202 protein-coding genes, 1 tRNA gene and 2 pseudogenes (2 of these 205 cut by a window edge) are annotated in these 228,345 nt (G+C 70.2%); 120 read left to right on the top strand and 85 right to left on the bottom strand.

Features of this window, described 5'->3' with window-relative positions; genetic code table 11:
- On the top strand, positions 1–386 hold the final stretch of the coding sequence (locus AC3CF1_RS28220) for a glucose 1-dehydrogenase (protein ID WP_355160839.1). The gene continues 391 nt to the left of window position 1, outside the view; 386 of the gene's 777 nt are visible here — the last part of the coding sequence; the start codon falls outside the window, past its left edge; its stop codon occupies positions 384–386.
- 118 nt (positions 387–504) lie between these two features.
- Here the strand turns inward: AC3CF1_RS28220 and AC3CF1_RS28225 are convergent, their stop codons facing one another.
- Positions 505–936 carry an SsgA family sporulation/cell division regulator gene (locus AC3CF1_RS28225; protein WP_007457244.1) on the bottom strand — a complete coding sequence of 144 codons (432 nt, stop codon included), beginning with the start codon at positions 934–936 and terminating at the stop codon, positions 505–507.
- Between the two features lie 273 nt (positions 937–1,209).
- Between AC3CF1_RS28225 and AC3CF1_RS28230 the strand changes: the two genes are divergently transcribed.
- Complete coding sequence (locus AC3CF1_RS28230; protein ID WP_435794727.1) at positions 1,210–1,827, top strand: TIGR02611 family protein; 618 nt, start codon at positions 1,210–1,212, stop codon at positions 1,825–1,827.
- Positions 1,828–1,876: 49 nt separating this feature from the next.
- A tRNA-Val gene (locus tag AC3CF1_RS28235) sits at positions 1,877–1,948 on the top strand.
- Positions 1,949–2,193: 245 nt separating this feature from the next.
- On the opposite strand, the gene AC3CF1_RS28240 is transcribed toward AC3CF1_RS28235, so the two are convergent.
- From AC3CF1_RS28240 to AC3CF1_RS28255, 4 genes are read right to left on the bottom strand one after another with little or no spacing between them, the layout of a single operon-like run.
- Positions 2,194–3,456 carry a Gfo/Idh/MocA family protein gene (locus tag AC3CF1_RS28240; protein WP_354980290.1) on the bottom strand — a complete coding sequence of 421 codons (1,263 nt, stop codon included), beginning with the start codon at positions 3,454–3,456 and terminating at the stop codon, positions 2,194–2,196.
- Between the two features lie 10 nt (positions 3,457–3,466).
- A complete protein-coding gene (locus tag AC3CF1_RS28245) occupies positions 3,467–4,273 on the bottom strand; it encodes a carbohydrate ABC transporter permease (protein WP_099851648.1) in 807 nt (268 codons plus the stop codon).
- Complete coding sequence (locus tag AC3CF1_RS28250) at positions 4,270–5,211, bottom strand: carbohydrate ABC transporter permease (protein WP_488451634.1); 942 nt, start codon at positions 5,209–5,211, stop codon at positions 4,270–4,272. Before AC3CF1_RS28250 ends, AC3CF1_RS28245 begins: the two co-directional genes overlap by 4 nt.
- Positions 5,204–6,520, bottom strand: coding sequence for an ABC transporter substrate-binding protein (locus AC3CF1_RS28255; RefSeq protein WP_488451635.1), 1,317 nt, complete (start codon positions 6,518–6,520; stop codon positions 5,204–5,206). Before AC3CF1_RS28255 ends, AC3CF1_RS28250 begins: the two co-directional genes overlap by 8 nt.
- Positions 6,521–6,674: 154 nt before the next feature.
- Between AC3CF1_RS28255 and AC3CF1_RS28260 the strand changes: the two genes are divergently transcribed.
- The 5 genes from AC3CF1_RS28260 to AC3CF1_RS28280 all read left to right on the top strand — a co-directional run bounded on the left by AC3CF1_RS28260 (position 6,675) and on the right by AC3CF1_RS28280 (position 11,925).
- The gene (locus tag AC3CF1_RS28260) at positions 6,675–7,733 is read left to right on the top strand and encodes an ROK family transcriptional regulator (protein WP_354980292.1); all 1,059 of its coding nucleotides are present in this window, start codon (positions 6,675–6,677) and stop codon (positions 7,731–7,733) included.
- Positions 7,734–7,796: 63 nt separating this feature from the next.
- Positions 7,797–9,083 carry a family 16 glycosylhydrolase gene (locus tag AC3CF1_RS28265; protein ID WP_488451636.1) on the top strand — a complete coding sequence of 429 codons (1,287 nt, stop codon included), beginning with the start codon at positions 7,797–7,799 and terminating at the stop codon, positions 9,081–9,083.
- Positions 9,084–9,256: 173 nt separating this feature from the next.
- On the top strand, positions 9,257–9,766 hold the full coding sequence (locus AC3CF1_RS28270; protein WP_141908475.1) for a hypothetical protein: 510 nt from the start codon (positions 9,257–9,259) through the stop codon (positions 9,764–9,766).
- A gap of 444 nt (positions 9,767–10,210) precedes the next feature.
- On the top strand, positions 10,211–10,783 hold the full coding sequence (locus AC3CF1_RS28275; protein WP_355160843.1) for an RNA polymerase sigma factor: 573 nt from the start codon (positions 10,211–10,213) through the stop codon (positions 10,781–10,783).
- On the top strand, positions 10,780–11,925 hold the full coding sequence (locus AC3CF1_RS28280) for a hypothetical protein (RefSeq protein WP_488451637.1): 1,146 nt from the start codon (positions 10,780–10,782) through the stop codon (positions 11,923–11,925). The genes AC3CF1_RS28275 and AC3CF1_RS28280 overlap by 4 nt, the downstream gene beginning before the upstream one ends.
- A 407-nt stretch (positions 11,926–12,332) precedes the next feature.
- On the opposite strand, the gene AC3CF1_RS28285 is transcribed toward AC3CF1_RS28280, so the two are convergent.
- Positions 12,333–12,872: an RNA 2'-phosphotransferase gene (locus AC3CF1_RS28285; RefSeq protein ID WP_488451638.1), complete on the bottom strand. Its 540-nt coding sequence runs from the start codon at positions 12,870–12,872 to the stop codon at positions 12,333–12,335.
- 217 nt (positions 12,873–13,089) lie between these two features.
- Complete coding sequence (locus tag AC3CF1_RS28290) at positions 13,090–14,241, bottom strand: glycoside hydrolase domain-containing protein (protein WP_488451639.1); 1,152 nt, start codon at positions 14,239–14,241, stop codon at positions 13,090–13,092.
- A 405-nt stretch (positions 14,242–14,646) separates the two neighbouring features.
- Between AC3CF1_RS28290 and AC3CF1_RS28295 the strand changes: the two genes are divergently transcribed.
- Together AC3CF1_RS28295 and AC3CF1_RS28300 are read left to right on the top strand one after the other, a co-directional pair.
- Positions 14,647–15,984 carry an MFS transporter gene (locus AC3CF1_RS28295; RefSeq protein ID WP_488451640.1) on the top strand — a complete coding sequence of 446 codons (1,338 nt, stop codon included), beginning with the start codon at positions 14,647–14,649 and terminating at the stop codon, positions 15,982–15,984.
- A gap of 106 nt (positions 15,985–16,090) precedes the next feature.
- Entirely contained in the window at positions 16,091–17,488 is a 1,398-nt protein-coding gene (locus AC3CF1_RS28300; protein ID WP_488451641.1) for an FAD-dependent oxidoreductase, read from the top strand.
- 48 nt (positions 17,489–17,536) lie between these two features.
- Here AC3CF1_RS28300 and AC3CF1_RS28305 read toward each other — a convergent pair whose 3' ends face one another.
- On the bottom strand, positions 17,537–18,355 hold the full coding sequence (locus AC3CF1_RS28305; protein WP_354980300.1) for an NAD(P)-binding domain-containing protein: 819 nt from the start codon (positions 18,353–18,355) through the stop codon (positions 17,537–17,539).
- A 267-nt stretch (positions 18,356–18,622) separates the two neighbouring features.
- Between AC3CF1_RS28305 and AC3CF1_RS28310 the strand changes: the two genes are divergently transcribed.
- From AC3CF1_RS28310 to AC3CF1_RS28345, 8 genes are all read left to right on the top strand, one after another.
- Positions 18,623–20,275, top strand: coding sequence for a WxL domain-containing protein (locus tag AC3CF1_RS28310; RefSeq protein WP_172861979.1), 1,653 nt, complete (start codon positions 18,623–18,625; stop codon positions 20,273–20,275).
- Between the two features lie 73 nt (positions 20,276–20,348).
- Positions 20,349–21,377: a WxL protein peptidoglycan domain-containing protein gene (locus AC3CF1_RS28315; protein ID WP_354980301.1), complete on the top strand. Its 1,029-nt coding sequence runs from the start codon at positions 20,349–20,351 to the stop codon at positions 21,375–21,377.
- On the top strand, positions 21,374–22,567 hold the full coding sequence (locus tag AC3CF1_RS28320) for a hypothetical protein (protein ID WP_488451642.1): 1,194 nt from the start codon (positions 21,374–21,376) through the stop codon (positions 22,565–22,567). Before AC3CF1_RS28315 ends, AC3CF1_RS28320 begins: the two co-directional genes overlap by 4 nt.
- A complete protein-coding gene (locus tag AC3CF1_RS28325; protein ID WP_355163678.1) occupies positions 22,564–23,922 on the top strand; it encodes a type 1 periplasmic-binding domain-containing protein in 1,359 nt (452 codons plus the stop codon). The genes AC3CF1_RS28320 and AC3CF1_RS28325 overlap by 4 nt, the downstream gene beginning before the upstream one ends.
- Positions 23,909–25,990 (top strand): ABC transporter ATP-binding protein, encoded by a 2,082-nt coding sequence (locus AC3CF1_RS28330; RefSeq protein WP_488451643.1) that lies wholly within the window; start codon positions 23,909–23,911, stop codon positions 25,988–25,990. The genes AC3CF1_RS28325 and AC3CF1_RS28330 overlap by 14 nt, the downstream gene beginning before the upstream one ends.
- Complete coding sequence (locus tag AC3CF1_RS28335; protein ID WP_488451644.1) at positions 25,987–28,797, top strand: ABC transporter permease subunit; 2,811 nt, start codon at positions 25,987–25,989, stop codon at positions 28,795–28,797. The genes AC3CF1_RS28330 and AC3CF1_RS28335 overlap by 4 nt, the downstream gene beginning before the upstream one ends.
- Positions 28,798–28,862: 65 nt before the next feature.
- Positions 28,863–29,567: a neocarzinostatin apoprotein domain-containing protein gene (locus tag AC3CF1_RS28340; RefSeq protein WP_488451645.1), complete on the top strand. Its 705-nt coding sequence runs from the start codon at positions 28,863–28,865 to the stop codon at positions 29,565–29,567.
- Entirely contained in the window at positions 29,564–30,940 is a 1,377-nt protein-coding gene (locus AC3CF1_RS28345) for a hypothetical protein (RefSeq protein ID WP_355163614.1), read from the top strand. Before AC3CF1_RS28340 ends, AC3CF1_RS28345 begins: the two co-directional genes overlap by 4 nt.
- Before the next feature lie 69 nt (positions 30,941–31,009).
- On the opposite strand, the gene AC3CF1_RS28350 is transcribed toward AC3CF1_RS28345, so the two are convergent.
- The 9 genes from AC3CF1_RS28350 to AC3CF1_RS28390 are packed head-to-tail and all read right to left on the bottom strand — an operon-like array spanning position 31,010 to position 39,689.
- Positions 31,010–31,753, bottom strand: coding sequence for a maleate cis-trans isomerase family protein (locus tag AC3CF1_RS28350; RefSeq protein ID WP_088946999.1), 744 nt, complete (start codon positions 31,751–31,753; stop codon positions 31,010–31,012).
- A complete protein-coding gene (locus AC3CF1_RS28355) occupies positions 31,750–32,439 on the bottom strand; it encodes a hypothetical protein (protein WP_488451646.1) in 690 nt (229 codons plus the stop codon). The genes AC3CF1_RS28350 and AC3CF1_RS28355 overlap by 4 nt, the downstream gene beginning before the upstream one ends.
- Positions 32,436–33,284 carry an SDR family NAD(P)-dependent oxidoreductase gene (locus AC3CF1_RS28360; protein WP_488451647.1) on the bottom strand — a complete coding sequence of 283 codons (849 nt, stop codon included), beginning with the start codon at positions 33,282–33,284 and terminating at the stop codon, positions 32,436–32,438. Before AC3CF1_RS28360 ends, AC3CF1_RS28355 begins: the two co-directional genes overlap by 4 nt.
- On the bottom strand, positions 33,281–34,270 hold the full coding sequence (locus AC3CF1_RS28365; RefSeq protein WP_354980307.1) for a hypothetical protein: 990 nt from the start codon (positions 34,268–34,270) through the stop codon (positions 33,281–33,283). Before AC3CF1_RS28365 ends, AC3CF1_RS28360 begins: the two co-directional genes overlap by 4 nt.
- Positions 34,263–34,985, bottom strand: coding sequence for a hypothetical protein (locus AC3CF1_RS28370; RefSeq protein ID WP_488451648.1), 723 nt, complete (start codon positions 34,983–34,985; stop codon positions 34,263–34,265). Before AC3CF1_RS28370 ends, AC3CF1_RS28365 begins: the two co-directional genes overlap by 8 nt.
- Positions 34,982–36,247, bottom strand: coding sequence for an aromatic ring-hydroxylating dioxygenase subunit alpha (locus AC3CF1_RS28375; RefSeq protein ID WP_328365351.1), 1,266 nt, complete (start codon positions 36,245–36,247; stop codon positions 34,982–34,984). Before AC3CF1_RS28375 ends, AC3CF1_RS28370 begins: the two co-directional genes overlap by 4 nt.
- A 6-nt stretch (positions 36,248–36,253) precedes the next feature.
- Entirely contained in the window at positions 36,254–37,243 is a 990-nt protein-coding gene (locus tag AC3CF1_RS28380; RefSeq protein ID WP_488451649.1) for an alpha/beta hydrolase family protein, read from the bottom strand.
- Positions 37,240–38,046 carry an oxidoreductase gene (locus AC3CF1_RS28385; protein WP_488451650.1) on the bottom strand — a complete coding sequence of 269 codons (807 nt, stop codon included), beginning with the start codon at positions 38,044–38,046 and terminating at the stop codon, positions 37,240–37,242. The genes AC3CF1_RS28380 and AC3CF1_RS28385 overlap by 4 nt, the downstream gene beginning before the upstream one ends.
- A 2-nt stretch (positions 38,047–38,048) precedes the next feature.
- Positions 38,049–39,689, bottom strand: a complete 1,641-nt coding sequence (locus tag AC3CF1_RS28390; RefSeq protein WP_354980312.1) for a nitrilase-related carbon-nitrogen hydrolase — start codon at positions 39,687–39,689, stop codon at positions 38,049–38,051.
- Between AC3CF1_RS28390 and AC3CF1_RS28395 the strand changes: the two genes are divergently transcribed.
- A complete protein-coding gene (locus tag AC3CF1_RS28395; RefSeq protein ID WP_354980313.1) occupies positions 39,682–40,044 on the top strand; it encodes a Dabb family protein in 363 nt (120 codons plus the stop codon). The genes AC3CF1_RS28390 and AC3CF1_RS28395 overlap by 8 nt on opposite strands.
- 29 nt (positions 40,045–40,073) lie before the next feature.
- On the opposite strand, the gene AC3CF1_RS28400 is transcribed toward AC3CF1_RS28395, so the two are convergent.
- Genes AC3CF1_RS28400 through AC3CF1_RS28425 form a run of 6 tightly spaced genes read right to left on the bottom strand, consistent with a single transcriptional unit; the run spans position 40,074 to position 47,391 of the window.
- Positions 40,074–41,543: an aldehyde dehydrogenase family protein gene (locus AC3CF1_RS28400; protein ID WP_354980314.1), complete on the bottom strand. Its 1,470-nt coding sequence runs from the start codon at positions 41,541–41,543 to the stop codon at positions 40,074–40,076.
- The gene (locus tag AC3CF1_RS28405) at positions 41,540–42,745 is read right to left on the bottom strand and encodes an FAD-dependent oxidoreductase (protein ID WP_488451651.1); all 1,206 of its coding nucleotides are present in this window, start codon (positions 42,743–42,745) and stop codon (positions 41,540–41,542) included. Before AC3CF1_RS28405 ends, AC3CF1_RS28400 begins: the two co-directional genes overlap by 4 nt.
- Positions 42,745–43,668: an isocitrate lyase/PEP mutase family protein gene (locus AC3CF1_RS28410; protein ID WP_488451652.1), complete on the bottom strand. Its 924-nt coding sequence runs from the start codon at positions 43,666–43,668 to the stop codon at positions 42,745–42,747. Before AC3CF1_RS28410 ends, AC3CF1_RS28405 begins: the two co-directional genes overlap by 1 nt.
- Positions 43,665–45,158 (bottom strand): aldehyde dehydrogenase family protein, encoded by a 1,494-nt coding sequence (locus AC3CF1_RS28415; protein WP_354980317.1) that lies wholly within the window; start codon positions 45,156–45,158, stop codon positions 43,665–43,667. The genes AC3CF1_RS28410 and AC3CF1_RS28415 overlap by 4 nt, the downstream gene beginning before the upstream one ends.
- Entirely contained in the window at positions 45,155–46,432 is a 1,278-nt protein-coding gene (locus tag AC3CF1_RS28420; RefSeq protein WP_354980318.1) for an acyl-CoA dehydrogenase family protein, read from the bottom strand. The genes AC3CF1_RS28415 and AC3CF1_RS28420 overlap by 4 nt, the downstream gene beginning before the upstream one ends.
- 5 nt (positions 46,433–46,437) lie before the next feature.
- On the bottom strand, positions 46,438–47,391 hold the full coding sequence (locus tag AC3CF1_RS28425) for a flavin reductase (protein WP_354980319.1): 954 nt from the start codon (positions 47,389–47,391) through the stop codon (positions 46,438–46,440).
- Positions 47,392–47,595: 204 nt separating this feature from the next.
- Between AC3CF1_RS28425 and AC3CF1_RS28430 the strand changes: the two genes are divergently transcribed.
- A complete protein-coding gene (locus AC3CF1_RS28430; RefSeq protein WP_210793360.1) occupies positions 47,596–48,414 on the top strand; it encodes an IclR family transcriptional regulator in 819 nt (272 codons plus the stop codon).
- 14 nt (positions 48,415–48,428) lie between these two features.
- Here the strand turns inward: AC3CF1_RS28430 and AC3CF1_RS28435 are convergent, their stop codons facing one another.
- Positions 48,429–49,136, bottom strand: a complete 708-nt coding sequence (locus AC3CF1_RS28435; RefSeq protein ID WP_354980320.1) for a hypothetical protein — start codon at positions 49,134–49,136, stop codon at positions 48,429–48,431.
- A gap of 102 nt (positions 49,137–49,238) precedes the next feature.
- On the opposite strand from AC3CF1_RS28435, the gene AC3CF1_RS28440 reads away from it, so the two are divergent.
- Positions 49,239–50,081: an HpcH/HpaI aldolase/citrate lyase family protein gene (locus AC3CF1_RS28440; RefSeq protein ID WP_210793362.1), complete on the top strand. Its 843-nt coding sequence runs from the start codon at positions 49,239–49,241 to the stop codon at positions 50,079–50,081.
- A 98-nt stretch (positions 50,082–50,179) separates the two neighbouring features.
- Here AC3CF1_RS28440 and AC3CF1_RS28445 read toward each other — a convergent pair whose 3' ends face one another.
- Entirely contained in the window at positions 50,180–51,046 is an 867-nt protein-coding gene (locus tag AC3CF1_RS28445) for a DUF4437 domain-containing protein (protein ID WP_157743911.1), read from the bottom strand.
- A 216-nt stretch (positions 51,047–51,262) separates the two neighbouring features.
- On the opposite strand from AC3CF1_RS28445, the gene AC3CF1_RS28450 reads away from it, so the two are divergent.
- Genes AC3CF1_RS28450 through AC3CF1_RS28510 form a run of 13 tightly spaced genes read left to right on the top strand, consistent with a single transcriptional unit; the run spans position 51,263 to position 63,433 of the window.
- Entirely contained in the window at positions 51,263–51,937 is a 675-nt protein-coding gene (locus tag AC3CF1_RS28450) for an isochorismatase family protein (protein WP_354980322.1), read from the top strand.
- 39 nt (positions 51,938–51,976) lie between these two features.
- Positions 51,977–52,774 carry an SDR family oxidoreductase gene (locus AC3CF1_RS28455; RefSeq protein WP_354980323.1) on the top strand — a complete coding sequence of 266 codons (798 nt, stop codon included), beginning with the start codon at positions 51,977–51,979 and terminating at the stop codon, positions 52,772–52,774.
- A gap of 45 nt (positions 52,775–52,819) precedes the next feature.
- Complete coding sequence (locus AC3CF1_RS28460) at positions 52,820–54,361, top strand: class I adenylate-forming enzyme family protein (protein WP_355161378.1); 1,542 nt, start codon at positions 52,820–52,822, stop codon at positions 54,359–54,361.
- Positions 54,361–54,900 carry a MaoC family dehydratase gene (locus tag AC3CF1_RS28465; RefSeq protein WP_354980325.1) on the top strand — a complete coding sequence of 180 codons (540 nt, stop codon included), beginning with the start codon at positions 54,361–54,363 and terminating at the stop codon, positions 54,898–54,900. Before AC3CF1_RS28460 ends, AC3CF1_RS28465 begins: the two co-directional genes overlap by 1 nt.
- A complete protein-coding gene (locus AC3CF1_RS28470) occupies positions 54,897–55,931 on the top strand; it encodes an LLM class flavin-dependent oxidoreductase (protein ID WP_328849624.1) in 1,035 nt (344 codons plus the stop codon). The genes AC3CF1_RS28465 and AC3CF1_RS28470 overlap by 4 nt, the downstream gene beginning before the upstream one ends.
- Entirely contained in the window at positions 55,928–57,187 is a 1,260-nt protein-coding gene (locus AC3CF1_RS28475; RefSeq protein WP_354980326.1) for a CaiB/BaiF CoA transferase family protein, read from the top strand. The genes AC3CF1_RS28470 and AC3CF1_RS28475 overlap by 4 nt, the downstream gene beginning before the upstream one ends.
- Positions 57,184–58,578 (top strand): MmgE/PrpD family protein, encoded by a 1,395-nt coding sequence (locus AC3CF1_RS28480; RefSeq protein WP_488451653.1) that lies wholly within the window; start codon positions 57,184–57,186, stop codon positions 58,576–58,578. The genes AC3CF1_RS28475 and AC3CF1_RS28480 overlap by 4 nt, the downstream gene beginning before the upstream one ends.
- Positions 58,575–59,810, top strand: coding sequence for a Rid family hydrolase (locus AC3CF1_RS28485; protein ID WP_355160038.1), 1,236 nt, complete (start codon positions 58,575–58,577; stop codon positions 59,808–59,810). Before AC3CF1_RS28480 ends, AC3CF1_RS28485 begins: the two co-directional genes overlap by 4 nt.
- Positions 59,807–60,307 (top strand): FAS1-like dehydratase domain-containing protein, encoded by a 501-nt coding sequence (locus tag AC3CF1_RS28490; protein ID WP_088947024.1) that lies wholly within the window; start codon positions 59,807–59,809, stop codon positions 60,305–60,307. The genes AC3CF1_RS28485 and AC3CF1_RS28490 overlap by 4 nt, the downstream gene beginning before the upstream one ends.
- Positions 60,304–60,747, top strand: a complete 444-nt coding sequence (locus AC3CF1_RS28495; protein ID WP_355160039.1) for a MaoC/PaaZ C-terminal domain-containing protein — start codon at positions 60,304–60,306, stop codon at positions 60,745–60,747. Before AC3CF1_RS28490 ends, AC3CF1_RS28495 begins: the two co-directional genes overlap by 4 nt.
- Before the next feature lie 5 nt (positions 60,748–60,752).
- Positions 60,753–61,886 carry an acetyl-CoA acetyltransferase gene (locus tag AC3CF1_RS28500; protein ID WP_355160040.1) on the top strand — a complete coding sequence of 378 codons (1,134 nt, stop codon included), beginning with the start codon at positions 60,753–60,755 and terminating at the stop codon, positions 61,884–61,886.
- Complete coding sequence (locus tag AC3CF1_RS28505; protein ID WP_210793371.1) at positions 61,886–62,263, top strand: Zn-ribbon domain-containing OB-fold protein; 378 nt, start codon at positions 61,886–61,888, stop codon at positions 62,261–62,263. The genes AC3CF1_RS28500 and AC3CF1_RS28505 overlap by 1 nt, the downstream gene beginning before the upstream one ends.
- A 12-nt stretch (positions 62,264–62,275) precedes the next feature.
- Complete coding sequence (locus tag AC3CF1_RS28510) at positions 62,276–63,433, top strand: acyl-CoA dehydrogenase family protein (protein ID WP_488451654.1); 1,158 nt, start codon at positions 62,276–62,278, stop codon at positions 63,431–63,433.
- A gap of 144 nt (positions 63,434–63,577) precedes the next feature.
- Here AC3CF1_RS28510 and AC3CF1_RS28515 read toward each other — a convergent pair whose 3' ends face one another.
- Both AC3CF1_RS28515 and AC3CF1_RS28520 read right to left on the bottom strand, forming a co-directional pair.
- Positions 63,578–64,225: an alpha/beta fold hydrolase gene (locus AC3CF1_RS28515; protein ID WP_488452141.1), complete on the bottom strand. Its 648-nt coding sequence runs from the start codon at positions 64,223–64,225 to the stop codon at positions 63,578–63,580.
- Complete coding sequence (locus AC3CF1_RS28520) at positions 64,131–65,417, bottom strand: YbfB/YjiJ family MFS transporter (protein ID WP_488451655.1); 1,287 nt, start codon at positions 65,415–65,417, stop codon at positions 64,131–64,133. Before AC3CF1_RS28520 ends, AC3CF1_RS28515 begins: the two co-directional genes overlap by 95 nt.
- An 81-nt stretch (positions 65,418–65,498) precedes the next feature.
- Between AC3CF1_RS28520 and AC3CF1_RS28525 the strand changes: the two genes are divergently transcribed.
- Positions 65,499–66,143 carry a TetR/AcrR family transcriptional regulator gene (locus AC3CF1_RS28525; protein ID WP_488451656.1) on the top strand — a complete coding sequence of 215 codons (645 nt, stop codon included), beginning with the start codon at positions 65,499–65,501 and terminating at the stop codon, positions 66,141–66,143.
- Here AC3CF1_RS28525 and AC3CF1_RS28530 read toward each other — a convergent pair.
- Together AC3CF1_RS28530 and AC3CF1_RS28535 are read right to left on the bottom strand one after the other, a co-directional pair.
- On the bottom strand, positions 66,140–66,490 hold the full coding sequence (locus AC3CF1_RS28530) for a YrdB family protein (protein ID WP_355160043.1): 351 nt from the start codon (positions 66,488–66,490) through the stop codon (positions 66,140–66,142). The genes AC3CF1_RS28525 and AC3CF1_RS28530 overlap by 4 nt on opposite strands.
- A gap of 45 nt (positions 66,491–66,535) precedes the next feature.
- Positions 66,536–67,027: a MarR family winged helix-turn-helix transcriptional regulator gene (locus AC3CF1_RS28535; RefSeq protein WP_488451657.1), complete on the bottom strand. Its 492-nt coding sequence runs from the start codon at positions 67,025–67,027 to the stop codon at positions 66,536–66,538.
- Between the two features lie 39 nt (positions 67,028–67,066).
- On the opposite strand from AC3CF1_RS28535, the gene AC3CF1_RS28540 reads away from it, so the two are divergent.
- Together AC3CF1_RS28540 and AC3CF1_RS28545 are read left to right on the top strand one after the other, a co-directional pair.
- On the top strand, positions 67,067–67,693 hold the full coding sequence (locus AC3CF1_RS28540) for a mycothiol-dependent nitroreductase Rv2466c family protein (RefSeq protein ID WP_488451658.1): 627 nt from the start codon (positions 67,067–67,069) through the stop codon (positions 67,691–67,693).
- Positions 67,674–68,924: an MFS transporter gene (locus AC3CF1_RS28545; RefSeq protein WP_354980336.1), complete on the top strand. Its 1,251-nt coding sequence runs from the start codon at positions 67,674–67,676 to the stop codon at positions 68,922–68,924. The genes AC3CF1_RS28540 and AC3CF1_RS28545 overlap by 20 nt, the downstream gene beginning before the upstream one ends.
- Positions 68,925–69,056: 132 nt before the next feature.
- On the opposite strand, the gene AC3CF1_RS28550 is transcribed toward AC3CF1_RS28545, so the two are convergent.
- Positions 69,057–69,836, bottom strand: a complete 780-nt coding sequence (locus AC3CF1_RS28550) for an aminoglycoside phosphotransferase (protein ID WP_354980337.1) — start codon at positions 69,834–69,836, stop codon at positions 69,057–69,059.
- Between the two features lie 112 nt (positions 69,837–69,948).
- Between AC3CF1_RS28550 and AC3CF1_RS28555 the strand changes: the two genes are divergently transcribed.
- Positions 69,949–70,983 carry a questin oxidase family protein gene (locus AC3CF1_RS28555; protein ID WP_354980338.1) on the top strand — a complete coding sequence of 345 codons (1,035 nt, stop codon included), beginning with the start codon at positions 69,949–69,951 and terminating at the stop codon, positions 70,981–70,983.
- A 50-nt stretch (positions 70,984–71,033) separates the two neighbouring features.
- On the opposite strand, the gene AC3CF1_RS28560 is transcribed toward AC3CF1_RS28555, so the two are convergent.
- Entirely contained in the window at positions 71,034–71,483 is a 450-nt protein-coding gene (locus AC3CF1_RS28560) for a MarR family winged helix-turn-helix transcriptional regulator (protein WP_354980339.1), read from the bottom strand.
- 56 nt (positions 71,484–71,539) lie between these two features.
- Here AC3CF1_RS28560 and AC3CF1_RS28565 point away from each other — a divergent pair, with 56 nt between their 5' ends.
- Positions 71,540–72,634: a GNAT family N-acetyltransferase gene (locus tag AC3CF1_RS28565; RefSeq protein ID WP_354980340.1), complete on the top strand. Its 1,095-nt coding sequence runs from the start codon at positions 71,540–71,542 to the stop codon at positions 72,632–72,634.
- Positions 72,635–72,650: 16 nt separating this feature from the next.
- Here AC3CF1_RS28565 and AC3CF1_RS28570 read toward each other — a convergent pair whose 3' ends face one another.
- Positions 72,651–73,178, bottom strand: coding sequence for a hypothetical protein (locus AC3CF1_RS28570; RefSeq protein ID WP_488451659.1), 528 nt, complete (start codon positions 73,176–73,178; stop codon positions 72,651–72,653).
- Positions 73,179–73,484: 306 nt separating this feature from the next.
- Here AC3CF1_RS28570 and AC3CF1_RS28575 point away from each other — a divergent pair, with 306 nt between their 5' ends.
- Together AC3CF1_RS28575 and AC3CF1_RS28580 are read left to right on the top strand one after the other, a co-directional pair.
- Entirely contained in the window at positions 73,485–73,997 is a 513-nt protein-coding gene (locus tag AC3CF1_RS28575; RefSeq protein WP_488451660.1) for a hypothetical protein, read from the top strand.
- 468 nt (positions 73,998–74,465) lie between these two features.
- Positions 74,466–75,701, top strand: coding sequence for a low temperature requirement protein A (locus tag AC3CF1_RS28580; RefSeq protein ID WP_488451661.1), 1,236 nt, complete (start codon positions 74,466–74,468; stop codon positions 75,699–75,701).
- Positions 75,702–75,731: 30 nt separating this feature from the next.
- Here the strand turns inward: AC3CF1_RS28580 and AC3CF1_RS28585 are convergent, their stop codons facing one another.
- The gene (locus tag AC3CF1_RS28585) at positions 75,732–76,340 is read right to left on the bottom strand and encodes a TetR/AcrR family transcriptional regulator (RefSeq protein WP_488451662.1); all 609 of its coding nucleotides are present in this window, start codon (positions 76,338–76,340) and stop codon (positions 75,732–75,734) included.
- A gap of 180 nt (positions 76,341–76,520) precedes the next feature.
- Here AC3CF1_RS28585 and AC3CF1_RS28590 point away from each other — a divergent pair, with 180 nt between their 5' ends.
- The 6 genes from AC3CF1_RS28590 (at position 76,521) to AC3CF1_RS28615 (ending at position 81,893) form a co-directional block, all read left to right on the top strand.
- Positions 76,521–77,081, top strand: coding sequence for a hypothetical protein (locus AC3CF1_RS28590; RefSeq protein ID WP_355160053.1), 561 nt, complete (start codon positions 76,521–76,523; stop codon positions 77,079–77,081).
- A gap of 1 nt (position 77,082) precedes the next feature.
- Positions 77,083–78,504, top strand: a complete 1,422-nt coding sequence (locus tag AC3CF1_RS28595; RefSeq protein WP_355160054.1) for a dihydrolipoyl dehydrogenase family protein — start codon at positions 77,083–77,085, stop codon at positions 78,502–78,504.
- Positions 78,505–78,666: 162 nt separating this feature from the next.
- Positions 78,667–79,416, top strand: a complete 750-nt coding sequence (locus AC3CF1_RS28600; protein ID WP_488451663.1) for an alpha/beta hydrolase — start codon at positions 78,667–78,669, stop codon at positions 79,414–79,416.
- A gap of 67 nt (positions 79,417–79,483) precedes the next feature.
- Positions 79,484–79,867, top strand: coding sequence for a VOC family protein (locus AC3CF1_RS28605; protein WP_488451664.1), 384 nt, complete (start codon positions 79,484–79,486; stop codon positions 79,865–79,867).
- 275 nt (positions 79,868–80,142) lie between these two features.
- Positions 80,143–81,153 carry a mechanosensitive ion channel family protein gene (locus tag AC3CF1_RS28610; RefSeq protein WP_210793383.1) on the top strand — a complete coding sequence of 337 codons (1,011 nt, stop codon included), beginning with the start codon at positions 80,143–80,145 and terminating at the stop codon, positions 81,151–81,153.
- Between the two features lie 83 nt (positions 81,154–81,236).
- Positions 81,237–81,893: a DUF1345 domain-containing protein gene (locus tag AC3CF1_RS28615; RefSeq protein ID WP_354980346.1), complete on the top strand. Its 657-nt coding sequence runs from the start codon at positions 81,237–81,239 to the stop codon at positions 81,891–81,893.
- A 62-nt stretch (positions 81,894–81,955) separates the two neighbouring features.
- Here AC3CF1_RS28615 and AC3CF1_RS28620 read toward each other — a convergent pair whose 3' ends face one another.
- The 3 genes from AC3CF1_RS28620 to AC3CF1_RS28630 form a co-directional block, all read right to left on the bottom strand.
- The gene (locus AC3CF1_RS28620; protein ID WP_488451665.1) at positions 81,956–82,669 is read right to left on the bottom strand and encodes a hypothetical protein; all 714 of its coding nucleotides are present in this window, start codon (positions 82,667–82,669) and stop codon (positions 81,956–81,958) included.
- A gap of 148 nt (positions 82,670–82,817) precedes the next feature.
- Complete coding sequence (locus AC3CF1_RS28625) at positions 82,818–83,225, bottom strand: DUF2267 domain-containing protein (protein WP_354980348.1); 408 nt, start codon at positions 83,223–83,225, stop codon at positions 82,818–82,820.
- Between the two features lie 242 nt (positions 83,226–83,467).
- Positions 83,468–84,049 (bottom strand): type 1 glutamine amidotransferase domain-containing protein, encoded by a 582-nt coding sequence (locus AC3CF1_RS28630; protein WP_488451666.1) that lies wholly within the window; start codon positions 84,047–84,049, stop codon positions 83,468–83,470.
- A 70-nt stretch (positions 84,050–84,119) separates the two neighbouring features.
- Between AC3CF1_RS28630 and AC3CF1_RS28635 the strand changes: the two genes are divergently transcribed.
- Positions 84,120–85,124, top strand: coding sequence for an aldo/keto reductase (locus AC3CF1_RS28635; RefSeq protein ID WP_488451667.1), 1,005 nt, complete (start codon positions 84,120–84,122; stop codon positions 85,122–85,124).
- 131 nt (positions 85,125–85,255) lie between these two features.
- Here AC3CF1_RS28635 and AC3CF1_RS28640 read toward each other — a convergent pair whose 3' ends face one another.
- Positions 85,256–86,383: a hypothetical protein gene (locus tag AC3CF1_RS28640; protein ID WP_355160059.1), complete on the bottom strand. Its 1,128-nt coding sequence runs from the start codon at positions 86,381–86,383 to the stop codon at positions 85,256–85,258.
- A gap of 415 nt (positions 86,384–86,798) precedes the next feature.
- Between AC3CF1_RS28640 and AC3CF1_RS28645 the strand changes: the two genes are divergently transcribed.
- Positions 86,799–87,269 carry an SRPBCC family protein gene (locus tag AC3CF1_RS28645; RefSeq protein ID WP_488451668.1) on the top strand — a complete coding sequence of 157 codons (471 nt, stop codon included), beginning with the start codon at positions 86,799–86,801 and terminating at the stop codon, positions 87,267–87,269.
- Positions 87,270–87,346: 77 nt separating this feature from the next.
- Positions 87,347–87,970: an HIT family protein gene (locus AC3CF1_RS28650; protein ID WP_355160060.1), complete on the top strand. Its 624-nt coding sequence runs from the start codon at positions 87,347–87,349 to the stop codon at positions 87,968–87,970.
- Here the strand turns inward: AC3CF1_RS28650 and AC3CF1_RS28655 are convergent.
- Both AC3CF1_RS28655 and AC3CF1_RS28660 read right to left on the bottom strand, forming a co-directional pair.
- Positions 87,967–88,785: an MOSC domain-containing protein gene (locus AC3CF1_RS28655; RefSeq protein WP_488451669.1), complete on the bottom strand. Its 819-nt coding sequence runs from the start codon at positions 88,783–88,785 to the stop codon at positions 87,967–87,969. The two genes, AC3CF1_RS28650 and AC3CF1_RS28655, sit on opposite strands and share 4 nt — an antisense overlap.
- A 149-nt stretch (positions 88,786–88,934) precedes the next feature.
- Complete coding sequence (locus AC3CF1_RS28660) at positions 88,935–89,693, bottom strand: phosphotransferase (RefSeq protein ID WP_488451670.1); 759 nt, start codon at positions 89,691–89,693, stop codon at positions 88,935–88,937.
- 83 nt (positions 89,694–89,776) lie between these two features.
- Between AC3CF1_RS28660 and AC3CF1_RS28665 the strand changes: the two genes are divergently transcribed.
- Positions 89,777–89,923: a hypothetical protein gene (locus AC3CF1_RS28665; RefSeq protein WP_172861983.1), complete on the top strand. Its 147-nt coding sequence runs from the start codon at positions 89,777–89,779 to the stop codon at positions 89,921–89,923.
- Between the two features lie 176 nt (positions 89,924–90,099).
- Positions 90,100–90,843, top strand: coding sequence for a VOC family protein (locus AC3CF1_RS28670; protein ID WP_354980355.1), 744 nt, complete (start codon positions 90,100–90,102; stop codon positions 90,841–90,843).
- 59 nt (positions 90,844–90,902) lie between these two features.
- On the opposite strand, the gene AC3CF1_RS28675 is transcribed toward AC3CF1_RS28670, so the two are convergent.
- On the bottom strand, positions 90,903–91,505 hold the full coding sequence (locus AC3CF1_RS28675) for a class I SAM-dependent methyltransferase (RefSeq protein ID WP_210793396.1): 603 nt from the start codon (positions 91,503–91,505) through the stop codon (positions 90,903–90,905).
- Positions 91,506–91,602: 97 nt separating this feature from the next.
- Between AC3CF1_RS28675 and AC3CF1_RS28680 the strand changes: the two genes are divergently transcribed.
- On the top strand, positions 91,603–91,830 hold the full coding sequence (locus AC3CF1_RS28680) for a hypothetical protein (protein ID WP_354980356.1): 228 nt from the start codon (positions 91,603–91,605) through the stop codon (positions 91,828–91,830).
- A 77-nt stretch (positions 91,831–91,907) separates the two neighbouring features.
- Here AC3CF1_RS28680 and AC3CF1_RS28685 read toward each other — a convergent pair whose 3' ends face one another.
- Positions 91,908–93,380, bottom strand: coding sequence for an arabinofuranosidase catalytic domain-containing protein (locus tag AC3CF1_RS28685; protein WP_488451671.1), 1,473 nt, complete (start codon positions 93,378–93,380; stop codon positions 91,908–91,910).
- Positions 93,381–93,581: 201 nt separating this feature from the next.
- Here AC3CF1_RS28685 and AC3CF1_RS28690 point away from each other — a divergent pair, with 201 nt between their 5' ends.
- The gene (locus AC3CF1_RS28690; protein WP_488451672.1) at positions 93,582–94,595 is read left to right on the top strand and encodes a LacI family DNA-binding transcriptional regulator; all 1,014 of its coding nucleotides are present in this window, start codon (positions 93,582–93,584) and stop codon (positions 94,593–94,595) included.
- Between the two features lie 7 nt (positions 94,596–94,602).
- On the opposite strand, the gene AC3CF1_RS28695 is transcribed toward AC3CF1_RS28690, so the two are convergent.
- The 4 genes from AC3CF1_RS28695 to AC3CF1_RS28710 are packed head-to-tail and all read right to left on the bottom strand — an operon-like array spanning position 94,603 to position 99,420.
- Positions 94,603–96,315, bottom strand: coding sequence for an amylo-alpha-1,6-glucosidase (locus tag AC3CF1_RS28695; protein WP_488451673.1), 1,713 nt, complete (start codon positions 96,313–96,315; stop codon positions 94,603–94,605).
- Between the two features lie 55 nt (positions 96,316–96,370).
- On the bottom strand, positions 96,371–97,195 hold the full coding sequence (locus AC3CF1_RS28700) for a carbohydrate ABC transporter permease (protein WP_141908547.1): 825 nt from the start codon (positions 97,193–97,195) through the stop codon (positions 96,371–96,373).
- On the bottom strand, positions 97,192–98,154 hold the full coding sequence (locus tag AC3CF1_RS28705) for a carbohydrate ABC transporter permease (protein WP_488451674.1): 963 nt from the start codon (positions 98,152–98,154) through the stop codon (positions 97,192–97,194). Before AC3CF1_RS28705 ends, AC3CF1_RS28700 begins: the two co-directional genes overlap by 4 nt.
- A gap of 27 nt (positions 98,155–98,181) precedes the next feature.
- Positions 98,182–99,420 carry a sugar ABC transporter substrate-binding protein gene (locus tag AC3CF1_RS28710; protein WP_488451675.1) on the bottom strand — a complete coding sequence of 413 codons (1,239 nt, stop codon included), beginning with the start codon at positions 99,418–99,420 and terminating at the stop codon, positions 98,182–98,184.
- Positions 99,421–99,718: 298 nt separating this feature from the next.
- On the opposite strand from AC3CF1_RS28710, the gene AC3CF1_RS28715 reads away from it, so the two are divergent.
- The 3 genes from AC3CF1_RS28715 (at position 99,719) to AC3CF1_RS28725 (ending at position 103,321) form a co-directional block, all read left to right on the top strand.
- Positions 99,719–100,690: a hypothetical protein gene (locus tag AC3CF1_RS28715; protein WP_488451676.1), complete on the top strand. Its 972-nt coding sequence runs from the start codon at positions 99,719–99,721 to the stop codon at positions 100,688–100,690.
- An 86-nt stretch (positions 100,691–100,776) separates the two neighbouring features.
- Complete coding sequence (locus tag AC3CF1_RS28720) at positions 100,777–101,553, top strand: RICIN domain-containing protein (protein ID WP_488451677.1); 777 nt, start codon at positions 100,777–100,779, stop codon at positions 101,551–101,553.
- Between the two features lie 193 nt (positions 101,554–101,746).
- The gene (locus AC3CF1_RS28725) at positions 101,747–103,321 is read left to right on the top strand and encodes an arabinofuranosidase catalytic domain-containing protein (protein WP_488451678.1); all 1,575 of its coding nucleotides are present in this window, start codon (positions 101,747–101,749) and stop codon (positions 103,319–103,321) included.
- 77 nt (positions 103,322–103,398) lie between these two features.
- Here the strand turns inward: AC3CF1_RS28725 and AC3CF1_RS28730 are convergent, their stop codons facing one another.
- Complete coding sequence (locus tag AC3CF1_RS28730; RefSeq protein ID WP_355160296.1) at positions 103,399–104,748, bottom strand: extracellular catalytic domain type 1 short-chain-length polyhydroxyalkanoate depolymerase; 1,350 nt, start codon at positions 104,746–104,748, stop codon at positions 103,399–103,401.
- Positions 104,749–105,014: 266 nt separating this feature from the next.
- Between AC3CF1_RS28730 and AC3CF1_RS28735 the strand changes: the two genes are divergently transcribed.
- From AC3CF1_RS28735 to AC3CF1_RS28745, 3 genes are all read left to right on the top strand, one after another.
- Positions 105,015–106,022, top strand: coding sequence for a PaaX family transcriptional regulator (locus AC3CF1_RS28735; RefSeq protein ID WP_355160297.1), 1,008 nt, complete (start codon positions 105,015–105,017; stop codon positions 106,020–106,022).
- A gap of 454 nt (positions 106,023–106,476) precedes the next feature.
- On the top strand, positions 106,477–107,943 hold the full coding sequence (locus AC3CF1_RS28740; RefSeq protein WP_371408606.1) for an endo-1,4-beta-xylanase: 1,467 nt from the start codon (positions 106,477–106,479) through the stop codon (positions 107,941–107,943).
- A 225-nt stretch (positions 107,944–108,168) separates the two neighbouring features.
- The gene (locus AC3CF1_RS28745) at positions 108,169–109,554 is read left to right on the top strand and encodes an RICIN domain-containing protein (protein WP_488451679.1); all 1,386 of its coding nucleotides are present in this window, start codon (positions 108,169–108,171) and stop codon (positions 109,552–109,554) included.
- Between the two features lie 101 nt (positions 109,555–109,655).
- On the opposite strand, the gene AC3CF1_RS28750 is transcribed toward AC3CF1_RS28745, so the two are convergent.
- The gene (locus AC3CF1_RS28750) at positions 109,656–110,426 is read right to left on the bottom strand and encodes a FadR/GntR family transcriptional regulator (RefSeq protein WP_355160299.1); all 771 of its coding nucleotides are present in this window, start codon (positions 110,424–110,426) and stop codon (positions 109,656–109,658) included.
- Between the two features lie 147 nt (positions 110,427–110,573).
- On the opposite strand from AC3CF1_RS28750, the gene AC3CF1_RS28755 reads away from it, so the two are divergent.
- The 8 genes from AC3CF1_RS28755 to AC3CF1_RS28790 all read left to right on the top strand — a co-directional run bounded on the left by AC3CF1_RS28755 (position 110,574) and on the right by AC3CF1_RS28790 (position 118,617).
- On the top strand, positions 110,574–111,839 hold the full coding sequence (locus AC3CF1_RS28755) for an ABC transporter substrate-binding protein (protein ID WP_488451680.1): 1,266 nt from the start codon (positions 110,574–110,576) through the stop codon (positions 111,837–111,839).
- A 4-nt stretch (positions 111,840–111,843) separates the two neighbouring features.
- Positions 111,844–112,824, top strand: a complete 981-nt coding sequence (locus AC3CF1_RS28760; RefSeq protein WP_172861986.1) for a carbohydrate ABC transporter permease — start codon at positions 111,844–111,846, stop codon at positions 112,822–112,824.
- Positions 112,824–113,651, top strand: a complete 828-nt coding sequence (locus AC3CF1_RS28765; protein ID WP_355160301.1) for a carbohydrate ABC transporter permease — start codon at positions 112,824–112,826, stop codon at positions 113,649–113,651. The genes AC3CF1_RS28760 and AC3CF1_RS28765 overlap by 1 nt, the downstream gene beginning before the upstream one ends.
- A gap of 1 nt (position 113,652) precedes the next feature.
- A complete protein-coding gene (locus AC3CF1_RS28770; protein ID WP_358197034.1) occupies positions 113,653–114,876 on the top strand; it encodes a mandelate racemase/muconate lactonizing enzyme family protein in 1,224 nt (407 codons plus the stop codon).
- 105 nt (positions 114,877–114,981) lie between these two features.
- On the top strand, positions 114,982–116,007 hold the full coding sequence (locus tag AC3CF1_RS28775) for a zinc-dependent alcohol dehydrogenase (protein ID WP_488451681.1): 1,026 nt from the start codon (positions 114,982–114,984) through the stop codon (positions 116,005–116,007).
- On the top strand, positions 116,004–116,765 hold the full coding sequence (locus AC3CF1_RS28780; RefSeq protein WP_488451682.1) for an SDR family NAD(P)-dependent oxidoreductase: 762 nt from the start codon (positions 116,004–116,006) through the stop codon (positions 116,763–116,765). Before AC3CF1_RS28775 ends, AC3CF1_RS28780 begins: the two co-directional genes overlap by 4 nt.
- The gene (locus AC3CF1_RS28785; protein WP_488451683.1) at positions 116,762–117,640 is read left to right on the top strand and encodes an amidohydrolase family protein; all 879 of its coding nucleotides are present in this window, start codon (positions 116,762–116,764) and stop codon (positions 117,638–117,640) included. The genes AC3CF1_RS28780 and AC3CF1_RS28785 overlap by 4 nt, the downstream gene beginning before the upstream one ends.
- A complete protein-coding gene (locus tag AC3CF1_RS28790) occupies positions 117,637–118,617 on the top strand; it encodes an aldo/keto reductase (RefSeq protein WP_355160304.1) in 981 nt (326 codons plus the stop codon). Before AC3CF1_RS28785 ends, AC3CF1_RS28790 begins: the two co-directional genes overlap by 4 nt.
- Positions 118,618–118,726: 109 nt before the next feature.
- Here AC3CF1_RS28790 and AC3CF1_RS28795 read toward each other — a convergent pair whose 3' ends face one another.
- Positions 118,727–122,272, bottom strand: coding sequence for a ThuA domain-containing protein (locus AC3CF1_RS28795; RefSeq protein WP_488451684.1), 3,546 nt, complete (start codon positions 122,270–122,272; stop codon positions 118,727–118,729).
- A 523-nt stretch (positions 122,273–122,795) separates the two neighbouring features.
- On the opposite strand from AC3CF1_RS28795, the gene AC3CF1_RS28800 reads away from it, so the two are divergent.
- From AC3CF1_RS28800 to AC3CF1_RS28830, 7 genes are all read left to right on the top strand, one after another.
- Positions 122,796–124,307: a sugar ABC transporter ATP-binding protein gene (locus AC3CF1_RS28800; protein ID WP_488451685.1), complete on the top strand. Its 1,512-nt coding sequence runs from the start codon at positions 122,796–122,798 to the stop codon at positions 124,305–124,307.
- Positions 124,304–125,275 (top strand): ABC transporter permease, encoded by a 972-nt coding sequence (locus AC3CF1_RS28805; protein ID WP_088947080.1) that lies wholly within the window; start codon positions 124,304–124,306, stop codon positions 125,273–125,275. Before AC3CF1_RS28800 ends, AC3CF1_RS28805 begins: the two co-directional genes overlap by 4 nt.
- Positions 125,276–125,277: 2 nt before the next feature.
- Positions 125,278–126,261 carry an ABC transporter permease gene (locus tag AC3CF1_RS28810; protein ID WP_197699603.1) on the top strand — a complete coding sequence of 328 codons (984 nt, stop codon included), beginning with the start codon at positions 125,278–125,280 and terminating at the stop codon, positions 126,259–126,261.
- A gap of 13 nt (positions 126,262–126,274) precedes the next feature.
- Positions 126,275–127,456 (top strand): substrate-binding domain-containing protein, encoded by a 1,182-nt coding sequence (locus tag AC3CF1_RS28815; RefSeq protein WP_307871447.1) that lies wholly within the window; start codon positions 126,275–126,277, stop codon positions 127,454–127,456.
- A gap of 6 nt (positions 127,457–127,462) precedes the next feature.
- On the top strand, positions 127,463–128,314 hold the full coding sequence (locus AC3CF1_RS28820) for a sugar phosphate isomerase/epimerase family protein (RefSeq protein WP_488451686.1): 852 nt from the start codon (positions 127,463–127,465) through the stop codon (positions 128,312–128,314).
- Between the two features lie 80 nt (positions 128,315–128,394).
- A complete protein-coding gene (locus AC3CF1_RS28825; protein ID WP_488451687.1) occupies positions 128,395–130,788 on the top strand; it encodes an RICIN domain-containing protein in 2,394 nt (797 codons plus the stop codon).
- A 447-nt stretch (positions 130,789–131,235) separates the two neighbouring features.
- Positions 131,236–132,801 (top strand): pectate lyase family protein, encoded by a 1,566-nt coding sequence (locus AC3CF1_RS28830; protein ID WP_488451688.1) that lies wholly within the window; start codon positions 131,236–131,238, stop codon positions 132,799–132,801.
- 37 nt (positions 132,802–132,838) lie between these two features.
- Here AC3CF1_RS28830 and AC3CF1_RS28835 read toward each other — a convergent pair whose 3' ends face one another.
- On the bottom strand, positions 132,839–133,504 hold the full coding sequence (locus tag AC3CF1_RS28835) for a TetR/AcrR family transcriptional regulator (protein ID WP_141908564.1): 666 nt from the start codon (positions 133,502–133,504) through the stop codon (positions 132,839–132,841).
- A 101-nt stretch (positions 133,505–133,605) separates the two neighbouring features.
- On the opposite strand from AC3CF1_RS28835, the gene AC3CF1_RS28840 reads away from it, so the two are divergent.
- Positions 133,606–134,520, top strand: a complete 915-nt coding sequence (locus AC3CF1_RS28840) for an SDR family NAD(P)-dependent oxidoreductase (protein ID WP_488451689.1) — start codon at positions 133,606–133,608, stop codon at positions 134,518–134,520.
- Positions 134,521–134,720: 200 nt separating this feature from the next.
- On the opposite strand, the gene sodN is transcribed toward AC3CF1_RS28840, so the two are convergent.
- The 4 genes from sodN to AC3CF1_RS28860 form a co-directional block, all read right to left on the bottom strand.
- Positions 134,721–135,125: a superoxide dismutase, Ni gene (gene sodN / locus AC3CF1_RS28845; RefSeq protein ID WP_088947088.1), complete on the bottom strand. Its 405-nt coding sequence runs from the start codon at positions 135,123–135,125 to the stop codon at positions 134,721–134,723.
- 144 nt (positions 135,126–135,269) lie between these two features.
- Positions 135,270–136,076, bottom strand: a complete 807-nt coding sequence (locus AC3CF1_RS28850; protein ID WP_488451690.1) for an inositol monophosphatase family protein — start codon at positions 136,074–136,076, stop codon at positions 135,270–135,272.
- 3 nt (positions 136,077–136,079) lie between these two features.
- Positions 136,080–136,595, bottom strand: coding sequence for a hypothetical protein (locus AC3CF1_RS28855; protein WP_488451691.1), 516 nt, complete (start codon positions 136,593–136,595; stop codon positions 136,080–136,082).
- 157 nt (positions 136,596–136,752) lie between these two features.
- Positions 136,753–137,202, bottom strand: a complete 450-nt coding sequence (locus tag AC3CF1_RS28860; protein ID WP_088947090.1) for an iron chaperone — start codon at positions 137,200–137,202, stop codon at positions 136,753–136,755.
- A 263-nt stretch (positions 137,203–137,465) separates the two neighbouring features.
- On the opposite strand from AC3CF1_RS28860, the gene AC3CF1_RS28865 reads away from it, so the two are divergent.
- On the top strand, positions 137,466–138,131 hold the full coding sequence (locus AC3CF1_RS28865) for a tetratricopeptide repeat protein (RefSeq protein WP_247667749.1): 666 nt from the start codon (positions 137,466–137,468) through the stop codon (positions 138,129–138,131).
- 89 nt (positions 138,132–138,220) lie between these two features.
- Here AC3CF1_RS28865 and AC3CF1_RS28870 read toward each other — a convergent pair whose 3' ends face one another.
- The 3 genes from AC3CF1_RS28870 to AC3CF1_RS28880 are packed head-to-tail and all read right to left on the bottom strand — an operon-like array spanning position 138,221 to position 141,028.
- Positions 138,221–138,922 carry an NADPH-dependent F420 reductase gene (locus tag AC3CF1_RS28870; protein ID WP_330463763.1) on the bottom strand — a complete coding sequence of 234 codons (702 nt, stop codon included), beginning with the start codon at positions 138,920–138,922 and terminating at the stop codon, positions 138,221–138,223.
- 32 nt (positions 138,923–138,954) lie between these two features.
- Positions 138,955–139,986 (bottom strand): LLM class flavin-dependent oxidoreductase, encoded by a 1,032-nt coding sequence (locus AC3CF1_RS28875; protein WP_488451692.1) that lies wholly within the window; start codon positions 139,984–139,986, stop codon positions 138,955–138,957.
- Positions 139,979–141,028 carry an LLM class flavin-dependent oxidoreductase gene (locus AC3CF1_RS28880; RefSeq protein WP_488451693.1) on the bottom strand — a complete coding sequence of 350 codons (1,050 nt, stop codon included), beginning with the start codon at positions 141,026–141,028 and terminating at the stop codon, positions 139,979–139,981. Before AC3CF1_RS28880 ends, AC3CF1_RS28875 begins: the two co-directional genes overlap by 8 nt.
- Before the next feature lie 73 nt (positions 141,029–141,101).
- On the opposite strand from AC3CF1_RS28880, the gene AC3CF1_RS28885 reads away from it, so the two are divergent.
- From AC3CF1_RS28885 to AC3CF1_RS28900, 4 genes are all read left to right on the top strand, one after another.
- Positions 141,102–141,593 carry a MarR family winged helix-turn-helix transcriptional regulator gene (locus AC3CF1_RS28885; RefSeq protein ID WP_355162127.1) on the top strand — a complete coding sequence of 164 codons (492 nt, stop codon included), beginning with the start codon at positions 141,102–141,104 and terminating at the stop codon, positions 141,591–141,593.
- A 198-nt stretch (positions 141,594–141,791) separates the two neighbouring features.
- A complete protein-coding gene (locus tag AC3CF1_RS28890; RefSeq protein WP_488451694.1) occupies positions 141,792–143,774 on the top strand; it encodes an ABC transporter ATP-binding protein in 1,983 nt (660 codons plus the stop codon).
- Between the two features lie 92 nt (positions 143,775–143,866).
- On the top strand, positions 143,867–145,012 hold the full coding sequence (locus tag AC3CF1_RS28895) for a sensor histidine kinase (protein WP_488451695.1): 1,146 nt from the start codon (positions 143,867–143,869) through the stop codon (positions 145,010–145,012).
- Positions 145,009–145,671 carry a response regulator gene (locus tag AC3CF1_RS28900; protein ID WP_354980387.1) on the top strand — a complete coding sequence of 221 codons (663 nt, stop codon included), beginning with the start codon at positions 145,009–145,011 and terminating at the stop codon, positions 145,669–145,671. Before AC3CF1_RS28895 ends, AC3CF1_RS28900 begins: the two co-directional genes overlap by 4 nt.
- Positions 145,672–145,678: 7 nt before the next feature.
- On the opposite strand, the gene AC3CF1_RS28905 is transcribed toward AC3CF1_RS28900, so the two are convergent.
- Together AC3CF1_RS28905 and AC3CF1_RS28910 are read right to left on the bottom strand one after the other, a co-directional pair.
- The gene (locus tag AC3CF1_RS28905) at positions 145,679–146,107 is read right to left on the bottom strand and encodes a DUF6223 family protein (protein WP_488451696.1); all 429 of its coding nucleotides are present in this window, start codon (positions 146,105–146,107) and stop codon (positions 145,679–145,681) included.
- Between the two features lie 150 nt (positions 146,108–146,257).
- Complete coding sequence (locus tag AC3CF1_RS28910) at positions 146,258–146,674, bottom strand: hypothetical protein (protein WP_488451697.1); 417 nt, start codon at positions 146,672–146,674, stop codon at positions 146,258–146,260.
- Positions 146,675–147,364: 690 nt separating this feature from the next.
- On the opposite strand from AC3CF1_RS28910, the gene argS reads away from it, so the two are divergent.
- Positions 147,365–149,083 (top strand): arginine--tRNA ligase, encoded by a 1,719-nt coding sequence (argS, locus tag AC3CF1_RS28915; protein ID WP_488451698.1) that lies wholly within the window; start codon positions 147,365–147,367, stop codon positions 149,081–149,083.
- Between the two features lie 16 nt (positions 149,084–149,099).
- Here the strand turns inward: argS and AC3CF1_RS28920 are convergent, their stop codons facing one another.
- Complete coding sequence (locus AC3CF1_RS28920) at positions 149,100–149,441, bottom strand: ArsR/SmtB family transcription factor (protein WP_088947102.1); 342 nt, start codon at positions 149,439–149,441, stop codon at positions 149,100–149,102.
- A 223-nt stretch (positions 149,442–149,664) separates the two neighbouring features.
- On the bottom strand, positions 149,665–150,858 hold the full coding sequence (locus tag AC3CF1_RS28925; RefSeq protein WP_488451699.1) for an endo-1,4-beta-xylanase: 1,194 nt from the start codon (positions 150,856–150,858) through the stop codon (positions 149,665–149,667).
- 308 nt (positions 150,859–151,166) lie between these two features.
- Between AC3CF1_RS28925 and AC3CF1_RS28930 the strand changes: the two genes are divergently transcribed.
- Positions 151,167–151,943, top strand: a complete 777-nt coding sequence (locus tag AC3CF1_RS28930) for a nucleotidyltransferase domain-containing protein (RefSeq protein ID WP_488451700.1) — start codon at positions 151,167–151,169, stop codon at positions 151,941–151,943.
- Positions 151,944–151,950: 7 nt separating this feature from the next.
- On the opposite strand, the gene AC3CF1_RS28935 is transcribed toward AC3CF1_RS28930, so the two are convergent.
- Entirely contained in the window at positions 151,951–152,781 is an 831-nt protein-coding gene (locus AC3CF1_RS28935; protein WP_088947104.1) for a PIG-L family deacetylase, read from the bottom strand.
- Positions 152,782–152,999: 218 nt separating this feature from the next.
- On the opposite strand from AC3CF1_RS28935, the gene AC3CF1_RS28940 reads away from it, so the two are divergent.
- Positions 153,000–153,902 (top strand): alpha/beta fold hydrolase, encoded by a 903-nt coding sequence (locus AC3CF1_RS28940; protein ID WP_488451701.1) that lies wholly within the window; start codon positions 153,000–153,002, stop codon positions 153,900–153,902.
- A gap of 9 nt (positions 153,903–153,911) precedes the next feature.
- Here the strand turns inward: AC3CF1_RS28940 and prfH are convergent, their stop codons facing one another.
- On the bottom strand, positions 153,912–154,547 hold the full coding sequence (prfH, locus tag AC3CF1_RS28945) for a peptide chain release factor H (RefSeq protein ID WP_354980394.1): 636 nt from the start codon (positions 154,545–154,547) through the stop codon (positions 153,912–153,914).
- Positions 154,544–155,730, bottom strand: a pseudogene (locus AC3CF1_RS28950) (RNA ligase RtcB family protein). The gene prfH and the pseudogene AC3CF1_RS28950 overlap by 4 nt, the downstream one beginning before the upstream one ends.
- A gap of 171 nt (positions 155,731–155,901) precedes the next feature.
- Here AC3CF1_RS28950 and AC3CF1_RS28955 point away from each other — a divergent pair.
- Positions 155,902–156,453: a P-loop NTPase family protein gene (locus AC3CF1_RS28955; protein ID WP_488451702.1), complete on the top strand. Its 552-nt coding sequence runs from the start codon at positions 155,902–155,904 to the stop codon at positions 156,451–156,453.
- A gap of 122 nt (positions 156,454–156,575) precedes the next feature.
- On the opposite strand, the gene AC3CF1_RS28960 is transcribed toward AC3CF1_RS28955, so the two are convergent.
- Together AC3CF1_RS28960 and AC3CF1_RS28965 are read right to left on the bottom strand one after the other, a co-directional pair.
- Positions 156,576–157,775 (bottom strand): ice-binding family protein, encoded by a 1,200-nt coding sequence (locus tag AC3CF1_RS28960; RefSeq protein ID WP_354980397.1) that lies wholly within the window; start codon positions 157,773–157,775, stop codon positions 156,576–156,578.
- 287 nt (positions 157,776–158,062) lie between these two features.
- Positions 158,063–158,707: a class I SAM-dependent methyltransferase gene (locus AC3CF1_RS28965; RefSeq protein WP_488451703.1), complete on the bottom strand. Its 645-nt coding sequence runs from the start codon at positions 158,705–158,707 to the stop codon at positions 158,063–158,065.
- Positions 158,708–158,827: 120 nt separating this feature from the next.
- Between AC3CF1_RS28965 and AC3CF1_RS28970 the strand changes: the two genes are divergently transcribed.
- A complete protein-coding gene (locus tag AC3CF1_RS28970) occupies positions 158,828–159,583 on the top strand; it encodes an SDR family oxidoreductase (RefSeq protein ID WP_488451704.1) in 756 nt (251 codons plus the stop codon).
- Positions 159,584–159,585: 2 nt separating this feature from the next.
- Here the strand turns inward: AC3CF1_RS28970 and AC3CF1_RS28975 are convergent, their stop codons facing one another.
- The 3 genes from AC3CF1_RS28975 to AC3CF1_RS28985 form a co-directional block, all read right to left on the bottom strand.
- Complete coding sequence (locus tag AC3CF1_RS28975; protein WP_488451705.1) at positions 159,586–161,808, bottom strand: hypothetical protein; 2,223 nt, start codon at positions 161,806–161,808, stop codon at positions 159,586–159,588.
- 113 nt (positions 161,809–161,921) lie between these two features.
- Positions 161,922–162,770: a YybH family protein gene (locus AC3CF1_RS28980; RefSeq protein WP_488451706.1), complete on the bottom strand. Its 849-nt coding sequence runs from the start codon at positions 162,768–162,770 to the stop codon at positions 161,922–161,924.
- 33 nt (positions 162,771–162,803) lie between these two features.
- Positions 162,804–163,880, bottom strand: a complete 1,077-nt coding sequence (locus tag AC3CF1_RS28985; RefSeq protein ID WP_488452142.1) for a sigma-70 family RNA polymerase sigma factor — start codon at positions 163,878–163,880, stop codon at positions 162,804–162,806.
- A 30-nt stretch (positions 163,881–163,910) separates the two neighbouring features.
- On the opposite strand from AC3CF1_RS28985, the gene AC3CF1_RS28990 reads away from it, so the two are divergent.
- The 18 genes and pseudogenes from AC3CF1_RS28990 to mmsB (AC3CF1_RS29075) all read left to right on the top strand — a co-directional run bounded on the left by AC3CF1_RS28990 (position 163,911) and on the right by mmsB (AC3CF1_RS29075) (position 188,059).
- Positions 163,911–165,098 (top strand): FUSC family protein, encoded by a 1,188-nt coding sequence (locus tag AC3CF1_RS28990; protein WP_355162262.1) that lies wholly within the window; start codon positions 163,911–163,913, stop codon positions 165,096–165,098.
- 91 nt (positions 165,099–165,189) lie between these two features.
- Positions 165,190–165,714: a hypothetical protein gene (locus tag AC3CF1_RS28995; protein WP_141908582.1), complete on the top strand. Its 525-nt coding sequence runs from the start codon at positions 165,190–165,192 to the stop codon at positions 165,712–165,714.
- 73 nt (positions 165,715–165,787) lie between these two features.
- Positions 165,788–166,630, top strand: coding sequence for a DUF4097 family beta strand repeat-containing protein (locus AC3CF1_RS29000; protein ID WP_210926363.1), 843 nt, complete (start codon positions 165,788–165,790; stop codon positions 166,628–166,630).
- 32 nt (positions 166,631–166,662) lie between these two features.
- A complete protein-coding gene (locus AC3CF1_RS29005) occupies positions 166,663–167,640 on the top strand; it encodes an ATP-binding cassette domain-containing protein (RefSeq protein ID WP_354980403.1) in 978 nt (325 codons plus the stop codon).
- Entirely contained in the window at positions 167,637–168,425 is a 789-nt protein-coding gene (locus AC3CF1_RS29010) for an ABC transporter permease (protein ID WP_210793445.1), read from the top strand. The genes AC3CF1_RS29005 and AC3CF1_RS29010 overlap by 4 nt, the downstream gene beginning before the upstream one ends.
- A 783-nt stretch (positions 168,426–169,208) precedes the next feature.
- Positions 169,209–170,891: a ribulokinase gene (gene araB / locus AC3CF1_RS29015; protein WP_141908585.1), complete on the top strand. Its 1,683-nt coding sequence runs from the start codon at positions 169,209–169,211 to the stop codon at positions 170,889–170,891.
- Positions 170,888–171,580 (top strand): L-ribulose-5-phosphate 4-epimerase, encoded by a 693-nt coding sequence (locus AC3CF1_RS29020; protein WP_488451707.1) that lies wholly within the window; start codon positions 170,888–170,890, stop codon positions 171,578–171,580. The genes araB and AC3CF1_RS29020 overlap by 4 nt, the downstream gene beginning before the upstream one ends.
- 148 nt (positions 171,581–171,728) lie before the next feature.
- Entirely contained in the window at positions 171,729–172,733 is a 1,005-nt protein-coding gene (locus AC3CF1_RS29025) for an ABC transporter substrate-binding protein (protein ID WP_413785165.1), read from the top strand.
- A 186-nt stretch (positions 172,734–172,919) separates the two neighbouring features.
- Entirely contained in the window at positions 172,920–174,461 is a 1,542-nt protein-coding gene (locus AC3CF1_RS29030; protein WP_210793446.1) for a sugar ABC transporter ATP-binding protein, read from the top strand.
- Entirely contained in the window at positions 174,458–175,528 is a 1,071-nt protein-coding gene (locus AC3CF1_RS29035) for an ABC transporter permease (protein WP_354980406.1), read from the top strand. The genes AC3CF1_RS29030 and AC3CF1_RS29035 overlap by 4 nt, the downstream gene beginning before the upstream one ends.
- The gene (gene yjfF, locus AC3CF1_RS29040; protein ID WP_088947120.1) at positions 175,525–176,514 is read left to right on the top strand and encodes a galactofuranose ABC transporter, permease protein YjfF; all 990 of its coding nucleotides are present in this window, start codon (positions 175,525–175,527) and stop codon (positions 176,512–176,514) included. The genes AC3CF1_RS29035 and yjfF overlap by 4 nt, the downstream gene beginning before the upstream one ends.
- Positions 176,515–176,540: 26 nt before the next feature.
- A pseudogene (gene araA / locus AC3CF1_RS29045) lies at positions 176,541–178,042 on the top strand (L-arabinose isomerase).
- A gap of 337 nt (positions 178,043–178,379) precedes the next feature.
- Positions 178,380–180,485, top strand: coding sequence for a family 43 glycosylhydrolase (locus AC3CF1_RS29050; RefSeq protein WP_488451708.1), 2,106 nt, complete (start codon positions 178,380–178,382; stop codon positions 180,483–180,485).
- A gap of 416 nt (positions 180,486–180,901) precedes the next feature.
- Positions 180,902–181,888: a LacI family DNA-binding transcriptional regulator gene (locus tag AC3CF1_RS29055; RefSeq protein WP_172861988.1), complete on the top strand. Its 987-nt coding sequence runs from the start codon at positions 180,902–180,904 to the stop codon at positions 181,886–181,888.
- Positions 181,889–182,096: 208 nt separating this feature from the next.
- The gene (locus AC3CF1_RS29060) at positions 182,097–183,743 is read left to right on the top strand and encodes a glycoside hydrolase family 27 protein (protein WP_354980408.1); all 1,647 of its coding nucleotides are present in this window, start codon (positions 182,097–182,099) and stop codon (positions 183,741–183,743) included.
- Positions 183,744–184,051: 308 nt separating this feature from the next.
- On the top strand, positions 184,052–185,194 hold the full coding sequence (gene chvE, locus AC3CF1_RS29065; protein WP_099851819.1) for a multiple monosaccharide ABC transporter substrate-binding protein: 1,143 nt from the start codon (positions 184,052–184,054) through the stop codon (positions 185,192–185,194).
- Between the two features lie 79 nt (positions 185,195–185,273).
- Positions 185,274–186,812, top strand: a complete 1,539-nt coding sequence (gene mmsA, locus AC3CF1_RS29070; protein WP_088947126.1) for a multiple monosaccharide ABC transporter ATP-binding protein — start codon at positions 185,274–185,276, stop codon at positions 186,810–186,812.
- Positions 186,809–188,059: a multiple monosaccharide ABC transporter permease gene (gene mmsB / locus AC3CF1_RS29075; RefSeq protein ID WP_088947127.1), complete on the top strand. Its 1,251-nt coding sequence runs from the start codon at positions 186,809–186,811 to the stop codon at positions 188,057–188,059. The genes mmsA (AC3CF1_RS29070) and mmsB (AC3CF1_RS29075) overlap by 4 nt, the downstream gene beginning before the upstream one ends.
- 503 nt (positions 188,060–188,562) lie before the next feature.
- On the opposite strand, the gene AC3CF1_RS29080 is transcribed toward mmsB (AC3CF1_RS29075), so the two are convergent.
- The gene (locus AC3CF1_RS29080; RefSeq protein ID WP_488451709.1) at positions 188,563–189,939 is read right to left on the bottom strand and encodes a CBM96 family carbohydrate-binding protein; all 1,377 of its coding nucleotides are present in this window, start codon (positions 189,937–189,939) and stop codon (positions 188,563–188,565) included.
- Positions 189,940–190,155: 216 nt separating this feature from the next.
- On the opposite strand from AC3CF1_RS29080, the gene AC3CF1_RS29085 reads away from it, so the two are divergent.
- Both AC3CF1_RS29085 and AC3CF1_RS29090 read left to right on the top strand, forming a co-directional pair.
- Complete coding sequence (locus AC3CF1_RS29085; RefSeq protein WP_355162610.1) at positions 190,156–191,463, top strand: MFS transporter; 1,308 nt, start codon at positions 190,156–190,158, stop codon at positions 191,461–191,463.
- The gene (locus AC3CF1_RS29090; protein WP_488451710.1) at positions 191,460–192,443 is read left to right on the top strand and encodes a TolB family protein; all 984 of its coding nucleotides are present in this window, start codon (positions 191,460–191,462) and stop codon (positions 192,441–192,443) included. The genes AC3CF1_RS29085 and AC3CF1_RS29090 overlap by 4 nt, the downstream gene beginning before the upstream one ends.
- Positions 192,444–192,491: 48 nt before the next feature.
- Here the strand turns inward: AC3CF1_RS29090 and AC3CF1_RS29095 are convergent, their stop codons facing one another.
- From AC3CF1_RS29095 to AC3CF1_RS29105, 3 genes are all read right to left on the bottom strand, one after another.
- Positions 192,492–193,430 (bottom strand): ABC transporter ATP-binding protein, encoded by a 939-nt coding sequence (locus AC3CF1_RS29095; RefSeq protein ID WP_354980413.1) that lies wholly within the window; start codon positions 193,428–193,430, stop codon positions 192,492–192,494.
- The gene (locus AC3CF1_RS29100) at positions 193,427–196,468 is read right to left on the bottom strand and encodes an FtsX-like permease family protein (protein ID WP_488451711.1); all 3,042 of its coding nucleotides are present in this window, start codon (positions 196,466–196,468) and stop codon (positions 193,427–193,429) included. Before AC3CF1_RS29100 ends, AC3CF1_RS29095 begins: the two co-directional genes overlap by 4 nt.
- 78 nt (positions 196,469–196,546) lie before the next feature.
- Positions 196,547–197,194: an ABC transporter ATP-binding protein gene (locus AC3CF1_RS29105; RefSeq protein WP_210793595.1), complete on the bottom strand. Its 648-nt coding sequence runs from the start codon at positions 197,192–197,194 to the stop codon at positions 196,547–196,549.
- Positions 197,195–197,467: 273 nt separating this feature from the next.
- Here AC3CF1_RS29105 and AC3CF1_RS29110 point away from each other — a divergent pair, with 273 nt between their 5' ends.
- On the top strand, positions 197,468–198,634 hold the full coding sequence (locus AC3CF1_RS29110) for a peptidoglycan DD-metalloendopeptidase family protein (protein WP_247667847.1): 1,167 nt from the start codon (positions 197,468–197,470) through the stop codon (positions 198,632–198,634).
- A 64-nt stretch (positions 198,635–198,698) separates the two neighbouring features.
- Positions 198,699–200,072, top strand: a complete 1,374-nt coding sequence (locus AC3CF1_RS29115) for an N-acetylmuramoyl-L-alanine amidase (RefSeq protein ID WP_488451712.1) — start codon at positions 198,699–198,701, stop codon at positions 200,070–200,072.
- Between the two features lie 24 nt (positions 200,073–200,096).
- Here the strand turns inward: AC3CF1_RS29115 and AC3CF1_RS29120 are convergent, their stop codons facing one another.
- Together AC3CF1_RS29120 and AC3CF1_RS29125 are read right to left on the bottom strand one after the other, a co-directional pair.
- Complete coding sequence (locus AC3CF1_RS29120; RefSeq protein WP_355160813.1) at positions 200,097–200,675, bottom strand: TetR/AcrR family transcriptional regulator; 579 nt, start codon at positions 200,673–200,675, stop codon at positions 200,097–200,099.
- 273 nt (positions 200,676–200,948) lie between these two features.
- Positions 200,949–203,351: a PEP/pyruvate-binding domain-containing protein gene (locus tag AC3CF1_RS29125; RefSeq protein WP_488451713.1), complete on the bottom strand. Its 2,403-nt coding sequence runs from the start codon at positions 203,349–203,351 to the stop codon at positions 200,949–200,951.
- Positions 203,352–203,469: 118 nt separating this feature from the next.
- Between AC3CF1_RS29125 and AC3CF1_RS29130 the strand changes: the two genes are divergently transcribed.
- From AC3CF1_RS29130 to AC3CF1_RS29145, 4 genes are all read left to right on the top strand, one after another.
- A complete protein-coding gene (locus tag AC3CF1_RS29130; protein WP_210793705.1) occupies positions 203,470–204,132 on the top strand; it encodes a M23 family metallopeptidase in 663 nt (220 codons plus the stop codon).
- Between the two features lie 73 nt (positions 204,133–204,205).
- Positions 204,206–204,436 carry a DUF2188 domain-containing protein gene (locus tag AC3CF1_RS29135; RefSeq protein WP_088947139.1) on the top strand — a complete coding sequence of 77 codons (231 nt, stop codon included), beginning with the start codon at positions 204,206–204,208 and terminating at the stop codon, positions 204,434–204,436.
- Positions 204,437–204,609: 173 nt separating this feature from the next.
- Positions 204,610–207,288 (top strand): fibronectin type III domain-containing protein, encoded by a 2,679-nt coding sequence (locus AC3CF1_RS29140; protein WP_488451714.1) that lies wholly within the window; start codon positions 204,610–204,612, stop codon positions 207,286–207,288.
- Positions 207,285–207,617 (top strand): hypothetical protein, encoded by a 333-nt coding sequence (locus AC3CF1_RS29145; RefSeq protein ID WP_488451715.1) that lies wholly within the window; start codon positions 207,285–207,287, stop codon positions 207,615–207,617. Before AC3CF1_RS29140 ends, AC3CF1_RS29145 begins: the two co-directional genes overlap by 4 nt.
- 88 nt (positions 207,618–207,705) lie before the next feature.
- Here AC3CF1_RS29145 and AC3CF1_RS29150 read toward each other — a convergent pair whose 3' ends face one another.
- The 4 genes from AC3CF1_RS29150 to AC3CF1_RS29165 all read right to left on the bottom strand — a co-directional run bounded on the left by AC3CF1_RS29150 (position 207,706) and on the right by AC3CF1_RS29165 (position 211,936).
- Positions 207,706–208,689: a COG1361 family protein gene (locus AC3CF1_RS29150; protein WP_488451716.1), complete on the bottom strand. Its 984-nt coding sequence runs from the start codon at positions 208,687–208,689 to the stop codon at positions 207,706–207,708.
- 16 nt (positions 208,690–208,705) lie between these two features.
- The gene (locus AC3CF1_RS29155) at positions 208,706–209,251 is read right to left on the bottom strand and encodes a hypothetical protein (protein ID WP_354980420.1); all 546 of its coding nucleotides are present in this window, start codon (positions 209,249–209,251) and stop codon (positions 208,706–208,708) included.
- A 234-nt stretch (positions 209,252–209,485) separates the two neighbouring features.
- Positions 209,486–210,508, bottom strand: a complete 1,023-nt coding sequence (locus AC3CF1_RS29160; protein ID WP_488451717.1) for a DUF4331 family protein — start codon at positions 210,506–210,508, stop codon at positions 209,486–209,488.
- Between the two features lie 168 nt (positions 210,509–210,676).
- Positions 210,677–211,936, bottom strand: coding sequence for a family 16 glycosylhydrolase (locus AC3CF1_RS29165; protein ID WP_488451718.1), 1,260 nt, complete (start codon positions 211,934–211,936; stop codon positions 210,677–210,679).
- Positions 211,937–212,319: 383 nt separating this feature from the next.
- Here AC3CF1_RS29165 and AC3CF1_RS29170 point away from each other — a divergent pair, with 383 nt between their 5' ends.
- Complete coding sequence (locus tag AC3CF1_RS29170; RefSeq protein ID WP_099851843.1) at positions 212,320–212,718, top strand: hypothetical protein; 399 nt, start codon at positions 212,320–212,322, stop codon at positions 212,716–212,718.
- 16 nt (positions 212,719–212,734) lie between these two features.
- On the opposite strand, the gene AC3CF1_RS29175 is transcribed toward AC3CF1_RS29170, so the two are convergent.
- The 4 genes from AC3CF1_RS29175 to AC3CF1_RS29190 all read right to left on the bottom strand — a co-directional run bounded on the left by AC3CF1_RS29175 (position 212,735) and on the right by AC3CF1_RS29190 (position 217,464).
- Entirely contained in the window at positions 212,735–214,201 is a 1,467-nt protein-coding gene (locus AC3CF1_RS29175; RefSeq protein ID WP_488451719.1) for an aminotransferase class V-fold PLP-dependent enzyme, read from the bottom strand.
- The gene (locus AC3CF1_RS29180; protein WP_488451720.1) at positions 214,188–215,873 is read right to left on the bottom strand and encodes an ATP-binding cassette domain-containing protein; all 1,686 of its coding nucleotides are present in this window, start codon (positions 215,871–215,873) and stop codon (positions 214,188–214,190) included. The genes AC3CF1_RS29175 and AC3CF1_RS29180 overlap by 14 nt, the downstream gene beginning before the upstream one ends.
- A 176-nt stretch (positions 215,874–216,049) precedes the next feature.
- Entirely contained in the window at positions 216,050–216,883 is an 834-nt protein-coding gene (locus tag AC3CF1_RS29185) for an alpha/beta fold hydrolase (RefSeq protein ID WP_488451721.1), read from the bottom strand.
- Positions 216,880–217,464, bottom strand: coding sequence for a TetR/AcrR family transcriptional regulator (locus AC3CF1_RS29190; protein WP_488451722.1), 585 nt, complete (start codon positions 217,462–217,464; stop codon positions 216,880–216,882). Before AC3CF1_RS29190 ends, AC3CF1_RS29185 begins: the two co-directional genes overlap by 4 nt.
- 139 nt (positions 217,465–217,603) lie before the next feature.
- Between AC3CF1_RS29190 and AC3CF1_RS29195 the strand changes: the two genes are divergently transcribed.
- The 5 genes from AC3CF1_RS29195 to AC3CF1_RS29215 all read left to right on the top strand — a co-directional run bounded on the left by AC3CF1_RS29195 (position 217,604) and on the right by AC3CF1_RS29215 (position 224,689).
- Positions 217,604–218,782 (top strand): alcohol dehydrogenase catalytic domain-containing protein, encoded by a 1,179-nt coding sequence (locus tag AC3CF1_RS29195; protein ID WP_330463725.1) that lies wholly within the window; start codon positions 217,604–217,606, stop codon positions 218,780–218,782.
- A gap of 533 nt (positions 218,783–219,315) precedes the next feature.
- Positions 219,316–220,863, top strand: coding sequence for a multiple monosaccharide ABC transporter ATP-binding protein (gene mmsA / locus AC3CF1_RS29200; protein WP_099851851.1), 1,548 nt, complete (start codon positions 219,316–219,318; stop codon positions 220,861–220,863).
- On the top strand, positions 220,860–222,158 hold the full coding sequence (gene mmsB, locus AC3CF1_RS29205; RefSeq protein WP_210924988.1) for a multiple monosaccharide ABC transporter permease: 1,299 nt from the start codon (positions 220,860–220,862) through the stop codon (positions 222,156–222,158). The genes mmsA (AC3CF1_RS29200) and mmsB (AC3CF1_RS29205) overlap by 4 nt, the downstream gene beginning before the upstream one ends.
- Before the next feature lie 52 nt (positions 222,159–222,210).
- Positions 222,211–223,314 carry a substrate-binding domain-containing protein gene (locus AC3CF1_RS29210; protein WP_210924987.1) on the top strand — a complete coding sequence of 368 codons (1,104 nt, stop codon included), beginning with the start codon at positions 222,211–222,213 and terminating at the stop codon, positions 223,312–223,314.
- Positions 223,315–223,483: 169 nt separating this feature from the next.
- Entirely contained in the window at positions 223,484–224,689 is a 1,206-nt protein-coding gene (locus tag AC3CF1_RS29215; RefSeq protein WP_488452143.1) for an ROK family transcriptional regulator, read from the top strand.
- 25 nt (positions 224,690–224,714) lie between these two features.
- On the opposite strand, the gene AC3CF1_RS29220 is transcribed toward AC3CF1_RS29215, so the two are convergent.
- Complete coding sequence (locus tag AC3CF1_RS29220; RefSeq protein ID WP_488451723.1) at positions 224,715–225,059, bottom strand: avidin-fold protein; 345 nt, start codon at positions 225,057–225,059, stop codon at positions 224,715–224,717.
- Between the two features lie 89 nt (positions 225,060–225,148).
- Here AC3CF1_RS29220 and AC3CF1_RS29225 point away from each other — a divergent pair, with 89 nt between their 5' ends.
- Together AC3CF1_RS29225 and AC3CF1_RS29230 are read left to right on the top strand one after the other, a co-directional pair.
- On the top strand, positions 225,149–226,120 hold the full coding sequence (locus AC3CF1_RS29225; RefSeq protein ID WP_355161775.1) for an ATP-binding cassette domain-containing protein: 972 nt from the start codon (positions 225,149–225,151) through the stop codon (positions 226,118–226,120).
- Positions 226,117–226,947: an ABC transporter permease gene (locus tag AC3CF1_RS29230; RefSeq protein ID WP_355161773.1), complete on the top strand. Its 831-nt coding sequence runs from the start codon at positions 226,117–226,119 to the stop codon at positions 226,945–226,947. The genes AC3CF1_RS29225 and AC3CF1_RS29230 overlap by 4 nt, the downstream gene beginning before the upstream one ends.
- 129 nt (positions 226,948–227,076) lie before the next feature.
- On the opposite strand, the gene AC3CF1_RS29235 is transcribed toward AC3CF1_RS29230, so the two are convergent.
- Both AC3CF1_RS29235 and AC3CF1_RS29240 read right to left on the bottom strand, forming a co-directional pair.
- Positions 227,077–228,066: an ABC transporter permease gene (locus tag AC3CF1_RS29235; protein WP_354980429.1), complete on the bottom strand. Its 990-nt coding sequence runs from the start codon at positions 228,064–228,066 to the stop codon at positions 227,077–227,079.
- Positions 228,063–228,345: the 3' end of an ABC transporter ATP-binding protein gene (locus AC3CF1_RS29240; RefSeq protein ID WP_088947159.1), read on the bottom strand. The gene runs 608 nt beyond the window's last position; the window shows 283 of its 891 coding nt (coding positions 609–891); its start codon lies beyond the right edge, outside the window; its stop codon occupies positions 228,063–228,065. Before AC3CF1_RS29240 ends, AC3CF1_RS29235 begins: the two co-directional genes overlap by 4 nt.

Here is a 228,345-nt window from a genome sequence, read left to right on the forward strand (position 1 = left end):
TACGCGCCGCCGCCAGTGCCGACGACCCGGCCCGCGTGATCAACATCGGGTCGATCGACGGCATCCGGGTGCCGTGGATGGAGGTGTACGCGTACTCGGCCACCAAGGCGGCCGTGCACATGCTCACCCGCAGCCTGGCCCACCAACTGGCCAGCGAGCAGATCACCGTCAACGCGATCGCGCCCGGCCCGTTCGAGAGCAAGATGATGGCGTTCGCACTGGACGACCCGGAGAGCCGGGCCGCCATCGAGCAGCAGGTGCCGCTGGGCCGCATCGGCCGCCCCGAGGACATGGCCGGCACCGCCATCTACCTGTCGTCGCGCGCCGGCGCGTACCTCACCGGCGCGGTCATCCCCGTCGACGGCGGCATCACCACGCACGGCTGAGCACCGGTTGACCCGGGTCGGGCTGCCCGCGTACACCTTCGGGTGTGTGCCGGGGCCGCGCGGACTCGGCAGATCCGCGCGGCCCCGGTGTGGCCGGTGTTGCCCGTTCGGGCGGTGCTCAGCGACCGGCGAGCAGCCGGTTCACCGCCGTGTCGACGTCCAGGTGCTCGGCCTCACGGCCGCGCGGGACGACGACGTACGTCCGTCGAAGGAAACGCACCAGGACGCTGCGCGGCACCTCGAAGAGGGCGTTGCCGTCCGGTGACGAGAGGGCCAGCGCGACGAAGTCACCGCGCGGTGTGGCCCAGGGCCAGACCCGCACATCCCCGATGCCGGCTGGCTCGTCCAGGCCGGTGACCAGCAGTTCGCGGGCAAAGGACCAGCTCACCGCCTCGCCGCCGGCAGATTCGGCGTGGAACAGGACATGGACCGCATACGGGTCAGCAGGGTCGTAACGCAGACTGGCACGCACCGGCAAGGCGGTGGCGTCAGGTGCGACGAGCCTTAGCGACGTCTCGACCTCTACGGTCGTCGGTCGGATGACACTCATGGACGTTCTCCCCCCGGCACCGCTGCGGAACGCGCGTGTCCCGCTTTTCCCATACTCAGGTGCTACTCCTGGCTACGCTCCGCCATACGCTGACTTCACCCAGTGGTGGGAAGGGGGACGGAAAGGCCACGTGAATACGAGGATTCGCGTAGAATTTCCGGTTCTGCCCAGTGCGTGATCCCGCCCGGCATCGGGTGGTTCAGTCGTCGACTTACTCCGGTAACGTCCAGTCGGCCGTTGCAGTGACGGGCCCGAGCGACACTGGGGGGTGAAATGGTGACGAAGAGATCCCCTATGGATCCGTCGGCGGCGCCCGGCCCGCCGAACGTCGCGGTCCGAGCAGCCGAAAAGCGGGGGTACGCAGTGCCGATGGAGCAGCCCGAACGGGCCGGTCGGCCGGCGCCCGATGCCGATCATCCGAGCGGCCGAGGCGCGGACCGGTCAGCTGTCGGCCCCGGCGGTGGCAGCACCGCTGTGCAGGACCCGCCACGCCGCCCCCGCTGGCGGGAGCGGATCACGGTGACCCTCGATCTCATCCGGGCCAACCCCACCGGTCGGATCGCCCTCAAGATCTTCATCGCGATCGCCGGGGCGCTCGTGGTGACCATCGGCATCGCTCTCATTCCCCTGCCCGGTCCAGGCTGGCTGCTGGTGATCGCCGGGCTGGGCATCTGGGCCGTCGAATACCACTGGGCGCGCCGGCTGCTCGGCTTCACCCGCCGACACGTCCACGGATGGACACATTGGGTGACCCGACAATCACTGGCGGTGCGAATCGTGCTCGGCTCCGTCGGCCTCGTCTTCGTGGGCGCCGTTGTCTGGCTGTCCCTCAAGTACAGCCTCGGCATCGACGTGGTGGCCGAGGCGATGCACTACCTCGCGACGCACTGACCCGGATTTCCGGTCCGGTTCCACGATCGGGTAGAGTCAGTGGCGCTGAGGGCGATTAGCTCAGTGGGAGAGCGCTTCGTTCACACCGAAGAGGTCGCTGGTTCGATACCAGCATCGCCCACCCTTGGTTTTGCAGGTCAGAAGCCCGTTACCGGAGTCATCGGTGACGGGCTTTGCCGTGTGTGCTGCTTACATTGGAGCAGATGGGGAGTAGCGGCGAGCCCACCGCCGACGCTATTGAGGTACGCGGTTCCACGGTGCGACCTCGCATCAGGCCCGATCCCATGGGCCTGACGCGAGGTCGCACCGTGGTTCGCTGGTTCGATTCCCGCATCGCCCACCAGGTTTGGCAGTGCGCCCGTTCGCCTACCTCGGCGTGGCGGGGCTGAGCTCGATGACGCTGCCGGTGGCGCGGGACCGCTCCGCCGCCCACACGACCCGGTGCGAGGAGATGCTCTCCTCGGGCCCGGAGGTGACCAGTGAGCGGTCCCCGGTGGCGACCGCCGCGATGAACGCCTCGATGAGTGCCGCGTCGGCGCCACCGTGCCCGTCGGCGGCCGAGGCGTCACCGTCGGGATCCAGGTCGATGGTCTCGACGGTGTCGGTGAGGAACTCGTGGACGTGCAGGCTACGGCCGTCGCCCTCGATGCTGCCGAGCGTGCCGAAGATCCGGGTCTTGCGGAAGTCGAGCGCGGTGAACGCCGTCATCGTGAAGGCGACGGTGACGCCTCCCTCATATTCGAGGTTGACCACCTGGTGATCGACGACGTCGTTGCGTCCTGTGTAGACGCAGGCGCCGTACGGGCCGTCCTCCAGGGCCTTGCGGACGCCGTCGGCGCTGACATCGTCGGTGAGGACGCCCAACGGCCATGCCTCGTGGACGGGGTCGCCGAGGAAACGCTCGTAGATCCGGATCGCGGAGTAGGCACACGACCGTTCGACCGGGCAGTCGACGCAGCGCCCGGCCGCTCCGGCCGGGCGGTTCTCCGGCCGGAAGTGGGCGAGGCCGCCGAAGGAGGAGACCCGGCGGACGGGTCGGCCGATGAGATGGCCGAGCCAGTCGATGTCGTGGCACGACTTGGCCAGCAGCATCGAGGACGACTCGGCCTCCACCGCCCAGTTGCCGCGCACGTAGCTGTGGGCGTGGTGCCACCAGCCGACCGGTTCCAGGTGGTCGATGCTGACGATTGCACCGATCCGCCCGGAGTCGACGAGTCGCTTGAGCGTCCGGGAGTAGGGCGTGTACCGGAGTACGTGACAGACGGCGAGGAGGACGTCGTTGTCGACGGCTGCGGTGACGATGCGTTCCGCCTGCTCGGGCAGCGGCGCCATCGGCTTCTCCAGCAGGATCGCGTAGCCGCGTTCGGCGAAGGCCACCACCGGCTCGACGTGCGCGCGATCGGGGGTCGCGACGATCACTGCGTCGGCGAGCCGGGGCTGTGCGGCGAGGTCTTCCCACGAGGCGAACCGGCGCTCCGCGGGTACGTCGAATTCATCGGCCAGTGTGCTGCGGCGGGCGGGGTCGGGATCGGCGACAGCTGCGATGGTGGCTTTGGAGGTGGCGACGGCGAGCCGCGCGTAGGCAGCGCCTCGCGCTCCGGCACCGGCGATCGCCAGAGTGATGGACATCAGGTGTCTCCTATTTGATGGCGCCGGAAAGGATGCCTTTGACGAAATGGCGCTGGAAGAAGAGGTAGAGGATGACCACGGGCACGATGACGATGATCGTTCCGGCGCTGAGCAGCGGGATGTTGCGGCCGTAGGCCTGGATGAACTTGCCGAGCCCGGACGGCGCCGTGCGCATCGCCGGGTCCTGGATGAGGATCAGCGCGAGCAGGAACTGGTTCCACGCCCACATGAAGTAGAGAAGGCCGAGAGTGGTGAGCGCCGGCCGGGCGGTGGGCAGCAGGACCCGGCGCAGGATCTGCCTGCCGGACGCGCCGTCCATCTCGGCGGCCTCGATGAGCTCCGGGGGCAGCGACTCGAAGTGACTGCGCATCCAGAACACCCCGAACGGCATGAACGCCCCGATGAGCGGCAGGATGACCGCCCAGTAGGTGTTGAGGAGACCGATCGACTTGAGGTCGTAGTAGAGCGGGATGACGATCGACTCGTACGGCAGGGCCAGACCCAGCATGAGCAACGCGAAGATCGGCCCCCGGACGGCGAGCCGCATCATCGCCAGCCCGTATCCGGCGAGCGTCGCGAGCACCAATGCGAGGGGTACGACGCCGAGCGCAATGATCAGACTGGACCGCATGAGGTCCGCGAACCCGCCGGTCGACCAGGCGTCGACATAGTTGTGCCACTGCGGATCCGACGGCCACGCGAGGCCCGGGCTGAGATTGTCCTGTGGTTGCAGCGACGCGGCGAGGATCGCGTAGAAGGGAACGAGCACCGAGGCTGTGGCAGCCAGCAGCGACAACCGGGTCAGCGACCGGATCATGGCTTCTCCCGGGTGAGGCGGTTCAGGGCGAACATGACCGCACAGGTCAACAGGGACAGGACGACGGCGAGCGCACAGGCGGTGCCGACCTGCCCTGCGGTGAAGGTCAGCCGGTAGATGGCGACACCGGGCACCATGGTCGACTCGCCGGGGCCGCCGCCGGTCATCACGTAGACGACGTCGAAGCTGGCCAGGGCGGCGATCACGGTGACGGTCGCCGCCACCGACATCTCCCGGCGCAGACCCGGCACGGTGACGTGCCAGAACTCGTGAATCGCGCCGGCGCCGTCGAGCCGGGCGGCTTCGTACAGGGCCGGATCGATCTTGCCGATTCCGGAGTACAGCAGCAGGAAACAGAGCCCGGTCGAGACCCAGGTCCCGACGACTCCGACCGCCGGGTAGGCCCAGGTGAAGTCACCCAGCCAGGCCCGGGTGACGTCGGACAGGCCGACCGCGCGCAGCAGCGCGTTGAACGGTCCGTCATCGTCGAAGAACAGCTTCCACACGCTGCCGACGGCTACCAGTGGAAGGATCTGCGGCAGGAATATCACGGTACGGACGAACGGCATGCCCTTCCAGGGCACGTTCGCGACCAGCGACGCCAGCACCAGGCCGAAACAGATCGGGATGACCGAGTAGAAGAGGATCAGCCCGAAGGCGTGGACCAGGGAGAGCCGCAGCGCCGGGTCGGCGAGGATCTCCCGGTAGTTGTCGAGCCCGGCCCAGGTGGCGACGCCGATCCCGTTCCAGTCCCAGAATGAGATCCACAGGCTGTGTAGCCATGGCGCGATCACGAAGGCCGCGTAGAAGAGCAGCGCCGGTGCGGTGTAGAGCAGCGGTACGTGTCGTGCCCGCGAGCGCCGGGCCCGCACCGGCGTCGCGGATGCGAAGACGGTACGGTCCTGGACGGTCGCGCGATTCGCGAGGCTGTCAGCCATGCGTCTTGGCCCAGTCGGACTGGACGGCTCGGATGAACGTGGCGGCGTCGACCTTGCCCGCGATCAGCTTCTGGGTCTCGGCGACCAGCGTGTCGTTCATGGTCGCGGTGGCGTTGTTGTTGAACCCGATGAGCCCGTCATCGGCGTTGACCTTGTTCCACGCGGCGATCAGGTCGGCGGAGATGGTGCCGGGCTCGGCGGTCACCGTCGAGGTGTCGGAGGGCAGGAAGCCCTGCGCGAACGAGGCCTTGGCGGCCTCCGGGCCGCGCAGGAAGTCCAGGAAGGCGGCGGCGGCCTGCGCGTTCTTCGACTTCCGCGAGATCCCGTACGCGACCGACGTGCCGATGGCGGTGGCCTTGGGGCCGGGGAAGGGCACGAAGCCCGCGTCGCCGCGCAGCGCGTCGCCGATCTTCTTCGAGTCCCAGGAACCGTCCACGAAGAAGACGCCGTCGCCCTTGGTGAACTTGTCCACCGCGCCTTGGAGGTCGATGCCGTTGGCGTCCTTGGAGTAGTAGCCCTTCGTACCCCAGTCGGTGATGCTCTGGGCGCCCTTGGCGTTCCCGGCGGTGTCGAAGGTGGACCCGCCCTCTCCGAAGACCCACTTGGCGTACGCGGCCGGGCCGTCTGTGGACTGACCGATGAGCTGGATCGGGAAGGAGGCGTGACCCTCCTTGTTGCCGAGTTGCAGCGGGGTCTCACCGCCGGCCTTGGCCTTGGCCAGGGCGGCCTCGAGGTCCTCCAGTGAGGCCGGAGCCGCGGCGATGCCGAGCTTCTTCAACTTGGCCTTGTTGTAGTAGAGCCCGACCTGGGAGAAGGACGCGGGTGCCGCGTACAGGTCGCCCGAACCAAGGGTGGTGCCGTCCTTGGCGATCCGCCACTGGTTGAGCTGTCCGGCCGGGTACGCCGACTCCCAGCCGTACGCCTTGGCATAGGGCTGAAGGTTGAGGATCAGCTGGTCCTTGACCGTGGTGCCCACCGCGTTGAGCAGCACGATGTCGGGCGAGGTGTCGCTGGACAGCGCGAGGTTGAGCGACTTGTTGTAGTCATCGTACGTGGTGTCGACGTAGTTGATCTCGACGTTGGGGTGCTTGGCCTGGAATGCCGGGATGATGTCCTTCATGGCGGCACCCGACTCGGGGGTGGCGATCAGGTTGAGTTCCACCTGTCCGGACGGAACGCCGGTCTGGACGGCCGCGTTCGCGTCGGCGGCCGGTTCATCGCTGGATGAGCTGCCGGGTGCGCACGCTCCGAGCGCGAGAAGCACGGCGGCCGCGCTGAGCGCACTCTTCACCGATGGCATGGACTTCATGGGGGTCTCCCTGGGGCAGGAGTAGTTCCGAAGGAAACTTGCGTTCGCTATAGTGAGCCGTCTACGAACGCACGTCAAGGGGCAGCGAATGACCGTAGGTGATGCTCTTCCAGGCGGGGGCCAGAGCGCCTTACGGCACCTGAACACGCGTCGTGTGCTGCGGCTTCTCTACGAGGGGCCGTCGCTCACCATCAGCGGTGTCGCCCGCGAGACCGGGCTGTCCCGCCCCACCGTGCAGGGCATCCTGACCTCGCTGGTGGAGTCTCGACTCCTGGTCCTGGACGGCTTCGACAACGCCCCGACCGGAGGGCGACCCGCCCAGCGGTACCGCTTCGCCGCGGACGCGGGCATCGTGGCCGGCCTCGACATCGGGGCGCACGCGGTGTCGGTGCGGATCGCCGACCTCGCCGGCGCGCAGGTGGCGGCCGCTCGGGCCGCCATCCACCCGGACCTGGACCCGGCCGGGCGCATCGACGCCGCTGTCAACCTGCTGCGACGGACGATGCCGGCCGACGCGCCGCGGTTGTGGGCGGCCTGTGCCGGCTCCCCGGGCATCATCGCCGACGGTGTCGTGCGGCTGAGCGTGGCCATTCCGGACTGGACCGGCACGGCGTTGGCCAAGGAGCTCACCGCCCGTCTGGACTGCCCGGTGAGCGCCGTCAAGGACGCCAACCTCGCGGTCCTGGCCGAGCACCGGGTCGGTGCCGCGCAGGGGGTCGACCACGTGCTGTACGTGCATGCCGGGCACCGCCTCGGCGTCGGCGTGCTGGTGGACGGCAGGCCGTTCGGCGGCGGCCGGGGGGCTGCCGGCGAGATCGGCCGGCACCCGGGCCTGGGCTGGGAGGTGGCACCCCGCAAGCTGCTCTCCGACGCGGGGGTCGCTCCCGGCATGAACTCCCGCGAGTGGGTCTTCGCGCAGGCCAGGCGGGGGGACAAGCGCGCTGTCGAGGCCGTCGACGACTACGCGCGGGCACTCGCCGAAGGAGTGGGCGCCATGGTTCTCGCCATGGACCCGCAGTTGGTCGTGGTGGGCGGCGGCATCGCGCGCGCGGGTGAGACGGTGATGAAGCCGGTACGGCGCCACCTCGCCGAGATTCTGTACGAGTTGCCAGTTCTGGCGATCTCCGCGCTGGGAGACGACGCGGTGGCCATCGGCGCGGTCGAGACCGCCCGGGACGCGGTCCGCGCAGAGCTCTTCACCGATGGCTCTTGACAGCGGTAGGGCTCACCGGCATATTCCGAAAGAACTTTTCTTTCGTTTCCCCGGGAGTGTCTCATGGCGCATCGCTTTCGAAGAGTTCTAGCCGCCGCCGGTTCGATGATCCTCGGTGTCACCCTCGCCGGTGTCGTCACCGCGCCGCCGGCCCAGGCCGGCGACACCCCTCCCAGCCCGCTCGCCAAGCCGGGCTACACCATCGACTTCGCCGAAGAGTTCGACGTCAACACCCTCAACACGAATCGCTGGCTGCCCTACTACCTGCCGCACTGGACCTCACCAGCCAACCGGGAGCTGGGTGCCAAGGCGCGCTACACCATCGCCGACGGGGTGCTCACCCAGCGGCTCGACGCCGACACCCCGGCGTGGAATCCGCAGTACGACGGCACGGTCAAGATCTCCTCGTTCCAGACCTACAACAAGGACTACTGGCACAAGTTCAACGCCTCGATGCCGTTGAACCACCACGAGCCCGACTTCAACGGCTACACGTTCCAGTACGGCTACGTGGAGATGCGCGCCAAGAAGTCGAACGTCGGCGGAGGCGGCCACCAGGCGCTCTGGCTGGTCGGCACCGGGGACACCTCCAGCGCCTCGCGCAACCCCGAGGTCGACATGGTCGAGACGTTCTTCAACGAGCCGAACAACTGGCGGATCGCCGCCCACGGCTGGGGCGACCCGAACTTCCTCTCCAACTCGTACGCGTCGATCGCCCCCGTTCCCAGCGGGTCGCCGACCACCGAGTTCCACACGTACGGCATGGAGTGGACGCCCAGCGACATCAAGTTCTACTACGACGGCCAGCTCTACCGGACGATCAACGACGCCCCCAACATGCCAATGGGGCTCATCATGGGCATCTACACCGACGCCGGCTCCGGTCGGCACAACGACGTCTGGCCCAAGACCTGGAGCGTCGACTACCTGCGCGTCTACAAGAAGGACGGCGGCTACCCGGTGTCCTATCAGCGGCTGAAGAACCGGCAGACCGGCCAGTACGTCAAGGACGACGGCACCGGCACCGCCAAGTACGTCGCCGCTTCCGGCACCGACCAGTCCGCTCAGTGGGCCGTCGAGAACGTCGACGGCTACGTCCGGCTCAAGAACCGCGCCACCGGCAACTACCTCCACGTGGAGAACCAGACCGGCACCGTGCAGACCGGGACGGTGCCCGGCACCTACTGGTCGGCGCAGTGGAGCCAGGAGTCCGTCGACGGTCACCTACGCCTGAAGAACCGTTGGAAGGGCACCTACGCTCATACCGAGAACATGACCGGCAGCGTCCAGTACGGCGCTGCGCCCGCCGGCTGGTGGACCAGCCAATGGACGCTCGAACCCGGCTCCTGACGAACCGCGAGAGCCGCTGATCGGCGCGCTCGACCCCGCGACCGGAGCGGTGCACGTGCTGGGCCGGGCCGCCTCCCCGCCGACGCAATGCATCACGACCGCGACGCTCATGGCCTGTTGGAGCGGCCGGGTCTCGATCTGGACCCCAGCCGCCTGAGGAGAGAGGCAACGCTGTGCGAGCAATCCCGCTGTTCGTCGTGGCACTGGTGCTCTGCGGGTGTACTGCACCAGCCCCGCCCGCCGCCGGCCCGGCCTCGCCGGCCGGGTCGGCGCCGGTGCCGTCGTCGCCGGCCGCGTCGCCGCCGGTGCCGGCCTTCCAGCAGAGCCTGCCCGGCAGCGCCCGGCGCGAGTGCGTCGCGGTGCCCGGCGACGCCACGCTGGTGCGCTCGGGCGACTTCATCGCCGGGGACTTTGTGGAGTACCGCCGGCAATGGCATCCTGACCTCGGCCCCGACCTGGGCAAGCTGTTCTGGCTGCCGGCCCGCCCCCAGCTCAACGCCGCGCTCACCGTGACCGCGACCTCCGGCGGCCGCACCGAGACCTACAGCGCCGGCTCGCTGGCGACCAACGACGCCGGGCAGGCGATGTACCCCAGCGGCATCCCGTTGCCGGCCGCCGGAACGTGGAAGCTCGTCGCGCAGGCCGGCGACGGGTGGGGGTGCTTCGAGCTGACACTGCTCTGACCGGCGTTCGGCGCGCGCCCGGGCCCAGCTCAGCGGACAACACCAGCGCCAGTCAGCTCCGGTCCCAAATGAACGGCTACGTCAAAGACGGGGCGCTCAACAGCTACCACGTCTCCTGCGCCTGTCCGACGCCGAGATAGCAACGTTCCTGATGCTGCGATTCATGCCGGCTTGATGGCGCCGTAAGCAGGACGCGTCACGGGTGTTCGTCACCTCCGGCTAGCGCGAGATGCTGTTCCGGCAGCGCCGCTCCACACGGCGCTCGGCCGACATGCTCTTTCAACGACCAGGCGCTGCAGGCCAACGCTTTGACCACGGGTGGCAGGTGCTGACCGAACGAGAGTCGCTATTGGGCGACCGTTTGCCGTCGGACCTCGGCGCCTGAACACTTCCCCGCCTGATCGGCAATGTCAGGGTGAAGCGCGGACTTTGCCGAGGAGGGCCATGGATTCGGATGCGGATTTGATAGGCCGGTCGCTGGATGGCGATGTCGACGCCTTCGTGGCGGTGGTCGAGCGTCATGAGGCCGCCGTCGGTTCGTACCTCGTTCGCCGGGCGGGGCGGGATGCGGCTGAGGACCTCTTGGGCGAGGTTTGGGTTGCGGCGTTCGAGTCGCGGCGATCGTACGACCGGTCGTACAACGATGCGCGGCCGTGGCTGTACGGGGTGGCATTGAATCGCTTGCGGCGCTACTGGCGGTCCCGACCGGCCGAGGACCTGGTCGCGGACGTACCGGACGTGGCTACTGGATGGGATCCGTGGTCGGCGGTGGACCTCGGCATGGACGCCCGGGCGGTGCTCCGGTCGGCCCTGACGCGGCTCAAACCCGAAGAGCGGGAGGTCCTGAGGCTCGTCGCCTGGGAGGACCTGACCGCAGCCGACGCCGCGCGGGCACTCGGCATACCGGCCGGCACCGCGCGGCGGCTACTGAGCCAGGCCAGGACGGCAGTGCGCGACGCCCCGGGGGTGTCCGCGCTTTTGAAGGACCCCAACAGCACGAAGGAGAGACACCGATGACCGACGAGCTCGATCTGGTCGGTGCGTTGGGCAGCGCAGAACCACTACGCCCGGAGGCGTATCAGCGGGCGCGGGCGGTGCTGCGGGCGGCTATGGCCGACCCCGGAACCGTGCGGCTGCTGGGCGCGATATCAGCGGAGGACACGACTATGGAGGCGACTTCAACCATGGAAACGACGACAACCACGCGGGACCACGAATCCAGCCCGGCGATTCAACGCCGCCGCCGGATCGGTATCGCGGGCCGACTGGGCATCGGCGCCGGGGTGGGGGTTGCCGCCGCGGCGGCAGTCGTCGCTGTGGTGCTCAACTCGCCGGCGACCGGGGGCATCGAGGCCGGCAAGGATTCGTCAGCCGCCACCTCGGGCTCGACCACCGTCGACGGGTCCGCAGAACGCGCGCCGCTGATGACCCTGGCCGGGTCCATCAAGACGGTCACCCCGTCGGCGGGCGACGCGTGGCTGGTGAAGGCGACGCAGGTCCACGGCACCAAGACCATGCAGGTCGTCTACACGCTGTACACCGACGGTCACGCGATCTATACGGGCAACAGCGTGAAGGACATCAAGCGTGCGATCGCCCGTCACCAGGACCAGATGACGGACGGTGGCTACGCTCCGCTCCTCAAGGCAGCCGTCGCCGCGGCGGACAGCAGCCCGGCCGACGGCCGGACCCAGATGCTCAAGGCAGCCAAGGATCCGCTGGTGGGCCTCGACCCCGCAGCGCAGAAGGCGGTATGGGACAAGCAGCAGGCGGCCGCCCAGGTGATCATCAAGCAGAAGGGCGGCAACGCCAAGCCGAAGCCGTACAGCCCCCAGGCCGTTCAGCGGCACTTCGACAACGCCCTGTGGACCTACAGCACCCAAGCGCTGTCCGCTGGCGACGGCAACACGCAGGTCCGGGCCGGCGTGCTGCGTCTGCTGTCCACCATCTCCGCGGTCAGCGTCAAGAACTCGACCACCCACGGCAAGGCCACGCTGACGATCACCGCCGGCCCCGAGGCGTTCGGCGGCGAGGGCAGCGAGGTGCTGACCATCGACGCCACGACCGGCATGCTGGTCAAGGACATCTCCACCGTGCCGGGCCTCCCCCAGGCCTCCACGACGTACGAATCCTCGCGCGTGACGAAGGCCGACCTGTAGGCCGGGAACTCCCACCCACCAGCATTCCGGCAGACGGGCGTAACGCGCCCGGCGATCGATAACGGTGCGGGCCGCCCAGAGGCGGCCCGCACCGTCGTTTTGTTGTTCGCACGGCCCGCGCCTGACTGCGATGATCGATCGGGAGCAGCGGGGCTGGTTCTCGGTTCGGGGCCGCCATGGACCCGCCCGGCTGAGTGACCTGATTTGCGGTCCCGAGCGGGGCCTGCCGGCTGGTTGAGGAGTCCTACCGCCGGTGACCCGGTCCCTGGACCGCACCGGAGCAGGAAAAAATCGATGGACGATGCGCTGGAGACCCGCGTTGAACGCCGCGCCGGATGTCCGGTGCCGCATCCCGTTCGAGGCCGCGCGCACCTCGCCGGAAGCAGCGGTGCGGGTCTGGCCAGGGCTCAGTCGAGTAGATAGCTGGCAGGGACCGCGTTGGTGAGCCAGACGCCGTTGGCGCTGCGGTGGAACACGTGCCCGTCGGCGGCCATCGCCGCCGCGTCGATGGTGAGGATCACGGCCCGACCAGCGCGTCGGGCGCCGACCCGGTGGGCGGTCTCGGTGTCGGCGGAGAGATGGACGTGGTGCCGGCCGCCGCGGTGCAGGCCGCTGGCCCGGATCGACTCCAGCGCACCGGCGCTGGTGCCGTGATAGAGCCGGTCCGGTGGGGTGACCGGGGGCAGCCCGAGGTCCACCGGGACTGAGTGGCCCTGGTTGGCCCGGATCCGCAGCACCCCGTCGGTGCCGCGCTCGACAGCGAACCGCTGCTTGTCGTTGCCGGCGACGACCGCGTCCAGCTCGGCTCGCTCGATCCGTAGGGCGGCGAGCAGAGCGTCGACGGGAGTCCAACCGGCCGGATCGAGCACCAGGCCGGCCCGGTCGGGATCGTGCCGGAGTGCCTTCGACATCCGTTTGCTCAACTTCACCAGGCGCTCGCGTTCCACGGTGGCATTGTGGTCGATCCCCGTCGCTCGAATCGAGAGGTTTTTCGGCGACCCCGATCCCGGGTCTTTTCTCCGTGGGCCTGTCGGGTACGAACCGCCGGCTCCAACCTGTCTACTGCGGAGGCGGGCCACCCCGAAGATCGTCGCGTTCCGGACCCTCAAGGAGGTCGACTTCGGTGCCCGGGGAATCGGCAGGAACCTGGCCGACGCGAGGGGGCTAGACCCGGGTGATCCGCACCGCGTCGGCAACCACGAGTCCGGTGCCGCTGGTCCAGCGACTCACGCCGACCTTGTTGCCCGTGCCCGCAGCCAGGGTGAACACGCCGATCGAGACCCACCTACCGCCGTTGACCCGCTGATTGACGGAGACGGACCTGCTGCCTGTGGTGGTCTCCACAAGGTAAGGCGTCTGGTTGTTGTAGCCCGCGTCGGCCGGGTACCAGACTGAGATCTCATAGCTTCCGGTCGCCGGGATGGTCGACCGGAACCAGGCGACGTCGCTGGACGACACCGGACTGCTAAACCGGTAGTCGGTGCCGAACCGTTGGCCGGAGTAGGCCGACGTGCCCCATGCGGTGCTCGCGGTGAACCCGCCCGAGGCGCTGTTGTCGATGGTCGTGGTCCACTGCGGCGGCGGGGTCTGCGTAACTCTCACGTCGAGGTAGTTGCGGTCGATCTTCATCGTGACGCCACCCCACGTCTCGGTGACCTCCCCGGCGTACTGGTGCAAGCGCTGCTGGTTCGCGTAGTAGGCATCGGCGCAGTAACTTCCAGCATCCGTGTCAGCCACCCCGTTCCACCAGGCGATCCAGATCTGGTCGAGTCGCGTGTAGCTCGGGTTGTCGTATGCATCGCAGACGTCCTTGATGCCGGACGAACCGCTGGAGTACATGCCGGCGAGGTAGCCCCTTACGTGCAACTGCTCGGTCCAACCGGACAGGAACGACAGCACGGCGGCCCGGCACGACGCGTTCGACGGGTACTGCTCGATGTCGTTGTAGATGGTGCTCGCAGTGCCGATGCCCAGTGCCTGGGCGGCATTCGTGGCGCTGTTGGCCGCGGAGACGCCTTGCGACCGGGCGGTGGTGGGATCGGCGGACATCTTTGGTGTGCGGGTGCCGCACGGTGCCTGGTAACCCAGTTCGATGGGGATCAGTCGCCATCCGTTGCTGGTCTGGTTGGCCACCCAGCTTGCGGTGAGGTTGGGCTGGGAACAGGAGCGGCTCGCCCCGCTGATGTAGATGCCGACCGCGCCGTAGGGCGAACTGGCCCGCCACGCGTTCATCGTGGTCTGTGACGGAGCGGCGCAGGTGTCGAATCCCCGGCCGGTGAAGGTGCCGGGTTGCGGGCCGGTGGCCAGCGGGGTCACTGCAGTCGATGCTTGTGTGGGTGTCGCGGCCACAGCAATCGACTCGGCGGGCGCCACGATTGCTGCGGCAAGGATGAGACTCGCCAGCCACCCGGCAGTGACTCTCACGTTGCCTCCATCTGAAGAAATTCTTGCCTGGGAACGGGCAGTGCGAAAGATTTCTACCACGAATCGATGAGTAGCAATAGAGGGCCGGCGTTGACCCGCTGTCCGTTCGCACACGCCTGCGGCGTCGTCGGCCTCCTGAGCCCGCCGGTCGCGCAACCGAGGGCGGGCCGACCGCGCCGGACGGAGACCGGGCGGCGAGAAATGCGCCGCACCGACGCCATCACGTCCGGGCCCTGACCCGCTAGTGTGTGGAAACAGCGTTTCCATTCCATGCCATCACAGGGCAGGGGGACCAGCGTGCATCGCAGTCAGGAAGACACCGCCGCCGCGCCGGAGGTCGGCGAGCAGACCACCACGTTCGGCCCACTCCAGCTCGCGCCGGGCACGACCCGGGCCAACATCAGCGGGTACTACTGGCTGGCGCTGACGTCGATCATGACGTTCACGTTCATCCCGGCCGCGCAGACGGCACTACTCACCTCCATCCTGGGCGTGGCCAAGGGGGAGCAGGGTTCGATCGTGGGCACCGCTGGGCTGATCAGCGAAATCGTCCTGATCGCGGCGGTCGGCCTGGCCGGTGCCTGGTCCGACCGCCTCGGACGGCGCCCGATCGTGGTCGGCGGCTACATTCTGCTTGGCCTCGGCGTCGGCATGGCACCGTTCGTCGACTCGGTCCTGCCCTACTACCTGGCCCGGGGTGTCGCCGCCGTCGGCGTGGCGATGGTTACCGTGATGCTCACGGCCGTGGTCGCCGACTACGTCCAGGACACCACCCGCGGCAGGGCCAACGGCATCCTCGGCTTCTGCAACGGTCTCGGCGCGCTCGTCACGTTCTTCGTGCTGATCAAACTGCCCGACATCTTCGAGGGCATGGGGATGGACACGATCGCCGCGCTGCGGGCGACCTACCTCATCGTCGGCGGGCTGGCCCTGCTCACCGCGATCCTGATGCGGCTCACCCTCCGGGGCGGGCTGGCGACAACGCACTCCGAGCACATCCCGATCCCGAGGCTGCTGCGCGAGGGCGTCGCCGAGATCCGGCGCCCCGGCGTCTCCTTCGCCTACCTCAGCGCCTTCGTCGCCCGAGCTGACCTGGCGCTCGTCGGCGCCTACCTCACCCTTTGGGCACAGCAGTACGGCACCCAGCACCTCGGGCTCAGCGAGGCCGAGGCGCTGGCCAAGGCAGGTCTGTTGCTGGGAGTCGCCAACGGCATCGCGCTGATCGGGGCACCGGCCATCGGCATCATCGCCGACCGGCTGTCCCGCACCGACGCGGTGCTGATCTCCCTGGGGACCGCCGCCCTCGGCTACACCGCCACGATCTTCGTCGGGGACCCGTTCAGCCCGCTCGGCTACGCCGTCGCCGCGCTGATCGGGCTCGGCCAGGTCAGCGCCGTCATCTCCAGTCAGGTGCTGATCGCCGAACAGGCTCCCAGCCGTACCCGGGGCTCGGTCATCGGCACGTTCGCGCTCAGCGGCGGCATCGGCATCATGATCGCGTTCGCCGCCGGTGGCACCCTGTACGACAACTGGCGCCCCGCCGGCCCGTTCGTCCTGTTCGGCATCCTGGCCGGGCTGGCCTGCCTGTACGGCCTGGCCGTCCGGTCGAGGATCCCCAACCACCCGGTGGGCTGAAAACCCCAGCCGCACCCCGCAGGACGTTTGACGGTGTCCGAATTTATGGAAACACTGTCACTTCCAGGGAAACGCAACGGGAGTGCCGGAGGTGGGTGTGCCGACCATGATCGTTGTGGGCGCCGGGCCGGGTGGCCTGGCCTGTGCCATCGCCGCCGCCGACGCGGGCGGCACCGTGCTGCTGTTGGAGAAGGCGCCGGACGTCGGGGGCGCCCTGCCGTACTCGGGCGGGCACCTGTCCGCCGGCGGCTTCTCGCTGCAGCACGAGCGGGGCATCAGTGACGACCCCGAGCGGCACTTCGACGACGTTTGGCGGATCAGCCGGGGCGCCGCCCGGGCCGACCTGACCCGGCTGACGCTGCGCGAACAGCCGGCGGTGCTGGAGTGGCTGCTCGCCGCCGGGCTCACCGTCGATCCGGGTACGCCCCGCATCGTTTACGGGCACGAGCCGTACCGCACGCCGCGGACTGTCCACGCCACCACCGTCCCCGGCGGTCCGGCCATTCTGGCCGTGCTGCGCCCGATGCTCGACGCGCATCTGGCCGCCGGCCGCATCGATCTGCGCTGCGAGGTGCGCGTCACCGAGCTGCTGACCGAGGGCGGTGCGGTGGTCGGGGTGGCCACCGCCGACGGCGCGCGGTGGCGGGCACCCGCCGTCGTGCTCGCCACCGGCGGATTCGGGTACGCGCCGGAGCTGTTCGCCGAGCTGGAGGGCGCGCCGCTGACCACCTCGGCGGCGCCCACCTCGACCGGCGACGGCCTGCTCATGGGCCGGTCGGTCGGCGCTGGCCTGCAGGGCCTGGGCCGCTACATCCCCACCTTCGGCGGGCTGCCCCCGGTCGACGGCGACCTTCGGGTCGACTGGGCGCACCGGCCGCACCTGGTGGCGCCGGAGCGGCCGCCCTGGGAGATCTACGTCGACCGCGCCGGAAGTCGCTGGATCGCCGAGGATGAGCCCAGCATCGACCACAAGGAGCGGGTGCTGACCACTGTCGACCGGATGACCTTCTGGACGGTCTTCGACGCCCATGCCCTCCGCGAGTCGTACCCGATGGTGCACGGTTGGAGCGCGGCCGACCTGGACGCCCAGTGCGGCCGGCGCCGCGGCGTGCACCGGGCGTCCGGGCTGGCGGAGCTCGCCGGGCTGGCCGGCATCGACCCGGCGGGGCTGTTGGCCACGGTGGCCCGCTACAACGGTTTCGTCGCCGACCGCCGGGATGCCGACTTCGGCCGAACGTACCTGCCGGCGCCGATCGTCGAGCCGCCGTTCTACGCGCTGGAGAACCATCCGGTCACCCTGATCACGTTCGCCGGCCTGGACGTGGACGAGCTGCTGCGGGTCCGCCGTGCGGACGGCACGACGATCCCCGGTCTGTACGCCGTCGGTGAGGTGATCGGCTCCGCCGCTGTCAATGGCAACGCGTTCTGCTCCGGAATGTGCCTGACGCCGGCCATGGCCTTCGGTCGGCTGGTCGGGCGTCGGCTCGCGGGGACCGCCGGCTGAGCCGGTATCGGCCGGTCCGTCCACGGCGGACAGAAGTTCCGGGCCGAGTCAGTGTGCGAAGGCGAAGCCCTCCGCGCGCAGCTTGCCGGAGCTGATCGGCACGAACGGGGTCCTGATCTCACCCCGGTAGGTCAGCGCGGGCCAGCCCCCGGCGGCGCAGAGCTCGTCGAGGACGGCCTGGTTGGTCTGCGGCACGACCGCGTCCGGTACCGCGTTGAAGACGCCCGTGAGGTCGCGGGTCACCACGAAGTCGAGCGCGGCGGCGGCGTCGCGGTAGTCGATGCGGTAGTGCAGGGCCTCGGCCGAGAACGGCACGCTGCCGCCGAGCATCTCGTGGGCCAGCTTCACCCGGGTCGGATAGTCGAGGTCGCGCGGATGCCCGTACACGTCGGGGATCCGCAGCGCGGCGCCGCGCGGGGCGGTCAGCACGGCGGCCTCGGCGGCGGCGAAGTTGCGGGGGGAGGCGTCCGGGTCGTCGGTGACCGGGGTTGCCTCGTCGACCAGCGCTCCATGGCCGGCACCGTAGACCGACACCGAACTGGTGAAGACCACCCGGGGATGCACGGCGGCGGCGGTGCGCGCGGACGCGGTGAGCGTGTCGGCGTACTCGGCGATGCGCTGGTCGGCGTCGAAGGCTCGGGCGATGCGCGGGCTCACGGTGAGCACGACCGCGTCGGCGTCGCGGGTGACCCGCTCGACGGCGGGACGGTCGCTGCCACGGAGGACCGCCACCTCGGTGCAGACGGGGGCCAGCTCGGACACCCGGTCGGGGGAGGTGGTCGTGCCGATCACCTGGTGGCCGGCCGAGACCCAGCGACGGGCCAGCTCCATGCCGACATTGCCGCACCCGATGATCACGTAACGCACCTGGACCTCCTCATGGAAACGCCGTTTCCACACTCTGCCCCATCTTGGGCCCCCTGCCAAGGCCGTGCCGCCGAACCCGCCCGTCGGCGCTGCGCTGGCCCGGGGAATCGATCACATCGGCCGGCGTCAAATCGCCTGTCGGGCTATTGACAGGAGGCCGGGGCGGCTGCCTTTATGAACCTATCCAATTTTGGAAACTGCTGTTTCCACTAGCGAAACGGCAGCCAGGGGTGCACCGTTCCCCACAGGAAGGAGAGCGGGACCGCAATGGGATTGCTCAGAACTACGGCAACAGCGGTGGGCGTAGCGGCGTTGGCCGCCGCCGCGACCGCGGTCTGCGTGTCCCCCGCGCAGGCGTACGGCCCCACCCCGGGCAACCTGGGATGCCGGCTGTACTTCAACGACGCCGGTACCGGCAGCTCGCCGACGAACTGGGCCGACTCGTTCGGGCTCACTCAGACGCCGGCGACGCCGAGCCCGGGTCAGACCGTGACGGTGACCTTCACCGCTGCGGCCGGTCCGAACAACGGCCCGGTCGCGATCAACCCCGGTGACGTGCCGATCGTCGTGGAGGCGGCGCTGGGTGGCTCGCAGAGCGGCCCGGTCACCCTCCAGCAGACCAACTACCCCGCCGGTCCTGTCCCCGGCAACACCCCCACCGGCCCGATCACCGCCACCGGCACCTATGTGGCCGGAGCGACCGGAGCCGCGACGCTCACCGTCAACCGGGTGATCCTCAACAACCCGATCGCCAAGACGTACTGCTCCGCCGCTGGCGACCGGGACCACAAGGCAGCGCCGGTCCCGACCTCCATCGTGGAGAGCTTCACCGTCTTCGGCGGCACGGTCTCGGTCACCTCGGTGACCGGCCAGACCGTGACCGGGGCTGCCCGGGCCGGCAACGTCATCAACTACGCGGTGACCGGGCTCGCGCCGTCCACCGCCCTGACCGCAACACTGCGCGCGGCCGACGGCACCGGAACGGCCGAAGGCTCCGGCACGGGCACGACCGACGCCGCCGGCGTCGGCACCGGCACGCTCACGGTGCCCAGCGGCGCCACCACGGGAGCACGTACCGTGGCGGTCTCGGACGGGACCAACACGGTCTCCGTCCCGATCACGATTCTCGGCTCGCCGGGCATCGCGATCACCCCCAGCGGTGGCGGCTCCGGCACCGTGGTGACGGTCACCGGCACCAACTGGAACCCGGGCAGCACGGTCACGATCGGCGGTTACAAGGCGCTCACCGGCGCCCCGCCGCCGCCCGCGACGAGCGACCCGGCAACGACGGCCACGGCCGGCGCCACCGGTGGGATCAACGCCACCTTCACCGTCACGGACAGTGCCACCGCGTACATCGGCGCGCAGTCCGGCGCCCTGTTCGCGATCTCCGCGTGGACCGGGTCGGCTGACTCGTGCACCGCCAAGACCGGCTCGGCCACGACCGGCAACTGCACCCTGTCGTACAACCTGTCGGAGACCGTGACCGCCGGAAACCTGTCGATGGCTCGCGCCGCCGGCACCGGCAACATCCCGTTCTCCGGCGTCACCGTCGGCGGCAGCGTGCAGACGGCGACGGGCAACCTGTCGACCGTCACGGTGACCGACCACCGGGGCAGCACCTTCGGGTGGAGCCTCGTCGGCACGGTCACCGACTTCACCGGCACCCCAGGCGGAACCATCGCCAAGAGCAACCTGTCCTGGACACCGGCCTGCGTCGACACCGCGGGCGCGACCAACGCGGTCACCGCGGTGGCCGGCACCCCGGGCACGGTCGACGCGGCGACGCTCTGCTCCGCACCGACCAGCGCCACCGGTACGGGCGGCAGCTTCGACGCCTCAGCCGGGCTGACCCTCTCCGTGCCGGCGAACCAGCTCGCCGGTACCTACGCCGCGACCCTCACGCTCACCCTGAGCTGAGGACCGCATCGAGGTGAGGGCGGTCGGTGCGAGCCGGCCGCCCCCACACCGACCAGTCGAAGGGTGGAACCGCGTGCGTCACCCCCTCTGGCCACGCCGCCTCCGCACCGGTGCGGCAGCCCTCGCCGCCGCAGTCGCCGCTGTCACGCTGACCGTCGTCCCGATCAGGCCGGCCGCCGCTGCGGACAACGGCGAGTGGGCCGTCGTGCCCACCCCGCCGGCCAACGCCGGACCCACCCCCCGGCTCTACTTCTTCCTCGAGTCACCCGCCGGCCGGACCCTCACCGACTCCGTGCGGGTGATCAACCGCACCGACACCGAGCGCACCTTCACCGTGTACGGCGCTGACGCCTACAACACCGCCCGCGACGGCGGATTCGCGCTGCGCCAGCTCACCGAGAAGCAGTCGGACATCGGTGTGTGGACGGTGGTCGGCGCCGGCACCGTGGTGCTCCCGCCCAAGGCGCAGGCCGACATCCCGTTCACCATCACCATCCCCACGAACGCCAGCCCCGGCGACCACATCGGCGGCATCGTCGCGATGGAGTCCGTTCCGGGCGGCCGGAGCGAGCAGAACGGCGTCGCCGTCGCGGTGCAGCGGGCCGTCGGCGCCCGCATCTACCTGCGGGTGGCCGGGCCGGAGATGCCCGGGCTCAACCTCGCCGACCTGGACCTGACGCACCCGACGCCCTGGCTGCCCACGCCGGTCGACGGTGCCCTGGAATACACCCTGGCCAACACCGGCAACCTGAGCCTCGCCCCCACCATCACGGTCACCGCCTCCGGCATGTTCGGCCACCGGATCCACCAGCGTGGCGCCACCCCACAGCTCGACCTGGTTCCGGGCGCCGAGTCGCGGATGCGTACCCGGTTCACCGGGCTGTGGCCGGTCGACGTCGTCACCGCCACCGTGACGGCGAAGGCCGACGGCGGCGTGCTCACGGTGCGGACCACCCGTACCGTCGTCGTCTCCTGGACCGGCGTCGCCGCACTCGCCGCGCTGATCGCCGCCGCAGTCGTGGCCTGGCGCAGGCGCCGCCGCGCCCAGGTGGCCCGTCCCCGGGGCGTCCCACGCGTCCGCGCGCACGCGGAGGTCGGATGACGAGGATCGGACGCACCCTGACCGCCGTCGTGTGCGGGCTGGTCATCGGGCTGGCACTGCCCACCGGGCCGGCGTGGGCAGCCGAGGGACTGACCCTCGCCGCCCCGGCGGCGGCACCGGGCGACCGGCTCGGGGTGAACGGCACCGGCTGGCCCGGCGGCACACTGGTCCAGCTCGTCACCTGCGGGCAACTCGCCATCGGTGGTTCGGCCTCCTGCGACACACGTGCCGCCCTGGCCGTTCCGGTGCGCCCGGACGGCACCTTCGCGGTGCAACTCGTGCTCGGCACCCCGCCGGTGCCCTGCCCGTGCGTCGTGCACGCCACGCTCGTCGGCGGCACCGCGCGCGGCCAGGTCGACGCGCCGCTGGAACTCACCGGGCACACCATGGGGGAGACCCCCACCGTGTCGGCCGCCCCGGTCCGCCTCGACCTGGTCGAGGCGAGGATCGCCGGCCGGCCGGGCTGGCAGAGCCTCTTCGGCGCCGCCGCGACCCGGACCCTCGTCTACACAGTGCACAACCCCGGGCCGCACCCGCTGCCCAACCCGCCCCTCAACGTCCGGATCGGCCGGGACGGCGGCGGCGACCGGGTCAGCACGCCCGGCACCGGCAGCATCCGGCCGGGCGAGACACGCACCTACCGGATACCCGTCACCACCCCGTTCGCCGCGTTCGGCCGGTACACCGTGCAGGCCGACCTGGGCGGGTTCGGCCCTGCCGAGACGACGCTCCGGACGTACCCATGGGGCCTGTTCCTGGTGCACCTGCTCGGCGGGACGCTGATCATCGTGGGCATCGCCCGCCGCATCGCCAACCGACGCGACCGCCCGCCGCTGCCCGCGATGGCCGCCGCCCCGACCGGCACGCTGCTGCCGTCCGTCGTGCGGGTCGGCTCACTCGGGGCGTACCTCGTCTTCGACGACGCTCCCGGCGCCGGCCGGCTACGTCGACGGGCCAACGCCCACCTGAGCGCCGCCGCGCTGCGGGACCTGCTCGGCGACACCGGACTGCCGAACGGACCCGGCACCGAGGCCGCCGGCACCGCGGTCATCGACCTCACCGCCCTCGACGCGGTGCTCGCCGCCCGCCCAGGCGCGGCCACGCCGGCCGGAGCACGCACCGGCAACCAGAGCGCCGCCGCCGTGATCGATCTGGCCGCGCTCGACACCTACCTCGGGAGCCCTCGATGAGTCGCGACCCTGGCACCCACACCACCGGCTGGGACCGGGCCCTGACGGTACGGGCGGCCGTCGCCACCGTCGCCGCGCTGCTCGCCTTCGTCGGCTGCGGCGCGGTGCTGCCCGGAGTGGGCGGCGCCGACGGCACCGGCGTCGGACCCGGCGTCACCGCCGACGCGGTCACCGTCGTGTTCGTCGGCACCGACCTGACCAGGACGGCGAACCTGACCGGGTTCAACACCGCCTCGGCCGGCGACCCGGTACGCCAGATGCGGGCGCTGGAAAGCCACGTCAACGCCAACGGCGGCATCGCCGGCCGGCGGATGCGAGCGATCTTCCGCAACTACGAGGCGAGCGACGACTCACCGGCCGCCGAGGAGAAGCTCTGCAACCAGATCACCCAGGACGACCGCGCGTTCGCGGTCGTGCTCACCGGCCAGTTGCAGGCCAACGCCCGCCCCTGCTACGCACAGCGGCACACCCTGGTGCTCGACGCCACCCTGATCACCATCGACCAGGCGACGAACGAGCGCCTCGCGCCATACCTGTTCGCCCCGGCCTACCCCGCGTACGACGACTTCGTGCGCGCGTACCTGCCGGCGCTGGCCGCGCAGGGCTTCTTCGACGGTGCCCGGCAGGCGGGCATCGTCGCGGTCGACGCACCGGCCAACCGCGCGATGTACGAGCAGCACGTGGTGCCGTACCTGAAGCAGCGGGAAATCACCCCGACCGTGGCCTGGATCGACTCCACCGACCTGGGCACCCTCAACACGGGGCTCAACCAGGCCGCCGTCGACCTGCGGGCCAAGCGAGTCGAGCGGGTCTTCTTCCTCGGCGGGACCCGGCTGGCCTCCTTCTTCCTCACCTCCGCGTCCGCCCAGGGCTTCACCGCCCGGTACGGCATCTCCAGCTACGACAATCCCAGCTTCCTGATCGGCAACCCGGACATCATTCCGCGCGAGGCACTGACCGGGGCGGTGGGCATCGGCTTCAACCCCAGCCAGGACGTCGCCGACCGGGAGTACGCCTTCCCCGCCACCGACCCCGAACGAGCCTGCCTGGGCATCTTCGCCGCAGCGGGGGAGTCGTTCGGCACCCGCGAGAACGCCCGCGTGGCCTTCCCGTACTGCGACGCGGTCCTGCTGCTGCAGACCGGCGCGAAGGACCTCGGCGCGGACCTCAACGCGCACCGGTGGCTGGCGGCCGTGGGCAGGCTCGACACGCAGTTCCAGCCGGCCACCGGTTTCTCCGGGCGGCTCGGCCCGGACCGGTTCGCTGCCTCGAACGGCTACCGGGCGTTCGGCTACGACAGCGGCTGCGCCTGCTTCACCTACCGCGGGGAGGACGTGTCCTTTGCGACCCGATGACAACACCCGCCGGAGCGTCCCGCCGGGCACCGCCCGCGACGGTGCGAGAGCATGGCGTTCCCGCAGCGCGGGCTGGGGAGCGGGTACGGCCAGCGGCTTGCTGACCGGGGTGCCGCTGCTCGGCGCCGCGGGACTCGCCCGGGGTCTCGATGTCGACCTGACCAGCGTGCTGACCGCGGTGATCGCCGCCGCGGTGGTCGGCGCGGCCGCGACCGTCGCGGTCGTGCAGCGGGTACCGCACCGCCATCCGGTACGCGCCGCGCTGCTCGCTGGCGCCGGGCTGGGCGCCGCGCTGCTGCTGGTGGTCAACGTCGCCGCCCCGGTGCCGGGGCTGCTCGCGCTCACCGCGCTCGGGCTGCCCTGGGCGGTCCTGGTGGTGTCTGGCCGCGCGATCGCCGCCGCGACGGCCGCCCTGCGGTACTGGCACGTGGGGCTGCTGAACGGGCTCGGCCTGGCCGCGCTGCTCGCCAGCGGCACCGGCGGCGGATCCGGGTACCACTGGGCGGCGGCGGGCGTCCTCGCGGCGCTCGGCGTGCTGGCCGGGGCGACCGCCGCGGAACTGCCGGGCGATGCCGGCTGGCCACCGGCGCTACGCACCCTGTTCGACAACGCCACCCGCCCACCCACCGCGCGTACCGCCGTCCTGGCCCAGGCCGGCCTCGGCATGATCGTGCCCGGCGCGCTGATCTTCGCCGTCGACGTGCTGCGCACCGGGTTCGGCCTCGGTCCGCGCGGCGCCGTCGGAGTCATCGGCGACGCGCTGCTCGCCGGGGCCGCGCTTGCGGTGCTCCTGCGCGGGGAGCGGGCGCTGCGCCTCGCCGTCGCCGCAGCCCCGGCCGGGTTGCTCGTCGCCGCCGGTGCCCTGTCCGTAGGGGCCACGGTCGGCGTCGTGCTGTTCGCATCCGGCCTGGCCGTCGCCGTCGGTGCGCTGGTCGCGCTCGCCGTCTCGGGCGAACGCATCGCCGCCGAGGTGCTCCACCCCGACGCCCGCCCCGCGTTCGTGGCGGCGACATCGGTGCTGTCCCTGGCCGGTGGCCTGGGCGGCGCCGGCCTGCTCGCCCTGCTCAACACCCGGTACGGCGCCGGTCCGGCGTTGGCGGTGGCCGCGGCGGCGGTGCTGGTCGGCGCCGGCTACGCCCGACGGCTCCGCCGCACCGCCGCCGCCGACGCCGAGCGGTTGGCCCGGGTACTCGCCGACGAGGCGGAGGTCGCCCGGCTACGGCACAGCGGCGCACGTCCGGCCGCTCTCTCCTGCTCCGGCATCGACGCGGCGTACGGTCCGGTCCAGGTGCTCTACGACGCGGCAGTACGCGTCGGCGACGGCGAGATGGTGGCGATCTGCGGCCCGAACGGGGTCGGCAAGACCACGTTCCTGCGGGTGCTCTCCGGCCTGCATCGCCCCGCAGCCGGGGTGGTTCGGCTCGGCGGGGTCGACGTGACCGCGCTGACCGCGCCCCGCCGGATCGAGCTCGGTCTGTCCACGGTGGTCGGTCAGGCGGTGTTCGGCTCGCTCACCGTCACCGAGAACCTGCGCATGCACGGCTACGCGCTGGGCCGGCGCAGCGACGCGGTGCACCGGGGGGTCGACGCGTCGTTCGCCGTCTTTCCCCGCCTCTACGAGCGGCGCGACCAGGTCGCCGCCACCCTGTCGGGCGGTGAGCGGCAACTGCTCGTGCTCGCCAAGACGCTGATCCAGCGCCCCCGGATGCTGCTGGTCGACGAGTTGTCGCTCGGTCTGGCCCCAGTCGTCGTCGGCGGCCTGCTGGAGATGCTGCGCCGACTCAACGCGCTGGGCACCTCGGTGCTGGTGGTGGAGCAGTCCGTCAATGTGGCGCTGTCGCTGGCCGACCGGATCTACTTCATGGAGAAGGGTGCGATGGTCGCCGAGCACACCGCGGGCGAGCTGGCCGGTCAGCCGGACCTGGTTCGGGCCCTGATGCTCGGCGGCCACGCGCCGGCCGAGGCCGCCGAGCCCGCGCCCCAGGCGCAGGCCACCGAGCCCGCGCCCCAGGCGCAGGACGCGCCCACGTCGGAGGCCACCCCGGTGGACGGGGCGGTGATCCGATGATCGGCGGTTTCGACGTCGGCCCGGACCGCATCGTGCTGGGCCTGTTCACCGGCCTCACGTACGGGCTGCTGGCGGTCGGGCTGGTGCTGGTCTACCGGTCCAGCCGGTTCGTCAACTTCGCACACGGCGCGGTCGGGGTGTTCGGCGCCGCCGTGCTCGGCCGGCTGGTCGGTGACGGGGTGCTGCCGTACTGGCTCGCCCTGCCGGTCGGGATGCTCGCCGCCGCCGCGGTTTCCGGCGCGATCGAGCTGAGCGTGGTCCGCCGGCTGCGGCACCGGCCCCGGGTGATCGGCATGATCGCCACCCTCGGGCTGTCCCAGTTCGTGCTCGTGCTCGCCCTGCTGGTGAACAGCTCGGGTGCCAGCGGCCCGGCGTTCCCGGCGCCGCCCGGCATGCCGTCGTTCACCATCGGCAACACCCCGGTCGGCCCGGCGTTCACCGCGATGCTGCTGCTCACTCCGGTGCTGCTGGTCGGGCTCGCCATGTTTCTCAAGCGCAGCCGGTTCGGGCTGGCGATCCGGGCCGCCGCCGACGCCCCCGACGCGGCCACCCTCAACGGCGTCACCGCAGCCCGGATGGCGACCCTCGCCTGGTCGATCGCCGGTGCCGTGGCCGCCTTCTCGGCGATCCTCATGGCGCCGACCCAGGGCACCCAGTCGATTGAGTCGCTCGGCCCGGCTCTGCTGGTGCGGGGCCTCGCCGGCGCGGTGATCGCCCGGTTCTCCTCCGTCCCGATCGCGTTCGGCGCCTCGCTGGGCATCGGGGTGGGCGAGCAGATCCTGCTGTCCGGTCAGTCCAGCGGCGGCCTCGTCGAGCTGGCCCTGGTCGCGGTCATCCTGGTCGCGCTGCTGGCCCAGCCGGTCCGCGCGCGCCGCGACGGCGAGGACAGCGGCTGGGGCCGGATCGGTGCGCCGCCGCTGCCCGCCGCCTACCAACGGGTCTGGCTGCTGCGCAACCTGGGCCGGGTCGTCGCCGGGGTGGGCTTCGCCGTCGCCGCCGTGCTGGCCTTCGTGATCAGCAATGAGACCGCCTCGGTGCTCATCGCGATCATCGGCTTCACCCTGGTGGGCCTGTCGATCGGGCTGGTCACCGGTGTGGCCGGCGAGCTGTCCCTGGGCCAGTTCGCGTTCGCCGGCATCGGCGCCGCGGTGTCGGTGCAGGTCTCCGTGCGGACCGGCAACCTGTTCCTGGGGATCCTCGCCGGCTGCGCGGCGGCGGCGCTGGCCGCAGTCGCGGTCGGCGTGCCGGCGCTGCGCCTGCGCGGGCTCGCCCTCGCCGTCACCACGCTCGCCTTCGCGCTGGCCACCAGCACGTTTCTGCTGCGGCAGGGTTGGCTGCTCGGCGATGGCGCGCAGGTGCCCAAGCCGCGCATCCTCGGCCACACCTTCGACCTGGCCACCGACTACTACCTGTTCGCGCTGGTGGTGCTGCTGCTGGGCCTGTGGGTCACCGCCAACCTGCGCGCCGGCGCCTTCGGGCGGATCCTGGTGGCGCTGCGTGACAACGCCGACGCCGCCCGCGCGTTCACCGTCGCGGTGCCGGTGCGGGTCCTGCAGGCGTACGCGGTCGCGGGCGCGCTCGCCGGTCTCGGCGGGGCGGTGATCGGCCACGGGCAGAGCCAGCTCACCGTGAACACGTTCCCGGCCTCGGCCAGCATCGACGTCGTCGCCACAGTGGTGGTCGGCGGGATCACGCTGCTGGGCGGCCCGCTGCTCGGGGCGTTCCTGATCGTCGGCGTACCCGGATTCCTGGAACTGGACATCATCGGCCAGGCCGCGCTGACCCTGGTCTGGCTGGTCGTGGTGATCGCGCTGCCGGCCGGACTCGGCGGGCCGGTGCTGTGGCTGCGTGACCGGATCGCCGCGCTGATCGCCCGCGACCGCGACGCGCCGACGCCGTCCACCACCGAGGAGATGGGCGGGCCGGCGCAGGCCGCCGGCTCCGGTGGCCCGATCACGCTGCCGCCGCGCACCGTCCCGCTGCGACCGGCGGCGATCGGCGAGCCGCTGCTCTCGGTGCGGGAGGTGGCCCGCTCCTTCGGCGGCGTGCGGGCCGTCGCCGGGGCCAGCCTGGACGTCGCCGCCGGCGAGGTGGTCGGCATCATCGGCCCGAACGGCGCCGGCAAGACCACCCTCTTCGAAATCATCGCCGGCTTCACCCGCCCCGACCGGGGCGCGGTCCTGTTCGCCGGCCGCCCGGTCACCGGGCTGTCGCCGCAGCGGCGGGCCGGTCTCGGGCTGGTGCGCTCGTTCCAGGACGCCCGGCTCTTCGCCACCATGACGGTGCTGGAGACCGTCATGGTGGCCGGTGAACGCACCGCACCGACCAGCCTCGTCGCCGCGGCTCTTGGTGCCACCGGGCCGGACCAGGCCAAGCGCCACCGGGCCGAGGAACTCGTCACGCTGATGGGCCTGGCCCCGCTCGCCGATCGGTTGGTCGGGGAACTGTCCACCGGCACCCGCCGGATCGTCGAGATCACCTGCCTGCTGGCGCTGGAGCCGGCGCTGCTGCTGCTCGACGAGCCCTCATCGGGAGTGTCCCAGACCGACGGCGTTGCGCTGGGCGAGGTGCTGCGCCGGATCCACGACGAACTCGGGGTCACCATGGTCATCATCGAGCACGACCTGCCACTGCTCGCCCGGCTCGCCGACCGCCTGGTCGCGATGGACGGCGGCCGGGTCATCGCCGACGGCACCCCGCAGGAGGTCCGCGCCCACCCCGACGTGGTCCGCTCCTACCTCGGCACCGACCACGCTGCCGTCAACCGCTCCGGCGTGCCCGCTCAGCGTACGACGGTGCCGTCGTGAGCCCGCTCCGCGTCGCCCCGCCACTTGCCCGTGCCGGCCTGCGCCGAACCTGTCAGGAGATCGCCGTGCGAACCTTCCGCCGCCGGGCGCTCACGCTCGCCGCCCTGCTCGCCACCAGCAGTGGCCTCGCCGTCGTGGCAGCACCCCCGGCCGCGTTCGCCGCGCCGGCCCTCACCGTCAGCGTGACCACCGGGCTGACGGACAAGCAGCAGGTCATCGTCAACGGTTCGGGTTTCGCCCCGAACCTGAAACAGATCGCCGTCGGTCAGTGCGTCGCCGGCTTCAAGGGCCCAACCGACTGCAACCTGTCCGGCGGCGCCGCGTTCGTCAACGCCGACGGCAGCGGGAAGCTGCCCACGGTCACCCTGAAGCTGGCCCAGAAGTTCGGCGCGTTCGACTGCACCAAGCGCGAGTGCGTGGTCGCGGCGCAGATCCTGCCCACGAGCGGCAACGCCGACCAGGTCGAGGCCAACAAGGTCTCGGTGACGTTGACGTTCGGCAAGAAGCCGGCGCAGAAGCCCGCACCGGCAACCCCGTCCGCGACCCCAGCCGCGCCGGCGGCACCCCCGGCCACGCCGGCCGCCACCACCCCACCCCCGACCGGGCCGGCGGGCGCCGCCGGCACATCGGCCCCGACGCTGGTCAACGCCAACCGGGTGAACGCCGGCCCGGACCGGTACGCCGTCACCGTGCTGGTCGGCTCCGGCCTGCTGTTGCTCTGCATCGGCCTGCTCGTGCTGATGCCCTACCGGAACCGGAGGTCCTCATGACCCGACGTCGTTTCCCCGTCCGGATGGCAGCGCCCGCGCTCGTCCTGGCGCCGCTGCTGCTGACGATCCCGGCGGCGGTCCCCGCCCGGGCGGCGCCACCGGCCGCGGCGATCGGTCCCACGGCCGCGACGCTGGGCTGCCGGCTCTACTTCAACGACGCCGGTACCGGCAGCTCGCCGACGGTCTGGCAGGACACCTTCACCCTGACCCAGTCGCCGGCCGAGCCGAAGGTCGGCGACACGGTGACCGTCACACTCACCGCGCCCACCGGCCCCGACAACGGGCCGGTGGGGCTGAACGCCGGTGACGTTCCGGTGAACGTCACGCTGGCCCTGGGCGGCTCGCTCTCCGGCAGCGCGATGCTGCGGATGTCCTCGTACCCCGCGCGGGCCGTCGCCCCGGCGCAACCGCTCGGCCCGATCACCGCGACCGGCACCTACTTCGCCGCCGCCGCCGGAGCGGCGACGCTCACCGTCGGGCGGGTCACCTTCGCCAACGCCTCGGCCACGACGCACTGCTCGGCGGCCGGCGACCGCGACCACAAGGCTGCACCGGTGCCGACCTCCATCGTGGAGAGCTTCACCGTCGGCGGTACCGGCACCGCGACCCCACCGCCGAGCCCGTCCGCCTCGGCAACGCCGCCGCCCTCGGCGAAACCGTCGCCGTCGCTCCTGCCGTCCGCGACGGACGACCCGCCGCCGACGGCAACCGACGAGGTCGACACGCCGGCCCAACCCTTCGGCCCGAAAAGCGTGAAGCTGAACTGCAAGACGCTGAGCAGCCTCTCCACGTGGACCGCCACGCACACGTTGAGCATGTCGCCCAGCAACCCCGGTCGGGGTGCCAAGGTGACGGTGAGCCTGAAGTTCTCAGCCGGCCCGAAGAGCGGACCGGTGCCTGTCGGCGCCGGTGACCTGGTGCCCAAGGCGACCGTCAAGGTCGGCGGGGTGGGCAGCGGCACGGTCAACCTGACGGGCCCGGCGTACGGCGCGATCGACGCCAACGCGATCCTGCCCGGCGCGACGCTGACCGGGACCTACACCACCTCGCAGGCGGGCCTGGTCAGTCTGACGGTCACCAACGTCGTCTTCGATCACCCGCAGGTCGACACCGAGTGCAACGCCGGCGCCGACCCGGTCACCGGCCCGAAGGAGACGTCGATCGTCGCCAAGTTCACGGTGAAGTCGCGGGCCGCGACCGACGACGAGGGCGAAGGCGGCGGCGGTGGCAACGGCGACGGTGGTGGGTCGCTGCCGACCACGGGCGAGGGGGGCGTGACGACGCTGATACTGCTCTGGTCGAGCGCGGCGCTCCTGCTCGGTGTCGGTCTTGTCGTGGTGCTGCCGAGGCGTCGCCGTCTGCTACGCAGCTGAACCGGCGAACGGCGCGGGCCGGGGATGCTGCCCCGGCCCGCGCCGCTTGCGTTCGCCGACAGCGCCGTGTCAGTGCTCGCGCAGCAGGGAACCGGCGCCGTACACCTTGTCGGTGATCCCGTTCTCGCGCAGCGCCATCCACCAGGTCGCCGCGTTGATGGCGATCACCGGCTTGCCGAGCCAGCGTTCGGCCTCGTCGGCCAGCCCGACCATCGACAGGTTGGTACCGCACTGGACCAGGGCGTCCACGTCCGGGCCATCCACGGCCAGCAGCGCCCGGCGCAACTCGTCCTCCGGAACGTGCGCGATGGAGACCGCGGTCGGGCACTTGAGCCCCTCGATCGCGGCCACCTCGAAGCCGATCTCGGAGAAGAACTGCACGACGTTCGTGTCGCCGATCGGTTGGTACGGTGTGACCACGCCTATGCGGCGTGCGCCGTAGAGGCGCAGTGCCCGCTCACACGCCTCCGCGCCGGTCGCCACCTCCAGCCCGGTGATCGCCTTGATCTGGGCGACGAACTGCCGATTGCCCTCGACGCCGCCCCAGAACGTCTCGGCGGACATGCCCATCACCATGTAGTCGGGCTCGCAGGTCAGCACCCGCTCGCAGGCCCCGCCGATCTCGTCGCGGATCTGGGTCAGGAGGTTTTCGAAGTTGCCGTCGCTGGAGAGGTCCTGGTCGCGGATGTGGATCCGGGAGAAGTGCGCGGTCACCCCGGGCACTGTCATCCGGTAGAAGTCCGGCTCCACGATGGTGTTGGTCGACGGGGCGATGACGCCGAACTTGCGGCGCCAGCCGAGCGCGTCGGTCATGAGCGGACGGCTCCTTCCTGGGCGGGGGTCGGGTGGGACGTGGTCGTGGTCGAGGCCGGGTGGTGAGCGCGCACGGTCAGCCACGCAGCGGCCAGCAGCGCCGCCTGTCCGAGGGTGTTGGTGCCCTGCTCCACCCACTGCATGGCCAGGGTTTCGTGATCCGGGTGGTTGCGCAGCGGCACCAGCAGCAGCACGCAGGCCAGCCCGGTGACGTAGAGCGCCACCGCACCCCAGGCGCGCCGCCGGCCGGCGATGATCGCGGCCAGGACGCTGACGGTGGTCACGCCAGTGGTGGCGAGGGCGAAGATGGGGGCGAAGATGGCGTACGCGGCGGCCACGCCGGCGGTCACGGCCAGCACGGCGGCGAACGGCCACCACGGCATGCTGCGCCCGCGCAGCGCGTTCGCCAGGCCCCAGATCAGCCCGACCGCGCCGACCGCCATCAGCGGGAACAGCGCCGCCTCCAGCCAGGGCAGGTCGATCGAGAATCCGGCCAGCAGCAGCTTCCAGGTCGACTTGGCCAGGCCGCCGAGGCCGATCAGGACGGCGCTGGCGCGGGCGACCGGGCCCACCCGCGGCACGACCCGGGCGGCCACGCTGGCCAGGATCCAGAACCCGACCAGCGCCAGACCGGTCGGCACGAAGTCCTCCAGCGCGAGGACGACTGTGTAGTCGCTGCCGTTCACGACAGGTGCTCGCGCCGGATCACCGCAGGCCCGCCGACGGGCTCGTCGAAGAGGTCGCGCTTGCGGAAGGCGGCGACGGCGAACCGAGCGGCGGCCTTGCGGCTGGTCAGCCAGGCGGCCCGGCTGCCGTTGCGGCCCCCGGCGAGGACCCGGTCGGCCAGCCACGGGGTGACCGTCTCGACCCGGTCACCGAGGATGTTGAAGACCTTCTTGGCCTTCGCCAGCTCGTCCGGCGGGTAGTCGTGGGTGAGCAGGTCGGTCACGACGATGCCGGGGGAGAGGTGGTGCACGGTGACCCGGTCGGCGACCTTGGCTGCGGCGAGCTCCTTGGCCAGCCCGTCGGTCAGGTAGGTGACCGCGCGCTTCGATGCCCCGTAGCCGGTCAGCCCCGGCCGGGCCTGGCCGTTGGAGCCGAAGCCCTCCATGTTCCACAGCGCGCCGCGGCCCTGCTCGATCATCGCGGTGAGCACCACCGCGCTGGCCCGGGCCACCCCGCCGAGGTTCGCCGCGAGCACTCCGTCCAGCTCTGCCGGCGGCAGCTCCCACAGTGGGCGGCGGGCATGGTTCGTGCCCGCGTTGTTGATCCAGATGTCGACCCCGCCGAACGCCTCGGCGGCCGTCGACCAGAGCACGGACACGTCGGCGCGGTCGGTGACGTCCGCACGTACCCCGAGCACTTCGGCTCCGGCCGGCACGGAGGCTTCGGAACGCAGTGTGGTGAGCGCAGTTGCCACCGACTCCGCGTTGCGTCCGCAGAACGCGACCCGGGCGCCGCGGGCCAGCAGCGCGCGTACCAGGCCGGCACCGATCCCGCGGGTGCCGCCGGTCACCACCACCGCGGTCATTCGGCTGGCTCCCAGGCGAGCAGGCCGTGTAGGACGCTGTCCAGCACGTTGCCCCGGAACAGCTCGTACACCACGGCGAGGCGCCCGCCGGCGGACATGCCCGGTTCGGCGTCGATGGCGAACTCGCGGCCCTTGACCTTCCACACGTCGCCGCCGTCAGCGTGAAAGTGCCAGGACGGGTAGCTGGCCCGGCCGAAGCCCTGCGCGTTGCCCCAGGCGTCGGGGCCCTCGAAGAACAGCCGGTCACCGTCGCGGCGCTGCTCGACCACGTACCGCCGGTCCAGGCCAGCACCGGCCCAGCTGACCACCCGCCGGGTGCGCAGCAGGTTGATCGGCTCCAGGTCGAGGCGCACCGCGACCTCGCCGCGCAGCTGCTGGTCGGCGCCCCACAGCTCGCAGCTGCCGGTGAACGCGCCGGCCTGCTTGGTCGGCAGGATGTACGGCACCGGACCGCGCCGCTCCTCGGCGGACAGGAACCCCGCCACCCGCTCGCGGGTGTCCGGGTTGGTGTCGTGGTCGAAGCTTCGGGTGTAGACGCCGTTGAAGCAGCCCACCACCGTCCAGCCCTGGTAGAGCATCGACGAGTAGACCTGGGTCTCGCCGTCGGGCAGCACCTGATTCCAGGTGTTCAGGTCGACCTGCCAGCCGGGGCCGTAGTAGTGCGAGTCTACAAAGGAGCCGTACGGCTGGCCGGTGCCGAAGAAGTCGGGGCCGGTGTAGACCCGGTCGGCGTCGGAGTCGATGACGCCGAAGGCGAACGGCGCGCCCAGCCGGTAGCGCCCGGCCAGCTCGCCCCCGCCGACCAGCCCGCCGTCCATGAAGTACGTGGTGACGCCGTCGGCGAAGACCGACGAGCGGCGGATCTTCTCGAAGCCCTGCCAGACGCCGGTGGCGGTGAACAGCGACGGCCGGCCGTGCCACTCGCCGGCGATCCGCTGCTGCCACTCGCTCGGTTCAGCGGCCGCCGGTGCGGTCGGTTCACCCATTGCCGATCAGCTCCGCCCGGATCCGGTCGGTCGCCGGCTCGCCGATCAGCCGGGTGACCCGGGCCCAGACCGGGTCGACGTCGGGACTGAACAGGTTGACCCGCACGGCGGTGTCGCGGGCGGCCAGGTCGGTGTCGGCCAGGCCGGCCACGACGTCGGCCGGTAGGCCGTCGGTGACCAGCGCGGACCAGTGCTCGGCGTACGCGGAGACGGCGGTTCCGATCTTCCGGAACGCCTCCTCGGTGGCCCGGCTGACCAGCATCCACGGCGACATCAGCGCGTGCTGGCGCGGCCCGATGTCGGCCCGGCTCAGCCCGTCCATCGCGCTGGCCTCGGTGAAGACCGGGGTGAGCGGCTGGTACGCCGCGTCCAGGTAGGGCAGGTGGCTGCTCAGCTCGGCCCGGGGAATCAGGTCGAGGTGGTAGGCGTAGTAGTCGCCGCCGTACACCGAGTCCAGGGTGAAGTGCGGGACCGCGCTGTCGGCGGCGGTGAAGGCGAAGACCATGTGGCTGTCGAGGCGGATCATCGGAACGACCAGCCCGACGTAGACCACCTTGGCCACCGGCTGACCGGGTGCGCCCTGCCAGACCCGCAGCGCACCCACCGGGTCGGGTGACATCGGGCTGCTCAGCGGCTCGTCGATGACCGCGGTGAGCGGGTGCCGGGCGGTCAGGTGGGCCACCGTGTTCTCGCAGAGTTCCAGCGGGAGACTCATGCCTGCTCCTTCGTCGTCGCGCTGCTGGTGGGGCTCGCCTGCGCCTCGGCTCCTGCGGCGGCGTCGGCGCCCTCTTCCTCGGTGATGCGCTTGAGCCCGATCCGCTGCGCCTCCGCCACGGTCGGGTGGTCGCCCTTGGCCTTGTGCACCCAGGCGCGGGCCAGCTCCGGGTTCTCCCTTCGGGCCGGCGAGGGGATGACTGTCGCCTCCCGGCGCGGCACGTCGCCCGTGATCCGGTCGGCGTCGGAGAGCATCCAGCCTCGTTCGGCCAGCTCCTGGCGGCGTCGCCGGTAGTGCACCGCGATGAGGTCGCTCTTGACGTGCAGTTCCGCGCCGAGGTCGAACGGAAGCAGCTCGGGGCGGACGTTGTTCACCACCTCGGCGTCCTGGTAGAAGATCTTGAGGACGCGCTGTACGGCGTTGCGGTTGGCCCACGCCCCGGTGAAGAAGGTGCGCAGTGCGACCCACTTGACCAGCGTGGTCGTCTCGTCCACCGGAATGTTGGTGTCGTAGATGATCAGCTCACCGATCGACAGCCGGACGTGGAGCTTGATCATGTTGGGCAGCATCCAACCGGCGGAGGTGACCACCGGCGGGCGGTTGGCCAGGTCCGCGTTGTTGCGGTTGACCAGCGACCAGAGGCCCTTGGAGCGCGGCGGGTGCAGGCTGACAGTGGCGAACGCCGACCACTCGTCGGGGATTTCGAGCTCGTACTCGGGAACCTCGGGCTTCTGCGGGTTGCCGAATGCGCCGCCGTGCACGAAGGGCGCGTGCGCGATGTCGCAGCCGTTCTCCAGGATCCGCTCGTAGTTGGCCTTCCACAGGAACTCGCCGGTCACCGCGCGGAACTTGCCGCCGTTCTCCACCAGGTTGTCGAACTCCGGCCAGACCGGGATCGGCGGTCGCTCGGCCTCGGGCAGGTCGCCCATGAAGACCCAGACGAAGCCGTAGCGCTCCTGCACGGGGTACGAGTCGACCCGGGCCTTGTTCGGGATGCCCCGGCCGGGCTGGTTCGCCGGGATCTTCGTGCACGCCCCACCCGGCTCGAACTCCCAGCCGTGATACGGGCAGACGATGTTCTCGCCGGCCGTCGAGCCGCCGGAGAGCGCCGCGCCCCGGTGCACGCACAGGTCGGACAGAGCCACCACGCGCCCGCGCGGGGTGCGGTAGAGGGCCAGGTACTGGCCGAGCACGGTGATCCGGGCCGGCTTGGTGGTGACCCGGTCGGAGAACTCGACCGCGTACCAGAAGTTCTTGAGCATGGTGGCTTACCTCCGACGGAACGAGGCGATCGAAGAGGTGGTGCCGAGCTGTGCCAGCAATCGGTCGAAGCCGTCGGCCGGTTCGCCGCGAAGGTGGACGGCGAGGAACCCGGACAGCAGGTCGACCAGGAGCGCGCGGGTGGCTTCCGGCTCGGCGGTCGCCTCCTCGTCGAGGAAGGCGCGCGCCGAGGTGGGATCGAGCGGGTGCACGATGCTGAAGTGGTTTGCGCCGGCCAGCCGCACCAGCAGGTTGGTGCCGCCCGCGTCGGGCAGCGCCTCGTCGAAGGTGCGGGTGATCGGGTCGGCGCGGGTGGCCGTGTCCTCGCCGTACCGGTCGGCCGAGCCGTTGATCACGCCGTCGTGGGTGCCGGCGAGCAGCATGACCGGGCAGTCCACCTGGGCCGGCAGCACGGTGCCGGCCGGCCAACCGAGCATGGTCGCCACCATGGTGTGCGCCCCGTAGCTGGCCACCGCACGGACCTCGGGCAGGAACCGCGCCGACTGCAGCGCGACCGTACCGCCGGCCGAGTGACCCACCAGCGCCACCCGGTCGAGGTCGAGCAACCCGTCGAGCGGCCCGGTGAGCTGCGCCAGCGCGTCGAGCACCGGGCGTAGCGACGGGCTGGTCGGTCGTTTGCCGTATCCGTCCGGCCGGGCCGCGTCCAGGTCGACGCCGGGAGTGATCCCGTGCAGGCCGGCGAAGAGCACTCCGACCCAGTCGTAGGTCACCGCGACGACGCCCCGGGCGGCCAGTTCCACCGCCAGCCAGCGGTAGGCGTCCTGCCCGACGTTGACGCCTGAGACCAGCAGGACCACCGGGTACGGGGCACCGGCCGGGTCGGCCGCCAGCACCCCGCTGAGCCGCTCGGCGTCCGAGCCGGTGGGCCGGGCCGGGTAGTAGACCCGCAGGTGCGCGGTGTCGAACGGTGCCGGCGCGCCAGGGACGCGTACGGCCCACCAGACCGACCGGACACCGCCCTCCTGCCCACCGCTCATGCCGACGGCCGGGGGAGTTCGCGGTCGCCGCCCCAGAGCGCGCGGACGAGTTGGTTGGTGGTCTCCTCGCCGAAGTAGCGCACGCCCATCACGTTCGCCGGGTCGCGGTCGGCGATATTGCGGCGGATCCGCAGATCGGTCTCGGCGAGCGCGGCCCGCTCCTCGGCCGGCACCGGCTCGGCCTCGTCGACCCAGCGCAGCCAGCGGTCGACGTGGGCGTGGGTCACCTGGCTGACCTTCTCGATGTTCTCCGGGCTGCGGTCGAAGGAGTAGCAGTACGCCGTCGGTGACAGGCTGGCCCGGATGAACCCGGCGCGGCTGACGAAGTAGTCGAACGCCGGGTCGTTGCGCAGTTGCAGCCACTCTTCGTTGGCCGGCTCGTAGTACCGGTCGTAGTAGTCGCCGTCCTCGACCATGTTGACCCGGGGCACCGAGTCGACGTAGAACCAGCCGCCGGGCCAGACCAGCAGGGCCAATCCCAGGTGCGGCACCCTGACCTGCGGGCCCAGCCAGCACGTCAGGTGCAGGTTGGCGAAGCTGGCACCCGGGTTGCCCAGCCAGGAGTGCACGAGCCAGTCGACCTCGGGTCCGGTGTACGCGGCGAGTGAGCCGCCCGGTCCGTTCGGGTAGTCCCCGTAGTTTTCCAGCGCCTCGGTGGACGGGTCGCGGGTCAGCGCGAACCGTGCGGTGATCTTGGCCTTCAGCTCATCCAGGAGTGCCTGGTACCGGTGGAACGTCTCGTGGACGTCGACAGTGGGGGAGTCGTCGAGCATCTCCTCGACGTGTTTCAAGATGTCGGCCACGGTCAGCGCCTTTCGGTAAGGGCCTGGACGAGCCGCCACGGGCGGCCGTCGACGAGGTCGGTGCGGCGGGAGACGAGCCTGTTCGCCGCCTGCGCCGGGGCCACGACGGCATGCGTGACGGGCCGGTCGGCGGCGATGTCGGTGCGCAGTGGGCTGCTGATCCGGCCGGTGAACGGCCCGGCCCAGGTGGTCCAGAGGGTGAAGTCGGCGCTGAGGGCGAAGACCGCGGCGCCGGTGCCGAGCGGCCCGGCGGCGATCACGTTGAGCCGGTTCTCCGCGGCCCGCTCCGGCAGGCCCAGCGCCAGCTCCCAGGGCTCGCTCGGGGTGAACGGCACGGCGACCACATCGGCGTCGGCGAGCGCGGCGAGCCGGAACGTCTCCGGGAAGATCGCGTCGTCGCCGACCACGATCGCCAGCCGCCCCCAGGGCAGGTCGAAGGTGCGCAGCGCGTCTCCGGGCCGCGCGGCGTCGCGGGCCGCGCCGGCCGGATGCAGTTGTGGCTGCTCGCCGAGCACGCCATCCGGGCCGATGAGCAGCCCGACCGGGCCGTTGGCGGTGCGGGCGGTGGCCACCGCGTACCCGTTGGTGCCACGCAGTGCCGGTGCCAGCGTCGCGGCCACCTCGGCCGGCCCGACGTGCGTGCCGAGGGCGTTCTCGGCGAGCACGGCGAGCAGCGCGCCTTCGGCGACCGCCTTGGCGAGCAGGTCGGCCGCCTCGCCCGGGTCCTGCGGGCGGACCACGGCGACCGGCAGGCTCGGCGCGCTGGGCGGCCGACGGCGTCCGGTCGGCGCGTCCCCGAGCGGGCCGTAGAGTTCCGGCCGGCGGGCCGCGAGGATGTCGCTGCCGTCCGGGCGGTGCTTGTCGTCGGCGCGCTCCGGAGCGATGTCGGCGATGACGACCGCCTCACCGGTACGCGGCCCCTTGGCCAGCACCGTGCCGTCCGGTGCGACGATCTGCGACTCGCCGGCCCCGTGCAGCCACTGCTCCGGCACGCCCAGGCCGCGGCTCATGGCCGGCAGATGCTCGGCGGGCAGCAGCGGACCGACCTTGTTGGCGGCGATCACCCAGGCCCGGTTCTCCGCGGCCCGCACCGGAATGTGCAGCGCGGCCTCATCGGTGGCGAACGAGTTCAGGCTGTTGAGCAGCACCTGCGCGCCGCGCAGCGTGAGCCCGCGGGTGGTCTCGGGAATGACGCCCTCCATGCAGGCGTACATGCCGAGCCGGCCGATCGGGGTGTCGAGCACCGGTCCGACCTCGGTCGCCGGGTCGAGGTGGTCGTTCTCGGCACCCATCAGGACCTGCTTGTCGCAGCTGCCGAGCAGCGTCCCGTCCGGGCCGAAGAGGAAGTTGGTGCCGCCGGTGCGCCCGTCGGGATAGGCGTGCGTGACATTGATCTTTATGTACACCCGGTGCTCGGCGGCGCTCGCGGAGATCGCGGTGAGGAAATCGTCGCCCGGCCGGGTGGCCAGGGCGTGCGCCTGGGCGCGGTCGGTGTACCAGGCCAGATGGTTGCAGAACTCGGGTAGCACAACGAGTTGTGCGCCCTGTCGGGCGGCGTCGGTGACCAGGCGCAGGCAGGTGGCCAGATTGGCCCCGATGTCCTGGCCGGCCTCGAACTGTACGGCGGCAACCCTGATGGTCATTCCCGCTCCGGTTCCCCTGGCGAAACGCTGTTTCCAGAACATACACTCGGGCGACGCCGGGGAACAGGGGGAAGAACAGGTGTTTACGCACGTGGTACTCATGAAGTTCGACGATGCGGCCGATGCTGCCAAGGCGAGGTCGCTGCTGGAAGGTCTGGCCAGCACAATTGATGAGATCGCGACGCTGACCGTCGCCCTGGACACGCTGCGGACCCCGGTCTCCTACGACCTGTGCATGATCAGCACACACACCAACGTGGACGCGTTGCGCGCCTACCAGTCCCACCCCGCCCACCTGGAGGTTGCGGGCTGGCTCAAGCCGCGCCTCGCGGCCCGCGTCGTCGTCGACTACTGACGGCAGCGCTCGACCGACGCGGCCCGGCCTCAGCCCGGGTACGCGTTGGCGGGCAGCCCGGCGCCACCTGGCCGGAACGGGCCGGGCGCGTGCACGACGCAGGTCTGCGCGTACTCGGCCAGCCCCTCCTCGGCATACTCACGGCCATAGCCGGAGCGCTTCACCCCGCCGAACGGCGCCCGCAGCGACAGCCCGGTGCGGTTGTGCGTGTTGACGAAGACGAAGCCCGCCTCGACCCGACGGGCCAGCGCGAACGCCCGCTCCTCGTCGGCCGACCAGACCGAGCCGCCAAGGCCCAGCTCGTCGGCGTTGACCCGGGCCAGCAGTTCCTCCTCGTCGTCGTAGAGCAGCAGCGGCACCGTCGGCCCGAACTGCTCCCCGGTGATCACCTCGGCGTCGTCCGGTGCGTCCAGCACGAGCGTCGGGGCCACGAAGTACCCGCCGGCCAGGTCGGTGCCACCGTCGACAGTGCCCAGCGGCAGCGCCGTGGCACCCCGGGCGACGGCCGCCGCGACGATCCGCTCGACCCGGGCGACGGCACCGGCCGAGATGACCGGGCCCATGCTCACCCCCGGCGTGAGCGCGTCACCGACGCGCAGCACCTCCGCCGCGGCGGCCCGGTACGCCGCCACGAACTCGTCGCGGCGGCCGCGGTGCACATACAGGCGCTTGGCGGCCATGCACACCTGGCCGCTGGTGGCGAAACTCGCCAGGACCAGCCGGCGCATCGGCTCGGTGCCCAGGTCGGCGTCCGGCAGGAAGATCGCCGCGTCGTTGCCGCCCAGCTCCAGCACGACCGGTGTGGTCTGGGTGGCCGCGGTCGCCGCCACCTGCCGGGCCGCCACGCCGCCGCCGGTGAACGCCACCTTGCGCACCAGCGGGTGCCCGACCAACGCCGCACCGGCGGCGGCGTCGCCGTGGACGACCGCCAGCGTCCCGTCGGGCAGCGCCCCGGCGAGCAGGCGCAGCACCTCCGAGACCGCCAGCGGGGCCAGCGGCGAGGGCTTGACCACCACCGCGTTGCCGGCGGCGAGGGCCGGCGCCACCTTGAGCAGGGTGAGGATGATCGGCGCGTTCCACGGCGTGATCGCGGCGACCACACCGTACGGCCGGGGCAGTCGCAGCAGCCGACCGGCCGCGTCGTCGATCTCCCGATCCGCGTACGCCGCCGGGGCGTGCTCGACGACCCAGCGCAGGTACGTGCCGGCGAACCCGACCTCGCCGCGGCAGTCGGCGAGCACCTTGCCCGACTCCCGGGCCAGCAGCTCGGCCAACGGTTCGAGCCGCCCGGCGATCGCGTCGGCGCCAGCGGCCAGCGCCGCGAGCCGCCGCGCGATGCCGGTGGCCGCCCAGCTGCGCTGCGCGGCGTCGGCCCGGCGGACCAGGGCGTCCACCCGCTCGGGCCCGCTGACACCGACAGTGCCGACCAGCTCGCTGGTCCTGGACGGGTTCTCCCGCTCGATCACCGCGCCGCGCGGGCCGTCGCCCGGTGCCGTCATGCCCGGGCCGCCGGCTGCCCGGCGTCGGGGCGCAGCGAGGCGATCATGGAGCTGCGCAGCAGGTACGCCCGGGCCGCCGCCGGATCCTCGGCCAGCGCGCGCAGGTCGGCCAGCTGCGCGGACCGCACCTGCGGATCGGTGGCCCGCATCCGGCGGTAGTTCTGGTCGGAGACCTCCTGCACGTAGGTCAGGGCGATCCGGCGCCGTTCGTCGGCCACCGCCGTCACCGCCCGGTCCAGCTCCCCGCCGTCCGGTGCCGGGCGGTCCGCGGCCAGCACCTGCGCGTAGGCGACCGCGTCGTGGATGCCCGAGTTCATGCCCAGCCCACCGAGCGGGTTGTTGACGTGCGCGGCGTCGCCGGCCAGCAGCACCCGCCCCTGCCGGAACGACGCGGCGACCCGCTGGTGCACCCGGTACAAACTGGCGTGCGCCACCCGCCACGGCCGGCCCGGATCGGCGATCGTCCGCAGCCGCCCGTCGAGCCGGTCCAGCTCGTGCGCGTCAGGGGTGTCGTCGGGGGTGGGCAGCAGCACCCGCCAGTGGTCCGGCGTGCGCAGCAGCACCGACCACTCGACCGGGTCGAAGACGTAGTTGACGTACGCCAGCGGGCCGAGCAGCGCCGGCAGGTCCTCGTCGGTGGAGGCCACCAGGAACCGTTCGGGGTAGGTGATCCCGTCGAACGGCAGCTCCAGCGCCCGCCGTACCGCCGAACTGGCGCCGTCGGCCGCGATCAGCCAGTCGCCGGTCACCTTCCGGCCGTCCTCGGCGATCGCCACCACGCCGCCGTCGGCCTGATCCGCGGCCTGTCGTACCGAGTCGACCGGCCAACCGAAGCGGACCCGGGCCGTCGGCTGCCGGGCCAGGTGCGCCAGCAGGATCACGCACAGCTTGGACTGCTCGCACTGCACCCGGTACGGGTACGGGGTGTCGTCGGCGAGCACCGAGAGGTCCAGCTCCGCGATCAGTCCCTCCCGGCGATCCCGGTAGGCGAACGTCGGCGCCACCAGCCCGCGCGCCAACAGGTCCGCGCCGACCCCCAACGCGTCGAGCATCTCCAGCGTCGGCGGGTGGAACGTGGAGGCACGGGACTCGGCGGCGAGGTCGTCACCGGCCTCCAGCACTGTCACCTCGCAGCCCCGGCGGGCCAGCGCGAGCGCCGCGGTCAGCCCGACCGGCCCCGCTCCGGCGATCAGCACGTGCATCAGGCGTACCTCCGATCGAGAGTCAGCGCATCGTCCTGGCCGACCAGCGCGGTGAACGACGACCAGGCGAGCCGGGGCACCGCGTCGGCGTGACCGTGCCGGCCGATCGCGGCGTAGGCGGCGGCAGCCGCGCGCAGCGCGGCCAGCATCGGCGCGACCGGGTGCAGCACGACCCGGACCCCGAGCGCGCCGAGCGCGTCGTCGGGCGGGAAGGCGCGCACACCAGCCGCCTCCGAGCGATTCACCACCAGGGGTACGCCGGGCAGCGCGGTACGTACCGCCGCCAACTCCTCGGCGGTGTCCACACCCTCCAGGAAGACGGCGTCGGCGCCGGCGTCGGCGAACCGGCCGGCCCGCTCGATCGCCTCGTCGAGGCCGGCCACCGAGTAGGCGTCGGTGCGGGCGATCAGCACCAGGCCGGTGCCCGCCTCGGCGATCGCCCGGATCTTCGCCGTCGCACCCGCGATGTCCAACAGCTCCTTGCCGTCCAGGTGGCCGCAGCGCTTCGGGCTGACCTGGTCCTCCAGGTGCAGCCCGGCGACGCCGGCCGCCGCGTACCGCTGGGCGGTCCAGACCGCGTGCAGCGGATTGCCGTAGCCGGTGTCCGCGTCGGCGATCAGCGGCACGCCGGCCAGCGCCGGGACCAGCCGGGTGGCCCGCTCCGCGACGTGTGTGCCGTGCAGGTATCCCAGGTCGGGAAGGCCCAACTCGACCGCGGCGCAGACCGCACCGGACAGGTGCACGACGCGGTGTCCGGCCCCGGCGGCCAGCGCGGCGGTGAGCGGGTCGTGTACGCCGGGGGCGTGCACCGGCGACCCGCCGCCCAGCAGTGCCCGCAGCACGTCGGCCGGGCGTGCGGTCGCCGCGCCGCCGGCCGTGAGCGGGGGCGGAGCCTGCGCCGGGGCGGTCTCGCCCGGGGTCATGAGCGGCCGTGCAGCGCGAAGCCGCCTTCGACGCCGACGACCCGCGGGTTGGTGAAGAACCGCAGGGTTTCGGCGGTGCCCTCCTCGCCGTACCCGGACAGCCCGAACGCCGGGCGCGGGCTGAACAGGTGCAGGCTGAGCACCGAGGAGCCGTTGACCTTGACCTCACCGGCTCGGATCCGGCGGGCCACGGCCAGCGCGGCCTCCTCGTCCGCGCCGAGCACGTACGCCTCCAGCCCGTACGACGTGCCGTTGGCCAGCGCCACCGCCTCGTCGACGGTGTCGTACGGGTGCACCGCTGCCACGGGCCCGAAGATCTCGTCGCCGGTGTGCGCGGCGGCGACGCCGGTGACCAGCGTCGGGGCGAGGAAGTTCCCGCCGGCCAGCGGCCCGGCCGCCGGAAGCGTGGTGCCGGTGACCGCGGTTCCTCCGTGGGCCAGCAGGTCGTCGCGGGCGGCCACCACCCGGGCCAGGTGCCGGGAGTGCACCAGCGGACCGAGGTCGGTCGCGGGGTCCAACGGCGTGCCGGCGACCAGGCCGGCGAGCCGGTCGGCGATCGCGGCGACGATCTCGTCGTGCCGGTCGGCGGGCACGATCAGCCGACCCAGCGCCCGGCACCACTGCCCGTTGAGGGTGCTGAGCAGGTCGACCGCGGCCCGGGCGACATCGGCGACGTCGGCGTCAGGGAGCACGACCAGCGGGTTGTTGCCGCCGAGCTCGAGCTGCACCGGCTTGATGTCGTAGGCGCAGGCTGCCGCGACCGCCCGCCCGGCGGCGAGCCCGCCGGTGAAGGAGACCGCCCGGATCCGGGGATCGCCGACCACTGCCGCACCGGCCTCGGCCCCGCCGTGCACGAGCTGGAACACCCCGGCCGGCACGCCGGAGGCGGCGAGCGTGGCCCCGACGACGGCGGCGAGCCGTTGGCTGCCGTGCGGGGCGTACTCGCTGGGCTTGAGGATCGTGGGGCAGCCCGCGGCGAGCGCGTTCGCGACCTTGTGCGCGGCCATCGGCGCGGGCGCGTTCCACGGCACCACACAGGCGGCCGGTCCCCAGGGCAGTCGTTCGGCGTACGCGATCCGGCCGTCCTCGCGCTGGAACTCCTGGCTCTGCGGGCCCTGCCGTAGCTGGGCGGCGGCCAGCCGGAACGAGCCGCCGAGGATCACGCCCAGCGGTGTGGTCTGCCGGATCGGCACGCCGGTGGTCGCCGACTCCAGCGCGCAGATCTCGGCCGCGACGCCCTCGACCGCCTCGGCGACGGCGTCCAGTACGTCGGCGCGATCAGGGGCCGGTAGCGCGGCCCAGCTCCCGGCCTCGTGCGCCGCCGACGCGGCGGCGACGGCGGCCTCGATCCGGTGTGACGGCGTGCCGGCAGCGGGTCGCCGCACCGCACCGGTCGCCGGATCCTCCAGGTCGAACCCGAGCGGTGCGTCGCTGGGCGTCCAGACCCCGTCGACCAGGTCGGCGAGATCGGGCAGGTCCGGCTGGGTCACCCGGCCACCGCCGCGAACAGGTTGTTGGACCGGTCGCTGGTCACCGAACTGGCCGCCTCCAACCGGCCGCGCTCCGGCGGGAACGTCATCACCAGTCCCATCGCCAGATCGCGCAACGCCCGGCCGACGGACCCGTTCATGGTGGCGCCGGACGTGCCGGACGCCTTGAGCGCGCCGACCGCCACGTCGAAGCACGCCTCGCAGATCGAGCCCTTGGCCAACCGCCACTGCCGGTAGACGTCGGCGTGCGGGCGCAGCGGCGGCTCACTGGTCTCCAGCAGCAACTGGCGGCGCAGCCAGAGGTACGCCGTCTCCAACCGTTCCGTCATGTTGCCGATGATCACCTGGTGCATGGGGCTCTCCGCAATCGGCCGACCGGTGTCGGCGAAGGTCTTCTGGGTGAGGCTGGTCAGCGTGTCGTCGTAGACACTCTGCGCCGCACCGACGTAGACCGCCGTGATGGCCAGCTGGTTGCCGACGAAGCTGCCCCGACTGCACTGCAACATCTTCACGAACGCGCCGGGCACGGTGAGCGCCTCGTCGGCCGGAATGAAGACGTCGTCGAGCCGGATGCCGTGGTTGGCCGAGCCGCGCATGCCGATGCCGTCCCAGGCCGGCCGTGAGGCGACCCCGGCGGCATCGCGGGGGACCAGGAACAGGGCCAGCCCGTCCGCCGTCTCGTGCCCGGCGAGTCGGGCGGTGACCAGGTAGGTGTCGGCGACGCCGGTGGCGCAGCCGAACGACTTCTCGCCGGTGAGCGACCAGCCGTCGGCGCCGTCGCGGCTCGCGGGCGTGGCGGTGGTGGAGATGGCGATGTTGGCCGACGAGCTCTTCACCGCCTCGCTGGCGAAGTTGGCCAGCCACACCCCACCAGCCATCCGGGTCAGCACCTTCTCGGCGAAGGCCTGCACGGCGGGGACGTCGGCGTCGTCGAAGAGGCCGCGCTCGATGGCCTCCAGCGGCAGCAGACCCCGGGAGGCGCTGGTGTTGTGGAAGAAGAAGGCCAGCGCCGTCGACGGGCACGCGCTGCCCATGGCGAAGGTGGCGGCGGCGAGGTCACGCAGGCCACCGCCGAGACCGCCGTACTCCTGCGGAACCACCAGGCCGAGCAGCCCGGCATCGCGCAGCAGCGCGACGTGCGCGGCGGGGAACACCCCGTCGGCGTCGGCCTGCGCGGCGGCGGCCCGCAGCGCGGGCAGCACCTTCTCCACTCGGGCCGCGCGATCCTGCTCGGCCGGGGTGAGGTCGTCGATGAGCCGTCCGCCGGTGGACATGTGGGTCACTCCTCTGGTTTGTTGGCGGGGAGCCGGGGACAGGACACCCCGAGTTGCCGGGCGAGAAAGACCAGGTCGCGGGTGCGCAGGGCGCTCGCTCGACCGCTGAGGGTGGTGTCGAAGCCGGTGACGCCGCTCTTCATCGCGACCATGGCGTTGACCAGGCCGAGCCCGCGCTGGGGCCGCAGCCGCACCCGGAGTGAGGCGCGGCGGGCGCGTACCGTGGCGTCGGCGAGCACGGCCCGCACCTGCACCGGGCTGGCGTCGGCCTCCTCGACCAGGGTGACGGCGGTGTGCCCGGCACGCAGCAACTGGTCCAGCTCGGCGAGGGTGGCATCCTCGCCGCCGGGCCGGAAGGCGTCGGCGATCATCGGGCCGGGGGTTGCCCGCACCGTGAAGCCGGCCGTCACCAGGGTGTTCGCGCGCAGGCGGGAGAGTCGGCCCCCGATCGCGATGTCGATCTTCTCCGGCAGCGGGTCGGCGAGCTGACTCCACGCGCTGGAGTGGAACAGCAGCGGGGCACCGACCCGGGGGGTGCTGGCCGCGAGCACCTCGCCGACGAAGATCGTGTGGTCGCCGCCGGGATAGGCGTGCACGACCCGGCAGTCCAGCCAGGCGGTCGCGTTGGCCAGGACCGGGCAGCCGGTCTCGGCGTTCGCCCAGTCCAGCCCGGCGAAGCGGTCGGTGACCTCGGGACGCATGCCGGCGAAGCGCTGGCCGATGCCGGCCTGGCCCTTGCCGAGAAAGCTGATCGCGAAGACGCCGGCCCGCTCCACCAGGGCGTGGCTGGGAAGGTGGACGCCCAGGCAGACGGAGACCAGCGGCGGGTTGAGGCTGACCGACGAGAACGAGCTCGCGGTCATGCCGTGCCGCTGGCCGTCGATGACCGTGGTCACGACACCGACGCCACTGGGCCACTGGGCGAGGGCCGAGCGGAACGTGATGCTGTCGACCGACACTGGCGAGTTCTCCGTTTCGCATGAGGAAACGTCGTTACCAGAAACGTAACGAGGGGTGGTGGCCCGTGTCAACCGCCGATCGGTCCGGGCGCCTCGCCGCCGAAATCGGTGACCCGCTCAGGACACGGTGTTTCGCTAGGTGAAATCGAGCGCCCTACACTGCTCTGGAGACGGACGCACGAACAGCGCTGTGGAGGCCCAACCATGCCCAGTCGGACATCGGAGGCGAAGGCACCGGCCGCGGAGGACGGCGAAGGCCAGTCCCGCTCGATCGCGGCGGTCGAGCGGGCGATGGACGTGCTGCTCTACTTCGGGCGCAGTGGGCGCCCGGACCTGGGCGTCACCGAGATCGCGACCGCGTTGGACCTGACCAAGGCCGCCGTGCACCGTATCCTCACGGCGCTGCGCAGCCGGGAGCTGATCACCGTCGACCCGAGCACCCGTCGCTACGCGCTGGGCCACGCGGCCGTCACGCTCGGCCGGGCCTACCTGGCCCGCACCGACCTGCGCGCGATGGCCGGCCCGGAGCTGCGCGGGCTGGCGGCCGAGACTGGCGAGACCGCCACGCTGTCGCTGCGCCGGGGCGACACCCGGCTGTACGTCGACCAGGTGGTGCCCGAGCAGGAGCTGCGGCTGGACGTCAACATCGGCATCCCGTACCCGCTGCATGCCGGCAGCTCGTCCAAGGCGTTCCTGGCCTTCGTCGACGACGACGAGCTCGACGTCTACCTGGAGCGGCACCGGCTCGACGAGATCACCGACCGCACCATCACCGACCCGGCGAAGCTGCGCAAGGAGTTGGCTGCCATCCGTAAGCGCGGCTACGCCACCTCGCGCGGCGAACGCCAGCCCGGCGCGACGTCGATCGCCGCGCCGGTCTACGACCACGACGGGCACGTGGTGGCGGTCGTCAGCGTGGCCGGGCCGGTGGGGCGGTTCAAGCCGGACTCGCCCGAGCTGGCGAAGTCGCTGCTGAAGGCGACCGGCCGGATCTCCGCTCAGCTCGGCTACAGCGGCGCCTGACCGACCTGCCCGGGTCACAGCGCCGCGAGCGGCTTCAGCACGCCGAGCGCCGCGGCCGCCAGCACGCTGCCCCAGATGCCCCACACGTAGGGTAGGCAGCCGTCGATCGCCCGCCGCATCGCGCGCTCCACCTCCGGCGTGGAGCCTGTCGTCATCAGCGCGCCGAACGCCGGCCCGAACGGGCGCAGGGTGAGCCGGATGCCCAGTCCGCAGGCGATCGCGATGCTGTAGAGCAGGATCTTGCCGCCCAGCCACCTCGGGTTGGTGTCCACCCCGAACGGTGCGGCGGCGAAGAGCGTGTAGAGCGCGGTCCCGGCCAGGCCGGCGATCAGCACGGTCCGGACCGTCCAGTCCGCCCGGCGTACCCACCGACGATGGCCCGGGCGGTGGTGGTCGGAGATCGTGGCGGCCAGCCACGCCACCGCGAACACCCAGACCAGTGCGACGATCGGCCAGCCGAACGGGTTGATCCCGAAGACCCGCGCGCCGTGCGGGTCCAGCGCCATCAGCGTGACGCCGCTGGGCAGGAAGAGCACCAGGCAGATCTTGGGCCCCAGGTCGAGCCCGCCCATGATCTTCAGCGCGGTGGCCCGGGCGGCCGGCGTGAGGTCGGGCTTGAGGACGAACCGGCTCGACCAGAAGACCCCGAGATCCCCGCCCAGCCAGAAGACGAAGAGCACGATGTGCAGCAGAATCCACCAGCCGTGCGCGTGCGGTCCCATGGGGCCTCCTTGACGTCTCGACCACTGATGGAAACACTGTATCCGTAGCCGAAACAATGGCCGCATCGCCGGAGCATTGTCGAACGGAAGGGCCCGAAGCCGTTGAGGTCGTACCTGTACGTGCCCGGGGACGCGCCCGACAAGCTGGCCAAGGCGGCGGGGCGCGGCGCGGACGCGGTGATCGTCGACCTGGAGGACGCGGTACCGCAGGCCGGCAAGGACGCCGCCCGCTCGGCGGTCGCCGCCTTCCTGCGCTCCGCACCACCCGGGGTCGCCTGGTGGGTGCGGATCAACCCGGGCCGGTTGGGCCACGTCGACGCGGCGACCGTCGTGGGGCCGGGGCTCGCCGGGCTCTGTGTGGCGAAGGCCGAGTCCGCCGCCGAACTGGTCGCCCTGGACGAGGTGCTCGGCGCGGCCGAGTCGGCGGCAGGGTCGCCGGTGGGCACGACCCCCGTAGTGCCGCTGCTGGAGTCGGCGGCGGCCGTGGTCGCGGCCCTCGACATCGCCCGCGCACCCCGGGTACGGCGGCTGCAACTCGGCGAGGCGGACCTGCGCGCCGACCTCGGTGTCACGCTCGGGCCGGACGAGCGGGAACTGCTCTTCGTCCGCTCGCAGGTGGTGCTGGCCAGCGCGGCGGTCGGCATCGAGCCTCCGGTGGGGCCGGTCAGCACCGACTTCCGGGACCTGGTCGCGCTGCGCGAGTCGACGATGGCGCTGCGGCGGCTCGGCTTCGTCGGCCGGGCCTGTATCCACCCGGCTCAGGTCGCCGTGGTGAACGAGGTGTTCACCCCCGCACCCGACGAGGTGGCGACGGCGGCGGACCTGGTGGCCCGCTTCGACGCGGCGGTCCGCGACGGCGTGGGAGTCTGCCTCGACGCACAGGGCCGGCTGGTGGACGAGGCGGTGGTCCGCTCCGCCCGGCGCCTGCTCGCCCTGGCCGTGTAGACGCCCGCCCAGGACCCGGGCACTCGCCGGCACGCGCGGCTGCGTGTGACCGGGGTGTGACGCGGCGGTGGTCGTGGCCGCGTCACACCCCGTCGCCATCACATCCCGTCGCCGGACCAGGGGCCGCGCGAACGGGACCGCACCGGCAGGGTGGAGATGACCGGCGCCTCGTCGTGCTCGTGGTAGTTGGTCGCCGTGCCGCCCCACTTGACCCACTCGTCGGTGGTGTACCAGTTGATCAGCTCGCCGTCCGACCGGATGATCCAGTCGATGTCGGTCTCGGCGACGAAGTGGCCGTGCTTCACCCCGGCCGGCCGGAAGCAGTAGGTGCCCTCGTCGATGTCGCCGAAGTTGTACGCCATCTTCCCGCCGAGCGTGTAGAACTCCTCGTAGCAGGGGTGGTGGGCCAGCCGGTGGTCGCTCCAACCCTTGTGGGCCCGGATCAGGCGGGTGTAGAAGTTGGTCACCGGGTCGCGGTGCAGCAGCTTGATGTAGAGCGGGGTGATCGGCCCGACCGTCGGGGCGGCGGTCCACTCCATGTCGTTGGAATCCACCACCGTCACCTCGCCGACGGCGGACTCCCACCGCGCTGAGGCCGGGCTCCACTGTGCTTTTCCGACGTCGAAACCGCAGTCGCCGTACTCGCGCCAGTGCAGCACCGACGAGCCCTCGCGGATCTTGATCCAGTCCATCGGCACGCCCCGGGGCACCTGAAGATAGCCGCCCGGGCCGATCTCCTGCCCGCCGTAGATCAGCGAGCCGGACCGCACGAAGAACTCGGTGTCGGCGTGCGGCACGCCGGGCCCGCGCCCCCAGTCGCTGTCGAACCGCAACGCCAGCGAGGACGATCCGTCCTCCTCGTCTGTGGAGAGCCGGCGTTCGTGGACCCCGCCCTCGCCGTGCGGCAGCTCCCCGACGTGCCAGATGTAGTCATTCTCGTGAATCAGTTCGACGTGCGCTCGCACCCGCTGCTCCTCACTTCGCGTTTCAGGGTCTTCCCGGCGGCGTTTGCGGGCGGCGCCCCCAGCCGGAGGTGCAGGGCGCCAGGCAGCCGGCGATGGTGAGATCGGCGCCGTCCGGGACCAGCATGGCTGCAATGGAAACACTGTTTCCACGGGCACGGCAAGCCCTGCAATGTTCCCCCTAGCGAAACGGTGTATCCAGCGCATACGATGCGTCGAATGAATGGTGCCGAGCTGTCCGCCACCCCCGGCGGCACCGCGCGCGGCGGCAGGCTCGATGCCGACTACGCCGGTGCCGGGTTCGCACGCCGGCTCGGCTGGGGCACCCGGCCCGCGCTCGTGCTGGTCGACCCCGTCGCCGCGTACGCCGTACCCTCGTCGCCGCTGTTCCTGGCCACCGCGGAGGCCGCGCTGGTCGCGATGGCCGCGCTGGTGGCGGCGGCCCGCGCGGCCCGGGTTCCGGTGGCTTTCACCGCGGTGCGGTACGCCGACGAGTCCTGCGCCGAAGCACCCCTGTTCGCCGCGAAGGTGCCGGCGCTGACCGCGTTCGCCGCCGGCAACCCACTCGGCGACTTCCCGACCCAGATCACGCCCGCCCCGGGCGACCACATCGTGTACAAGCACTACGCCAGCGCCTTCGCCGGAACCGCCCTGGCCGCCTGGCTCACCGCGGCCGGCGTCGACACGGTGGTGCTCGGCGGCTTCTCCACCAGCGGCTGCGTCCGCGCGTCGGCGGTGGACGCCCTGCAACACGGGTTCCGCCCGATGGTGGTGCGCGAGGCGTGCGCCGACCGCGATCCCGGCCCGCACGAGGCCAACCTCTTCGACCTCGACGCCAAGTATGCCGACGTGGTGCCGCTGGCCGACGCGGTCGCCCGGTTGGCCGGCCACTGACCGGACCCGTTCTCCCGACTTGAGTGGGCAGGAGCATTCATGCGTAAGGCAGTCATCACCGGCAGCACCAGGGGGATCGGCTTCGCGCTCGCCCGCGAGCTGCTCTCGCGGGGCCACTCCGTCGTCGTCTCCGGGCGCTCGCGGACGGCCGTGGACGACGCCGTCGCACGGCTGCGCCCACAGGCCCTCACGGCAGCGACGGTCCACGGGTTCGCCGTGGACGTCACCGACGCCGAGCAGGTCGAGCGGATGTGGAGCGCCGCGGTCGACGCGCTGGGCGGCGTCGATCTGTGGATCAACAACGCCGGCGTCGCCAACACCACCCGGCCGATCGTCGACACCGCGCCCGAGGACGTCCGGACGATGGTCACCACGAACATGCTCGGCACCGTGTACGGATCGCAGGTCGCCGTCCGCGGCATGCTCACCGCCGGCGGCGGCCAGGTCTTCAACGTGCTCGGCGGGGGCAGCGACGGCCGGATCCGCCCCGGCATGGGGGTCTACGCGGCCACCAAGCGTGGTCTGGACTCCTTCACCCGGGCACTGGCCAAGGAGGTCACCGGTACCGGCGTGCGGATCGGACAGATCCGCCCCGGCATCCTCATCACCGAGGGGTGGCTGCGCGAAGCCGCCGCCGCGCCGGAGCAGGTGGCGCGGCAGCGCAGGTGGCTGAACATCCTGTGCGACCACGTCGACGACGTCGCGCCGTACCTGGTCGAACGAATGCTGACCAGCACCAGGAACGGCGACGCGATCGCGTGGCTCACCACCGGCCGGATGACCCGCAAGGTCCTCATCCCCGGCAAGCGGGACGTCCTCGCCCGCTACGGACTCTGACCGGGCCGTCGTGCACATCAATGACTCAGGGAAGGACGGCACCGGGTGAAGGGTGTGCAGCTCAACATGGCCGCCGGGATCCGCGAGTTCGGCCGGGCCACGCCGGGCCGGGTCGCGGTCGTCGACGGCGACCACGCCGTGACGTTCGGCGCGCTCGACGAGCGCTCCAACCAGCTCGCGTCCGCGACGCTCGCCCACGGCATCGCCCCCGGTGAGCGGATCGCGGTGCTGAGCAACAACCGCTACGAGTACTTCGAGATATCGGCGGCGATGGCCAAGGCCGGCATCCCGACCGTGCCGCTGAACACGAAGAACAACAGCTCGGACAACGCCTACATCCTCGCCCACTCCCGGACGAGGGGGATCATCCTGGCCGACGAGCTGGCCGGCAACGTCGACGGCCTGCTCGACGACCTACCGCTCGTGCTCAGCTTCGCCGGCGAGGTAGGCCAGCGGTACGAGACGTTCCTGGGACAGGGCCGCGCGGTCGATCCGCAGATCCCCGTCGACGAACTCGACCCGTTCTGCATCACCTACACGTCCGGCACGACCGGGCGGCCCAAGGGCGTCCTGCTGACCCACCGCGGACGGGTCCTCACCGCGTTCGGCGTCGGGCTGGACTACGGGCTCGGCCCCAACCGCAGCACGATCGCCGTCGCACCGATGTACCACGGCGCGGGGTTCGCGTTCGCCTACACCGCCCCGATGCTCGGCGGCTCGTGCAGCGTGCTGCCGACCTGGGATCCGGAGCGGCTGTTGGACCTGATGGCCTCCAGTCGCGCCTCCACGGTGTTCCTGGTGCCCACGCACGCCCAGCACCTCCGCCGGTTCTGCGAGGAGCCGGCCGCCCGGTACGACCTGTCGGCGCTGCGGACGCTCTACTTCAACGCGGCCGCGTTGCCGGTCGCGCTGAAGGAGTGGGTGATCGCCGCGTTCCCCGGCGTCGACGTGCACGAGCTGTACGGCTCGACCGAGTGCTCCATCGTCACCAACCTGCGCCCCGAGTTCGCCCTGGAACGGGCCGGCAGCGTCGGGCATCCCTGGTTCTGGAACGAGATCCGGCTCAAGGACGACGACGGCAACGAGGTCGGGCCGGGTGAGCCCGGCGAGCTGTTCGCCCGCTCGCCGCTGCTGCTGGCCGGGTACCTCGACGACGAGGAGGCCACCCGGGCCGGATACGACGCCGACGGATTCTTCTCCGTCGGCGACGTGGCCGTGCGCGACGAGGAGGGTTTCATCACCATCTTCGACCGGAAGAACGACATGATCATCGCGGGCGGGGTCAACATCTTCCCGCGCGAGATCGAGGAGGTCATCGCCCGCCACCAGCCGGTCGACGAGGTCGCCGTCATCGGCGTGCCCGACGAGGTGTACGGCGAGCGCATCGCCGCGTTCGTGGTGGGCCGCCCGGGGACGCGGATCGACGTCGGAGCCCTGGAGGGCCACGTCCGGCAGCACGTGGCGCGCTACAAGGTGCCCCGCGAGTGGCACGTCGTCGACGCGTTGCCGCGCAACCCGAGCGGCAAGATCCTCAAGCGGACGATCCGCGACGGGTACCTCGCGCGTTGTCAGAAGGAGATTGACTGATGGGGCTCAAGCAAGGCTGGACCGGGCGGTTCTTCGAGGACTTCGAGATCGGAGACGTCTACCAGCATCCGCTGGGACGCACCGTCACGGAGACCGACAACACCTGGTTCACGCTGCTGACCATGAACACCAACGAGATGCACTTCAACGCCGAGTACGCCGCACGGTCGGAGTTCGGCAAGCCGCTCGTGGTGTCGACGCTCACGGTGGCCATCGCGGTCGGGCAGAGCGTCACCGACCTGACCCAGAACGCGTTCGCGAACCTCGGCTGGGACGAGATCCGGATGACCCACCCGGTGTTCGCCGGTGACACGCTCTACAGCGAGTCACTCGTGCTGGAGAAGCGCGAGTCCGCGTCCCGCCCGCATGCCGGCATCGTCACGGTGCGCACCCGGACGCTGAACCAGCACGGCGACGAGGTCTGCTCCTTCAAGCGCACGTTCTACGTGTACCGCCGGGGCGCCGAACAGCTGGAAAACCTCTTCCCGGTGGGGAAGTCCCCACTCTCCCTCGACGGCGACAGCAGGGAAACGGCATGAGGCTCACGTACCAGCCGTGGGGGGAGACGCTCGCGGAGCTGGCCGACGCCGGGCGCCGGGCGGAACGCGCGGGCGCCGAGGTGCTGTGGGCCTCGGAGCTGCACCGGAGCGCGACCGGCACCGCCGCGGCCCTGGCCGGGGCGACGTCGACCGCACGGATCGGCACCTCGATCGTCCTGGCGTTCACCCGCAGCCCGATGATCACCGCGCTGGAGGCGCTCGACCTGGACGAGCTGTCCGGTGGCCGGTTCGTGATCGGCCTCGGCTCCGGGGTGCGCCGGCTCAACGAGCAATGGCACAACGTGCCGTTCGGCAAGCCGGTCGGTCACCTGCGCGAGACGGTCCACAACATCCGGCTGTTCTGGGACGCCTGCACCACCGGCGCCGAGATCCGTGCCGACGGCGAGTTCGAGCCGATGCACATCCGCGGTTACGAGCGGCCGTACGCCGTTCCGGAGCGGCCGATCCCGGTGTACCTGGCCGCGATGGGCCCGCTGATGACCCGGCTGGCCGGCGAGATCGGCGACGGCTGGATCAGCCACGAGCTGTGCTCACCGGGATACCTGCGGGAGCACATCCTGCCCGACCTCACTCTCGGCATCGACCGCGCGGACGGCAAGACGCGCCACGACGTCGACGTCGTCGTCTCCGCGTGCTGCTCGGTGGCCGCCGACCCCGCGCTCGCCCGCCGCCGCGCCGCGGGTGTGGTCGGCTTCTACGCCACGGTCCGCACCTACGCCGACTTCTTCGCGTTCCACGGCCTCGCCGAGGACCAGCAGGCCGTCATCGACGCGTTCCGGGCCGGTGCCGGCGCGGACCACCTCGCGGGCAGCGTCAGCGACCGGATGGTCGACGCGCTCACCATGGCCGGCACCCGCGACGACGTCGCCGCCCGGATCGCGGCCTATGACGGCATCGCCGACACCGTGAAGCTGAGCCCGCCGACCCACGGGCTGCCGGCCGTCGAGATCCGCGCGGCACAGGACGAGATCATCGCGCTGATCGGTGAGCTGACGGGAGCGACCACGTGAGACCGCTGGAGGACCTGCGCATCATCGCGGTCGAGCAGTACGGCGCCGGGCCGTTCGGCAGCGTGCACCTGGCCGACCTCGGCGCCCAGGTCATCAAGATCGAGGACCCGCGGGCCGGCGGTGACGTCGGCCGGTACGTGCCGCCGTACGCCGAGGACGAGGACTCGCTCTTCTTCGAGACGTTCAACCGCAACAAGCGCAGCGTCTCTCTCGATCTGGCTACCGCCGCCGGGCGCGGCGTCTTCGAACAACTCGTCGCGGTCTCCGACGTCGTCTACTCCAACCTGCGCGGGGACGTGCCGGAGAAGCTGCGCATCCGGTACGACGACCTCAAGCACCTCAACCCGCGCATCGTGTGCGTGTCACTGACCGGGTTCGGGATGACCGGGCCGCGCAAGCAGGAACCCGGCTACGACTACGTGTTGCAGGGTCTCGCCGGCTGGATGGAGCTGACCGGTGAGCCGGACGGACCGCCCACCAAGTCCGGACTGTCACTGGTGGACTACTCGGGCGGCTTCGTGGCCGCGATCTCGCTGCTGGCCGGGGTGCACGCCGCCCGCCGCGACGGCGTCGGGATGGACTGCGACGTCAGCCTCTACGACACCGCGGTGTCGATGCTGACCTATCCCGCGACGTGGCACCTGAACGCCGGGTTCCAGCCGGTCCGCACACACCACTCGGCCCACCCGTCGCTCGTGCCGTTCCAGGCGTTCGAGGCCAAGGACGGCTGGATGGTCGTCGGCTGCGCGAAGGAGAAGTTCTGGGCCCGGCTGTGCCAGATCGTCGGCCACCCGGAGTGGGCCGAGGCCGGCTCGCCGTACGCGACCTTCGCCAGCCGGCGGGAGCAGAGCGCCGACCTGGTGCCCCGGTTGGAGGCGATCTTCCGGCAGAAGACCGTCGACGACTGGCTCACGCAGCTCTACGCCGGGTCGATCCCGTGCGGCCCGATCAACGACGTCGGCGCGGCCCTGGCGGACGAGCACACCGCCGCCCGGAACCTCGTGGTCACCACCGACCACCCCCGCTACGGCGAGGTACGGCAGCTCGCGTCCCCGGTGCGGGTCGGCGACGAGACGCCCACCTACCGCCGGGCACCGCAGCGCAACGAGGACCTCGTACTCGTCACCGAGGAGATCCTGGGCCTGGACGCGCAGCAGGTGGTGGCGCTGCGGGCGGCCGGCGCGTTCGGCGATGCCGAGCCGGCACACGGCGCGAACACCCCCGACACCCTCGACACCACAGCCACGTCACGATGATCGCCGAGGAGCTTGCCGAGTGGGGCACGGGCCACGTCGAAGTGCCGGCCGCGGTCCGGGCCGCAGCGCTGCGGCACCTGCTCGACGGGGTCGGAACGGCGCTGGGTGGGCTGCGCACCAGCCCGGTGACGGGGGAGCCCGGTGGGCGGTCGCCGATACCGGCCGTCGTCGTCGCCCGGGGCCTCGGCGGGCCGCCGGAGGCGACGATCATCGGGTCGCGGGGCCGGGTCGGTGCGCCGGCCGCCGCGCTCGCCAACGGCACCCTCGTGCACGCACTGGACTTCGACGACACCCACGCCGGCGGCCTCGTGCACGCCACAGCCGTGGTGCTGCCGGCCGCTTTCGCCGTCGGCGAGCAGGTCGGCGCGCCCGGCCGGGCCGTGCTCGAGGCCGCTGTCGTCGGCTACGAAACCGTGTGCCGGGTCGCCGCCGCCGCGCCACACGGCTTCCACGCCCGCGGGCTGCACGCCACGATGGTGGCCGGCGTGTTCTCCTCGGCGATCGTCGCGTCCCGGCTGCTCGGCCTCGACGCCGCGCGGACGACCGACGCGGTCGGCATCGCCGGCAGCCAGGCCGGCGGACTCCTGGCGTTCCTGCACAGTGGAGCCTCGACGAAGCAGCTGCACCCGGGATTCGCCGGGCACGCCGGCATCCTCGCCGCCCGGCTGGCCGCGGCCGGGGCCGGCGGCCCCGCTAACGTCCTCGACGGCCCGCACGGTGTCTACGACGCACTGGCCGCCGGCGCGGTCGACCTCGCGTCCATCACCGCCGGGCTCGGCACACGCTGGGAGACCACCCGGATCGGCATCAAGCCGTACCCGGCGTGCCAACTGTCCCACGCCGCGATCGACGCGGTCCGCGACGCGGTGCGCCGCGGCGGTGTCCGTTCCGGCGACGTCGCCGCGATCGACGTCGACGTGCACCCCGACTCGGTGCCCACGGTCTGCGACACCCGGCGGGACCTGGCGCGACCGGCGTCGCCGTACGCGGCGAAGTTCTCGCTGCCGTGGAGCATCGCCGCCGCCGTCGTCGACGGTGACCTGACCACCGCAACGTACGAGCCGGACTCGCTCGGCCGACCCGAGGTGGAACGCGTTGCCCGGCTGGTGCGTTGGCACGTTGCCCCCACCGGCGGCCCCGCAGCCGACGCGCCCGGCACCGCCCGTATCACGCTCGTCGACGGCTCGGCCGTTCCCGGCAGCGTGCCACGCAGCGCGGGCGGCCCGGACAACCCGCTGACCGACCAGCAGCTCGTCGCGAAGTTCCACGGCAACGCCGGTGGCGACACCACAGACGTCGTCGACCTGCTGTCCCGTCTGGACGAGCTGGACACCATCGAACCGCTCATGGCGGCGCTGGCCGCCGCCGGTACAGGCAGGGACCGCCCGTGACACCACACGCCATCAAACCGCCCTCCTTCCGCTGGTTCCCGTACGACGGCTTCACGTTCTGCCTCGGCCTCGCCGAGGGCGACGCGGCCTGGACCTCCGGCCACACCTCCGCCGCGTTCGACGAGGCCGTCGGCAGGATGACGGTCACCGGGGACATGGCGGCGCAGGCGCGCATCGCGTACGAGAAGGTGCTGACGATCCTGGCGGCCGCCGGCTTCGGGCCGCAGGACGTCACCCGGGTCACCGAGAACGTGACGGTCGCCGGGCTCGCCGAGTACGAGGCGGCCGCGGCGGTCCGGCGGGAGGTCTTCGGCGACCACGAGCCCGTGCTGCGGACGGTCGTCGTCGAGCGGCTCGTGCGGCGTACCGCACTGCTGGAGGTCGAGCTGCACGCGGTCCGCGGCGGCGGCGAGGTGCTGGCCGCCAGCGAGCCCCGGCCGGCCGGCACCTGGCAGGCCTCCACCGTGCGGGCCGGCCACGACGGCGCGGTGTACCTACCGACGATGGTCCCGGTCGACGCCACCGGCGCCGTGGTCCACCCGGGGGACTTCGCCGCGCAGTACGCCTACTGCCTGGACCGGGCGGGCGACCTGCTGACGGCGGTCGGGCTGTCCCTCGACGCGGTCGTCACGACCTACGACTACTCGACGCCGGAGACCCGCGACGTGTACCGCCGGACGCACCGCGTGCGGCGGGAACGCCTCGGCGGCGCCGGCGTGTACCCGGGCGCGGGCGGCATCCTGATGAGCCGGCTGCACCACCCGGACGCGCTCGTCGCGATCGACGTCACCGCCTCCCGGCACCCCCTGGAACTGGTCAACCCCGGCTGGTCCCGCTACGACACGCTCACCTATGCCCCCGGGGTCAGGGCCGGCCGGACCCTGTACATGTCCGGGTTCGCGGCGCTGGACATGCAGACGCAGCAGGCCCTGCACCCCGACGACATCGTGGCGCAGGCCGAGGCGACGTACGGCGCGATCCTGCACCTGCTGCGCCACGCCGGCCTCGGACCGGAGCATCTGCTGGAGACGACCGAATACTGCGTCGAGTCCGCGCTGTCGGCGTACCGGGGCGTGGCCGGCGTGCGGGAACGGCTGCTCAGCCCGCCCTGGCCGGCGTCGACCGGAGCGATCTGCAAGGCCCTGCTGCGCCCCGAGTTCCTGCTCGAGGTGTTCCCGACGGCGCTGTACCCGGTATCAGCGCCGCGCGGCGTGGCGGAGGAGACGGCATGAGCCTGCTGACCGACGACCTGCGTGCACTGCTGGGCACGAGGAAGGTCTACACCGCGCCGGAACCGCTCGGCGCCGCGGCCGGCCGGTACTTCGGCATGGCCGTCGGCGACGACAACCCGCTCTACTCCGACCCCGAGTTCGCCCGCGCGCAGGGCCTGCCGGGCGTGACCGCCCCACCGACGCTCATCTGCGAGACCAACCAGTACGCGAACCTCCCGATGGACAGCGACGGCTACGCCGGGCACTCCTGGCACCTCGACCTCCCCGGTACCCGCCAGGTCCGCGGCGGCAACAGCTACACGTTCCACCGCCGGGTACGCCCCGACGACGTCATTACCGCGAGCTGGGAGATCCACGACCTGACCGAGAAGCGGACCCGCACCGGCGCGGACATGCTCGTGGTCTCCTCGCGCGCGACGTACACCAACCAGGACGGCGAACTGCTCGCCGTCAACGAGGAGACGATCATCCTGGTCGGCCTGGACGGTGCCGCATGACACCTCCGGTGCCACCGAACGTCGGGGCTGCGCTGCCCACGCTGGAGCGCACCATCACGCTCACCGACATGGTCGCCTACGCCGGCGCCACCTGGGACTGGTACCGCCTGCACTACGACAGGGAGTTCGTGGCCGCCGCGCAGGTCCCGGGTCCGGTCGTGGACGGGCAGGTGTTCGGGGCGCTCTTCGTCGAGCTGCTGCAGGACGCGCTCGGTCCGCGCTGCTTCGTGCACGAGCTGTCGTTCACGTTCCGGAACCTGATGTTCGCCGGCGAGACCGTGCGGTGCGAGGCGACAGTGGTCGAGGTCGGCGCCGACCGCGTCCGGGTCGACCTCTCCGCCACGATCCTGGCCAGCGAGTACGGTCCGCAACGGCCCGCCGCCCGCCCTGCCCACGCGACGGTCCTGCTGGGCACGGCCGACGGGCCGGGCGCGCAGTGACCGGCGTGGCGATCGTCGGCGCGGCCGAGTGCGACCTCGGCAGCACCGGGAAGTCCACGCTCACGCTTCAGACCCAGGCCGTCACCCGGGCGCTCGCCGACGCCGGGCTGACCCTCGCCGACGTCGACGGACTGGCCACCACCGGAGTGTCCCGCTTCTCCACCACACAACTCGCCGAGTATCTCGGGCAGCAGCCCCGCTGGGTCGACTCGACGTTCGTCGGCGGGTCGGCCGCCGAGATGATGGTCGCCCGCGCCACGCAGGCGATCGACGCCGGCCAGGCGTCCACAGTGGTCATCAGCTTCGCGTCGAACCAGCGCTCCGCGCGCTCGCGCAGCCTCGGTGGGATCGTCGAGGAGCACACCCCGGAGGCCCAGTTCGAGGCGCCGTACGGCCCGTTGTACCCGCTGTCGTACTACGCGATGGCGGCGCAGCAGTACTTCCACAGGTACGGCGGCACGCGGGAGAAGCTGGCCGAGATCGCGGTCGCCGCCAGGGAGTGGGCACTGCTCAACCCGGCCGCGTTCCGCTACGGCGCCGGGCCGCTGACCGTCGACGACGTGCTCGCCGCGCCGATGGTCTCCAGCCCGCTGACCGTCGCCGACTGCTGCCTGGTGACCGACGGAGGCGGGGCGGTCGTGCTCACCACGCTCGACCGGGCCCGCGACCTGCGGCACCCGCCGGTACGGGTCCTCGGGTACGGCGAACGGTCGACGAACACGTCGATGACCGCTGTCGAGGACCTGACGGTCACCGGCGCGCGCGAGTCCGGCCGGGAGGCGTTCGCCCAGGCCGGCATCACACCTGCTGACGTGGACGTGCTGGAGGTGTACGACTCGTTCACCATCACCGCCGCGCTCAGCATCGAGGCACTGGGCTTCTGCGGACCGGGGGAGGTGCTCGACTTCATCTCCGACGGCCGGATCCGTCCCGGCGGTGAGCTGGCGCTGGACACCTCCGGCGGTGGCCTGTCGTACTGCCATCCCGGTCAGTACGGGGTGCTGCTGCTGGTGGAGGCGGTCCGCCAACTGCGCGGCGAGGCGGGAGCCCGGCAGGTGCCCGACGCCCGGGTGGCCGTGGCGCACGGCACCGGCGGGATCCTGTCCACGCACGCGACGGTCGTGCTGGGGGTGCGGTGATGCACGTGCCGCCACCCGACGACGTGACGGCCGGCTGGTGGGACGCCACCCGGGAGCACCGCTACACGCTGCAGACCTGCGGGTCCTGCGGGCACGTCCAGCATCCGCCGCGTGCGCTGTGCACCGGCTGCTCGTCGATGGTGGATCTCGGGTTCGTCGAGGCCTCCGGCCACGGCGTCGTGGACACGTTCACCGTGGTGCACCGGGCACCGGTGCCGGGGGCTGCCGTGCCGTACACGATCGCCCGGGTCCGGCTCACCGAGGGACCACTCGTGCTGTCCACCCTCGAAGGGCAGGACTGGCGGATCGGTGACCCGGTCCGTGTCGGTTGGCTCGACCTCGACGACGGCCGGGCGCTGCCGGTCTTCCACCGCTGACGGAGGCTACCCATGGACTTCACGCTCACCGAGGAGCAGCAGGACTTCCGCGCCCTGCTCCGCACGTTCGTCGACCGGGAGATCATCCCGGTCGCGCGGGAGTGGGAGCAAACCGGGCGGTACCCGACGGAGATCGTGCGGGGGATGGCCGAAATGGGGCTGTTCGGCATCACCGTGCCGGAACAGTACGGCGGCCTCGACCTCGACCCGGTCTCGTTCGCGCTGGTGTTCGAAGAGCTCGCCCGCGGCTGGATGGGCATCGCCGGCATCCTCGGCAGCCACTCCCTGGCCTGCCGGATGATCGCCATACACGGCACCGAGGAGCAGAAGCAGGCCTACCTGCCCGACCTCGCCACCGGCACCCGGCGGAGCGGCATCGGCCTCACCGAGCCGGACGCCGGCACCGACCTGCAGGGCATCCGCACCACCGCCCGCCTCGACGGCGACCACTACGTCGTCAACGGCACCAAAATGTGGATCACCAACGCGCGGTACGCCGACCCACTGCCGGTGCTGGTCAAGACCGACCCGCACGCCACGCCCGCGCACACCGGCATGAGCATGCTGCTCGTCGACGCGACGCTGGACGGCTTCCAGGTCCTGCGGGACATCCCGAAGCTCGGCTACAAGGGCACCGAGTCCTGCGAGATCCTCCTCGACAACGTGCGGGTACCGAAGGGCCGGTTGCTCGGTGGCGTCGAGGGCGTCGGCCTCAAGCAGGCGTTGTCCGCCCTGGAGTGGGGCCGGGTCAACATCGCCGCGCGGTCGGTCGGCATCGCGCAGCGCGCCCACGACGAGGCGCTGGCGTACGCCCAGCAGCGCAAGGCGTTCGGCAAGCACATCGCCGAGTTCCAGGCGATCCAGCTCAAGCTCGCCACCATCGCGATCCAGCTCCAGGCCGCCCGCCTGATGGCGTACTGGGCGGCCGACGCGGTCCGGCGCGGTCGCGCCGACGGGCAGACCGGGATGGCCAAGGTGTTCTGCTCGGAGGTGGCCCTCGAGGCCGCGATCGACGCGATGAAGGTGCACGGCGGCTACGGCTACTCCACCGAGTTCGAGGTCGAGCGCCTCTACCGGGACTCGATCCTGATGAGCATCGGCGAGGGCACGAACGACATCCTGCGGACCGTCGTCGCGAAGGCGCTCGTACGCGGCGACCTGACCGTCTGACACTCCACCAGGGCGGGTTCGTCGTGCCCGGCCGACGACCGCCGAGGCGCGGAGCGGCGGTATGGGGGTCGTGGCGGAGTGGGCCCGGTGGCCCACTCCGGGCGGGGGGATCGGACCTTCCGCAGTGGGCCACCGGATGCGTGCTCAGCGGGACGCGGCAACGTCGGCCAAGATCTTCGTCAGCTCCTCCGGCGTGTCACGCATGAGGTTGTGTCCGCCGGCAAGAGCATGGGTGGTCCAGCCTGGCTCCGCGCGGAGCTTCTGGTAGATCGTGGTGAACGGGGACTGGTCGGCCCACCCGGCGGCGTAGACGTAGTCCCGGCGGCGGATTTGTCCCGCGTCGCCGGTGAGTCGGAGTGGCTGGAGCACCGAGGCGATCGGGTGCGGCGTCGCCCGGGCGTCGAAGAACGGCAGTGCTCGGGATGCACAGCCGGTCTCGTCCACCTCCAGATACCACCTCCGCTCCTGGTCGGACACCAGTGACCAGCAAGAGTCGCCGTCGGCGGGTACCACGGCGTCCAGGTAAACCAGCGAGTCGATCCGGTCCGGTGCCCGGTCGGCGGCGCCGGTGATGACCATCCCGCCGTAGCTGTGCCCGACCAGCACCGTGTCGTGTAGGTTCTCGCCTTCGAGGAGGGCGACGACGTCCTGGATGTGCGTGTCGAGGTTGACCGTGCCGTGCAGCAGGTGGCTGCGTTCACTCACGCCGGTCAACGTCAGCGGGTGGACGGTGTGTCCCAGGTCGCGCAGCCGCCGGGTGACGTGCTCGAAGCACCAGCCACCGTGGCACATCCCTGGGACGAGTAGGAAGTTTGACATCGGGCCTGCTCCTTCGGTTGATCTGAGGATGGGTGGTGGGTCGTCCGAGGAGGGCGCTCAACGCTGCGGCGGCGCACAGGACAGCGGTCCACCCGAGTGTGGCCGCGGTGGAGGTGTGGTCGGCGACCAGACCGGCGAGCCAAGGACCAGCGGTCTGACCGGCGGCGAACACGGCGGTGAAGACGGCGAGCGTGGCGGTCCAGTCAGCGGTCGGAGTGTGAGCCCTGATGAGAGCGGTGATCGCGGCCGGCACACCCATGAAGGTCCCCCCATAAATGAGCGCGGAGGCCAGGACGACCGGTGTCGCGGATGACGTCAGCGCCAGTGCCGCTCCGCCGCTCAGGACGGTCAGCAGGATGGCCAGGGCGCGGGTGCCGGGCCACCTGGCGATCGGGCGAGTCCAGACGGCGGGCGCCGCCGCCACTGCCGTTCCGAGCACCGTCCAGGTGAGCATCACCTGCAACACGGAGCTGTGCCGTTCGACCAGATAGGCGGAGAGAAAGGTGATGTAGGTGATGTAGCCGGCGGCGAACAGCAGGTAAGCCAGGGCCGCTGGCAGGAGTGGCCGAAGCCGGGCGCGGCCGACCTCAAGCCGCCGGGCACCATCGCAACTGACCACGGTCCAGCTCACCCCGGTCGCTACGGCGGCGGCAGCACCGAGAGCCACCCAGGCGAGCCGCCAGTGCACGCCGAGCAGGGGTATGGCCAAGCCACTGACCACGATGCCCAGCCCAGCGCCGGCGAAGTAGACGGTGAGGGGAGTAGCCGAGGCGGCGTCTGCGGCGAGGCGGGACGCGATCACACTGCCTGCGACGAACACCACCGCTCCGGCCGCGCCGGACAGCGTTCGGAGAACCAACAGCACAAGGTAATCGCCGCTGACCGCGGTCGCCAGCAGCGACGCGGCGGTCAGCGCCATGCCAGCGCGGAACGCGGTGGCGGCACCGACTCGGCGTACCAGCCCGTTCGTCAGCAGCGCGCCCAGCAGGTAGCCGAGCCCGTTCGCTGTCCCCATTCCGCCGGCAGCGGCCAGCGTCCAGTTCAGGTCGTCGCGCATGGCCGGCAGCAGCATCCCGTAGGCGAAGCGTGCCAGGCCGAGCGCGGCGGCGGTGCCCAGGGCCAGCCGTGCGGCGCGCCACACACTCGCGGGCGCGGTCGACGTCATGAGCCCTCCACATCATCGAACCGATCGGTACGAACTCGGCGATGGTAGCAGTAGAAGGAACCGGTCGGTACCATCTCTGTTATGCCAGTCCCCAAAGGTTCGACGATCGACCCGGAGCGCACCCGCGCCGGCATCATCGAGGCCGCCGCCCCACTGCTGTACGAGCGGGGCCTCGACGGCATCGGCGTCGCCGAACTGTGCGCCAGGATCGGCGTGTCGAAGGAAACCCTCTACCGATATTTCGGCACCAAGGACGGTCTCATCCAGGCGGTGCTGGAGGCCCGCAGCGAGCGGGTGACGGCCTGGATCGCCGGGGCCGCAGCCGCAGCCGGGGACGATCCCCGCGAGCAGCTCGCCGCCGTCTTCGACGAACTTCAACGGTGGTACGAGGAACCGACCTTCCGTGGCTGCGCGATGCAGAACGCCGCCGCTCAACACCAGGTCGAGGCGGTACGGACGGTCACCGCCCGCCATCTGGAGCGCCGCCTCGGCCTGCTGACCGCGATCGCTGAGCGCGCTGGCGCAGCCGACCCCGACGCTCTCGGGCGACAATTGCTCCTGTTGGTCGAGGGCGCAACGCTGATCGCCGCCCACCACGACCGGACCGGTGCTGGCCACCACGCCAAGCAGGCCGCCCTCGCACTGCTGCCCGCCAACCGGCCGAGCAGGGCCGCCCGGGCCACGCCCGACGCAAAGCCAAATGACGTTGAAGTATCAGCGGATTAATTATCGCCGACCGACTTGACGGTCAGTGCAATGGCAATGTTGATCACTACAATTACTGCGAACGAAGTAGCGAGTGCACGATTCCCAAGCGCATGCAGGGCCAGCGCGGCCGAACCGAATACGAGCGCTTTTACCACGAGCACCCCAATGAGTGGCAATGCAATTGTCGCCTTGGGTGAAGCAAACAGTCCCCATGTGATCGCCGCCAACAGGGGCGCTCCGACGGCGAGCGCGACCTTGACCGGGACGGCCGAGTCAGTCTTGAGGCCCCAGTAGCCGAGAACGGCCAGTGCTGCAAGTTCAAGAAGAAAGGCCAGCAGGTCGTTGACATGTCGCAGGAAGTTCATCCCAATTCCTCGTTCAAAGTCGATTGTCGCAGGCGTGTCGAAAACTCAGGAACCAACGATCCGGGTCAACGTCGCCAGCAGGCGCTCGAGCTCCCTGCGGTCGGCGTCGGACAGCTTGCGGAGAATGGCCGCCTCGTTGGCCAGGTGCTGCTCGATGAGGCGGTCGGTCAACGCCGCGCCGGCCGGGGTCAGCCCCACCACTCTGCCTCGAGCGTCGCTGTCGGAGACCGAACGCGACACGAGGCCCCGGGCGATGAGCCGGTCGACTCGCTTGGTCACCGCCCCGGTGGTGACGAGCATCCGTTGGCTCAGCTGCCCGGCCGTGAGCGTGTACGGCGGGCCTTCCCGGCGCAGTGCCGCCAGCACGTCGAACTCGCCGTTTCCCAGATCCGCCTCGGCGAACGGCGGCCGTAGGGCCGCGTCGAGCACCTCGGCCAGCCACTGGATCCGCCCGATGATCAGCAACGGGTCGGGGTCGAGCTCGGGACGTTCACGACGCCACTGGGCGACGATGCTGCCGACGCGGTCCTCATTCATGCTTGCATCTTACCTTCCACGGAAGGTAAATTTCCTTCCGTGGAAGATAAATCCGATCGTACGTCGGTCCCGTTGGTCACGGCCTATGTGGACCCGTCCTGCCCGTTCGCCTGGATCACCTCCCGCTGGCTCAAGGAAGTGGGGAGGCTGCGTCCGATCGACCTGCGGTTCGAGGTGATGAGCCTTTCGGTCCTCAACGAAGACCGCGAGCTGGAGCCCTGGTACCGCGCCTTCAACGACCGCGCGTGGGGGCCGGCGCGGGTGTGCGTGGCAGCGGCGGTGCACCACAGCCCGGCGGCCCTCGCCCGCCTCTACCCGGCGCTCGGCCGCCGTATCCATGACGAGGGCGACAAGGACTTCGCCACCGTCGTCCCGGCGGCCCTGGCCGAGGCAGGCCTGCCCGCCGACCTCGCCGACGCCGCCCACCGCAGCGACCTCGACCCGCAGATGCGCGCCGGCACCGCCAAGGCCCGGCAACTCGTCGGCGAGGACCTCGGTACCCCGACCGTCGTGATCGACGGCGTCGCCTTCTTCGGCCCCGTGCTGACCTCCATCCCCCACGGCGAGGAGGCCCTGCGGGTCTTCGACGGCGCCCGCCTGCTCGCCGGCTGCCGGGCCTTCTCCGAACTCAAGCGGGCCCGCTCCGATGGCCTCAGCTTCGCCTAGCCCGGCCGCGCTCACCGCGGTCCCTCGCCGGCGGCCAACCACCACCCTCATCCGGGCACAGCTCGTCACCGCCCTGGGCGACGGTTGCTTCTACGTGATCTTCGTCGTCTACCTGGTGCAGGTCGGCCACCTGAGACCGGCGCAGGTCGGTGGCCTGCTGACCGTCGCGTGGGGGGCCGGCTTCCTCCTCACCCATCCCCTCGGAGCCTTGGGCGACCGGATCGGACTGCGGCGGGTGACCATCCTGCTGTCCGCGGCCACCGCGGCCGCCCTGCTGACATTGGCGTCGGCACCGACACCCTGGTTGGCCTCGTCCGCCTGCGTCGCGTACGCGATCGCCCAGAGCGGGGCCGGCGCGACCCGGCAGGCCCTGCTGGTCTCCCTGGTGCCGTCCACCGAACTGGTCGCGGTGCGAGCAGGTATCCAGACCGCCGTCAACGCCGGCATCGGGCTCGGCGCCACTGCCGGAGGGCTGGCGCTCTTCGCCGGTACCCCCACCGTCTACCGCGCCGCCCTGGTCGGTGACGCGGCGCTCTTCGCCGTGAGCGCGATCATGCTCACCCGGCTGCCGCCCGCCGCACGGGCCCCCGTACGGACGGGCCACGGATGGGACGCCCCGCGGGACACCCGCTACGTCGTGGTAGCAGCGCTCAACGCGGTGCTGTACCTGTACATGCCGATGCTCAGCGTGCTGCTGCCCCTCTACCTGACCAGCCGCACGGCGGCGCCGTCCTGGATCGTGGCGGCGGTCTTCGTCGTCAACACCCTCGGCGTCCTCGGCTGGCAGCGCCGGACGGCCCGACGCGTGACCATCCTGTCCGAGGCGACCCGGGCGATCCGCCTCGCCGGCCTCGCGCTCTGCGTAGCCTGCGTGCTCTTCTCGACGGCGACCGCCACCACCGACCCTGCCGTCACCACGGGTCTCCTCCTCGCCGCCGTGGCTGTGCAGGTGGCCGGCGAGCTGCGACTGGCCGCCGGTTCGTGGTGCGTCGGATTCGAGTTGGCCGATCCAACCCGCCCCGGGCAGTGGCAGGGCGTGTACTCCAGCGGCGTCCCGCTGGCCCGTGCCGTCGGGCCGGCCGCCCTGACCGCGCTGGTGATGGTCTGGTCCGGTCCGGGGTGGCTCGTTCTCGGGCTCGTCTTCCTGGCCACCGGGCTCACCACGACTCTCGCCGTCACCTGGGCCGCGCACCGCCGGCCCTTCCAGACACTCGACCCGGAAGCCACATGACCACTTCGACACCGAATCGCGTACCACGGGAAGGTCGTCGGCGTCGGCTGACCGATGAAGATCACCCAGGTACCCATGGCCGCAACGAAGATCGTCGCGTAGGCGACGGTCTGTCGCATGTTCCGGTACGGTTCACACTGCGGAGGTCCGGTGGTCCGCCCACTCGCCGGTCCACACTGCAAGGTCGTGTACCCAGGTTTCGGTGCTCCGCCTGGACTTGGCGGCCCACTTCGTTGCGTTCCTTGACGCGAAGCCGTCCAGGACCTGACGGTCATTCGCTGTCCATGCGGGAAGCTGGGTGAGCCACTGTTCTGCCTGTTCGGCGCTGTGGCCGCTGCCGATCAACCATGGAACGAGCAACGCGAGTTCGACCCATGCCGCGGCCTTGGTTGCCCACGCCCAGTCCACGATCCGTAGGCCGAATGGCGTCACGATCAGGTTGGCCGGGTTGAGGTCGGAATGGATGAGTGTTTCGCCGTCCATCGCGGGGTGCGTGAATCCGAGCCGGGCTGCTGGGGTGAACCACGTCTTGCCAGGCGCCGGCGTCTCTTGAAGTGCTGTCAGTGTGGCTAGGAACAGATCGAGGTCCGGGCTGCCGGGAGACAGGTCGGGGTGGGGGCCGGCAAGGTGCTCGGTCCCCACCACCAGCCAGCCATCGGATTCGAAATGCCACAGGACTGCGGGCGGGTGCCGGTCGATGGTCCGGGTTGCAGCCAGTTCGTAGCGCAGCGACCGCACGCTCACCTCACCGGAGGCCGCCTTGACGAAGACCTGTCCGGCCGGTCCGGTGACTGTCGAGGCGATCTCAGCATGGTCGCCGCCAGGCGCCGGGACGACGTCGAAGGTTCCGCCGACCCGTTCGGCGATTCCTGCCGTGACACTCTCCGGCAGGGTGGTCCAGTCGCTACGCATCGGTCTCCTCCCCTGCTGCATGGCGAGGTCCGGCGAACAGCGGGACTCGACCTCGGCACTCGGGCAACTATCGCTTGACTTCAACCGGACTTCAGTTTGAAGACTCCACTGCATGACGAGTTTCGTCCTCGACGAGGCGTACGAACGGGTGCGCCACACTGGTCCGGAGCGCAACCGTTGGCTGTCCAACCACGCCCCGATGGCGGTCGAGGCCCTGGCCTACCGCGGCCACGAGCAGGCAGTGCACCGATGGATTGATGGTTACGCGGACAGGCTGGAAGAACGGCCACGTGGTATTCGGCCCATCCCAGGTGACGAGTGGCGCGACCCGCTCGGCGACCCGGTTCGTACCGGAGACTGGCTGAACTATTTCGACCGCGAGTTGGCCGACGAACCCTGGCGGGAGGTGTTGGTCCGGTGGTGGCCGCGCCTGCTACCTGGCATAGCTGCCGGCGCGACCCACGGAGTCATCCGGGTCGGCCACGCCGTACGCGCGTTGCTCGACGAGGAGACCCAGCCGCGCGTCGCCGAACTCGGTCAGGGGCTGGCCTACTGGGCCGCCCGGTGGCAGCCCCTCGCGCCACCTGGCGCCGGGCCGTACCCGACAACCGACGCCCGGTCCGCGCTCGACGCGGTACCCCGCGTACCCGACCAGCGGTCCGGCATTCGAGCCCGCCTCGCCCAACTGGCCGACCTGAGCCGGTGGCCTTCCGTAGCCGGCGCGGTGCCCGGAAACAACACGGACGACGTGCCGACACGGCTCGCGGGGATCGTCGACGCCGCGGTGGTCCGGCACGGCACTCACGGGTACGCGAGCCCTGTCATGCTCGTCCACGCCGCCACCGCGCCGAACGCGGTCCTGCGTGCGTTGCCGGCTCTACCGCAGGCGTTCTGGGTGCCGAGCCTCGCCGCCGCCTGGGCGGCAACAGCTGCCGTTACCGCCGCCTACGCCCCGGCCGAGGCGCGGCCCGCCCCGTCCGCTGGCACCAACCTGAGCCTCGATGAGGTCATGCGCCGCGCAACAGACAGCGGAGACGCGCACGCGATCAAGTTCATTGATGCCTTGAGCGACACGTACACCCGATCCGGAGATTCCGCACTGCTCGCCATCGCCGCGCAATCCGTCGAGCAGATCGCCGCCGACTGACGAGTCCGCGGCCGCTGGCGGTGTCGTCGTTCGTCCGATCTCTCGTGCCGTCAGTCAGGCAGGTCGGAGATCCGGGTCGAAAGTTTGCGCAGCACCTCGAGCTCGTCGGGACTTAGATGATCGAGGAAGCGCGCGCGTACGGAAACGACATGGTGTGGAGCAGCTTCATCCAGCACCCTGAAGCCGTCGTCGGTCAGGTGCAGGATGCAGCCCCGCGCGTCCTGTAGGTCGGGCTCCTTGTCGATGAGTCCGCGCGCCTCCATTCGGGTCGCGTGGTGGGACAGTCGGCTGCGCGACCACTCCATCTTGTGGGCGAGGTCCTTTAGCGCCCACCGGCGGTTCGGCTTCTCCGACAGCGTGCTCAGCACCTCGTAGTCGGCTGGCGACAGCCCTGAGTCGCGGGCCAGGTCCCGGTTGAGCCGCGCCGGCAGCGTTGTCAGCAGGCGCCGGAAAGCGCGCCAGGCGTGTTCCTCGTCGTCGCTCAACCAGGCAGTGTCCATGCGGTCACACTACATCTCGTTGACACGTCATCGAAAGCTCGGCTATGTTCGTTGACATGTCATTGAACGCGCAGATTGCCCAACTGAACGTCCTGGTCATCGTCGCGAGCACCCGCCCCGGACGGCTGGGACCAGCAATCGCCGACTGGTTCGTCCAGGCGACCCTCCCGACAGCCGCAGCGGCCCGGATCACTCTCGACGTCGCGGACCTGGCCGACATCGGGCTGCCGCTGCTCGACGAGCCCGAGCATCCGTCCAGCGGCATCTACGTCCACAAGCACACTCGCGCGTGGAGCCAGCGGGTTGCCGCAGCTGACGCATTCGTGGTGGTGACACCCGAGTACAACTACGGCATGCCAGCGGTGTTGAAGAACGCTCTGGACTTCCTCTACCACGAGTGGGCGTGGAAGCCGGTGGGATTCGTCAGCTACGGCAACACCTCGGCCGGCACCCGGTCGGTGCAGATGACGAAGCAGGTCGTCACCACCTTGAAGATGATGCCCATCGGCGCCACCGTCGCCCTCCGCATCGCCGACAGCACCCAGGACGGGCAGGTTCTCCGTTCCGCGGGACTCGACGACACGGCTCGCAGGATGCTGCTTGAGTTGACCCGGGTGGCCTCGGCGATGCGGCCCCTGCGCACCGAACCGGACAGTGACGTCACCAGCGTGCCCGGGCCGGTCGAAGGACTACGGCTGACCATCGCCCAGCCGGACGACCTCGCCGAGCTGCTCGTCCTCCAGCGGTGCTGCTGGGTGCAGGAGGCCCTCGCGAACGACACGCTCGACCTGTCGCCGCTCCGGGAAACCCTCGACGAACTGCGCGAATCGACGTCGACATGGCAGCTGTGGTGCGTACGTCGACACGGACGCCTCGTCGCAGCGGTCCGAGCCCAGGCACGCGGCCGTGGGTGGTTGGTCGGTCGCCTCATGGTGGCTCCCGACCAGGCCGGAAACGGCATCGGCTCCTGGCTTCTCTCATACGCCGAACAGCAGGCCCCCGAGGAAACCACGCACTACGAGCTGTTCACTGGCCACCGCAGCACGAGCAACATCAAGATGTACGAACGCGCCGGCTACGCCCTCACCCACGCTGACGACACCCCGGATGGCAGCGTCCACCTCGTCAAACAGAGGCAACCGAACGCCTGACCCTAATCGCCGGTTGTCAGCGGTTACCTCGGCGCGCGGGGCCGCCGTACAGGTGGACGCGGTTGTCGACGTCGTGGTCCGGTTCGCCGTGCAGGAAGCGGTCGTGTGCGACACGGCCGTTGCTGACATGGACCACCCAGTCCTCGTAGTACCAGCTGGGGTCGCACGCGCACTGGGTGAACCGGAACCGAAAATTGGCTCGATACCGGCCGACCTGTCCGTGGGCGAGGGTGAACAGGCGGGCCGACACTCCCGGAGGGGGGAACGCCGCCGCGCCGGGCAGGCGCTCGACGGTTACCGCCGGGCCGTCGGAGGTGAGCCACAGATTGAGGTTGCGGGCGATGCTCACGTCACCGGTCAGTACGTCGCTACGACGTACGTAGCCGCCGGCCTCATCGGCCAGGACGTCGTGGACTACGACGTCGCCTTCTGGGAGTGGCGCCGAGAGTGCCACTGGGCGGTTGAGCCCTCGACGGGCGTTGGCCTGTGGAGCGCCGCGCCCTGCCGCGCTCCATCGCACGCGTACCCGCTGAACGACGATCACGCCCAAACCATGGCCCACGGAACACACGTCTCGCCAGTCGGTATCCGCTCATGCCGCTGCGCTGCGGCACCCGGCGAGCAGACGAGGTGATGTCCCACTGTGCCGTTACCTTGCCGGCAGTGAATGATCAACCCGACCCGAACCGTCAGAGCTGAACTATCGCAGGGAGATCCCGCCTCGTGGAGACGGCGGCGAACCCGGCCGAGGGCTGGGCACGGCGCGGATAGATGATGGTGTTGCTGCCGGTGCTCGTGGGCGGAGCCTGTGGCGCCTGCCGTAATCGCGTCAGACAGATAGGGGTCGGGAGTGCCGATCGATCTGCAGGAAGTGCGGGTATGGCGAATGGGTGTCGCGTTGAGGATCTTCAGCGGCCTGCTGTTGGGCGTTGTAGCCGTTGGGGTGCTGGTGTTCTCCGCCTACCAGGCTTCTGCACCCGACGGCGATCTGCGTCCGGTGCTCGCCATCGCCGTGCCTTACGGCCTGCTGGGATTCGTGTTGTGGCGGCACATATTCCATCCTCGACTGTCCGCAGGTCCCGAAGGACTGATCCTGCACAGCCAGTGGCGTACGTTCCACGTGCCGTGGTCAGCCGTTGTGCGGTGTGACCCGGGCTATCACGGAATCGCCATCACCTGCGCCGACGGCAGTCGGGTAATGGCTCCCGCCCCGCAGAAGTCGAACCTGAGCCGCTGGCTCGGACGTGCGACCCGGGCGGACGACGTCGCTGACTACCTCGAACAGCGCGCCCGAGAGCACCAACGGCAGTCGAAGCGAGTGGCGTCCCGGGTGAGTGACGGCGGACAGGGCAACAACACGTGACAGACCCTTTAGGGCGGAACGGTTGCGTCGTACCTCCGATGTTCCTCCTCGCCTGATCGATCGAGGCGACCGGACCGCGGATGTGCGTCGGTGTGCTCGTGACTCGCACAAGGCTGGTCAGGTGGGTGACTCCCGAAAGGGCGGAGTGGGTTCTGCTCCTGGCCGCCGGGCTCGCTGGCGGGCTGGTGTGGAAAGCCGGTGCACCCGAGTGGGCGGGCCTGGTCCTGTCACTCGGCGTCGCCCTGTTGGTCCGATGGATGCGGCAACGAGGACACATCGAACGCGCTCTCGTCCGATGGCTCCACCGTCACGAGGAGCCGTCCGGGGTATAGATCAACACGGTGCCCGATCTGACAGCTCAGCTGGATCAGGAGCGGCTCGCCCTCTCTATCCGGTTCGGGCGGACCCGGACGCAACTCTTCTGTCAGCCGGATCGTTGGTGCGACAAGGGGAGGACGGGGGCGGACGATGGCGGCGGAACGCGGCGCCGCACTGCTGCGCCCTCCGACGAGTTCGGGCCGCGCGACCTTCCTCGAACTCTTCTTCGATCTGGCCTTCGTAGTGGCCCTCACCCGGGTCTCGCAACGATTCGCCGGCCTGAGCGATGACACCGGTTGGGCCCTCGTCGAGGGGTTCGGTCGTACGCTGCTGCTCTTCTTGGCCCTCTGGCTGATCTGGTCGCACACAGCCTGGATCACCAGTCGCTACGAACCAGAGCAACCGATCATCCAGGCCGTCGTGGTCGGCACCATGTTCGCCAGCCTGGTCATGGCGGTGGCGTTGCCTCGGGCCATGGAGGAACGGGCGCTGCCGTTCGCGGTCGCGTACCTGATGGTGATGGTGGTGCGGCCGCTGGTGATCGCGGCCGCGCTGCGTGGCCATCCGCGACGACTGGTGCCGTTTCGGCTTGCCGTGTGGGCTTCGGCGAGTGCGCCACTGTGGCTGGCCGGCGCATTGGGGCCGGATCGACTTCGCCTGCCGCTGTGGGCTGCCGCCCTTACTGTCGACTACGTCGCCTGGGCCCTGGGTTGGCCGTTGCCGTGGCTCGGGGCCTCAGAGGTGGGCCGCTGGCGGATCGCCGGCACGCATCTCGCCGACCGTTACCAGCAGATGTTTCTCATCGCACTCGGTGAGTCGATTCTGGTCATCGGCGTGGTCTTCAGCGGGACGGACTACTCCGCGGTGCGGGCGGCCGCCTTCGCGGTCGCGTTCGCCATCAGCGCGCTGATCTGGCGGATCTACTTCCACCGCGCCGGCCTGCTGTTGGCCGAGGCGTTGGAACGGTCGGCCATGCCCGGCCGGCTGGGCGCTTCGTCGGAACGGACGCATCTGCTGATCGTGTTCAGCGTGCTCGTCACCTCGGTCGGCTACGAGCTGGTGATCCACAATCCGTTCGGGTCGCCGCGTCCCGGTTGGCTTCTGTTCGTGGTGGGCGGTCCGATGCTCTTCCTTGTCGCCCGTATGCGGCTGGAGTACGAGATCTTTGGCCGGGTTTCGCCTTCCCGGGTGGCCGGAGTGCTGGCCCTGCTGCTGTTCACGCCGGCATTGGCCCGCTGGGCACCGATGGTCGGGTTGAGCGTGGTGGCCGCAGTGCTGGTCCTGGTCGCGCTACTCGACAGCCTGCGGAGCCGGGGCCGACCGCTGGAGGGTTCCGCTTCGCCGATCGGGCGAGAGGCATCCGGCGAGCGTGACTCCGAGGCGTGACCGCGCGACTCTTTGCACCAACCAGGCGTACTAAGGCGCGGACTCGGTCGACTGGCGCTCGGTATTGATCCGGAGCAGTCCTTCGACCCCGCTGAGGAAGGTCTCGGACACCAACGCGGGGTCGAAAAGGCACCCGGCCGCCATGGCGCCGTCGCGGAGCATGACGAAGTGGCGTGCGGCGGCAGCCGCCGTTTCCTCGTGGACCTGCGCCATCAGCGTGGTGAGCGTGTCCAGAAACCATTGCCGGTGGGCGATGATCTCCTGGTGCACCGGATGGTCGGTGTCGGGATACTCGGCTGCGGCGTTCAGGAAGGCGCATCCGCGGAACCCGGGGGACTGGATGTTTCCAGCGATGGAGCCAGCAACGGCCAGCAGGCGGTCGACCGGCGCGGAGTCGGCGGCGATGGCCGCCTCGACCGTGCCGCGCTCCATGCGGTGGATCTCCCGCAGGTACGCCAGAATGAGGTCGTCCTTGCTGGGGAAGTGCCGGTAGAAGGTGGCCCGGGTCACTTTCGCCTCAGCAATGATCCGGTCAACGCCCACGGCGTGGATGCCCTCGGCGTAGAAGATCCTGGTTGCCGTGGTGAGGAGCCGGAGCCGCGCCTCAGAAGGCCGCGTGCCGGGTTCGGTGCGGAGCATCCCACTATCTTAGCGATAGAACGTTCGGTCTGACGCTGCGCGCGGCGGAAGCCTTGTGGTGGCGGCCCCTCAGCGGATTAGTAGGTAGAACGGTCTGTCTTGACAGGCGGGCGGGGGCTCGTCATGCTTGGGACTCGACAGAACGTTCGTTCTCGTCAAGCCTTCGCCGAAAGGGTCACCGTGACCGCCACTGCTGCTTCCCCCGGTATCTCCCAGCCCGCCTCCGCCCTGCGGCGGCTGTACTTCACCCGCTTCGCGTTCGCCATCGTGTGGGCACTCGTGACGATCGCCACCGCCAAGGAGATCGGCCCGCTCACGGTGGCACTTTTCGTGCTCTACCCGTTGTTCGACGTGGGCGCCGCCATCTACGACCTTCGTTCGACGCAGCTCGCCGGCTCGCCGGCCCTGCTGTACGTGAACATCGCGGTCAGCCTGATAACCGCCGTCGGCGTGGGCGTCGCCAGCGCGTCCGGCATCCCCGCCGTTCTGCGGGTGTGGGGCGCCTGGGCGATCGTGGCCGGACTGGTCCAGTTGATTGTGGGTGTCACTCGTCGGAGGATGGGTGGCCAGTGGCCGATGATCATCAGTGGCGGTATCTCGGTTCTGGCTGGTGGGTCCTTCATCGCCGGTGCGTCCGCGGCTGACCCGTCGCTGACCAACGCGGCTGGCTACGCCATCCCCGGTGCCATCTTCTTCCTCATCGCGGCCGTCCGTCTCGGCCGTGCCGCGAAGGGCAACTGACATGACCGCCTTCGAGTACGACGTCGTCGTGATCGGTGCCGGTCCGGTTGGGGAGAACGTCGCTGACCGGGTCGTGCAGGGCGGCCTGACCGCCGCCATCGTCGAGCGGGAGTTGGTCGGCGGGGAGTGCTCGTACTGGGCCTGCATGCCGACCAAGGCGTTGCTGCGTAGCGCGTCCGCGTTGCGGGCGGCTCGCCAACTGCCGGGTGCGCGGGAGGCGGTGACGGGACGCCTGGACGCCGCAGCGGTGCTCGGACGCCGGGACTCCTTCGCGTCCCAGTGGAAGGACGACGGGCAGGTTTCCTGGCTTGAGTCGGCGGGGATCGCGCTGCACCGCGGGCAGGGGCGAATCCGTTCGGCCCGGGTCGTCCAGGTGACGGGGGTCGACGGCGTGACGGTCACGCTGACCGCGCGGCACGCGGTGGTCGTCGCGACCGGGAGTAGCGCTCTGCTGCCGGATATTCCAGGCCTGCGGGAGGCGGCGCCGTGGTCGAGTCGCGAGGCCGCCTCGGCCGCCTCGGTGCCCCGCCGGCTCGCGATCATAGGTGGTGGCGTGGTGGCGGCCGAGATGGCGACCGCGTTCGGCGCTTTGGGATCTTCGGTGACAGTGCTGGCCCGTGACGGTGTGCTGCCGTCGGCAGAGCCGTTCGCGGGGGAGTTGGTCACGGAGTCGTTGCGCGAGGCCGGTGTGTCGGTACGCCTCGGCGCGAATGCCGTCTCCGTCAGCCGCGGCGACAGCGGAACCGTCCACGTCGACACGGCCGACGGTGAGCAGGTTGAAGCCGACGAGGTACTGGTGGCAGTCGGTCGTATCCCGAACACCCAGGACATCGGACTGGAGAACGTTGGGCTGGCGCCGGGTGTCTGGTTGGCGGTCGACGACACGCTGCGCGTCGTCGGCGGCGGGGGATGGTTGTACGCCGCCGGTGATGTGAACCGGCGAGTGCTGCTGACCCATCAGGGCAAGTATCAGGCGCGCGCGGCGGGCGACGTGATCGTGGCCCGGGCGAGGGGTGAGAAGGTCGAGGACGGTCAGTGGGGCCGCCATGCCGTGACGGCTGATGAGCGTGCGGTGCCGCAGGTGATCTTCACCGACCCGGAGGTCGCGTCGGTCGGGCTGACCGCAGCTGCGGCCGCGGCGGCCGGGCTGCGGATCCGGGTCGTGGATTACGACCTGGGCTCTGTCGCCGGATCGTCCCTGCACGCCGATGGCTACAAGGGGCACGCCCGAATGGTCATCGACGAGGATCGAAAGGTGATCATCGGCTTCACCCTCGCCGGCCCGGACGTCGCGGAACTGATCCATGCCGCGACCATCGCCGTCGTCGGCGAGGTTCCGCTGGACCGGCTGTGGCACGCGGTTCCGGCATACCCGACCGTCAGCGAGGTCTGGCTACGGCTGCTGGAGACATACGGCCGGTGACGGTGCAACCAAGCGCTCGCCCCGCGTCGTCGAGTTGTACAGCTGGCATTCCAGATCTCGCTGACAGAGGTCTGAGTCGCCTTGAATACTGGGTGCTGCACCGTTCCCACAGCCGAAACTGCGGGCCGGTATGACGGCCGCCAGCTCGGAAGGAATGCCGCGATGAACGCTGCATCTGACATGTCCGCCCAGGACGCTGGGATGCCCACCATCGTGCTTGTTCACGGCGCATTCGCCGACTCGTCGAGTTGGAACGGGGTGATCGCTCACCTCAAGGGTCGGGGCTATCCGGTCATCGCCGTCGCGAACCCGCTCCGCGGTGTGCACAAGGACGCGGCGTACGTTCGATCTGTCGTAGACACCGTGTCCGGTCCGGTCGTGATGGCCGCTCATTCATACGGCGGATCAGTGATGACCGAGGCTGCCGATGGTGCCTCCAACGTCAAGGCTCTGGTGTACGTCGCCAGCGTGAGCCCGGACGTCGGCGAGAGCGTGGCCGACCTGGTCACGAAGTTCCCGGGAAGCGCGCTCCTCACTTCCGTCAAGATGGTGCCGTACCCCCTCGACGAGGGCGGCACGTCCATGGAGCAGTACATCTATCAGGAGAAATTCCCTGCGGTTTTCGCCGCCGACGTCGACCCCGACACCGCTGAGCTGATGGCGGTGACGCAGCGGCCGCCCACCGAGGCCGCCCAGACGGAGAGCGTGACCAGGGCCGCCTGGAAGACGATCCCGTCCTGGACCCTGATCACCACCCAGGACATGGGGATCCCGCCGGACCTCCAGCGCTTCCTGGCCAAGCGGGCCGGCTCCACGACGGTTGAGATTGAGGCGTCCCACGCCGTGGCGGTCTCTCAACCCGTCCCGGTCGCAGACCTCATCGACACCGCCGCCCGCGCCACCACGCGCTAGGTGTTCGTTCCGACTGGTCGGACTGCGCTGGCCGTGCCTGCTGGGAGCAACAGGGTACGTTGGCGCGGTGGGCACTCTTTGGACCCTGGGCTGTGATGCCGAGGATCCCCAGCGGATCGCTGCTTTCTGGGCGTTGGCCCTCGGCTATGTCAATGAACCCGGCTTTGACGAGCCCGACAACGCGTCCATCGTCGACCCGGACGGCCGGGGCCCCGCCATTGCGTTTCTCAAGGTGCCTGAGGGCAAGTCTGCCAAGAATCGCATGCACATCGACATCCGAGTCGCCGGTCCGGGCGCCGGTGACACGGCCGAGCGCACCCTGTTGATCCGGCAGAAAGTGCCCGATCTGGTCGCCGCCGGTGCGACGGTGGTCCGCGAGGAGTGGTACGGCGATGTCCTCGGGCACGTCGTCATGCTCGACCCCGAGGGCAACGAGTTCTGCGTCGCTTGAGGCCATGATCAGGGCCCATTCCGCAACCGGGCCTGTCGTTGTCCGTTACTGCGTGGGCCCACTCACCGGCGGCTCATGGATCTCGGGAAACCAGGCGCAGGGTGTGACACGTCCTGCACAGTCACCGACGACGACTGACCCGGGGATCCGGCATGCGGCTCACCAATGGTTGTCGATGTTGGCTGCCCACGATCGGACCGGATGGCACCCTGGGCACGTGGACAGGGCAGGGAGCCGGGGGAAGCTGGCATCGGGATTGCGGTGAACGTCCTCTGATGCGTACCGCGATGATCGTAGTGGCCGCGCTCGCGGCGGCAGTGATCGTGGACCTGATCTCTGGCCTGCTGGCCCGCCGCGTAGCCCGTGGCCGTTACCAGTGGCTGCTGGAGCCGCTGCGGCAAGCCTGCCGCCGCCCGGCGGCAGCGGTCCTGTTGGCCGCGGCGTTGCACTACGCGCTGCCGTCGGGACCGGCCGGGTGGCAACGTCATCTGCGGCACGTCGTCCTGGTGGCTTTGATCGTGGCCGGGGCCTGGCTAGTGATCAAGGCGTTGCACGTCGCCGAGGCGCTCGCGTTCAGCCGACTGCCGGGCGACGTGGCCACCAGCCGGAGGGTCCGGCGGGCTCGGACGCAGATCCGCCCCGTGCGGCGGCTCACCGTCGCCGTGGTCACGATCGTCGCGATCGGCCTGATCCTGATCACCTTCCGGCCGGTACGCCTCTTCGGTATCTCCGTGCTGACGTCGGCAGGAGTGGTCGGCGCTCTGATCGGCCTCTCCGCCCGAACCGCGCTCGGCAACGCGTTCGCCGGCATCCAGGTCGCCTTCGCCGACGGTCTGCATGTCGACGACGTGCTGGTGGTGGACGGCGAATGGGGCCGAGTCGAAGAGGTGAAGCTGACCAACGTGGTGATCCGGCTCTGGGACGAGCGGATGCTCATTCTGCCGACCACGTACTTTACCGAGCGGCCGTTCCAGAACTGGACCCGGAACGTGTCCCGGGTCGTCGGCAAAATCCAGATCCATGTCGACCACACCGCCGACCTGGACGACCTGCGCCGGGAGGCGCGCCGGCTGGTCGAGTCCTCACCGTTGTGGGATCGCAGCCAGTGGGTGCTCCAGATGGTCGACTCCACCCCTCAGACGGCGGTCATCCAGGTGCAGGCCTCGGCCGCCGACGGCGCCAGCGCCTGGGACCTGCGCTGCGACCTGCGCGAGGGACTCGTCGCCTACCTGCGCGACCATCATCCCCAGTGGCTGCCCCGCACCCGCAGTCAGTACCAACCCTGACAGGCAGGTTCTATTCACAACCTGATCCGGTAATCGCTTCGGGTATTCCGTACATGATCCGTTCGAGCTGGAACGCTGAACGGGTGGAGCAGCAATCGGGACGACCGGCGCGGGAACGGCTGTTGTCGGTCAGGCGTGCCCTGTGGTCGTTAGCGGCCGGAGTGGTCGCAGGGGCCGCCATCGCGCTGGTCGGGGCGCCGGAGTTGACGCCGCTGGTGATCTGGACGATCGCGGCGGGCACGATCCTCGTCTGGGTGTGGAGGGCCTGCTGGCCAGCGAGCCCAAGGCTCACTGAGCAGCTTGCCGAGGCGGAGCAGCAGTCCCGTTCCACCGATGCGGCGATCCTGATCGCATCTGCCATCAGCCTCGTCGCCGTGGCCGAGGCGCTCGTCCGCGCCTCGAACCAGCAGGACGTGGTGGCTGTGACGCTGGTGATCCTCAGCGTCGTCGCGGTGGTCCTGGCGTGGGCGCTGGTGAATACGGTCTTCGCATTCAAGTACGCCCGGATGTACTTCCGCGACGATGGCGGCATCGACTTCAAGCGGGAAGATCCGCCGGCGTACGCCGACTTCGCGTACGCCGCGTTCACGGTCGGCATGTCCTACGCTCCGGGCGAGACCGAACCGACAAGCAACCGCGTGCGCCGGGTCGCGCTAGGGCATGCGCTGCTCTCCTACACCTTCGGAACTGGCATCCTGGCCGTCGCCGTCAACCTGGTCACCAACCTGGGCCAACAGTGACTCCGCGGAGCATGTAGTGGGGTGACCTGGCCAGTCTCTGCCACTACCACGGCAGACGTCGATCAGCTCTGCGGCTGTTGCCCCTGCGGTCCCGCTAGCCGCGTCGTGACCTGCCTCAGCGGCTGACTACTGTTGACGATCCTCTTCATCCGTTGCCACCCCGCTCGGGCCGGAGACCTGCCGAGAACGCTGCTGAGACCCCCCACACCGCCACCAGCCGCCGTCCCGCTGCTCTGAGCCAGTTGCTGGGTACCCTGTCCGAGCTGCTGGGTGGCCTGTCCGAGTTGTTGACCCAACTGCTGGGTGGCCTGCTGCAGCGTCTGCGACAGCGGCCCATCCGGCCCCAGCGCCTGCTGCGCTGTCTGCCCGACCTGGTTCACGGCCGTGTCCACCGTCTTCACCACCGACTCGATGATCTGAGGGTTGCGCTCGATTGTGCGGAGGGCGCTGTCGAGAATGCCCCTGACCTCGTCGAGCCGAACCTCGAGCATCGCCTCGGCCTCGACGCCCTTGATGTCGATCTTCACCGTGCCGAGATGCGCCTGAACGCCCACGTCGAGCTGGAGCAGGCTGCCCAGCCGGGCTCTCAGAGAGACAGAGGCGTCCAGATCGTCGACCTCGACGTAGATCTGTTCGACCTTGACCTGCGGAATCTGGAGGACGACGTCCGGGTCTGACATCGTCTTGCTGCTGTGCCCACCAGCCGGCTGAGGAAGGCCGCGCTCGCCTTGCGCGGGCGACTCCCCATGCGTGTCCCGGCTCTCCGATTCGGTCATCCCGCACTCCTTGGGCCTCGCCTAAGGTCCGGATGGAGCCCCACCATCGGTACGTGGCTCCGATCCTCGGCCCATCCCCTGGTGTGAAGGCCCACCACGCCTTGCTGATTCGGTGATCAGCCGGAGCGTCACCGCAGCGAGGGTGCGCCTAGGTGCCGATCCGGCGGGTCTCGAGCAGCCCGGACCCTGGCCCCGTCAACTGCCAGAACTCCTGCGGCAACTGGTCGACGAAGTCCCCGTACTCCTTCGCGCTGGCAGCCTCGCGGAGGGTATCCAGCACGGCCCGCGCTCCGTCGGTGGCCACCTGGCGATCCACCCCTGCCCGGGACTGCACCCGTTCCAGGAATTCGGTGAGCCCGAACCGTTCCGGATCTTCGGTGGGCCTGGACACCAGGCCGCGTAGCTCCTCGGGGAGCTGGGAGGCGAGGTCCCTTGCCTGGCCACCGGTGATCCGTTTTGCCACAGTCTCGAGCGTGGCGCGGGTGATCGGTTCTGCCTGCCCCGGCGGAACCTTGGGTCGTGCCGCCACAGACTGAATGAACTCGCTGTAGTTCACCTCGGATCCCCTCTCGAACGGATTGCGGCGGGTACCCGCCCCCGCCCGGGTGAAACGGCGATTACCCGCCTTCAGGGGGCGGCGGAGGGCGGTATGGAGGCGATCCCTGTCCCACTGCTCAGGACCGTCGCAGCAGCGGTCACCAGCACCTGCTTGGCGGGAGCGGTGGCGTTTCGGCCGGCGGGACAGCCGCCGCCACGGGTTCAGGACCAGCCTGATCCTCCGGTCCTGAACCCCACCGGTCAGGCCGTCGCCATCTGGCGGACGTCTTCGCCCTGGGCGAACTCCTCGACCATCGCCGCGCAGAAGGCCGGAAGGTCGCTGGGGCTGCGGCTGGTGACGAGGCCGTTGTCGACCTGCACCTGTTCGTCGACCCAGTTCCCGCCGGCGTTACGGATGTCTGTGCGCAGGCTGGGGAATGAGGTGAGAGTCCGGCCGTTGACCATGCCGGTCTCGACCAACGACCAGGGGCCGTGGCAGATCGCCGCCACCGGCTTCTGTTGTTGGAAGAACGCCCGGACGAAGTCCATCGCCTGTGGGTTCATCCGGAGCCGGTCGGGGTTGACCGTCCCGCCCGGCAGCAACAAGGCGTCGTAGTCGGCCGCATTGACGTCGTTCACGGTGCGGTCCACCCGATAGCGGTTGGCCGGGTTGATGTCCTGGTTCATCGACTGGATCTCGCCCGATTGCAACGAGATCAGATGGACCTCGGCTCCCGCCTGCTCCGCGGCAGCTCGGGACTGGGTGTATTCCACGTCCTCCACTCCGTCCGCGGCGAGGCAAGCGATTCGCTTGCCGGTCAGTGGCTGCTGGTTCTGCGCCATCTCTGCGGCCTTTCCTTCGCGGCACCGCCCCGTCGGCGGCGCGTCGCTGGACCGCGGTCGCCTTCCCGGTGTGGGGGACGGGCAAACAGGCCAGCGAAGCCCGCTCGAGGGTGGACAATTCCGCACCTGCCCGCCGCACGGCCAGTGGCTGTGCGAAGAAGGCACGCGCTACGCGTGTGCTGGCTGTCGCAGCGGGTACCGAAGACAACCCACTGGCACCCGGAAGGCCGACATGAACCTTGCTGCCGACGCGATCGAGTTGCCGTCCGGCCAGACCATGCCCGTGCTCGGCCAGGGCACCTGGTACCTCGGCGAGCGCCCCGCGAGGCGCCAGGACGAACTGGCGGCCCTGCGCACCGGACTCGATCTGGGCATGACCATGATCGACACTGCGGAGATGTACGGTGACGGCGCTTCCGAGGAACTCGTCGGCGAGGCGATCGTCGGACGGCGCGCCGACGCCTTTCTGGTCGACAAGGTGCTGCCGTCCAACGCCAGCCGACGGGGAACCGTGCAGGCCTGCCGCCGCAGCCTGCAACGACTCGGCGTCGACCACATCGACCTCTACCTCCTGCACTGGCGCGGCACGCATCCGCTCGCGGAGACGATCGAGGCGTTCGCCGAGCTTGTCGACGCCGGCGACATCGGGCAGTGGGGTGTGAGCAACTTCGATCTTTCGGGTATGACGGACCTCCTTGAGGCGGGCGGAAGCGCCTGCGCGACCAATCAGATCCTGTACAACCTCACCCGTCGCGGTCCCGAATGCGACCTTCTACCGTGGCTCCGCGAGCACCGCATCCCGGTGACGGCGTCCTCGCCGATCGAGCAGGGGCGGCTGCTGGGCCACCCGCAGGTCGCGGAGGTAGCCGCCCGGCACGGGGCCACGCCCGCTCAGGTCGCGCTGGCCTGGCTGCTGCGGCAGGAGATGGTCGCGGCCATCCCTCGATCGTCCAAGCCAGAACACACGCGGGAGAACGCGGAGGCGCGCGACGTGCAGCTGACCGAGGAGGACGTGGCGGCACTCGACACGGCGTTTCCGCCGCCGGCCGGTCCGCAACCGCTGGAGATGTTGTAGGGCCAACGGCCGTTCTGGCGGGAGCCAGGTCGAGCAGATGGCGGCGAGGCTGACCGGTACGACCGCCGCCACATCTCTCCCTCGCACCGCCCGGTCCATAGCTGGTCAGGTAGAGACTCGGGGCATCCCACTCACCTCCTGCTGCCGCGCTGCCCGACTTTCTCGTCCCGCCAGCCATCTGGCTCGGGGTGGTAGCCGTAAGCGGCAGCCCGGACTGTTTCCTCGTTCTCCAGCCCGGAGCCGATCGCGCCGCCGACGGTGGCCAGCGAGCTGGTGATCCAGGCGAGCGTCAGATAGTCGGTGACGTTGACTGGCCGCTGCAAGACCTGTTCCAGCACCGATGTGTCGATCAGCAGCGCCCCGACGAGCACCGTTCCAGCGAACAGCACCACGTACGACAGCCCCGTCGCCAGAGCGAGGGTGAGGATCGTACCCAGGTTGAACAGCCGTGACAGCTCAGCCGGTGTCTCCCGGTCCGGTTTCTCCCACAGGTTGTGCGCGACGATCAGCCAGGTCACCAACGCCGACAGCCCGAGAAGCATGATCACGGCCAGCCGGAGTCCTCCGAGGGCGTCGCCCATCTGCCAGATGGTGTCCGTGGTGAGCGCGAACGCGGCCGTGCCGAACGCGCCGACCAGCAGCTTGGACAGGCCCAGCAGGGCTCGCCCCGGGCGGTTGGCTCGGACCATGCCGGTCAACAGCCGCACCCGGCCGATGAGCCGTGAGGCGACGTAGCTTCGTTCCCCGGCGTCGGCCTCGCCGACCATCCGGTGGATGGCGGGAACCCGGCTTGCCATTTCGGCCGGTGCCCAATCGGCTCGCGGCACCCGCTGGTCGGAGGCGTCGGTCAGTAGTCGGCTCACCAGATCCGGAACGGTTGCGCGGGCCGCTCGTAGCTGGGGCAGTCCGAGTGCGGGCAGGGACAGCACCGCGACTCGGCGCCGCGCGGAGGTCTGCGCGACCAGCGGCACTCGCTCGGCGTGCAGTGGTAGGTCCGTCAGGCAGATCGCGACGTCCCACTGGTCGTCGGCACGCCGTTGGGCAAGATCGTCGAGCAGAGCCTCAACGCCGCCGTCGCGTCGCGGTGCCACCTCGCCCCAGCCTTCCCGGACAGTCCACCGCACGTCCGCGTCCACCCGATCGGCAAGCCCGCCGGCCAGCTCGGCGGTGAGCCGCGCGGCCACCCGGGCCGGGTGATCCGGCGGGGTCGCCACCAGCCCGACGACGATCTTCGGGCGGTGCTCTTCACTGTGGGTCATCGCTGCTCCTCACCGCTGGCCGGGCTCGTCGCCGTCCGTCGTCACCAACGCCGGCTGCGGAGTAGGCCATGAACCCTTGCAGCGCCCGGCTCGACGACCGCGGCGGCGGACGGCAGTGGGGCACGCCGAGCAGCACGTCCTGAGAAGCGAGTGCTTTCCAGTGTCGACCGTCGGGGTGCAGCGGAACCTTGGTCCTGCCGTCATCACGGCAGCGAAGTTCTGGTAACCCGCTGCCCTTATCTGCACGTCCCTCGCGGAAATTCCACGCACTGCCGATCCACAACCCTGGCGTTCACATCGTCGCAGACGGTTCCGATCCTCAAGGCCGGTTTGCGTCACGTGTGCGCTCGTGCCGCCGACCGGGCGTTACGAGCGGCCAGGGGAAGCGCTCACCACGTTGCTCTAAGCTGCCGACGTGCCGGCGCTGATCGAGATCGTGTCCGTCATCGACGCTGCCCCGGACGTGGTGTTCGACCTGGAACTCGATGTGGACGTGCACGCCGCGTCCCTGCGCGGCAGCCAGGAGACGGCCACCACCAGCACCGGACGTCGTCTCCTCACGCTCGGGGACGAGGTCACCTTCCGCGCTCGCCATCTGGGTCTGCGCTGGTGCATGACCAGCCGGATCACCGTCTATGAACGGCCCCACCGCTTCATTGACGAGCAGACACGGGGTCCTTTCAGCGCCTTCCGTCATGAGCACCACTTCCAGGGCCTCGACGGCGGTGGGACGCGGATGACCGACCGCGTGACGATGAGCGCACCCGGGGGGCCGCTGGGAGCGGTGGCCGCCCGGGTGCTGGTCGCGCCGTATCTGCGACGCCTGCTGAGGCAGCGGGCAGCGCACATCAGGTCCTTGGCGGAAGCCCACGACCGTCGGGCGTGACGACGCCGGGTGGCGTGTCGTGACCGTCCCGAGAGCCTGTCGATCACGCGGATTCCTCCCGGGCTAGTCTTCGCCGCATGGCTTTGCGACCGGACGAGTTCTACGACCACGCAATCGCCGCCGCGGACAGCGAGCGTCGGCTTCCGTTGGCACGGATGACAGGCTGGGAGATCAGTCCCTTCGAGCCGGACGGGTTGCGCGTAACGCCCCTGCGCCCGCCGGTGCTCCCGGAGCCCCCGCGCCACGGTGAGGATCCGTCGGACTGTGACGCGTGCCGCGACCGGGACAAGGGCATCTGGTGGAACGACCACTGGCGACTGGTCCGGATCTCGGGCGTGGGCGTCCCGCTCGTACTCATGCTGCATCCGCGTGACCACTACGACATGGCGGACCTGCCGGACGAGCTGGCCGCCGAACTGGGGCTGTTGGGCACCCGCATCGTTCGCCACATGCAGTCGCTGCCGCACATCTCGCGGGCTCACCTGTATCGCATCGGCGATGGTGGCGCCCACCTGCACATCTGGTTCTTCGCCCGGCCCGAAGGGCAGGCCCAGTTTTTCGGGTCGTGGCTGCCCGTCTGGGACGACCTGCTGCCGGAGTATCCGGCCGACGTTGCAGAGGCCGACGCTGAGATCGTGGCGGAGGCGCTGCTCGCGTCCCACGGAGGCCACCGGCCGTCCACGGATCGAACGGGGTCCTAGCGGACGCGCTGTCCCAGGCGGAGCCGGCCTGGTTGGACGACATCGGCGTACGTCCCGAAGCAGGCTGCGTGCCCGAGCCCGGCGACTGGGACGCGGTAGTGCCGAGCCAGGGCGCTCAGCACCGAGCGGTCCGCCGGCAGGTCGGCCTGGGGCAGGCCGGGAATGACGCACCTCGGGGTGGGCAGGGTCACCCGGAGCACGACGTCGCCCAGACGTAGCTCCTGCCCCGGTTCCGGGTCACCGGGTGCGTCGATGACCAGGTTCGGTCGAAAGCGCGCCGCGGCCACACTGGCGCCTCCGGTGCGCTGGCCCAGCAGATCCAGCGCACCGGTGGTCACGATGTGGACGGCGCCGAAATCGACGAACCGGCCGACCCGTTCGGTGCCCGCGATCGTCGTGATGGTTTCCTGGCCGGGCCGGGTGCCGCTCATCCAGTCCGGCACCATGCCGACCTCGTCGGGCAACGTCCGGTGCAGCCGCGCGTCAGGCTGCAGCTCCCGGCTCAGCCGCACCGGGCGGCCCAGGTGCCTGCTCAGTGCGGCATCTGCCGCAGCGCTGCCGGCTCGCAGCGAGGTGCCGTCGACGTCCAGCGTCACCGTCGTCTCCGCGCCGTCGACGTGTGTCGTGGCGGCGACACCGCACAGGCGACCCCATCGTCGTGGATGTTTGGCGCTGCCCACCGTCCCGTCCATGCGATCGATGCAGGCCCACGTCCGATCGCCGCGCAGACCGGTCGGCTCGACCTCGACCGCCGTGAGTGCCTCGCCTTGAGCGCTCTTGAGCGGATAGCGCCGGAGCATGACAACCGAACTCATGACGACCATGCTGCCCGATCACCGCTGGTAGGGCAGGGGCAGCAGGGGTTGTCGTCATGCCCGGGAGGACGAGAGCGCTTCCGCGATCATTCGATGGCCCTGCGCTTCGAATGGTTCGTCGCCCACCCGGTGGGCCCAGATGGCCGTGCCTATCGCCGCGCGGACCCGGTCGCGGTGCCACGCGCCCGCATCGCGCGGATCGGGCCCGTACCCGTCGAGGAACGCCGTTTCGAGGTTCGGGTCGCGGTTGAAGTCCTGGACGGCGAGCCGGGCGAAATCCGTGGACGCGGGACGCATGCCGCACGGCCGAAGTCGATGATGCCCACGACGTCGTGGTGCACGAGCCAGTTTCGGGGCTGCCAGTCTCCATGGGTGGGCACCAGGGTCGCGGGCGGCGTCGACCAGGTCCCGATCTCGGCTCGTAGGCGCTCCGCGGTGGCGGCGGCGATCCCGTGTGGTTGGCGGAGCCACCACAGTGACTTCTCGTTCTCGCGCCTCTCGTAGTCGTCGTCCACGACGACACTCTGCGCATGCAGCAAGGCCAGCAGCTCACCGGCCTGCCGATACACGGCGGGGTCGTCGGCGTGCGTGCTGCCCAGCACCAGCTCACCGGGCAGGTACCGGGTGACGAGGACCTTCGCGTCCGCGCTGCCGTGCACCAGGGCAGGCGCGCGTCCCCTGCTGGTCCAGGGGTGCAACCAGTTGAGGTGGGCATGGAGTTCTCGCTGGATGTGGTGGTCGTCAGCGCCGGCGGCTTTGACGATGAATCGTGACCCGGCGTGGGTCATCTCGACAACGGTGGTCGTCGTCAGGCCCCAACTGTGGTCTCTCTCGACTGTCGCGTTCGGCAGCCACCGATCCACCAACGCCCGCTGCTGGGCAGAGAGGTTCCCGAGCGCAGAGGTCACGGCCGAAATGATACGACTGAGCGCGGTGGCCTTCCGGGGGTTACAGTCAGCCGCCATCAATCCCCATGATCGAGGAGAGCCCCATGTCGATTCAGGCATTTCTTTACATCGTCGCCGTCATTCTCATCGTGCTCGCCGCCCTGCCCCTGCCCACCCGGGGCGTCTCGCTCGCGCTTCTGGGTGCGGCGTGCGCCCTGCTCGCCTACGCCTGGCCGGTGATCACCAACTGACGTGAGGGTTGGGTCGTCGTCGCGGCCGGTGGCCGGCAGTCACAAACTGCCGCCTGCCCGCCGTGTGCGGTGTCGCGGCGCGGTGCTGCGCGGCGGAGAGCAAGCCCTCCTCCCGTACGCGCACAAGGGCGTCAATGCCTTTGTCGGCCTGCCGGGGCGGTGTCTAGGGTCTGGTGATGCGTTCGCGGCTGCTGGCAGTGACCGTCGAGGCGGACGACCCGGCTCGTGCGGCCCAGTTCTGGTCCGCTCTGCTCGGCCGGGAGGTCGTCGAGGACGCCGTCGGTGCGCTCCTGCCGGGCGACGACGCCCAGCTTGCTCTTCGGTTCGTTCCGGGCCGCGCTGGTCAGCTCGGCGCGAACCGCATGCACCTGCACCTGACCAGCGCTGATCTCGACGAGCAGCAGCACACGGTGGCGACGGCGTTGAAGCTGGGTGGCCGCCACCTCGACGTTGGGCAACGACCCGAGGAGAGGCACGTCGTCCTGATCGACCCCGCGGGCTACGCGTTCTGCGTGATCGAGCCGGGCAACGCCTACCTCGCCGGATGCGGCTTCCTCGGTGAGCTCACCTGCGACGGCACCCGGGACGTCGGCCTGTTCTGGAGCAACGTGCTGGGCTGGCCGCTGGTGTGGGACCAGGACGAGGAGACCGCGATCCAGTCACCACGCGGCGGCACCAAGATTGCATGGGCGGGCTCGCCGGTGGCCCCGAGAACCGAGCCGAACCGGCAGCGCTTCGAACTGGTCCCGGCGGCTGGCGACCAGCAGGCGACGGTCGACGAGCTGGTCTCGCTAGGCGCCACCCGACTCGATGTCGCTCAGGACGGCGCAGTCGTGCTGGCAGACCCGGACGGCAACGAGTTCTGCGTCAGACCGGCGCACCACAGCTCCGCCGCATCGCCTGCTGCGGCACCTCAATGAGATGGCGTGACGCAGGGGCCTCCCCACCCTTGCACGGCTGAGCACGAAGGGCTCGACCTTCACACCGCGATCGCCGCGATGGCGGCATGCGGTCGCTGGTCGCCTTCTCTCGGTCGCTCCAGGCGCTCGACCTCCTTGAAGCCGGCCCGGCTGAGTCGCTCGGAGATCTCGTCCAGGGGCCAGCGGTAGGCGGTCACGACCTTGTGGTCGAAGGCGCCGACCTCGTCGGCGACGAACACGCCCAGCACCACCGTCCCGGCCGGGGCGATCGCTCGCCGGAACTCGTTGAGGACGCCGTCCAGCTCCTGCGGCGGCAGATGGATCGTCGAGTACCACGCGAGGATGCCGTCGAGGGAACCGCTGGCGACGTCGAGGTTCTCCAGCGACCCGAGCTGGAACTCGACGTCCGGGTGGGCGGCCCGCGCGTGGGCGAGGAACTCGGGCACCAGGTCGATCCCCGCCGCGTCGACGCCCAGCGAACGCAGGTAACCGGTGAGATGGCCGGGGCCACACCCTAGATCGAGCACCCTGCCCGCCCGAGTCCCCAGATGCCGGCCGATGAACGAGAGGTCGGCCGGATCCACCTGCTCGCGGCTGCCGAACAGCCCGATGTACAGCTCCGAGACGGACGCGTATGCCTGCCGGACCTTGTCCCTGTCCACCCGGGCACTATACGGCTCACCGGAGCGGGCGCGTCCGCCCTGGGCGTTGGCTGCCCGGGCCCGTTTGTCGGACCGGCACGCCGGGCAGAGAAAGACCATGACGAATGAACGGGTCAAGTCTGTCGGCGGCTACTTCATGCGATTTCTCGGCGGAGTGGCAGTCATCATCGGCATTCTGGCGGTCTTCTCCAGTCTGGCCCAGGGCAATCTCGTCGGGATCGTCCTCGGCGTCGTCTTCGTTGCCGGTGGGGCGTACATGCTCAAGCGCTCAGGCGGGGCCAGCCGGGCGCGCGGCGCGGCACCGACGTCAGGCAGCACCCGCTGAGGCGCGACCGGGTCGTCGGTCGTGCCGGCTCCGCACACCTCGCAGAGCCGGCACGACCGACCTGATGGTGCACGTGGTCAGCTACGGGTGGCCCACTGCTGGTTGCTGCCGCCGTTGCAGGCCCAGAGGATGAGTTTGGTGCCGTTCGCGGTGGCGGCGCCATTGGCGTCGAGGCAGAGCCCGGACTGGGCGCCGGTGATGGTGCCGTTGGCGTTGAGGTTCCACTGTTGGTTGGTGCCCCCGTGGCAGTCCCAGATGATCGCCTGGGTGCCGTTGGTGGTGCCCTGGCCGGAGGCGTCGAGGCACTTGTTGCCGTACACCTGGAGTTGCCCGGCGGCGGTGTAGGTCCAGCGTTGCGGCGTGCCGCCGGTGCAGTCCCACAGTTGGGTCTGGGTGCCGTTCGTGGTGCTGCCGTTCGGTACGTCGACGCAGCGGCCGGACTGGCCGCCCACGACCTGGACGTTCTGTTGCGGGTTGCCGCCGCCGGCTGGTGCGTAGGCGGCGGCGTTGATGTTGGCCTGCACGGCGTTCTCGGTGGCCGCTGACGGGTAGCCCGAGGTCAGCACGCCCTCGAAGAAGGTGCCTCGGCCGGTGATGCTGTTGTCGCCGCCGATGCCGAGGAGGATGGCACCCTCCTTCTTCATCGGGTGGTAGCCGTTGGGGCGGGGCCCGTCGAAGTAGGTGGTCAGGCTGCCCGACTGCGCGTTGCCGCCCCGGATCGCCCAGTGGTTCGGCTCGCCCTTGACCATGGCCGTGACGAAGCGGTGGTTGATGGACGCGATGTTGTTGTAGCCCGCGTTCACCCCGGAGAACAGCCCCCACTCCAGGTCGGCCATGACCCAGGGGCCGCTGCCCGCGCCGTAGCCCCACTGCTTGTTGGCGCCGAAGTAGACGGTCTCCATGATGGCGCGCTCGTCGGCAAGGTTGTTCGTCTGGGCGTTGCCGTAGTCGAAGCAGCACCACTGGTTGTAGTGCGTGCCGTCGACGACCGCGTAGATCCCCTCGGGCTGGTCGCCGGTCGCGACGCCGTTGGTGTTGTTGTTGCGGTAACCGGTGCCGGGCGCGATGTAGACGCCGTACGCCTTCTGGCCGCCGACGGTGACCGGCGCGGCCTTCGCGTCGGCGAGGTTGTCCCATCCACCGGGGGCGGGGCCGGTGAAGCCGCCGGGCGGCGCCTGGGTGAGACGGTTGTTGCGACCGGACTGGTCGTAGATGACGGTGATGACGCAGCTGGTGTTGGCGCAGAACGAGTCCTGGGTCGCGGCATTCGCGTATCCGCCCGCGCTCAGCAGGCCGATGTCGCGGGTGGTGCTGTCCGACGAGCGTCGGACCTGATAGAGCGGGCCGTTGTACGCGCCGTACAGCGCCCGGGTGGTGCTGTGCGCGGCAACGCACGGGGTGCCGCCGGTGGCGTAGATGTCGCACGGGCCCGAGACTGCGGCCCGAGCGCTCGGCGCGTCCGAGGCGACGTAGGCGCCAGCGCCGGCGAGGAGGACCAACACGGTCCCCGCGGTGGCAATGAGGCGACCCAGCTTTTTCTTCGCGTTCATCGGATCCTTTCCGGTGTGCGGTGGGATACGGCGTGGCGACGATTCTTCATCACACGTAATACCTATGACATTAACGGTTGTCCATGCGATAGCGCCAGGTCGCGGGCCGGGGCCCCCGGTTGTCGAGCGTCGGGTGGATATGCTCGTCAGCGCAGCCTGGTGCGTCCCGTGTCGGGGCAAGATTCGATTCGAGGGCGGTCTATGAACATCGGGGAGATCGCTCGCCGGGCCGGGGTTTCCCGCAGCACCGTGTCCTACGTGCTGAGCGGAAAACGGACGGTGTCGGAGGCGACCCGGCAACGGATCCAGGCGGTCATCGACGAGCTGGACTATCGGCCGAACGCCAGCGCCCGCGCGTTGAAGGAGGGCCGCACCCGCACCCTCGGGCTGGTGATCCCTCCGGCGAGCCAACGGTTGACCGACATGCAGTTGGGCTTCGTCGCCAGCGTCGTCGAGGCGGCCGCTCGCCACGACCTCGATGTGCTGCTGTCGCCGTCCGGTGGCGACCACGACCGGTCGTTCGAGCGGATCGTCACCGGGCGTCGGGTCGACGGCGTGGTGCTCATGGAGATCCGCCTGGAGGACGAGCGGGTGACTCGGCTGACGAGGGCCGGCCTGCCGTTCGTCACGATCGGGCGGACGGCCGAACCACACGGCATGAGCTGGATCGACATCGACTACGCCGGGTTGATCGCCCGGTGCGTGCACCACCTGGCCGATCTGGGGCACCGGCAGGTGGCCCTCGTGAACCGCTCCGCCGAGCTGGTCGCCGCGGGTTACGGCCCCAGCCACCGGGCGCTGGCCGGGTTCCGGGCGGCTGCCGAGGAGCGGAGCCTGACCGGTGTGGAGGTCTGCTGCGGCGACGACACGGCCTCCGGCGAGGCGTGCGTCGAGCAGCTGCTCGTGACGCACCCGGACGTCACGGCGGTCGCCACCATCAACGAGGCAGCGCTGCCCGGAATGCAGCGCGCGTTGACCGGCGCCGGGTTGTCCGTGCCCGGCGACTTCTCCGTCACCGGCGTCGCGGCCCAGCACTGGGCGGAGGATTTCCGCCCACCGTTGACCGCTGCCGACGTGCCGATGGTCGAGATGGGCGCCGAGGCGGTGTCGCTGCTTCTGGAGAACATCGCCGAGCGCGGGGCCGTGCCGCGACACCGGCTGTACAGCCCGCCCATCTCGTTGCGCTCCAGCACCGGCCCGGTCCGGGCCCGCTGAGCCCGCCCTAGCCTCCCGTTGCCCGCCGTTGCTCCTGCGCGGCGGCGAGGATGAGATAGCTGCTGGCGGTCCAGGTGTAGGCGCGGTCGCGCAGCCCGGCCCCGGTCTCGGCGTCGAAGTTCTCCGCGAACCCGGACTTCTCACACAGGGCGAGGAATCGTCGACTGATGTCCTCGGCCATCCGGCTCTGGCCGGCCCGCCGCAGACCGTCCTCGACCAAAACCGTGGAGGGCGCCCAGATCGGCCCGCGCCAGTAGCCGTCGGCGACGTAGTGAGCCGAATCCGTCGGTTCGGTGGCCAGCCCGTGGGTGGTCAGATGGGTTTCGACGCCCCGCGCCAGCGCTGCCGTGACCGGTGCCGGCAGGTCGGCCCCGAGCGCGATGGGCATCAGGTCGAGCAGGCTGCGGCTGGCCCTCCGTCGTCCGGTGCGGGGGCTGCGGGCGGTGAAGCGTTCGCCGTCCCACAGCTCCCGCAGCAGGGCCGCGCAGATCCGGTCGGCCTCCCGGGACCACGGCTCGGCCGGCTCGCCCAGCTCGGTGGCGAGGTCTGCCAGGCAGCGGAGCTGCGAGACCAGGAATGCGGCGAGGTCGGCCGTCTGGAGGACCCGGCCGGCGTCGAAGGTGGTCGCGTTGTCCCAGCCGCTGTCATTGCCGTGCTGGTAGTGGGGCAGGTCCTGGCCGGGAGCTCGACGGGCGTCGAGCCAGAACCGGGTCCAGCGGGCAAGCCGGTCGTACGTCTGCGCCAGCGCCGCCCGATCCGGTGGCTGGGGAAGTCGTCGGCGCAGGTGTCGCAGGGCCCAGCCGTGGATGGGGGGCTTGACGTAGTTGTGCAGGACCTCGGAGTGGGTGACCGAGTCGGGCAACGCACCGGCCTCGTCCTGGTGGTCGAAGGGCAGATGGAACTGGTGCCAGGCCAGCTCCGGCTCACCGGCGGCCAGGGCGATCGCGTTGAAGCAGTGGTCCCAGCTCCAGACCTTGTCCATCCAGTGCTTGGACATCAGGACCGCCGGTCGGGTGACGAAGCCCGCCGGGGCGACGGTGGCCGACCACAGGACGTACGCGGCCAGCTCGGCGGCCGGGGTTTCCGCGCCGCGCCACGGCGCGATCGCGTCGACGAACGCGGTGAACTCCGCGGTCCGGTCCCGGCGCAACTGCTCGAAGGTGACCGATCCGGGGTACGGGCGGCGGGCGGTGGCGTACTCCTCGACCGCGATCTCCCAGGGCTGGTCGCCCGGCAGATCCAGTGAGCGGTCGGCGGTGCCGAGCGCCTCCGCGCCGTCGGTCCGCGTGGGAGTGCCCGAGAGCACTGTGACCCGGTAGCGGCGACCCGTCTCGTACGAGGTGAACACGTGTGACCCGTCGAGCGGGTCCAGGTACAGGTAGGTGCCGCTGAACGGTGTGAGGGTGCGCGCGGCGGCGGCCACCCGCAGACCGAGCCCTCGGCCCCGGATCCGCAGGGTGTCCGGTCCGTCGTAGACGGCCTCGATCCGGCCGGTGCCGTCACGCCAGGTCAGCAGCGCGGGTGTGGCGACGACAGTGGTGCCGGCGACCGTGGGGGACAGGCGCAGCACCGGATGCATCCCGGTCTGGTGGGAGACCAGGTGCAGGTCCTCGGCGTACGTCTTCTCGGCTACCACCGGGGAGATGTTGAACCAGGAACCGCGGTAGCTGAACGGGATGTCCTGGATTGCGAACTCCGGACCGGACGGGGCGACGGTCATGGGTGGCGGGTGCCTTTCTGTGGTGCGGGTGGTGAATCCTCGACCGCGTGGGTGGTCAGTCCTTGACGGCGCCGGCGGTCACGCCCATCGAGACGTACCGCTGGGCCAGGATCAGCAGCGCGGCGGCCGGGATGGAGGCGACGACGGCGGTGGCCATGATGGCGTTCCACTGCTGGTTGTTGTTGCCGATGTAGTGGTAGATGCCGAGGGTGATCGGCTGGTGGTCGCCGCCGCCGGCGAGGGTCGAGGCGAAGATGAAGTCCGACCAGGACCACAGGAACGCGAACAGCGACACCGTGACGATCGAGTTGCGGCTCACCGGCAGCACGACCGACCAGAAGGTCCGCAGCCGGCCAGCGCCGTCGACCACGGCCGCCTGGAGCAGCTCGTCGGGAATTCCGGACATGAAGGCTGTGAAGATCAGTACGCCGAACGGCACCGCGAGTGTCGTGTCGGCCAGGATCAGGCCGGGCAGCGTGTTGAGGATGCCGAGGGTGAGATAGATGGCGTAGAAGCCCATCGCCATGATGATCCCCGGGATCATCTGTGCGATCAGCAGCACGAAGCTCAGCGCCGGGCCGCCGGGCGGCCGGAGCTTCGCCAGCGCGTACCCGGCGGGAGCGGCCAGCGCCACGGTCAGCACCACAGTGCCGAGGCCGACCAAGAAGCTGGTCCCGAGGTACGGCAGTTGCTGGTCGAGCACCGCCCGGTAGCCGTCCAACGTGCCGTTGGTCGGGATCAGGTGCGGGGGACTGGCCCGCATGTCCCGGTCCCGGGTGAACGACACGTTGATCATCCAGTAGACGGGGAAGAGCATCAGCCCGGTCAGCACCAGACCGACACCGGTCTTCCACCAGGCCCGAGGCGTTGATGTGGTCATCGTAGGTGCTGCCTTCGCTCGATCCGGATGTAGACGAGCCCGGCGATCAGGGCCATCACGATGAGCAGGTTGCCGACGGCCGCGCCCGGACCGAACTCGGGCAGGAGGTTGCCGAAGCCGAGGCGGTACGACCAGGTCGCGAGCGTGGCCGAGGAGCCGGTCGGCCCGCCTCTGGTCATGATCCAGACGATGTCGAAGACCTTCAGTGTGTAGATCAGCCCCAGCAACAGCGTGATCGCGGAGACGGGGCGCAGCAACGGGAAGGTGATCGACCAGAACCGCTGCCATCCCGTCGCGCCGTCCAGCGCCGACGCCTCGTACATCTCGGTGGGGATCGCCTGTAGGCCGCTGTAGAGCACCACCAGGTTGAACGGGATGCCGATCCAGATGTTCGCGATGATCACCGAGGTGAGTGACCAGCCCGGCGAGGTGAGCCAGTTGACCGGGTCGATGCCGACGACACCGAGCGCGGCGTTGACCAGCCCCGAGTCGCTGTTGAGCAGCCACGACCAGGTCGACGCCGACACGATCAGTGGCAGCAGCCACGGTACGAGGATCAGCGCCCGCAGCGTGCGCGACAGCGGGAAGTGCTGGTGGAAGAAGAGGGCCAGGGCCATGCCGATGGTGAACTGGAAGGCGAGCGACGCGGCGGTGAAGACCACTGTGTGCGTCAGCGTCGGCCCGAAGGCCGGGTCGGTCAGCACGGTCCGGTAGTTGTCCAGGCCGGCGAAGGGCGCGCCGCCCTGCACGAACGAGCGGACGGTGTACTCGCGCAGGCTCAGCTCGACGTTGCGATAGAGCGGGTAGGCGTAGAAGGCCAACAGGTAGATGGTGACGGGTGCCAGGAAGCCCCATGCCGACCATCGGCTGGGCCGGCGGCCACGGGACGGGGGAGGCCCGGGTGGGGCGGTCTTCGCCGCCCCACCCTGGTCTCGTGCGGTGGTGGAGCTCTGTGTCATCGGGGGCATGGTGTCGGTTCGGCGTGCTTACCTGGTCGTGGCGGCGGCCTGCGCGGCGGTCAGCGCCTCGCGCGGCGACTTCCCGCCGCTGAGCGCCGCCTGCACCGCGTTCCACAGCGATTCGGAGATCTTCGGATACTTCGTGCCGAGGTTGTCGCCGGTGCGGCCCTTGGCCGCTCGGACCGCCTCGACCCACACCTTGAGCTTGGGGTCCGCGGTCGCCTGTCGATCCTGGACGGCGGCGACGGGCGCGACGTAGGAGAGCGTGGTGTCGGTGGTGAGGAGGTTGTCGGCGTTGGTCAGGCAGGCGACGAGCTTCTGCGACGTGTCGTACCGACCGGTGTTCTTCTGCACCGGGATGGAGACGAACTCTCCACCGGTGGGCGCGGGGGCCGGGCCACCCGCGCTGGCCGGGATCGCGACGGTCCCGTACGAGAAACCGAGCTTCTCCGCGTTGGCCAGCTGCCAGGTGCCGTTCTCGGCGAACGCGTAGTCGCCGGTGGCGAACTCCTGCCAACTCGTGGTCTGGGTGTTGTTGATGACGGAGTTGGGGGCGTGGCCCTGCTTGAGCCAGTCGGTCCAGAGCGTCAGCGCGGACACCGCCTGCGGCGAGTCCAGAGTGGTCAGTTGGGCTCCCGATCCCCAGAACCAGGGCAGGAACTGGAAGCTGCCCTCCTCGGTGCCGATGGCCGAGAACGTGATGCCCTTCTTTCCCTTGGCCTTGACCGTGGTCAGCGCCGCGGTCAGGGACGTCCAGTCCTTGATCGTGGCCGGGTCGACGCCGGCGGCGGTCAGCAGATCCTTGTTGTAGTAGAGGGCAAGGGTGTTTGCCCCGATCGGCACTCCGTACGTCCGGCCCTCGCTCTGGCCGGCGCCGAGCAGGTTCTTCTCCATGGCCGAGACGTCCAGCTTGTTGTCGTCGGTGGTGGTGAGGGCGCCGGCCTCGGCCAGTGTCGAGATCACCGGGTTGTCCACGATCAGCACGTTCGGCGAGTTGCCCTGCTGGGCGGCGAGCAGCGCCTTGTTGGTCAGGTCGGTGGTGTCGTAGCCGGTCCGCTCGATCGTCGCCCCGGCGGAGGTGCCGCACTTCTTGAGCAGCGTGACCCAGTCGGAGTCGTCGGCAAACTGCGGGTACGGGTCCCAGACGACGTAGGCGCCGCCTTCGGCGGGGTCGTCGGCGGACGACGAGCAGGCGCTGCCCGCCGCTGCGGCGAGTGCCATCACGACAACGGCGGCCAGGTGCCGCCGACGACTGAGTCCTGTCATGTGTTGCCTCACTTCAAGTCGATCGTCAGGTGGGGTGTGCGGGTGACCGTCGCGGGCCGGACCCAGTCCGACCATGAGGCGAACCGATTCGCCGAATCGGTTCGCCCGAAGATAGGTCTGTCCACGCCTGCGGGTCAAGGGATCGGCCAGCCCATCGAGGGACCTGGGTGGAAACGCCAGCTTCATCGGGTCTTCACTTCATTGACACAGATCAGTCCCCGGTCCTACGATCCGTGCGAATCGATTCGCAAGTGCTGCCTCCGGAGAGCGTCCCCCGCGCCCCACCAAGGAGCCGCCCGTGAAAACCCCGTCCCGCGGCAGGTCAGACCGAGCCCGCGCGCTCGTCGCCCGACTCGTGGTCGGCCTGCTCGCCGCCGCTGCCGCCGTAACCGTCGTCCCGTCCCCGGCCCAGGCAGCGAACGAGTCGATCAGCGTCGACTTCTCCACGACCAGCGGCACGCCGACCTACCGTGCGTCCGGCTGGATCTACGGCATGACCGAGAACGCCAGCGGCCCAGCCGACCACTTCTACCGAGACGTCAAGTTCCAGTACATGCGCGCCGGTGGCGCACAGCTTCCCGGCAGCGGCTGGGTCGGTGGCACCTACGACCGGCGGTGGAACTCCACAGTCGCCCAGGCCCGTCGGACCACGGCCCTCGGTGGGAAGTTCATCATCCTGCCGCACGACCTGTGGGGCGCCGACGGTGCCGGCATCTCCCGCTTCCCCGGCGACAACGGCAACTGGACCGACTACGACAACTTCCTGACCCGCCTCATCAGCGACGTCCGGGCGTCCGGGCTGTCCGTGCAGTGGGACATCTGGAACGAACCCAACATCACCATCTTCTGGAACCGCCCGATCTCGCAGTACCTCGAACTGTGGCGCCGCACCTACCAGCGCATCCGAGCGGAGTTCCCCAGCCAGCTCATCGTCGGGCCGAGCTGCGCCTGCGTGCCGTCGACGACGCACACCTTCTGGAACCAGTACCTGGACTTCGTCCGCTCGACCAACACCGTGCCGGACATCATCAGCTGGCACTCGCTGCCGGGTGACCCGGTCGCCAACGTCGCCGCCGCCAACGCCACCCTCGACCCGCGCGGCATCGCCCACCCGCGGCCGTACCAGATCAACGAGTACGGCGCCCCGACGAGCAGAACCCGGCCGACGGCGCCTGGTACATCGCGCGCCTGGAGCGGGCCCGGGCGGACGGCCTCCGGGCGAACTGGGCCAGCGGCGGCAGCCTGCACAACGACCTCGGCAACCTGCTGATCCGCAACTCGGCCGGTCAGCACCAGCCCAGGGGCGAGTGGTGGGCCTACCGCTACTACGCCTCCCAGGCAGGGCAGATCGTCGCGGTGACCCCCAGCCAGTCCTACGACGCGTACGCCACCAGGGCGACCGGCGCGGCGAAGGTGCTGGTCGGTGGTGGTCGTACCACCGGAAACCTGACAGTCAACCTGCAACGCCTGGACACCACCAGCGGCATCGTGCAGAACAACCAGGTCCGGGTCCTCACCCAGCGCATTCCCCACAACGGCGGCGGCGCCGTGCAGGGGCCGGTCACCGTCTCGAACAGCGTGGTCGGCGTCTCCAACAACAACGTCACAGTGACAGTGCCGTACACCAACCAGACCGACACCTACACGGTCACCCTGCTGCCGCCGTCGGACGGCGGCTTCCAGTCGGTGGCGGTGGCCCAGCACTCGCAGCAGTGCCTGGACAACCCCAACCTGAGCACCGCCGACGGCACGGTCCAGCAGCAGTTCTACTGCGAGGGCGGTGATCAGCAGCTCTGGAACTTCCGCCCGGTCGCCGGGGTGGCCAACACCTACACGGTGGTCAACCAGCAGAGCGGCAAGTGCCTCGACGTCAGTGGCGTGTCCACCGCCGACGGCGCGGCCGTGCATCAGTGGACCTGCCTGAACGGCACCAACCAGCAGTTCACCCTGCGCAAGGTGACCTACTCGGGCAACGACTCGCACGACTACCAACTCGTCGCCCGGCACAGCGGCAAGTGCGTCGACGTCAGCACGGTTTCCACGGCGGCGCGGGCGCCGGTCCACCAGTGGACCTGCATCGGAGCCGGCCAGGGCAACCCGCTGAACCAGACGTGGCGGGTCCTGGGCCGGTAGGCGTCTCGGGGGAGGTGAGGCGCTGGCTGTCTGCCCACCGGCCAGCGCCTCACCAGAGACACACATTTATTGACATGAATTCAACAAAGGTCATACGATTCGTTGCGAATCGATTCGCCATCACCGCCGCCGCGACCACCGCCCTGGCGCGTCGACAATCCCCCGCGCCCTCACGACTCCGAGGAGCAACCTCGTGCGAACCCCGTCCCCCGGTGGGCCAGGAAAAGCCCCCGAACTCATCCCGAGGCGCCATCGCGCCCGACGCCTGACCGCCCTGGCCGGCGCGCTGGTTGGCGTTCTCGTCGGCATCGGCGCCACCCCCGGCGCCCCCTCGCCGACCGCCGAGGCAGCCGCTGCGGCACCGCTGGCGGCAGCCATCGAGCCGGGGCAGAGCACCCCGATCATCGGTACGGCGTCCGGCCGCTGCCTCGAAGTGCCTAACTCCAGCACCACCAACGGCACCCAGACGCAACTGTGGGACTGCAACGGCGCTGCCGGCCAGACCTGGACCTGGACGTCGACCAGACAACTCCAGGTGTACGGCAACAAGTGCCTGGACGCCTCCGGCCGAGGCACCACCAACGGCACCCAGGCGATCATCTGGGACTGCAACGGCCAGAACAACCAGCAGTGGAACGTCAACAGCAACGGCACCATCACCGGCGTGCAGTCCGGGCTCTGCCTCGACGCCAACGGCGCCGCCACCGCGAACGGCACGAAGATCATCCTCTGGGCCTGCAACGGCGGCACCAACCAGCAGTGGGCCTCGCCGACGACCCCGCCTCCGACCAACCCGCCGACCGGTTCACGCCCGTGCGACATCTACGCCTCCGGCGGCACCCCGTGCATCGCGGCGCACAGCACGACGCGGGCGCTCTACGAGACGTACGCCGGCAACCTCTACCAGGTGCGGCGTTCGTCGGACAACACGACCCGCAACATCGGGCTCACGGGTACGGGTGGCACCGCCAACGCGGCGACGCAGGACTCGTTCTGCTCCGGCACGACCTGCGTGATCACTGTCGTCTTCGACCAGTCCGGGCGTGGCAACGACCTCTGGTACCAGGGGTCGAGCGTGGTTCCGGGGTCACCGCAGAGCAGGCCGGCGACCGCGACGTCGGAGTCCCTGACGGTGGGCGGCGCCAAGGCGTACTCGCTCTACATCAACCCCGGCAACAGCTACTGGCGCGACGGCCACCTGACCGGGGTGCCCACCGGCGCGGCTCCCGAGGGCATGTACATGGTGACCAGCGGCACGCACGTCAACAGCGGCTGCTGTTTCGACTACGGCAACAGCGAGACGACGAGAAAGGCCGACGCCGCCGGGGCGATGGACGCCATCAACTTCGGTACGCAGTGCTGGTTCGGCGGCTGCTCGGGCAGTGGCCCCTGGGTGCAGGCCGACCTGGAGTGGGGTCTGTTCCCCGGCGGAAGTAGCTCCTGGAACCCGAACCAGCGCGCCTTCACCAGCAAGTTCGTGACCGCGACACTCAAGAACAACGGCGTGAGCCGCTTTGCCATCAAGGGCAGCAACGCCCAGTCCGGCAGCCTCTACACGCTCTGGGACGGCTCGCTCCCGCCGGGATACAGCCCGATGAAGAAGCAGGGCGCGATCATCCTGGGCAGTGGCGGTGACTGCTGCAAGCCCGACGGCGGCGCGAACCTGAGCGCCGGCACCTTCTACGAGGGGGCCATGGTCGCCGGCTATCCGTCCGACGCCACCGAGAATGCCGTGCAGGCCAGCGTGGTGACCGCCGGTTACCGCTGACCATGCCGGAACGACCCGTGCGCCGGTCACCACCTGAGTGGTGACCGGCGCACGGCCTCGTCGGGCGTCGGCTGGTGTCAGGAGACCGCGCAGGATGCGCCGTTGAGGGTGACCGCGCTGGGCTTGGCGGTGTTACCAGAGTGCGTGGCCTGGAAGCCGATCGTCACCGACCCGTTGGCGGGGATGCCGGCGTTGTAGGCGACGTTCTTGGCAGTCACCTGCCCGGAGCTCGGGGAGTAGGAGGCGTTCCAACCTGAGGTGATGGTCTGCCCGGAGGGCAGGGTGAAGACCAGGGACCAGCCGTTGACGGCGGTGGTGCCGGTGTTGGTGACGGTGATGTTCTCGGTCAGGCCGGTGTTCCAGGCGTTGATGGCGACTGTCACACCGCAGGTGCCGGGAGCCGGCGGCGGTGTGGTCGGGGGCGGGGTGGTCGGGGGCGGGGTGGTCGGCGGCGGCGTCGTCGGGGGCGGTGTGGTCGGGGGTGGCGTCGTCGGGTTGGTCAGGCCGAAGAACTGGATGGCGGACGCGGCCATACCGCTGGAGGGCAGGCTGTGTCCGGCGCCCTGGATGCTGTACGCCTCGACCTGGACGGTGCCGCTGGTGTCGGCGTACCTCCGCCGGTTCCAGTTGGCCTGGGGAGTGTCGGTGGAGGTCGGTGTCTGGCTCAGCCCGAACACGTTGGTCCACTGCTCGATCGTCTCGGTCAACAACGAGTACGGCACGAGGGTGTCGTTGGTGCCGTGCCACAGCTGCACGCGCGGGCGGGGGCCGGAATAGCCGGGGTACGCCTGGCGCACCGCGTCACCCCACTGCTGCGGGGTCCGGTTCATGGCACCGCCGGTGCACTGACTGCTGGTGGGTGGGAAGTCCGCCGCGTTGGCGAAGCAGTTGTACGGCACCCCCATGAACGCCGCGCCGGCCTTGAACAGGTCGGGATAGAGGGCGAGCATGTGGTTGGTCATCATGCCGCCGGACGAGCTGCCGGTGGCGTAGACGCGGTCCGGGTCGGCGGCGTACTGCTGTTGGACGTGCCGGACCATCGAGACGATCGACACCGGGTCGCTGCCACCGCCGCGGCGCTTGGCGGCGTCCGACCAGACGTCGAAGCAGTTGCCGAAGCCGGCCTGCTGGGTCGCGGACGGGTAGATCACGATGAACCCGTACCGGTCGGCGAGGCTGGCGAACTCGCTGCCGGAGTAGAAGCCGGGGCCCGACCCGCCGCAGCCGTGCATGGCCACCACGGTGGCCGGCCTGGCCGGGCGGTTGTCCGGCACGTAGACGTGCATGCGCATCCGGCCCGGGTTGTCGCCGAAGCTGGTCACCTCGGTCAGCGACGCCGCGTACGCGGGTCGGATCGCGGGGACCACCAGGCCGGCAGCCACCAGTGTCATGGCGAGGGCGAGCAGCAGTTTCCTTCTGGTTCTCAACGAACGACTCCTTCGGTTGCCTGTGCAGGCTGGGACTGGCTGCGCGGTCCGCTGGCGGGGACGCCCGGCTCCCGCGGGTGATCGCGCGATGCCCGCTGTCTGTGACTCGCCCTGCCCGGCTCCGGACGGCATCGTGTGGCAATTAGTGTTCCCCGAGGACCCACAAGTGTCAATCGAAGCGTCTCTATCGAGGTGGCCACCGCGGCCCGGCTCGGCGGCGGTCCGTCTACAGTCGTCACACCGTCCCTGAGGAGCACGGAGCGCCTGTGGCAAGCCCGTTCGACATCGACGAGATATATCCGGACGACGGAGACCAGCCACTCCGACTGCCCCGGCGGCAGGTGGGCAACTCACCCCAGGGCGTCGCGGTGACCCTGCTGGCGGACTACACGCTGCGGACCAGGGCCGCCCTCCCGTCCGCCGCCATCGTGGAGCTGCTCGCCGAGACCGGTGTGACCACGGCCGGGGCGCGTACCGCGATCAGCCGGCTGGCCCGCCGTGGCGTCCTGGAGGGCAGTCGGCTGGGGCGGCGCAGTTCCTACCGGCTCAGCCGGGCGGCCGCCGCCAACCTCTCCGCCGGCGGCCACTGGATCATCACCTCCACCACCGCCGCGGCACTGTGGGACGGGTGCTGGACGGTCGTCGCCTTCTCGCTGCCCCAGGGCCTGAGCACGCAGCGACGGGCCCTGCGCGCCCAGCTCCGCTGGCTCGGATACGCGCCGTTGTACGACGGGTTGTGGATCTCGCCCCGCGAACTGACCGCTCCCGCTCGGGCCCAGCTCGACCAGCTCACCCACGGTGCTGTCACGGTGTTTCGCGGACGGCAGGTCGCGCTCGACTCGGCCGGTCACCGTGCCCCGATCGACGCCTGGGACGTCGAGGCGATCAGTCGCAGCTACGAGGAGTTCCTCCGGCACTGGACGCCACTGTTGCCCCCGGTGGCGTCCGGGGCGGTCGACGGAGCCGCCGCTGTGCGAGCCCGTACCGAGATCATGGACACCTTCCGCCGTTTTCCCGTTCTCGACCCGCAACTGCCCGTGGAACTCCTTCCGGACGGATGGCTCAGGCGGCCGGCCCGCGAGTTGTTCGCGGCCGTCTACGACGGCCTCGCCGCACCCGCCGAACGACACGTACGGGCGGTCGTCGCCCGTTTCACCGATGCCGCCCAGCCCGGCATCGAGGCGCACACCACTGCCGACATCCTCGCCGGTCTGCGGGTCGACGCGGATCCGGCGCAGCCGGCCCCGGGCGGCCCGGCCACCGGATGCCCGTGAACCGCGAGAAGTCCACGGTCGTCCTCGGCTGACGACTGTGAGCGATAACAGCGTCGCCGTACGGCAGCACCCCGGCGGCGCGGCGCTGCGGCTCGTCCGCTGGTCGCGTGGGGGCTGAGCACGGCTGCTGCGGGCCCGTTGGTACCGGGCGAAACGCGGCGTTCCGGGAGATGGGCGTGAACGGCTCGTTACGTCTTGACGAACGACATGTTATCGCTCACTCTCGATATAGAGGCCGATCGTTGTGGTGGCTCACCGGGCGAGCCGCACGGGTCGTACCTCCGATCGCGACGTCCCCAGGGCATGCGGACGTCACCTCGGGACCCGGCAGGTGCCGGCAGTCCTCTCGGACCGGGCGCGCCGACGCCTGGTGGCCAGGATGGCCGGCTCGGCCATCTGTCCCGAGTGAAGTGGCACATCACCACCACCGATGCAACCACTGAAAAGGAACGACATGAAGCCCATGAGAAAGATGCTGGCGGCGGCGACCCTCGCCGTCGCCCTCACCACCGGTATGACCGTGGCGCTGAATCCCGCAGCCGCCGCTGGCACGACCCTGAAGGCCGCGGCGGCGGAGAAGGGCCGCTATTTCGGTGCGGCCGTCGCGACGGGCAAGCTCTCCACCAGCGCGTATACGACCATCCTGAACCGTGAGTTCAACAGTGTCGTGGCCGAGAACGAGATGAAGTGGGACGCCACCGAGCCGCAGCAGGGTCAGTTCAACTACGGCGGTGGTGATCGGTTGGTCAGTCATGCGCAGGCCAACGGCATGAGCGTGCGGGGTCATGCGCTGTTGTGGTATCAGCAGCAGCCGGGCTGGGCGCAGGGGATGTCGGGCAGTGCGTTGCGGAACGCGGCGATCAATCATGTGACGCAGGTGGCGACGCATTTCCGGGGCAAGATCCACTCGTGGGATGTGGTGAACGAGGCGTTCGCCGATGGTGGTTCGGGGGCGCGTCGTGACTCGAACCTGCAGCGCACCGGCAACGACTGGATCGAGGCGGCGTTCCGGGCGGCGCGGGCGGCGGATCCGGGTGCGAAGTTGTGTTACAACGACTACAACACTGACGGGATCAACGCGAAGTCGACAGGCATCTACAACATGGTGCGGGACTTCAAGTCCCGTGGGGTGCCGATCGACTGCGTGGGTTTCCAGTCGCACCTGGGCACGTCGTTGGCCGGTGACTATCAGGCGAACCTGCAGCGTTTCGCCGACCTCGGCGTGGACGTGCAGATCACCGAGCTGGACGTGATGACCGGCGGCAACCAGGCCACCATCTACGGGTCGGTCACCCGCGCCTGCCTGGCTGTCTCGCGCTGCACCGGCATCACCACCTGGGGCGTACGCGACTGTGACTCGTGGCGGGGATCGGACAACGCCCTGCTCTTCGACTGCAACGGCAACAAGAAGGCCGCGTACACGGCCGTCCTGGACGCGCTCAACGCCGGCTCGACCCCGCCGACCACGCCTCCGCCGGGCTCCGGGGTGGACACCAGCGCCTGGTACGTCCTGCTGAATCGCAACAGCGGCAAGGCCCTGGACGTGTACGCCAACGCGACCACTGACGGGGCGCGAATCAGCCAGTGGACGCGCAACAACGGCGTGAACCAGCAGTGGCAGTTCGTCGACTCGGGCGGCGGCTACTACCGGCTGAAGTCGCGGAACTCCAGCAAGGTGCTCGACGTCTACAACTTCTCCACCGCCGACGGTGCGGCGATCGTGCAGTGGAGCGACGGCAACGGCACCAACCAGCAGTTCCGGCTCGCCCAGTCATCCGATGGCTACGTGCGTGTGATCAACCGCAACAGCGGCAAGGCCGTCGAGGTGCAGGGCGCGTCCACCGCCGACGGCGGGAACATCGTTCAGTACGCCGACTGGGGTGGCAGCAACCAGCAGTGGCAGCTGGTCCGCATCGGATAGTGACCGCAACGTCGTAGGTGACAGGGATGGCGGCCCGCCCGGAGGGCGGGCCGCCGCAATCCTCCTCGTCGAGGTGCCGCAGGCGCGGCCACCGGTCGCCGCCTGCCGCACCTCGCCCGCACCCATCCCCCCAGACGTGCTGACGCCACCACCAGGCGCCGGCACGTACGCCAGGGCACCCGCGTGCGTTCTGCTCGTGGATGACCCCGATCGAAGGAGTGGACCATGAAGGCCATCGGTGAGGCTCGTCCCGCCTCTCCACGGAGACGTCGCTGGCGGGCAGGCTTGGCCGCAGCGGCGGCCGCGGTCATGGCGGCCAGCACGCTCGTCGCGGTCAACGCGGCCCCCGCCTCTGCGGCGACCGTGGACACCAACGCCTGGTACGTCCTGGTCAATCGCAACAGCGGCAAGGCGTTGGACCTGTACGGCTCGGCCACCAACGACGGCGCACGGATCAGCCAGTGGACCCGGAACAACGGCGCGAACCAGCAGTGGCAGTTCGTGGACTCCGGGGGAGGCTTCTACCGGCTGAAGTCCCGGCACTCGGGCAAGGTCCTCGACGTCAGCAACTTCTCGACCGTCGACGGCGGAGCGATCGTGCAGTGGTCCGACCTCAACGGGACCAACCAGCAGTTCCGGCTGGCCGACTCCGACGGCGGCCACGTGCGGCTGATCAGCCGGCACAGCGGCAAGGCCGTCGAGGTGCAGGGAGCGTCCACCGCCGACGGTGGCAACATCGTGCAGTACGCCGACTGGGGTGGCGCTAACCAGCAGTGGCAACTCGTCCCCACGGACAGCGGCAACCCGCCGCCGACGGGTGGCAGCGGGTGCGGCAAGGCGCCGACGCTCTCCAGTGGCACGCACACGATCCAGACCAACGGCAAGAGCCGCACCTTCATCCTGCGGGTGCCCGCGAACTACAACAACAGCAACCCGTACCGGCTGATCTTCGCGTTCCACTGGCGAGGCGGCACCATGCAGGAGATCTCCTCCGGCGGCACGAGCGGGACCCCGTGGTCCTACTACGGGCAGCAGGAGCAGTCGAACAACAGCGCGATCCTGGTCGCCCCTCAGGGGTTCGGCAACGGCTGGGGCAACGCCGGCGGTGAGGACATCACCTTCGTCGATGACATGATCACCCGGATCGAGAGCAGCCTCTGCGTCAACCCGAGGCAGCGCTTCGCCCTCGGCTTCAGCTGGGGCGGCGGCATGAGCTACGCCATCGCCTGCGCGCGGCCCACCGTCTTCCGGGCCGTCGCGGTCATCTCCGGCGGGCAGATCAGCGGTTGCAGCGGCGGCACGCAGCCCATCGCGTACTTCGGGTTGCACGGCATCTCGGACAACGTCCTGAGCATCTCCCAGGGGCGGTCGTTACGGGACACGTTCGTCCGCAACAACGGTTGCACCGCGCAGAACCCGCCCGAGCCGGGCGCGGGCAGCCGCACCCACATCACGACCACCTACTCGGGCTGCCGGTCCGGTTACCCGGTGCAGTGGGCGGCGTACGACAACGGTCACATGCCCGGTCCGGTGGACGGCACCTACGCCGAGAGCGGCATCACGACCTGGACCAAGGGTGAGATCTGGAGGTTCTTCGCGCAGTTCTCCTGATCCCGGTCGCCGGCGAGGCCGGCGCTGACATCGGCGGTGGCGCCTGCTCCGAGATCGCGGGAGCGGGCGCCACCGCCCCTCAGCGTTGGAGCTGCCGCCTTTCAGCGCTGAAGACGTACCGGCTTGCCCGAGCCGCTGCGGCGGACCAGCCAGGCCTCGGTGATGTGGGTGAACATCGCGTCGGCGGCGCCCTCGGAGTCGTGGGCGGCGATGCGCTCGTAGATGCGTCGGTGGCCCTTGTTGGATGCCACGCACAGCGAGCGTTCGGTGCGGCCCATGTAGCGCGCGGTGTTGATGACCTGGCTCTCCAATGCCCGCACGACGCCGCGGGCGATGCGGTTCCCGGATGCCTGCATGATCGTGTCGTGGAAGGCCCGGTCATGGTCGTGGTACGTGACGTGGTCGTCGACGAGTTCGTCCATCCGGTCCACCATGGCGCGCAGCCGGTCGACGGTCTCGTCGTCGGCGAGGCGGGCGGCGACGTTCGCCATGTCGGACTCCAGCACCCGCCGGGTGACGACGAGGTCGTCGAGAATGGCGAGGCTGTCGTCCTCGGCGATGGTGGCCGCGAGGACGAGCTCGTCGAGCATGTCCCAGTGTGACGGTGGGGTGACCATGGTGCCGGCACCCTGGCGGACCTGCACCAGCCCCTTCTCCTGAAGGATCTTGACGGCTTCCCGGACGACGGTCCGGCTCACGGAGAAGGTGTCGCAGAGGACCGGTTCGGGGGGCAGGGACGTCCCGGACGGGTGTACGCCACGGACGATGCGCTGCACGAGTTCGGCGGTGACCGCCCTGGCGAGGTTGGTCGGTCGACGCACCCACTCCGGGGTCCCCGGATTGTTCAGGGCTGTCTCCTGCGCTGGCGTCATGTCCCCCTCCGAATGGCTCGCCGTGGCACGACGTCGACATCAGTCTACGGCCGACTATTGACGTCACACGTCATACGAGTTACTTTCCGATCAACATTGGCATGGCGGCCCGCCCGCCGGCCACCCCACGTTCAGAGGTGACAACTGATGAGACAGCGCGCAATGTGGTCGGCCGTCCTCGTTGTGGGACTGGCCTTGGCCGGCTGTGGCAGTGCCAGCGATTCGGGTAAGTCCAGCGGCGGCTCGGACGACAAGTTGGTGGTGTGGGACTGGAAGTCCGGCGAGCCGTTCGCGAAGTCGTACCTGGACAAGGCGACGGCCGACTTCAAGAAGAAGCACGCCAACGTCACTGTCGAGTTCGTCGCGCAGCCCTTCGACCAGTACTACACGCTGCTCGGTGCGGCCATCCAGTCCGGCAAGGGCCCGGACGTCATGCTGTTCAACGGTGGTGGCCAGATCCGCGACCGGGTGGACGCGCTGGTGCCGCTCGACGACTACGTGGCCGAGGACAAGCAGCGGCTGGCCGGCTGGGAGGCGTTCGGCAAGGACGGCAAGACCTACGCCGCCCCGGTGACGCTGCAGGGCTACCCCATCTACTACAACAAGGCGATTTACCAGAAGGCGAACCTCGACCCGGCGAGCCCGGCCACCACGTGGGACAAGTTCGTCGCCGACTGCGCCGCCATCGCCAAGGCCGGCTCCAAGTGCTTCGCCCTCGGCAACAAGGAGGGCGTCGGCATCCAGTTCTGGCTCTCCAGCATGGGCTCGACCACCCTCACCGCCGCGGAGTACGACGCCTGGATCGCCGGCAAGCGCGACTGGAACTCGGCAAACGTCAAGCGGGTCTTCCAGCTCTGGAAGGAGACCGGTGAGAAGAAGATGAACAGCGACGGGGCCAACTCGACCGCCATGTTCAACGACTCCTTCGCACTCTTCCAGTCCGGCAAGGCCGCGCACGTCATGGGCCTGATGTCGGACGTGGGGCACTGGCAGGACTTCAACGAGTTCCTCACCCCGGAGAAGCTCGGCGTCATGAAGGCCCCGGTCGTCACCGCCGGCACCACCCCGAGCCTCCCGTACGACGGTGGCATCGGCTACGCGGTCGCCAAGTGGACGAAGGACCCGAAGGTGGCCGCGGACCTGGTGCGCTCCCTGAGTTCGGCCGACGCGCTGAAGGCGTTCTACGCCGACGCCGGCGCGATCGCCGCCGACACCACCATCGACGTGTCGCAGGGCGGGCCGGCGGTCTCCACGATCGTCAGCGAGCTGAAGAGCGGCAAGCCCGCGCTGCACGTCGCGCTCTCCTCGAAGACGCTCGACCTGATGGGCCGCCTCTCCCAGCAACTGCTCAGCGGTTCGATCACCGTCGACGAGGTGGTGAAGCAGTTGGCCGCTTCCGACCAGGCGGGCTGACCTCGTGCCAATCGGAAACACGCAACCGTCGGTCCGTCTGGCTCCGGCCGGACGGGCCGGCGGGGCGGCGGGCACCCCCGCCGCGCACCGGGGTGGCGTACGCCCCCGTCCCGACCGGGGTGGGCTGCGCGCGGAACGCTTCGCCCCCTACATCCTGGTCGCCCCAGCCGTCCTGATCATCGTGCTGCTGCGGCTCTACCCGCTGATCCTCGGGGTCAACTTCTCCTTCACCGGCGACGGTGCGCAGAACGGGACGGCTGTCGGTTTCGGCAACTATCGGGAGCTCTTCGCCGACCCGCTGTTCCAGACCGCGCTGAAGAACGTCGGGTTGCTGGTGCTGCTGCTGCCGGTGGCGGTGGCGATCCCCGGTCTGCTCGCGACGTTCATCTACCTGCGGGTGCCCGGTCACCGCTTCTATCGCAGCGTCTACTTCTTTCCCGCGGTGCTCTCACCGGTCATCGTCGGTGCGATCTTCAACCTGCTGCTCGCCTTCGACGGCCCCCTCAACGCCGTCCTCTCCTCGGTCGGTGTCGATCCGATCGACTGGCTCGGTGACCCGGGCATCGCGATGTTCATGGTGGTCGGCGTGCACATCTGGGCCACCTTCGGTATGGCCCTGGTGGTGTTTCTCGCCGGGTTCGCCACGCTGGACCCCGCGCTGCTGGACGCCGCCCGCGTGGACGGGGCGTCGCTGCGCCAGGTGGTCTGGCACGTGATCGTCCCGAGCCTCTCGCGCACTATCCAGTTCGTTTTCGTGACCACGATGATCGGGATGCTGACCTCGATGTTCGGGCTGCTCTACGTCATGACCAGCGGCGGGCCGGAGGGGTCGACGTACCTGCCGGAGTTCTACATCTGGAAGCAGCAGGGCCAGATGAACCGTCCCGCGCTCGCGTCGGCCGCGTCGACGATCCTCTTCATGATCATGCTCGTGGTGGGGCTGTTGCAGATCAAGCTGCTCGAACGATCCGGAAAGGAGGACTGATGTCTCGCCTCCGCCTGGGCTGGTGGCTGATCGCCATCCCCATGTCGTTGCTCGCCCTGGCGACGATCTACCCCCTGCTGTTCACCGCCAACGTCGCGATGAAGACGCGCCGTGACTACATCCTCGACCGATTCTCGCTGACCGACGCTCTGCGTTGGGAGAACATCAGCACGGCGTGGAACAGCGTCGGCATGGGCCGCTACTTCGTCAACTCGCTGGTCGTGGTGACGGCGTCGGTGCTCCTGCTGCTGCTGCTCGGGTCGATGGCCGGCTTCGCCCTGAGCCAGTTGCGGTTCCGTGGCTCGTCGGCGTTGTTCCTGGGCTGCCTCGCGGGGCTCTTCATCCCGTTCCAGGTGATCATGGTGCCGCTCGCCCGGATCATGGCCGACACCGCGCTCATCGACACGTACCCGGGCCTGATCCTGGTCTACGTGGCCCAGTTCCTGCCCTTCACCGTCTTCCTGATGACGAGCTACTACAAGGGCATCCCGTCGGAGATCGTCGACGCGGCCCGGATCGACGGCAACACCGTGTACGGCGTGTACCGCCGGATCATGCTGCCCCTGGGCACCCCGGCGCTGCTGTCGGTCGGCATCCTCAACGCCCTGTTCTGCTGGAACGACGTCCTCATGGCACTGGTGATGATGCCGTCGGCCGAACACCGGACGCTGATGATCGGGGTGACCTCGCTGCGCGGGCAGTACTCCGACAACATCCCCACCTTCGCCTCCGGGGTGCTGATCGCCGCGATACCCGTCCTGTTGGTCTACCTGTTCCTCCAGCGCCAAATTGCCGACGGTGTAGCCGCCGGTTCCACGAAGGGTTGACATGCGCATCACGGGATATCGGACGCTCACCACGGTCCAGGAATGGGGGCGGCCGGTCGGCGATGCCAACGGCGTCTTCGCCGACGGGGTGGTCCCGGTCTCGATCGTCGTCGTCGACACCGACGAGGGCATCTCGGGCGTCGGCCTCGGGCCGCACGTCGAGATCGAACGGGTCTTCGCCGCCATCGAGGGCGAGGACCCGCGCGCGGTGACGACCCTCTACGACCGCATGTTGCGGCACACGTTCAAGGCGGGCCACGCAGGCCCGGTGTTCGGCACCATCGGCGCTCTCGACACCGCACTCTGGGACATCAAGGCGCAGGCCGCCGGTGAGCCGTTGTGGCGGCTGCTGGGCGGACGTGACCGGCGCGTTCCCGCCTACGCGTCCGGCCTGGACATCGGGCTGACCGACGACGAGCTCGTCTCCGAGTACCAGGTCTACGCCAGCCACGGCCTGCGAGCCGCCAAGCTCAAGGGTGGCCTCGACATCGAGCGCGACCGGCACCGGCTCTGCCTGGTCCGGGACGTCCTGACCGAGGCCGGCCACGGCCGGCGGCCGGGTCTGATGCTCGACGTGAACGAGGCATGGACCCGCAAGCAGGCCGTTCGGCACGTCTGCGAACTCGAACGCAGCCTGGACCTCATCTGGATCGAGGAGCCCGTCCGACGCTGGGACGCCGAGGGCAACGCCGCAGTGAGCAGAGGAGTGCGCGCGTCGGTCGCCACCGGGGAAAACCTCACCGGGCTCGAACAGTACCGCCCGCTGATCGCCGCCGGCGCGGTCGACGTCGTCCAGATGGCCGCCGTCTGGGGGGTCACCCACTTCCTGCGGGCGTCCGCCCTGGCACACGCCCACGACCTGCCGGTCAGCCCGATCGGCAACAGCCCGATCGGGCTGCTGCACGCCGCGACCTCGGTGCCGAACCATCTGACCAGCGAGCTGCAGGACCTGCACCGACCGGTCGGGGTGTCCATCGACCTGCACGTCGAGGACGGTGCCTTCGTCCTCGGCGACTCACCCGGGCTGGGTGTCCGGGTCGACGAGGAGCTGATCCGGGCCGCCAACCGCCGCCCGCAGCCGCAGACGGCCGACAGCCCCAACGTCCGGCCGGAGCGCGCCGGCCGTCGGCTGCTGGCCGGGGTCGACGGCATCGTCCCCGGCCGCCAGGTGCCCGTCGTGTCGCTGAACTCGCACAACGACGTGGCACCCACCGCGCGGCACTGAGCTGACCACCACATCAAAGGGAGCGTGGGTGCACCACCGAGGCGGTGCACCCACGACCATGCCGGTCGGCACGACCGACGTACCGACCGTCGAGACGGAGGATCGATGAAGGCAGTCGTCTACCGGGGGGCGCGTCACCTCGGAATCGAAGAACGCGAACCGGTGCCACCCGGTCGCGGCCAGGTGCGGATCGAGGTGGCCTACACCGGAATCTGCGGCACGGACCTGCACATCTATCACGGGGACATGGACGCCCGGGTCGGTGACTACGCGATCATCGGCCACGAGATGTCCGGGCGGATCGCGGCCCTCGGCGAGGACGTCGACGGTTGGAGCGTCGGCCAGCCCGTCACCGTGATGCCGACCCGGCCGTGCGGGCAGTGCGCCGCCTGCGAGCGCGGCAACTCCCACGTCTGCCACGCCATGAACTTCCTCGGCATCGACTCACCGGGCGCCATGCAGTCCTCCTGGAACGTGCCGGTGGAGCTGGTCCTGCCGCTGCCCGAGGAGTTGCCGCTCGACCACGCGGCGCTCGTCGAGCCGGTCGCGGTCGCCGTGCACGACGTCCGGCGGGGGAACGTGACCGCCGACGACCAGGTGGTCGTGGTCGGCGGTGGACCGGTAGGTGTCCTCATCGCCACCGTCGCGCAGAGCCGCGGCGCACGGGTGCTCCTCGTCGAGCTGGACCCGTTCCGCCGCGAGGTGGCGGGCGGGATCGGGATCGAGGCCGTCGACCCGGGATCGACAGATGTCGTGGCACTGGTCAACGACCGCACCGACGGCGCGGGCGCCGACATCGCCTTCGAGGTGTCCGGCTCCGCGGCCGGCGTCACCACGGCGGTCGACGTCCTCACCACCCGGGGTCGGCTGGTGATGGTGGCGATCCACCCCAAGCCTCGCGAGGTGAACCTGCACCGGTTCTTCTGGCGCGAGCTGGAACTCCTGGGTGCCCGGCTGTACCAGCGCGACGACATGGTGGAGGCGATCCGGTTGGTCGCCTCGGGCGCGATCCCGGCGCGACAGCTCATCTCCCGTGTCGAACCGGTCCAGGCGGCCGCCGACGCCTTCACGGCCCTGGAAGGTGGCGGTGTCATGAAGGTGCTGCTCGACCTGCGGGAGGGCAACCAGTGACCGCCCTGTTCGACCTGTCCGGACGGACCGCCGTCGTGACCGGGGCACGGCGCGGCATCGGCCTCGCCATGGCCGAGGCCCTGGCCCTGGCCGGTGCCGACATCGTCGGGGTCTCCGCCCAGCTCGAAGCGACCGGCAGCGAGGTGGAACGCCGGGTGCGGGCCGCAGGCCGCGGGTTCACCGCGCTGCGGGCCGACCTCGGCGACCGCGCGGCCGTGCACCGGCTGGCCCAGGACATCACCGCTCTCGGGCCGATCGACATCCTGGTGAACAACGGCGGCACGATCGCCCGTATTCCGGCCGCGGAGCACCCGGACGAGATGTGGGACCACGTGATCGAGGTGAACCTCAGCAGCCAGTTCGTCCTGAGCCGGGAGATCGGCCGGACGATGGTCGAGCGGGGCCGAGGGAAGATCATCTTCACGGCGTCGCTGCTGAGTTTCCAGGGTGGCATCACCGTCCCCGGCTACGCCGCGTCGAAGTCGGGGGTGGCCGGTCTGACCAAGGCGCTGGCGAACGAGTGGGCGGCCCACGGGGTGAACGTCAACGCCATCGCCCCCGGCTACATCGCCACCGACAACACCCAGGCGCTGCGCGACGACCCCGACCGTGCCCCGGCGATCCTCACCCGGATCCCGGCGGGTCGGTGGGGCCGGGCCGACGACCTCGGTGGCGCCGCGGTGTTCCTGGCGTCGGCGGCATCCGACTACGTCAACGGAATCGTCCTGCCCGTCGACGGCGGCTGGCTGGGCCGATGACGGGCGCAGAGGTGCCCGGACGAGCCGGGATCGTCGACGCGCACCACCACCTCTGGGTCCGCGCACGGCACCCCCAACCGTGGATCGACCCGGTGACCATGGCGGCCATCGACGCCGACTTCGAACCCACGGATCTCGTGCCGGTGGCCCGGGCCGCCGGGGTCACCGCGACCGTGGTGGTGCAGTCCATCGCCTCGGAGGCGGAGACGGTGGACCTGCTGGCCGTCGCGGCCGGGGACACCCTCGTCCGTGGTGTCGTCGGCTGGGTGGACCTGACCGCCGACGACGTCGCCCAGCGCCTCGTACGCCTGCGGGCCGCACCGGGCGGGGAACGTCTCGTCGGCATCCGCCACCTCGTGCAGAGCGAGACCGACCCGGCGTACCTGGACCGTCCGGACGTCCGCCGGGGGATCGCGGCGGTCGGCGCGGCCGGCCTGGTCTTCGACCTGCTGGTCCGCCAACACCAGCTGCCCATGGCCGCACGTCTGGCGCACGACCTGCCGGAGGTGCGCTTCGTGCTCGACCATCTGGGCAAGCCCGCGTTGGGCCGTCCGGAGATGACCGCGTGGACTCGCGGTCTGCGGGCGTTGGCGGCCTCGCCCAACACGACGGCGAAGCTCTCCGGTCTGGTGACGGAAGTGGAGCGGTCACCCTGGACGACGGAAGACCTCCGACCGGCCGTCGAGGGCGCGCTCGACACGTTCGGACCGGACCGACTGATGTACGGCTCGGACTGGCCGGTCTGTCTGCTCGCCAGCTCGTACCCGCGATGGGTCGAGGCGCTGGCGGAGTTGCTGGGCGACCACGACGAGGCCGACCAGGCGCTGCTCTGGGGGGACACGGCGCGGCGCGTATATCGGTTGGAGGCGTCGTGAGGGTGCGAGCACTGCCGCGTCGCCCGGAGGTGCGTCTCACCGAGCTGGGCTTCGGTGCGGCCCAGGGTGGCAACCTGTACCGGGCCACGACGGACGAGGAGTTCGCGTCGGCGGTCGACACCGCGTGGGAGGCGGGCGTCCGGTACTACGACACCGCGCCGCACTACGGGCTCGGTCTGTCCGAGCGCCGACTCGGCGCCGCGTTGCGGCACCGCCCGCGCGACGAGTACGTCGTGTCGACGAAGGTCGGGCGACTGCTGGTGCCGTCGCCGCAGGACGCCCACCTGCGGGACTCCGACGGGTTCGATGTCCCCGCGAGCCACCGGCGGGTGTGGGACTTCAGCCGCGACGGCGTCCTTCGCTCGATCGAGGCCAGCCTGGATCGCACCGGGCTGGACCGGATCGACATCGTCTACCTCCACGACCCGGACGACCACTGGGAGTGGGCCGCCAGTGAAGCCGTGCCGGCCCTGGTCGAGCTGCGTGACCAGGGCGTGGTGGGTGCCATCGGCGCCGGCATGAACCAGTCGGAGATGCTGGCCCGGTTCGTGCGGGAAGCCGACGTCGACGTGATGATGTGCGCCGGGCGGTACACCCTGCTGGAGCAGGGCGCGGCCGATGACCTGCTGCCCGCCGCCGAGAGTCGCGGGGTGGGCGTGGTCATCGCGGGCGTCTACAACTCGGGGCTGCTGTCGCGGGACCGGCCCCCGGCTGACGCCGTCTACAACTACCAGCAGGCGCCGGCAGAGTTGATCGAGCGGGCGCGGCGGATCGCGACGGTCTGCGAGACGTACGACGTCACCCTGCCGCAGGCGGCACTGGCCTTCGTCCGCCGGCATCCGGCGGTGGTGTCGACGGTGGTCGGTGTGCGCAACACCTCCCAGGTCGCCGAGGCGGTGCGACGCTCGGAGGCCGTCGTGGCGGAGGAACTCTGGGACGCGCTGGCGGCGGCGGGGCTGCTCGCCACGGCGCACTAGGGCGACGTTCTCCCTCTCAGCCTGACGACGACGTCCCGGCCGGGACCGGCTCCGCTCATCGGATACCGGTCCCGACCGGGACGTCATTCGCTACGGCGACAGCCGCGGGTCACACCGCGGTGAACCGCCACTGCTGGTTGGCCGCACTGTGGCAGGTCCACTGCAACAGACGGGCGCCGTCGGTGGTGGCGGCGCCGTTGACGTCCACGCACAGCCCGCTCAGCACGCTGCGCACCGTGTAGACCCCAGAGGTTCCCGTCGCGGTCGCGGTGAACTTCTGCTGGTTGCCGTTGTTGCAGGTGGCCTGCTGGAGGAAGGCACCCGCCGCCGTGGAGCTGCCGACCACCTCGACGCACTTGCCGCTGTGCACGGCCTTCAGGTAGACCGCACCGCTACCGGCGTCGACGGCCTGCCACTTCTGGTTGTTGCCCCCGGTGGCCGCCCACTGGGTGATCTGTGCGCCGTCGGCGGTGGAGACACCGCTGACGTCCATCAGCTTGCCGCTGTGCTGCGCCGTGAGCGTCCAGGTCTTCCCCGCCACGCCACCGCCGGTTCCGGGTACGCCGACGCCGACGCCCCCGAAGGTGTGCGAGTCCAGATCGAACGAGTTGTTGCTGTTCTTGAACACCATGTAGAGCGTCTGTGTCCCGCTGAGCGCGGCGACGCTCACCGGAGTCGTGGACTGGTAGTTGTCCCAGCCGCCCGTACTGGGCACCGGGGTGGTGGCCAGCAGGGTGCCGGTCGGCGAGCCGGCACGCAGCTCGATCGAACCGCCACCGGACGGCGACGACACCCGGTAGCTGACCGTCGAGATGCCCGACAGGCTCATCGGGCTGAACGCGATCCAGTCGTTGGTGGAGATGTCACCGACGCGCTTGGTGCTCTCCGCCGCCGCCTGGTCGACGACCCGGATGCCGGACTGGCTGCTGAAGTACTCGGACTGCTTGTGCTTCGGTTGCAGGATCGCCTGCGCGGTGCCGGTGAGCGGTGCCGCGCCCCCCGCGCCACCGCTGTCGGTGTAGCGCGCGTTCAGCACGTAGAACAGGTTGGCGCCGTCCGGATGACCACCGAGCAGGTCGGTGGAGATGGTGCCCGAGCAGCCCGGGTACTCGGTGGTCTCGTGCGCGTGGTCGTCGTGACCGAGCGCGGGGTTGAGGACCACCTTCGAGCAGTCGACAGTGCCGCCGTCCGGGTCGGTCACGGTGATCTGGTACGACACCTTGTCACCGAAGGTGAGCATGCCGCCGTTGGATGGTGTGGTGATGGTGACCACCGGGGCGCTGTTGCCGACGGTGATCTGGACGTTGGCGAAGCCCGTCTTACCGGTGTTGTCGGTGACCTTCAACTGCGCTGTGTAGTTGCCGTTGGCGGTGTACACCTTCGACGGGTTCGCGGCCGTGGAGCTGGTGCCGTCGCCGAACGTCCACTGGTAGCTCAGCGTGTTGCCGGGGTCCGGGTCGGACGTGCCCGCGCTGCTGAACTGGACGGTGAGCGGGGCGGTGCCACTGGTGGGTGTGCCGGTGGCCTTGACGATCGGTGACCGGCCACCCTGGATGTAGTCGATCCGGTAGAGCCCGGAGTCGCTGTTGCCGCCACCGAAGTTGGTGCCCCACTCCAGCAGGTAGAGCGAGCCGTCCTTGCCAAACTCCATGTCCATCGGCTTGTTGAACCCGCCACCGGGCAGGAACGGGTTGGTGCGGGTCACCGCCGTGGAGGAGTCGAAGTGCACCTCCTTGACGTAGCTGCGCGACCACTCGTAGAAGAAGTGCACCCCGTCGTAGTAGGGCGGGAACTTCGTCGCGGACGGGTTCGACGCGTCGTACCGGTAGACCGGGCCGCCCATCGGCGCGGAGCCGCCGGAGCCCAGCTCCGGGAAGGTCGTCGAGGCGGGGTAGCCGTACCAGAGGTTCGGCATGACGACCGGCTTCAGGCTGGTCAGACCGGTGTTGTTCGGCGAATTGTTGACCGGCGCGGAACAGTTGAACTTCGAGCCGACGACGCCGGTGTCCGGGTTGAACGGCGCGTACGGCTGGTTGTTGCCGTGGCAGAACGGCCAGCCGTAGTTGCCCGGCGTCTTGATCACGTTGAGCTCGACCAGGCCCTCGGGGCCGCGGTTGGTGGTGGGCGGGTTGCGGTCCGGCCCGTAGTCGGCCAGGTAGACCCAGCCGGTGGCCGCGTCGATCGAGAAGCGGAACGGGTTGCGGAAGCCCATCGCGTAGATTTCCGGCTTGGTCTGCGCGGTGCCCTGGGGGTACAGGTTGCCCGTCGGGATTGTGTAGCTGCCGCTGGCTCCGGGGCGGATGCGCAGCAGCTTGCCGCGCAGGTCGTTGGTGTTGCCGGCGGTCCTGGCGGCGTCGAGGTTGGACTTGCCCGACCGCCAGTCCAGCGGGGCGTAGCCCTGCCAGTTGGGGTCGAGGTTCGGCGGCGTGTCGTCGCCGGTGCCGATGTAGAGGTTGCCGTCGGGACCGAACTCGATGTACCCGCCGGTGTGGCCGGGCTCCGGGAACGTCCGGTCACGGTAGGCCGGGATGTCGATGATCGTCACACCGCTGGACATGTTCAACGTGTCGCCGGAGAGCGTGTAGCGGGAGACGCGGTTGACGTCGGTCGTGCTGCTCGCCGGCGAGTGGTACAGGTACACGTACCCGTTGGTGGCGAAGTTGGGGTCCAGCGCCATGCCGGTGAGACCGTCCTCGCCGCCGGTGTAGACGCTCAGCGTGCCGGCGGTGACAGTGCTGTTGGTGGAGGGCTTGAAGATCTTCAGTTGCCCGCCGCGTTGGGCGTAGAGCACCCGCCCGTCGGGGGCCACTGCCATCGCCATCGGGTCGACGGTGTTGTCGTCGAGGGTGCGCTTCTCGAAGTTGCCCCAGACCGTGCCGCCGCAGTCGCCGGCGACGTTGCCGGCGGCCCACCGGACGCCACCGAGGACGTGGTTGCGGAAGTTCGTCTCACTGTAGGAGTCGATCGCGTGGCCCATCGCGGTGGCCCACACCCGCCCACCACCGGCGTTGCGGCACCAGGAGATCGGGTGGTCCGGGCCCATCGCCCGGGACCCCGGGTTGTACGTGCGCTCGTCGGCGGTCACCAGGACGTGCACGTTGCCGCGCGGGTTGGTGTCGAAGTTGTACCACTCCTCGCTGCGGTTCCAGCGATCCGGCAGACCGGCCGTCGACGGGTGCTGCTTGTCGGCGACGATGGCGGTGCCGGGCAGCACGCCGGGGGAGTGTTCGGGCATGTGGGCGCCGCCGTTGATGGTCTGGTCCCACCACGGGTACTCCGACTCGATGCCCATGTCGGTGGCGTTGTGGACGCCGACGATGCCCTTGCCGCTGGCGAGGTAGCCCTCCACCGCCTGGCGCTGCGCCGCCGAGGTCCAGACCATGCCGGAGGTCTGGAACATGATGATGACGTCAAAGGTCGCCAGGTTGCTGGCGGTGAAGACGCTGGAGTCCTCGGTCGCCACCAGCTCGAAGTTGTTCGCCGCCGCCTGCTGCTGGAACATGGCGATTCCGGCGGGGATCGAGTCGTGCCGGTAGCCGGCGGTCTTGGTGAACAGCAGGGCACGGAAGGCCGGGGCCGCCGATGCGGGTGGGGCGAGTCCGAGCGACAGTAACAGGCCGGCGATCACCGCGATGATCAATGTATTGCGACGCATGCCGTCTCCTAGGTTGTGCGGTGGTGGGGGTGCGATCACGGGCCCTTCGGTGCGTCAGGTTCTGCCTGGACGCCTGGGCGGGCACGAGCGCGCGCTGGGCTGTCCTCGTGCCGTTCGCCGAAACGGCAGTCAGACCGGCAGGACGTCACACAGCGTGATGATGGCCGTGGTTGTCGTCCCGTGGCCCACGAGGTCAGGATGAGCTAGAGATCGATGAGTGTCAATCAACGAGGGTAACATCCGATGTCCTGCCCGGTGGACGACGGCCGTGAGTGGCTCCCTGGCTGCGGTGCCACTGTCGATCATGGACCGGCCTGCCAGTCGGCCTAGATCGAGGATTGCGGACCCGCATCCAAACATCTATCTTCATACGTGTGATGTTTCGCGGATGTCAAGAGAATGTTTGCAACACGCGAACGTAAGCCGCCTCCGTTCCTACGAAAGTTTGATGTCCAGCGCTTCAAAGTCACCGTAGTGTGGCATTGAATGCTGTCGATAACTACTGTCTGTGAGGGCACTCGGGATGTCAGACTCGCGGCCGGTGCCGCTGCTCACCCTTCGGGGTATCGGCAAGTCCTTCCTCGGAGTACGCGTTCTCGGCGAAGTCGACCTCGATGTGGCGCCAGGCGAGGTCCACGCCGTCGTCGGTGAGAACGGCGCAGGGAAGTCGACCCTCATGAAGATCGTCTCGGGCGGATACTCGCCGGACGAGGGCACTGTCGAGTTCGCCGGGGAACCCCGGGTGTTCCGTGGCCCGCGCGACGCGCAACGGGCCGGCGTCGGCATCATCCACCAGGAGTTCAACCTGCTCCCAGAGCGCACCGTCGCCGAGAACGTCTACCTCGGCCACGAGCCGGTCCGCCGCGGGTTGGTCGACCGCCGGGCGATGCTCGACCGCACCACGCGGCTGCTCGCCTCGATCGGGGAGACCACGTTGCCGGCGGACGCCCGGGTGGGGCAGCTCGGCGTCGCGCAGCAGCAGGTCGTCGAGATCGCCAAGGCGCTCGCCCTGGACGCGCGGCTGCTCATCATGGACGAGCCGACCGCCTCGCTGGCGGACCACGAGGTCGAGCTGCTCTACGGGTTGGTGCGCCGACTCCAGGAGAGGGGCATCGGCCTGCTGTACGTCTCGCACCGGCTCGCCGAGGTCTTCGACCTGTCCAGTCGGATCACCGTCCTGAAGGACGGCCGCCGCGTGACCACAGTGGACACGGCGGACACCACCGCCGACCAGTTGGTGCGGCACATGGTCGGCCGCGAGCTCTCCAGCTACTACCCCGACCGGGCCAGCCCGGACGACCTGGGCCCGGTGCGGGTCACCGTCCGCGACGCGGGAAACCGGAAGCTGCGCGGCGTCAACCTTGAGTTGCGTGCCGGCGAGGTGCTCGGCGTCGGCGGCCTGCAGGGCTCCGGACGTTCTGCGCTCGCCCGCGCGCTCTTCGGGGTGTCGCCGTTCACGGCCGGCGAGGTCACGCTCGACGGCAGGCCGGTCCGGCTGCGCTCACCACGCACCGCGATGCGGGCCGGCATCGCCTACGTCACCGAGGACCGCAAGGGCGAGGGGATCGTCCCCCGACAGTCGGTCCTCGACAACACGCTGCTCGCCAGCCGGGCCGTGTTCGCGATCCGCTCCGGCCACGCCGCCCGCACCGTCCGCGCCCGCGAGCTGCTCGCCGCCGTGGAGGTTCGTGGCGCTGGCGACGACCAGGAGATCTGCTTTCTGTCCGGGGGCAACCAGCAGAAGGTCGTGCTGGCCCGATGGCTCGCGCTCAACCCGCGGATCCTGCTCTTCGACGAGCCGACCCGGGGCATCGACGTGGGCGCGAAGTCAGCCATCCACGATCTCGTCCGCCGTCTCGCCCGCGACGGCGCGGCCGTGCTGATGATCTCGTCCGACCTACCGGAGCTGCTGGGGATGAGTGACCGGATCGTCGTCCTGCGCGACGGCCGCATCGTGGGCGAGTTGCCCGCCGGCGCGTCCGAGGAGGACGTCGTCGCGTTGGCGGTCGGGACCGCGCGGGAGGCAGCTGCATGAGCGCCCTGTCGCTCCTTCCGGCCCGCCGTCCCGTACCGGGCGTCTTCGTGGCACTGACCCTCACCCTCGCGATCGGCTGGCTGGTCGTCCTCGTCGACGGTGGTCAGCTGTTCAACCAGTCCACGACGGTGAGTCTGCTGCACGTCGCCGCCGGCCTCGGGCTCGTCGCCGTCGGACAGACCCTGGTCATCCTGGGCGGCTCGCTGGACCTGTCGGTGGCGTACGTGATCAGCCTCAGCACTCTCGTCGCGGCCGAGACGATGAACGGCAGCGACGGCGCGTTGGTGCCGGCGATCGGCCTGGCGCTCGCCGTCAGCGCCGGTGTCGGGCTGCTCAACGGGCTCCTCGTCACCAAGTTCCGGGTCAACGCGTTCATCGCGACCCTCGGCGTCGGGTTGCTGCTCAAGGGTTACCTCGACAACGGCTACGACGGCCCGGCCGGCACGACCTCGCCCACGCTCGTGCAGTCTCTCGGCTACCAGCGCGTCGGCCCGGTGCCACTGTCGTTCCTGTTGCTGATCGCCGTGACCGCGGCGGCCTGGTTCGCGCTCTCGCGGACCCGCTTCGGCCATCACCTGGTCGCCGTCGGCGGCGACCCGGAGGTGGCCCGGCTCTCGGGTGTCCGCAACGACCGGATCCTGGTCACCGCCCACGTGCTCTGCTCGATGTGTGCCGGGCTCGCCGGTATCTACCTGGCCAGTCGGCTCGGTTCGGGCGCTCCGCGGGTGGGCACCGAGGGTCTCTACGACCTGGAGTCGATCGCCGCCGTGGTGATCGGCGGGACCGCCCTCGCCGGCGGGCGTGGCGGTGTCATCGGCACCGTCGGTGGGGTGCTGCTGCTCGCCAGCATCGACGCCATCTTCAACCAGCTCGAGGTGGATGCCTTCTTCAAGCAGGTGATCCGGGGCGTCATCATCATCGCCGCGGTCGCCGTCTACGCCCGCAGGGCCATGCGAAAGGCGGCCTGACCGTGCAGACCGTCCAGCCCCGTTCACTGCCGCTGCGTCTGCCGCGGGTGCGCCCCGGTGGTGTCCTGCCGATCCTCGCGATCCTCGCGGTGCTGCTGGTGCTCGTCGGCATCCGGCAGCCCGACTTCCTGTCCCCGCCGTCGCTGATGTCCTTCCTCGGTCGTTCGGCGCCGATCATCCTGCTCGCCGCCGGTCAGTACTTCGTGATCGTCTCCGGTGAGTTCGACCTCTCGGTCGGTTCCCTGGTCACGGCGCAGGTGGTCGTCGCCGCCCGGCTGATCGACGGAGACCCGGCGCGTACCTGGCCGGTGGTGCTGCTCCTGCTCGCCTTCGGAGCACTCGTCGGGCTGGTCAACGGCCTCATCACCACCCGGCTGCGGGTGCCGTCGTTCATCACCACCCTCGGCATGTTCCTGATCCTGGTCGGGGCGGTCTACCTGTGGTCCGACGGTGCACCGAAGGGTGGGCTCTCCGAGGAGTTCCGGCGGTTCGGCCGGCGCGCGTTCGAGGACGTGCCGGTGCTCGGCCGCATGCCGTACGCGCTGCTGGTCCTGTTGGTCCTGGCGGTGGTGGCCGTGCTGCTGATGCGGTCCGACTTCGGCCGGACGCTGGTCGCCGTCGGCGACAATCCGCGCACCGCCGAGTTGAGCGGAGTGCGCGTGTGGCGTACCCGGACCATCGCCTTCATCCTCAGCGGGCTCGCGGCGGCCGTGGCGGCGATCCTGCTGGGCGGCTACAGCGGCGTCTCGTTCCAGGCCGGAGCGGGCCTGGAGTTCGGCGCCATCACCGCGGTCGTCCTCGGTGGCGTCGCTCTGGGCGGGGGCCGCGGCGCGGTCGTCGGCGCGATGCTCGGGGCGCTGACCCTCGAACTGCTCTTCGCCCTCATGAATTTCTACGGCGTCTCCGGCGCCCTCAGGTCGGCCGTCCAGGGCGGGATCATCCTGCTCGCCGTGGCGGTCTCCGCAACTCGTTCTTCGTCGAGATAAAGGGGAAACCATAGTGCGACGTTTCATGGCGGCGCTGGCCGCTGTCACCCTGCTGTCCGTCACCGCGTGTTCCACCGACGAGCCGGCCGCCGGCCCCTCGGGCAGTGCCCCCGCCGCCGGTTCGGGCACCGGGGACCAGTCGAAGTTCTTCGTGCAGGCCGATTACGACGCGGAGCTCGCGCTGCTCGACGCCGCCGCCACGGGCCCGGCCGACAAGCCGTGGGAGCAGGTGCTCAACCCGACGATGGTGGACACCGCCAAGTTCAAGAAGAAGGGCCCGCACAAGATCTGCTTCTCCAACGCGGCCCTGAACAACCCGTGGCGGCAGGTCGGGTTCAAGACCATGCAGGCCGAGGTCGAGGCACAGAAGAGCCGCATCAAGGAGTTCGTGCACGTCGACGCCGAAGGCAAGGACCAGAAGCAGATCGCGGACATCAACGACCTGCTCGGCAAGGGCTGCGACGCGCTCATCGTCTCGCCCAACACCACCGCCACGCTCACCCCGGCCGTCGAGGCGGCCTGCCAGGCGGGCCTGCCGGTCATCGTCTTCGACCGTGGCGTCAACACGAAGTGCCCGGTGACCTTCATCAACCCCATCGGCGGTTACGGGTTCGGTCACGTCGGCGCCGAGTTCGTCAGTCAGAAGATGAAGCCCGGCGGCAAGGTCCTCGCCCTGCGGATCCTGCCTGGTGTCGACGTCCTGGAGACCCGGTGGTCGGCGGCGAAGGTGGCGTTCGACAAGGCGAAGGTCGACGTCGTGGGTGTCGAGTTCACCGACGGTGACCCGGCCAAGACCAAGAAGATCGTGGACGACTACATCCAGCGATACGGGACGATCGACGGTGTCTGGATGGACGCCGGAGCAGTTGCCGTCGCGGCGGTCGAGGCGTTCCAGGACGCGGGCAAGCCCGTTCCGCCGATGAACGGTGAGGACCAGCTCGACTTCCTGAAGATCTGGAAGGACAAGCAGCTCACCGCCATCGCGCCGACCTACCCGACCTACCAGTGGCGTACGCCGATCATCGCCGCGCTGCGGATCCTCGACGGCGAGCAGGTCTCCAACCCGTGGAAGCTGCCGCAGCCGACCGTCACCCAGGACAACCTGGACCGCTACCTCGATCCGAGCATGCCGCCGCTGCACTACGCGATGTGCGGCTGCACCGACCTGCCCGGTTACCCGCAGCGCTGGAAGTAGGTTCGGGTGTACGCCATCGGTGTCAACCCCTGGGTGTGGGCCTCGCCGGTCGACGACGAGGCCCTGGCCGAGCTGATCCCACGGATCGCCGCGTTCGGCTTCGACGCTGTCGAGTTGCCGATCGAGCAGCCCGGTGACTGGGACCCGGTCCGTACCCGGGACCTGCTGGCCGCGCACGGCCTCGCCGCCGCCGGGGTTTGCGCGGTCACCCCGCCGGGACGGGACCTGGTGGACGCCGCGCCGGCCGTCGTGGAGTCGACGGTGGCGTACCTCATGGGCTGCGTGGCGAGCGCCGCGGCCGTCGGCGCCCCGTGCGTCGGCGGCCCGGTGTACGCCTCGGTCGGCCGCACCTGGCGGATGTCACCGACGGCTCGCGCCGACTGCTACACGGACTTCCGGCGGGCCCTGGCGCCGGTGGCCGAGCGGGCGGGCGAGTGCGGGGTGAGCATCGGCGTCGAGGCGTTGAACCGCTACGAGACGAGCGTCGTCAACACGATCGAGCAGACGGTCGAGCTGATCGACGGCCTACCGCCGAGCGTCGGCATCATGATCGACACCTATCACATGAACATCGAGGAGGCCGACCCCTACGCGGCCCTCGCACTCGCCGGCCCGCACATCAAGCACGTCCAGGTCAGCGGCACCAACCGGGGCGCTCCCGGTGCCGACCACTTCGACTGGCCCCGTTTCTTCACAGTCCTGCGCGACACCGGCTACCAGGGCGCGATCTGCATCGAGTCGTTCACCGCGGAGAACGAGACCATCGCCACCGCCGCGGCGATCTGGCGCCCGTTGGCCCCCTCACAGGACCGCCTCGCCACGGACGGCCTGCGCTATCTCCGGGAGACCCTCGGCTGACCGGCGCCGCGCGCCAACCCCGCGCTCGTTGAGGCGATCCGCCCACCCCCATCCCTTTGTCATGTCAGGAGCACCGTCCCGTGTCCTCGTCCCTTCCGCCGCTGTGCCGAATGCTGGCCGGCGCCGCCGCGACAGCGTTGACCGCGCTGGTCGTGGTGGCCGCCTCGGCGTCCCCGGCCTCCGCTGCCACCACCACCCTCTACGCGTCGCCCGTTGGCACCGGCACCAGTTGCTCGGCCAGCCAACCGTGCTCGCTGACCGCCGCCCAGGCCGCGGTCCGGGCGAGCAACGCCACGATGTCCGGTGACATCGTCGTGCAGTTGGCCGATGGCGTGTACCGGCTCTCGTCGCCGATGCGCCTGACCGCTGCCGACTCCGGCAACAACGGCTACCAGGTGATCTGGCGGGCGGCGCCGTCCGCCCGTCCGACGATCACCGGTGCCAGGGCCGTCACCGGTTGGTCGCAGGTCGACTCCGGCAGGAACATCTGGCGTGCCAACGTCGGCGCGGGGCTCGACTCCCGCCAGCTCTACGTCAACGGGGCCGTCGCCACCCGGGCGCGCACCGCCGTGAACCGCTCCGACTTCACCTTCACCACGGCCGGCATGCGGTTCAGCAACAGCGCTCTCAACTATCTCAACAACCTCGGCAACCAGAACCGGGTCGAGGTGGAGAGCGTCGGCTCGTTCACCGACCGGTACTCGCCGGTGCAGAGCATCAGCGGCAACTTCCTCACGATGCAGCAGCCCGCGTGGAACAACAACACCTTCGGGTTCGACACCCTCTCCAGCCCGCACCGCGCCGGTCCCTTCTACCTGACCAACGCGTACGAGTTCCTGGACTCACCGGGGGAGTGGTATCTCAACCCGGGCAACGGTCAGCTCAACTACATCCCGCTCGCCGGGCAGAACATGAGCTCCGTCAGCGTGGAGCTGCCGCAACTCCAGTCCCTGGTCAACATCGGTGGCACCTACGACGCGCCCGCGCACCACATCTCGTTCAGCGGCATCACCTTCACGGGCACCAGTTGGCTCGGCCCCAGCAGCAGCAACGGCTTCGCCGACCAGCAGACCGGCGCGCACATCACCGGCACCTGGGCGCGTCCGTCCGACGCTCTGACCTCCTGCCAGGCCGGCTGCCCCCAGTTCGAGGCCACCCGGCCGAACTGGAACCAGATGCCCGCCGCCGTGCAGGTGTCGGCCGCCAACACCATCACCTTCAGCGACTCGCAGTTCGTCAACCTCGGGCAGACGGCCATCGGCATCGGTAACGACGCCAACGCCCACGCCAGCGGTGTCGGCCTGGGCGCCAGCAACATCACCGTCACCCGATCCGAGATCGCCCGGAACTCCGCCGGCGGCATCGTGGTCGGCGGCGTACGCGCCGACGCGCACCACCCCGGCGACCAGCGGATGGTCAACCGCAACATCACCGTGAGCAACAACCGGGTGCACGATCTCGGCCTGGAGTACCGGGGGGTCGTCTCGATCCTGACCACCTACGTGAACACGTCGCTGATCTCGCACAACGAGGTCTACAACATGCCGTACACCGGTCTGTCGGTCGGCTACGGCTGGGGCGCCAACGACGCCGGCGGTAGCCAGCACTACGCGAACCGGGGCCTGTACAACTACCAGCCGCGCTACACCACGGCGACCACCGCGGCCAACAACCAGGTCATCGGCAACTACGTCCACGACGTGATGCAGCAGATGACCGACGGCGGGTGCATCTACACCCTGTCGGCGAACCCGGGCGGCACCATCAACGAAAACTACTGCCTGCGGACCAACGGCTGGTTCGGGCTCTACTTCGACGAGGGTTCCCGCTACTACACCGCCCGCAACAACGTGTTCTCCTCCACCGGCACCTGGGCCACCGCCAACTACTGGTACGCGGAGAACATGGGCAACTTCACCGTCACCAACAACTGGTCGACGAACAACTCCACGAACGTGACCAACGGCGACCGCGGCAACGTCGTCAACGGAAACGTCACGGTCAGCAACGGCAGTTGGCCGTCGGGCGCGCAGACGGTGATCAACGCGGCTGGCGTGCAGAGCGGCGGCAGCACCAACCCGCAGAACGTGCAGATCGTGGGCGTCCAGTCGGGCCGGTGCGCCGAGATCGGCAACTCCAGCACGACCAACGGCACGCAGGCCCAGATCTGGGACTGCATCAGCTCCGCCACCAACCAGCGGTGGACCCACACCGCCAGCCGGCAGCTCATGGTCTACGGCACCAAGTGCCTGGACGCCTCCGGCCAGGGGACCACCAACGGCACCACGGTGGTGATCTGGGACTGCAACGGCCAGGCCAACCAGCAGTGGAACGTCAACGCCAACGGCACGATCACCGGCGTGCAGTCGGGCCTGTGCCTCGACGCGAACGGCGCCGGAACGGCGAACGGTACGAAGTTGATCCTCTGGTCCTGCAACGGCGGCACCAACCAGCAGTGGCAGCTGCGCAGCTGAGACAGCGGCCTGCGTCAACAGGTCCGGGCCGGGGCGACACCGCCCCGCCCGGGCCTGCGCGGTTACGGCTCCTCGACCACGCTCAGCCCGGTCGAGGAGCCGTTCCGTAGGTCCGTGCATGGTCTCGTCGGTCGAGAACAACGACGTGGGCTCCCCGTCGACCACTGCAACAAACCTGCAAGCGCTAACCCTTGCCTTGAGGGAAACCGCTTTCCTACGATTGCGTTACATCGATGTTTCATTCATGAGCCCGGGTGATCGCATTTAGGGCGATGCCAGCAGTGGGTGCCGATTGCACGACGCCCACTGCGTTCACCAGGGGCAAGGGGATGTCGAGGGCAGTCTGGCGATTTACTACCGCCAATTTCTGAGACGCGAGGTGCCGGCCGGTCGCGACGACCGTCGCGTTGCGTCGGCAAAGACCAGACGAATGCGAAGTGAGGCGAGATGAGACGAGCAGTTTCGGTACGACTACCGGCAGCGCTGGCCACGGCAGCCGTGGGGATCGCGGTCGTGGTTGCCATGCCGACCCCTCAGGCGTCGGCGGCGGTCGGCAGCGCCACCGGCTACGCCACCCAGAACGGCGGGACCACCGGCGGCGCGGGTGGGCAGACGGTGCGGGCCGCGACCGGCACGGCGATCCACGCGGCGCTGTGCGGCCGGGCCAGCAGCAGCACCCCGATCACCATCGAGGTCACCGGGACCATCAATCACGGCAACACCACCAAGGTGTCGGGGTCGAGCTGCAACACCGCGGCGGGCGTGATCGAGCTCAAGCAGATCAGCAACGTCACCATCATCGGGGTCGGCAGCGGAGCCGTCTTCGACCAGCTCGGCATCCACATCCGCGACTCCAGCAACATCATCATCCAGAACGTGACCATCCGGAACGTCAAGAAGTCCGGCTCGCCCACCTCCAACGGTGGAGACGCCATCGGCATGGAGAGCACGGTCCGCAACGTCTGGGTCGACCACGTCACCCTGGAGGCGTCGGGCGGGGAGTCCGAGGGGTACGACGGCCTCTTCGACATGAAGGACAACACGCAGTACGTGACCCTGTCCTACAGCATCCTGCGCAACTCCGGCCGCGGCGGCCTCGTCGGCTCCAGTGAGAGTGATCTCTCGAACGGCTTCATCACCTATCACCACAACCTGTACGAGAACATCGACTCCCGTACGCCGTTGCTGCGCGGCGGCACGGCCCACATCTACAACAACCACTACGTGAGCCTGCACGAGTCCGGCATCAACTCGCGGGCCGGCGCCAAGGCCAAGGTGGAGAACAACTACTTCCGTGACTCGAAGGACGTCCTCGGCACCTTCTACACCAACGAGCGCGGCTTCTGGCAGGTCAGCGGCAACATCCTCGACAACGTGACCTGGTCTGGCACCGGCAGCGAGAACTACCCCGCCGGCCCCAACCTGACGTCCACCACCACTGTCAGCATCCCGTACCCGTACAGCCTCGACGGCGCGAGCTGCGTGCCGGACATCGTTCGGCAGACGGTGGGCGCCAACACGGGTCTGCGGGTGTCGAACGGCAGTTGCTCACCGCAGACCCCGCCGCCGACCACACCTCCGCCGACCACGCCCCCACCCACCACACCTCCGCCGACCACGCCCCCACCCACCACGCCTCCGCCCAGTGGGACCAACCTCAGCCTGGGTGCCAGTGCCGACGGCTCCAGCAAGGCCAGCGGAACGAGCTACGGCAACGTGCGCGACGGCAACATCACCAGCTACTGGTCACCGGCCGGCACGACCGGCTCCATCTCGATCAAGTGGGGCTCGGCCACCCGGGTTTCCCGAGTGATCATTCGTGAGCCGTCGGGGACCCAGGGCTCCATCGGGTCCTGGCAGCTGGTCAACCACGACACCGGGGCCGTCCTGGCCTCGGGCAGCGGGGCCGGCTCCATCAGCTTCTCCGCTACATCGTTGAGCAAGATCACCTTCAAGATCAACAGCTCCAGCGGTACGCCGCGGGTCGGCGAGTTCGAGACGTACGCCAGCTAGGGCGGTTTCGGATCGCGGGCGCTGCCGCGCTCCGGACTCAGGAGCGCGGCAGCATGCCCACGAGCGACGTGATGATCGCGACCCGCAGGGCTGTCCGCAGGTCGACCTGGTGGACCGCGAGCGCCGGCTCGGACTCGTAGACGGCGAGCAGGCTCGGCGGCGGCGAGGTATAGGCCGACAGTGCGCCACCCACGAGCAGGGCGTTCAGGCAGAACAGCTCGGCACGGTCGCCGACCTCGGGCAGGTGCCGCCGGACCAGGTCGGCCATCACCGCGAGGTTGCCCAGCGAGGCCCGCTTGTGTCGGCGGACCACCTCGACCGACACGTTGTGCTCAAGCACCCCGCCCTGGGCGCCATAGAGATCACAGAGCACGGTCTGGGCGGCGAGCGACCGACTGAGCACGTCGGCCACCTGCTCCGCCCGTTCCAACGCGGACCGGCCCAGGTCGACGCCGTGGGCCAGCTCCTGGTCAAGCTCGGCCAGCCAGGTCGTCGTCCGGTCGTCCATCAGGTCGAGCAGCACCGCCTCGCGGGACTCGAAATAGCGCAGCACCGCCGTCTTGGCCAGGCCGACCCGCCGGCTCAGCTCGTTCAGGGTCACCTCGGCGACCGGCATCTCGTCGAGCATCGCCGAAGTGGTCTCCAGGATCGCCCGGCGCCGGATCTCACGCTGCTCCTCGCTGCGCGCCCGCTGGAACGTCATGACGTCAACCCTAGCTTAGGTACCGGCGGTCCCTTGACATCGTACCGGCGGTACATTACCGTTCGAGCTTAAGTTACCGGCGGTACATTGGGGAGCCCGAAATGAAGTGGACCGAGCAGCAGATCCCGCGCCAGGACGGCCGGGTGGCCGTGGTCACCGGCGCCAACATCGGACTCGGCTTCGAGACCGCCCGGCTGCTCGCCGAGCGCGGGGCCTCAGTCGTTCTGGCCGTGCGCGACACCGGGAAGGGCAAGCTGGCCGCTGCCCGGATGAACGGCGACGTCTCCGTACGGGAGCTGGATCTGACCTCGCTGGAGTCGGTGCGCGCCGCCGCGGACGGCCTGCGCGCCGCCCACCCGAGGATCGACCTGCTCATCAACAACGCCGGCGTGATGTACACCCCGAAGCAGACCACCCGCGACGGCTTCGAGATGCAGTTCGGCACCAACCACCTGGGCCACTTCGCCCTCACCGGCCTGCTGCTCGACCTGCTGCTGCCCGTGTCCGGCTCCCGGGTGGTCACGGTCAGCAGCACCGGCCACCGCATCCGCGCGGCCATCCACTTCGACGACCTGCAGTGGGAACGGTCCTACGGCCGGGCTGCCGCCTACGGCCAGTCGAAGCTCGCCAACCTGATGTTCACCTACGAGTTGCAACGTCGGCTCGCCGCACACGGCACCACCGTTGCGGTGGCCGCACACCCCGGCGTCTCCAACACCGAACTGACCCGCAACACCCCGTCGGTCGTCCGCCGGCCGGTCACCTGGCTCGCCCCGGTGATCACGCAGCCCGCGACGGCGGGCGCGCTGCCCACCCTGCGGGCCGCCACCGACCCGTCCGTCCTAGGCGGGCAGTACTACGGCCCCGACGGCCTGGGTGAGGTGCGCGGCCACCCGAGGCTGGTCACGTCCAGCCCCGAGTCCTACGACGTGACAGTGCAGCAACGCCTCTGGGCCGTCTCGGAAGACCTCACCGGCGTGCGGTTCCCGGTGGGCCAGGCAGCCGTCGCGGCGTGACCGTGCCACGGGCGCCCGTCACGAGGGCGTGGCCGGCAGGGTGTCCATGAAGGAACTGACCGAGAATACGGCCCGGCCCGGTCCGGCCGGGCCCTATCCGGGTGGGCTGGACAGGCCGTTGGCGTCCATCGTCGCCCGGTAGACCATCAGAAGTCGCGGTACGCCGGACCGGGTGGCCTGCGCCACCCGGTCCCGGTCGGTCAGCTCTGCTTGGTCTCCCAGAAGATCTTCGAGATCTCCTCGATCTTCCCGAGGAGCCGGTCCGCGACGGCCGGGTCAGCCGCGCCCTTCGCGCCACCGGCGCCGGCCAGCTTGGTGGCCTCGTTGAAGAGGCTGTGCAGCTCGGGGTACTTCTCGAAGTGCGGCGCCTTGAAGTAGTCGGTCCACAGGACCCAGAGGTGGTGCTTGACCAGCTCGGCCCGCTGTTCCTTGATGAGCAGCGATCGGGTGCGGAACTCCGGGTCGTCGCTGGCCTGGTACTTCTCGGAGATCGCCTTGATCGACTCGGCCTCGATGCGGGCCTGCGCCGGGTCGTAGACGCCGCAGGGCAGGTCGCAGTGTGCGCTCGCGACGGTGCGCGGGCGCAGAAGGCGTGGCAGGTACATCAGATTTCCTCCGGCGGCAGTGCTGGGGTGACGGACGTCCGGCGAAACAGCTCGTCCGCCTTCCGGCCGTCAACGTGATCCACCACCCGACGCTAGAACCTGAACCGCGGTTCATGTCAAGCTGCCGGGCCCGGGCCTCGGCCTTCAGTCCCTTTCGGTGCGCTGTCTGCGGATGAGAGCCAGCAGAGCGGCATGTGTCTGCTCGTCCGCGGCGGCGACGAGGCCTTCGCCGCCAGCGTGCAACGGCCGGCCGTCGATCCCGGTGACCACACAACCGGCCGCCTCGCAGAGGGCGATGCCGGCCGCGAAGTGGACGCTCTGGCGCAGGTCGCGGCCGTCCGTCACGTAGGCGGCGCGTCGGCCGGCAGCGACCCAGGCCACGGCCAGGGTGCTGGAGACCACACGTGGGCGGAACTGTGCGATGAAGCCGTCGTCGGCGAGCATCCGGGCGGCCAGGAACACGTCCCGGTGAGGAAACGGTGGATCAAGATTGACGTCGACCAGCGTCGACTCGGCCGACGGCACGAGTCGTTGGTCCGTCCCTGCGCGTCGGACGTACGAGGCGACGCCGTCGGTCCAGAAAACCTCCTCGCTGAACGGGTCCGCCGAGGCGGCCACGGCGAGGTGTGTGCCGGTGCGTAGAGCGACGTTGACCGAGACCAGCATCGTCCGCGCGCTGTAGTTCAGCGTGCCGCACAACGGGTCGACCAGCCAGGTACGTCCGTTTCCGCCGGTGCCCGTGCGTCCGCTCTCCTCGCCCAGCAGGCCGTCGTCCGGACGTGGCGCCCGCAGGACGTCGAGGATGGCCTTCTCCGCCTCGATGTCGGCGGTGGTGGCGAAGTCGGTGCCGACCTTCGCGAAGCGCGTCAGCGAGGATCCGTACTGCGAACGGACCACCGCGGCTCCGGCCTCCGCCGCCGTGATGGCCAGCGCATGGTCTGTGGTGGACATCGGTCACTCCGCCGGTTCGGTGATCGGGGCATGACTGACGACCGCAGTCATGATCATTGGGGCGTCGCCGTCACACTGGTTGACCGAGACCGCGATCCATCGGCCTCCGGTCGCCGTGGGCCCCCAGACCGTCAGGTCGCCGAAGCAGTCCAGGTCGCCCAGCGCCTGGAACAGTGCCGGCAGGGGTGCGCGGGCCTGGTGCCGAAACAGCGGCACGCGCATGGAGACCTTGCGGTGCGGGCCCCACCGATGGTCCGACTCCCGGACGACGAGAGCCAGGTTCGCCTCGGCGGCATCCTCGGCCTGGTTCCAGTCGGCGCCGTACACGCCCGTGAGGGCTTCGCTCTCCCACAGCGGGATGATCCGAAAACCCGCGCCCCGGGTGCCGGTCCACTCCCCGGTGGCCGGGTCACCCTCGCTGACCGTCGCGCCGCCGGTGGGCAGATCCGCGGCGAGCAACGTCTCGATGTCGGACACCGCCCGAGTGGTGTCGAACACCTCACCGGCCCGGCCCGTCACCGGGCGACCCGTCCCACCGCTGTCGGCCTGTGCCACATCGTTCGCACTGCCTGCCTCCCTCAGCCTCCGGCCCCCGATCATCGTCCACGTCACCGCCGTCCGGTCAGCGAGGGCCGGACGCCGCCCGTGCCGAGGGGCGGACGCGGCGGGGCGTAGGTCAGGAGACCGCTGCCTTCACCAGCTCGGTGACCTTCTTCTCCACCGCGGGGCTCCACTTCTGCAGCGCGTACGCCACCGGCCACAGGTCTCCGTCGTCGAGGTTGGCCGCGTCCTGGAAGCCCACTGTCGAGTACCGGTAGTTGAACTTGCCGGAGTCCTGGAAGAAGACGACGATCTTGCCGTCCGCGTTCGCGTAGGCGGGCATCCCGTACCAGGTCTTGGGCGTCAGGTCCGGAGCGGCGGCGGTCACCGTCACGTGCACGCGCTCGGCGAGCGCGCGATCGTCCGGCTCCATCTGCGCGATCCGGTCGAGGATCGCCTGCAGCCCGTCGGCCTTCTTGGCGCCCTTCTTGCCCTCGGCGCGCAGCTCGGCGGCGCGCTCCTTCATCGCGGCCCGCTCGTCGGCGCTGAAGCCGTCGGAGGTGGTCGTGGAGGTCTTCGCGGACATATCTAGGCTCCCTCTCGTTGGTCAGGTCAGGCGCGCTGCCGGTGACCTGGGAAAAGGCTAGGCCGGGTCGTGCCCGTCGGGCTTCTCGATTCCTGATCGGTTTCGCCGCTCGGACGGACGCGAGCTCGGGACGGCGGGGCGGCAGGCACCGTCAGGGCGTCCGGGCGGTGATTCGGACACATGGGTGGGGGAGAGGCTTCGTGACCTTCAGTGAGAGCGTGCGTTCGGCCTTTCGGCGTGGTGAAACCGACGCCGTGGTGCGGATGAGTGAGGCCGAGATCGAGCGAGCCCAGGCGGCCGGTGACCCGGCGGGTGAGGTGGAGGCCCGCTACAGCCTGGCCCGGGTGGCGATCCGCGGCGGCGACCTGGCGGGCGGCGAAGCGCGGGCCCGGGAAGCTCTGGAGGTGGCGCTGCGCTCTGGCGACCGCAGCCTGGAGGAACGGCCGAGGCACGTGCTGGCCGGCGTGGCGCGCATGTCCGGCGATCTGCTGCGGGCTCGGGACCTGTACCGGGAGAGCATCGCGCTCAACGAGTCGCTGGGCCGGCCGATGATGGTCAACTCCGAGTTCCACAACCTCGCGTTCTGTGAGCTGGGGCTGGGCAATCTCGAAACGGCGAGGGCACTGTTCGCCGAGAACCGCGAGCGGGTGTTCGCCAACGACTGGGCAGACTTCGTGCCGTACGTCTGTGTCGCGGGCGCCGCGCTCGCGACGGCCGAGGGCGATCACGCGCGGGCGGCGCTGATGATCGGTGTCGCGGACGCCGCGTTCACGGCGCTGGGCCAGGTGCCGGACCCGGACGACGCGGCCGACCTCGCCACGATGCGCACCGCCGCGATCGAGGCGCTCGGCCGCGCCGCCTTCGACGCGGAGTACGCGGCGGGTCAGGGCCTCGAACCACGGGCGGCCTTCGCGCGCGACCAGCGCTGAGGGCCGGTGACCGCTGGTCGCCGGTCAGGCGTCGACCGACGTCCGGTACGCCCCAGCGCGCGATGTCTGACGGGCGACGCCACTGTCGACTACGACGCCTCTCGGGCTGCCGCGATGGTCCGTCCGCGCTCCGACTCGGGAAAACGGTCGAGCATGGCGCGTACCTCGTCGGCGCTGACGTTCGCGCCGAACATCTCGCTGCCCGGTTCGAGCCGTACCCCCTCGGCCAGGGGGCCCGCGACGACCGGATCGAAGCCGAGCGCGTCCACAAGGGAGGCGACCGCCGTGACGGCGGTGGTGTCGTCGCCGGCGACCGCGATGGCCTTGCGGCCGGTCGTCCCCGCCGGCCGCGCCTCATCCTCAAGATCGTGGTAGCCCATGTGGTTGAAGGCCTTGACGACGCGCGAGTCGGACAGGAAGGCCTGGACGATCTCGCTCGACGAGGTGTGCGGATCGGTGAGGTCCGCGCGGATACCGTCGATCTCCCACCAGTAGTTCATGGCATCGACGACGAGCTTGCCGCGCAGTGCGTCGACGGGAACGCTGCGGTACTTGCCCAGCGGGAGGGCGAGGATGACGATGTCGGCTTCCGCTGCCGCGTCAACTGCGGTGGTGGCTACCGCCCCCGGCGCGAGCACCTCGACGGTGAGGGCGATCTTCGCGGGGTCGCCGGAGCCGGCGACCAGCACCCGGTGGCCGGCGGCGACGGCGAGACGGGCGAGCACAGTGCCCACCTTGCCGGCCCCGAGGATGCCGAGGGTCACCGGCCGGCTCCGGTCGTTGTCGTTCATGTCGTCCTTCCGGTACGAAATGCGTGCGCTGGTCAGCTCGCCAGGATGTCGCGGACCATGGGGATCACCTTGGAGCCGTACAGTTCCACGGCGCGCATCCGGGCACTCACCGGTTGCGCTCCGGCCGAGTAGATGAGGTCGAACCGGCCGACGCCGAGGCTGCGGATCGCGCGGGCCATCCGGCGGGCCACGGTCTCCGGGGAGCCGATGTAGAGCGAGCCGTCCTCCACCTCGGAGTCGAACTCCTGGCGGCGGATCGGTGGCCAGCCCCGCAGCGCGCCGATGCGGTTGCGCATCACGCGGTAGTGCGGCCAGTACACCTCCTTGGCCTCCTCGTCGGTGTCGGCGATGAAGCCCGGCGAGTGCATTCCGACCGGGTGTGCCGTCGTGTCGAGTTGGTCGGCCGCCCGGCGGTACAGGTCGATGTAGGGCGCGAAGCGCTCGGGCGCGCCACCGATGATGGCGAGCATGAGCGGAAGGCCGTACTTGGCGGTGCGGACGACCGACTGCGGTGAGCCACCGACGCCGACCCAGGTGCTCAGGTGACCCGACTCCGTCTTGGGGAAGACGTCGGCGTTCTCCAGGGGCGCGCGCAGGGTGCCGCTCCAGGTGACCGGCTTCTCGTCCAGCAACTTCACGAACAGTTCGATCTTCTCCTCGAACAGCGTGTCGTAGTCGCGCAGGTCGTAGCCGAATAGGGGGAACGACTCCGTGAACGACCCGCGACCGAGGATCACCTCGGCCCGGCCGTGGGACAGCGCGTCGACGGTGGCGAAGCGCTGGAACACCCGGACCGGGTCGTCGGAGCTCAGCACCGTCACGCCGGAGGCCAGCCGGATCCGCGACGTACGGGTGGCGATACCGGCCAGCACCGTCTCCGGCGTCGACACCGAGTACTCCGGCCGGTGGTGCTCGCCAAGGGCGATGACGTCGACGCCGAGCTGGTCGGCGAGCACCGCCTCGTCGACGACCTGCCGGATCGCGGTGGCGTGGGAGACGAGCTTGCCGGAGTCGTCCTCCGGTACGTCGCCGAACGTGTCGAGGCCGAACAACAGATCAGACATGGGTGGGCTCCTTCGCCAGCAGCTCCCGGACCCGCGGCGCGACCTCACTGCCCAGCAGTTCGATGGTGCGCGCGCGTGCCTCGCGGGGCAGGTGCATGATGTCGTACTTCAGGTCGAAGCGGCTCAGTCGCAGGTCGCGGGCGACCGTGGCGATCTTCTGCGCCACCGTCTCGGGTGACCCGACGAAGAGCGCGCCGTGGTCGATTTCGGCCTCGTAGCGCGCGCGGTCGGGTTTGTAGAAGCCGCGTTCCTCGGCCAGCGCGGCCACCACCGGCTGCCAGTATCGCCACCACGTCTCCACCGCCTCCTCGTCGGTGTCTGCGACAAGGCCGAGAGAGTGCTGCCCGACTGGCTGCGGGGTATGCCCGAACTGTTCGAGCGCCTTGGTGTAGAGCTCGACGTGGCCGGCGAACCGCTGGGGTCGCCCGCCGATGATCGCGAGCATCAGTGGGAGTCCGTGCCGGGCGGCGCGGATCACCGAGTTCGGGCTTCCCCCGACGCCGATCCACGTCGGGATGCCGCCCGGCTGCATCCGTGGGTGCAGGCGCTGCTCGACCAGGGCACTTCGCACGGTGCCGGACCAGGTGACCGGTTCGTCCCGTTGGAGCCGCAGGAAGAGGTCCAGCTTCTCCTCGAACAACCGCTCGTAGTCGGTCAGGTCGTAGCCGAACAGCGGGAACGACTCGGTGGCCGACGCGCGTCCGAGAACCATCTGCGCGCGCCCGTTCGACACCGCGTCGAGGGTCGCGAACTCGTGGTACAGGCGTACCGGGTCGTTCGTGCTGAGCACCGTGACCGAGGTGCCGAGGCGAATCCTCTCGGTGGCCGTAGCGGCCGCCGCGAGCAGGACGGGTGTCGCCGAGTCGTTGTGGCCTTCCCGGTAGTGCTCGCCGACGCTGAACACGTCGAGCCCGACCGACTCGGCGAGTCGCGCCTCGTTGACGAGGAGCCGGACGGTCTCGGCGTCGCTCAGGACGCGGCCGCCGTCGGTGGCCACCTCCCCGAACGAGTTGAGCCCCAACTCGAAGCCTGTTGCTGCCATCGTCTCCTCCTGCCGGTTGACGTGTCAATCATGCTAACTTGGCAATTGACACGTCAATTCCCGGGAGAATGACATGACGGACACCACACCCGGCCGGCGGGGAGGACGCCAGCTCCCGACCGCCGAGGAGCTACGCGTCTGGCGGGACTTCATCGAGACGACGGCAGCGCTGAGTTCCCGCCTGGAGTCCCGCCTGCAGGGCGACTCCGCGTTGTCGACGGGGGACTACGCCGTGCTGCTCGCCCTCAGCGAGGCGCAGGGCCAGGCGATGCGGTCCTCCGAGCTCGCGTCACACATCGGCTGGGAGCGGAGCCGCCTCTCCCACCACCTGGGGCGCATGGAGCGACGGGGCCTGATCCGGCGCCAGGAGTGCGCCACCGTGCCCCGGGGAGCCGAGGTGCTGCTCACCAAGGTCGGAGCCGACGCGTTCGCCGGGGCCACCTTTCCGCACCTGCGCGCCATCCGTCAGCTCTTCGTGGACGCCCTCACACCGGATCAGATCGTCGCGGCGGGCGAGATCGCCGCGGCGCTGCGAGCGCGCCTCGACGTCGTGGGCAAGGGCTGATCAGCAGGGGACGCTGCGGTCAGCTGGTGAGTTGCCCGAGTGTGCTGCGGCCTTCCGCCAATCATCCGCTCATTCATGACTGCGAGTGATCAGGCAATTGCTAACGGCTATGTCCGAGTGGTCCAATCCTCCAGGAACCCGCCAATCCGCCTGCCCTGGCTGAGACGGCGACGGTGCGCCGCCCCGGGAGGTACGACCATGATCGAGACCGCCGCCGCAGAGCCCCACCGCACCCGGTCAGGCCGCCCGGGTCCCGGGAGCACCGAGTCGGTGTTGCCGGAGCTGCGGGAGATGTGGTGGGAGACGGGTGTGCGGGCGCGAGCCGAGGCCGGTGTCTTCGCCGTCTTCGCCGAGCTGCCCAGGCTCGTACGGACAGCCCTGGGCATCAGTTGGCGCGCCGACCGACTGCGTACCGGCGTGGTGGCCGCGGCGACGGTCGGCGCGGGTGTGATGGCCGCCTTCGGCCTGTTGGCCACGCAGCGGGTGCTGGTGGAGTTGTTCGCCGGCGGGCCGACCGCGGACAAGGTGCGGGCGGCGATGCCGGCCCTGGCCGTGCTGGCGGCGGCGGTTGCCCTGCGCGCCGGGATGGGCATCGCCACGGGGTACGCGCAGAACGGGTTGACGCCGCGGGTGAGCCGCGAGGTGGAACGGGGTCTGTTCGAGGTGTCCACCGCGGTACGCCTGGAGGCGTTCGACGCCGACGCGTTCGCCGACGACATGGAGCGCGCCTCCCGGGGCACCGAGTCGACGATCGGGCTGGTGCAGGCGTCGATGAACCTGCTCGCCGGGCTGGCCGGGCTGCTCGCCGTGGCGGCCGCCGTCATCGTCATCCACCCGCTGCTGCTGTTGGCGCTGCTGGTGGCCACGGTGCCCAACGCGTGGGCGTCCTTGCGGGCCGGGCACCTGCGGTACCAGACGTACACCGCCGGATCCGTGCGCAGACGTCGACTGTGGTTGCTGCACAAGCTGATGGCCGAACGGGCCTCCGCCCCGGAACTGCGCTCGTACGGGCTGCGCGGGTTCCTGCTCGATCAGTACGACCGGGTGATGCAGGTGGAGACCGACATCCAACTCGCCCTGGCCCGTCGGGTCACCACGACCACCACGGTCGGGGCGATGATCGGCGGTCTCGCCACGGGCACCGTCTACGCACTGCTCGGCCTGCTGCTCCTGGACGGGCAGATCCCGCTCGCCGCCGCGGCGACGTGCGTCATCGCGGTACAGTCCGCGCAGCGGTCCCTGGCCATCGCCACCTTCCAGGTGGACCACGTCTACACCGAGGGCCAGCATTTCGGCGACTACACCGGCTTCATGACCCGCGCCGACGCCTACCTGCCGGACGCGACGCGACCCGCCGCCGCCGGCCCGGAACGGTTGCGGGAGTTGACCGTCAGCAGGGTGAGCCTGCGCTACCCGGACCGGGACACCCCCGCCGTGGACGACGTCACGTTGACGATCACCGCCGGCCAGACGGTCGCGTTCGTCGGGGAGAACGGCTCGGGCAAGACGACCCTCGCCGCGATGATCGCCGGCCTCCGGGCCCCCTCCGAGGGCAGCATCGAATGGAACGGCCGACAGTTGTCGGAGTGGAACGTCGCCGGGCTGCGGGCCCGAATCGCGGTGGTGACGCAGGAATACCACAAGTGGCCGTTCACCGCGGCGACGAACATCGCCATCGGCGACGTCGACACCGAGGCCCGGCAGGACCTCATCGAGGCCGCCGCCGCACGCGCGGTCGCCCACGACATGATCAACGAGCTTCCGCACGGGTACGAGACGCTGCTCGACCGGACCTTCGCGAGAGGCCAGGACCTGTCCGGCGGTCAGTGGCAGCGCATCACCGCGGCTCGCGGGTTCCTGCGCGACGCCGAACTGCTGATCATGGACGAGCCGTCCTCCGCTCTCGACCCCCGAGCCGAGGACGCGCTGTTCCAGGCCATCCGCGACCGTCGAGGCCGGGCCACCACGATCCTCATCACGCACCGGCTCGCGAACGTCCGCCACGCCGACCGGATCTTCGTCCTGCACCACGGCCGGCTGGTCGAGGCCGGCACCCACGACGAGCTGGTCGCCACCGGCGGTCGGTACGCCGAACTGTTCGCCCTCCAGGCCGCCGGCTACGACGCCAACCTGACCAGGGAGCCCCAGCTTCCGCACCAGGGCACCGCGACCTCCCACTGAGCAACGACGCGGGGAAAGGGGGAACGAGCGCCGGCCACGTTCGACGGTTCGGGCGTACTCCCGCCTTCGCGCCGGAGGTTAGGCTTCGGCCTATGTCAGGGTCGCGGTGGCGTGGCCGGGCGGCGGACGCGGGCCTGGTGCTCGGCGTCGGGCTGGTGGCCCTCGTCGGCCTGGTGGTGCAGTCGCGCGGCATCGACACCGCAGCCGAGTCGGCGGCGCTGCTGGCGGTGCTGGCCTCCTCCGGTGCGCTGTACGTCCGCCGCCGCCACCCGGTGCCGGTGGGCGTGGTGGCGTTGGCCGCCGTCGGCGCGTACGGGGCGTTGTTGCACAAGACCGGCCCGATCATGTTGGTGTTCGTCGTGGCGCTCTACACCGTTGTCGACGAGGGCCATCTCCGGGTCGCCATCGGGCTCGGCCTCGCCTCGGTGATCGCCTTCGCCGTCGCCGACAGCGGCAACCGTTCCCCGGACACCAGGAACGGTGCGACGCTGCTGCACGCCGGTTGGCTCGTCGCGGTCATCGTCGGGGTGACCCGAAACCGCCGGGCCTACCTCGCCGAGGCGCAGGCCCGGGCGGTTGCCGCCGAGCAGCGGTTGGAGGAGGAGTCCCGGCGACGGGCCACCGAGGAGCGGTTGCGCATCGCCCGCGAGCTGCACGACGTGCTCGGTCACCATCTCTCGCTGATCAACGTGCAGGCCAGTGCCGCGTTGCACCGACCGGACCCCGCCCGGTCCGAGCAGGCGCTCACCGCGATCAAGGAGACCAGCAAGGAGACACTGCGTGAGTTGCGGGCGACGCTGGGCGTGCTGCGGCAGGAGGGTGAGGCGCCGATCGTGCCCGCGCCGGGCCTCAACCGCCTCGACGACCTGATCACCACGGCGGGGGGTTCCGAGCTGGAGATCCGCACCGAGTTCGCGGAGATCCCGGCGCTGCCGCCGGAGGTCGATTTGGCGGTCTACCGGATCGTCCAGGAGGCACTCACCAACGTGGCCCGGCACGCAGGCGCCACCAACGCCGTGGTCCGCGTCCGACCCGACCGCGACGACGTGCTGGTGGAGGTGGAGGACGACGGCACCGGCGCACCAGGCGCGCCCGGCAGTGGGATCCTCGGCATGCGCGAACGGGCCCGGGCGCTGGGCGGGTCGCTGACCACGGGCACGGGGCCGGACGGCGGCTTTCGGGTTTGCGCCCGCCTGCCGCTGCGGCCCGACCCGACGCCGGTGGGGGAGCGGGCGTGATCCGGCTGCTGCTCGTCGACGACCAGACCCTGGTCCGCGCCGGCTTCCGCTCCATCCTGGACGGTGAGGATGGCATCGAGGTGGTCGGTGAGGCCGCCGACGGGGTGGAGGCGGTGCGGCTCGCCGTGCGGCTGCGGCCGGACGTCGTCCTCATCGACATCCGGATGCCCGTGCTGGACGGCCTCGCCGCCACCGGGCAGATCGTCGCGCGCACCGATGCCCGCGTCATCATCCTGACCACGTTCGACCTGGACGAGTACGTCTACGGGGCGTTGCGAGCCGGCGCGAGCGGGTTCCTGGTCAAGGACACCGAGCCGGCGGAGCTGATCCACGCGGTGCGGGTGGTCGCCCGCGGTGACGCGCTGATCGCACCGGCGATCACCCGTCGACTGATCGCCGAGTTCGCGGCCCGGGTCCGGCATCCGGACCCCGGGCCGCGACTGAGCGTGCTCACCGAGCGGGAGCGTGAGGTGCTGACACTGGTCGCCGCGGGCCTGTCCAACGACGAGATCGCCGCGCGACTGGTGCTGAGCCCGGCCACCGCCAAGACGCATGTCAGCCGGATCATGACCAAGGCGCAGGTGCGGGACAGAGCCCAGCTGGTGATCCTCGCCTATGAGTCGGGTCTGACCGTTCCCGGCTGGCTCACCCGATCCTGAGCCACTCTCAGGCGGCCAGCCGGCCGGTGCGGCGGGCGCGGGCCAGCGCCAGCCCACCGAGGAGCACGCCGACCAGGCCGACCGCCACGGCCACATACGCCCCGCCCCGCCCGTTGCCGGTGCCGATGCCGCTGTCGGAGGTGGCCACCACCAACCCTCCGAGCGCCAGACCGAGCAGGCCCGCCGCCAGGGCCAGGACGGCGCCGAGCAGCCCGGAGCCGGTGCCGAGGCGACCGGCGGGGCGGGCCAGGGCCAGCCCACCGATGACCGCACCGACCAACCCCAGCAGTACGCCCAAGCTGGCGCCGAGCCGCCCGGAGCTCATGGCGGTGGCGGCGGTCGGCTGGACGGAGGAGTGCGCGGCTGCCGGCGCGGCCAGGGCGACTGCCCCGGTAGCGCCGGCAACGGCGGCGGTGAGCAGGCGACGGATCGACATCACGTTTCCCTTCGGTCCCACGACGGTTACCGCCGCAGCGTATGAACCGGAGTGCACGTGAGTCGTCATGCCGAGGATGTCGATGGGCCTACCACCGGGGATGTACGCGCGGGCGAACACGTACCGCCGCAGTTGTCCCCGGCCCGGCTCCTACCGCTGCCAGGCGTCGATGGTGCGCACGCCGTCGCGGAGGACCCGGTCCACCATGACGGGGTCGCCGTTGGTGCCCTCCCACCCCTGGTCGTCGAAGACCGTCACCGTGGTGTCGACGCGCGCCACGGCGATCTGGCTGGACGAGCTGCCGCCGGTGCGGTCTCCGTTCAGGTTCGTTCCGGCCCACGTCCGGTCCAGCAGCAGCGCCTCGTCTCCGACGCCGGACAGGGCCCGGGTCTTCACGGTGCCGGGGCTCCCGAAGTGGTCGTAGGAGGGGCACGCCTGCACGGCGGTGCGCAGACGCGCCATGTACGCCGAGGCGCCGTCGCCCTCGAAGGTGAAGATGGTCTGGTGGATCATCCCCTGCGGCACGTTGCTCTCCGGTTCGCCGGCCTTCTTGTAGGTGACGGTCATCGCTGCGCTGGCGGTGACCTGTCGACCTCCGGTGCCGAACTCGTTGGCGCACAGCTTCGGCAGGGCCTCCTCGACGGGCGTCGTCCGTCGGGGGACTTCCGCAGCTCGGTGGGCAGCTCGACGAAGGCTGACGTCGGGATGGTCGCCGGAGCGCTCGCGCTCGACGATGGCGGGTCGCTCGGGTTCGTTGCCGCCCCCGCGGTCGTCGGCGCCGCGCTCGACGGGGTCGCGTCGGGCGAGTCCTCGGCCGTGGTGCAGGCACTCGCGAGTGCGATGCTGCCGAGCAGCGGGACCAGCACAAGCAGACTTCGCGTACGGGAGGTCGGCAGTGTCACGTGTCGGCTCATGGTCACCCCTTTTCTGTTCCGACGCAGTTCCCTGCGACGAGTCGTCCGAAACGACAGTGGGCGGAGGCCGGACCGAGCCTCGGTAAACGGGGTGCCGCCACTGCGGTCGGGCAGTTAGGATGCCCCGCATGACCAGCGTGAGCGCCCACCGCACCGGACCGTCGTGTGACGTCCTGGTCGGTGCGCGACGACGCCGGCGATCCGTCGCCCGCCCGCGCTGACCTGTTTCCTGCGACCGGCGGATCGAGCCGCCGGTCATCCGCTGGTCGTCCTCGGTCCGCCCGCATCTCCCCCTTTCAACGACTCGCGTGACGGCGCGGGTACGAGTGAGATCGGCGTACTCATGGATCTTGAAAAGCTGTTGTCCGACCGGCTGGCGCCGGCGTTCGCGGCGGTGGCCGGCGGCCCTGTCGACCCGCTCGTGCGGCGGTCTCCGCGCGCGGACTTCCAGTCCGACGCGCCGCTGGCGCTGGCCCGGCGGCTCGGCCGCCCACCACGCGACATCGCCGCCGCGGTGCTGGAGCACGCGGTGCTCGACGACGTCTGCGTGTCGGCGGAGGTTTCCGGGCCGGGTTTCCTCAACCTCACCATCGCCGACCAGACACTGGCCGACCTGGTCGCCGGGCTGGCAGCCGACGCCCGGCTCGGCGTGCCGCTGGCGGCAGCACCGCAGACCGTGGTGGTGGACTATTCGGCGCCGAACGTGGCGAAGGAGATGCACGTCGGGCACCTGCGCTCGACCGTCATCGGCGACGCGGCGGTGCGGCTGCTGGACTGGCTCGGGCACCGGGTGGTGCGGGTCAACCACCTGGGTGACTGGGGGACACCGTTCGGGATGCTGATCGCGCACCTCGCCGACCTCGGTGAAGCCGAAGCGGCGCACGAGTTGTCGATGGGCGACCTGGACGGCTTCTACCGGGCGGCCCGGGTGAAGTTCGACGCCGACGAGGCGTTCCGGGAACGGTCGCGGCTGCGGGTGGTCGCGTTGCAGGGCGGCGACGAGCGGACGCTGCGGTTGTGGCGGCTGCTGGTGGAGCAGTCCGAGCGGTACTTCCTGACCGTGTACGACCTGCTCGACGTGACGTTGTCCGAGGACGATTTTCGGGGCGAGAGCGCCTACAACGACCTGCTTCCGGGCATCGTCGACGAACTGGACCGGTTGGGGCTGCTGGCTTCCAGCGGCGGGGCCGACTGCGTCTTCCCACCCGGGTTCATCGGGCGGGACGGCGATGCGTTGCCGCTGATCGTGCGCAAGAGCGACGGTGGGTACGGATATCCGGCCACCGACCTGGCCGCGCTGCGGCAGCGCACCGGTGAGCTGGGCGCGACCCGGTTGTTGTACGTGGTCGGGTTACCGCAGCGGCAGCACTTCGCGATGGTGTTCGCCGTCGCCGAGGCGGCCGGTTGGCTGTGCCCGCCGGTCCGGGCCGAGCATCTGGGCTTCGGGTCGATCCTCGGCGCTGACGGGCGGATGCTGCGCAGTCGGACCGGCGAGTCGGTGAAGCTGGTCGGGCTGCTGGAGGAGGCGGTCGCCCGTGCCACCGACCTGGCCCGGAGCAGGAACCCCGAGCTGGACGCCGGGGCCGCCGCCGAGATCGGGCGGGCCGTCGGTATCGGCGCCGTCAAGTACGCCGACCTGTCCACCGATCGGAGGAAGGACTACGTGCTGGACTGGGAGCGGATGCTCTCCCTGGACGGCAACACCGCGCCCTACCTCCAGTACGCGTACGCCCGTATCCGGTCGGTGTTCCGGCGTGCCGGCACGGAGGCGCGGAGGGATGCCCCCATCGTGCTCGCGCAGCCGGCGGAGCGGGCGCTGACAGTCGAGTTGCTCGGCTTCGGCGCGGTGGTGACCGAGGTGGAGCGGAGCCTCGACTTCCACCAGCTCGCCGGTTACCTGCATCGGCTCGCGACCGCGTTCAACGCGTTCTACGAGCGCTGCCCGGTGTTGCGCGCGCCGGACGAGCTGCGGGAGAGTCGGCTGCTGTTGGCCGAGCTGACGGCCCGGACCCTGCGGCAGGGGCTGCACCTGCTCGGCATCCGCACCCTGGAGCGGATGTGACGGGGCAGCCGCCGGGTCAGCGGGCCTTCTTCGTTGCCCGCTTTCGAGGCGGCGTCAGCAGATCGGCGATCTGCGCGATCGCGGCGGGCACCAGGCGGTAGTACGCCCAGACCCCGCGCTTGTCCCGCTCGAGTAGGCCCGCCTCGGTGAGGATCCGCAGGTGATGACTCACTGTCGGCTGGGAGAGGTTGAGCGCCGCGGTGAGGTCGCTGACGGACGCTTCACCCTCCGGGGCGGACTGGATCAGGCTGAGCAGCCGGAGTCGCGCTGGATCGGCGAAGGCCTTCAGCACCCCCGCAAGCCGTTCGGCATCGGCCCGCTTGATCGGGTCGCCGGTGAGCGGCGAGATCGCAGGCATGGCAGTTTTCGCAGTTCCCACGCCTGCCATAGTGACACCAACACCATCAATAAGCCGGTAGAACCGGCACCAGTCCTCCGATAAGTCCGGATGGCCGCCCGGTACGTCCGAACGTGAGTCGAACCTCGACGTCCGTGGTGACGTACGGGCCGTGTGGGGCTCCGCCGCGCCCCACACGGCCCTACGCCGGCATACGTGCCGTCGGATCAGCCGGGCCCGCGGGTCAGCGGCGGGGCCTGGGCGTGATGCGCGGCAGGACGTACGGCGGTCCAGCGAGGATCAGGTCCGACTTCAGTTCCTGGTACGCCCGCTTGGGTTGGTAGTTCTCGTCGTAGATGGTGGCCAGGCCCTCCGGCGGGTCGTCGAACCAGTCCGGCACCCAGGAGTGCCTGTCGCTGAAACCCCAGACCGTGTACGACAGGCAGCTGCGCACCGCGAGGCACGCCTTCATCAGCACGCTGAAGTTGGCGGCCGACGCTTGGAGCCGAGGGTTGATCTCCTCCGAGTTGCCGGCCTGGACACCTGCCGTCATCTGACTGCGGACGTCGACCTCGGTGAAGGCGGTGGCGAGGCCGAGCCCGCTGAACTTCTTCAGCGCGGCGGTCACCTGAAGGGTGTCGAAGTTGCCGTACTGCGTGCCCAGGTGGCCCTGGGAGCCGACGCCGTCGATCGGGACGCCCTGTGCGCGCAGCCCCTTGGTCATGTCGTAGACGAACTGGGTCTTGTCGTCCGCCGGGTTGCCGGAGCCGAACGCCTCGATGTTGTAGTCGTTGTAGAACAGCAGGGCCTTCGGGTCGGCGGCCCGCGCCCAGCGGAACGAGTCGGCGATGTAGCCGGGCCCGAGGTTCTGCGCCCAGAAGCCCTTGTAGTGCAGGGTCGACGGGGTGTCCCACGGGTCGCTGACCGCCTCGTTGACCACGTCCCACTGCCAGATCTTGCCCTTGTAACGGTTGACGACGGTGGTGATGTGCTTGCGCAGAATCTCGCGCAGCTCCTGCTTGCTGATGGAGCCGTCGGCGACACCGGCGGTCAGCCAGGCGGGCAGTTGGTTGTGCCAGACCAGCACGTGGCCGCGCACGCTCTGCCGGTTGCGCTTGGCGAACTCGACCAGTTGGTCGGCCGCCGCCCAGTTGTAGGTGCCGCGGGTGGGCTCCAGGACCTCCCACTTCATCACGTTCTCGGCGGTGACCGAGGTGAACTCGGAGGAGGCCAGCGCGCGGTACTGCGGGTCACCGGCGTCGTTGAGGGCATCCATGTTGACCGCGGTGCCGACGTGGAGGCCGTGGCGCAGACCGAGGGCGCCGAGGCTCTGCGCCGTGGGGTCGTAGGGCCGGCTCGCGGTGGCCGGCACCGTGTTCAACGCCGCGACGGTCGCGACGGCGACCACGGCGACGGTCGTCCACTGTCTCAGCTTCATGTGCCTTCCTTTCCAGACCCTTGATCGACAAGTGTCGATCAAGAAGGTGCGGGTCCGGTGTGGGCGGGTGGGGAGCGGGGTTCGGAATCGAGCGCCCTGGTCCGGGCGAGGGGCCGGTAGTTCCGGCCGGTGACCGGAAACCTGCTCGAAACGTTAAGGCCGTCTATGTCCGGGCGTCAACGCTGAAAACTTCCGGAAATTCGTCATATGACCTGCGCGGGGTCACTTGACAGCGCCGCGAAACTTCCGGAGACCGGTGGCTTGCTGCTGCGCTCGCTCCACCGGGCCGATCCGATACCGTCGCTCACGTGATCGAGCAGCGGACGCAGTCGTACCTCGAGTTGGTCGACCGGGAGCTGCCCGGCTACGTCACCGGCCTGTACGTGGTGGGGTCCGCGGCACTCGGCGCCTGGCAGCCCGAGGTGAGTGACATCGACACGGTGATCCTGACCTCGCGGCAGGCCAGCGGCGACGATCTCGTCGCCCTCGCGGCGGTCCACGCCAGGATGCTGGAGTCACCCCGCTTCGACGGCGTCTACCTGGATGCGGCCACGGCGTCCTCCTGGCCGAGCGACCGGCAGGTCGTACCGTTTGTCGTCGATGGTGAGTTCCGGGCCGACACGCCGTGCGGTGAGCTCAACCCGATACTGTGGTTGACCTTGCGGCGGTACGGCATACCGGTGCGCGGCCCGACCGTCGCCGACCTGGGGGTGCGCGTCGATCCGGAGGCGATGCGGCGCTACAACCTGGACAACCTGCGGGACTACTGGCAGTCGACGGCCGCGACCTGTCGGTCAGCGCTGGTTGGTGTCGCCGACGACGAGGTCGTGGATGCCGGGACGGTGTGCTGGTTCGTGCTCGGGCCACCGCGCCTGCACTACACGCTCGCCGAGGGTGACGTCATCTCGAAGCCCGCCGCGGGCCCGTACCTCGGGCGCCTGTTCCCCGAATACGCCGCTCTGGCGCAACGGGCCGTCCGTTGGCGGGCAGGGGAGACGGAACAGTTCACCGCAGCCGACCTCCTCGCCGCCGCAGACATCGTCGACCGGGTGGCCGACGATGCCTGGCGTCGCTACGGGAGCTGACCCGCGGTCAGCGCAGACCGGCGAAGAGGTCGTCCTCGGGGGTCGGCGCGCCGGTCCGGTCCCGGACCCGCACGAACGTCTCGACACCCATCAGCTCGGTGAACCGCTCGCGGCCCAGTTGCAGGAAGAAGATGTTCTCGGTCTGACTGGCATGGGTGGCCAGCGCGTCGAACTTCTGCCCGCCGTAGCTGCTCGTGTCGACCCAGGTGCTGATCTCGTCGTCGGGCAGGCCGAGCTGCGGCATCGGCTCCGCCGCCGGGTCCGGCTCGGACCACTCCACGCCGAGCTCCTGCATGATCCGGCCGAACTGCTCGAACGCCGTACGCGGCACGGTGGTCCAGTAGACCTTCGCCGGGCTGTCGGTCATCTCGACGGCGGCCATGGTGATCCGGTGCGCCTGGATGTGGTCCGGGTGGCCGTAGAAACCGTTCTCGTCGTACGTGACGATGACGTCCGGCTGGTGCTGCCGGATCAGCTCCGCGAGCCGACCCGCGGCCTCCGCAACCGGCGTCGTCCAGAACGCGCCGGGCTGGTCGTTGGTCGGCCAGCCCATCATCCCCGAGTCGGCGTAACCGAGGGTCTCCAGGCGGCTCACCTTCAGCACCGCGCAGCTGGCCTCCAGCTCGGCCTGGCGCATCGCCACGACAGCGGCCGGGTCGTGCCCCGGGTCGCCCGGCTTGACCCCGCCGGGGCCGTCGCCGCACCGCCCGTCGGTGCAGGTCACCAGCACCGTCGTGATGCCCTCCGCGGCGTAGCGGGCCAGCACGCCACCGGTGCTCGTCGCCTCGTCGTCGGGGTGGGCGTGCACCGCCATCAGGGTCAGAGGTCGCTCAGCCATGCACCCACCCTACGGTCATCCCCCGACGGCCCCACGACCTCCACCGTCGTCCGGTTCGCGTCCCGCGTTCGTGGCTGACTTCGGGCCGGCATCCTACCCAGCTCGGCGTCCGTGCAGCGGTCCTTGCCGCAAAGCGCCATCAGGTCCGTCACCGGCCCCTACATTCGGCAGGGCCAGCAGGTCGGAGCAGTTCGGGACGCGGGGAGAGGTCGATCGCGGTGGCCGGTGCGGGGTCGTTCGCCGAGGTGAAACAGGTCGACGCCGGGGTCCTGAACGTGGGCTACGTGGACGCCGGGCCGCCGGACGCGCCCGCGGTGATCCTCCTGCACGGCTGGCCGTACGACATCCACAGCTTCGTCGACGTCGTACCGCTGCTCACCAACGCCGGCCACCGGGTCGTCGTCCCGTACCTGCGCGGCTACGGCACCACCCGCTTCCTCTCCGGCGACACCATGCGCAACGGTGAACCGGCGGCCATGGGGCTCGACCTCATCGCCCTCATGGACGCCCTGCACATCGACATCGCGAAGCTGGCCGGGTTCGACTGGGGTGCGCGTACGGCGGACGTCGTGGCCGCGCTGTGGCCCGAGCGCTGCCGGGGTCTGGTCTCGGTGAGCGGCTACCTGATCGACGGCCAGGAATCGGGCAAGGTGCCGCTGCCGCCGAAGGCGGAACTGGCCTGGTGGTACCAGTACTACTTCGCCACCGAGCGCGGCCGGGAAGGCTACGACAGGAACCGGCGCGACTTCGCCAGGCTGATCTGGCACACCGCGTCCCCCCAGTGGATGTTCGACGACGCGACGTTCGACCGCAGCGCGGCGGCGCTCGACAACCCCGACCACGTCGACATCGTGATCCACAACTACCGGTGGCGACTGGCCCTCGCCGCTGGCGAGCCGCAGTACGACGAGGTGGAGAAGCGCCTGGCCGCGAAGCCGAAGATCACCGTGCCCAGCATCTCCCTGGAGGGGGATGCCAACGGCGCACCGCACCTGGAGCCCAGCGTCTACGGCAAGCAGTTCTCCGGGCGCTACGAGCACCGGACCATCGGCGGCGGTGTCGGGCACAACCTGCCGCAGGAGGCCCCGCAGGCATTCGCGGATGCGGTGCTGGAGGTCTGACCCGGCGCGTCAGCCTCGGCGGCCCGGTCGCTGCGGCTCCCGACGTTCCACCCGCACGGGGTCGCCGCGTACCAGTTCGTCGTGGATGCGCCACCGCGCGGTCGTGACGGCACGCCGCGCTGTCTCGTCGCCCTGCTCGATGCGTTGCCGCAGCAGTTGCAGGGCGATCCGACGGTTGAGGCTGAACTGCCGCTCCTCGTCCACCACCACGACGATGCCCGACGGACGGTGCGTCGCCCGCACCGCCGTGCTGGCCTTGTTGCGGTGCTGGCCGCCAGGCCCGCCGGTGCGACAGGCGACGATGTCGACATCCGCCTCCGAGAACGTCGTCGGCGCGGCGTCGAGGCGGGGCGGCTGGGCGGTGACGTACCAGTTCTTCCGACCGACGCTCGTCCGGTAGGGGCTGGGGGCCTGCCAGCAGAGTGTCCCGGTCCAGGACCCGGCGAACGTCTCCGCGTCGGCGCCGGAGATCTCGATGAGCACCGACCGGTAGGTGCCCGCCCGGTCACCGGGCACGGCCTTGACCTGCCGGATGGTAAGACCTCGCCGGCTGCCGTCGGCGTTGAGGCGGTGCAGGAGCTGGGTCAGCGCCCAGGCGCATTCCCGCGGCCCGCGTCCGGCGGACAGCAGCAGGAGCGTGCTCACGACCCGCCTCGCCTGCCGCGGTGGCCCCGCCGGTCGGACCGCGCCGTGGACCCGAGATCGGGCGTCTTGTAGGTGACCAGGGGAATCGTGGTGACCACCGGCGTGGCCAGCTGGTGCTCGACGAGGTCGGCGATCACCTGCTCGATGCGCTTGTAGGCGGTGGGCGCCTCCTCGAAGAGCAGTTGACGGTCGCCGCACACCACCAGCGAGCCCACCGGCGTGCGGCGCAGCTCCTCCACCGTGTGCTTGGCGCGGCCCCGCCGCAGCGCGTCGGCGCGTGACATCTTGCGGCCGGCGCCGTGCGCCACGGAGTGGTTGGCCTCCGGCCCTGCGTGGGCGGCCACCAGGTAGGACGCCGTCCCCCGCGTCCCGGCGACGAGGACGTCGCGGCCGTCACCCGGCGCCGCGCCCTTGCGATGCAGGTACACCCCGTCGCGGATCTCGACCAGGTTGTGGCACTGGTCGACGATCGGGTCGGTGGGCTCGGCCCCCAACGCGTACGCGACCCGGGCCGCCAGCACCCGGCGGTTGAGCGAACCCCAGCGCACAGCGTCGTCGTGCCGCGCCAGGTAGGCGGCGGGGTCGGGGGCGGCACCGGCGCCGTGGGCCTCGGTGTGCGCCCGCAGGATCCGCTCGCCCAGACCGCGCGAACCACTGTGTACGACCAGCACGAGGTCGCCGGCGTCGAGCCCGAGCCGACTCGCGTGACCCGGGTCGAGGACGGCGCCGACGCGGGCCAGCTCGACGAAGTGGTTGCCTCGGCCGACGGTCCCCAGGCCATCGAGGTGACCGGCCGGGACGTCGCCCTGGACGACGGCCCAGGCCGGGTCGTCGGCGTCCCGCTCCCGGTCCAGGGCGCGGTCGAGGTCGGGGAACCGGGAAGCCAGCCGCTCCGGTACGGCCCGCTTGAGCTTGATGGGGAACACGGCGATGCCGCAGCCGATGTCCGATCCGACCAGGAACGGGTACAGCACCGTCGACGCCATGGCCGCGCCGATCGGGCGCCCTTGCCCGGGTGCAGGTCCGGCATCGCGGCAACGTGGACCATGCCGTCGAGGGCGGCCACCTGCTGACACTGTGCGAGCGCAGCGGACTCGATCCAACTCGCGGCCGACGCGAACACCGTGACGGAGGCAGAGGTGGGGGAGGGCGTGGAAATCCGAGGGGGGTGGTGCTCAGACAAGGGGTACTCACTTCTCGTTGAGAAGGTGGAAACGGACGACGTCACGCCGCCGGGAGGCGTCACCGGGGGCGGAGCGGGGGAGGGAGTCCGTCAGTACGTCATGGACGCCACTCTCGCGGAGCGCGCCGGGTACGACAAACGATTTTTTCCTTCACGTCGTACGCTGCCGCGATGAGCGCACCGCGTCGCATCCTGATCTACGGCGTGTACGGCTCCGGCAAGTCCACCCTCGCGGCGCGGTTGGCCGACCACCTCGGGCTGCCCTGGTATCCGGTGGACGACCTGGTCTGGCAGCCGGGTTGGGTCGAGGTGCCGGTCGCCCAGCAGCGCAGCCGGATCGAGGAGGTCTGCCGACGGGACCGCTGGATCATCGACGGGGCGTACCACGGCTGGCGGGACGTTCCGCTGGCCCGTGCCGACCTGGTCGTCGGCCTGGACTATCCACGGTGGCGCTCGTTCTGGCAGCTGCTGCGGCGCACCGTACGCCGGGTGGTGACGGGTGAGGAGATCTGCAACGGCAACCGTGAGTCGTTGGGCAGTGTGCTGTCCGGGGACTCGATCCTGCTGTGGCACGCCACCGCGTTCGGTCGGACGCGACGGCGGATGCGGGCCTGGCGGAGCGACCCGTCCGCGCCGCCGGTGGTGTTGCTGCGCTCCCCGGCGGAACTGGACGACTGGCTGGCCCGCCTGCCGCGCCAGGGTGTCGACCGGAACCCTGCCTGACATGCTCGCGGGCACCGCCACACCCGTCGTCGGCCCACCCCTGATCGGGAGTGGGCCGACGACGAACGGGATGACAGTGCCTGGAGTGGTCCGGCCGGCAGTTCACCCGCCGGACCACCCGATCAGGACTCCTGACGTCGACGCCGCGCGAGGAAGAACGCGAACGCGCCCAGCACGACCATCACACTTCCGACGCCCGTCATGGCCGGGACCACACTGCCGCCGGTCACCGGCAGGATGGGGCCCTTGCCACCAGGGTTACCAGGCGCTCCGGGGCTGCCGGGGGCTCCAGGGCTGCCCGGCGCTCCGGGGCTGCCGGGGGCTCCACGGCTGCCCGGCGCTCCAGGGCTACCGGGTGCTCCGGGTGCTCCAGGGCTACCGGGTGCTCCAGGGCTGCCCGGCGCTCCCGGTGCACCGGGACTGCCGGGTGCTCCTGGGCTACCGGGTGCGCCGGGGCTGCCGGGCGCGCCAGGAGAGCCGGGTGCTCCAGGGCTGCCGGGTGCGCCGGGGCTGCCGGGTGCGCCGGGGCTGCCGGGCGGGCCGGACGGGCCGGTGGGGCCAGTTGGTCCGGGCGGACCGGTCGGTCCCGCACACACCGGTGCGCTGATGACGTTGTTGTCGAGGGTGACCGCCGCGGTTCGTGCCAGCGCGCGGCCCTGGAGGGTCGCGCCCGTGGCCATGGTGATCGCCGCCTGCGCCATGATGGTGCCGACGAAGGTCGTCCCCGTGCCGATCGTCGCCGAACTGCCGATCTTCCAGAACACGTTGCAGGCCGAAGCGCCGTTGATCAACACGACGCTGCTGTTCGACGCCGTCGTCAACGAGGAGTCGACCTGGAAGATGAACACGGCCGACGGATCGCCCTGCCCGTTGAGGGTCAACGGTCCGGTGAGCTGGGCTGCCCCGATCCGGTAGACCCCTTCGTTGAGCGTGTTGCCGCCGAGTTCCGCGGGCAGGTTGGTGAACGGGGTTCGACCGGCGGCGTCGTTGAAGGCGATGGTCAGGTCGCTCTGGGCCTGGAGAGCGACCGCGTCGCCAAGGTGGATCTCGCCGCCGATGGTCGCCGTTTCGAAGCCGGCCGCGGTGCTTCCTGGGAACCGCCCGAGGCTCTGCGCCAGGAAGCTGGAGCCGGTGTTGGTGGGCTCGGCCCCGGCCAGGACGGAGAAGTTCGCCGCCGTCCCGAGGTTCACCGGCGCTTCCTGCGCGCTGGCGGCAGTCGAGCTGAAGAGCAGTAGGCTCGCCGCGACTGTCGCGGCGGCTCCGGCCGCGAGCGCCGGCAACACCACCCGCCGCCGTAGGCCGAGTCTCGGTTTCACTGTCACAGAACATCCTCCGTGGGTACTACTCGCGGGAACGCGTCTCGTGAGCCGCGTCCTGCGCGCGTTACGGCCGATATGGCACCGACAAGCGGCGCTGACCACCACATCACGCACGCCGAGTGAATGCCCGCAAAACGGAATAATCGACCGCAGTCGTCCGTACAAAGAGGATCGGGTCTCACGTTCCCGTTCGACGGCCTCGCGTTTGCACCCCGGCCCACTGCCACGACGACCCGTGCCGCCTCGGCCCCGCGCCGCCTGATCTCAGGGCAGCGGGTCGGCCGCCTCCACTATCGGGCTGCCGGCCAGGTCGCGCGCCCGTGTACGCAGGGCGAGGACGGGCTGTTGCTGCCAGCCGGAAAATGGAACCGGCGCAACTCCTCGATCACGAATCCGGCGTCCGTGATCGCGGCGATGGTGTCCCGGCCGGTGTGGCAGCCGGCGAACAGCTTCGGCCACAGTGTCGCGTCGAGCAGCCGCTGGGTCCGGTGCAGCCTGCTGGCCTCGTCCGCGGCGACGTGCTCGAAGAACCGCAGCTCGCCACCGGGGCGAAGCGTCCGGCCGATCTCGGCCAGCGCGCTCGCCTGATCGGGCACGGTACACAACACCAAAGCGACCACCGCGGCGTCGAACTCGCCGTCGCGGGCCGGCAGGCTATCGGCCAGGCCGTCGACGACAGTGATCGGCACCGGCGCGGTCGGTGCCGCGCGCTCGGCGGCGGCCCGTAGCCGGCGTTCCGGCTCGACGGCGACGACCTCGCTCACCCCCGGCGGGTAGTGGGAGAACATCCGCCCGTTGCCCGCGCCGACCTCGATCACCCGGCCGGACAGACCGGCGACCAGGTCCCGTCGGAACTCCGCCGTGCCGGCACGGTCCATGGCGACGCTGAGCCGCTCGTAGACCCGGGCGAACACCGGGTGGGACACGGTAGCCACGTCGACCTCCGGGAAGCGGGTGGAACAGTTCTCCCGCGATTGTCCTGCATCGGCGCACGCTTTCCGTCTTACTGGTTGGCAGCGCGATTCGACCAGGTGCAGACAGGACGTGGTACGACCATGAAGATCGTCGTCATCGGAGGCAGCGGCCTCATTGGTTCCAAGCTCGTGGACAGCCTCGCCGGACAGGGCCACGAGGCGGTGCCGGCTTCGCCGAAGACCGGCGTGAACACACTGACCGGCGAGGGAGTCGCCGACGTGCTCACCGGCGCCGAGGTCGTCGTGGACGTGTCGAACTCGCCGTCGTTCGAGGACAAGGCCGTGCTGGAGTTCTTCGAGACGTCCACCCGGACGATCCTCGCCGCCGCGTCGGACGCAGGGGTGGGCCACTACGTCGCGCTCTCCATCGTCGGTTGTGACCGGATCCCGGACAGCGGTTACATGCGGGCGAAGGTCGCCCAGGAGAAGCTCATCGTCGCGTCCGGAACCCCGTACTCGATCGTGCACGCCACCCAGTTCTTCGAGTTCCTCCAGGGCATCATCGACGCCGGCACGGACGGTGACACCGTGCACCTCGCGCCGGTGCTCATCCAGCCGATGGCCGCGGACGGCGTCGCGGCCGCGGTGGCCGAGGCCGCGGTCGCAGCGCCGACGAACGCCGTGGTCGAGGTCGCCGGCCCGGAGCAGTTCCGTCTCGACGAACTGGGCCGGTCGATGCTCGCCGCCCGGCAGGACCCTCGTTCGGTGGTGGCCGACCCCGACGCCCGCTACTTCGGCGCCAAGCTGGGCGAACGCTCCCTCGTTCCCACCGACGGCGCCCGCATCGCCGGTACGCGTCTCGACGACTGGCGTGCCCGGACGGCCGGCGGTCGCTGACGCTACGTCGGGGCGTCTGGCGGATCGGCTCGCCCGAGACGCTGCACCAACTCCCGGACCACCTCGGTGAAGTGCTGGTCGGACTCGCCCGGCCAGTGTCCCTGGATGGGTGGGGGGACGCTGTCGCTGGGCGGCGTCACCACGTCGCGAGGGTCGCGATACCGGCGATCCACGGCGGCGGCCGGGCCGCTGGCGCCGGCCGGCGCGTGCGGCCGGTGAGCGGAGAAGATCCAGCCGCCGATGGGGTCGGCGTCACTCCACAGGTTCACCCACCGCCAACCGACCCGGTGGCCGATCTCGTGCAGCGCCGCGTCGTCGACGTATGCGGGGAAGAGCCGCGCGTAGAGGCGGCGCAGCGGTGACCCGTGGGTGAGCAGAGCGACCCGACCGCCGACGTGCGGCGGCAACTGGAGCGCCGTCGCGGCGAGCAGGACCGAGCCGTGGCTGTGCCCGGTGAGCAGCACCGCGTCACCGCGCTCGACGAGGTACGTGATGCGGCGGGCCAGCTCCGGCACGGCCCGCTCGGAATAGCAGGGCGGCGCGAACGGGTGGGCGGCCCGAGGCCAGAAGGTGCCGAGGTCCCAGAGGACACCGATGTGCCGACGGAACGGCACGGTCCGGTAGGCGAAGATGCCCCCGACGAGCAGGCCGAGGATGATCGCCGCGATCACCCAGCTGCCGAACGCGATGCCGAAGATGACCGAGTCCGCGGGCAGACCGAGGTTCCGCTCGATGACGTCGGCCGGGAACTGCCCCAGCAGGCCGACGGTGGTGGTTGCCGTGGCGAGTCCGGTGAGACAGCCGTAGAGCACGGCCAGCGGCACCAGTTTCTCGGTGAAGCGAGCCCGCGCGATCGCGTCCCGGACCTGCCGCAGTCGCGGCCCGGCCTCGGCCGGGGCGTCCGGGTAGTCGTGGGCGACGATCGCCGCCGCGGCTCGGCGCCGACTGCGCCGGGAGAGCACGATGACGAGGCCGGCGACGATCAGGGTGGCCAGCAGCGCCCGGAAGAAGCCGTAGATCGCCCAGGTGTACGCCCGAGGCGGACCGGTCGCGATGCCCTCCCCGGTCGGCACGTCGCGATCGAGGAAGTCCGCCACCCGGTAGACCAACTCCGCGGAGTACGCCACCGCCAGGCTGATCCCGGTGGCCGCGACCACGAGGGCGCCCAGCCCGAACAGCGGGGTGGCGCCGCGATTCCGGCGGCAGAGCAGCACCACGCCCAGAGCGGCCAGCAGCGCCGTCTGTGCGACGAACAACCCGGCCAGGTGCGTCTCGTAGCCGGGCAGTCCGTGCCCCTCGTGCCACTGCGGTGGACCGGTCGCCAGGTGAGCCAGGACGACGACGGTCAGGACGACGGCGGCGGTCCGCAGCGTACGGGTGACCCGGTCGAGCCGCTGGTCCCCGGCGGCCCGGTCGATCAACGGTGGCGTGCAGAGCAGCACCGCGCAGACCACCAGGACCACTGCGGTGACGACCGTCAGCGTGATCGTGATCGCCGTGGCGTCGCTCGCGGCCCGGGCCAGGAGCAGGGTGAGGTCCAGCGTCGCGAACGCGGCGGCGACGTGGATGGAGCGCAGCCGGCCCACCAGCGGCTCGGCGTCCCACTGACCGACGGTGCCGAGCCGCGACCCCGAGAACTCCCGATCGGGTGCGCGAAACGCCTCGAACGTTCGACCCGGGCGGTTGCTGATCCGCCAGATCAGGCCGATCGCGGCGGCCGGGACCAGCGCGAGCACCGCCAGTCGCAGTCCGACCGGTCGTCCGCTCAGCCAGGACAACCAGCTGCGCCCGGCCAGGCAGCGCGGCGAGGAGAGGCATTTCCAGCCGACCAGGTCCACTGCGACGCCGGCGATGGCGAGCACGTACAGCACGGTGAGTGTGAGCGCCAGCAGCCGGCACAGCGACTTGACCACCGCCTCGGAGCGAGGGTTCGCCGGGCGCATCCAGATCGCGACGTTGACCAGCATGAAGGGCAGCAGGAAGACCACTGCCAGGGTGCGGGCCACGGTCCCGGACGGCAGGTCACCCCAGCGGTACGCCTCCAGCGTCACCCCGTGCGCGCCGGTGCTGTCCTCGCACCGGGGCCGCGGCCGGTAGAAGCCACCGCTGCGGTCACCCGCGACCTGTGCCGTCTGCTGAAGGTCGAGGACCTGTGCGGCGCTCGCGCCCGAGACGCCGTGCACCCGCAGCTCCACGACATCGCGGGGGATGTCCGACCCGCTCAACCGCGCTGATCCATGCGACGACCCCCCGAGGCGCTCGGCAGCCCCGTCTACCCGATGCGGACTGCCTCAACCGCACGAGCTGACGGGAGCGGGTCGGTGACCGTTGGCGAGGCTCAGCGCTCCCGGTCGGGTGTCAGGTCCGTCCTCGCCTGCCCGGTGTCCGGGTCGAAGGGGAACGATACGTGCTGGTGGATCATCACCCAGCCCCGACCGGCCCGCTGGAAGACGCGGGTGCCCCGCGACCAGCTCACGATCGTGGTGCCGTCCGGCTGCTGCGCGGTCATCCGGTTGAGGCCCCACGACACGGCCAGGTCGTCGCGGGCGATGATCGCCAGGTCCGGAACGGTCCAGGTGACGGTGCCGGTGCTGGCGTCGAGGCCGTTGGCGCAGACCTCGCGAACCTCGTCGCGGCCGACGTACTCCAGCGGCAGTTCGTGCTCGTACGACACGACCGTCGCGGCGACGGGCTCCATGATCCCGTCGAGATCCTTCGCTTCGGTGGCCTCGTACCAGCGCTCGTGCAGTGACCGCACCTCCCGCTCGGAGGTCTCGCGGTCGTCGGCGCCGCTGTCGTCGGCGAACGAGTGGTGCTCGTGCGCCACGACCCACGAGCCGTTCTCCTTGCGCAGACCGAGAGTCAGGCGCAGCAGGAGCTCGGGCCGCCTGGCGAGGTCCTCGGGCGTGGCGCAGCGCAGCAGCGCGTTGGCGTAGGCGACGGTGTCGCCGGCGGTGATGTCGAGGCTGGTCAGCTCGAAGACGGCCCCCGACGCCTGCCACCGGAAGAAGTCGGGCCAGGTCCGCTCGTACGCCTCGATGCCCCGGACCCCCTCATGCGGCGGGGGTACGTCGTACATGACGATGTCCGCGGAGTGGCAGGCGAGGACGCCGGGCAGGTCACCGGCATGGACAGCCTGCGCCCACCGCTCGATCAGTTCCCGGATCTGTGTCTCGTCATCGACCATGGTGCTCCCTCGTGCGTCGGGTTGCTCTCACCTCTACAACCTGCGCGGAGCGACAAACTCATCGCCGTGTGCCGACCGGATCTGCTCAGCCTGGTCCAGGTGGGTCGGCAGACCGCACATGGGCAGTGTCTCCGGGGTCAGGAACGACACCACCTCGGCGATCCGGTCGCCGCGCAGCGCGACGACGTCCAGCGCCGCCGCCGTGAAGACCGACGCTTCCGGGTTCCAGAGGTACGTCCCGAAGGCGAGTTGCCCGTTCGCGTACGTCGGGACGAACCGCCACCGCACCGCCAACGGGCCGTCCAGCAGGAACTTTCGGATGGCGTCGCGGCCCTCGTACCACTGGGGCAGCGGCGGCATCGAGTACCGGGCGTCGTCGGTGAGCATCGCCAGGATGGCCTCGACGTCGCCGCGCTCCCACGCGGTCACGTACCGCCGCGCCAGCTCGCGCACGGAGTCGTCGCCGAGGCTGCTCAGCTCCGCCTGCTGGCTCTCGGCCGGGCGCAGCGCGTCCACGACCCGTCGGGCCCGTTGCAGGGCGCTGTTGACCGCCGGGGTGGAGGTGCCGAGCAGGTCGGCCACCTCGGCGGCGGGGTAGCCGAGCACCTCCCGCAGCAGCAGCACGGCCCGTTGTCGGCCGGGCAGGTGTTGCAGCGACGCGACGAAGGCGAGCTCCAGGTGCTCGCTGTCGATCACCCGCTGCGCTGGGTCCCGCTGCTCCGGAGGCAAGGAGCGTCGGTCCGGGTACGGCCCGAGCCAGGCCGTCTCGGCCACGGCGGCGGCGCCCGGGGTCAGGTCGGTCGGCAGCTCCCGGCGGCGATCCCGACCCTCGATCATGCTCAGGCACCGGTTGGTGGCGATCCTGTAGAGCCAGGCTCGTAGAGTGCCGCGATCCTCGTACCGGTGCTGGTGCTGCCAGGCCCGCGTCAGTGTCTCCTGCACCGCGTCCTCGGCGTCGTGGAAGGAACCGAGCATCCGGTAGCAGTGGGCGGTCAGCTCGTCGCGGTGCTCGTCGATCAGCCGAGCGAACGTCACGGTCGTGGAGCCTACCGTCGGCCCGGCCGTCGCGCGCCTGCTCGCTGGCGCCGATCGATCGGCGGGGGAGGGGATTGATCCGACCAGGGCGGGGTAGGTGCGGCCATGGTCGCTGCCGGTCGGCGCGGAGCGGACGGTGGCGTTCCGGCACGTGCCGGGGACATCGCCCACGGCGGCCTGGCGAACACCGCGGCCCGGCTGCTGGACCGTGCGCTGGACACGGTGCGGGAGCGGTTCCGCCGGGTACGGGCCGTCGGCGGCCTCGCCCTGCAGGCCGGGCTGGCCGCGGCGCTGTCCTGGTTCGTGGCGCACGAACTGCTGCACGTGTCGCAGCCGGTGTTCGCGCCGATCTCCGCCGTCTCGACCCTCGCCGCGTCCGTCGGTCAACGGCTGCGTCGCACCGTCGAGCTGATCCTCGGCGTCACCGTCGGGGTGCTGATCGGCGATCTGCTCCTCCTGGTGATCGGCACCGGCTGGTGGCAACTCTCCCTGATCGTCGTCCTGGCGATCATGGTCGCGTTGTTCCTCGCGGGCAGCGCCGCGGTGGTGATCCAGGCCGGGGCGACGGCGGTGCTCATCGCCACGCTCAGCCCGTCGATCCGCGACCTGGAGGTTCCCCGGTTCGTGGACGCGCTCATCGGGGGAGGGGTGGCGCTGCTGGTCACCGCCGTGCTGCTGCCGTTGAACCCGCTGCGGGTGCTCAACCGGGCCGCGCGCCCGGCATTGGATCTCCTGGCCGCCCAGCTCGACGCCACCGCCGACGCGCTGGCCGAGCGTGATGCCGCTCGCGCGCGTACCGCCCGCAGCGAGCTGCGGCAGAACAAGGGCCCGCTGAAGGCGTTCGTCGAGGCGACCCAGGGCGCCCGGGAGGCCAGCACCCTGTCACCGGTGCACTGGCACCAGCGACGCGGGCCGGTGGGCCGCTACGCGCAGGCGGCGGAGCCGATCGACCGGGCGATGCGCAACAGCGGAACGTTGATCCGTCGCTCGGTGACGCTGATCGAGGACCGCGAACCGGTCCCGGAGCCGCTGCCGAGGGCGGTCGCCGATCTCGCCGAGGCGGTCCGGCTGCTCAAGCGGCAGTTCGCCGCGGGTGACGAGCCGGACCGTGCGCGCGAGCAGGCACTGTTGGCGGTCGAGACGGCCGGTCACGCCTACCGGGAGGGCGTCGGCTTCTCCGGTGCGGTGGTGGTGGCGCAGGTTCGTACGACGGTCAGCGACCTTCTGGTGGCCATAGGACTGAGCCAGGAAGACGCGAATCGCCTGGTCAGGCGCTCGTTCGGTGGCCTCTGAGCGCCTGCCGGTCGGACCGTGACGGAGTCAATGGCATCACCCTGAGCCATAGGTGTTGCATGTTGAGCCAAAGTGGTGCCATGATGGTGCCATGGAGCTGAGGTCATACGTCGAGAACCTGCGTGACGAGTTCGCCGTGGCTGCGGAGGGCGTCGACGCGGACGGCCGCGCGCTGGCCGAGCGGCTCTTCGCCCAACTGGAGGCCGCTACCCGACTCACCCTGCTGGAGGCGCTGTCCGACGCAGCCGACGAGATCACCCGCGAGCTGGCACCGGGCTCGGTGCACGTCCGGCTGCGTGGGCGCGAGCCTGACTTCGTGGTCACCCCGGCCAGCCCGCCACTCGACGAGCCGAGCGAGGCCACCGGGCCGCAGGCACCCCCTGCGCCGGTGCTCCCACCGGACGGTGACGACGGCGGCACCTCACGGATCAACCTCCGGCTCCCCGACCACCTGAAGGCCAGCGTCGAGGAGGCCGCCGGGCGAGCCGGGCTGTCGGTCAACGCCTGGCTGGTGCGAGCCGTCGCCGGTGCCATCGGGGCGGGCGACACCGAACGTCGTCCACCCCGGCGGGTGGAGCCGCGCTCCGGGCAGCACTTCACCGGCTGGGCCCGCTGACCCCCCCGTACCCCTTTGTTTTCGCGCCGCTGACCAGCGGCGACATTCACCGACCACCTTTCGGGAGACCACCATGCCTGTTTTCGAAACGCCAGAGCCCATCTCCGTCCAGATCGAGTTGCCCGTCGGGGATGTCTGGATCAGCGCGACCGACCGCACCGACACGGTGGTGACGGTGCGGCCCCGCGACCCGTCGAGCAGGGCCGACGTGAGCACCGCCGAACAGTGCACCGTCGAGTACGCCGCCGGAAAACTGCTGATCAGGGTGTCGAAGAGTTGGCGCCGCTACGGCTTCGGCCCCGGCCCGTCGGTCGACGTCCTGATCGAGCTGCCGACCGGGTCGCGGGTGCACGCAGAGTCGTCGTGGGCGGCATTCCGCTGCGAGGGCCGGCTCGGCGAGTGCCGGATCAAGACCGGAAGTGGGATCCGGCTCGACGAGACCGGCCCGCTGGACATCGACAGCAGCCACGGTGAGGTCGCCGTGGAGCGCGTCGCCGGTGACGCCCGGGTGAAGGCCTCGTCCGGCAAGGTGCGCATCGGTGCGGTCGACGGCACCGCCGAGATCAAGAACTCCTCCGGCGACTGCTGGATCGGCCGCAGCGGTGGCGACGTCCGGGTCAACACCGCCTACGGCGACATCACCCTCGACACGTCGACGGCCTCGGTGACGGCACGCACCGCCTACGGCAACCTCCGGCTGGGGGAGGTCGCACGGGGATCGATCGACCTGAACACCTCGTACGGGGCCATCGAGGTCGGCATCCGTCGGGGGACCGCCGCCTGGCTCGACGTCAGCTCCAAGCACGGCCGCGTACACAACGCCCTGGAAACCGCCGACAGCCCGGCGCAGACCGACGAGACGGTCGAGGTCCGGGCGAACACCGCCTACGGCGACATCATGATCCGCCGCGCCTGATCCGCCCCCACGCAGACCACAAAGAGGAGACCATGAACAGCTCCACGAAACCCGCAATCGTCGCCACCGACCTGCGAAAGTCCTACGGTGACAAGGTCGTGCTGGACGGCATCGACCTCATGATCACCGAGGGAACGATCTTCGCGTTGCTCGGCCCCAACGGCGCCGGCAAGACCACCACCGTGCAGATCCTCTCCACGCTGATCAACGCCGACGGCGGCCACGCCCGCGTCTTCGGCCACGACCTGGCCCGAGAGCCCAACGCCGTACGCGAACTGATCGGTGTCACCGGCCAGTTCTCCGCCGTCGACAACCTGCTCACCGGGCGGGAGAACCTGAGCCTGATGGCCGACCTGTGTCACCTGGACAAGGCGGCCGGCCGGCGACGGATCGCCGACCTGCTCGACCAGTTCGACCTGGTGGAGGCGGCGGGCAAGCCGGTGTCGACGTACTCCGGCGGCATGCGCCGACGGCTCGACCTCGCGATGACCCTGGTCGGTGAGCCCCGCGTCATCTTCCTCGACGAGCCGACCACCGGCCTCGACCCGCGCAGCCGCCGGGCCATGTGGCAGATCATCCGCAACCTCGTCGCCGAGGGCGTCACCATCCTGCTCACCACGCAGTATCTGGAGGAGGCCGATCATCTCGCCGACCGCGTCGCCTTCCTCGACCACGGCCGGCTGATCGCCGAGGGCACGCCGCGCGAACTCAAGCGGCTCATCCCGGGCGGCCACGTCGTGTTGCAGTTCGCCGATCAGGAAGGGCTCGACTCGGCGGCCCAAGCGTTCGCCGCCGCCACCCGCGACGACGCCGCGCTCACCCTCCAGGTGCCGAGTGACGGCGGGGTTGGCACGCTGCGGTCCCTGCTCGACCAGCTCGATCGCGCCTCCATCACCGTGGCCGGGCTCTCCGTGCACACCCCCGATCTCGACGACGTCTTCCTCACCCTCACCGGCCAGCCGGACACCCGCGCCGGCCGCCCCGACCACGAAAGGGCTCCAGCGCGATGAGCACCCTCTCCCTCGCCGTCCGTGACTCGAGCACGATGCTGCGGCGCAACCTCCTGCACATGCGGCGCTACCCGTCGATGACCCTGCTGCTCGTCGGCGTCCCGGTCATCACCCTGCTGCTCTTCGTCTACGTCTTCGGTGGCACGCTCGGCGCCGGCCTCGGGCCGACCGGCGACCGTTCCCAGTACGCCAACTACGTCACGCCGGGCATCCTGCTCATCACCGTGGCCAGCGCGGCGCAGGGCACCGCCATCTCGGTCGCGATGGACATGACCGAGGGCATCATCGCCCGGTTCCGAACGATGGCGATCTTCCGACCGTCGGTCCTCACCGGACACGTCCTGGGCAGCCTGGTCCAGACCCTGCTCAGCCTCGCGGCCGTCACCGGTGTGGCGCTGCTCGTCGGGTTCCGGCCCACGGCCAACCCGGTCGAGTGGCTCGCCGCCATCGGCGTCCTCTCCATGATCACCTTTGCGCTGGCCTGGCTGTCGGTCGCCCTCGGCCTGGTCAGCGACAGTGTCGAGACGGCCAGCAACCTGCCCATGCCGCTGATCCTCCTGCCGTTCCTCGGCAGCGGGTTCGTCCCCACCGACTCCATGCCCACCGTGGTTCGATGGTTCGCCGACTACCAGCCCTTCACTCCCGTCATGGAAACCCTCCGCGGCCTGCTCCTCGGCACCGGGATCGGCGCCAACGGGATCATCGCGGTGATCTGGTGCGTCGTCATCAGCGCGCTCTCCTTCCTCTGGGCCAAAACCCTGTACAACCGCAGTCGAGCGACCTGATCCCGACCGGCGCCCGATGTCCCCGCCATCGCGACGGACAGCCGGCGGCTCGGCCCACTGGGCCGAGCCGCCGGCTGTCCACGTCGCGCGGGACGGGGTCGAGGTGGTGCAGGGCTGGCGGCGTCGCGAAGGCTTGACCGACTCGGGTTTCATGAATTCGGCCTGTCGCCGCGCCTCGGACCCCCCGATTTCAATGAACGCGAGTGGATCTACCAGGCCGCACGACGTGGCCGCGCCACTGCCCGCGTCGCGCCCCGGCGCCGGGCGGGGGAGGCCGCCCTTGAGCGTCCGTCCGACCCGAGGGCACGCGACCGACGCAGCCGTCACTGAAACGTCGAATGTTATCGATAACACCCGCCGGTTGTCCGATCATGAGATGCGCCGGTCGTCCGCCGGGGCGCTAGCCGATGAGCCCGCGCGACCGTCGGCTCCGCTTCCATAGATCTGATCAAGAGATCGTGAGGCCTCGATGATGTTATCGCCAACATCATCGGCGAGCGGCACGCGGTCGCCGTCGGACGGCCGTCTCGTGGTGGCGGAGGGTGGGACCTTGTCGTCGTGCCCCCCGAGAAGCATCCGGGTGCCGGCCGGTCCGCGCGGCAACCCCGCCCTGAGTGCAGAGGAAAGGTCCGGCACCGGATTCGCGCCTTTTGCGCCGGTCCGTTATCGACCCTCCCGAGTCGGCCCACCTTCGGCGTTCCGTTACGGAGCTGTTGCGGGTAGATGTCTTGACGAGGCTGGATGTGAGCGTTAACACTATCCCCGTTAACGGTGGAGGTGAACATGAACCGTGTGGACGGAGCAGGCGACCGCTATGTCGTCGGTGTCGACTACGGCACCCTGTCCGGGCGCGCTCTGGTGGTCCGTGTCGGTGATGGTGCCGAGTTGGGGACCGCGGTGCACGAGTACGGCGACGCAGTGATCAGCACGGCGCTTCCGGGAGGTCGACCGCTTCCCCCGGACTGGGCCCTGCAGAACCCGGAGGACTACCGCGACGTGTTGCGGTACGCCGTCCCGGCGGCGGTGTCCGCCGCAGGGGTGGATCCGGCCGCGATCGTCGGCATCGGCATCGACTTCACCGCCTGCACGGTGCTGCCGACGACCGCCGACGGCATCCCGCTCTGCGAGGATCCCGAGCTGCGCGACCGGCCGCACGCCTGGGTCAAGCTGTGGAAGCACCACGCGGCGCAGACGCACGCCGACCGGATCAACGCGCTGGCCCACGAGCGGGCCGAGCCGTGGATCGGCCGGTACGGCGGCAAGATCTCCGCCGAGTGGCAGTACGCCAAGGGGCTCCAGATGCTGGAGGAGGACCCCGAGGTCTACCACCGCGCCGAGCGCTTCATCGAGGCGGCCGACTGGATCGTCTGGCAGCTCTGCGGCACCGAGACCCGCAACGTCTGCACGGCCGGTTACAAGGGCATCCTTCAGGACGGTCAGTACCCCAGTGAGGACTTCCTGACCGCGCTCAATCCCGGGTTCGGCGACTTCGTGACCAAGCTGGACGGTCCGTTGCTGCCCCTGGGCGCCCGCGCCGGCTCGCTCACCGCGCGGGCCGCCGCCTGGACCGGCCTGCCGGAGGGGATCGCGGTCGCCGTCGGCAACGTCGACGCGCACGTCACCGCGGCGTCCGCGCAGGCCGTGGAGCCCGGCCGGCTCGTCGCCATCATGGGCACCTCGACCTGTCACGTGGTCAACGGCGCCCAGGTCGCCGAGGTGGCCGGGATGTGCGGTGTCGTGGACGGCGGCATCAGCCCCGGCGCGTGGGGTTACGAGGCCGGGCAGAGCGGTGTCGGCGACATCTTCGGCTGGTTCGTCGAGCACGCGGCTCCGGCCGGCGTCGACTCGCACGAACGCCTCACCGAGCTGGCCGCGAGCCAGCCGGTCGGCGCGCACGGTCTGATCGCCCTGGACTGGTGGAACGGCAACCGTTCACTGCTGGTCAACCACGACCTCAGCGGGATGATCGTCGGAATGACCCTGGCCACCCGGCCGCAGGACATCTACCGGGCGCTGCTGGAATCCACCGCGTACGGCACTCGGATGATCATCGAGGCGTTCGTCGAGGCCGGAGTCGCGGTGAACGACCTCGTGATCGCCGGCGGCCTCACCAACAACGCGCTGCTGATGCAGATCTACGCCGACGTGACCAAGCGGCCACTGAACATCATCGCCTCGACGCAGGGGCCGGCGCTGGGATCGGCGATCCACGCCGCCGTGGCAGCCGGCGAGTTCCCCACGGTCCACGAGGCGTCGCAGGCGATGGGTCGGGTGCACGAGGCCGTGTACCGACCGGATCCCGAGCGGGCGCGTGCCTACGACGCCCTCTACGCCGAGTACCGGACGCTGCACGACCACTTCGGTCGCGGCGGCAACGACGTCATGCTGCGCCTGCGGGCGATCCGCAACGCGGCAGCCGGAACCGCTGCGGCCGCACCCGAGGCCGCGTTGGAGGTGGTCGCATGAGCACTGAGGTGACCCGACAGATCCGTGAGCTGCGCGAGACCGTCGCACGCCTGCACTCCGAGCTGACCCGGTACGGCCTGGTCGCCTGGACGTCCGGCAACGTCTCCGCGCGGGTTCCCGGCCAGGACCTCCTGGTGATCAAGCCGAGCGGCGTCAGCTACGACGACCTCACTGCGGACAACATGGTGGTGTGTGACCTCGACGGCGCTCTCGTCGAGGGCGACTTCGCCCCGTCCAGTGACACCGCCGCGCACGCCTACGTCTACCGGGCCATGCCCGAGGTCGGTGGGGTCGTGCACACGCACAGCTCGTACGCCACCGCCTGGGCCGCCTGCGGCGAGGCGATCCCGTGCCACCTCACCGCCCAGGCCGACGAGTTCGGCGGGGAGATCCCGATCGGCCCGTTCGCTCTGATCGGCGGTGACGACATCGGCAAGGGCATCGTCGCCACGCTGGCCGGTCACCGCTCGCCTGCGGTGCTGATGCAGAACCACGGCGTCTTCACCATCGGGCGCAACGCCCGCGCCGCGGTCAAGGCCGCGGTCATGTGCGAGGACGTGGCCCGTACGGTGCATCTGGCCCGCGCACTGGGGCAGCCCGTGCCGATGGCGCAGGCAGACATCGATGCTCTTTATGACCGTTACCAGAACGTCTACGGTCAACAACCAGTCGCACCCGCGGGTTCCTGACCATTCGGCCAGGCCGAAGCCCGCTGGTCTGCACCACCGAAGCACCACCGACGCACCAGCACGCACCAGTACGCACCACCCGCGTACGCCGCTCTTTCGCACCTCGGCGGTTGGCGCGGTTTCCCACCACATGAGCCAAGGAGATCCGATGAGAAAGATGCGAACGCAGTCCGCTCCGTGGCGCGCTGCCGCGGTCCTCGCCAGCGTGCTGCTCGTCGGCGGCGTGGCGGCCTGCGGCAACAGCGACACCGGCGGCGGCGGTTCCAAGGACGACGGCAAGATCACGATGGGCTTCTCCCAGGTCGGTGCGGAGAGCGGCTGGCGTACCGCGAACACCACCTCGATCAAGGATGCCGCCGCTGCGGCCGGGATCGAGCTGAAGTTCGACGACGCTCAGCAGAAGCAGGAAAACCAGATCAAGGCGATCCGCAACTACATCCAGCAGAAGGTCGACGTGATCGCCTTCTCGCCGGTGGTGGAGTCCGGGTGGGACACCGTGCTCAAGGAGGCCAAGGACGCCGACATCCCGGTCATCCTGACCGACCGCTCGGTGGACTCGGCCGACAAGAGCCTGTACAAGACCTTCCTCGGCTCGGACTTCGTCAAGGAGGGCCGGCTCGCGGGTGAGTGGCTGGTCGAGCAGAAGAAGACCGCCTCGGGCCCGGTGAACATCGTCGAGTTGCAGGGCAACACCGGCGCGGCGCCGGCGAACGACCGCAAGAAGGGCTTCGCCGAGGCCATCGCCGCCAACCCGAACCTGAAGGTCATCGCCTCCCAGCCGGGTGACTTCACCCGCGCGGGCGGCAAGCAGGTCATGGAGCAGTTCCTCAAGGCCAACCCGAAGATCGACGTGTTGTTCGCGCACAACGACGACATGGGCCTGGGCGCACTCGAGGCGATCACCGCTGCCGGCAAGGTGCCCGGCAAGGACATCACCATCATCACTGTCGACGCTGTCAAGGACGGCATGCAGGCTCTCGCCGACGGGAAGTTCAACTTCATCGCGGAGTGCAGCCCGCTGCTCGGCCCGCAGCTGATGGACCTGGCCAAGAAGGTGCACGCTGGCGAGCAGGTGGCGCCTCGGATCGAGACCGAGGAGACCACCTTCACCCAGGCGCAGGCCAAGGAAGCACTGCCCAACCGCAAGTACTGACCGACGCCGGGGTCGCCGCGCTCGCGTGGCGGCCCCGCCGCGTCGTCCCCCTACCCGCAACGGACCGGGCATGGCCCGCGACCATTCCGCAGCACGCCCGCCCGGACGATCCCCAGGGACGACCGGGCGGGCGCACGGGGCGGTGGCGGCCCTTCCGTGTCGACAACCCAGAAGAGGTCTGATGGGATGACGGATAGCCGTCCGGTCCTGACGATGACCGGGATCAGCAAGTCCTTCCCCGGGGTGCGCGCACTCCACGACGTCAACTTCCGGCTCTTTCCCGGCGAGGTGCACGCCCTGATGGGCGAGAACGGCGCCGGCAAGTCGACCCTCATCAAGGTGCTGACCGGTGTCTACGACACCGACGAGGGCACCATCACCCTCGACGGCGAGCCGGTCTCCTTCAGCGGGCCGATGCAGGCGACCGCCGCCGGGGTGAGCACGGTCTTCCAGGAGGTGAACCTCTGCACCAATCTCTCGGTGGCGGAGAACATCTTCATCGGCCGCGAGCCCCGGCGCCTCGGCGCCGTGCACTGGGGGGAGGTTCGCCGCCGGGCTCGGGCGCTGCTTGCCCTCCTCGACCTCGACCTCGACGTCAGTGCGCCGCTCGGCTCGTACTCCCTGGCTATCCAGCAGATGGTCGCCATCGCCCGCGCCATCGACATCAAGGCTCGGGTGCTGATCCTGGACGAGCCGACGTCCAGCCTGGACGCCGGCGAGGTGGCCCAGCTGTTCCGCATCATGCGGCACCTGCGTGACGAGGGCATCGCGATCCTCTTCGTGACCCACTTCCTCGACCAGGTCTACGAGATCGCCGACCGCATCACGGTGTTGCGCAACGGTGGGCTCGTCGGCGAGTACCTGACCACCGAGCTGCCTCAGCTCTCCCTGGTCGAGAAGATGATCGGCAAGGAACTCGACGTCCTCGAAGGCATCGAGGAGCACTCCCGCCGGGACCTGGCCGCGCTGGAGGAGGGCACCCCACTGGTGGCGGTGTCGAACTTCGGCCGGGCGGGGGCGGTCGAGCCGTTCAGCCTCACCATCCACGCCGGCGAGGTGGTGGGCCTGGCCGGCCTGCTGGGCTCCGGGCGTACCGAGGTGGCGCGCCTGTTGTTCGGCGCCGACCGGACCGACGGCGGTCAGGTCGCGGTGGACGGCACGGCGAGCAGCCTGCGCACCCCCGCCCAGGCCATCGACCATGGCATCGGCTTCTGTTCGGAGAACCGTCGCGCGGAGGGCATCGTCGCCGACCTGTCGGTCCGCGAGAACATGATCCTCGCCATGCAGGCCGCCCGCGGCTGGTTGCGGCCCATCCCGCGTCGCCGGCAGGACGAGCTGGTCGACAAGTACGTCAAGGCACTCAACATCCGGCCGGCGGACCCGGAGGTGCCGGTCCGCAACCTCTCCGGTGGCAACCAGCAGAAGGTGCTCCTGGCCCGGTGGCTGATCACCGAGCCGCGACTGTTGATCCTCGACGAACCGACCCGGGGCATCGACATCGGCGCGAAGACCGAGATCCAGAAGCTCGTGACCCAGTTGTCCGACGGCGGCATGGCGGTGCTGTTCATCTCGGCCGAGCTGGAGGAGGTGCTGCGCCTCAGCCACAAGGTGGCCGTGATGCGGGACCGGCAGATGGTCGCGCAGCTCGCCAACGACGACACCCTGGACGCGGACCGCATCATGCAGACGATCGCCAGTGGGTCCCACCGGGAGGAGGCAGACCGATGAACGCCACCATGGGCCGCTACCGGGCGGTGACCGGTCACCGGTTGTTCTGGCCCGTCGCCGTGCTGGTCGTCATGCTCGCCGCGAACACGATCTACCGGCCCGGGTTCCTGTCGATCGAGCTCAAGGACGGGCACCTGTACGGCTCGCCGATCGACATCCTGCGGCTGAGCGCACCACTGATCCTCGTCGCGCTGGGGATGACCCTGGTCATCTCGACCGGCGGCATCGACCTGTCGGTGGGGTCGGTGTGTGCGATCAGCGGCGCGATCGCCTGCATGTACATCAGCAAGCAGTCCGACCAGAACAGCCTTGTCGTGGTGCTGACCGCCCTCGCGATGGCGTTGGGCGTCGCGCTCGTGCTCGGCGCCTGGAACGGCGTGCTGGTGGCCGTGATCGGGATCCAACCGATCATCGCCACCCTGATCCTGATGGTGGCCGGCCGGGGCCTCGCCCAGCTGATCACCCAGGGTCAGATCATCACCATCAACTCCGAGCCGTTCCGGGCGATCGGGCTTGGCCACCTGTTCACCCTGCCGCTGGCCATCTTCATCGCCCTCGCCGCGGCACTGCTCGTCGCCGCGTTCACCCGGCGCACCGCACTCGGCATGATCGTCGAGTCGGTGGGCGGCAACGCCGAGGCGAGCAGGTTGGCCGGCATCCGCTCCGGCCGGGTCATCTTCCTCGCGTACGTGCTCAGCGCCGTCTGTGCCGCGATCGCCGGTTTCATGATGACGGCCAACGTCTCCAGTGCCGACGGCAACGCGGTGGGCCTCTGGGTGGAGCTGGACGCCATCCTCGCCGTCGTCATCGGCGGTACGTCCCTCGCCGGTGGCCGGTTCTTCCTCAGCGGCACGATCATCGGCGCGCTGATCATCCAGACGCTGACCACCTCGGTGTACGCCATGAACATCTCACCGCAGACCTCGCTGCTGTTCAAAGCGGTCGTCGTCATCGCCGTCTGCCTCATCCAGGCGCCGGCCTTCCGGGCCCGGTTCGCCCGCCGCAGGCGCAGCGCGCCGAAGCCCACCACCATCGCCGACAAGCCGAAGGAGCAGGTACCGGCATGACCACTGGATCGCTCACCGCTGGTCGTGCCCGGTTCCGGCTGCCGAGGCGGCAGATACCGGTCCTGGCCACGCTCGTCCTCCTGCTGGTGATGTACGGCATCGGGGTGTCCCAGTACCAGGCGTTCTCCAACGTGCAGGTCATCTTCAACGTCTTCATCGACAACGGTTTCCTGCTCGTGGTCGCGATCGGGATGACCTTCGTGATCCTCACCGGCGGCATCGACCTGTCGGTCGGGTCCGTCGTGGCGATGACGGCGATGGTGTCGGCCTGGCTGCTCCAGGAAGGCCTGCCGGCGGCGCTGGTGCTCGTCATCGCCCTGCTCATCGGGCCGACGCTCGGTCTGCTGATGGGCTGCGCCATCCACTTCTTCGACATCCAGCCGTTCATCGTCACCCTCGCGGGGATGTTCTTCGCCCGGGGGATGTGCACGTTCATCTCCGGCTCGTCCATCCCGATCACCGACGGGTTCTGGACCAGGATGTCGCAGGAACGGATCGGTGATCCCCGGGGCAACTTCGTTTCGATCAGCGTGCTGATCGCCTTCGTCGTGGTCGCCGTCGCCGCGTACGTGCTGGCCTACACCCGGCTGGGACGCAACGTGTACGCCATCGGCGGCAACCCCCAGTCGGCCCTGCTGATGGGTCTGCCGGTGGGGCGGACCAGGATCGCCGTCTACACCATCAGCGGTCTGTGCTCCGCGATCGGCGGGATCCTGCTGTCCTTCTACACCCTCTCCGGCGCGCCGTTGATCGCCGTCGGGATGGAGCTGGACGTCATCGCCGCCGTCGTCATCGGAGGCACGGTGCTCACCGGCGGCTCGGGTTACGTGTTCGGCACGGTGCTCGGCGTCCTGGTGCTGGGCGTGATCCAGACCCTCATCACCTTCGATGGGAGCCTCAACTCCTGGTGGACGAAGATCGTGATCGGCGGTCTGCTCTTCGCGTTCATCCTCCTCCAGCGCCTCATCGGAATCCGTTACAAGTGACAGTTCCTCTCGCGGAAGGCAACCCCATGGCACCACAAACCCAACCCGAGATCTGGTTCCTCACCGGCAGCCAAGGCATGTACGGCGAGGAGACGCTCCGGCAGGTCGCCGAGCAGTCCCGCCAGATCGCGGCCGCGCTCGACGACTCGCCGCAGATTCCCGCCCGCGTGGTCTGGAAGCCCGTCCTGACCAACAGCAGTGAGATCCTGCAGGTCTGCCGGGACGCCGCCGCCCAGGGTGCCGTCGGGGTCATCGCCTGGATGCACACCTTCTCTCCAGCGAAGATGTGGATCTCCGGTCTGGACGCGTTGCAGACGCCGTTGCTGCACCTGCACACCCAGGCCAACGTGCTGCTGCCCTGGAACGACATCGACATGGACTTCATGAACCTGAACCAGGCCGCCCACGGCGACCGGGAGTTCGGGTACATCCAGACCCGTCTCGGTGTGGCCCGCAAGACGGTGGCCGGGCACGTCAGCGACCCGCGGGTCACCGCCCGGGTCGGGGCGTGGGCACGTGCCGCGCTCGGCTGGTCGGCGATGCGGTCGCTGCGCCTGGCCCGCTTCGGTGACAACATGCGCGACGTCGCGGTGACCGAGGGCGACAAGGTCGAGGCGGAACTGCGGTTCGGGGTCTCGGTCAACACCTACGGCGTCAACGACCTGGTCGAGGTGGTCGGCCAGGTCACCGACGCGCAGGTGGACGACCTGGTCAAGGAGTACCAGGACACCTACCGCATCGGCGGCGACCTGCTGCCCGGCGGCGATCGGCACGACTCGTTGCGGTACGCGGCCCGCCTGGAGCTGGGCATGCGCACGTTCCTGGACGCGGGCGGGTTCCGGGCCTTCACCACGAACTTCGAGGACCTCGGGGGCCTGCGTCAGCTGCCGGGCATCGCCGTGCAGCGGCTCATGGCCGACGGCTACGGCTTCGGTGGCGAGGGCGACTGGAAGACGTCGGTCCTGGTGCACACGCTCAAGGCGATGTCGGTGGGCGTGGACGGCGGCACGTCGTTCATGGAGGACTACACCTACGACCTCACCCCGGGCGAGGAGCTGGTGCTCGGCGCCCACATGCTGGAGGTCTGTCCGACCATCGCCTCCGATGTTCCCAACGTGGAGATCCACCCCCTGAGCATCGGCGGTCGGGAGGACCCGGTCCGGTTGGTCTTCGACGCCGCGCCCGGTCCGGCGGTGGTGCTCGGGCTCGCCGACATGGGGGAGCGGTTCCGGCTCGTCGCCAACGAGATCGACGTGGTGACGCCGCCGCAGCCGTTGCGTCGACTGCCGGTGGCCCGTGCCGTCTGGCGTCCGCGGCCTGACCTGCCCGTTTCGGCCGAGTCGTGGATCACCGCGGGGCGCCGCACCACACGGTGCTGTCGCAGGCGGTGGGCGTGGAGGAGTTGCACGACCTGGCCGAGATGAGCCGCACGGAACTGGTCGTCATCGACGCCGACACCCAGCCGCGCCGCTTCGCCGACGAGATCCGCTGGAACCAGGCCTACTACCGGTTGGCGCGCGGCTTCTGACCCATTCGCTCGGAGCGTCCGGAAACGGGTGGTCCATCCCTGCCTGCGGGCCGGGGTGGCCACCCGTTCGCGCGTGGTCCTGGCAGGAACGCGGGCCGACTGTGTTACGTCTTGACTAACAGCATGTTATCGCTCACAGTCTATAGCCAAGATGGTCGATGTCTTGACTGTCCGGCCATGCGCGCGTTGCACCCCCTCGGTTGCGGCACCTCGTCGCCGCGACGGTCGGGCTGGCGGTGTTAGCGATCACAAGGTCGGACGCGGGTCAACTCGGTGCCCCGCCCGGTGCCGCGGACGCCGACCCAGACCGCTCGGTTCGCGTCAGCAGAGGAGGATCATGCTTTCCATCGGTCGGGTTCCCCGGGGTGCGCCACGTCGGCGCGGGTGGCTGTCGACACTCGCCGTCGCCGCTATGACACTGGTGGTCGGTGGCGCGGCCGTAGCCGTCGCCTCGTCGCCCGCGTCAGCGGCCACCGTCGACACCAGCGCCTGGTACGTGTTGGTGAACCGCAACAGCGGCAAGGCCGTGGACGTGTACAACCTGGCGACGAACGACGGCGCGCGGATCACGCAGTGGACGCGCAACAACGGCAACCAGCAGCAGTGGCAGTTCGTCGACTCCGGAGGCGGCTACTACCGACTCAAGTCGAGGTTGTCGGGCAAGGTGCTGGACGTCTCCGGCCGCTCGACCGCCAACGGCGCCAGCGTCGTGCAGTGGACCGACAACAACGGCACCAACCAGCAGTTCCGGCTGGCCGACTCGGACGGCGGATACGTCGGGTTGATCAACCGCAACAGCAACAAGGCGATGGAGGTGCAGGGCGCCTCGACCGCCGACGGCGGCAACATCGTGCAGTACGACGACTGGAACGGCGCCAACCAGCAGTGGCAGCTCGTCCGCGTCGACGGCGGGACCGACCCCACGACGCCGCCCCCGTCGAACGGCACGTACTCGAACCCGGTGGTCTGGCAGGACTTCGCCGACGTCGACATCATCCGGGTCGACAACGCCTACTACATGTCGGCGTCCACCATGCACTACTCGCCGGGAGCGCCGGTGCTGCGCTCGTACGACCTGGTGAACTGGGAGTTCGCCGGTCACTCGGTGCCCCGGCTCGACTTCGGCTCGAAGTACGACATGAGCGGCGGTAACGCGTACGTCGACGGGATCTGGGCGTCGACGTTGAACTACCGGCCGAGCAACCGGACGTACTACTGGGCCGGGTGCATCGACTTCGCGCAGACCCACATCTACACCGCGTCCGCCGTCGACGGTGCGTGGAGCAAGCACACCACCATCCCCAACTGCTACTACGACGCCGGCATGCTGATCGACGACAACGACACCATGTACGTGGCGTACGGCAACGGCACCATCAGCGTGGCGCAGTTGTCCGCGGACGGTAAGTCGCAGGTTCGCGCCCAGCAGGTCTACACCACGCCGTCGAGCATCGGCACGCTGGAGGGCGCCCGGTTCTACAAGCGCAACGGCGCCTACTACATCTGGCTCACCCGCCCGGCCAACGGCCAGTACGTGCTGAAGTCGACCAATGGCCCGTTCGGCCCGTACGAGCAGCGTCAGGTGCTGCTCAACCTGCCCGGACCGATCTCCGGTGGCGGTGTGCCGCACCAGGGTGGGCTGGTGCAGACCCAGAACGGCGACTGGTACTACATGTCCTTCGTCGACGCGTACCCCGGTGGTCGGATGCCGGCGATGGCCCCGATCACCTGGACCGGCGACGGCTGGCCGGTGCTGCAGACGGTCAACGGCACCTGGGGCACCTCGTACCCGAAGCCGAACCTGCCCGCGCCGCCGCGTGCGGTCAAACCGCTGACCGGCACCGACACGTTCGCCGGCACCACCCTCGGCCCGCAGTGGGAGTGGAACCACAACCCGGACAACAGCAAGTGGGCGGTCAACAACGGGCTGAACCTGCAGACCGCCACCGTCACCAGCGACCTGTACAAGGCGCGCAACACGCTGACCCACCGCATCCAGGGCCCCACCTCGACCGCGACGATCGAGTTGGACTACTCCACGATGCGCGACGGTGACCGGACCGGCCTGGCGGTGCTGCGCAACTCGTCGGCCTGGATCGGGGTCCGACGGGACAACGGGTCGACACGTCTGGTCATGCAGAACGGCCTGACGATGGACGGCAGCTGGAACACCACCAGCACCGGCAGCGAGGTGGCGAGCACCGCTGTCTCCGGTGGCCGGATCTGGTTGCGGGCCAACGCCGACATCAGACCGGGGTCGGGCCGGCAGGCGCGTTTCTCGTACAGCACGGACGGGGTCAACTTCACCTCGTTCGGCAACGCGCTCACCCTGGCGAACAACTGGCAGTTCTTCATGGGCTACCGGTTCGCCATCTTCAACCACGCGACCCAGGCGCTCGGTGGCGCTGTCACCGTGCGCCGATTCGACCTGACAACGCCGTGACACCAGTCACAACAGGATCGGTCTGATCCGGTGGCGTGGGCGCGCACGTGCCCGCCGGCCCGTCGAGCCCGCGCCACCGCGTGATGCCGTCGCCGGCCTGCTCCACGCTCTGTCCAGGGAGCGCAGGGCAGGCCGGCGTGGTGTCTGGCAACGACGGAGTACGCCGCCTGGCCGCGTACTCCAGGTGGGGGATGCGTTGCGCGGCTCTGGCGCGTTGCGCGGACCCCCTACCGCCGTCCGGTGTTCGGGGCGGTGGCTGGCGTAGACTGTCGGCGATCCAGCGCTGGTCACCTGGGATTCAGCACCGGCGTGGTGACTGAGCGAGGGGGATCGGGCCGGGCCGCTCCAGTCGACGTCGACGGGCTGCGGGCCGGAGATGCAGCGGGGGGAGCGAAATGGCCGTCCACGGTCCCGCGATGACGGACGTTGCTCGTCTCGCCGGTGTCTCCCATCAGACGGTGTCGCGGGTGCTCAACGGGCACCCCAATGTCCGTGAGCAGACCCGGCTCCGGGTGCGCGCGGCGATCGCCGAACTCGGCTACCGTCCGAACGGCGCGGCACGCGCGCTGGTGACCGGTCGATCGCAGGTCATCGGCGTGGTCGCACAGAACACGACGCTCTACGGTCCCGCGTCACTGCTGGCGGCGTTGGAGCAGACGGCCGCCGAAGAGGGCTTCGCGGTCAGTGTCGGCAGCGTCCGCAACCTGGACCACCGGTCCATCTCGGCGGCTGTCGAGCGGCACCTGTCGCACCGCGTCGCCGGCATCGTGGTCATCGCGCCGGTCGAGTCGGCCGGTGAGGCGCTGGAACGCCTGCCGAAGGATGTCCCGCTGGTCACGGTCGACGGTGACCCGAGCCGACCGGTGCCACTGGTGACTGTCGACCAGGTGGCGGGTGCCCGAGCGGCGACGCAACATCTGCTCGACGCGGGGCACCGCACCGTCTGGCACGTCTCGGGCCCGTCCGACTGGTTCGACAGCGTTGGTCGGATCGACGGCTGGCGGGAGGCTCTGCTGGCCGCCGGGCTGGTTCCGCCACCGCTGATGCCGGGGGACTGGTCCGCGGCCTCGGGTTACCGGTGTGGGCAGATGTTGGCGCGGATGCCGGAGGTCACCGCGGTCTTCACCGCCAACGACCATCTCGCGCTGGGCGTGCTGCGGGCGTTGCACGAGTTCGGCAAGCGGGTGCCGGACGACATCAGCGTCGTCGGCTTCGACGACGTGCCGGAGGCGGCGTACTTCATTCCACCGCTGACCACCGTTCGCCCGGACTTCGACGCGGTGGCGCGGGCGAGCCTGCAGATGCTGCTGAGCCAGATCGAGTCGGGCACCGGCGGGGCACTACGGCAGACCGTCGCCCCGACACTGGTCTCCCGCGAGAGCGTCGCGCCACCGCGTCGCTGACGCTCGTCCGTCGACGGACGCGGTTGGATTGCCGCAGAGCGCCCCTATCGATGCCCGGCAATGCGCCGAGGGCAAGGTATTGAACCTCATGAAATGTCGCCGTAACATGATGGGCGTCTCTGTTAACGCTAACAATATTGGCGTCCAGCAATAGGCCCAGCGACCCAAGATCGTAGTCAGGGGCGGGCGCCACCGACAAGGAGGCTCGATGAACCGCATAACCCGAGGTCGTCGCTGGGGGAGCGTACTGGCGGCCGGAGTGCTGCTCGCCGGCGCTCTGGTCGGCCTGCGCGCCCCCGCGGCGCAGGCACTGGACAACGGGGTGGCGCGTACTCCCCCCATGGGTTGGAATTCGTGGAACTCGTTCGGCTGCAACATCAACGAGGCGCTGATCCGGCAGACGGCGGATGCGATCGTCAGCAACGGTATGCGGGACCTCGGCTACAACTACGTCGTGGTCGACGACTGCTGGTTCAACCCCAACCGGGACAGCTCCGGCAACATCCAGGGCGACCCCGGCCGGTTCCCCAGCGGGATGAAGGCGCTCGGCGACTACCTGCACGCCCGGAACCTGAAGTTCGGCCTGTACCAGGTGCCGGTCGACAAGACCTGCGCGCAGTACTTCGGCGCCTACCCCGGCGCGACTGGCAGCCGGGGCCACGAGGTGCAGGACGCGCGCCAGTTCGCCGCCTGGGGCGTCGACTTCCTCAAGTACGACTGGTGCTCGCCGGAGGGCAGCATCAACGACCAGGTGACCACCTTCGCCAAGATGCGTGACGCGCTGGCCGCGACCGGCCGACCGATCGTCTACAGCATCAACCCGAACAGCATCCACGCCAAGACCGGCCCGCAGCGCAACTGGGGCGACGTGGCGAACATGTGGCGAACCACCGAGGACATCACCAACGCGTGGGACACCGGTCAGAGCAACGGCTACCCGATGGGCATCCAGAACATCATCAACGTGACCGTCCCGCTGGCGTCCTACGCGAGGCCGGGTGGGTTCAACGACCCGGACATGATGGAGGTCGGCCGGGGTGGCATGAACGACACGGAGATGCGCAGCCACTTCGCGATGTGGGCGATCATGGCGTCTCCGCTGATCGCCGGGAACGACGTGCGGAACATGAACTCCGCGACGCAGACCATCCTCAAGAACGCCAACCTGATCGCGATCAACCAGGACTCGCTCGGGTTGCAGGGGACGCAGGTGTCCTTCGACGGCACCCGTCGGGTGCTGGCCAAGCCCCTCGCCAACGGTGACGTCGCCGTCGCCCTGTTCAACCAGGGCGGCTCGACGACGACGATCTCGACCACGGCCGCGGCCGTCGGCAAGTCCGGCTCGTCGTTCACGCTGGTGGACGCGTGGACGGGTGGCACCAGCTCCAGCAGCGGGACGATCAGTGCCAGCGTCCCCGCGCACGGCACCGTGGTGTTCCGGGTCAGCGGTGGTGGGACGACCACTCCGCCGCCGACCACGTCGGGCGCGTTCGCGAGCGCCGCCTCCGGCCGCTGTCTGGACGTTCCGCAGAGCAACACCACCAACGGCACCCAGCCGGTGATCTGGGACTGCAACGGCGCCGCCAACCAGAACTGGACCCTCAACGGGCAGACCCTCCAGGCTCTCGGCAAGTGCCTGGACGCACCCCTCAACGCCACTGCCGGCACCAAGGTGCAGATCTGGGACTGCAACGGGGGAGCCAACCAGCGGTGGGCGATCAACGCCAACGGGACGATCAGCGGCGCCCAGTCCGGGCTCTGCCTGGACGTCAACAACAACGCCACGGCCAACGGCACCACAGTGCTTCTCTGGACCTGCACCGGGGCGGCGAACCAGCGGTGGACGCGGCGATAGCCGATCGGGTCGGCCGACCGACCAGGTCGGGGCAACCCACCTGATCCTCGGAAGTGCCGGTGCCCGCTGACGACAGTCGTCGTCGGCGGGCACCGCTCTGTGCGGGGTCGCGCCGATGACGGTGAGTCGTCGCGTCAACCACTTCCCGCTGACCGACCGCATGACTACGCTCGCCTGGATGCTCCGTTACGAGACCGTGACACCGGTATTTCGGCTCTGGTGTTGACGTGAACTTTGTGAGCGCTAACACTACCCGAAAGATGACAGTTGGCCCCGGCAGTCGCGGGGAGTCCAGAGAGGAGAAGCCCGTGGGCAGGAAATTCCTGGTTGCTCTGGGCAGCGCGGCACTGGCGCTGAGCCTGGCGGCGTGCAGTGGCGAGGGTGCGGGCAGTAACGGCAGCAGCGGGGGTGACAAGCCCAGCGACCTGACCATCGGCGTGTCCATGCCGACCCAGACCTCGGAGCGGTGGATCGCCGACGGCAACGCGGTGAAGTCGAAGCTTGAGGCCAAGGGCTACAAGGTCGACCTCCAGTACGCCGGTGACGACATCCCCACGCAGTCGCAGCAGGTCGACCAGATGATCACCCGCGGCGCGGACGTTCTGGTCATCGCGGCGATCGACGGCACCGCGCTCAGCAGCCAGTTGCAGGCCGCCGCGTCCGCGAAGATCCCGGTCATCTCCTACGACCGGCTGATCCGCGGCAGCAAGGACGTCGACTTCTACGTCAGCTTCGACAACTACAAGGTTGGCGTCGCCCAGGGCACCGCACTGCTCGTCGGCCTTGGCCTGCTGAACAAGGACGGCTCGAAGGGCACGGCCAAGGGGCCGCTGAACGTCGAGCTCTTCGCCGGGTCGCTGGATGACAACAACACCCAGTACTTCTTCGGCGGAGCGATGGACACGCTGAAGCCGTTCATCGACAACGGCACGCTGGTCGTCAAGTCCAAGCAGACCACCCCCGAGCAGGTCGCCATCCTGCGGTGGCAGCAGGAGACCGCGCAGAAGCGGATGGAGAACCTGCTCACCTCCAGCTACAACGACGGCTCGAAGGTCGACGGGGTGCTGTCGCCGTACGACGGCATCTCCCGCGGCATCATCACCGCCCTGCAGAACGCCGGCTACGGCAGCGGCGCGAAGAAGCTCCCGGTGGTGACCGGCCAGGACGCGGAGATTGCCTCGATCAAGCTGATCAACGACGGCGTGCAGAGCTCCACGGTCTTCAAGGACACCCGCCTGCTGGCCGACCAGGCCGTCAACGCCGCCGAGGCGTTCCTGCAGAAGAAGCAGCCGCAGGCCAACGACTCGGAGACGTACAACAACGGTGTCAAGGTCGTCCCGGCGTACCTGCTGCCGATCGCGACCGTCTACAAGGACGACATCAAGGCGACCCTGATCGACTCCGGCTACTGGACGGCGGAAGAGGTCGCCGCCGGTCAGGCCAAGAAGTAAGCCACCCGTCGGGCCCGGCGATCCTCGCCGGGCCCGACGCTGTGGTGTACCGCGTCCGACCTGACAGAGGACAGTGACCATGGACGACACCATCCTGGAGATGCGCCGCATCACCAAGACCTTCCCCGGCGTGACCGCGCTGGAGGACGTCACCCTCGCGGTGCGTCGCGGGGAGATCCACGCCATCTGCGGGGAGAACGGCGCCGGCAAGTCCACCCTGATGAAGGTGCTGTCCGGCGTCCACCCGTCCGGCTCGTACGACGGTGAGATCCTCTTCGACGGCAAACCGATGCAGTTCCGGGGCATTCGCGACAGCGAGGCCAACGGCATCGTCATCATCCACCAGGAGCTCGCCCTGGTGCCGTACCTGTCGATCGCGGAGAACATCTTCCTCGGCAACGAGCGGCGTGGCCGCAGCGGGCTCATCGACTGGAACTTCGCCAACGCCGAAGCGGCGAAGCTGCTGGCGTCCGTCGGGCTGCACGAGAACCCGGTCACCCCCGTCATCCAGCTCGGCGTCGGCAAGCAGCAACTGGTGGAGATCGCCAAGGCGCTGTCGAAGAAGGTGCGTCTGCTCATCCTCGACGAGCCGACGGCCGCACTCAACGACATCGACTCGGCGCACCTGCTCGACCTGTTGCGGGCCCTCAAGGAGCAGGGCATCACCTGCATCATGATCTCGCACAAGCTCAACGAGATCACCGCCATCGCCGACTCGACCACCGTCATCCGGGACGGGCGCGCCGTGGAGACCCTGGACATGAAGTCCGACGAGGTGACCCAGCAGCGCATCATCCGGGGGATGGTCGGGCGCGACCTGGACAGCTTCTACCCCGACCGAGAGTCGTCCCCCGGCGAGGAGGTCCTCCGGATCGAGGACTGGACGGTGCGACACCCGGTCCAGGACCGGAAGGTCGTCGAGGGCGTCGGCCTGTCCGTCCGCGCCGGCGAGGTCGTCGGCATCGCGGGCCTGATGGGCGCCGGGCGGACCGAGCTGGCGATGAGCGTGTTCGGCCGCTCGTACGGGCGTGACATCAGTGGCCGGCTGTTCGTGCGCGGGCGCGAGGTGCACGCGCGTACCGTCGCCGAGGCGATCGACAACGGCATCGCGTACGTCACCGAGGACCGCAAGCGGTACGGCCTCAACCTCATCGACGACGTGCGGCGCAACGTGTCCGCCGCCGCGTTGGACCGGTTGTCCCGGCTGGGCTGGGTGAACGGCAACGAGGAGATCAAGGTTGCCGAGGCGAGCCGCAAGGAGATGAACATCCGGACGCCGAGCGTCATGGCGGTGGTGGGCAAGCTCTCCGGCGGCAACCAGCAGAAGGTCGTGCTGTCGAAGTGGCTGTTCACCGACCCGGACGTGCTGATCCTCGACGAACCCACCCGAGGGATCGACGTCGGCGCCAAGTTCGAGATCTACACGATCATCAATCGGCTGGTGGCCGCCGGCAAGGCGGTGATCGTCATCTCCTCCGAGCTGCCGGAGCTGCTCGGGATGTGCGACCGCATCTACACCCTCGCCGCCGGCCGGATCACCGGTGAGATGCCGGTGGCCGAGGCGACTCAGGAGAGCCTCATGGAGCTGATGACCAAGGACAAGGAGCTCGTCGGATGACCAGCATCAAGACCCCTTCGACGGAGCGCCCGACGCCCCCGGACAGCACACCCGCCGCCGCCCTGCACAGCGGGACGAGCGACCTGCGGGCGCTGGTGTTGAACAACCTGCGGCAGAGCGGGATCTACGTCGCGCTGGTCGTCATCGTCGGGCTCTTCGCGATCCTGACCGACGGGGTGCTGCTGAGCCCGGGCAACATCACCAACATCGTTCTCCAGTACTCGTACATCCTGGTGCTGGCGATCGGGATGGTCATCCTGATCATCGGCGGGCACATCGACCTGTCGGTCGGATCGGTCGTCGCGCTGACCGGAGCGGTGTCCGCCGTCCTGGTGATCCAACAGGGCTACCCCTGGTGGGTGGGCGTCCTCGCCGCGCTCGCCGTCGGTGTCGCGGTCGGTGCCTGGCACGGCTTCTGGGTGGCGTACGCCGGCATCCCGGCCTTCATCGTGACCCTGGCCGGCATGCTGCTGTTCCGGGGCCTCACCCTGCGGGTGCTCGACAACATCTCGCTGTCGCCGTTCCCGTCGGAATACCAGCAGGTCGCGGCGGGCTTCCTCAACGGCCTGCTCGGCGGAAACGGTTTTGACGCCTTCACGCTGCTGATCGGCGCCGTCGCGGTGGCCGGTTACGCGGTGAGCGGCTTCCGCACCCGCGTGGCGCGGATCCGCTACCAGCAGCCCGTCGAGTCGTTCCCGCTGTTCGTCGCCCGGGTCGTCGTGGTCGGCGCGGTCATCATGTACTTCGCCTGGCAGCTGGCGCACGCCCGTGGCCTGCCGATCGTGCTGATCATCCTCGCGGTCCTCGTGCTGGTCTACGGCCTGCTCACCCGGCGTACCGTCTTCGGCCGCCAGGTCTACGCGATCGGCGGCAACCTGTCGGCGGCGGCGCTGTCCGGCGTGAAGGTCCGGACCGTCAACTTCTGGATGTTCGTCAACATGGGCTTCCTGGCGGCGGTGGCCGGCGTCATCTACTCGTCGCGGTCGAACGGCGCTCAGCCCGCCGCCGGCAACATGTTCGAGCTGGACGCGATCGCCGCGGCCTTCATCGGCGGTGCGGCGGTCACCGGTGGTGTCGGCACCGTCGTGGGCGCGATGGTCGGTGGTCTGATCATGGCGGTGATGAGCAACGGCATGCAGCTGATGGGTATCGACCAGTCGACCCAGTCGGTGGTGAAGGGTCTCGTCCTGCTCGTCGCCGTCGCCTTCGACGTCTACAACAAGCGCCGGGCCGGCACGGCCCGCTGACCTCGCAACAGCACGACCGTGGCCCCTGCCCGCCTCCGCGGGCAGGGGCCACGCGTCAATGGGTGGTCCGTATTCAACGTGCCCGCCTCCCGCTCCGCGCCGGCGCCCGGCACGCCGACAGAGGGGCTTCGCGCGCTGATGCCTGGGCCGCCCCCGCAGGGTCGACCCCAACTGTCGGTGGTCCTGTAGAGCTGCCCCAGATATGGACCGCATCCTGCGGAGGTTTCTGCGGTGCTCTGGCTGCTCTGGCTGCTCCGGCTGCTCGTGGTGCTCGTGGTGGTCGCGGTGGTCGCGGTGGTCGGTGCTCGTGGTGCTCTGGTGCTTGTGGTGCTTGTGGTGCTTGTGGTGCTCGCGGCGATCGGGTCGGCGCTGCCCCATATCCGGGGCAGCTCGACAGGAGCCGGACACACCCAGGGCCTGCCAGGGAGGCGACACCGAAGCGCCGCAGGGCCGAGCGCGAGACGATCCCGCTGCGCCGCGGACGACGCAGCGGGATCACGCGGTCAGTGGCAGTTGCCGGTGCCGCTGTCGTTGTAGGTCTGCCCGGCCACCGGCACGAACTGCCAGTCGTAGCTGCCGGAGTGCAGGGTGAACTTCAGGACACCCCACGCCGAGCTGTTGCGCGCCTCGCTGTTGGGCTGGATGGTGCCGAAGCCGTAGTGGCTCGCACCGCCCATCCCGGCGACGAAGCTGCGCATGCCCCGGCTGGCGTCCGCGCCGCCGGAGGGGTTCATCGGCGCGAACCGTTCGTACACGTGGTTGTGCCCCCACACCACGACGTCGGCGTTGTGGTCGTAGAGCGCCTGGTACAGCGGACGCGTCGACGTCGACGGCGCGTGGTTGGAGCTGGACGTGAACAGCGGGTGGTGCCAGTACGCGAGCGTGCACGGCTTGCTGCTGGCGGCCAGGTCCGCGCGCAGCCACTGCTCCTGGGTCGAGCCGGCCGACATGCTGATGTTCGAATTGAGCGACACGATGTGCCAGTTGCCGAGGTCGAATGAGTAGTAGCCGCGGCCGCTCGGGCCGGCGGACGTACCAAAGTAGTTGTAGTACCCGGTCGCTCCCGACGTGTTGTAGTCGTGGTTGCCCGGCGACGGGCGGGTGCGCGTCTTGTGTCGACCCCAGGTGGGCTCGTAGTAGCTGCTGAACTGCGACGCGGTGCCGCTGTCGTAGACGTTGTCGCCGGTGGTGAAGACCGTCCCCGGGATGTTGTCGAGCAGCGTCGCGGTGGCGCTGTCGCCGGAACCCGAGTCGGCGATGTCGCCGGCGCCGACGAACACCGGGTCCCCGGACGGGGGTGGCGTGGTCCCGGTGGTGACCACCAGCTGCGGGGCGTCGGCCCCGCTCTCGCGGGTGTCGTAGTAGGCGCCGTCGCCGCTGGAGGAGGTCGCACCGAAGCTGTATGTGCCGTTGCCGGTGACCGCCGCCGTGACGTCGACCTCGTACCAGGTGTTGCCACTGACCGCGCCGACCGTGCCGAGCGTGGCCCCGTCGATGGTCGGCTGATTGTTCCAGGTGGTGCCGGTCTCGGACCACGTCGTGTTGGACATGCGGCGGAACGTGCCACCGGCGTCGCTGCCGCTGTTGCCACTGATCGTGCGCAGTCGCAGCTTGGCGCCGGTCACCGTGCCGCTGACGCCGCTCACCGTGAAGCGCAGGAACGAGCGCCGCACCGGCGAGTTGTCGACCACGATCTGCGTTGACGTGCCGTAGCTGGTGGAGGCTGTGTCGCTCTGGACGTAGGTGTCGGCGACCGGCGTGAACGTCACGCTGCCCGCCGACGCCGCGACCGAGCCGGTGAGGACGACGGCGGCGCTGGCGACGACGAGCACCGCCGCCGTTGCCAGCGTCAGCGGTGGGCGGGCGAATCGAATGTCCATCCAGGACCCCTTCTCTGCGGGTGGAGAGCGCAAGGAATGTAGGAAGGCCGATGAACCGACGCACTGCCGCCAGATGAACAGTACGCTCAAACAGCGAAACTTCTCGATGTTTGTCACCTGTTCATCCGTCGCATGTCTGCGTGACGCCCACAGTCCCTTGCGGCCCCTCCGACCCGGTCGCCACGATGGCTGACCGTCAGTCGTCGACCCGAGGAGATGCTCGTGTACCTGTCGACCGTCTCCCGGCCGGCCGCCGAGGAACCCGGACCCGGACCACGGCGCCGGCGGTTCGCGTTGGTCAGCGGCAACGTCGTCGCACTCGGCACGGTCAGCCTGATCACCGACATCTCGGCCGAGATGGTGGCCGCCGTCCTGCCCCTCTATCTGGTGCTGGGCCTGCAACTCAGCCCGGTGGCCTTCGGCGTGCTCGACGGCGTCCACACCGGCGCCACCGCCCTGCTGCGGGTCGTCGGTGGCTTCGCCGCCGACCGGTTCCGGCGGCGCAAGCTGATCGCCGGCATCGGCTACACGCTCTCGGCGGTCGCGAAGCTCGGCCTGCTGCTCGCCGGCCGGTCGATACCGGCGATCGGCGCCGTCATCGCCGTCGACCGGCTCGGTAAGGGTGTACGGAGCGCGCCGCGCGACGCGCTGATCACGCTCTCCAGCCCACCCGAGGCGCTGGGTCGGGCGTTCGGCGTGCACCGGGCGATGGACAGCTTCGGGGCGTTCCTCGGGCCGCTCGCCGCGTTCGCGGTCCTGCTGGTCGTCGGGCAGTCCTACGACGCGGTCTTCGTCACCAGCTTCTGCATCGCCGCCCTGGCCGTGGTCGTGCTCGTGCTCTTCGTCCGCGAGCGTCCGGCCGGTGAGCCGACGGAGCAGCCGAGCGACCGGACCGAGCAGCCGAGTGACCCGACGGTCTCCGTGCGCGAGGCGTTCGGTCTGCTGCGCGGCGGGCCCGCCCGCCGACTGGTGCTGGCCGCGGCGATGCTCGGGTTGGCCACCATCGGCGACGGCTTCGTCTACCTGTTGCTGCAACGCCGGGAGGACCTCGGTCTGCGTTGGTTTCCACTGCTCGCGGTGGGCACCAGCCTGGCCTACCTGCTGCTCGCCGCCCCGCTCGGCGTACTCGCCGACCGGATCGGCCGCCTGCCCGTGGTGATCGGCGGCTACGCCGCCCTCGGCGCGACGTACCTGCTGCTGGCCGGTCCGGTCGACGGTTGGCCCCTGATCGCGCTGACGCTGGCCCTGTACGGCGCGTTCTACGCGGCCACCGACGGCGTGCTCATCGCGCTCGCCGGCCCGGTGCTGCCGGCGCGGCTGCGGACCACCGGTATCGCGCTCGTGCAGACCGGGCAGGCCCTGGCGTACCTCGTCTCCTCCGTCCTGTTCGGTCTCGCCTGGCAGTCGTGGGGACCGGAGAACGCGATCCGCGCGGCGGCCGTCGCCGTCGCCGGGGTCCTGGTCGGCACGCTCCTCCTGCTGGCCTCCCCGTCCCGCCTGATCACCCGGAAGGTGCCCCGATGACCGTGATGTCGACCCGAGCCAAGATCGGCGTGGTGGTCGCCTCGGCCGTGCTGCTGGGCAGTGTGGCGGCCGGCTATGTGGCCATGGCGGCGGAACCGGCCCCGCCGCCGCCTCCCGCCGCCGGCGACCAGGCGGTCACCCTGACACCCGGCCCGCGCCTGTTGGCGATCACCGACCGGTACGTGTCCACCGTCGCGACGGCCGACCCCGCCGGGTCGCGTACGGTCTCCGGCCTGGAATGCCTCCGGGTGTACGCCGCCGCCGGCACCGGTGTCTGCCTGAAGCCGGAGACCGCGTGGTCGTACCGGATGGTCGTGCTCGACGCGGCGCTGCGCGAGACGCGGACGATCAGCGTGCCGGGCCTGCCGAACCGGGCCCGGGTCTCGGCGTCCGGCCGGATGGTCTCCTGGACGACGTTCGTCGGTGGCGACTCCTACACCTCCAGTGGCTTCTCCACCCGCACCGGCATCCTCGACACCACCACCGGCGTCACTGTGGCCTCGCTCGAGGAGTTCGCGATCACCCGGGACGGCCGGAGCTACCGCCACCCGGACGTCAACTACTGGGGTGTCACCTTCACCGCCGACGACAACCGCTTCTACGCGACCATGTCCACCGGGGGCAGGAGGTATCTCGTGCGGGGTGACCTGGCGGCCCGTACGGTCGAGACGCTGAAGGAGAACGTCGAGTGCCCGTCGCTGTCACCGGACGGCACTCGGCTCGCGTTCAAGGAGGCGATCGACGCCGACCCGGCGAAGGGTTGGCGTCTCTCGGTCCTCGACCTGGCGACCATGCGGGTCACCGCGACGACCGAGACGACAAGCGTCGACGACCAGGCCGCGTGGCTCGACGACGCCACGCTGGCCTACACGTTGCGGCAGAGCGACGGCCGCCCGGACGTGTGGAGCGTCCCGGCCGACGGGTCAGGGGCACCGAAGCTGGTGATCCCCGGGGCCGAGTCGCCGTCCCCACTCACCTGACGGAACGTGCTGCACCGACGGCAACGACGGCAACGCGTTCAACCAGGTTCAGACGGCGTGGTCAGGCTCGCCGCTGGCGCTGGCCACCCCGTCGTCTCCGCCGAGGGACGACGGGGCGGCCACGGCGCGCAGCGTGATCGACTCATCGTTGTGGTCGACCTCGAACAACGTCCCGGCCGGGAAGGCCGCCGACGTCTCGGGCGGCAACTGGATCGTCCCGTCACCGGCCACCACGGCGAAGTCCCGGCCGTTACGCCCCTCGGCGCCGACCCGGCCGTCGCGGATGGTGACCGCTCGGCCGAGCTGGGCGCCCACCTCGCCGTCGTGGGTCACCACGACCACCGTGGTGCCCCGCTCCGCGTTGACGGTGGCCAGCGCCGCGAGCACCTCGTCGCGACCGGCCACGTCGAGCTGACTGGTCGGCTCGTCGACCAGGAGCAGGCCGGGCCCGGCGGCGAGCCCCTGCGCCAGAGCGGCCCGCTGGCGCTGCCCCGGGGTCAGGTCACCCACCCGCCGCGCGCCGGCACCGGCGAGACCGACCAGGTCCAGGATCGCCTCCGGTGGGTCGAGCCGGCGTCCGGCGAGGCGCGCCGCCGGTCGCTGTGCCAACCAGATGTTGCGCGACAGCGACAGGTACGGCAGCAGGTTGCGTTCGGCGCCCTGGAGCACGGTGCCGACCGTGGCTCCGCGCAGGGCGGCCAGACCCTTGGAGGAGAGTCGGGACAGCTCGTGGTCGCCCACGTAGACCCGCCCGGCGGAGGGTTGCATGAGCCCACCGAGGATGGCCACCAACGTGGACTTGCCGGAGCCGGACGGACCCACCAGCGCCAGCATCTCGCCGGCTGCGATGTTGAGGTCCACGCCGGAGAGCGCGACGACGTCACCGGTGGCGGTGGGGTAGATGTGGATCAGCCGGTGACAGGTGACCGCCACACCCCCGGACGGCTGTGCGGCGGTCACCGGCTCGTCCTGCCGCGCGGCGGTCATCGACCGCTCCGGCGGCGCACCGAGGCGGCGATGATCCGACCGAGCACGACCGCCGTGAGGGCGAACAGGATGACGGCCGGCACCGCGAACAACAGCAGCCGGCCGACGTCCGGCCAGTCGGGTAACGGGACCGGTGAGCGGCCGTCACTGAACAGACGCTGCCCGCGCCGGGTGAGGAGCCAGATCACCAGGGTGACGAGAGCACCCGACCCCACCGCGAACACGACCGGCCACCCGTAACCGCCACGCACGGCGCGTGGTGGCAACCCCTGCCGGCGGAGCGCCACCAGCATGGCCACCCGGGTGCGCTGCTCGGCGGAGGCCGTCGCCACCAGGCCGGCCGCCCCGATCAGCACCCCGGCCAGCGCGGCGAACACGTTGAAGCGCAGCGCCAACGCCGCTCCCTGCCGATCGAAGTCCTCTCGCACGCGGGTGATCGTCTTCTCACCTCGCACGACCAGACCCTGTGCGCGAAGCCGGTCGAGGACGTCTGCGGGAGCCGACTGCGCCAACCAGACCTCCTCGTTGCCGTTCTGGCTGGCGACGGCGAGTCGGTCCGCGTACTCCAGGTCGACGATGAGACCGGCGCCACCGAGTCGCGGCAGGCGGTCGGCCAGGCCTCGAACCGACCCGTTGGTCGGTGTCCCGTCGACACCGTCGTACGGATGAGACCCGCCGAGCCCCGTCCCCTTCGACCGGGTCAGGTAGACGGGCAGCGGGAACGGCGCATCGGCGACACCGACGCCGGCCGGCGCCGCCCGTCTGTTTTCGCTGATCTCGAGGACCAGCCCCGCCTTGGTCCCGCTCGCGGCGTTGAGAAACGTGTCATCCGGATCGAGCAGCCGCCACCGTCGCAGATCGGCGAGCTGCGCGCCGGTCAGCACGACAGTCTCGCCTCCGCCGTCGGCTTCGGCGGTGCGCAGCTCCTCGAACTGGACCCTGAGTGGCCGGGGCACCACGGGAGCGTCGATTTCGATCTTGACGAGCCGGCACTCCTGCGCGCACTCGGGCACCTGGAGGACGTAATCCTTCTGGCCGGGCTGGATGTCGTCGCGGGGAGGGAGGACCACCCGGGTGCCGTTCCGGCCGGAGATCGTGATCGCGAGGCGGACTCGATTCCCGGCGAAGACCTCGGCGTCGAAGTCGGCGGAGATCGCCACGGTAAGCTGTCGGCCTCGCAGCGGCACGGGTGCCCCCGGTGCGGCTGGGCGGATCTGTCGTGCGACGTCCGCCAGGGACACGCCGTAGGACGGATGCGGCGCGGCCACCGTCGCCAGCCGGTCGGAGTCCACGGCCAACAGCGGCGTGCCGGCCACGTCAGGCGAACCCGACACCACGGCGGCCATCGCGAATGTGCCCTCGGGATCGACCGCCCGCACGGCTGTCAACAGGTGTGAACGGGAGGTCGCGTCGACCTCGACGACGCGGGGCGCACCGACCTCGACCGCCGCCCGGTCGCGGTAGGCAGCCGAGGCGACCTCACTCGTCGCGACGGTGAAGGCGAGCATTGCGACGACAACGGTGAGCAGGGCGATCAGGGGTCGGAACCGCGGTTGCCGGGCCACCTGCACCAGGGCGAGGCCGACCGCCGTCCGGCCGCGCAGGAGCAGCTGCGCACCCACCGCGGCTCCGGCGATCATCGCGACCCGCGCCAGCAGCACACCTGCGGCGAGCGCTCCGGCGACCGGCGCCACCAGCGCGAGGCCGCTGGGCGAGCCGCCGGAGCGTAACTGCACCACGGCGGCCACAGCGATGGACACCGCGACGACGTCACCGATGGTCGCCCGCCATCCTCGTACCCGTGCCGGCACCCGGCGCAGCAGGTCGACGACCGGCGCGGACATCATCCGAGCCTGGGCCAGCAGCACCGCGGCGAGTGCGCCGACGGCGCCGATGGTGGCGAATCCGATCGTGGTCGCGTCCACCGCGACGTCGGCGTGGGCCGGGAGGGTGTGCGCGGCGAGCAGTTGGGCAGCGGCCAGACCGGCCAGGCAGCCGAGGGGAATCGCGACCAGCACGGGCACGGCGTGCTCGCCGATCGCCAGCGCCCACAGTCGTCGGCGCTGCACCCCACGGAGCAGGAGCAGGCCCTGCTCCGGTCGCCGCTGGTCGGCCGCCGACGCAACAGCGACGAAGAGGACCAGCCAGCAGAGCAGGACGAGCAGCCCCGCGCCCAGCGTCACGCCGTCGGCCAGTTGCCCGCGTTGCAGCGTGACGCGGTCCAACAGACTGGGCAGGGTGGTGCCGGCGCCGAAACCCTCACGCTCCCCGTCGCGCTGCACCACGGCGATCGCCGCCTGCAGGTCCTCTATCGATCGGTTGTCCAGCAACTGCTCGGTGGCGTAGAGATCGGCCGTCGACCGGAAAAGGATCACCTGCTCGTCGACGAGGGGCGAGGACTCGGCGCTGAAGATGGCGTCCTCGGCGCTGCCCGGAATCGACGTGCTGGTCGAGTCCGCCGGGGGTGGCCGGATGAACTCCTCGCCAAGCCAGAAGGGGTCCTTCACGTCCAGCGGCTGGTAGATGCCGGTCACCCGCACCGGCACCGCGCCGAACGTGAACTGATCCCCGACGGCGACACCGAGCCGCGCCGCGGTGTGCGTGCTGACCATGACCTCGGGGAGCTGACCCCTCGATGTGGCCCGGGGGCACGCGCCGGTCATGGTGACGCGTTCGCAGACCCCCGCCCGATAGGTCAGGTTCGAGGTCACCGTGCCGGCACGGCCGGTGGCGACACCGCCACTCTGGGCGCCCAGGACGACGTCGAAACCGGCCGGCGTCAACTGCCGGACCTTGCCGGCGAACACCGTCCTGGTGGGATCGCCGGGCATCCCCGGATATTCGACGGGATCGGCGAGTCGCATCCGAAGCTCGTTCGGCTGCGCGGTGGACAGTTCGTAGCGCCACAGGGCCTGCCCGGCCGCGGCGACGTAGGTCGGTGCGGCCGCTGCGGCGGCGCTGGCGAGCACCGCGAGCAGCAGCACGGCCATGGCCTGTGCACGGCGGGCCGCGATCGCGCCCCAGATGACGGTCAGCATCAACGCCAACGGTATTGACTCCGCCGCCGGCCCGCTGCCCCGTGCGGGTGGACTGAGACCTGCCGGTTATTCGGGGCCTCAGTCGCGCAGGATCTCCGCCCGACCCTCGACGAGGTGCAGCTCCGCTTCGCAGGCGGCGGCCACCTCCGGGTCGTGGGTGGCGAACACGACGGCGGCACCCCGGCGTGCCTCGTCGTGCAGCAGATCCAGAACCCGCTGCCGATTGCCAGCGTCCAGTTCGCTGGTCACCTCGTCGGCCAGCAGCACGCCGCCGCGCAGCGCCAGACCGCGAGCGATGGCCGTGCGCTGCTGCTGACCGCCGGACAGCTCCTCGACCAACTGGTCGGCCTGGCCGGCGAGACCCAGCCGATCCAACATCGCTGCGGTCTGCTGGCGGGCCTCCGGCGCTGCCACACCGCTGGCGACCAGTGCCACCTGGAGGTTTTCGGTCGCGGTCAGGATCGGGGCCAGACCGTTGTCCTGCGGGACGAGGACGATCCGCTGCGCAACCGCGTGATCACGGTCGCGGAGCGCCTGCCCGTCGACAGTCACTGTGCCGTCTCGTGGGCGCAGCAGCCCGGCCATCGCGTTGAGCAGGGTGGTCTTGCCGGCACCCGACGAACCGGTCAACGCCAGCACCCGACCCGGACGGACCGTCACCGACACGTCCCGGAGGACGGCCGGCGCGTCGCCGTAGCCGACCAATACCCGTTGAAGAGTCAACATCTGCGCTCGCCCCCTCCGGTATCGGCGTTCCGCACAGTGCCACGCCCGACCGGATCGCGCAATCCTCGTCCACGGGCCGTGCAGTGCGCCGAACCGGCCCGCACGGGCGCGAATCCAGGGATGTAGAAAACCTTCGATGGGTGCGTTGACTTCGACGATTTGCTACATAACAATCAGCGTCAATATCGACGGTTGTCTCTCGGTTGTCATCCGGAAGGAGGCACCCGTGGCGGAAACCGGCGGCCCGAAAACCCATCCGAGAGTGAGGCCACGATGAGACACGGTCGACGACTGGTCGGCGGCACAGCCGCGGCCCTGTTGATGGTCACGAGCCTGATCGGGGCGGCGCCCAGCGCCTCGGCCGCGGCTGTCACCCCCGCGCTCACCGCAGCGGTGACCGCCAAGCTGCTCGGCTCCTCCCAGCTGTCCACGGCCGACGCGCGACCGGAAACCCGGATCACCGTCAGCCGCACCAGCGGCCGCTGGGCGTTCGGCACCGCTGTCGCTCTCGCGCCCCGACAGGAGGACGCCCACCCGACCGGGTCGATCTTCCTCGCCCGCTCCGAGTCCGCCGGCTGGCGGATCGCCTTCGACGGCGAGGCCGCCTTCGGCGAACTGGCCGCCGAGTCGCCCCTCATGACGGGTCAGGAGAGGAGCGTGCTCACCACCACGCCGGCCCCGATGTACGCGGGCGGCGACTACCGGACCGGGATGGCACTGCCGTTCGGCGTCGGCCAGACGTGGACGCTCACCAGCGGCCCGCACGGCTGGGGCGGAAGCGAGTCGCCGTACAGCTCGGTCGACCTGGCCGGCGGCGACCAGGTGGTCCGCGCGGCCCGGGCCGGAACGGCGTACACGATGTGTCAGGGGTGGATCCGGGTCATCCACGACCGGGGCTACTCGACCGACTACTACCACCTGTGGAACAGCATCTCCGTCAACGGCGCAGGTGTCGGCCAGGGCGCGGTCCTCGGCAACACCGGCACCGACGTGACCTGCGGCGGCGCGGCCTACGGCCGGCACGTCCACTTCGGGCTCCGGCAGAACAGCGCGTACGTGCCGATCGCCGGCCACGACATCGGCAAGTGGGTGCTGGCCAACGGGGCCGCCGCCTACCAGGGCGGGGCGCGGCACGGGTCGGCCTGGGCCGGTGCCGGGGCGGGCCTCTACAACTACGGCGCGCTCGGCTTCAACCAGGGTGTGGTAGACGCGAACGGCGGCGGGGTGCTCACCCGACGTGCCGGGCCGGGAACCGGCTACGGCTCGCTCGGCTCGGTCGCCGACGGCGCCACCGTCACCATCTCCTGCTCCGCCAACGGCACCTCGCACACCGGGCGGTACGGCACCACGGCGCTCTGGAACCGGTTGAGCGACGGCAGTTGGGTTTCCGACGCCTACCTGTCGACCGGTGTGAACGGTCCGATCAACGGCTGGTGCTGACGAGTTCGACCACCGAGGTTGGCGGCTGACCGGCCGCCAACCTCAGTCACCGCAAGGAGAGCTGATGCCCGTTCGAAGCTTCCACCGAGGCCGGATCCTGCTCGCCCTGACCACCGCCCTGACCGGAGTCGTCGCGGTCGCGTCACCGGCCGTCGCGGATCCCGCTGGCACGCCAGTGACGGCCGCCCCGCTGGCCGTCGCGTTCGACACCGCCGCCGCGCGGTACGACGTTCCGCGCGACCTCCTGGTGGCGCTGGGCTACGCCGAGTCGCGGCTGGAGATGCACGCCAGCACACCGAGCGCGGCGGGCGGCCACGGGCTGATGCACCTGGCGAGCAACCCCGGGGTGCGCACCCTGGACGAGGCTGCCACGCTCACCCGGCTCAGCCCGGCCGGGTTGCGCACCGAACCCACAGCGAACGTGCTCGGGGCGGCTGCCGTCCTGCGCTCGTACGCCGATCAGGCGGGCCTCACCGCCGCCGCGCGCGACGACGTGAACGGTTGGTTCGGACCGGTCGCCCGGTACGGCGGCGCCGCCGAGCCGTCGGTCGCGCGGCTCTACGCGGACACCGTCTACGACCTGCTGCGTGCCGGTTTCACCGGGCGCGGCGAGGCGGTGGCCGGGCGGCCGGTAGCGCCCCGACGAGGTGGCCTGGAGCGGGCCGCCGTGCTCGGCGGGATCGGCACCCTCAGCACCGACTACGGGCCGGCCGCGTGGGCGCCGGCCAGCACGAGCAACTACACAGCGGCCAGTCGACCGGGCAGCCACCCGGTCACCCGCATCGTCATCCACATGACGCAGGGCTCGTACGCCGGCGCTGTCAGCTGGTTCCAGAACCCGGCCGCCCAGGCCAGCGCGCACTACACCTTCCGCTCCTCCGACGGGGCGGTCACCCAGTCGGTGCGGGAGAAGGACATCGCCTGGCACGCCGGCAACTGGACCTACAACACCGAGTCGATCGGCATCGAGCACGAGGGGTTCGTCGACAACGCCGCCTGGTTCACCGACGCGATGTACCGCGCCTCGGCCGCGCTCACCCGGAGCCTCACCACGAAGTACGGCATACCCAGGGATCGGGCGCACATCATCGCCCACCGTGAGGTGCCCGGTGCCACCCACACCGACCCGGGCCCGAACTGGAACTGGACCTACTACATGCAGTTGGTGAACGGGGTCACCGGCATCGGCTCCGGCACTGTGAACACCGAAGCGTCCAGCCTCAACGTGCGCTCCGGCCCCGGCGCCAGCTATCCGGTCGTCGGCTCGGTCGCCGACGGCGCCACCGTCTCCGTCTACTGCCAGGCCGTCGGCAGCACGGTCACCGGCCCGTACGGCACGACCTCCGTCTGGAACCGGATCGGCACCAACCGCTACGTCTCCGACGCCTTCGTGCTGACCGGCTACGACGGGTACATCCCGAACGTGCCGCGCTGCTGAGGGCACACCTACGACCGCGACCGCTCAGGCGGCCGCCGACGAGCCGAAGAGCAGGTCCAGCTGGGCGTCCAGCGCGTCCAGCGCCTGCTCGGCGGTGTACTGCCCGCCCAGCAGATAGAGGCCCAGCCCCTCCATCAGCGCGAGCAGGCCGGCCGCCTCGGCGGCGTCTCCGCTGGGCAGGACGCTGGCGATGAAACTGGTCAGCTGCATGGTGTCGGCGCGCAGACCGGTCGCGGACGCCGGTCGTACCGCTGTGTAGGCGAGGAAGGCCAGCGCCACCCGCCCGTCGTCACGGGTCCGGTCGTCGAGCGGCAACAGCGCGGCGATCATCGTGCGCAGCAGCAGCCGGGGGGCGGGGTTCTCGCCCAGGCGCGTCAGGGCCTCGGTGACCCGGATCTGGCCACGTTCGCGGACCACCGCCATCGCGAACGCCATCATCTCGTCCTTGGTCCGGAAGTAGTGCTGGACCATGCCGGCGGACACGCCGGCCTCGGCAGCAACGTGACGGAGGCTGACGGCCTCCAGGCCCTGATCCGCGGCGACCCGCATCAGCGCGTCCGCGATGAGGGTGCGTCGCTCCTGGTGATCGACCTTCTTGGGCATGGCCTCGATCGTTTCACAGTGGGAGACCCGGACACCCCGCCGGCGCGGTGGCGGTCACCGGCTGACGGTGGTGCTGGCGGGGGGCGCCGCGCGCTGCGCAGGAGGCCGTCCGGGTCGTCGGCGTAGAGCCGCAGCTCGTCCACGGGCGTGGACCCGGTCTTCGCCAGGTCGCGGCCTCGGCCTGGGCCGCCCGGCGCAGCAGCGGGCCCACCCGCGCCCTGGTCGGTGCCGTCGTGTCGGTCATGGTCCTCCTTCTCGGTAGGGGCAGACGGTTCAGTGGACCGTGATGGTGCCGGCGCTACCGTCCACGGTGACGAGCTGTCCCGTGGAGATCGTCCGGGTGGCGTCCGGTACGCAGATGACGGCGGGAATGCCGTACTCGCGGGCCACCGTCGGACCGTGCGCCATGATCGCGCCGGTCTCGGTGACCAGCGCCGCGGCCGTGAGGAACAGCGGGGTCCAGCCGGGGTCCGTGGTCGCGGCGATCAGGACGTCGCCGGGCTCGATGTGGGCGGTGCCCGGATCGTGGACGACCCGGGCCGGGCCGGTCACCCTGCCCGCCGACGCGCCCACGCCGGCGAGCGTCCCGTCGCCGGCGGGCCGCGCCGGCAGCACGGTCTCCACGTCCGTGCCGTCGGAGAGCAGCGCCACCGGCACCGTCCTGCGGCGCAGCTCCCGGCGGTGCACCGCCCGTCGGGCGGTCACGGTCCCGCGCGGATCCACACCCTGGTGTACGGCGGCGTGCACCTCGTCGAGGGTCAGGAACATGATGTCGTCGGGCTGGTCCAGCAACCCCGAGCCGTGCAGGTCGGCGCCGATGAGCAGCAGTTGTCGGCGCGTCTCGCGCAGCGGGTACAGCCCGGCGAACTTGCCGGCCTCGCGCAGGCCGGCCAACGACCGCGCCCGGCGCAGCAGGAAGCCGGCGATGCGGCCCCGCACCGGGCGCCGACGGCGGGCTCGCGCGACCAGTGCCGTCAGCGACGCCTCCGCTGTCGCGGCGGCCCGCTGGAAGCGCTGGTCGGGGCCCTGCCGCGGATCGGTAACCCGCAGGTAGTTGGCGAGCGCGGCGAACACCGGCGTCGGGTCCTCCGCCCAGCGCGGCACGCCGAGGTCGACTTCGGCGACGCCCCGGTGACCGTAGACGTCGAGGAAGGTGGTCATGCCGATGTCGGGCAGCGTTCCGCGCAGATGGCGCGCGGCCAGCTCGGCCGGCGGGGTGTCGAGGAGGAGCTGACGGTGGTCGCCCACGCCCTGGGCGAGCCGCCACAGGGCCAGGTCCATCTCGATGGTGACGTTGTGCGGCATGCCGCCCAGCACGGTGTGGATTTCGTCCGGGCCGGCGACGCCCTTGAGCAGCGCGGTCGGCAGCGCGGCGGCGAGCATCCCCGCCACGATCGGCCACATGATGGCGTCGGCGCTGTCGTCGGGGTCCTGCGCCTGCACGAAGCGCAGCCGGTCGGCGGCGGTCCGCAGGTCGGCGGGGGCGGCCGACCGTACCCTCATCTGCTCGATCGCCTCGAACATGCGGGTCCGTGCTGCCTCCGGGCGGGCCAGAGCCCGCAGGATCCCCACCACCGCGCGGCCGGCCGTCCGCAGCGACGCGGCACCCTGTGCCCCACCGCGCCTGGCCCCGCCGCTGGTCGGGGCGAACCGGGGGTCGGCCAGCACGTGCTGCATCACCGCCTGGGCGCGCGGCCCGAAGTCGACCGCCAGGAGCTTCACCAGTCGCTTGCGGGACGACCTGTCTCGCGCCAGGTCGCTCAGGTCGCCGTAGAGCCGGCCACCGATGTCGACGATGTCGACCCGCACGCCGAGCGCGGCGAGCATCGCGGCGATCTGCGTCCGCAGTGTCGACATGCCCATCGGGGTGACCGGTTGCAGCATGCCCTGGACGTGACCGAACTCCAGGTAGACCCGGGGGAGGGGCTCCCCGGTCCGTGGTGGGAGGGGGAACAGGCTGGTGATCGGCCGGGACTGCAGCAGCCACAGGACGTCGTCGGCGTCGATCGCCCACTCCACGTCCTGGGGAGAGCCGAAGTGGGCCTGCAACCGCTCGCCAGTGGCCCGCAGCTCGGCCAGGTGGGCGGACGTCAGGCATCCCGTGTCGTCGCGTGGGACGCCGTCGAGGACGTAGTGGTCGACGGTCGCCGCGCCGTCCACCACGGTCGTCCCGAGGCCGGCAGCGGCGTCGACCGCCATCTCGTCGCGACGCCCGGTCAGCGGGTTCGCGGTGAACAGCACCCCCGCCACCGTGGGCGTGATCATGCGTTGCACGACGACGGCCATCCGCACCGTCTGATGATCGATCTGGCGGGCGTCGCGGTAGGCGGTCGCCCGGCCGCTGTGCAGCGAATCCCAGCAGGTCTCGATGGCGGCGATCAGCTCGGCGGTGCCCGTGACGTTGAGGACGGTGTCCTGCTGCCCGGCGAAGCTGGCGTCGGGCAGGTCCTCCGCGGTGGCGCTGGAGCGCACCGCCACCGGGCCCGCCCCGAGCCGCTCGTACGCGGCGACGACCTCGGCCGTGGGAATGACGCCGAGTCGGTGGGCCTCGGTGGTGACGCAGAAGCCCTCGGGGACCCGTTCACCGCGCCGGATCAGCTCGCCCAACCCGGCGGCCTTGCCCCCGACCAGGTCGAGCATCTGGGTGGTCGCCTCGGACAACGCGATCACGTGCATGGGGCCCACTCTCGTTGCAATACGACTGCATTGCATCTGACCGTACCCCGTTCACGATGCGACTGCAATGTCTCCTTCGGTCGGGCGGCCGGGAGCGGAAGCGTTGCCGGCGTCTGCCATGCTCGGGCCGGTGACGACCGGCCGCCCCGACACAGCCCGCACCCACCGCCGCCCTCGAAACCGCACTGTCCGGGTTCTCCTTGCGCTCGTCGCGGTGGCGGCCGTTCTCGGCGTCGCGCTGGTCGTGGTGCCGATGCTGCGACCGGCAGGTCCGCGCCCGCTCTTCCAGATGCCGGTCAGCTGCGGCGAGACGTGGCAACTGGGCACCTACCCCGGCCACGACGACTACGACGTCGACCTGTTCCCCACCGAGGGCGAGGCGTGGGGGCGGCCGGTGCTCGCGTCGTACGCCGGCACCGTCACGGTGGCGGGCATCAACGGGTCGCTCGGTGGCCGTACGCCGGACAACCCCGACGGCCCACGGGGGCGGGGTGGCGGTTACTGGGTGAAGATCGACCACGGCGGCAAGTGGGAGACGCAGTACCTGCACATGCTCGAACCACCGCTGGTCGAGGTCGGCCAGAAGGTCGCCCAGGGTGAGCAGATCGGGCGGCTCGGCAGCACCGGCAACTCCGGCGCGCCGCACCTGCACTATGAGCAGCGACGCGGCTGGGACAAGGTGGAGACCCACTTCGACGGGGTGCCGTCGACCGTCACCACCGACGACCGCGAATACACGGTCAAGCGGACGAGCAACAACTGCCCTGCGGCCGTCTCCTGAGGACGGCAGTTTGCCCCGGTGCGCCTGGGGGCACCTATTCGGGAGACATTCAGACGCAGGGAGGGAGCCGGCCATGGCCAAGGGTGACGTCGATACCTACCAAGAGGACGGGCAGTGGAAGAACAAGCCGGAGGGCAACGAGCGGGCCAGCAGCACGCATGACGTGAAGGCCGACGCGCAGGCCCAGGGCCGCGAGATGGCCGCCGACCGCGGCGTCGAACACGTGATCAAGAAGCAGGACGGCACGATCGGGGAGAAGAACACCTACCCCCGCAGTCGTGACCCCCGTGACATCGAGGGCTGACACAGCTCGCTTTTCGTCCACTGACCTCCTCGGCATCGCCGAGGAGGTCAGTTGGCTTTCACGGCCTGTTGGTCGCCGGCTGGGCCGTCAGGCCATCTCCGTCGTACGGGAAATATGGGCGTTTTGGGGGGATATAGTCCAGAACGGGACTGGAGTGAAAGCTGGGAGTGGGCATGTCGTTTTGGGGCCGGCGTCGTCCGACCAGCACCGCGGCGCTGGTCGTCGTCGTGATCGCGGGGGTCCTCGCGTTCGCGCCGCAACCGGCGCGGGCGGCCGGGTCCGTCCTGTTCGACCAGCCGTTTCACAACAACACAGCGAACGGCCTCGGCGCTGTGGCGGTGCCAGGCGTGCCCGGAGCCTCCGCGACCAACGCCGCCTGTCTGAGCGCCTCCGGCAACTCGACCATCGGCCCGCTGCTGAGCTGCCCGACGGCAACCGATCCGCAGGGTTCGGGAAAGCTGCGCCTCACCCCGGCCGTCGCGAACCGGCAGGGCGGCGTGTTCGGTGCGGTGAGTGTGCCCACCTCCCAGGGACTGCATGTCACCTTCAACACCTATCAGTACGGCGGCATCAGCACCGGAGCGGACGGCGTGGCGTTTGCGCTGGCCGCGGTCGACCCCGCCAACCCGCGGTCCCCGGCGGTGATCGGCCAGTCCGGCGGATCGCTGGGCTACTCGGCGGCGTTCAACGGTGGCTCGGTGGGTCTGTCCAACGGCTACCTGGGGATCGGGCTGGACGTCTTCGGCAACTTCAGCAACAGCCTCTACCAGGGCACCGGTTGTATCAACCCGCCCTACATCTCGACCACGAACACGCGGGTCCCCGGCCAGGTGGTGATCCGCGGGCCGGGCCGCAACGGGGTCGGCTACTGCGCGATCAACAGCACCGCCACCAGTACGTCGTCAGCCGCGCTGCCGTTGCGGGCTACCACCCGCGCCGCCTCGGTGGTGCCGGTCGAGGTGGTCGCCAACACCACCTCGTCCCCGTTCACCACGGACACCGGCATCACCGTTCCGGCGGGGGAGTACCGCGTCCGGTTCACTCCGGTGGGCGGGTCGGCGCGGACCTTGGCCGGCAGCCTTCCGGTCGTTTCGGCGGGCCTGTATCCGTCGCCGACCTGGCTGAACGCCAGCGGCTACCCCCGGCAGCTCGCCTTCGGCTGGGTGGGCTCCACCGGTTCGGTCACGGACTTCCACGAGATCGACAACGTTCGGGCGGTGAGCTTCAACCCGGTGCCGGACCTGAACGTGTCGCAGACCAGCTCGGTCGGGGCCACCCCTCAGCCCGGTGATCCCGTCACCTACTCGATCACCGCAGGGGTCGACGCCGGGACCACCGAGACGTCGCCGATCTCGGTCACCCAGACCGCACCCACCGGTGTCGTGCCGCGCGGCGCGTACGGCTCCGGCTGGGTCTGCGGCGCCCCGTCCGGGCAGAACATCACCTGCACGAACAGCAACGGCCCCTTCGCCGGCGGAACCTCACTGCCGCCGATCACGGTCGCGGCGACCGTCACCGGCACAGCGGTGACGCCGACGCTGATCCAGACCACGACGGTGACGACCTCGTCCTCAATCGACGCGAACCCGGGTTTCTCCACCGTCACCACACCCGTCGCGCCGGCCACCGCACCCGGTGGCGTCACCGTCACCCCGGACCAGAGCTCGGTCTCCGGGGGAATCGCGGTCACCGTGGGCGGCAGCAACCTCACCGGAGCGACAGCGATCACCATCGGTACGGCCGCCGAACAGCAGGCCGGCACGTCGGTGCTGCTGTTGCCGTGCACCTCCGGCCCGGCCGCCGGCTGCTTCACAGTGAACCCGGGCGGCACCCTCGGCATCTCCTCCATGCCCGCCCGGCCCAGCCCGGCGACGGTCACGGTCAGCGTCGTCACCCGAGGCTCGGCGGGATCGGCGAGTTACGTCTTCGCGTCCGCGCCGGGCACCCCGACCACACCGACCGCCGCAGCGGGCGTCACCAGCGCCACAGTGAACTGGACCGCGCCGCCGGACAACGGCAGCCCGATCACCGGCTACCTGATCACCCCGATCCGCGACGGGGTCGTTCAACCGGTCCTCTCCTTCGACGCCTCCACCACCAGCCGCACGCTGACGGGGCTGACCGCTGGCGCCTCGTACGCCTTCCGGGTGGCGGCGGTGAACGCGTACGGCACCAGCACGGCCAGCCCGCCCTCGGCGGCGGTGGTCCCGTACACCCTGCCGGGAGCACCGACGATCACCTCGGCCACGGCGGGGACCAACGCCGCCACGCTGACCTGGACCGCCCCGGCCAACGGGGGCTCGCCGATCACCGGCTACACAGTGACGCCCTACGTCGGCGACGTGGCGCAGACACCCCAGGCCTTCACCGGGACCGCCACGACCCGGATCGTCACCGGGCTGACCGCTGGCACCACGTACACCTTCCGGGTGGCCGCGACCAACGCCGCCGGGACCGGTCCACAGTCGGCCTCCTCCGGGTCGGTCACGGTCAACGCGGCACCGACGTTGACCTTTGCACCGCCGCCGCCCGGCAGGGCGTACGACCCGTACCAGTACCAGCTGACGGTGACCGGCGGGACGGGCCCCTTCGCCTGGGCGGTGAGCGCCGGGAGCCTGCCCGCCGGGCTGACCCTCGACCCGGTCACCGGCCTGCTCTCCGGTACGCCCACCGTGTCCGGAACATTTCCGTTCACCGTCCGGGTGACCGACTCGTTCGACCAGTCGGCGACCCGAGGAGTCGAACTGGTCATCAGCCCGCTCGGTGGGCTCTCCATCAGCGTCCCGGCGATCTCCCCGCTCGGCACCGCCAGCGCGGGCACGACCGGCGTCCGGGCCAACTCGGCCCGGTGACAGTGACCGACGATCGCGGGCCGTTCTCCGGAAACTGGGTCAGCGTCGTCTCCAGCACGAACTTCACCACGGGCACCGGCTCGGCCGGCGAGACGATCCCGAACAGCAGCATCACGTACGCCTCCGGTGCGGCCCTGACCACCACCGGCGTCGGCACCTTCGTCCCGCAGGCCGGCGCGGTGCTGGACACCACGCGTACGGCCGCCAGGTGGTCCGGCCAGACCGGCGGCCCGAACTCCGTCACCTGGAGTCCGACCCTCTGGGTGACGCTCCCGCCGGGAGTGGTGGTCGGCGACTACGCGGCGGTCGTGACGCACTCGGTCATCTAGGGCCCGCTGCGCCGGGGCTGGGCCCTGAGAAACATCACTGCCCGGCCGTTCCTCGGGAAACGGCCGGGCAGTCTGTGTGGACCGGAGGTCAGGCGAGCCGGGTGCGTTGTCGGCGGACGAGATACCAGCCGGCAAGGGTGACGAGCACCGACAGGGCGATGCCGCCGACCGCGTAGACCAGCCAGTTCGGCCCGGCGGAGTTCGCGACCACCATCGGCGCCGCGACGGGCAGGCTGATCTTCCCGGTCGCGGTGCGTTCGACGATGCCGCTTGCCAGCTTCGCGTGCACGTCCCAGGTCCCCGCGGGTAGGGCCTGGTTGACCTCGATCTGGACCTGGCCGCTCTGGCCGGGCAGGATCGTCACGCCGTTGGTCACCTTGAACGGGCCGGCCTGGACCGCCGCTCTGGTCAGCGACAGGGTGCCGGTCATGTCCAGCGCGCGCTCGCCGGTGTTGGTGACCTTCGCGGTGATCACCGGAAACTCGCCGGGTCCGGGTTCCGCGGCCAGCCCGTCGATGCGGAAGTCCGTCGGCGGCTCGCCACCCGGACCGATGTCGAGGTAGACCCGGATGCCCACCCGGTGGATCTGGGTGATGTTGCCGGTGCGCTCCTTCGCGCTGGTGACCTGGGCCCAGATCGCCCCGTACCGCTCGCCCTTCGACGCCTTCCTCGGCACGGCGATCTCGACCTCGACCGGCCGTCGCTCGCCCGGGTCCAGCTCGATCCCGGAGGTCTCCAGCCGGATCCAACCGCTGAGTTCGTTGCCAGTGCGTCCCTCGGGAACGGTGAAGGCGTTGTTTTCGACCGACGCCGCCCCGGAATAAAAGTCGATCTTCTGCGTCTCGCCGGAGGTGTTCTGCACCTCGACCCGACGGCTGATCGTCGCCCCGGGCTTCAGGTGATCCACTATGTAGACCTGGGCCCGGGGATCCTGCACCCTGCTGGCGGGGATGTCCAGCATGCGGATGCTGATCGCGGCGTCCTCGGCGGGCTCCTGTCGCTGCTCCCGCACGGCAGCGGCTGGTGCCGCCGAAACCCCGAGCGCCACGAGGGCGACCGAGGCCAGCAGCACCAGCCGGCCGAGCGGGTCAGAACACCGAATGCGTCACCGTCCCCGTGTAGACACCCTGGACGGTGCCGACGGGCACGTTCACCACCAGTGTGGGGTTCCAGGTGGCGAAGTTGTTGCCCGTGCCGCCGGTGTGGCTCATCGCCGTCCGGGGGACGTTGACGATCACCTGCTGGGCGGCGGTGGGCTGACCCGGCGTGAAGGTGCCGCCGCCGGCGGTCGCCGTGGCGGGGCCGGACCAGTACAGGACGTTGATGTTGGGGATCGTCTCCCCGGAGCTGCCGCCGCCGGTGATGAAGTCGGTGGAGGTGACGTTGGCGGTCCAGTTGGGGGTGAGCGCTCCACGCTGGTCCAGCACGGTGACCGGGCCGAGCTGACCGGAGATGGTCGTGCCCTCCACCCCGTTGCCGATGTTCGCGGTGGCCGGCACCGTGATCGAGAGACCGCCGGCGGCGTCGACGGTGAGGGTCACGACCGTGTCGCCCGTCGTGTCCGCGGCGGCCGGCCCGGCGAGCGCGACGACGGCGGCAACGCCGGCCAAGCCCGCGAGAAACTTTCTACGCATCAAGTCTCCTTCTGTCCTGAATGACCATGGGAAGCAGTTCGAGCGTAACTACGCAAATGCCCCATCAGGGGCTGAATCACGCAGGGTCACTCCGGCAGGCGGAGTCGATGCCCGAGCGGGTCATCTGGAGGTGGGCGATCCTCTCGCTCGCAGCAAAAGTCGGGGTATCCGGAACGTTCCGGATACCCCGACTTCTCGGTGAGCGACGGCTCGTGTGCGGCTCGCGGATCTCCGTCAGGCCGGGACCACGTAGGGGAAGGAGGCGGCACGGGCCGATTTGGTGACCTCCGGGGTGAGCCCGGAGGTGGTGCCGGTGTTGAGGATCAGGGAGAACATCACCTCGGGCGCGTTGTCCGCCATGGTGCGCCCGTTGCGGATCGCGAAGCCGAAGTTCGCGGCCGTGCCGACCTTGTACGACAGCAGGTCGGGGTAGAGCTGTCGGGCGACGCTCCAGCCGTACGCCTGGGGGTCCGGTGCGGTGCCGTTCGCCGCGACGACACCCGCGACCGCGTTGGCGATCTCCTCGCCGTCCTCGGTGAGGTCTTGACTGGGGTGACGGAAGTTGGCGGGATTTGAGAAGTCGGTGTCGTGCGGCCAGAAGATCGGCCACATCATGGGGTGGCCGGCGCGGTTGATCTGGCGCCAGCCACCGGCATCGGTGGCCAGCAGCGTGCGACACCACACGCCGATCTCGGTGCCGTCGCGCAGCAACGGCTCGTCATGGGAGACCTCAAGGACTATCGACTCCACTGTCGTGCCCGCGAAGCTGTTCTTGGCCTGGTCGACGCGCCACGCTGAGCGGTCCACCATCGACCCGTCCTTCACCGCGCCGTTGATGGTGGCGAGTTCGTCGAGATCGATGAAGAACGGGTCGGTGATCCGCCCGGCCCAGATCCGGACGTTGCCGCCGGTCGTCACCTCGCCGGTGCGCCCCTCCGCGATGGGAGTGCCCATCGCGGCGTCGTCGCGGGCGTCCGCCCCGGTCAGCTCGTACAGCTGGAAGGTCTGCCTGTTGTCACCGTCGAGCTCGCCGAAGGCGAACCGGTAGGTCAGATCCTCCATCTCGGCGCCGTTGACGTGGATCTTGATTTCGTAACGGCCCTCGGCGTGGAAGCCTCGCTTGATGTCAGCCTTGGTCACCGAGCTGTTGACGTCCATCACGAACACCGTGGCGCGGTTGCCGTCGAAGACGTACAGGTCGTCGATGTAGAGCTGGCCGCCCTGGGCGGCGAGGGGGGTGTCGAGGTGGTGCGACATGGGTTCACTCCCGGAGCGGCCGAATATCTGGATTAATCCGAACATAGCGGGCAGGAAGCAACCTGCCGCGCCATCGGCTGAATCCGGAGTCGCCCGGGTTGGGCCCCTACACGGCGGTGGGCCGCCCCGGGCTGTGCCCGGGCGGCCCACTCGTCGGTGCTGGTGTCGTCAGATGCGAGACCACTTCTGGTTGGCGGCGCCGAGGCAGTCCCAGAGGTGCAGCTTGCCGCCGTTGTTGGGGTTGGCTTCGCGCACGTCCACGCACTTGTTGGCGTTGAGGTTGACCAGGTCGCCGGCCGCGTTGAGGGTGAAGCGCTGCGCGGGATTGCCGTTGCACGTGACGAGGTTGACCTCGGTGCCGTTGGCGGTGCCGGCCCAGGCGGGGTCCATGCACTTGCCCATCGCGCGGATGGTCCCGTCCGAGGCGAAGGTCCAGGCCTGCGCGGCGGTGGTGTTGCAGTCCCAGATCTGGAGCTTCGCGCCGTCGACCGGGTTGGCGCTGGGGATGTCGATGCAGCGGCCGCTCTGCGCCCCGCGGATGCGGCTGGTGCCGGGAGTCGGGTTGCCGCCACCGTCGGAGGTGTAGCTGGACACCCGGACGTAGTCGACGAGCATCTGCTGCGGGAACTGCGTGGAGCCGTCCGGGTAGCCGGGCCAGTTACCGCCGACCGCCACGTTGAGGATCATGAAGAAGGGGTGGTCGAACACCCAGCGGTTGCCGCCGAGCCGGGCGGGGTCGACCCGGTGGTACTGCACCCCGTCCAGGTACCAGGTGATCGCGTTCGGCTCCCAGTCGACCCGGTAGGTGTGGAAGTCGTCGGCGAGCGGTGCCCCGACGGTGCGGCTGCCGGTGATGCCGCCGCCGCCCGAGTAGCCGGGTCCGTGCACCGTGCCGTACACGGTGTTGGGCTCCCGGCCGATGTTCTCCATGATGTCGATCTCGCCGGCGTCGGGCCAACCGCCGCCGGTGCCGAGCATCCAGAACGCGGGCCAGATGCCCTGACCGCGCGGGATCTTGATCCGCGCCTCGAACCGACCGTACGTCTGGGTGAAGGTGGCCGCCGACAGGAGCCGGGCCGACGTGTACTCACAGCGCCCGTAGTGGCACTGGTAGTTGCCGGGGTTGTCCCGGCGGGCCGTGATGACGAGGTTGCCCTGGCCGTCGTGGACGGCGTTGCTGATGCTGTTCGTGTAGTACTGCCGCTCGTTGTTGCCCCAACCGCTGCCGCCGATGTCGAACCGCCACTTGTTCTGGTCGACAGGCGTGCCGGCGGGGGAGTTGAACTCGTCCTGCCAGCTGATCGGGCCGATGGCGGCCTCGGCCCGGTCGGGATGCGGCGGGACGACGAGCGCCGCAGCGGTCGCGACGAGGGCGGCCGCCACGAGTACGAGTGGGCGGAAGCGGAGTCTGGGGCGGGCTGTGAACACGGGAGGCTCCTCAGCGAGGGGGGTGGCGGAGGCTGCGTGCCGGAGAGGCGGAGAGCGCTCTCTAGAATGAAGCATTTCGATATCGTGACCTTCTGTCAAGACTGTTTCCAATATGCCAACCGTCCGTTACCGCCCGATGCTGCGCAGTGATCGGTGGAGTGCCGGTGGGCGACCGGATCACCAGGTCGATCGATGTCTCCGAGGTGGACGGCAGCCGCCGCATCGAAGCAGGTCGCGACGATCGAGTACTACTCGATAGCGGTCGAATCGACCCTTCCTATTGCCGTGAGGCGTCCACCCGGGACAGGATGGCGAGGCGAGCGGGAAACCTCCCCGTAACCTGCGCGCTGCTGGTCTCTGTCACAAGGAAGTGGGAGTCAGTCATGAGCGACGCGTCGACGGCGCTGGGTGTGCGCCTCTACCCGGATCTGGTCGAGCGGGGTGGCCTGGCCCCCGCGCTCATCGAAACCGCTGCCCGTCATGGGCTCGATCTCGGCCGGGTCACCGCCCCCGAGCAGGGGCGGAGCCGGTTCACCTGCGCCGAGCTGCACTCCGAGCAGGGCGTGGTCTGCGTGAAGCTGGGATCGCAGGCCCGATACTTCATGATCGATCTGCGGGTCTCGGGCGAGGTCCTCGCACGCGGCGACGTCATGGACCTGTTGCAGGTCGCCAAGGTGGCGGCGGCCTGGCAGGCCGGGATGACGATCGCCGAGCTCACCGCCCAGTTCCCGTTCATGGAGGAGATCAAGCACCGCCCGGCGCCCGTGGCCCAGGTCAGCTAGCGCGCCGTCGGTCAGGTCAACACCGCAGCCGGGGCGGCAGAGCAGCCTCGACGTCGACCTCACGGTTCAGCCAGGTCGACTGGACGAAGGCGACGAAGCGTTCCGCGTCGGTCGCGGTGGAGGCCAGTCCGAACGAGACGCGGACCGCGCCGCCCGTCGGCAGCCGCAACGTGGCGAGATACTGGTCGATCGTGTCGACCCGCGCCAACAACCGCCGCCGCAGCGACTCCCTCCTGATGCCGAACGCGCCCTCACCCGCCCCCGGGTTGCAGAAACAGCCGGTACGCAGGGAAAAGCCCGCCGCTGCGGCATCCCGTGCGACCAACCGCTCGTCGACCAGCGTGCCGTCCGGATGGCGGAGGTTGAAGGTCACCGTCGCGCCGCGCGCCGCACCCGTCGTCGGCCCGTACACCTGGACCAGTGGCCCACCGGTGCCGTGCCGCAGGGTGACCAGCCGCTCCAACAACCATTCGGTGAGCAGGCCGACGCGGGTGTGCACGAGATCGACGCCGATCGAGTCGAGCCAGCGCAACCCGAACTCCACGTCCGGGATGCTCAGGAAGTTGAGTGTGCCGTCCTCGAACGCCGACTCGTCATCCATCGACCGGTGCCAGTCGCCCTGCACGCTGACCGCGCGGATCGTGCCGCCGGCGAACCACGGCCGGCGCAGCCGGGCCAGCGCATCGCGCCGGGCCAGCAGCGCGCCGACCCCGGTGGGATAGCCGAAGAGCTTGTACCAGCTCAGACACACGAAATCCGGCCGGACGACGCTGAGGTCCAACCGGTTCGTCGGCGCGAAGGCGGCGGCGTCGAGCAGCACGTCGTACCCGCGCTGCTGGGCCAACTCCACCCAGCTCAGCGGGTGCTGCACGCCGGAGAAGTTGCTCTGCGCCGGATAGGCGAACAACCCCCGGCGGCCCGGACGACCCCACCCTCCGGCCAGCCCGCGCGGACCGGCGTCGAGCACCCTGGTCAGATCCGATTCGGCGACCCGCAACTCCGGCCCGCTCAGCGGTACGTAACGCACGGCCCCGCCGGCTGCGCGGGCGTACTCCCGGATGCCGTTGACCGAGTTGTGGTTGTCCCAGGTCAGCACCAGCGGCGAGGCCCGGCCGAAGTCGTACGCCTCGCCGACCAGCCGGCAGGCGCCGCTGGCGTTCGGGGTGAAGACGACGGCGTACTCGGCCGGGTCGGCGTGGAAGAAGTCGAGCACCGCGCGTCGGGCCGAGTCCACCAGGGAACCTGCCGCCGCGCTGGTGGGGTTCTCCGAGTGGGGATTGCTGTACAGGCCGGCGAGCAGCCGATCGTGGTGTTGGCGTACCTGGGCCTGTGCCGCCACCCCGGCCCCGGCGTAGTCGAGATACACCTGCCCGCCCGTGTCCAGGTGGCGGTACTCGGTGGCGCGCAGCTCGTCGATCCGCCCGGTGGCGGCGTATCCCGGCAACGCGGTCGGGGAGGTGCGCGGCGGCTCAGGTCGTTCCACGGGAGTTCCGTCGTGCCAGCACCGCCCAGGTGGCGCACAGGAAGAGCAGCACGAAGCCGCCGAGCACCAGCCAGTTGACCCACACCGGCCGGGAGAAGCTGTCACCGTACGTGGCGAGCAATGGCGGGCCGATCGGGGAACCGCCGCTCCGCCAGAGCTGCTCCACCCCGGCGGTGTGCCCGAGGGCCTCGAACGCCCACCGGTTCGACATCGCGTGGCTGAGCCACTGACCGCCGGTCGCCATGGCGGGCACCGGCAGGATCGCGCCGACGAACAGCACCTGCGGGAAGCAGAGCATCGGCAGCATGAGCGTCGCCTGGGCCGCGTCGGAGACGGCCGCGGAGCACAGCAGGCCGAGGGCGAGCGCCGCCGCCGAGGAGAGCAGCAGGGTCGCGTACAGGGCGGCGAAGTCCCGGCCGCCGACCGGTGGCAGCCGGTCGATGCCGCGCAACACCCCGAGCAGGGCCAGGTCCACCAGGGCCAGCAGCGGAAGCAGCACCGCGACCTTCCCCATCAGGTACGGCACCAGCCGGACGCCCGCCAGCCGCTCGCGGCGCAGGATCGGCAACTCGGTGCAGATCTGCAGCAGCCCGTAGGTCAGCCCGAAGAAGAAGCCGCCGAACGCGATCCAGAACAGGATCATCACAGTCACCGTCGGGCTCGGCCGGGTCGGGTCGAACGCACCTGGCCGGAACAGCAGCGCGAACATGCCGAGCACCATCAGCGGCGAGCCGAGCAGGATCGCCAGGGTCAGCCGGTTGCGGACGACGATCTCCGCGTTGCGCGTGGTGAGGACGGCCCACTGACGCAACCGGCCGGCCCGCCGGGGCGCTGGCGCGGAAACGTCGCAGTGGTCGGTCGCGCGGGCCGGCGGGCCGGCGTCGCGCTGAGCGGCGAAACGCTCGGGCCAGGCGGCCGGGTCGGTTTCCTCGTCGAGGCGCAGATGCACCTCCACGAGGGACCGCAGGCCGAAGAACTCCCGGGCGGCGGAAGGTGTGCCGGTGAACGCCAGGCGGCCCTGGCGGGTCAGCACCACGACCCGGTCGCAGTGGTCCACGTCGGTGATCTGGTGGGTGGTGAGCACGACTGTGGTCCCCGCGTCGGCGAGGGTGCGCAGCACCCGGAGCAACTCCACGGCGATCGCCGGGTCCAGCCCGGAGGTGGGCTCGTCCAGGAAGAACACCCCGGGCCGGTCGAGCAGCTCGACAGCGATGCTGGCGCGCTTGCGCTCACCGCCGCTGAGCCTGCCCACCGGCACCGCGGCCCGCTCGGCGAGCCGCAGTTCGGCGAGCACCTCGGCGACCCGGTCGCTGATCTCCGTCGGCCCGGTCCCGGATGGGAGGCGTAGCCGAGCCGCGTACCGCAGGGTCCGGGCCAGTGGCAGCTCGCGGTGGATGATGTCGTCCTGGGGCACGAAGCCGATCGCGTGGACCGCGTCGGCCCCGTCGTGTGCCACGGTGCCCGTCGTCGGCCGCCGAACCCGGGCGAGCGTCTCCAACAGGGTGGTCTTGCCGGCACCGCTCACGCCGATGACGGCGACGACCTCGCCGGGCTGGATGGTCAGCGAGATGTCGTCGAGGATGCGGCGGCCGCCTGGGACGGTGCGGCCGAGACCGGTGGCCGTGATGCCGACGCCGGTACGCGGGGGAGACGTGGTCTGCTCGGTCGTCATGTCGGGTGCCCGATCCGGTCGGTGGGTGGTCCGCCTGAATATCGTGCCTCGCCGATGCTACGTCCGGGGTGGACCATGCCGGCCCCGCCAGCTCAGTCGATGGTGATGGCCCACCACCTCGCGCCGGTGGGTGGGTCACCGGTCGCCGTCACGTCGGCGTCGGGGTCTCGGCTCGGCTAGGTCGCCGAGACCTCGGCGAAGAACTGTCGCAGGGCGTCGGCGACCAGAGCTGGTGCCGTCATCGTCGCGAAGTGTGACTGGCCCGGCCAGACGACGTGGCGCGCGGCCGGAATCGTGGCCGCGATGGTGTGCGTCGTCGTGGGCATCGGCTCCCACGTGTCGGCGCCGGACAGCACGAGAGTCGGCACGGTGATCGAGGACCACCGGGCGATGTCCGTGCTGTCCCCGGCGAGGGCCTCGAGATCGTGCAGCCAACCGATCGCCGACCGCCGCGCCTCGACCGGGTCGGGCGTCCGGTCGCCGGCCGCGGCGGCGAAGGCGGCGACGACCTCAGCCGGAACCCGTGTCACGCCGTTCAACGCCGCTGCCATCGCCCCGGCGTCGTCGCGCTCGAAGGCGGCACGGTACGCGTCGAGCAGGGGTGCGACCTCCGCTCCGGCCGCGAATAGCGGGGGCTCGAAGACAGCCAGCGAGCGTACGTCGCGCGGATCGGCCGAGGCGGTGTGCAACGCCACTGTCGCGCCGTAGGACGCTCCGACGAGATGAACCGGCTTGCCGGACGGCTGGCGGGCCGCCGCGATGACGGCGGTCAGGTCGGCGGTCTCCTCCGCGAAGGACTTGGGGCCGGGCGGGACGTCGCTGGGACCGTAGCCGCGCCGGGCCGGCATCCACACCTCGTGGTCGTGGGCCAGGTCGTCCGCGACAGTGGCCCAGGAGTGCAGCCCGCCGCCCGAGCCGTGCACGAGGACGACGGGGTCGCCGGCACCCAGGCGCCGGACCACCAGGCGGGTCCCGTCGGCCGACTCGACATGGTGATCGTGACTGGTCACTGCTGCTTCCGCGTTCCGGTCGGCCAGTTGGTCACTGTGGTGTGCACCGCGTCGAGGATCGAGTGCCAGGACGCGTCGACGGCGCGGGGATGCCCGAAGCCGTCCGCCGACTCGAGACTCACGAAACCGTGCAGGGTGCTGCGGACGAATCGCAACGCGTCGGTCAGAGCGGGCTCGTCGAGCCCGTAACCGCGCAGCATCGCGTAGCTCAGCTCGATGAGGCGCAGGTGCCCCGTCGAACTCGTGCCGACCTCGGCCGGCAACGGGAGCTGGGTCGCGGCGTACTGCCCCGGGTGCGTGACGGCGAACGCGCGCCAGGCGTCGGCGAACCCGACGAGGGCCTGGTGGCCCGCCCGACCAGCCACGGCGATCGCGAGTGCGTCGGCGAACCCGGCCGCCGCGCGGACCGCGACCTGCTCGATCAACGCGTCCCGGCTGCGGACGTGCACGTACAGGGCGGCGTCCGAGACGCCGAAATGCCGGGCGACGGCCGCGACGGTCAACCGGGACAGGCCGACCGAGTCCGCCAGCTCGGCTGCGGCGGCCGAGACGCGCGCGCTGGTCAGTCCCTGCCGTGGCATGCCGTTCCTTTGGCTGGCTAGGAGATAACTTAGGGTCCCTGAAGATAGCACCGCCGCCAACCCGGTTGCCGATTCCAGCGGCATGAACGGCGCAGCCGGGGGAAGGCCGGCCTTTCCGCTGCCGAACAGGAGTGCCGGGATGAGAGCCGTCGTCTACACGGGCGTCCGGACCGTCGCCGTGCGGGAGGTGCCCGACGCGACGCTGGAGGCGGAGACCGACGCGGTCGTGCGAATCACCTCCGCCGCCCTCTGCGGCACCGACCTGCACATGTACGACGGACGGACCAGCGCCGAGCCCGGCCTCGTGCTGGGTCACGAACCGTTGGGTGTGGTGCAGGAGGTCGGCAGCGCGGTGCAGACCGTCCGGCCGGGCACGCGGGTGGTGATCCCCACGCACCTGTTCTGCGGGACGTGCGTGATGTGCGCGCGAGGGCTCTCGGCAGCCTGTCTGCGGGCCCGTGCCGAGGGGCCGGGCGCGGCGTACGGCTACGCCGGAATGGGTCCGTACCGGGGCGCACAGGCCGACCTGCTGCGCGTGCCGTGGGCCGACGCCAACTGCGTACCCGTGCCCGGGGAACCGGGAGACGCGTACGAGGACGACTTCGTGCTGCTCGCCGACGCGTTCGTCACCGGGTGGCACGCCGCGGCCACCCTCGCCGGGGTCGAGCCGGGTGACACGGTGGCCGTGTTCGGCGCCGGCACCATCGGCCTGCTGAGCGCGTACTCGGCGCTGCTCCGGGGTGCCCGGGTCGTGTACTGCGTCGACGGTGTCGACGCCCGGCTCGACAAGGCCGGCGAGATGGGCGCCGTGCCGATCGACTTCCGCCGAGGCGACCCGGTCGAGCAGATCCGCGCCGACCGGGCCCGGACCGGGCTGCCGCTCGGCGAGGAGAAGCTGGGCGGGGTGGACAAGGTCATCGACGCGGTCGGGTTCCAGGCCCGTGACCGGGAGCACCCCGAGCGGGAGCGTCCGAACCAGGTCATCGCCGACGCGGCCCGACTGGTCAATGCCGCTGGCGCGATCGCGGTCGCCGGTGTGTACCCGGACCGGGACCCACACCCCGGCCCTGGCGCGGACGGTCACGAGAACCTGGTCGCGCCGTGGGGAGCGCTGTTCAGCAAGGGAGTGGCGGTCCGGTTCGGTCGCACCCACGACCGCCGCTACACCGTCCTGCTGCGGGACCTGGTCGTTGCGGGTCGAGCGCGGCCCAGCATGATCGTCACCCACCACGGCACCCTTGACGACGCTCCCGATTTCTATCGCAGCTTCGACCGCCGAGAGAACGGCGTGATCAAGGCGGTGCTGCGCCCGAGCTGACCGGTCGGATCGCCGATGCCTACGGCCGCGAATCGGCCTTAATGGGCGTTAAGGCGCGGATCTCTCTCCTGGTGGCGGACGTGTCACGGCGACCGTCGTCGATCCGGGTCATCCGTAGAGGCGTGGGTCACACCGTTCGGCGAGGGTCGCCGTGGCGGCCTCGAGAGGGCGTCGGCGTCGCGGTCCGATCAAGATCTTTCGATGATGGCGGGCGCGCGGGTGCGTCGTTGTTTGTCCGGCCGCTGTGGATCACCCCTGGTGGTGGGCTTGTCAAGGGCGGCTGGAGCCAACGGCGGCGTCGCCGTCATTTGACAACGTTGCCACTGGCACGCGAGGGTGCCCGGAGTGACTGCGGGGGCGGCTGTGACGGGCGAAGACAGTGTGGCGTCTATATTGCCGGATTGTTACATTTTCAACAGGCCCTCGCCTTGCGGATGACCCTCTGGCCGCAATACGTTGCCGTCAACAACAAAACCAAGTGAAGGTTCAACCTTCCGGAGGCAACCGATGACGTTGGCGAGGTGGTACGAGCGATGAGCGACGTGCCCATCCTCCTTGAGATGCGCTCCATCACCAAGGAGTTCCCTGGAGTCAAGGCCCTCTCCGACGTCAACCTGGTGGTTCGCGCCGGCGAGATCCATGCCATCTGCGGCGAGAACGGCGCGGGCAAGTCCACCCTGATGAAGGTGCTCAGCGGGGTCTACCCGCACGGCACCTACGACGGCCAGATCATCTACCAGGGGTCGGAGAGCAAGTTCTCCGACATCCGGGCCAGTGAGAACGCCGGCATCGTGATCATCCACCAGGAGCTCGCGCTCATTCCCGGAATGTCGATCGCCGAGAACATCTTCCTCGGCAACGAACCGCGCAAGCGGGGCGCGATCGACTGGAAGGCCGCGAACCGGATGGCGCTGGACCTGATGGCCCGGGTCGGTCTGCAAGAGGACCCGGACACCCTGATCAAGGACATCGGGGTCGGCAAGCAGCAGCTCGTGGAGATCGCCAAGGCGTTCGCCAAGGACGTGAAGCTGCTCATCCTGGACGAGCCCACCGCGGCGCTGAACGAGGCCGACTCCAAGCACCTGCTGGACCTGCTGCGTGGGTTCCGCTCCCGCGGCATCACCTCGATCATGATCTCGCACAAGCTCAACGAGATCGAGGCGATCGCGGACCAGATCACCATCCTGCGCGACGGCCGGACCGTGGAGACCCTCGACGTCAAGGCGGACGGGGTCGACGAGGACCGGATCGTGCGGGGCATGGTCGGCCGAGAGCTGAGCAGTCGGTTCCCGGACCACACGCCGAAGATCGGCGAGGTCTTCTTCGAGGTTCGCAACTGGAACGTCCGGCACCCGATCTCCGCCGACCGGCAGGTCTGCAAGAACGAGAGCTTCGTGGTGCGCCGCGGCGAGATCGTCGGCTTCGCCGGTCTGATGGGCGCGGGCCGTACCGAACTCGCGATGAGCATCTTCGGCCGCTCGTACGGGGTGTTCGAGTCGGGCACCATCATCAAGGACGGCAAGGAGATCGTCCTGAAGTCGGTCGCGGACGCGATCGACAACGGGCTCGCGTACGTCAGCGAGGACCGCAAGGCGATCGGCCTCAACCTGCTCGACGACATCAAGGCCTCGACGGTGGCGGCCAAGCTGTCCAAGATTTCGCACCGCGGCGTCCTGAGCGAGGTCGAGGAATACCAGGCGGCCGAGTCGTACCGCAAGGAGTTGCGGACCAAGGCCCCGACGGTCGACGAGAGCGTCTCCAAGCTCTCCGGCGGCAACCAGCAGAAGGTCGTCCTGGCGAAGTGGATGTTCACCGACCCGGACCTGCTGATCCTCGACGAGCCGACACGCGGCATCGACGTGGGTGCCAAGTACGAGATCTACGGCATCATCCAGCGGCTCGCCGACCAGGGGAAGGGCGTCATCGTCATCTCCTCGGAGCTGCCTGAGCTGATCGGGCTGTGCGACCGCATCTACACCGTGTTCGAAGGTGCCATCACGGGCGAGATCGCCCGGGCGGACGCCACCCCGGAAAACCTCATGAAGCAGATGACCTCGACGAAGAAGATGGCCACACGATGAGCCGATTGAAGGACCTTCAGAAGAACCTGTTCGGAGGCACCACCTCCAACGCTCGACAGTTCGGAATGATCTTCACCCTGGTGGCGATCGTCGTCCTGTTCCAGATCCTGACCGATGGCCTCACCCTGCGGTCGGACAACCTGATCGCGCTGTTCCAGCAGAATTCCTACATTCTGATTCTGGCCATCGGCATGCTCATGGTGATCGTCGCCGGGCACATCGACCTGTCGGTCGGCTCCGTCGCCGCCTTCGCGGGCATCCTGGTCGCCAAGTCGATGACCGAGTGGGACCTGCCCTGGCCCGCCGCCATCCTGTTCGGCCTCGCGATCGGCGCGGTGATCGGCGCCTGGCAGGGCTTCTGGGTGGCCTACATCGGGGTGCCGGCGTTCATCGTCACCCTGGCCGGCATGCTGCTGTTCCGCGGCGGCAACCAGTTCATCGGTAACGCGAGCACCGTCCCGGTGCCGGAGGGCTTCCGGGAGATCGGCTCCGGCTTCCTGCCGGAGTTCGGTCCGAACACCGGCTACAACAACGCCACGCTGCTGCTCGGTCTGGTCGCGGCGGTGGCGGTGGTGTGGCGCGAGATCCAGGCCCGCAAGACCCGACGGGCGATGGACGCCGACCCGGCGCCGATGTGGATCTCCATCCTGCGGATGGCCATCATGGTCGGCGTGATCGCCTTCGCGGCGCTGCGCTTCGCCAGCGGTCGCGTCGGCACCAGCTTCCCGATCTCCGGCATCATCCTGCTGGTCCTGGTGATCGCGTACTCCTTCTACACCCGCAACACTGCCGGTGGCCGGCACATCTACGCGGTGGGCGGCAACTCCCGGGCGGCCGAGCTGTCCGGCGTGAAGCTCAAGCGGGTCAACTTCTTCGTCATGATGAACATGTCCGTCCTGGCCGCGCTGGCCGGCATGATCTTCGTGGCCCGTTCGGCGGCCTCCGGTCCGCAGGACGGCAACGGCTGGGAGCTGGACGCCATCGCCGCGGTCTTCATCGGTGGCGCGGCAGTCGCCGGCGGTATCGGCACCATCAGCGGCTCCATCGTCGGTGGTCTCGTCATGGCCGTGCTCAACAACGGCCTCCAGCTCATGGGTGTCGGCACCGACCGCGTCCAGATCATCAAGGGCCTGGTCCTGCTGCTGGCAGTCGCGATCGACGTCTACAACAAGAGCCAGGGGCGCTTCTCGATCGTCGGGAGCCTGATGCGGCCCTTCCGCCGCGACGACTCCGCCCCACCCGCCTCACCGCCGGACGCGGAGCGCGAGCCCGCCAAGGCAGCGGTGTCCGGCTGACGGCCACCGACCTCTCCACCCGCCTCACCATCTAGAAAGGCAAGTCCTCACCATGCGTAAATTCTTCGGCACGTCGGTGGTGGCCATCAGCGCCGCCGCCATGCTGGCCCTCGCCGGCTGCGGCTCCGGCCGTGACGGCGACAGCGACTCCGGCGGCGAGGCCGCCAAGGGCTTCGCGGCGAACTCGCTGATCGGCGTGGCCCTCCCGGCCAAGACCTCGGAGAACTGGGTCCTCGCCGGTGACCTGTTCACCAACGGCCTCAAGGAGGCCGGCTTCCAGGGTGACGTGCAGTACGCCGGCGCGTCGACCACTGTCGCCGACCAGCAGGCTCAGATCACCGCCATGGTCACCAAGGGTGCCAAGGTCATCGTCATCGGCGCGACCGACGCCGCGCAGCTGTCGACCCAGGTCGCGGCGGCCCACCAGGCCGGCGTGAAGGTCATCGCCTACGACCGGCTGATCACCAACACCCCGGACCTCGACTACTACGTCGCGTTCGACAACTTCAAGGTCGGCCAGCTCCAGGGCCAGGCCCTGCTGGAAGGCATGAAGGCCAAGAAGCCGAACGGCCCGTACAACATCGAGCTGTTCTCCGGCTCGCCGGACGACAACAACGCCGGTGTCTTCTTCAACGGCGCGATGGACGTGCTCAAGCCGGAGATCGACAAGGGCAACGTGGTCGTCGCCTCGGGTCAGAAGGACGTCAAGCAGACCGCCATCCAGGGCTGGAAGGCCGAGGGTGCGCAGGCCCGCATGGACCAGCTGCTGACCTCGACCTACGGCAACAAGGAGCTGGACGGCGTCCTCTCCCCGAACGACACGCTGGCCCGCGCCATCCTGACCTCGGTCAAGGGTGCTGGCAAGCCGACCCCGGTCGTCACCGGTCAGGACTCCGAGGTTGAGTCGGTCAAGTCGATCGTCGCTGGCGAGCAGTACATGACGATCAACAAGGACACCCGCAACCTGGTGAAGGAGACCATCAACATGGTCAAGGCTCTCCAGGCCGGTAACGCCCCGCAGGTGAACGACACCAAGTCCTACAACAACGGCAGCAAGGTCGTCGACACGTACCTGCTTCCGCCGGTCGCCGTCACCAAGGCGAACGCGGCTGAGGCGTACGCCAACGACCCGAAGCTCGCGCCGCTCACCAAGTAATCACCGCACGGTAGGCAGCAACGCCGATGGGTCCCGGATCTCCTCTTCCGGGACCCATCGTCGTCCTGACAGCCCCGCACCACCCGGCACCGACCCGGAAGGAGGTCTGACCGTGGCGTCACCCGTCCGGTCCAGGCCAGCCGGCGTCGGCCGCAACACCGACTCCCCGCTGCCGTCCGTCCCCGGCGCCAGCCAGGAGGAGATCCGGCGACAGAACCTCGGCGCCGTGCTGCGCTACGTGCACCTGCACGGGCCGACGTCCCGGGCCGAGCTCACCGGTCGGCTCGGCCTCAACCGCAGCACCATCGGCGCCCTCGCTGCCGATCTGGTGGCCAGCGGACTGGTCACCGAGGAGGCACCCACCACCGCCCGCCGCGCCGGCAGGCCCTCGCTGGTGGTCAGCCCCCGCTCCGACCGGGTCTACGCACACGCCCTGAGCATCGACGCCGACCGGCTGCGCGCCGCCCGGGTCGGTCTCGGTGGGCAGATCCTCGATCTGCGAGACATCCCTCGACCCGGTGGCATGTCGGCGATCGACGCCGTCGGGCCTCTCGCCGACCTGGTCCGTGACATGGAACGCTCCGTGGCCCCCGACGCGTTGCTGGTCGGTGGCGCGGTCGCGGTCACCGACACCACCCGGGAACCGGACGGCAGGATCCGGATCGCCGGCGTGGACGAGACGCTCGGCACCGCGCTGGCGGCGGAGTTCCGCGCCGGCCCGGGGTTCGTGGCCGGTGACCTGGCCGACATCGCAGGCCTGGCCGAGCACGTACGAGGCGTGGCGGTGGGCATCGACGACGTCATCTACCTGCACGGCGACCGGGGCATCAGTGCCGGCATCATCGTCGGCGGTCGACTGATCATCGGCCACCGTGGCCACAGCGGCAAGGTCGGCCACATGGTCGTCAACCCGAACGGTCTGCCCTGCGGCTGCGGCTCACGCGGCTGCTGGGAGACCGAGATCTCCGAAGCCGCGTTGCTGCGGCACGCGGGCCTGGACCCGAGCGACCGTGGGGCGGTGGCCGAGGTGCTGCGCGCGGCCGCCGAAGGGGACCGGACCGCCCGGGAGGCGGTCGAGCAGGTCGCCGACTGGCTCGGCTTCGGTGTGGCCAACCTGGTCAACGTGGTCAACCCGGACGCCGTGGTGTTCGGTGGAACTCTCCGCGACATCTTCACCGCGGGTGCCGAAGTGGTACGCGATCGACTGGACACCATGCCGCTGCCGGCCTCCCGCGAGCACCTGCGGCTGCGCGCGGCGGCCCTGGGCCGCGACGCCGTCCTGATCGGCGCCGCCGAGTTGGCGTTCGACAAGCTCCTGGCCGACCCGCTCAACGTCGGTGTCGTCGGCCAGGCCGCGAGCACCGAGCCCGCGTAGCCGCGACTGCCCCGTCGGTGAACCGTCAGGGAGCCGGCACCTCATCCACCACGCTGCTGCCGCTGCCCGGCCGGGACTCCCACGACCAGGTCTCGTGCAGCCGGACCCGACCGTCGGGCAGCACCGACACCTCCGAGACGCAGTGCCCCGAGGACGTCTGACCGTCGGTGTTGAGCTGGACGTACCGGAAGTCCAGTCGGTCGCCCGTACGGGTGCCGACCAGGTGGCCGCGTCGGATGGACCCGCCGGCGTACTCGGCCCACACCTCGCCGGCCCGTTCGTGGTACGCGAACACGGTCTGCGTGCCCACCTCGCCGGCCACCACGTCCGCCACGGCCCGGAACCGTCGACCGTCCAAGGAGATCGTCATCTGCCGAACCTAATCGAGGCAACGTTCCCGTATTCCCTACCGTATGTTGTACGGTAACGGCGGTTTGACGCCTGCGGGAGGGGAGCGCTGTGACGACGAGAGACGACGCGATAGTGGCGGACGGGCTGCGTAAGCGATATCGGGACCGCTACGCGCTGGACGGTTTCGACCTGAGGGTGCGGCAGGGCACGGTGTGCGGCCTGCTCGGCCCGAACGGTGCCGGCAAGACCACCTCGGTACGGATCCTGTCCACCCTGCTGCGGCTGGACGAGGGCCGCGCCGAGGTCGCCGGGTTCGACGTGACCCGCCAACCCGACCGGGTCCGCTACCGCATCGGGCTGGTGGGGCAGAACCCCGCGCTCGATGAGGCGCTGAGCGGCCGGCAGAACCTTGTGCTCTTCGGCCGGCTGTTCCACCTCGGTCGCCGCCGGGCCAGGCAGCGGGCGGACGAACTGCTGGAGCGCTTCGGTCTCGCCGACGCGGCCGAGCAGCCGGTCAGCACGTACTCGGGGGGCATGCGCCGTCGACTCGACCTGGCCGCCGGCATGATCCTGGCTCCCGCGGTCCTCTTCCTCGACGAACCCACCACCGGGCTGGACCCGCGTGGCCGCAACGAGGTGTGGGAGTCGGTCCGGGAGTTGGTGCGCACCGGAACCACAGTGCTGCTCACCACCCAGCACCTGGACGAGGCCGACCAGCTCGCCGACCGGATCTCGGTGGTCGAGGCCGGCCGGGTGATCGCCGAGGGCACTCCGGACGACCTCAAGACCCAGCTCGGCGGCGATCGGATCGAGGTGGTCGTCGCGGATTCGACCGACCTCGCCACCGCCGTCGCCCAGGTGCGCCGGGTGGCCGACCGCGAGCCGACGGTCGACGTGGACCGGCGGATGGTGAGCGTCCGGGTCGGTCACCAGGCCGGCGCGCTCGTCGACGTGTTGCGGGCGCTCGACGCCGGGAACGTCGCGGTGGCGGACGTCGCGCTGCGCCGTCCCACCCTGGACGACGTGTTCCTGCACCTCACCGGGCACCGGACCCGGACCGCCGAGGAGGTGGCGGCATGAGCGCGACGAGCATGCCGGCCCCGACGGTGGACCTGACCCCCGGCCGGCCCGCCCTCCTGACCGACAGCGGCACCCTGATCTGGCGCGGCCTGGCCCGGTGGCGACGTGATCCCGGCCCGCTGATCGCCTCGCTCGGCTTCAACATCCTGATCGTGCTGATGTTCGCCTACCTGTTCGGTGGCGCGTTGCAGGTGCCTGGCGGCGGCAGCTACCGGGAGTTCCTGATGCCCGGCATGTACGTGATGACCATGGTGTTCGGCATCAGCCTCACCACGATCGCCGTCGCCGAGGACCTGGAGCGCGGGGTGACCGACCGGGTCCGGTCGATGCCCGTCTCGCCGCTGGCCCCGCTGGTGGCCCGGGCCGTGGCCGACATGCTGTTCGCCCTGGTCACCCTCGCGGTCCTGCTGTTGACCGGTCTCGCCATCGGGTGGCGGGCGCACGGCGGGGCCGGTGCCACGCTCGCGGCGGTGGGACTGATCCTGCTGCTGCGCTTCGCCCTGATCTGGGTCGGCATCTTCCTCGGCCTGGTCACCCGCGGGCAGACGGCCGTGGTGGCCGTGCAGACCCTGGAGTTTCCGCTCGGCTTCCTCTCCAACGCGTTCGTCGCACCGTCCACCATGCCCGCGTGGCTCGGTGCGGTGGCCGCCTGGAACCCGCTGTCGGCAACCGTCGGCGCGACCCGCGAGCTGTTCGGCAACCCCGGTTGGGGCGGTGACTCGTGGGCGGCGCAGCACTACCCGTGGCTGGCGGTGCTCTGGCCGGTCGTCCTGGTCGCGGTCTTCCTGCCGCTCTCGGTCGCCCGCTACCGGCGACTGGCCGGTTGACCCGCCCGACGAACGCGCCCCCGGTGGTCGATCCACCGGGGGCGCGGTCCGTTGGCGACGGCCGGAATCCGACTGCGGTGACAGGTGCTCGCCGAGGCCCCCGCCCCCCGACGAGCACCCGTCGCTCGGCTACGCGATCCGGCGGATCCGTCGCACCGCGAGATAGAGCAGCAGCAGGGCGAGAGCGACGAAGACGCCCGTCTCGATGCCCTGGAACAGCCAGAACCGGTCCGCCGGTTGGTACAACTGCCAGTTGTACGCGCCCGGCTCAAGTCCCAGTTCCGCACCGCAGACCCGGCCCTCCGGCCCCTTGCCACCCGGCGGGCACTGGATCCGGCCGCCCTCGGCGATCATCGTGCCGTCGGGGTTCCGGACGCCCTGGGCGAGGATCCAGTCTCCCCGGCTGATCTCCGGTGGCCCTTCTCCCTCGATCGGGAAGGTCTGGGTGCGGGCCGGCTGGTAGTGCCGTCGGGCCAGGAGCTCCACCGCCGCCCGTACGCCGATGAACCCGGCGAGGGTGATGCCCATGGCGGGCAGCATCCGCTTCCAGACGGTGCCGGCGAAGACGCCCAGCGCCACGGCGAACAGCGTGTACCCGATCGGGACGATGCCCTGCAGGTCGAAGACGATCATGCCGAACCGGCCCTCGTACGCGGCCTGGGTGAGCGGGTCGACCCACCACGACATGCCCAGCCCGTAGACCGCCGCGAGGATCACCACGGCCGCGCTCACCAGCCCGAACTTCACCAGAGCCCAGCGGGTGCGGCCGACGCCCTGGGTCCAGACGAACCGGTGCGTGCCGTGCTCCACCTCGCGGGCGACCAGCGGGGCACCCCAGAACAGGCCGACCAGCGCCGGCAGGGTGATCAACAGCACGGCCACCAGGTTGAGGCTGCCGTACTGGTTGCCGAAACGCCGGAAGCCCGCGTCGCAGGCCTCCCGGGTCGCCGTCGCCACATTGGTGTCGGCGAGCTGGCGTGCGCAGTCCGTCAGCCCGAGGTCGGCGAAGGTGTGCCGCATCGCCAGGCCGATCGGCACCAGCAGAGCGGCGAGCGCCGCGAGCCCCAGCAGGGTGTAGAACGCCTGCTTGCGGTGTTGTCGCCAGGTCAGCCAGATCATGCTGCCACTCCCCACTCGCTGTGACTGGTCTGCGTGGTGCCGTCGGCCAGGTAGGCCAGCACGACGTCCTCCAGGCTGACCTCGCGGACCGTCCAGGCCGGGTCGGTGACCGGGCCGTCGGTGCGGACCAGCAGCGTGGACTGCCGGTCGGTGTGGCTGGCCCGGACGACGGCGGCGACGCCCCCGATGACGCCGCCGTCGTGCCGAGGGCCGACCAGGTGCCGGTGCCCGGCGACCAGGTCGTCAACCGTGCCGGTGAGCTGCACCTGGGCCGAGTTG

The organism is Micromonospora sp. MGP-C2, assembly GCF_057766525.1.

What these genes read in the sequence shown, in the direction of transcription:
- AC3CF1_RS28970 (WP_488451704.1), top strand. Translation starts at nt 158,828, where the DNA reads ATGAAGATCGTCGTCATCGGAGGCAGCGGCCTCATTGGTTCCAAGCTC.
- araB (WP_141908585.1), top strand. Translation starts at nt 169,209, where the DNA reads ATGAACCGTGTGGACGGAGCAGGCGACCGCTATGTCGTCGGTGTCGAC.
- AC3CF1_RS28905 (WP_488451696.1), bottom strand. Translation starts at nt 146,107, where the DNA reads ATGTCGATCCGTCGCCTGCTCACCGCCGCCGTTGCCGGCGCTACCGGG.
- AC3CF1_RS28390 (WP_354980312.1), bottom strand. Translation starts at nt 39,689, where the DNA reads ATGACCATCAGGGTTGCCGCCGTACAGTTCGAGGCCGGCCAGGACATC.
- AC3CF1_RS28490 (WP_088947024.1), top strand. Translation starts at nt 59,807, where the DNA reads ATGAGCCTGCTGACCGACGACCTGCGTGCACTGCTGGGCACGAGGAAG.
- AC3CF1_RS29230 (WP_355161773.1), top strand. Translation starts at nt 226,117, where the DNA reads ATGAGCGCGACGAGCATGCCGGCCCCGACGGTGGACCTGACCCCCGGC.
- AC3CF1_RS28365 (WP_354980307.1), bottom strand. Translation starts at nt 34,270, where the DNA reads ATGGGTGAACCGACCGCACCGGCGGCCGCTGAACCGAGCGAGTGGCAG.
- AC3CF1_RS28890 (WP_488451694.1), top strand. Translation starts at nt 141,792, where the DNA reads ATGATCGAGACCGCCGCCGCAGAGCCCCACCGCACCCGGTCAGGCCGC.
- AC3CF1_RS28870 (WP_330463763.1), bottom strand. Translation starts at nt 138,922, where the DNA reads ATGAACGACAACGACCGGAGCCGGCCGGTGACCCTCGGCATCCTCGGG.
- AC3CF1_RS28465 (WP_354980325.1), top strand. Translation starts at nt 54,361, where the DNA reads ATGGGGCTCAAGCAAGGCTGGACCGGGCGGTTCTTCGAGGACTTCGAG.
- AC3CF1_RS28325 (WP_355163678.1), top strand. Translation starts at nt 22,564, where the DNA reads ATGAGTCGCGACCCTGGCACCCACACCACCGGCTGGGACCGGGCCCTG.
- AC3CF1_RS28225 (WP_007457244.1), bottom strand. Translation starts at nt 936, where the DNA reads ATGAGTGTCATCCGACCGACGACCGTAGAGGTCGAGACGTCGCTAAGG.
- AC3CF1_RS28255 (WP_488451635.1), bottom strand. Translation starts at nt 6,520, where the DNA reads ATGAAGTCCATGCCATCGGTGAAGAGTGCGCTCAGCGCGGCCGCCGTG.
- AC3CF1_RS28505 (WP_210793371.1), top strand. Translation starts at nt 61,886, where the DNA reads ATGCACGTGCCGCCACCCGACGACGTGACGGCCGGCTGGTGGGACGCC.
- AC3CF1_RS28420 (WP_354980318.1), bottom strand. Translation starts at nt 46,432, where the DNA reads ATGTCCACCGGCGGACGGCTCATCGACGACCTCACCCCGGCCGAGCAG.
- AC3CF1_RS28610 (WP_210793383.1), top strand. Translation starts at nt 80,143, where the DNA reads ATGCGTACCGCGATGATCGTAGTGGCCGCGCTCGCGGCGGCAGTGATC.
- AC3CF1_RS28410 (WP_488451652.1), bottom strand. Translation starts at nt 43,668, where the DNA reads ATGACCCCGGGCGAGACCGCCCCGGCGCAGGCTCCGCCCCCGCTCACG.
- mmsA (WP_088947126.1), top strand. Translation starts at nt 185,274, where the DNA reads ATGGACGACACCATCCTGGAGATGCGCCGCATCACCAAGACCTTCCCC.
- AC3CF1_RS28310 (WP_172861979.1), top strand. Translation starts at nt 18,623, where the DNA reads ATGGGATTGCTCAGAACTACGGCAACAGCGGTGGGCGTAGCGGCGTTG.
- AC3CF1_RS28435 (WP_354980320.1), bottom strand. Translation starts at nt 49,136, where the DNA reads ATGGGACCGCACGCGCACGGCTGGTGGATTCTGCTGCACATCGTGCTC.
- AC3CF1_RS28405 (WP_488451651.1), bottom strand. Translation starts at nt 42,745, where the DNA reads ATGCACGTGCTGATCGCCGGAGCGGGGCCGGTCGGGCTGACCGCGGCG.
- AC3CF1_RS28700 (WP_141908547.1), bottom strand. Translation starts at nt 97,195, where the DNA reads ATGACCACATCAACGCCTCGGGCCTGGTGGAAGACCGGTGTCGGTCTG.
- AC3CF1_RS28655 (WP_488451669.1), bottom strand. Translation starts at nt 88,785, where the DNA reads ATGAGTTCGGTTGTCATGCTCCGGCGCTATCCGCTCAAGAGCGCTCAA.
- AC3CF1_RS29110 (WP_247667847.1), top strand. Translation starts at nt 197,468, where the DNA reads ATGAGACACGGTCGACGACTGGTCGGCGGCACAGCCGCGGCCCTGTTG.
- AC3CF1_RS29025 (WP_413785165.1), top strand. Translation starts at nt 171,729, where the DNA reads ATGAGAAAGATGCGAACGCAGTCCGCTCCGTGGCGCGCTGCCGCGGTC.
- AC3CF1_RS28885 (WP_355162127.1), top strand. Translation starts at nt 141,102, where the DNA reads ATGACGGACACCACACCCGGCCGGCGGGGAGGACGCCAGCTCCCGACC.
- AC3CF1_RS28705 (WP_488451674.1), bottom strand. Translation starts at nt 98,154, where the DNA reads ATGACACAGAGCTCCACCACCGCACGAGACCAGGGTGGGGCGGCGAAG.
- AC3CF1_RS29235 (WP_354980429.1), bottom strand. Translation starts at nt 228,066, where the DNA reads ATGATCTGGCTGACCTGGCGACAACACCGCAAGCAGGCGTTCTACACC.
- AC3CF1_RS28840 (WP_488451689.1), top strand. Translation starts at nt 133,606, where the DNA reads ATGAAGTGGACCGAGCAGCAGATCCCGCGCCAGGACGGCCGGGTGGCC.
- AC3CF1_RS28530 (WP_355160043.1), bottom strand. Translation starts at nt 66,490, where the DNA reads ATGAACTTCCTGCGACATGTCAACGACCTGCTGGCCTTTCTTCTTGAA.
- AC3CF1_RS28240 (WP_354980290.1), bottom strand. Translation starts at nt 3,456, where the DNA reads ATGTCCATCACTCTGGCGATCGCCGGTGCCGGAGCGCGAGGCGCTGCC.
- AC3CF1_RS28800 (WP_488451685.1), top strand. Translation starts at nt 122,796, where the DNA reads ATGTCAGACTCGCGGCCGGTGCCGCTGCTCACCCTTCGGGGTATCGGC.
- AC3CF1_RS28470 (WP_328849624.1), top strand. Translation starts at nt 54,897, where the DNA reads ATGAGGCTCACGTACCAGCCGTGGGGGGAGACGCTCGCGGAGCTGGCC.
- AC3CF1_RS28765 (WP_355160301.1), top strand. Translation starts at nt 112,824, where the DNA reads ATGTCTCGCCTCCGCCTGGGCTGGTGGCTGATCGCCATCCCCATGTCG.
- mmsB (WP_088947127.1), top strand. Translation starts at nt 186,809, where the DNA reads ATGACCAGCATCAAGACCCCTTCGACGGAGCGCCCGACGCCCCCGGAC.
- AC3CF1_RS28370 (WP_488451648.1), bottom strand. Translation starts at nt 34,985, where the DNA reads ATGAGTCTCCCGCTGGAACTCTGCGAGAACACGGTGGCCCACCTGACC.
- AC3CF1_RS28670 (WP_354980355.1), top strand. Translation starts at nt 90,100, where the DNA reads ATGCGTTCGCGGCTGCTGGCAGTGACCGTCGAGGCGGACGACCCGGCT.
- AC3CF1_RS28560 (WP_354980339.1), bottom strand. Translation starts at nt 71,483, where the DNA reads ATGGACACTGCCTGGTTGAGCGACGACGAGGAACACGCCTGGCGCGCT.
- AC3CF1_RS29000 (WP_210926363.1), top strand. Translation starts at nt 165,788, where the DNA reads ATGCCTGTTTTCGAAACGCCAGAGCCCATCTCCGTCCAGATCGAGTTG.
- AC3CF1_RS28710 (WP_488451675.1), bottom strand. Translation starts at nt 99,420, where the DNA reads ATGACAGGACTCAGTCGTCGGCGGCACCTGGCCGCCGTTGTCGTGATG.
- yjfF (WP_088947120.1), top strand. Translation starts at nt 175,525, where the DNA reads ATGACCACTGGATCGCTCACCGCTGGTCGTGCCCGGTTCCGGCTGCCG.
- AC3CF1_RS29195 (WP_330463725.1), top strand. Translation starts at nt 217,604, where the DNA reads ATGAGAGCCGTCGTCTACACGGGCGTCCGGACCGTCGCCGTGCGGGAG.
- AC3CF1_RS28595 (WP_355160054.1), top strand. Translation starts at nt 77,083, where the DNA reads ATGACCGCCTTCGAGTACGACGTCGTCGTGATCGGTGCCGGTCCGGTT.
- AC3CF1_RS28650 (WP_355160060.1), top strand. Translation starts at nt 87,347, where the DNA reads ATGGCTTTGCGACCGGACGAGTTCTACGACCACGCAATCGCCGCCGCG.
- AC3CF1_RS28480 (WP_488451653.1), top strand. Translation starts at nt 57,184, where the DNA reads ATGATCGCCGAGGAGCTTGCCGAGTGGGGCACGGGCCACGTCGAAGTG.
- AC3CF1_RS28925 (WP_488451699.1), bottom strand. Translation starts at nt 150,858, where the DNA reads ATGAAGCTGAGACAGTGGACGACCGTCGCCGTGGTCGCCGTCGCGACC.
- AC3CF1_RS29190 (WP_488451722.1), bottom strand. Translation starts at nt 217,464, where the DNA reads ATGCCACGGCAGGGACTGACCAGCGCGCGCGTCTCGGCCGCCGCAGCC.
- AC3CF1_RS29105 (WP_210793595.1), bottom strand. Translation starts at nt 197,194, where the DNA reads ATGTTGACTCTTCAACGGGTATTGGTCGGCTACGGCGACGCGCCGGCC.
- AC3CF1_RS28520 (WP_488451655.1), bottom strand. Translation starts at nt 65,417, where the DNA reads ATGACGTCGACCGCGCCCGCGAGTGTGTGGCGCGCCGCACGGCTGGCC.
- AC3CF1_RS28245 (WP_099851648.1), bottom strand. Translation starts at nt 4,273, where the DNA reads ATGATCCGGTCGCTGACCCGGTTGTCGCTGCTGGCTGCCACAGCCTCG.
- AC3CF1_RS29155 (WP_354980420.1), bottom strand. Translation starts at nt 209,251, where the DNA reads ATGCGTAGAAAGTTTCTCGCGGGCTTGGCCGGCGTTGCCGCCGTCGTC.
- AC3CF1_RS29090 (WP_488451710.1), top strand. Translation starts at nt 191,460, where the DNA reads ATGACCGTGATGTCGACCCGAGCCAAGATCGGCGTGGTGGTCGCCTCG.
- AC3CF1_RS28775 (WP_488451681.1), top strand. Translation starts at nt 114,982, where the DNA reads ATGAAGGCAGTCGTCTACCGGGGGGCGCGTCACCTCGGAATCGAAGAA.
- AC3CF1_RS28620 (WP_488451665.1), bottom strand. Translation starts at nt 82,669, where the DNA reads ATGACCGAATCGGAGAGCCGGGACACGCATGGGGAGTCGCCCGCGCAA.
- AC3CF1_RS28895 (WP_488451695.1), top strand. Translation starts at nt 143,867, where the DNA reads ATGTCAGGGTCGCGGTGGCGTGGCCGGGCGGCGGACGCGGGCCTGGTG.
- AC3CF1_RS28545 (WP_354980336.1), top strand. Translation starts at nt 67,674, where the DNA reads ATGGCCTCAGCTTCGCCTAGCCCGGCCGCGCTCACCGCGGTCCCTCGC.
- AC3CF1_RS28995 (WP_141908582.1), top strand. Translation starts at nt 165,190, where the DNA reads ATGGAGCTGAGGTCATACGTCGAGAACCTGCGTGACGAGTTCGCCGTG.
- AC3CF1_RS29100 (WP_488451711.1), bottom strand. Translation starts at nt 196,468, where the DNA reads ATGCTGACCGTCATCTGGGGCGCGATCGCGGCCCGCCGTGCACAGGCC.
- AC3CF1_RS29030 (WP_210793446.1), top strand. Translation starts at nt 172,920, where the DNA reads ATGACGGATAGCCGTCCGGTCCTGACGATGACCGGGATCAGCAAGTCC.
- sodN (WP_088947088.1), bottom strand. Translation starts at nt 135,125, where the DNA reads ATGTACCTGCCACGCCTTCTGCGCCCGCGCACCGTCGCGAGCGCACAC.
- AC3CF1_RS28830 (WP_488451688.1), top strand. Translation starts at nt 131,236, where the DNA reads ATGAGACGAGCAGTTTCGGTACGACTACCGGCAGCGCTGGCCACGGCA.
- AC3CF1_RS29220 (WP_488451723.1), bottom strand. Translation starts at nt 225,059, where the DNA reads ATGACGATCTCCTTGGACGGTCGACGGTTCCGGGCCGTGGCGGACGTG.
- AC3CF1_RS28360 (WP_488451647.1), bottom strand. Translation starts at nt 33,284, where the DNA reads ATGACCGCGGTGGTGGTGACCGGCGGCACCCGCGGGATCGGTGCCGGC.
- AC3CF1_RS29035 (WP_354980406.1), top strand. Translation starts at nt 174,458, where the DNA reads ATGAACGCCACCATGGGCCGCTACCGGGCGGTGACCGGTCACCGGTTG.
- AC3CF1_RS28980 (WP_488451706.1), bottom strand. Translation starts at nt 162,770, where the DNA reads ATGGTCGATGACGAGACACAGATCCGGGAACTGATCGAGCGGTGGGCG.
- AC3CF1_RS29170 (WP_099851843.1), top strand. Translation starts at nt 212,320, where the DNA reads ATGAGCGACGCGTCGACGGCGCTGGGTGTGCGCCTCTACCCGGATCTG.
- AC3CF1_RS28740 (WP_371408606.1), top strand. Translation starts at nt 106,477, where the DNA reads ATGAAGCCCATGAGAAAGATGCTGGCGGCGGCGACCCTCGCCGTCGCC.
- AC3CF1_RS28525 (WP_488451656.1), top strand. Translation starts at nt 65,499, where the DNA reads ATGCCAGTCCCCAAAGGTTCGACGATCGACCCGGAGCGCACCCGCGCC.
- AC3CF1_RS28690 (WP_488451672.1), top strand. Translation starts at nt 93,582, where the DNA reads ATGAACATCGGGGAGATCGCTCGCCGGGCCGGGGTTTCCCGCAGCACC.
- AC3CF1_RS28380 (WP_488451649.1), bottom strand. Translation starts at nt 37,243, where the DNA reads ATGAGCGGTGGGCAGGAGGGCGGTGTCCGGTCGGTCTGGTGGGCCGTA.
- AC3CF1_RS28795 (WP_488451684.1), bottom strand. Translation starts at nt 122,272, where the DNA reads ATGCGTCGCAATACATTGATCATCGCGGTGATCGCCGGCCTGTTACTG.
- AC3CF1_RS28935 (WP_088947104.1), bottom strand. Translation starts at nt 152,781, where the DNA reads ATGGCTGAGCGACCTCTGACCCTGATGGCGGTGCACGCCCACCCCGAC.
- AC3CF1_RS28755 (WP_488451680.1), top strand. Translation starts at nt 110,574, where the DNA reads ATGAGACAGCGCGCAATGTGGTCGGCCGTCCTCGTTGTGGGACTGGCC.
- AC3CF1_RS28345 (WP_355163614.1), top strand. Translation starts at nt 29,564, where the DNA reads ATGACCCGACGTCGTTTCCCCGTCCGGATGGCAGCGCCCGCGCTCGTC.
- AC3CF1_RS28280 (WP_488451637.1), top strand. Translation starts at nt 10,780, where the DNA reads ATGACCGACGAGCTCGATCTGGTCGGTGCGTTGGGCAGCGCAGAACCA.
- AC3CF1_RS28455 (WP_354980323.1), top strand. Translation starts at nt 51,977, where the DNA reads ATGCGTAAGGCAGTCATCACCGGCAGCACCAGGGGGATCGGCTTCGCG.
- AC3CF1_RS28640 (WP_355160059.1), bottom strand. Translation starts at nt 86,383, where the DNA reads ATGACCCACAGTGAAGAGCACCGCCCGAAGATCGTCGTCGGGCTGGTG.
- AC3CF1_RS28850 (WP_488451690.1), bottom strand. Translation starts at nt 136,076, where the DNA reads ATGTCCACCACAGACCATGCGCTGGCCATCACGGCGGCGGAGGCCGGA.
- AC3CF1_RS28265 (WP_488451636.1), top strand. Translation starts at nt 7,797, where the DNA reads ATGGCGCATCGCTTTCGAAGAGTTCTAGCCGCCGCCGGTTCGATGATC.
- AC3CF1_RS28835 (WP_141908564.1), bottom strand. Translation starts at nt 133,504, where the DNA reads ATGACGTTCCAGCGGGCGCGCAGCGAGGAGCAGCGTGAGATCCGGCGC.
- AC3CF1_RS28695 (WP_488451673.1), bottom strand. Translation starts at nt 96,315, where the DNA reads ATGACCGTCGCCCCGTCCGGTCCGGAGTTCGCAATCCAGGACATCCCG.
- AC3CF1_RS28450 (WP_354980322.1), top strand. Translation starts at nt 51,263, where the DNA reads ATGAATGGTGCCGAGCTGTCCGCCACCCCCGGCGGCACCGCGCGCGGC.
- AC3CF1_RS28785 (WP_488451683.1), top strand. Translation starts at nt 116,762, where the DNA reads ATGACGGGCGCAGAGGTGCCCGGACGAGCCGGGATCGTCGACGCGCAC.
- AC3CF1_RS29005 (WP_354980403.1), top strand. Translation starts at nt 166,663, where the DNA reads ATGAACAGCTCCACGAAACCCGCAATCGTCGCCACCGACCTGCGAAAG.
- AC3CF1_RS28665 (WP_172861983.1), top strand. Translation starts at nt 89,777, where the DNA reads ATGTCGATTCAGGCATTTCTTTACATCGTCGCCGTCATTCTCATCGTG.
- AC3CF1_RS29120 (WP_355160813.1), bottom strand. Translation starts at nt 200,675, where the DNA reads ATGCCCAAGAAGGTCGATCACCAGGAGCGACGCACCCTCATCGCGGAC.
- AC3CF1_RS28630 (WP_488451666.1), bottom strand. Translation starts at nt 84,049, where the DNA reads ATGGCGCAGAACCAGCAGCCACTGACCGGCAAGCGAATCGCTTGCCTC.
- AC3CF1_RS28230 (WP_435794727.1), top strand. Translation starts at nt 1,210, where the DNA reads ATGGTGACGAAGAGATCCCCTATGGATCCGTCGGCGGCGCCCGGCCCG.
- AC3CF1_RS29055 (WP_172861988.1), top strand. Translation starts at nt 180,902, where the DNA reads ATGACGGACGTTGCTCGTCTCGCCGGTGTCTCCCATCAGACGGTGTCG.
- AC3CF1_RS29080 (WP_488451709.1), bottom strand. Translation starts at nt 189,939, where the DNA reads ATGGACATTCGATTCGCCCGCCCACCGCTGACGCTGGCAACGGCGGCG.
- mmsA (WP_099851851.1), top strand. Translation starts at nt 219,316, where the DNA reads ATGAGCGACGTGCCCATCCTCCTTGAGATGCGCTCCATCACCAAGGAG.
- AC3CF1_RS28395 (WP_354980313.1), top strand. Translation starts at nt 39,682, where the DNA reads ATGGTCATTCCCGCTCCGGTTCCCCTGGCGAAACGCTGTTTCCAGAAC.
- AC3CF1_RS29160 (WP_488451717.1), bottom strand. Translation starts at nt 210,508, where the DNA reads ATGTCGCACCACCTCGACACCCCCCTCGCCGCCCAGGGCGGCCAGCTC.
- AC3CF1_RS28335 (WP_488451644.1), top strand. Translation starts at nt 25,987, where the DNA reads ATGATCGGCGGTTTCGACGTCGGCCCGGACCGCATCGTGCTGGGCCTG.
- AC3CF1_RS28535 (WP_488451657.1), bottom strand. Translation starts at nt 67,027, where the DNA reads ATGAATGAGGACCGCGTCGGCAGCATCGTCGCCCAGTGGCGTCGTGAA.
- AC3CF1_RS28990 (WP_355162262.1), top strand. Translation starts at nt 163,911, where the DNA reads ATGGTCGCTGCCGGTCGGCGCGGAGCGGACGGTGGCGTTCCGGCACGT.
- AC3CF1_RS28275 (WP_355160843.1), top strand. Translation starts at nt 10,211, where the DNA reads ATGGATTCGGATGCGGATTTGATAGGCCGGTCGCTGGATGGCGATGTC.
- AC3CF1_RS28565 (WP_354980340.1), top strand. Translation starts at nt 71,540, where the DNA reads ATGTCATTGAACGCGCAGATTGCCCAACTGAACGTCCTGGTCATCGTC.
- AC3CF1_RS28250 (WP_488451634.1), bottom strand. Translation starts at nt 5,211, where the DNA reads ATGGCTGACAGCCTCGCGAATCGCGCGACCGTCCAGGACCGTACCGTC.
- AC3CF1_RS29125 (WP_488451713.1), bottom strand. Translation starts at nt 203,351, where the DNA reads ATGCACGTGATCGCGTTGTCCGAGGCGACCACCCAGATGCTCGACCTG.
- AC3CF1_RS28515 (WP_488452141.1), bottom strand. Translation starts at nt 64,225, where the DNA reads ATGTGCCACGGTGGCTGGTGCTTCGAGCACGTCACCCGGCGGCTGCGC.
- AC3CF1_RS28865 (WP_247667749.1), top strand. Translation starts at nt 137,466, where the DNA reads ATGAGTGAGGCCGAGATCGAGCGAGCCCAGGCGGCCGGTGACCCGGCG.
- AC3CF1_RS28955 (WP_488451702.1), top strand. Translation starts at nt 155,902, where the DNA reads ATGAGCGCACCGCGTCGCATCCTGATCTACGGCGTGTACGGCTCCGGC.
- AC3CF1_RS29050 (WP_488451708.1), top strand. Translation starts at nt 178,380, where the DNA reads ATGCTTTCCATCGGTCGGGTTCCCCGGGGTGCGCCACGTCGGCGCGGG.
- AC3CF1_RS28910 (WP_488451697.1), bottom strand. Translation starts at nt 146,674, where the DNA reads ATGACCGTCACCTACAAGAAGGCCGGCGAACCGGAGAGCAACGTGCCG.
- AC3CF1_RS29085 (WP_355162610.1), top strand. Translation starts at nt 190,156, where the DNA reads ATGCTCGTGTACCTGTCGACCGTCTCCCGGCCGGCCGCCGAGGAACCC.
- AC3CF1_RS28300 (WP_488451641.1), top strand. Translation starts at nt 16,091, where the DNA reads ATGATCGTTGTGGGCGCCGGGCCGGGTGGCCTGGCCTGTGCCATCGCC.
- AC3CF1_RS29020 (WP_488451707.1), top strand. Translation starts at nt 170,888, where the DNA reads ATGAGCACTGAGGTGACCCGACAGATCCGTGAGCTGCGCGAGACCGTC.
- AC3CF1_RS28685 (WP_488451671.1), bottom strand. Translation starts at nt 93,380, where the DNA reads ATGAACGCGAAGAAAAAGCTGGGTCGCCTCATTGCCACCGCGGGGACC.
- AC3CF1_RS28805 (WP_088947080.1), top strand. Translation starts at nt 124,304, where the DNA reads ATGAGCGCCCTGTCGCTCCTTCCGGCCCGCCGTCCCGTACCGGGCGTC.
- AC3CF1_RS28495 (WP_355160039.1), top strand. Translation starts at nt 60,304, where the DNA reads ATGACACCTCCGGTGCCACCGAACGTCGGGGCTGCGCTGCCCACGCTG.
- AC3CF1_RS28600 (WP_488451663.1), top strand. Translation starts at nt 78,667, where the DNA reads ATGAACGCTGCATCTGACATGTCCGCCCAGGACGCTGGGATGCCCACC.
- AC3CF1_RS28680 (WP_354980356.1), top strand. Translation starts at nt 91,603, where the DNA reads ATGACGAATGAACGGGTCAAGTCTGTCGGCGGCTACTTCATGCGATTT.
- AC3CF1_RS28320 (WP_488451642.1), top strand. Translation starts at nt 21,374, where the DNA reads ATGACGAGGATCGGACGCACCCTGACCGCCGTCGTGTGCGGGCTGGTC.
- AC3CF1_RS28550 (WP_354980337.1), bottom strand. Translation starts at nt 69,836, where the DNA reads ATGCGTAGCGACTGGACCACCCTGCCGGAGAGTGTCACGGCAGGAATC.
- AC3CF1_RS28375 (WP_328365351.1), bottom strand. Translation starts at nt 36,247, where the DNA reads ATGCTCAAGAACTTCTGGTACGCGGTCGAGTTCTCCGACCGGGTCACC.
- AC3CF1_RS29210 (WP_210924987.1), top strand. Translation starts at nt 222,211, where the DNA reads ATGCGTAAATTCTTCGGCACGTCGGTGGTGGCCATCAGCGCCGCCGCC.
- AC3CF1_RS28510 (WP_488451654.1), top strand. Translation starts at nt 62,276, where the DNA reads ATGGACTTCACGCTCACCGAGGAGCAGCAGGACTTCCGCGCCCTGCTC.
- AC3CF1_RS29180 (WP_488451720.1), bottom strand. Translation starts at nt 215,873, where the DNA reads ATGACGACCGAGCAGACCACGTCTCCCCCGCGTACCGGCGTCGGCATC.
- AC3CF1_RS28745 (WP_488451679.1), top strand. Translation starts at nt 108,169, where the DNA reads ATGAAGGCCATCGGTGAGGCTCGTCCCGCCTCTCCACGGAGACGTCGC.
- AC3CF1_RS28430 (WP_210793360.1), top strand. Translation starts at nt 47,596, where the DNA reads ATGCCCAGTCGGACATCGGAGGCGAAGGCACCGGCCGCGGAGGACGGC.
- AC3CF1_RS29130 (WP_210793705.1), top strand. Translation starts at nt 203,470, where the DNA reads ATGCTCGGGCCGGTGACGACCGGCCGCCCCGACACAGCCCGCACCCAC.
- AC3CF1_RS28585 (WP_488451662.1), bottom strand. Translation starts at nt 76,340, where the DNA reads ATGCTCCGCACCGAACCCGGCACGCGGCCTTCTGAGGCGCGGCTCCGG.
- mmsB (WP_210924988.1), top strand. Translation starts at nt 220,860, where the DNA reads ATGAGCCGATTGAAGGACCTTCAGAAGAACCTGTTCGGAGGCACCACC.
- AC3CF1_RS28350 (WP_088946999.1), bottom strand. Translation starts at nt 31,753, where the DNA reads ATGACCGACGCGCTCGGCTGGCGCCGCAAGTTCGGCGTCATCGCCCCG.
- AC3CF1_RS29140 (WP_488451714.1), top strand. Translation starts at nt 204,610, where the DNA reads ATGTCGTTTTGGGGCCGGCGTCGTCCGACCAGCACCGCGGCGCTGGTC.
- AC3CF1_RS29060 (WP_354980408.1), top strand. Translation starts at nt 182,097, where the DNA reads ATGAACCGCATAACCCGAGGTCGTCGCTGGGGGAGCGTACTGGCGGCC.
- AC3CF1_RS28875 (WP_488451692.1), bottom strand. Translation starts at nt 139,986, where the DNA reads ATGTCTGATCTGTTGTTCGGCCTCGACACGTTCGGCGACGTACCGGAG.
- AC3CF1_RS29095 (WP_354980413.1), bottom strand. Translation starts at nt 193,430, where the DNA reads ATGACCGCCGCGCGGCAGGACGAGCCGGTGACCGCCGCACAGCCGTCC.
- AC3CF1_RS29135 (WP_088947139.1), top strand. Translation starts at nt 204,206, where the DNA reads ATGGCCAAGGGTGACGTCGATACCTACCAAGAGGACGGGCAGTGGAAG.
- AC3CF1_RS28750 (WP_355160299.1), bottom strand. Translation starts at nt 110,426, where the DNA reads ATGACGCCAGCGCAGGAGACAGCCCTGAACAATCCGGGGACCCCGGAG.
- AC3CF1_RS28770 (WP_358197034.1), top strand. Translation starts at nt 113,653, where the DNA reads ATGCGCATCACGGGATATCGGACGCTCACCACGGTCCAGGAATGGGGG.
- argS (WP_488451698.1), top strand. Translation starts at nt 147,365, where the DNA reads ATGGATCTTGAAAAGCTGTTGTCCGACCGGCTGGCGCCGGCGTTCGCG.
- AC3CF1_RS28880 (WP_488451693.1), bottom strand. Translation starts at nt 141,028, where the DNA reads ATGGCAGCAACAGGCTTCGAGTTGGGGCTCAACTCGTTCGGGGAGGTG.
- AC3CF1_RS29115 (WP_488451712.1), top strand. Translation starts at nt 198,699, where the DNA reads ATGCCCGTTCGAAGCTTCCACCGAGGCCGGATCCTGCTCGCCCTGACC.
- AC3CF1_RS28580 (WP_488451661.1), top strand. Translation starts at nt 74,466, where the DNA reads ATGGCGGCGGAACGCGGCGCCGCACTGCTGCGCCCTCCGACGAGTTCG.
- AC3CF1_RS28860 (WP_088947090.1), bottom strand. Translation starts at nt 137,202, where the DNA reads ATGTCCGCGAAGACCTCCACGACCACCTCCGACGGCTTCAGCGCCGAC.
- AC3CF1_RS29010 (WP_210793445.1), top strand. Translation starts at nt 167,637, where the DNA reads ATGAGCACCCTCTCCCTCGCCGTCCGTGACTCGAGCACGATGCTGCGG.
- AC3CF1_RS28920 (WP_088947102.1), bottom strand. Translation starts at nt 149,441, where the DNA reads ATGCCTGCGATCTCGCCGCTCACCGGCGACCCGATCAAGCGGGCCGAT.
- AC3CF1_RS28555 (WP_354980338.1), top strand. Translation starts at nt 69,949, where the DNA reads ATGACGAGTTTCGTCCTCGACGAGGCGTACGAACGGGTGCGCCACACT.
- AC3CF1_RS28400 (WP_354980314.1), bottom strand. Translation starts at nt 41,543, where the DNA reads ATGACGGCACCGGGCGACGGCCCGCGCGGCGCGGTGATCGAGCGGGAG.